At 60.2% G+C, this 230686-nt stretch carries 207 protein-coding genes, 8 tRNA genes, 3 rRNA genes, 3 pseudogenes and 1 riboswitch (2 of these 222 cut by a window edge); of the genes and pseudogenes, 110 read left to right on the top strand and 111 right to left on the bottom strand.

Features of this window, described 5'->3' with window-relative positions; all coding sequences use genetic code 11:
* Positions 1-43, bottom strand: partial view of an NCS2 family permease gene (locus tag V9L13_RS16735; RefSeq protein ID WP_003228434.1) — the 5' end (the start) only. It extends 1253 nt beyond the left edge of the window; 43 of the gene's 1296 nt are visible here — the first part of the coding sequence; the start codon lies at positions 41-43; the stop codon falls past the left edge of the window.
* A gap of 223 nt (positions 44-266) precedes the next feature.
* Here V9L13_RS16735 and V9L13_RS16730 point away from each other — a divergent pair, with 223 nt between their 5' ends.
* Positions 267-716, top strand: a complete 450-nt coding sequence (locus tag V9L13_RS16730; protein WP_003228432.1) for a DUF4879 domain-containing protein — start codon at positions 267-269, stop codon at positions 714-716.
* A 67-nt stretch (positions 717-783) separates the two neighbouring features.
* The gene (locus V9L13_RS16725; RefSeq protein WP_338800054.1) at positions 784-1335 is read left to right on the top strand and encodes a DJ-1 family glyoxalase III; all 552 of its coding nucleotides are present in this window, start codon (positions 784-786) and stop codon (positions 1333-1335) included.
* Positions 1336-1340: 5 nt separating this feature from the next.
* Here the strand turns inward: V9L13_RS16725 and V9L13_RS16720 are convergent, their stop codons facing one another.
* The 3 genes from V9L13_RS16720 to V9L13_RS16710 form a co-directional block, all read right to left on the bottom strand.
* Positions 1341-1628, bottom strand: a complete 288-nt coding sequence (locus tag V9L13_RS16720; RefSeq protein ID WP_003228428.1) for a HigA family addiction module antitoxin — start codon at positions 1626-1628, stop codon at positions 1341-1343.
* Positions 1629-1642: 14 nt separating this feature from the next.
* On the bottom strand, positions 1643-1921 hold the full coding sequence (locus tag V9L13_RS16715; RefSeq protein ID WP_027612847.1) for a type II toxin-antitoxin system RelE/ParE family toxin: 279 nt from the start codon (positions 1919-1921) through the stop codon (positions 1643-1645).
* 100 nt (positions 1922-2021) lie between these two features.
* The gene (locus tag V9L13_RS16710) at positions 2022-3260 is read right to left on the bottom strand and encodes an MFS transporter (protein WP_338800053.1); all 1239 of its coding nucleotides are present in this window, start codon (positions 3258-3260) and stop codon (positions 2022-2024) included.
* A 537-nt stretch (positions 3261-3797) separates the two neighbouring features.
* Here V9L13_RS16710 and V9L13_RS16705 point away from each other — a divergent pair.
* The 3 genes and pseudogenes from V9L13_RS16705 (at position 3798) to V9L13_RS16695 (ending at position 6504) form a co-directional block, all read left to right on the top strand.
* Positions 3798-5240, top strand: coding sequence for a cytochrome ubiquinol oxidase subunit I (locus V9L13_RS16705; RefSeq protein ID WP_003228422.1), 1443 nt, complete (start codon positions 3798-3800; stop codon positions 5238-5240).
* A 3-nt stretch (positions 5241-5243) separates the two neighbouring features.
* Positions 5244-6251, top strand: a complete 1008-nt coding sequence (gene cydB, locus V9L13_RS16700; RefSeq protein WP_003228420.1) for a cytochrome d ubiquinol oxidase subunit II — start codon at positions 5244-5246, stop codon at positions 6249-6251.
* Positions 6252-6335: 84 nt separating this feature from the next.
* Positions 6336-6504 (top strand): annotated as a pseudogene (locus V9L13_RS16695) (DUF2474 domain-containing protein).
* A gap of 74 nt (positions 6505-6578) precedes the next feature.
* On the opposite strand, the gene V9L13_RS16690 reads toward V9L13_RS16695, so the two are convergent.
* The gene (locus tag V9L13_RS16690) at positions 6579-7703 is read right to left on the bottom strand and encodes a class I SAM-dependent methyltransferase (RefSeq protein ID WP_338800052.1); all 1125 of its coding nucleotides are present in this window, start codon (positions 7701-7703) and stop codon (positions 6579-6581) included.
* A 158-nt stretch (positions 7704-7861) separates the two neighbouring features.
* Entirely contained in the window at positions 7862-8584 is a 723-nt protein-coding gene (locus V9L13_RS16685) for an autoinducer binding domain-containing protein (RefSeq protein WP_338800051.1), read from the bottom strand.
* A gap of 319 nt (positions 8585-8903) precedes the next feature.
* On the opposite strand from V9L13_RS16685, the gene V9L13_RS16680 reads away from it, so the two are divergent.
* A complete protein-coding gene (locus tag V9L13_RS16680) occupies positions 8904-9680 on the top strand; it encodes a ferredoxin--NADP reductase (RefSeq protein WP_338800050.1) in 777 nt (258 codons plus the stop codon).
* A gap of 41 nt (positions 9681-9721) precedes the next feature.
* Here V9L13_RS16680 and mscL read toward each other — a convergent pair whose 3' ends face one another.
* Entirely contained in the window at positions 9722-10135 is a 414-nt protein-coding gene (mscL, locus tag V9L13_RS16675; RefSeq protein ID WP_003228412.1) for a large-conductance mechanosensitive channel protein MscL, read from the bottom strand.
* A gap of 286 nt (positions 10136-10421) precedes the next feature.
* Here mscL and katB point away from each other — a divergent pair, with 286 nt between their 5' ends.
* From katB to radA, 3 genes are read left to right on the top strand one after another with little or no spacing between them, the layout of a single operon-like run.
* A complete protein-coding gene (gene katB / locus V9L13_RS16670) occupies positions 10422-11963 on the top strand; it encodes a catalase KatB (RefSeq protein WP_338800049.1) in 1542 nt (513 codons plus the stop codon).
* 60 nt (positions 11964-12023) lie between these two features.
* Positions 12024-12560 carry an ankyrin repeat domain-containing protein gene (locus V9L13_RS16665; RefSeq protein ID WP_003228409.1) on the top strand — a complete coding sequence of 179 codons (537 nt, stop codon included), beginning with the start codon at positions 12024-12026 and terminating at the stop codon, positions 12558-12560.
* 43 nt (positions 12561-12603) lie between these two features.
* The gene (gene radA / locus V9L13_RS16660; RefSeq protein ID WP_007963764.1) at positions 12604-13971 is read left to right on the top strand and encodes a DNA repair protein RadA; all 1368 of its coding nucleotides are present in this window, start codon (positions 12604-12606) and stop codon (positions 13969-13971) included.
* A 187-nt stretch (positions 13972-14158) separates the two neighbouring features.
* Here radA and V9L13_RS16655 read toward each other — a convergent pair whose 3' ends face one another.
* Positions 14159-14527, bottom strand: coding sequence for a PilZ domain-containing protein (locus V9L13_RS16655; protein ID WP_103521675.1), 369 nt, complete (start codon positions 14525-14527; stop codon positions 14159-14161).
* A gap of 159 nt (positions 14528-14686) precedes the next feature.
* Here V9L13_RS16655 and V9L13_RS16650 point away from each other — a divergent pair, with 159 nt between their 5' ends.
* The 3 genes from V9L13_RS16650 to yjiA all read left to right on the top strand — a co-directional run bounded on the left by V9L13_RS16650 (position 14687) and on the right by yjiA (position 18092).
* The gene (locus V9L13_RS16650; protein ID WP_003228403.1) at positions 14687-16753 is read left to right on the top strand and encodes a carbon starvation CstA family protein; all 2067 of its coding nucleotides are present in this window, start codon (positions 14687-14689) and stop codon (positions 16751-16753) included.
* A gap of 15 nt (positions 16754-16768) precedes the next feature.
* The gene (locus tag V9L13_RS16645) at positions 16769-16966 is read left to right on the top strand and encodes a YbdD/YjiX family protein (RefSeq protein WP_003228401.1); all 198 of its coding nucleotides are present in this window, start codon (positions 16769-16771) and stop codon (positions 16964-16966) included.
* Between the two features lie 154 nt (positions 16967-17120).
* Positions 17121-18092, top strand: coding sequence for a GTPase (yjiA, locus tag V9L13_RS16640; RefSeq protein ID WP_338800048.1), 972 nt, complete (start codon positions 17121-17123; stop codon positions 18090-18092).
* Between the two features lie 116 nt (positions 18093-18208).
* Here the strand turns inward: yjiA and V9L13_RS16635 are convergent, their stop codons facing one another.
* From V9L13_RS16635 to morA, 5 genes are all read right to left on the bottom strand, one after another.
* Positions 18209-18919, bottom strand: coding sequence for a GntR family transcriptional regulator (locus V9L13_RS16635; protein WP_338800047.1), 711 nt, complete (start codon positions 18917-18919; stop codon positions 18209-18211).
* 24 nt (positions 18920-18943) lie between these two features.
* Complete coding sequence (locus tag V9L13_RS16630) at positions 18944-19648, bottom strand: FadR/GntR family transcriptional regulator (RefSeq protein WP_045122643.1); 705 nt, start codon at positions 19646-19648, stop codon at positions 18944-18946.
* 84 nt (positions 19649-19732) lie between these two features.
* Positions 19733-21046, bottom strand: a complete 1314-nt coding sequence (locus V9L13_RS16625; RefSeq protein WP_003228396.1) for a C4-dicarboxylate transporter DctA — start codon at positions 21044-21046, stop codon at positions 19733-19735.
* 326 nt (positions 21047-21372) lie between these two features.
* Complete coding sequence (gene glyA, locus V9L13_RS16620; RefSeq protein WP_003228394.1) at positions 21373-22626, bottom strand: serine hydroxymethyltransferase; 1254 nt, start codon at positions 22624-22626, stop codon at positions 21373-21375.
* A gap of 351 nt (positions 22627-22977) precedes the next feature.
* Positions 22978-26826, bottom strand: coding sequence for a cyclic di-GMP receptor MorA (morA, locus tag V9L13_RS16615; protein ID WP_338800046.1), 3849 nt, complete (start codon positions 26824-26826; stop codon positions 22978-22980).
* A gap of 426 nt (positions 26827-27252) precedes the next feature.
* Between morA and ettA the strand changes: the two genes are divergently transcribed.
* On the top strand, positions 27253-28917 hold the full coding sequence (gene ettA / locus V9L13_RS16610; RefSeq protein WP_003228391.1) for an energy-dependent translational throttle protein EttA: 1665 nt from the start codon (positions 27253-27255) through the stop codon (positions 28915-28917).
* Positions 28918-29270: 353 nt separating this feature from the next.
* Positions 29271-30608 (top strand): NADP-specific glutamate dehydrogenase, encoded by a 1338-nt coding sequence (gdhA, locus tag V9L13_RS16605; protein WP_338800045.1) that lies wholly within the window; start codon positions 29271-29273, stop codon positions 30606-30608.
* Here gdhA and V9L13_RS16600 read toward each other — a convergent pair.
* The 4 genes from V9L13_RS16600 to V9L13_RS16585 form a co-directional block, all read right to left on the bottom strand.
* A complete protein-coding gene (locus tag V9L13_RS16600) occupies positions 30605-31099 on the bottom strand; it encodes a GreA/GreB family elongation factor (protein WP_226501097.1) in 495 nt (164 codons plus the stop codon). The genes gdhA and V9L13_RS16600 overlap by 4 nt on opposite strands.
* Positions 31100-31169: 70 nt before the next feature.
* Positions 31170-31526 (bottom strand): hypothetical protein, encoded by a 357-nt coding sequence (locus V9L13_RS16595; protein WP_007963787.1) that lies wholly within the window; start codon positions 31524-31526, stop codon positions 31170-31172.
* A 219-nt stretch (positions 31527-31745) separates the two neighbouring features.
* Positions 31746-33599, bottom strand: coding sequence for a DUF4105 domain-containing protein (locus tag V9L13_RS16590; protein WP_338800044.1), 1854 nt, complete (start codon positions 33597-33599; stop codon positions 31746-31748).
* A 278-nt stretch (positions 33600-33877) separates the two neighbouring features.
* Positions 33878-34366, bottom strand: coding sequence for a DUF3015 domain-containing protein (locus V9L13_RS16585; protein ID WP_003228382.1), 489 nt, complete (start codon positions 34364-34366; stop codon positions 33878-33880).
* Between the two features lie 300 nt (positions 34367-34666).
* On the opposite strand from V9L13_RS16585, the gene V9L13_RS16580 reads away from it, so the two are divergent.
* Together V9L13_RS16580 and V9L13_RS16575 are read left to right on the top strand one after the other, a co-directional pair.
* Positions 34667-37105, top strand: coding sequence for an ATP-binding protein (locus V9L13_RS16580; protein ID WP_003228380.1), 2439 nt, complete (start codon positions 34667-34669; stop codon positions 37103-37105).
* A 323-nt stretch (positions 37106-37428) separates the two neighbouring features.
* A complete protein-coding gene (locus tag V9L13_RS16575; protein WP_003228378.1) occupies positions 37429-37758 on the top strand; it encodes a hypothetical protein in 330 nt (109 codons plus the stop codon).
* Positions 37759-37764: 6 nt separating this feature from the next.
* Here the strand turns inward: V9L13_RS16575 and V9L13_RS16570 are convergent, their stop codons facing one another.
* Entirely contained in the window at positions 37765-39597 is a 1833-nt protein-coding gene (locus V9L13_RS16570) for a hypothetical protein (RefSeq protein ID WP_338800043.1), read from the bottom strand.
* A gap of 175 nt (positions 39598-39772) precedes the next feature.
* Between V9L13_RS16570 and V9L13_RS16565 the strand changes: the two genes are divergently transcribed.
* From V9L13_RS16565 to V9L13_RS16555, 3 genes are all read left to right on the top strand, one after another.
* Complete coding sequence (locus V9L13_RS16565) at positions 39773-40261, top strand: TIGR00645 family protein (RefSeq protein ID WP_003228371.1); 489 nt, start codon at positions 39773-39775, stop codon at positions 40259-40261.
* A gap of 135 nt (positions 40262-40396) precedes the next feature.
* Entirely contained in the window at positions 40397-40702 is a 306-nt protein-coding gene (locus V9L13_RS16560) for a DUF6482 family protein (RefSeq protein WP_338800042.1), read from the top strand.
* 121 nt (positions 40703-40823) lie between these two features.
* Positions 40824-41441 carry an FKBP-type peptidyl-prolyl cis-trans isomerase gene (locus V9L13_RS16555; protein WP_003228367.1) on the top strand — a complete coding sequence of 206 codons (618 nt, stop codon included), beginning with the start codon at positions 40824-40826 and terminating at the stop codon, positions 41439-41441.
* Between the two features lie 131 nt (positions 41442-41572).
* Here the strand turns inward: V9L13_RS16555 and V9L13_RS16550 are convergent, their stop codons facing one another.
* The 3 genes from V9L13_RS16550 to V9L13_RS16540 all read right to left on the bottom strand — a co-directional run bounded on the left by V9L13_RS16550 (position 41573) and on the right by V9L13_RS16540 (position 43528).
* Positions 41573-41830 (bottom strand): hypothetical protein, encoded by a 258-nt coding sequence (locus V9L13_RS16550; protein ID WP_003228365.1) that lies wholly within the window; start codon positions 41828-41830, stop codon positions 41573-41575.
* A gap of 207 nt (positions 41831-42037) precedes the next feature.
* Positions 42038-42379 (bottom strand): zinc ribbon domain-containing protein YjdM, encoded by a 342-nt coding sequence (locus V9L13_RS16545; protein WP_003228364.1) that lies wholly within the window; start codon positions 42377-42379, stop codon positions 42038-42040.
* A 180-nt stretch (positions 42380-42559) separates the two neighbouring features.
* Positions 42560-43528, bottom strand: coding sequence for a polyprenyl synthetase family protein (locus V9L13_RS16540; RefSeq protein WP_003228362.1), 969 nt, complete (start codon positions 43526-43528; stop codon positions 42560-42562).
* Between the two features lie 241 nt (positions 43529-43769).
* Between V9L13_RS16540 and rplU the strand changes: the two genes are divergently transcribed.
* The 5 genes from rplU (at position 43770) to V9L13_RS16515 (ending at position 47527) form a co-directional block, all read left to right on the top strand.
* Positions 43770-44081, top strand: coding sequence for a 50S ribosomal protein L21 (gene rplU, locus V9L13_RS16535; protein ID WP_003228361.1), 312 nt, complete (start codon positions 43770-43772; stop codon positions 44079-44081).
* A gap of 35 nt (positions 44082-44116) precedes the next feature.
* Positions 44117-44374, top strand: coding sequence for a 50S ribosomal protein L27 (gene rpmA, locus V9L13_RS16530; protein ID WP_003228360.1), 258 nt, complete (start codon positions 44117-44119; stop codon positions 44372-44374).
* A 194-nt stretch (positions 44375-44568) separates the two neighbouring features.
* Entirely contained in the window at positions 44569-45792 is a 1224-nt protein-coding gene (cgtA, locus tag V9L13_RS16525) for an Obg family GTPase CgtA (protein ID WP_003228358.1), read from the top strand.
* Between the two features lie 137 nt (positions 45793-45929).
* A complete protein-coding gene (gene proB, locus V9L13_RS16520; RefSeq protein WP_103521657.1) occupies positions 45930-47048 on the top strand; it encodes a glutamate 5-kinase in 1119 nt (372 codons plus the stop codon).
* Positions 47049-47059: 11 nt separating this feature from the next.
* Positions 47060-47527, top strand: a complete 468-nt coding sequence (locus tag V9L13_RS16515) for a CreA family protein (RefSeq protein ID WP_003228353.1) — start codon at positions 47060-47062, stop codon at positions 47525-47527.
* A 183-nt stretch (positions 47528-47710) separates the two neighbouring features.
* Here the strand turns inward: V9L13_RS16515 and rpsT are convergent, their stop codons facing one another.
* A complete protein-coding gene (gene rpsT / locus V9L13_RS16510; RefSeq protein WP_003228351.1) occupies positions 47711-47983 on the bottom strand; it encodes a 30S ribosomal protein S20 in 273 nt (90 codons plus the stop codon).
* A gap of 252 nt (positions 47984-48235) precedes the next feature.
* Between rpsT and murJ the strand changes: the two genes are divergently transcribed.
* The 6 genes from murJ to ispH all read left to right on the top strand — a co-directional run bounded on the left by murJ (position 48236) and on the right by ispH (position 55769).
* The gene (murJ, locus tag V9L13_RS16505) at positions 48236-49774 is read left to right on the top strand and encodes a murein biosynthesis integral membrane protein MurJ (protein WP_338800041.1); all 1539 of its coding nucleotides are present in this window, start codon (positions 48236-48238) and stop codon (positions 49772-49774) included.
* A 129-nt stretch (positions 49775-49903) separates the two neighbouring features.
* Complete coding sequence (gene ribF, locus V9L13_RS16500) at positions 49904-50842, top strand: bifunctional riboflavin kinase/FAD synthetase (RefSeq protein ID WP_003228347.1); 939 nt, start codon at positions 49904-49906, stop codon at positions 50840-50842.
* Positions 50843-50855: 13 nt separating this feature from the next.
* The gene (ileS, locus tag V9L13_RS16495) at positions 50856-53687 is read left to right on the top strand and encodes an isoleucine--tRNA ligase (RefSeq protein ID WP_338800040.1); all 2832 of its coding nucleotides are present in this window, start codon (positions 50856-50858) and stop codon (positions 53685-53687) included.
* The gene (gene lspA / locus V9L13_RS16490) at positions 53680-54192 is read left to right on the top strand and encodes a signal peptidase II (protein ID WP_003228341.1); all 513 of its coding nucleotides are present in this window, start codon (positions 53680-53682) and stop codon (positions 54190-54192) included. Before ileS ends, lspA begins: the two co-directional genes overlap by 8 nt.
* A gap of 7 nt (positions 54193-54199) precedes the next feature.
* A complete protein-coding gene (gene fkpB, locus V9L13_RS16485) occupies positions 54200-54637 on the top strand; it encodes an FKBP-type peptidyl-prolyl cis-trans isomerase (RefSeq protein ID WP_198286829.1) in 438 nt (145 codons plus the stop codon).
* Between the two features lie 187 nt (positions 54638-54824).
* Positions 54825-55769 (top strand): 4-hydroxy-3-methylbut-2-enyl diphosphate reductase, encoded by a 945-nt coding sequence (ispH, locus tag V9L13_RS16480; protein ID WP_223007220.1) that lies wholly within the window; start codon positions 54825-54827, stop codon positions 55767-55769.
* On the opposite strand, the gene V9L13_RS16475 is transcribed toward ispH, so the two are convergent.
* The gene (locus V9L13_RS16475) at positions 55726-56295 is read right to left on the bottom strand and encodes a GspH/FimT family protein (RefSeq protein ID WP_338800039.1); all 570 of its coding nucleotides are present in this window, start codon (positions 56293-56295) and stop codon (positions 55726-55728) included. The two genes, ispH and V9L13_RS16475, sit on opposite strands and share 44 nt — an antisense overlap.
* A gap of 131 nt (positions 56296-56426) precedes the next feature.
* Between V9L13_RS16475 and V9L13_RS16470 the strand changes: the two genes are divergently transcribed.
* The 7 genes from V9L13_RS16470 to thiO are packed head-to-tail and all read left to right on the top strand — an operon-like array spanning position 56427 to position 63192.
* Entirely contained in the window at positions 56427-56900 is a 474-nt protein-coding gene (locus V9L13_RS16470; protein WP_103485409.1) for a GspH/FimT family pseudopilin, read from the top strand.
* Positions 56897-57346: a type IV pilus modification protein PilV gene (pilV, locus tag V9L13_RS16465; protein WP_003228332.1), complete on the top strand. Its 450-nt coding sequence runs from the start codon at positions 56897-56899 to the stop codon at positions 57344-57346. The genes V9L13_RS16470 and pilV overlap by 4 nt, the downstream gene beginning before the upstream one ends.
* Positions 57343-58056 (top strand): prepilin-type N-terminal cleavage/methylation domain-containing protein, encoded by a 714-nt coding sequence (locus tag V9L13_RS16460; RefSeq protein WP_338800038.1) that lies wholly within the window; start codon positions 57343-57345, stop codon positions 58054-58056. Before pilV ends, V9L13_RS16460 begins: the two co-directional genes overlap by 4 nt.
* 10 nt (positions 58057-58066) lie before the next feature.
* Complete coding sequence (locus V9L13_RS16455) at positions 58067-58546, top strand: PilX N-terminal domain-containing pilus assembly protein (RefSeq protein WP_338802879.1); 480 nt, start codon at positions 58067-58069, stop codon at positions 58544-58546.
* A complete protein-coding gene (locus V9L13_RS16450; RefSeq protein WP_338800037.1) occupies positions 58533-61616 on the top strand; it encodes a PilC/PilY family type IV pilus protein in 3084 nt (1027 codons plus the stop codon). Before V9L13_RS16455 ends, V9L13_RS16450 begins: the two co-directional genes overlap by 14 nt.
* A gap of 15 nt (positions 61617-61631) precedes the next feature.
* On the top strand, positions 61632-62033 hold the full coding sequence (locus V9L13_RS16445) for a type IV pilin protein (protein ID WP_003228325.1): 402 nt from the start codon (positions 61632-61634) through the stop codon (positions 62031-62033).
* 58 nt (positions 62034-62091) lie between these two features.
* Complete coding sequence (gene thiO, locus V9L13_RS16440) at positions 62092-63192, top strand: glycine oxidase ThiO (RefSeq protein WP_338800036.1); 1101 nt, start codon at positions 62092-62094, stop codon at positions 63190-63192.
* A 114-nt stretch (positions 63193-63306) separates the two neighbouring features.
* Here thiO and V9L13_RS16435 read toward each other — a convergent pair whose 3' ends face one another.
* The 4 genes from V9L13_RS16435 to V9L13_RS16420 all read right to left on the bottom strand — a co-directional run bounded on the left by V9L13_RS16435 (position 63307) and on the right by V9L13_RS16420 (position 67604).
* The gene (locus V9L13_RS16435) at positions 63307-64674 is read right to left on the bottom strand and encodes a sigma-54 dependent transcriptional regulator (protein WP_338800035.1); all 1368 of its coding nucleotides are present in this window, start codon (positions 64672-64674) and stop codon (positions 63307-63309) included.
* Positions 64649-66235 (bottom strand): ATP-binding protein, encoded by a 1587-nt coding sequence (locus tag V9L13_RS16430; protein ID WP_338802878.1) that lies wholly within the window; start codon positions 66233-66235, stop codon positions 64649-64651. Before V9L13_RS16430 ends, V9L13_RS16435 begins: the two co-directional genes overlap by 26 nt.
* The gene (locus tag V9L13_RS16425; RefSeq protein WP_045122641.1) at positions 66225-66458 is read right to left on the bottom strand and encodes a PP0621 family protein; all 234 of its coding nucleotides are present in this window, start codon (positions 66456-66458) and stop codon (positions 66225-66227) included. Before V9L13_RS16425 ends, V9L13_RS16430 begins: the two co-directional genes overlap by 11 nt.
* A 126-nt stretch (positions 66459-66584) precedes the next feature.
* Entirely contained in the window at positions 66585-67604 is a 1020-nt protein-coding gene (locus tag V9L13_RS16420) for an outer membrane protein assembly factor BamD (protein ID WP_003228317.1), read from the bottom strand.
* A gap of 151 nt (positions 67605-67755) precedes the next feature.
* Between V9L13_RS16420 and rluD the strand changes: the two genes are divergently transcribed.
* The 8 genes from rluD (at position 67756) to V9L13_RS16380 (ending at position 74633) form a co-directional block, all read left to right on the top strand.
* On the top strand, positions 67756-68718 hold the full coding sequence (rluD, locus tag V9L13_RS16415; RefSeq protein WP_003228314.1) for a 23S rRNA pseudouridine(1911/1915/1917) synthase RluD: 963 nt from the start codon (positions 67756-67758) through the stop codon (positions 68716-68718).
* Complete coding sequence (gene pgeF, locus V9L13_RS16410; RefSeq protein ID WP_338800033.1) at positions 68715-69437, top strand: peptidoglycan editing factor PgeF; 723 nt, start codon at positions 68715-68717, stop codon at positions 69435-69437. Before rluD ends, pgeF begins: the two co-directional genes overlap by 4 nt.
* A gap of 130 nt (positions 69438-69567) precedes the next feature.
* Entirely contained in the window at positions 69568-72132 is a 2565-nt protein-coding gene (clpB, locus tag V9L13_RS16405) for an ATP-dependent chaperone ClpB (RefSeq protein WP_027612807.1), read from the top strand.
* A gap of 297 nt (positions 72133-72429) precedes the next feature.
* Positions 72430-72505: transfer RNA gene (locus tag V9L13_RS16400), tRNA-Asn, on the top strand.
* Positions 72506-72514: 9 nt separating this feature from the next.
* Positions 72515-72591, top strand: a tRNA-Pro gene (locus tag V9L13_RS16395).
* Positions 72592-72596: 5 nt separating this feature from the next.
* Positions 72597-72672 (top strand) — tRNA-Lys (locus V9L13_RS16390).
* Between the two features lie 97 nt (positions 72673-72769).
* Positions 72770-72846: transfer RNA gene (locus tag V9L13_RS16385), tRNA-Pro, on the top strand.
* A 161-nt stretch (positions 72847-73007) separates the two neighbouring features.
* Positions 73008-74633, top strand: a complete 1626-nt coding sequence (locus V9L13_RS16380; protein WP_338800032.1) for a methyl-accepting chemotaxis protein — start codon at positions 73008-73010, stop codon at positions 74631-74633.
* Between the two features lie 141 nt (positions 74634-74774).
* On the opposite strand, the gene V9L13_RS16375 is transcribed toward V9L13_RS16380, so the two are convergent.
* The 4 genes from V9L13_RS16375 to V9L13_RS16360 form a co-directional block, all read right to left on the bottom strand.
* On the bottom strand, positions 74775-76073 hold the full coding sequence (locus V9L13_RS16375; protein WP_150367937.1) for an NAD(P)/FAD-dependent oxidoreductase: 1299 nt from the start codon (positions 76071-76073) through the stop codon (positions 74775-74777).
* Positions 76074-76136: 63 nt separating this feature from the next.
* Positions 76137-76310 (bottom strand): DUF3094 family protein, encoded by a 174-nt coding sequence (locus V9L13_RS16370; protein WP_003228304.1) that lies wholly within the window; start codon positions 76308-76310, stop codon positions 76137-76139.
* A 51-nt stretch (positions 76311-76361) separates the two neighbouring features.
* Complete coding sequence (locus tag V9L13_RS16365) at positions 76362-76889, bottom strand: MOSC domain-containing protein (RefSeq protein WP_003228303.1); 528 nt, start codon at positions 76887-76889, stop codon at positions 76362-76364.
* Positions 76886-77512: a DUF1780 domain-containing protein gene (locus V9L13_RS16360; RefSeq protein WP_003228301.1), complete on the bottom strand. Its 627-nt coding sequence runs from the start codon at positions 77510-77512 to the stop codon at positions 76886-76888. Before V9L13_RS16360 ends, V9L13_RS16365 begins: the two co-directional genes overlap by 4 nt.
* Positions 77513-77630: 118 nt before the next feature.
* Between V9L13_RS16360 and V9L13_RS16355 the strand changes: the two genes are divergently transcribed.
* Positions 77631-78320: an energy-coupling factor ABC transporter permease gene (locus V9L13_RS16355; protein ID WP_338800031.1), complete on the top strand. Its 690-nt coding sequence runs from the start codon at positions 77631-77633 to the stop codon at positions 78318-78320.
* 65 nt (positions 78321-78385) lie between these two features.
* Positions 78386-78601: a hypothetical protein gene (locus tag V9L13_RS16350; RefSeq protein ID WP_003228298.1), complete on the top strand. Its 216-nt coding sequence runs from the start codon at positions 78386-78388 to the stop codon at positions 78599-78601.
* Positions 78602-78603: 2 nt separating this feature from the next.
* Here V9L13_RS16350 and yacG read toward each other — a convergent pair whose 3' ends face one another.
* From yacG to pilB, 5 genes are read right to left on the bottom strand one after another with little or no spacing between them, the layout of a single operon-like run.
* Positions 78604-78801, bottom strand: a complete 198-nt coding sequence (yacG, locus tag V9L13_RS16345; protein WP_003228296.1) for a DNA gyrase inhibitor YacG — start codon at positions 78799-78801, stop codon at positions 78604-78606.
* A complete protein-coding gene (gene coaE, locus V9L13_RS16340) occupies positions 78798-79421 on the bottom strand; it encodes a dephospho-CoA kinase (RefSeq protein ID WP_338800030.1) in 624 nt (207 codons plus the stop codon). The genes yacG and coaE overlap by 4 nt, the downstream gene beginning before the upstream one ends.
* Entirely contained in the window at positions 79418-80290 is an 873-nt protein-coding gene (locus V9L13_RS16335; protein WP_338800029.1) for an A24 family peptidase, read from the bottom strand. Before V9L13_RS16335 ends, coaE begins: the two co-directional genes overlap by 4 nt.
* A gap of 1 nt (position 80291) precedes the next feature.
* A complete protein-coding gene (locus V9L13_RS16330; RefSeq protein WP_338800028.1) occupies positions 80292-81509 on the bottom strand; it encodes a type II secretion system F family protein in 1218 nt (405 codons plus the stop codon).
* Between the two features lie 2 nt (positions 81510-81511).
* Complete coding sequence (gene pilB / locus V9L13_RS16325; RefSeq protein WP_338800027.1) at positions 81512-83212, bottom strand: type IV-A pilus assembly ATPase PilB; 1701 nt, start codon at positions 83210-83212, stop codon at positions 81512-81514.
* Positions 83213-83440: 228 nt separating this feature from the next.
* Between pilB and V9L13_RS16320 the strand changes: the two genes are divergently transcribed.
* Positions 83441-83881 (top strand): pilin, encoded by a 441-nt coding sequence (locus V9L13_RS16320; RefSeq protein WP_338800026.1) that lies wholly within the window; start codon positions 83441-83443, stop codon positions 83879-83881.
* A gap of 298 nt (positions 83882-84179) precedes the next feature.
* Entirely contained in the window at positions 84180-84536 is a 357-nt protein-coding gene (locus tag V9L13_RS16315; RefSeq protein WP_025108814.1) for a BON domain-containing protein, read from the top strand.
* A 269-nt stretch (positions 84537-84805) separates the two neighbouring features.
* On the opposite strand, the gene V9L13_RS16310 is transcribed toward V9L13_RS16315, so the two are convergent.
* The 16 genes from V9L13_RS16310 to dksA all read right to left on the bottom strand — a co-directional run bounded on the left by V9L13_RS16310 (position 84806) and on the right by dksA (position 105912).
* Positions 84806-85102, bottom strand: coding sequence for a DUF2845 domain-containing protein (locus V9L13_RS16310; protein ID WP_338800025.1), 297 nt, complete (start codon positions 85100-85102; stop codon positions 84806-84808).
* The gene (locus V9L13_RS16305) at positions 85102-88059 is read right to left on the bottom strand and encodes a DUF748 domain-containing protein (RefSeq protein ID WP_338800024.1); all 2958 of its coding nucleotides are present in this window, start codon (positions 88057-88059) and stop codon (positions 85102-85104) included. Before V9L13_RS16305 ends, V9L13_RS16310 begins: the two co-directional genes overlap by 1 nt.
* A gap of 218 nt (positions 88060-88277) precedes the next feature.
* Positions 88278-89294: a class I SAM-dependent methyltransferase gene (locus tag V9L13_RS16300; RefSeq protein WP_338800023.1), complete on the bottom strand. Its 1017-nt coding sequence runs from the start codon at positions 89292-89294 to the stop codon at positions 88278-88280.
* Between the two features lie 184 nt (positions 89295-89478).
* A complete protein-coding gene (locus V9L13_RS16295; protein WP_103484964.1) occupies positions 89479-90351 on the bottom strand; it encodes an oxygenase MpaB family protein in 873 nt (290 codons plus the stop codon).
* Positions 90352-90401: 50 nt separating this feature from the next.
* A complete protein-coding gene (gene acs, locus V9L13_RS16290; protein ID WP_338800022.1) occupies positions 90402-92339 on the bottom strand; it encodes an acetate--CoA ligase in 1938 nt (645 codons plus the stop codon).
* 213 nt (positions 92340-92552) lie between these two features.
* On the bottom strand, positions 92553-94217 hold the full coding sequence (gene pgi, locus V9L13_RS16285; protein WP_201136565.1) for a glucose-6-phosphate isomerase: 1665 nt from the start codon (positions 94215-94217) through the stop codon (positions 92553-92555).
* Between the two features lie 230 nt (positions 94218-94447).
* Positions 94448-94828 carry an aspartate 1-decarboxylase gene (panD, locus tag V9L13_RS16280; protein ID WP_338800021.1) on the bottom strand — a complete coding sequence of 127 codons (381 nt, stop codon included), beginning with the start codon at positions 94826-94828 and terminating at the stop codon, positions 94448-94450.
* 198 nt (positions 94829-95026) lie between these two features.
* Complete coding sequence (gene panC, locus V9L13_RS16275; RefSeq protein ID WP_338800020.1) at positions 95027-95887, bottom strand: pantoate--beta-alanine ligase; 861 nt, start codon at positions 95885-95887, stop codon at positions 95027-95029.
* Positions 95884-96684, bottom strand: a complete 801-nt coding sequence (gene panB, locus V9L13_RS16270) for a 3-methyl-2-oxobutanoate hydroxymethyltransferase (protein WP_003228263.1) — start codon at positions 96682-96684, stop codon at positions 95884-95886. The genes panC and panB overlap by 4 nt, the downstream gene beginning before the upstream one ends.
* A 400-nt stretch (positions 96685-97084) precedes the next feature.
* Complete coding sequence (folK, locus tag V9L13_RS16265) at positions 97085-97570, bottom strand: 2-amino-4-hydroxy-6-hydroxymethyldihydropteridine diphosphokinase (RefSeq protein ID WP_338800019.1); 486 nt, start codon at positions 97568-97570, stop codon at positions 97085-97087.
* A 3-nt stretch (positions 97571-97573) separates the two neighbouring features.
* Positions 97574-98974 (bottom strand): polynucleotide adenylyltransferase PcnB, encoded by a 1401-nt coding sequence (locus V9L13_RS16260; RefSeq protein ID WP_003228258.1) that lies wholly within the window; start codon positions 98972-98974, stop codon positions 97574-97576.
* 735 nt (positions 98975-99709) lie between these two features.
* A complete protein-coding gene (locus V9L13_RS16255) occupies positions 99710-101146 on the bottom strand; it encodes a sigma-54 dependent transcriptional regulator (protein ID WP_338800018.1) in 1437 nt (478 codons plus the stop codon).
* Between the two features lie 22 nt (positions 101147-101168).
* Entirely contained in the window at positions 101169-104123 is a 2955-nt protein-coding gene (locus tag V9L13_RS16250; protein ID WP_003228254.1) for a sensor histidine kinase, read from the bottom strand.
* Entirely contained in the window at positions 104107-104283 is a 177-nt protein-coding gene (locus V9L13_RS16245; RefSeq protein ID WP_003176118.1) for a hypothetical protein, read from the bottom strand. The genes V9L13_RS16250 and V9L13_RS16245 overlap by 17 nt, the downstream gene beginning before the upstream one ends.
* Before the next feature lie 77 nt (positions 104284-104360).
* Positions 104361-105257, bottom strand: a complete 897-nt coding sequence (gene gluQRS / locus V9L13_RS16240; protein ID WP_201136567.1) for a tRNA glutamyl-Q(34) synthetase GluQRS — start codon at positions 105255-105257, stop codon at positions 104361-104363.
* A gap of 211 nt (positions 105258-105468) precedes the next feature.
* Positions 105469-105912 carry an RNA polymerase-binding protein DksA gene (dksA, locus tag V9L13_RS16235; RefSeq protein WP_003228250.1) on the bottom strand — a complete coding sequence of 148 codons (444 nt, stop codon included), beginning with the start codon at positions 105910-105912 and terminating at the stop codon, positions 105469-105471.
* Positions 105913-106246: 334 nt separating this feature from the next.
* Between dksA and V9L13_RS16230 the strand changes: the two genes are divergently transcribed.
* Positions 106247-107419 carry a pyridoxal phosphate-dependent aminotransferase gene (locus V9L13_RS16230; RefSeq protein WP_338800017.1) on the top strand — a complete coding sequence of 391 codons (1173 nt, stop codon included), beginning with the start codon at positions 106247-106249 and terminating at the stop codon, positions 107417-107419.
* A complete protein-coding gene (gene sfsA / locus V9L13_RS16225) occupies positions 107419-108132 on the top strand; it encodes a DNA/RNA nuclease SfsA (RefSeq protein ID WP_003228246.1) in 714 nt (237 codons plus the stop codon). Before V9L13_RS16230 ends, sfsA begins: the two co-directional genes overlap by 1 nt.
* Here the strand turns inward: sfsA and V9L13_RS16220 are convergent.
* Positions 108129-108446 carry a Rieske (2Fe-2S) protein gene (locus V9L13_RS16220; protein ID WP_338800016.1) on the bottom strand — a complete coding sequence of 106 codons (318 nt, stop codon included), beginning with the start codon at positions 108444-108446 and terminating at the stop codon, positions 108129-108131. The two genes, sfsA and V9L13_RS16220, sit on opposite strands and share 4 nt — an antisense overlap.
* A gap of 162 nt (positions 108447-108608) precedes the next feature.
* Here V9L13_RS16220 and V9L13_RS16215 point away from each other — a divergent pair, with 162 nt between their 5' ends.
* The 4 genes from V9L13_RS16215 to V9L13_RS16200 are packed head-to-tail and all read left to right on the top strand — an operon-like array spanning position 108609 to position 112154.
* Positions 108609-109481: an ABC transporter substrate-binding protein gene (locus tag V9L13_RS16215; protein ID WP_338800015.1), complete on the top strand. Its 873-nt coding sequence runs from the start codon at positions 108609-108611 to the stop codon at positions 109479-109481.
* A gap of 50 nt (positions 109482-109531) precedes the next feature.
* Positions 109532-110515, top strand: coding sequence for an iron ABC transporter permease (locus V9L13_RS16210; protein ID WP_177325717.1), 984 nt, complete (start codon positions 109532-109534; stop codon positions 110513-110515).
* Positions 110515-111282: a heme ABC transporter ATP-binding protein gene (locus V9L13_RS16205; protein ID WP_003228237.1), complete on the top strand. Its 768-nt coding sequence runs from the start codon at positions 110515-110517 to the stop codon at positions 111280-111282. Before V9L13_RS16210 ends, V9L13_RS16205 begins: the two co-directional genes overlap by 1 nt.
* Positions 111283-111302: 20 nt before the next feature.
* The gene (locus V9L13_RS16200) at positions 111303-112154 is read left to right on the top strand and encodes a ChaN family lipoprotein (RefSeq protein WP_338800014.1); all 852 of its coding nucleotides are present in this window, start codon (positions 111303-111305) and stop codon (positions 112152-112154) included.
* A 226-nt stretch (positions 112155-112380) separates the two neighbouring features.
* Here V9L13_RS16200 and V9L13_RS16195 read toward each other — a convergent pair whose 3' ends face one another.
* The 4 genes from V9L13_RS16195 to V9L13_RS16180 all read right to left on the bottom strand — a co-directional run bounded on the left by V9L13_RS16195 (position 112381) and on the right by V9L13_RS16180 (position 115743).
* Entirely contained in the window at positions 112381-113181 is an 801-nt protein-coding gene (locus tag V9L13_RS16195) for a Crp/Fnr family transcriptional regulator (RefSeq protein ID WP_338800013.1), read from the bottom strand.
* Between the two features lie 16 nt (positions 113182-113197).
* On the bottom strand, positions 113198-113470 hold the full coding sequence (locus V9L13_RS16190) for a TfoX/Sxy family protein (RefSeq protein ID WP_003228231.1): 273 nt from the start codon (positions 113468-113470) through the stop codon (positions 113198-113200).
* Between the two features lie 280 nt (positions 113471-113750).
* The gene (locus V9L13_RS16185; RefSeq protein WP_003228227.1) at positions 113751-114095 is read right to left on the bottom strand and encodes a pentapeptide repeat-containing protein; all 345 of its coding nucleotides are present in this window, start codon (positions 114093-114095) and stop codon (positions 113751-113753) included.
* Positions 114096-114186: 91 nt separating this feature from the next.
* Positions 114187-115743, bottom strand: coding sequence for an AAA family ATPase (locus V9L13_RS16180; protein WP_338800012.1), 1557 nt, complete (start codon positions 115741-115743; stop codon positions 114187-114189).
* A 116-nt stretch (positions 115744-115859) separates the two neighbouring features.
* Here V9L13_RS16180 and mrcB point away from each other — a divergent pair, with 116 nt between their 5' ends.
* From mrcB to V9L13_RS16165, 3 genes are read left to right on the top strand one after another with little or no spacing between them, the layout of a single operon-like run.
* The gene (mrcB, locus tag V9L13_RS16175; protein WP_103484951.1) at positions 115860-118184 is read left to right on the top strand and encodes a penicillin-binding protein 1B; all 2325 of its coding nucleotides are present in this window, start codon (positions 115860-115862) and stop codon (positions 118182-118184) included.
* A 16-nt stretch (positions 118185-118200) separates the two neighbouring features.
* Positions 118201-118956 (top strand): hypothetical protein, encoded by a 756-nt coding sequence (locus V9L13_RS16170; RefSeq protein ID WP_103484950.1) that lies wholly within the window; start codon positions 118201-118203, stop codon positions 118954-118956.
* Positions 118956-119291: a YqcC family protein gene (locus tag V9L13_RS16165; protein WP_103521357.1), complete on the top strand. Its 336-nt coding sequence runs from the start codon at positions 118956-118958 to the stop codon at positions 119289-119291. The genes V9L13_RS16170 and V9L13_RS16165 overlap by 1 nt, the downstream gene beginning before the upstream one ends.
* An 89-nt stretch (positions 119292-119380) precedes the next feature.
* Here V9L13_RS16165 and V9L13_RS16160 read toward each other — a convergent pair whose 3' ends face one another.
* Positions 119381-119797, bottom strand: a complete 417-nt coding sequence (locus tag V9L13_RS16160; protein WP_338800011.1) for a DUF4124 domain-containing protein — start codon at positions 119795-119797, stop codon at positions 119381-119383.
* Positions 119798-120196: 399 nt separating this feature from the next.
* Between V9L13_RS16160 and V9L13_RS16155 the strand changes: the two genes are divergently transcribed.
* The 14 genes from V9L13_RS16155 to V9L13_RS16090 all read left to right on the top strand — a co-directional run bounded on the left by V9L13_RS16155 (position 120197) and on the right by V9L13_RS16090 (position 135664).
* On the top strand, positions 120197-121921 hold the full coding sequence (locus V9L13_RS16155; RefSeq protein ID WP_338800010.1) for an acetolactate synthase 3 large subunit: 1725 nt from the start codon (positions 120197-120199) through the stop codon (positions 121919-121921).
* A gap of 2 nt (positions 121922-121923) precedes the next feature.
* Complete coding sequence (ilvN, locus tag V9L13_RS16150; RefSeq protein ID WP_003205610.1) at positions 121924-122415, top strand: acetolactate synthase small subunit; 492 nt, start codon at positions 121924-121926, stop codon at positions 122413-122415.
* A 48-nt stretch (positions 122416-122463) separates the two neighbouring features.
* Positions 122464-123480 carry a ketol-acid reductoisomerase gene (ilvC, locus tag V9L13_RS16145; protein ID WP_003228216.1) on the top strand — a complete coding sequence of 339 codons (1017 nt, stop codon included), beginning with the start codon at positions 122464-122466 and terminating at the stop codon, positions 123478-123480.
* A gap of 146 nt (positions 123481-123626) precedes the next feature.
* Positions 123627-124484, top strand: coding sequence for a CDP-diacylglycerol--serine O-phosphatidyltransferase (gene pssA, locus V9L13_RS16140; RefSeq protein WP_003228213.1), 858 nt, complete (start codon positions 123627-123629; stop codon positions 124482-124484).
* A 63-nt stretch (positions 124485-124547) separates the two neighbouring features.
* Positions 124548-125561 carry a protein-methionine-sulfoxide reductase catalytic subunit MsrP gene (msrP, locus tag V9L13_RS16135; protein ID WP_338800009.1) on the top strand — a complete coding sequence of 338 codons (1014 nt, stop codon included), beginning with the start codon at positions 124548-124550 and terminating at the stop codon, positions 125559-125561.
* Positions 125561-126172 (top strand): protein-methionine-sulfoxide reductase heme-binding subunit MsrQ, encoded by a 612-nt coding sequence (msrQ, locus tag V9L13_RS16130; RefSeq protein WP_338800008.1) that lies wholly within the window; start codon positions 125561-125563, stop codon positions 126170-126172. Before msrP ends, msrQ begins: the two co-directional genes overlap by 1 nt.
* A gap of 553 nt (positions 126173-126725) precedes the next feature.
* Positions 126726-128262: ribosomal RNA gene (locus V9L13_RS16125) — 16S ribosomal RNA — on the top strand.
* A gap of 124 nt (positions 128263-128386) precedes the next feature.
* Positions 128387-128463, top strand: a tRNA-Ile gene (locus V9L13_RS16120).
* 9 nt (positions 128464-128472) lie between these two features.
* A tRNA-Ala gene (locus tag V9L13_RS16115) sits at positions 128473-128548 on the top strand.
* Between the two features lie 237 nt (positions 128549-128785).
* Positions 128786-131677: ribosomal RNA gene (locus V9L13_RS16110) — 23S ribosomal RNA — on the top strand.
* A gap of 155 nt (positions 131678-131832) precedes the next feature.
* Positions 131833-131948: ribosomal RNA gene (gene rrf, locus V9L13_RS16105) — 5S ribosomal RNA — on the top strand.
* Together the 16S, 23S and 5S rRNA genes with 2 tRNA genes alongside form the textbook arrangement of a ribosomal RNA operon.
* 150 nt (positions 131949-132098) lie before the next feature.
* Positions 132099-132758 carry a paraquat-inducible protein A gene (locus V9L13_RS16100; protein WP_045122636.1) on the top strand — a complete coding sequence of 220 codons (660 nt, stop codon included), beginning with the start codon at positions 132099-132101 and terminating at the stop codon, positions 132756-132758.
* Positions 132745-133368: a paraquat-inducible protein A gene (locus tag V9L13_RS16095; protein WP_007961513.1), complete on the top strand. Its 624-nt coding sequence runs from the start codon at positions 132745-132747 to the stop codon at positions 133366-133368. The genes V9L13_RS16100 and V9L13_RS16095 overlap by 14 nt, the downstream gene beginning before the upstream one ends.
* Entirely contained in the window at positions 133361-135664 is a 2304-nt protein-coding gene (locus V9L13_RS16090) for an MlaD family protein (protein WP_338800007.1), read from the top strand. The genes V9L13_RS16095 and V9L13_RS16090 overlap by 8 nt, the downstream gene beginning before the upstream one ends.
* A 217-nt stretch (positions 135665-135881) precedes the next feature.
* On the opposite strand, the gene mksF is transcribed toward V9L13_RS16090, so the two are convergent.
* The 3 genes from mksF to mksB are packed head-to-tail and all read right to left on the bottom strand — an operon-like array spanning position 135882 to position 140690.
* Positions 135882-138722, bottom strand: coding sequence for an Mks condensin complex protein MksF (mksF, locus tag V9L13_RS16085; protein WP_338800006.1), 2841 nt, complete (start codon positions 138720-138722; stop codon positions 135882-135884).
* Entirely contained in the window at positions 138719-139420 is a 702-nt protein-coding gene (gene mksE / locus V9L13_RS16080; RefSeq protein WP_016773189.1) for an Mks condensin complex protein MksE, read from the bottom strand. The genes mksF and mksE overlap by 4 nt, the downstream gene beginning before the upstream one ends.
* A complete protein-coding gene (mksB, locus tag V9L13_RS16075) occupies positions 139410-140690 on the bottom strand; it encodes an Mks condensin complex protein MksB (protein WP_167734176.1) in 1281 nt (426 codons plus the stop codon). The genes mksE and mksB overlap by 11 nt, the downstream gene beginning before the upstream one ends.
* 232 nt (positions 140691-140922) lie before the next feature.
* On the opposite strand from mksB, the gene V9L13_RS16070 reads away from it, so the two are divergent.
* A complete protein-coding gene (locus tag V9L13_RS16070; RefSeq protein ID WP_338802877.1) occupies positions 140923-141669 on the top strand; it encodes an energy transducer TonB in 747 nt (248 codons plus the stop codon).
* Positions 141662-142114, top strand: a complete 453-nt coding sequence (rimI, locus tag V9L13_RS16065) for a ribosomal protein S18-alanine N-acetyltransferase (protein WP_003228198.1) — start codon at positions 141662-141664, stop codon at positions 142112-142114. Before V9L13_RS16070 ends, rimI begins: the two co-directional genes overlap by 8 nt.
* A 111-nt stretch (positions 142115-142225) precedes the next feature.
* On the opposite strand, the gene V9L13_RS16060 is transcribed toward rimI, so the two are convergent.
* Positions 142226-142630 (bottom strand): hypothetical protein, encoded by a 405-nt coding sequence (locus tag V9L13_RS16060; protein WP_003228197.1) that lies wholly within the window; start codon positions 142628-142630, stop codon positions 142226-142228.
* A 140-nt stretch (positions 142631-142770) separates the two neighbouring features.
* On the opposite strand from V9L13_RS16060, the gene can reads away from it, so the two are divergent.
* The gene (gene can / locus V9L13_RS16055; RefSeq protein ID WP_003228196.1) at positions 142771-143415 is read left to right on the top strand and encodes a carbonate dehydratase; all 645 of its coding nucleotides are present in this window, start codon (positions 142771-142773) and stop codon (positions 143413-143415) included.
* A 6-nt stretch (positions 143416-143421) separates the two neighbouring features.
* Here the strand turns inward: can and V9L13_RS16050 are convergent, their stop codons facing one another.
* The 6 genes from V9L13_RS16050 to V9L13_RS16025 all read right to left on the bottom strand — a co-directional run bounded on the left by V9L13_RS16050 (position 143422) and on the right by V9L13_RS16025 (position 152346).
* A complete protein-coding gene (locus V9L13_RS16050) occupies positions 143422-143937 on the bottom strand; it encodes a lysine methyltransferase (protein ID WP_338800005.1) in 516 nt (171 codons plus the stop codon).
* A gap of 177 nt (positions 143938-144114) precedes the next feature.
* Positions 144115-145296, bottom strand: coding sequence for a hypothetical protein (locus V9L13_RS16045; RefSeq protein ID WP_338800004.1), 1182 nt, complete (start codon positions 145294-145296; stop codon positions 144115-144117).
* 120 nt (positions 145297-145416) lie between these two features.
* Positions 145417-147111 (bottom strand): acid phosphatase, encoded by a 1695-nt coding sequence (acpA, locus tag V9L13_RS16040; RefSeq protein ID WP_338800003.1) that lies wholly within the window; start codon positions 147109-147111, stop codon positions 145417-145419.
* Between the two features lie 173 nt (positions 147112-147284).
* A complete protein-coding gene (locus V9L13_RS16035; protein ID WP_338800002.1) occupies positions 147285-149018 on the bottom strand; it encodes a J domain-containing protein in 1734 nt (577 codons plus the stop codon).
* 12 nt (positions 149019-149030) lie between these two features.
* Entirely contained in the window at positions 149031-150728 is a 1698-nt protein-coding gene (locus tag V9L13_RS16030) for a molecular chaperone HscC (protein ID WP_338800001.1), read from the bottom strand.
* A 199-nt stretch (positions 150729-150927) separates the two neighbouring features.
* Positions 150928-152346 carry a TIGR00366 family protein gene (locus tag V9L13_RS16025; RefSeq protein ID WP_338800000.1) on the bottom strand — a complete coding sequence of 473 codons (1419 nt, stop codon included), beginning with the start codon at positions 152344-152346 and terminating at the stop codon, positions 150928-150930.
* 312 nt (positions 152347-152658) lie between these two features.
* Between V9L13_RS16025 and V9L13_RS16020 the strand changes: the two genes are divergently transcribed.
* Positions 152659-153972, top strand: a complete 1314-nt coding sequence (locus V9L13_RS16020; protein WP_338799999.1) for an MFS transporter — start codon at positions 152659-152661, stop codon at positions 153970-153972.
* 6 nt (positions 153973-153978) lie between these two features.
* Here V9L13_RS16020 and V9L13_RS16015 read toward each other — a convergent pair whose 3' ends face one another.
* Entirely contained in the window at positions 153979-155349 is a 1371-nt protein-coding gene (locus V9L13_RS16015; RefSeq protein WP_003228187.1) for a gluconate:H+ symporter, read from the bottom strand.
* Positions 155350-155588: 239 nt separating this feature from the next.
* On the opposite strand from V9L13_RS16015, the gene V9L13_RS16010 reads away from it, so the two are divergent.
* The 3 genes from V9L13_RS16010 (at position 155589) to V9L13_RS16000 (ending at position 158386) form a co-directional block, all read left to right on the top strand.
* The gene (locus V9L13_RS16010) at positions 155589-156905 is read left to right on the top strand and encodes a PAS domain-containing methyl-accepting chemotaxis protein (RefSeq protein WP_003228186.1); all 1317 of its coding nucleotides are present in this window, start codon (positions 155589-155591) and stop codon (positions 156903-156905) included.
* Between the two features lie 173 nt (positions 156906-157078).
* Positions 157079-157678: a flavin reductase family protein gene (locus V9L13_RS16005; RefSeq protein WP_103521180.1), complete on the top strand. Its 600-nt coding sequence runs from the start codon at positions 157079-157081 to the stop codon at positions 157676-157678.
* A gap of 75 nt (positions 157679-157753) precedes the next feature.
* A complete protein-coding gene (locus tag V9L13_RS16000) occupies positions 157754-158386 on the top strand; it encodes a LysE family transporter (protein WP_262143313.1) in 633 nt (210 codons plus the stop codon).
* A 20-nt stretch (positions 158387-158406) separates the two neighbouring features.
* Here V9L13_RS16000 and V9L13_RS15995 read toward each other — a convergent pair.
* The 3 genes and pseudogenes from V9L13_RS15995 to ggt all read right to left on the bottom strand — a co-directional run.
* Positions 158407-158562, bottom strand: a pseudogene (locus V9L13_RS15995) (transcriptional regulator); the annotation flags it as partial.
* 130 nt (positions 158563-158692) lie between these two features.
* The gene (locus V9L13_RS15990; protein WP_338799998.1) at positions 158693-159061 is read right to left on the bottom strand and encodes a hypothetical protein; all 369 of its coding nucleotides are present in this window, start codon (positions 159059-159061) and stop codon (positions 158693-158695) included.
* A 395-nt stretch (positions 159062-159456) separates the two neighbouring features.
* A complete protein-coding gene (ggt, locus tag V9L13_RS15985; RefSeq protein WP_338802876.1) occupies positions 159457-161289 on the bottom strand; it encodes a gamma-glutamyltransferase in 1833 nt (610 codons plus the stop codon).
* 270 nt (positions 161290-161559) lie between these two features.
* Between ggt and V9L13_RS15980 the strand changes: the two genes are divergently transcribed.
* Complete coding sequence (locus V9L13_RS15980; protein WP_338799997.1) at positions 161560-162672, top strand: DUF2817 domain-containing protein; 1113 nt, start codon at positions 161560-161562, stop codon at positions 162670-162672.
* Positions 162673-162777: 105 nt separating this feature from the next.
* On the opposite strand, the gene V9L13_RS15975 is transcribed toward V9L13_RS15980, so the two are convergent.
* The 6 genes from V9L13_RS15975 to V9L13_RS15950 all read right to left on the bottom strand — a co-directional run bounded on the left by V9L13_RS15975 (position 162778) and on the right by V9L13_RS15950 (position 168391).
* Positions 162778-162854, bottom strand: a tRNA-Met gene (locus tag V9L13_RS15975).
* An 86-nt stretch (positions 162855-162940) separates the two neighbouring features.
* Entirely contained in the window at positions 162941-164395 is a 1455-nt protein-coding gene (locus V9L13_RS15970) for an amidase (protein ID WP_338799996.1), read from the bottom strand.
* A gap of 61 nt (positions 164396-164456) precedes the next feature.
* Positions 164457-165503: an extracellular solute-binding protein gene (locus V9L13_RS15965; protein ID WP_338799995.1), complete on the bottom strand. Its 1047-nt coding sequence runs from the start codon at positions 165501-165503 to the stop codon at positions 164457-164459.
* Positions 165504-165530: 27 nt separating this feature from the next.
* Complete coding sequence (locus tag V9L13_RS15960; RefSeq protein WP_003228176.1) at positions 165531-166337, bottom strand: ABC transporter permease; 807 nt, start codon at positions 166335-166337, stop codon at positions 165531-165533.
* Positions 166337-167257: an ABC transporter permease gene (locus tag V9L13_RS15955; protein ID WP_338799994.1), complete on the bottom strand. Its 921-nt coding sequence runs from the start codon at positions 167255-167257 to the stop codon at positions 166337-166339. The genes V9L13_RS15960 and V9L13_RS15955 overlap by 1 nt, the downstream gene beginning before the upstream one ends.
* A 15-nt stretch (positions 167258-167272) precedes the next feature.
* Positions 167273-168391: an ABC transporter ATP-binding protein gene (locus V9L13_RS15950; RefSeq protein WP_338799993.1), complete on the bottom strand. Its 1119-nt coding sequence runs from the start codon at positions 168389-168391 to the stop codon at positions 167273-167275.
* Between the two features lie 227 nt (positions 168392-168618).
* On the opposite strand from V9L13_RS15950, the gene V9L13_RS15945 reads away from it, so the two are divergent.
* A complete protein-coding gene (locus V9L13_RS15945) occupies positions 168619-169521 on the top strand; it encodes a LysR substrate-binding domain-containing protein (RefSeq protein ID WP_338799992.1) in 903 nt (300 codons plus the stop codon).
* On the opposite strand, the gene V9L13_RS15940 is transcribed toward V9L13_RS15945, so the two are convergent.
* Positions 169514-171571, bottom strand: coding sequence for a methyl-accepting chemotaxis protein (locus tag V9L13_RS15940; protein ID WP_338799991.1), 2058 nt, complete (start codon positions 171569-171571; stop codon positions 169514-169516). The two genes, V9L13_RS15945 and V9L13_RS15940, sit on opposite strands and share 8 nt — an antisense overlap.
* A 430-nt stretch (positions 171572-172001) precedes the next feature.
* On the opposite strand from V9L13_RS15940, the gene V9L13_RS15935 reads away from it, so the two are divergent.
* Positions 172002-173219, top strand: coding sequence for an MFS transporter (locus V9L13_RS15935; protein WP_103486161.1), 1218 nt, complete (start codon positions 172002-172004; stop codon positions 173217-173219).
* 185 nt (positions 173220-173404) lie between these two features.
* Here the strand turns inward: V9L13_RS15935 and ychF are convergent, their stop codons facing one another.
* The 8 genes from ychF to V9L13_RS15895 all read right to left on the bottom strand — a co-directional run bounded on the left by ychF (position 173405) and on the right by V9L13_RS15895 (position 180326).
* Positions 173405-174505, bottom strand: a complete 1101-nt coding sequence (gene ychF / locus V9L13_RS15930) for a redox-regulated ATPase YchF (RefSeq protein WP_003228166.1) — start codon at positions 174503-174505, stop codon at positions 173405-173407.
* A gap of 22 nt (positions 174506-174527) precedes the next feature.
* Positions 174528-175112, bottom strand: a complete 585-nt coding sequence (gene pth, locus V9L13_RS15925) for an aminoacyl-tRNA hydrolase (protein WP_003228164.1) — start codon at positions 175110-175112, stop codon at positions 174528-174530.
* A gap of 169 nt (positions 175113-175281) precedes the next feature.
* Entirely contained in the window at positions 175282-175884 is a 603-nt protein-coding gene (locus tag V9L13_RS15920; protein WP_095136806.1) for a 50S ribosomal protein L25/general stress protein Ctc, read from the bottom strand.
* Between the two features lie 142 nt (positions 175885-176026).
* The gene (locus V9L13_RS15915) at positions 176027-176968 is read right to left on the bottom strand and encodes a ribose-phosphate pyrophosphokinase (RefSeq protein ID WP_003171603.1); all 942 of its coding nucleotides are present in this window, start codon (positions 176966-176968) and stop codon (positions 176027-176029) included.
* 45 nt (positions 176969-177013) lie between these two features.
* A tRNA-Gln gene (locus tag V9L13_RS15910) sits at positions 177014-177088 on the bottom strand.
* Positions 177089-177125: 37 nt separating this feature from the next.
* On the bottom strand, positions 177126-177977 hold the full coding sequence (ispE, locus tag V9L13_RS15905; RefSeq protein WP_103485744.1) for a 4-(cytidine 5'-diphospho)-2-C-methyl-D-erythritol kinase: 852 nt from the start codon (positions 177975-177977) through the stop codon (positions 177126-177128).
* Positions 177978-177980: 3 nt separating this feature from the next.
* Positions 177981-178598, bottom strand: coding sequence for a lipoprotein insertase outer membrane protein LolB (lolB, locus tag V9L13_RS15900; RefSeq protein ID WP_338799990.1), 618 nt, complete (start codon positions 178596-178598; stop codon positions 177981-177983).
* Between the two features lie 3 nt (positions 178599-178601).
* Positions 178602-180326 (bottom strand): tetratricopeptide repeat protein, encoded by a 1725-nt coding sequence (locus tag V9L13_RS15895; protein ID WP_003228155.1) that lies wholly within the window; start codon positions 180324-180326, stop codon positions 178602-178604.
* A gap of 182 nt (positions 180327-180508) precedes the next feature.
* On the opposite strand from V9L13_RS15895, the gene hemA reads away from it, so the two are divergent.
* From hemA to V9L13_RS15865, 6 genes are all read left to right on the top strand, one after another.
* Complete coding sequence (hemA, locus tag V9L13_RS15890) at positions 180509-181795, top strand: glutamyl-tRNA reductase (RefSeq protein WP_003228154.1); 1287 nt, start codon at positions 180509-180511, stop codon at positions 181793-181795.
* Positions 181792-182874, top strand: coding sequence for a peptide chain release factor 1 (gene prfA, locus V9L13_RS15885; protein WP_103520208.1), 1083 nt, complete (start codon positions 181792-181794; stop codon positions 182872-182874). The genes hemA and prfA overlap by 4 nt, the downstream gene beginning before the upstream one ends.
* Entirely contained in the window at positions 182875-183705 is an 831-nt protein-coding gene (gene prmC, locus V9L13_RS15880; protein ID WP_338799989.1) for a peptide chain release factor N(5)-glutamine methyltransferase, read from the top strand.
* Positions 183699-184454, top strand: coding sequence for a molybdopterin-synthase adenylyltransferase MoeB (locus V9L13_RS15875; protein WP_003228150.1), 756 nt, complete (start codon positions 183699-183701; stop codon positions 184452-184454). The genes prmC and V9L13_RS15875 overlap by 7 nt, the downstream gene beginning before the upstream one ends.
* Positions 184447-185238, top strand: a complete 792-nt coding sequence (gene murI, locus V9L13_RS15870) for a glutamate racemase (protein WP_003228148.1) — start codon at positions 184447-184449, stop codon at positions 185236-185238. The genes V9L13_RS15875 and murI overlap by 8 nt, the downstream gene beginning before the upstream one ends.
* Positions 185239-185352: 114 nt before the next feature.
* Positions 185353-185871 carry an acyloxyacyl hydrolase gene (locus tag V9L13_RS15865; RefSeq protein ID WP_045122633.1) on the top strand — a complete coding sequence of 173 codons (519 nt, stop codon included), beginning with the start codon at positions 185353-185355 and terminating at the stop codon, positions 185869-185871.
* A gap of 133 nt (positions 185872-186004) precedes the next feature.
* Here V9L13_RS15865 and V9L13_RS15860 read toward each other — a convergent pair whose 3' ends face one another.
* The 12 genes from V9L13_RS15860 to V9L13_RS15805 form a co-directional block, all read right to left on the bottom strand.
* Positions 186005-186310, bottom strand: a complete 306-nt coding sequence (locus V9L13_RS15860; protein ID WP_007967664.1) for a YkgJ family cysteine cluster protein — start codon at positions 186308-186310, stop codon at positions 186005-186007.
* Between the two features lie 52 nt (positions 186311-186362).
* Entirely contained in the window at positions 186363-186854 is a 492-nt protein-coding gene (locus V9L13_RS15855; protein WP_338799988.1) for a DUF2878 domain-containing protein, read from the bottom strand.
* Entirely contained in the window at positions 186847-188112 is a 1266-nt protein-coding gene (locus V9L13_RS15850) for a cyclopropane-fatty-acyl-phospholipid synthase family protein (RefSeq protein ID WP_338799987.1), read from the bottom strand. The genes V9L13_RS15855 and V9L13_RS15850 overlap by 8 nt, the downstream gene beginning before the upstream one ends.
* Positions 188099-188914 (bottom strand): DUF1365 domain-containing protein, encoded by an 816-nt coding sequence (locus tag V9L13_RS15845; RefSeq protein WP_338799986.1) that lies wholly within the window; start codon positions 188912-188914, stop codon positions 188099-188101. Before V9L13_RS15845 ends, V9L13_RS15850 begins: the two co-directional genes overlap by 14 nt.
* Positions 188911-190158 (bottom strand): FAD-dependent oxidoreductase, encoded by a 1248-nt coding sequence (locus tag V9L13_RS15840; protein WP_338799985.1) that lies wholly within the window; start codon positions 190156-190158, stop codon positions 188911-188913. Before V9L13_RS15840 ends, V9L13_RS15845 begins: the two co-directional genes overlap by 4 nt.
* Entirely contained in the window at positions 190155-190937 is a 783-nt protein-coding gene (locus V9L13_RS15835) for an SDR family NAD(P)-dependent oxidoreductase (RefSeq protein WP_338799984.1), read from the bottom strand. The genes V9L13_RS15840 and V9L13_RS15835 overlap by 4 nt, the downstream gene beginning before the upstream one ends.
* Entirely contained in the window at positions 190934-191356 is a 423-nt protein-coding gene (locus V9L13_RS15830) for a nuclear transport factor 2 family protein (RefSeq protein WP_003228136.1), read from the bottom strand. Before V9L13_RS15830 ends, V9L13_RS15835 begins: the two co-directional genes overlap by 4 nt.
* Positions 191349-192794, bottom strand: coding sequence for a deoxyribodipyrimidine photo-lyase (phrB, locus tag V9L13_RS15825; protein ID WP_338799983.1), 1446 nt, complete (start codon positions 192792-192794; stop codon positions 191349-191351). Before phrB ends, V9L13_RS15830 begins: the two co-directional genes overlap by 8 nt.
* A gap of 11 nt (positions 192795-192805) precedes the next feature.
* Positions 192806-193747, bottom strand: coding sequence for a MerR family transcriptional regulator (locus tag V9L13_RS15820; RefSeq protein WP_003228132.1), 942 nt, complete (start codon positions 193745-193747; stop codon positions 192806-192808).
* The gene (locus V9L13_RS15815; RefSeq protein ID WP_338799982.1) at positions 193747-194709 is read right to left on the bottom strand and encodes a DUF523 and DUF1722 domain-containing protein; all 963 of its coding nucleotides are present in this window, start codon (positions 194707-194709) and stop codon (positions 193747-193749) included. The genes V9L13_RS15820 and V9L13_RS15815 overlap by 1 nt, the downstream gene beginning before the upstream one ends.
* Positions 194710-194923: 214 nt before the next feature.
* The gene (locus V9L13_RS15810; RefSeq protein WP_103485753.1) at positions 194924-195139 is read right to left on the bottom strand and encodes a TIGR02450 family Trp-rich protein; all 216 of its coding nucleotides are present in this window, start codon (positions 195137-195139) and stop codon (positions 194924-194926) included.
* Positions 195136-196122: an NAD(P)/FAD-dependent oxidoreductase gene (locus V9L13_RS15805; protein WP_003228126.1), complete on the bottom strand. Its 987-nt coding sequence runs from the start codon at positions 196120-196122 to the stop codon at positions 195136-195138. The genes V9L13_RS15810 and V9L13_RS15805 overlap by 4 nt, the downstream gene beginning before the upstream one ends.
* Before the next feature lie 198 nt (positions 196123-196320).
* On the opposite strand from V9L13_RS15805, the gene V9L13_RS15800 reads away from it, so the two are divergent.
* Together V9L13_RS15800 and hemH are read left to right on the top strand one after the other, a co-directional pair.
* The gene (locus tag V9L13_RS15800) at positions 196321-197223 is read left to right on the top strand and encodes a TIGR01777 family oxidoreductase (protein WP_003228123.1); all 903 of its coding nucleotides are present in this window, start codon (positions 196321-196323) and stop codon (positions 197221-197223) included.
* Positions 197224-197236: 13 nt separating this feature from the next.
* Positions 197237-198262 (top strand): ferrochelatase, encoded by a 1026-nt coding sequence (gene hemH / locus V9L13_RS15795; protein ID WP_338799981.1) that lies wholly within the window; start codon positions 197237-197239, stop codon positions 198260-198262.
* A gap of 151 nt (positions 198263-198413) precedes the next feature.
* Here hemH and V9L13_RS15790 read toward each other — a convergent pair whose 3' ends face one another.
* Together V9L13_RS15790 and upp are read right to left on the bottom strand one after the other, a co-directional pair.
* The gene (locus V9L13_RS15790; protein ID WP_003228120.1) at positions 198414-199688 is read right to left on the bottom strand and encodes a uracil-xanthine permease family protein; all 1275 of its coding nucleotides are present in this window, start codon (positions 199686-199688) and stop codon (positions 198414-198416) included.
* Positions 199689-199690: 2 nt separating this feature from the next.
* The gene (upp, locus tag V9L13_RS15785; protein ID WP_003228118.1) at positions 199691-200329 is read right to left on the bottom strand and encodes a uracil phosphoribosyltransferase; all 639 of its coding nucleotides are present in this window, start codon (positions 200327-200329) and stop codon (positions 199691-199693) included.
* A gap of 161 nt (positions 200330-200490) precedes the next feature.
* On the opposite strand from upp, the gene V9L13_RS15780 reads away from it, so the two are divergent.
* The 4 genes from V9L13_RS15780 to V9L13_RS15765 all read left to right on the top strand — a co-directional run bounded on the left by V9L13_RS15780 (position 200491) and on the right by V9L13_RS15765 (position 202478).
* Positions 200491-201048: a hypoxanthine-guanine phosphoribosyltransferase gene (locus V9L13_RS15780; RefSeq protein ID WP_003228116.1), complete on the top strand. Its 558-nt coding sequence runs from the start codon at positions 200491-200493 to the stop codon at positions 201046-201048.
* 3 nt (positions 201049-201051) lie between these two features.
* On the top strand, positions 201052-201525 hold the full coding sequence (locus V9L13_RS15775) for a WbuC family cupin fold metalloprotein (protein WP_338799980.1): 474 nt from the start codon (positions 201052-201054) through the stop codon (positions 201523-201525).
* Between the two features lie 116 nt (positions 201526-201641).
* Positions 201642-202127: a hypothetical protein gene (locus tag V9L13_RS15770; RefSeq protein WP_003228114.1), complete on the top strand. Its 486-nt coding sequence runs from the start codon at positions 201642-201644 to the stop codon at positions 202125-202127.
* Between the two features lie 63 nt (positions 202128-202190).
* Positions 202191-202478, top strand: coding sequence for a PA4642 family protein (locus tag V9L13_RS15765; protein WP_064589146.1), 288 nt, complete (start codon positions 202191-202193; stop codon positions 202476-202478).
* Between the two features lie 234 nt (positions 202479-202712).
* Here the strand turns inward: V9L13_RS15765 and mqo are convergent, their stop codons facing one another.
* Together mqo and V9L13_RS15755 are read right to left on the bottom strand one after the other, a co-directional pair.
* Positions 202713-204221, bottom strand: coding sequence for a malate dehydrogenase (quinone) (gene mqo, locus V9L13_RS15760; RefSeq protein WP_003228110.1), 1509 nt, complete (start codon positions 204219-204221; stop codon positions 202713-202715).
* A 705-nt stretch (positions 204222-204926) separates the two neighbouring features.
* Positions 204927-205160, bottom strand: coding sequence for a hypothetical protein (locus V9L13_RS15755; protein ID WP_003228102.1), 234 nt, complete (start codon positions 205158-205160; stop codon positions 204927-204929).
* 205 nt (positions 205161-205365) lie between these two features.
* Here V9L13_RS15755 and V9L13_RS15750 point away from each other — a divergent pair, with 205 nt between their 5' ends.
* Positions 205366-205950: a YajG family lipoprotein gene (locus V9L13_RS15750; RefSeq protein ID WP_003228101.1), complete on the top strand. Its 585-nt coding sequence runs from the start codon at positions 205366-205368 to the stop codon at positions 205948-205950.
* 192 nt (positions 205951-206142) lie between these two features.
* On the opposite strand, the gene V9L13_RS15745 is transcribed toward V9L13_RS15750, so the two are convergent.
* The gene (locus V9L13_RS15745) at positions 206143-206349 is read right to left on the bottom strand and encodes a hypothetical protein (RefSeq protein ID WP_045122054.1); all 207 of its coding nucleotides are present in this window, start codon (positions 206347-206349) and stop codon (positions 206143-206145) included.
* A 194-nt stretch (positions 206350-206543) separates the two neighbouring features.
* Between V9L13_RS15745 and V9L13_RS15740 the strand changes: the two genes are divergently transcribed.
* Positions 206544-206822 (top strand): hypothetical protein, encoded by a 279-nt coding sequence (locus V9L13_RS15740; protein WP_103485755.1) that lies wholly within the window; start codon positions 206544-206546, stop codon positions 206820-206822.
* Positions 206823-207039: 217 nt separating this feature from the next.
* Here the strand turns inward: V9L13_RS15740 and V9L13_RS15735 are convergent, their stop codons facing one another.
* Positions 207040-208203: a 1-acyl-sn-glycerol-3-phosphate acyltransferase gene (locus tag V9L13_RS15735; protein WP_003228096.1), complete on the bottom strand. Its 1164-nt coding sequence runs from the start codon at positions 208201-208203 to the stop codon at positions 207040-207042.
* A 142-nt stretch (positions 208204-208345) separates the two neighbouring features.
* Between V9L13_RS15735 and V9L13_RS15730 the strand changes: the two genes are divergently transcribed.
* From V9L13_RS15730 to V9L13_RS15720, 3 genes are read left to right on the top strand one after another with little or no spacing between them, the layout of a single operon-like run.
* Positions 208346-208528, top strand: coding sequence for a CPXCG motif-containing cysteine-rich protein (locus V9L13_RS15730; RefSeq protein ID WP_020799766.1), 183 nt, complete (start codon positions 208346-208348; stop codon positions 208526-208528).
* Positions 208529-208538: 10 nt separating this feature from the next.
* Positions 208539-208799, top strand: coding sequence for a DUF2007 domain-containing protein (locus V9L13_RS15725; RefSeq protein ID WP_003228093.1), 261 nt, complete (start codon positions 208539-208541; stop codon positions 208797-208799).
* Between the two features lie 36 nt (positions 208800-208835).
* Complete coding sequence (locus V9L13_RS15720; protein ID WP_338799979.1) at positions 208836-209459, top strand: SOS response-associated peptidase; 624 nt, start codon at positions 208836-208838, stop codon at positions 209457-209459.
* Between the two features lie 197 nt (positions 209460-209656).
* On the opposite strand, the pseudogene V9L13_RS15715 reads toward V9L13_RS15720, so the two are convergent.
* Positions 209657-211799: pseudogene (locus tag V9L13_RS15715) on the bottom strand (methyl-accepting chemotaxis protein).
* Between the two features lie 263 nt (positions 211800-212062).
* Between V9L13_RS15715 and V9L13_RS15710 the strand changes: the two are divergent.
* Positions 212063-212881: a M48 family metallopeptidase gene (locus V9L13_RS15710; protein WP_338799978.1), complete on the top strand. Its 819-nt coding sequence runs from the start codon at positions 212063-212065 to the stop codon at positions 212879-212881.
* A gap of 194 nt (positions 212882-213075) precedes the next feature.
* Here the strand turns inward: V9L13_RS15710 and V9L13_RS15705 are convergent, their stop codons facing one another.
* From V9L13_RS15705 to V9L13_RS15695, 3 genes are all read right to left on the bottom strand, one after another.
* Complete coding sequence (locus tag V9L13_RS15705) at positions 213076-213660, bottom strand: TMEM165/GDT1 family protein (protein ID WP_003228090.1); 585 nt, start codon at positions 213658-213660, stop codon at positions 213076-213078.
* An 89-nt stretch (positions 213661-213749) separates the two neighbouring features.
* Positions 213750-213872: riboswitch (yybP-ykoY riboswitch) on the bottom strand.
* Between the two features lie 40 nt (positions 213873-213912).
* Positions 213913-214911: a class I SAM-dependent methyltransferase gene (locus V9L13_RS15700; RefSeq protein ID WP_003228088.1), complete on the bottom strand. Its 999-nt coding sequence runs from the start codon at positions 214909-214911 to the stop codon at positions 213913-213915.
* A gap of 33 nt (positions 214912-214944) precedes the next feature.
* Entirely contained in the window at positions 214945-215910 is a 966-nt protein-coding gene (locus tag V9L13_RS15695) for a 2-hydroxyacid dehydrogenase (protein WP_338799976.1), read from the bottom strand.
* Between the two features lie 273 nt (positions 215911-216183).
* Here V9L13_RS15695 and V9L13_RS15690 point away from each other — a divergent pair, with 273 nt between their 5' ends.
* Positions 216184-216813: a LysE family transporter gene (locus V9L13_RS15690; protein ID WP_003228086.1), complete on the top strand. Its 630-nt coding sequence runs from the start codon at positions 216184-216186 to the stop codon at positions 216811-216813.
* Between the two features lie 127 nt (positions 216814-216940).
* Here the strand turns inward: V9L13_RS15690 and V9L13_RS15685 are convergent, their stop codons facing one another.
* Entirely contained in the window at positions 216941-217705 is a 765-nt protein-coding gene (locus V9L13_RS15685) for a helix-turn-helix transcriptional regulator (RefSeq protein ID WP_338799975.1), read from the bottom strand.
* Positions 217706-217804: 99 nt separating this feature from the next.
* Between V9L13_RS15685 and V9L13_RS15680 the strand changes: the two genes are divergently transcribed.
* The 7 genes from V9L13_RS15680 to V9L13_RS15650 all read left to right on the top strand — a co-directional run bounded on the left by V9L13_RS15680 (position 217805) and on the right by V9L13_RS15650 (position 228908).
* Positions 217805-218989, top strand: a complete 1185-nt coding sequence (locus tag V9L13_RS15680; RefSeq protein ID WP_338799974.1) for an MFS transporter — start codon at positions 217805-217807, stop codon at positions 218987-218989.
* Between the two features lie 146 nt (positions 218990-219135).
* Positions 219136-220818 carry a fatty acid--CoA ligase gene (locus V9L13_RS15675; protein WP_338799973.1) on the top strand — a complete coding sequence of 561 codons (1683 nt, stop codon included), beginning with the start codon at positions 219136-219138 and terminating at the stop codon, positions 220816-220818.
* 336 nt (positions 220819-221154) lie between these two features.
* Positions 221155-223044, top strand: coding sequence for a DUF1302 domain-containing protein (locus tag V9L13_RS15670; RefSeq protein ID WP_338799972.1), 1890 nt, complete (start codon positions 221155-221157; stop codon positions 223042-223044).
* 28 nt (positions 223045-223072) lie between these two features.
* A complete protein-coding gene (locus V9L13_RS15665) occupies positions 223073-224437 on the top strand; it encodes a DUF1329 domain-containing protein (protein WP_003228077.1) in 1365 nt (454 codons plus the stop codon).
* 184 nt (positions 224438-224621) lie between these two features.
* Positions 224622-227354, top strand: a complete 2733-nt coding sequence (locus V9L13_RS15660) for a LuxR C-terminal-related transcriptional regulator (protein WP_338799971.1) — start codon at positions 224622-224624, stop codon at positions 227352-227354.
* A gap of 63 nt (positions 227355-227417) precedes the next feature.
* Positions 227418-228062, top strand: a complete 645-nt coding sequence (locus V9L13_RS15655) for an MBL fold metallo-hydrolase (protein ID WP_338799970.1) — start codon at positions 227418-227420, stop codon at positions 228060-228062.
* 114 nt (positions 228063-228176) lie between these two features.
* The gene (locus V9L13_RS15650) at positions 228177-228908 is read left to right on the top strand and encodes an OmpA family lipoprotein (RefSeq protein WP_003228074.1); all 732 of its coding nucleotides are present in this window, start codon (positions 228177-228179) and stop codon (positions 228906-228908) included.
* A gap of 254 nt (positions 228909-229162) precedes the next feature.
* Here the strand turns inward: V9L13_RS15650 and V9L13_RS15645 are convergent, their stop codons facing one another.
* Entirely contained in the window at positions 229163-229597 is a 435-nt protein-coding gene (locus V9L13_RS15645; RefSeq protein ID WP_262143278.1) for a DUF1043 family protein, read from the bottom strand.
* Positions 229598-229741: 144 nt separating this feature from the next.
* Here V9L13_RS15645 and V9L13_RS15640 point away from each other — a divergent pair, with 144 nt between their 5' ends.
* Both V9L13_RS15640 and V9L13_RS15635 read left to right on the top strand, forming a co-directional pair.
* Positions 229742-230371: an alpha/beta fold hydrolase gene (locus tag V9L13_RS15640; RefSeq protein WP_338802875.1), complete on the top strand. Its 630-nt coding sequence runs from the start codon at positions 229742-229744 to the stop codon at positions 230369-230371.
* A gap of 24 nt (positions 230372-230395) precedes the next feature.
* Positions 230396-230686: the start of a tryptophan--tRNA ligase gene (locus V9L13_RS15635; RefSeq protein ID WP_262143277.1), read on the top strand. 1065 nt of this gene lie beyond the right edge of the window; the window shows 291 of its 1356 coding nt (coding positions 1-291); its start codon is at positions 230396-230398; its stop codon lies beyond the right edge, outside the window.

The following is a 230686-nucleotide window of genomic DNA, read 5'->3' as shown; positions in this document are numbered from 1 at the left end:
CGTTGGTGTTGTGTGCCTTGAGTTGAAACAGCCTTTCCAGCATGTCTGCTCCCCGTGGCGCGCGCGGCGCCGTGAATGTATCGACCTCAACAGCAAAGCACAGACCGTCGCAAGCGCCTGGGAATTTGTGGTGGGCCGGAAAAAGCCGCGCATCATACCAGCAGCGTGAGGAATATGGCGGTTGTTGGTGCCGAACGTCGTCGAAGTTTTGCCGGAGGGTTATCTGCGCCATACTGCGCGCTGAATTTTTGGGGAAATACGATCACATGGGCAAGCGCTGGATAAAGGCTTTGGGGGTAATGGCTGGGCTGATGGTCGGGTCGACGGCGGCGCTGGCAGCCTCGGCGCCACCGTTGACTGAAGTGAAGGTGATCAAGGTTCAGTCGCCGGCTTGCGGCCTCGAAGACATCGGCGATAACCAGCCGCAAACCCAGTGCAATCACAGCGGCCCGAGCATCAAGGTGTATGTGCTGGAAGTCGGCTATGGCCAGAACCAGCCGCACGCCACGCTGGACGGTTTTGAAGTCAACGGCACCCGGGCCCCGGTGTGTGCCTACGATAACGGCAATCTGACCGAGTGCACGCCCGGCAGCAAAACTGTCGGCTCGCTGTATACCTTCGATCTGGCGGGCAAGCAGGAAGGCACCTTCAGCTTCAGCAACACCTCGCTCAACGCGCCGCGCAACACCCTGTCGACCCAGCTTTACATCAAGTAACGGCTATCACCGGACGGGGCAGGGCAAAGCTGACTACGCTTGGAAGATCACCCAGCGGATGGCGCCCATGACCTTTAGAGCCCTGATTACCCTCGCCGAGGGCATCGATGATCTGCAAAGCGTGACCCTGATCGATGTGCTGCGCCGCGCCGGTGTCGAAGTGGTGGCGGCCAGCATCGAAGGCCGGCGCATGCTGACCTGCGCGCGCGGTACGCGCCTGACGGCGGATGGCATGCTGGTCGATGTGCTGGCACAGACTTTTGACCTGATTGCCCTGCCCGGTGGTGTTGTCGGTTCACAACATCTGTCGGCGCATCAGCCACTGCAACAGTTGCTCAAGGATCAGGCCAGCGCCGGACGCCTGTTCGCCGCCATAGGCGAAGCCCCGGCCATCGCCCTGCAAGCCTTCGGCGTCCTGCGTCAGCGGCGCATGACCTGCCTGCCGGCTACCAGTCATCAACTGTCGGGTTGTACGTTTGTTGATCAACCGGTGGTGGTCGACGGCAACTGCATCACCGCCCAAGGCTCTGGTGGCGCACTGGCGTTTGCCCTGACGCTGGTTGAGCAGCTTGGCGGCAAGGCGTTGCGGGCGAAGGTGGCGGGGGAGATGTTGGTGTGATGGCTTCAGGCGTGGGCAGCGATAGGCGTAATGGCTGGTTGCTCCCGATGCTCTGCTTGCCACAGATCGTAATCGGTTTGAACGCCTAGCCACACACGCGCCTTGCCAATGCCTGCTCGCTCCAGCCGTACTGCCAGATCCGGGCTGATCGGTGCATGGCCGTGCAATACGCGGGAAAGGTGAGGGCGGGCGAAGCCCAGATGTCTGGCCAATTCACTCACACTGATGCCTAACTCTGGCAAGACATCCACGAGCAGTGTTTCACCGGGGTGTGGCGGGTTGTGCATGGGCATGAGCCTGCCTCCTGTCAGTGGTAGTCCAGATAATCGACCAATTCGATGTCCGAACCGACAAAACGAAAGATAACCCGCCAGTTGCCTGAAACACTGAGCGACCAATATTCGGACAGTTCACCTTTCAGTGGATGCAGGCGCCAACCCGGCAGATCAAGATCTGCGGGAAGTGCTGCGCGATCCATGAACTGCAGCATACGTGCCAGACGTTTTGCGTGATCGGCGCGAATTCCGCGGGTCGAACCTGTTTCATAGAAGCCACGAAGGCCTTTGTGCTGAAAGGATTTGATCATGGCGGCGAGTGTAAGGCGATACATTACACTCTGTGCGGTAACTATGTACCGCACCTTTTCAATCAATTTGTGCTTGGCGTGTTGATTTCGCTGATGTGCCTCAGACCTTCGCCTCTTCCACCGGCACATGCATCCGGTCGCGTTTGGCCAGGGTCGGGAACAGTTTGATCCAGGTCCCGGTGACCACCAGCGTGCCGATCCCGCCCATCACCACGGCCGGTACGGTGCCGAACCAGTGCGCGGTGAGGCCGGATTCGAATTCGCCCAACTGGTTCGAGGCGCCGATGAACAGGCCGTTCACCGCGCTGACCCGGCCGCGCATTTCGTCCGGGGTTTCCAGTTGCACGAAGGAGGCGCGGATCACCATGCTGATCATGTCCGCTGCGCCGAGCACCACCAGCACCGCCAGCGAGAACCAGAACGAAGTCGACAGACCGAAGGCGATGGTCGCGACGCCGAATACGCCGACGGCGGTGAACATCACCCGGCCAACGTTGCGTTCGACGGAAAACCGGGCGAGGAACAGCGACATCCCCAGCGCGCCAACCGCCGGCGCCGAACGCAGCAGGCCCAGGCCCCATGGGCCGGTGAGCAGGATGTCCTTGGCGAACACCGGCAGCAACGCGGTGGCACCACCGAGCAGCACGGCGAACAGATCCAGCGAGATCGCCCCGAGAATGTCCGGGCGGCTGCGGATGAAGCGAATCCCGGCCAGCAGCGAGTCCAGCGTGGCTTTGCCTTTGTTCAGCGGCGTCTGCCGCGCGGGCAGATTGAGCATCAAGGTGCAGGCGATAACGTAGAGCAACACCGTCGGGCCGTAGACCCAGACACTGCCAAACGCGTAGAGCAGGCCACCCATCGCCGGGGCGACGATGGTGGCCGACTGCTGTGCCGACTGTGCTGCGGCGACCGCCCGTGGAAACAGGGCACTGGGCACGATGCTCGGCAGCAGTGCCTGGGTGGTCGGCAGCTCGAAGGAGCGTGCGCCGCCGAGCAGGAAGGCGAGGATGAAGATCATTTCCCGGGTGATGTGATCGGTGGCACTGCCGATGGCCAGCGCCAGGGCAATCAACGCCTGCAACGACTGACAGATCGCCGCGACTCGGCGTCGGTCATAGCGGTCGGCGACGTGACCGGTGTGCAGCATGAACAACACCCGTGGCGCGAACTCGACCAGCCCGACCAGACCCAGATCGAGCACGTTGCCGGTCAGTTGATACAGATTCCAGCCGATCGCCACCGTGAGCATCTGAAAACCGCTGGCGGTGAAGATCCGGGCGAACCAGAACGCGAGAAATGGACGATGGTGACGTAACAGCAGGGGCTCTTGGCTGGGCATCTGAAGGCAGGTCTGGCTCGGGGGGGAACCGCGAGGTTATCACCAGTCTGTAACAGGAAGTTGCTATGACAAAAAATTTAGTTAGCCAGACATCTATCGTCCAAAACCCTCAGTTTCTTGTGGCGAGGGAGCTTGCTCCCGCTGGAGGGCGAAGCACTCCCAAGCATTTCTCTGGATAGGTCAAGGTGGCAGGTTTTACGACTGCTGCGCAGCCGAGCGGGAGCAAGCTCCCTCGCCACAGGGATTTCGCCGCTCCGGGAATGTCTTTCAGAACGTTGCTCAGGCAATGAGGCAACTTGTCACGCGGCAAACGACCACGCCGTTCTTCGTCGGAAATGGGACTACTCTTTCAACATTGCTTGATCCAGATCAAGACCCTCCCGGGCCATGGTCTGGTGGCCCGATGGCCAGACTCCCTGCGTTGCGATGGTTATTAAAAAAGAACGAATCAGAATTCGCCGCACTCGATATTCGTGGGGGCAGTAGGTGCAGGGGCCGCAAGCCCCATCGCCGGTATTACCTGACAGAGGAAGACGTATGTTCGGTTTAGAGGCGCTCGATCTCGCCCGAATTCAGTTCGCATTCACCATCTCGTTCCACATCCTGTTCCCGGCCATCACCATTGGTCTGGCGAGCTACCTGGCGGTGCTCGAAGGCTTGTGGTTGAAAACCCATAACGATACCTACCGTGACCTCTACCACTTCTGGTCGAAAATCTTTGCCGTCAACTTCGGCATGGGTGTGGTCTCCGGTCTGGTCATGGCCTACCAGTTTGGTACCAACTGGAGCCGTTTCTCGGACTTCGCCGGTTCCGTCACCGGACCGTTGCTGACCTACGAGGTGCTCACGGCATTTTTCCTCGAGGCCGGTTTCCTCGGGGTGATGCTGTTCGGCTGGAACAAGGTCGGGCGAAAACTGCACTTCTTCGCCACCGTAATGGTGGCCATCGGTACGCTGATCTCGACGTTCTGGATCCTCGCTTCCAACAGCTGGATGCAGACGCCGCAAGGCTTCGAGATCGTCAACGGTCAGGTGATCCCGACCGACTGGCTGGCGATCATCTTCAACCCGTCGTTCCCGTATCGCCTGATGCACATGGCGACCGCTGCGTTCGTGGCCACGGCGTTCTTCGTCGGCTCGTCGGCGGCCTGGCACTTGCTGCGCGGCAAGGACAACCCGGCGATCCGCACCATGCTGTCGATGGCGATGTGGATGGCGCTGATCGTCGCGCCGATCCAGGCGGTCATCGGTGACTTCCACGGCCTCAACACCCTTGAGCATCAGCCGGCGAAAATCGCCGCGATCGAAGGCCACTGGGAAAACAAAGGCAACGAAGCGACGCCGTTAATCCTGTTCGGCTGGCCGGACATGAAAGAAGAGAAAACCAAATTCGCCGTGGAGATTCCGTATCTCGGCAGCCTGATCCTGACCCACTCGCTGGACAAGCAAGTACCGGCGCTCAAGGAGTTCCCGCCTGAAGACCGGCCGAACTCGACCATCGTGTTCTGGTCGTTCCGGGTCATGGTCGGTCTCGGCTTCCTGATGATCTTCACCGGTCTGTGGAGCCTGTGGCTGCGCAAGCGCGACACCCTCTACACCTCGCGCCCGTTCCTGTATCTGGCGTTGTGGATGGGACCGTCCGGCCTGATCGCGATCCTCGCCGGCTGGTTCACCACCGAGATCGGGCGTCAGCCGTGGGTGGTCTACGGGCTGATGCGCACGGCGGATGCGTCCTCCAACCACAGCTTCATGCAGATGAGCATCACCCTGATCATGTTCGTCGTGGTGTATTTCGCGCTGTTCGGTGCCGGGCTCGGCTACATGATGCGTCTGGTGCGCAAAGGGCCGAAAACCGATGAAGGCAAGGAAACCAACGACGGTGGTCCTGGCCAGAAACGCACACCGGCGCGGCCGTTGTCCGCCGCCGATGACGAAGGCACCGACGCTGACTCGCAGCGCAGCCTGGAAAAGGAGATTTGACTCATGGGTATTGATCTTCCGCTGATCTGGGCCGTGATCATCATCTTCGGCATCATGATGTACGTGGTCATGGACGGTTTCGACCTGGGGATCGGGATTCTCTTTCCGTTCATCCCGGGCAAGACCGACCGTGACGTGATGATGAACACCGTGGCCCCGGTGTGGGACGGCAACGAAACCTGGCTGGTACTGGGCGGCGCGGCGTTGTTTGGCGCGTTCCCGCTGGCCTACTCGGTGGTGCTGTCGGCGCTGTACCTGCCGCTGATCTTCATGCTGATCGGCCTGATTTTTCGCGGTGTGGCGTTCGAGTTCCGCTTCAAGGCCAAGGACGACAAGCGCCACCTGTGGGACAAGGCGTTCATCGGCGGTTCGGTGGCGGCGACGTTCTTTCAGGGCGTGGCACTCGGGGCATTCATCGACGGCTTGCCAGTGGTCAATCGGCAATACGCCGGCGGTTCACTGGACTGGCTGACGCCATTCACCCTGTTCTGCGGCGCTGCGCTGGTGGTGGCCTATGCCTTGCTCGGTTGCACCTGGCTGATCATGAAGACCGAAGGCAAGTTGCAGGAACAGATGCACAACCTCGCGCGGCCGCTGGCGTTCGTGCTGCTGGCGGTGATCGGCATCGTCAGTCTGTGGACGCCGCTGGCTCACCCGGAAATCGCGACACGCTGGTTCAGCAAGCCAAACCTGTTCTGGTTCATGCCGGTGCCGATTCTGGTGCTGGTGACGATGTACGGGCTGATCCGCGCGGTGGCGCGCAACGCCAACTACATGCCGTTCCTGCTGACCCTAGTGCTGATTTTTCTCGGTTACAGCGGTCTGGGCATCAGCCTGTGGCCGAACATCGTGCCGCCGTCGATCTCGATCTGGGACGCCGCTGCACCGCCGCAGAGCCAGGGCTTCATGCTGGTCGGTACGCTGTTCATCATCCCGTTCATCCTGGGTTACACCTTCTGGAGCTACTACGTGTTCCGCGGCAAGGTCACCCATGAAGACGGTTACCACTAGCCTGCGCTCCGCTCACCCAGTGGGAGCGAGCCTGCTCGCGATGGTGTCGTCAGTGACGCCATCGCCTGACGGAGGAACGATGCAATGAACGGCAAACATTCCCTGCACGAGATTGAAGAGGCCGAAAAAAAAGCCGCTGTGGCAGCGGCTCGGCTGGTTGGCCCTGATCTGGATCGGTAGCGTCGGCGCGCTGTTCATTGCGGCCAGCCTGATGCGCCTGTTCATGAGCGCGGCGGGCCTGACCACGCACTGAAACATCCCGTCCCGTTGCCTCTGGGCACGGTTTACCACCCTCCGTACCACGGAGGGTTTTTTTTGCCTGAGGTTTTACTTGCGGGCTTTGAGAATCACGAATTTCGGTGTGGCCGCTACTTGCTCGACGCCACGGAACAGCCGCGCCAGTTTGCTGTGATAACCCAGATGACGGTTGCCGACGATGTATAACGCACCGCCCACCACCAGCGCCTCGCAGGCTTGCTGGAACATGCGCCAGGCGAGGAAGTCGCCGACCACTTGCTGTTGATGGAACGGCGGATTGCACAGCACCACGTCCAGCGATTGCGGCGCTTGTCCGGCCAGACCATCGCCGGCCCGCACGATCACTTCTCGTGCGCCCAGTGCCGCCCGCCAGTTCTCGTCGGCCGATTGCACCGCCATGAACGATTCGTCGACCAGCGTGTAATGCGCGTCAGGGTTGTGCAGGGCGCTGGCGATCGCCAATACGCCGTTGCCGCAGCCCAGGTCGGCGACCCGGGCCGAACCAAGGTTTTTCGGCAAGTGCGGGAGGAACGCGCGGGTGCCGATGTCCAGCCCTTCGCGGCAGAACACGTTGGCGTGGTTGAGCAACTCGATGGCCGGTTCGTCGAGCAGATAACGCGACGGGTAGGGCGAGACCGTCGGGGCTTTCGCTTCGGGCGTGGCGATCAGCAAGCGCGCCTTCTTCACCGCCAGCGACGCCTGTACCGGACCGATGTAGCGCTCCAGCAGGTCGCCAGCCGCCCGCGGCAAATGCTTGACCATCGCCGCAGCCACCACTTGCGCGCCCGGAGCCAGTTGACCTTGCAGGCGAATCAGTTGTTCTTCGAGTAACGCCAGGGTTTTCGGCACACGAATCAGCACCCGGTCGTAGGGGCCGACCAACGGCTCGCTGGCCGGTGTGCCGCGCACGGCATCAAAGGCCAGGCCATTGCGCACCAGGTTTTTCTCAAGGCCCTGAAAAGCCAGGAACGAGTCACCACTGCTGCTGACCTGAACCTTGCCCGCCAGGCTGGCCGCGAGGGCGCCGAAGCTGTCGTTGAGCACCAGTACCCGGGTATCCGCTGCCGGTTGCTCGGCGGCCAGATGATTGAGCAGGTATTCGTCGGCCGCATCGAAGGCTTGCAGCGGTTCATTCTGCTGTTCAGGCTGGCGGATCAGATCGAGTTGGGCAAAGGGCGTATCGAGCAAGGGCATGGGACGGGGACTCTGGGTAATCAACGGGTGGCCCGCGGCCCAGGTGAGCGTGCTGCGGAACCGTCCGAGTGGACCACGACGCCAAAGTTGCCGTCATCACTCAGGAAGGTCGCAAATGGTACTTTTTTTTGCGCTCGAATACTCGCAGGTTTTAGCGTTTACGGCGTGTCCAGCAGGCCGATGCGCGTGGCAGCAATGACTGCGGAAATCTTGTTGCACACATTCAACTTCGAAATCACGTTCTGCACGTGATAGTTCACGGTCCGTTCGCTGAGGCAAAGGATCCGCGAAATTTCATAAGCGGTCTTGCCGACGGCCGAAAGCTTCAGCACTTCCAGTTCCCGGGGTGAAAGCTTCGGTCGGGTGAGAGGGTCGGTGTGCCTGGGCAAGGTTCTGGCGAACAACTCGCTCAGATGGCCGGTTACGTAGAACATGTAACCGAAATGCTCGTACAGCTCGAGCGGGCTCAAAGGACCCTTTTTTCTGGCGAGACTCAGCGTGGTGCAGAGCCCGGATGCTTCATGATGGAACGACTGTGACCAGCCGTGGCGCAAGCCATGTTCTTGCAACGCCTGCCAGAGTTCTGGTGTTTGCGAGTACAGGTCTTCGCTCCACATCACCGGCAACATACAGTGATTGCAGTGTGATATTACCGGATCAATCTTGCCGTAGCGTTCAAGTTCATAGAGTTCGTTCCACTCTTGAGGGTAGTTGTTGATTTGCAAGGGGTTTAAGTTGTCGTTCCGATTATTCGAAGTCAACGAGATCGCGCAGAAATTAAAACCGATATTCTCAGCGAATCTCAAAAGGATCGGATAGGCAGTCTCTATCTCCTTTGCGAAAGTCAGTTGCTTCAGTTGCGACTCCTTCCACATTTCCATTACAAACTCCGTGAGGCTTTTCCTGGGAGTGCGGTTTGGATCCAAAGGATCCGGCACGAACCCGAGTGTAGGATGTTTCTTACGTGGTGTTCTGATCTTTTCGCTCTTGGCTGCTTTGAAAATTAAATAAAGGGTTATTAGTGGGGTTATTTATAAAATGTCATCCTTAATTCAAAAGCTGAGCGGTTCCAGTTAGTTAATATTCACAAGTGAAAATAAATTTAATTGTGAAAAGCCGAGCGTACAACAGCACAAACTGTCGGTGTTTAAGCTGTTGATTTTGCGCGACACTGGGGGCATTCGTTGAATGGAGTGCCCCATGACCGCCAGCGCAGATAAGTTCACGGCCCAGACGTTGCTCGACGTGCAGCGCTTGACCCCCAGCCTGTTCACCCTGCGTACCACACGCGACGCCGGGTTTCGATTCAGCGCCGGACAATTCGCCCGCCTCGGCGTGACCAAGGCCGACGGCAGTACCGTGTGGCGCGCCTACTCGATGGTCTCGTCGCCATTCGACGAGTTTCTCGAGTTCTTTTCCATCGTGGTGCCGGGGGGCGAGTTCACCAGCGAGCTGAGCCGCTTGCAGGTGGGGGATACCTTGCTGGTGGAGCGCCAGGCCTTTGGCTACCTGACACTGGACCGGTTTGTCGATGGTCGGGATCTGTGGCTGTTATCCACAGGCACCGGGGTCGCGCCGTTTCTGTCGATCCTGCAGGACTTCGAGGTCTGGGAGCGGTTCGAGCGGATCATCCTGGTGTACAGCGTGCGTGAGACACGGGAGCTGGCCTATCAGCCTTTGATTGCGGGGTTGGCCGAGCGTGATTACCTGGCAGAACATGCCCATAAACTGCGATTCATTCCCACGGTTACCCGCGAACAAATGCGTGGCGCCTTGCACGGTCGGATTACCAGCCTGATTGAAAACGGCGAGCTGGAACGGGCAGCCGGTGTTGAACTGACCCCTGAGCACTCGCGTGTCATGCTCTGCGGCAATCCACAGATGATCGATGACACTCGGGCACTGCTGAAAAAACGCCACATGAGCCTGAGCCTGGCGCGGCGGCCGGGGCAGGTAGCGGTGGAAAACTACTGGTAGAAAAACGGCGCCATCAGGCGCCGTTTTCATTCATGAAGCGGTCAAGGCCGGTTGTTCTGGGCCTTGAGCAGATCGCGAATCTCGCCGAGCAATTCTTCTTCCTTGGTCGGAACCGGTGGCAGGGAAGGGGCCACCGCTTCTTCGCGTTTCAGGCGGTTGATGGCTTTGACGCCCATGAAAATCGCGAAGGCGACGATCACGAAGTCCAGAATGCTCTGGATGAATTTACCGTAGGCCAATACCACGGCCGGGGCGCTGCCCTCGGCGGCTTTTAGCGTAACGGCCAGATCACTGAAGTCCACCCCACCGATCAGCAGGCCGATTGGCGGCATGATCACGTCGCCGACAAACGACGAAACGATTTTGCCGAAGGCGGCACCGATGATGATACCGACGGCCATGTCGACCACATTGCCTTTGACCGCGAAGGCCTTGAACTCACTTAGCACGCCCATAGGTTATTTCCTTGTTACAGATGAGGTTGGTGTACGCAGTGTAAATCAGCAAAACGCGTCCTGCGCGAAACACCTTCTTACAATGCCCGTTTTTATCGACACATGAATCCACGATTAGTTTGCAAAGTGCCACTAATCGCGCGCGAAATACGCCGTAAACCGCTGATCAGGAAGCCATTTTTTTCAATCGTCGAGTTGCGAACTTTCTATTTATGTTCACCGGCATAGCCCTCTAGCCTCTGGTTGGCGCACCTGGATGCGCCCAAAAAAACCAGAGGAACCTGATATGAATTCCACTCTTGGACTGGGGGCTTTTCCCCATCGCCGTACGCTCGGCGTACTGATCGCCAGCCTGCTGACTTTTTCCGTGAACGCCGCACCCCTGACCCGAGATAACGGCGCAGCGGTTGGCGACAATCAGAACTCGCAGACCGCCGGCGCCACCGGCCCGGTGCTGCTGCAGGATGTGCAACTGATCCAGAAGCTCCAGCGTTTCGACCGCGAGCGCATTCCCGAGCGCGTGGTGCATGCCCGCGGTACCGGTGCCCATGGCACCTTCACGGTGACCAATGATCTCAGCGACCTGAGCAAGGCCAAGGTGTTCGCTGCCGGCCAGGTCACTCCGGTATTTGTGCGTTTCTCTGCGGTGGTGCATGGCAACCATTCCCCGGAAACCCTGCGCGATCCACGGGGTTTTGCCACCAAGTTCTACACCGCCGATGGCAACTGGGACCTGGTGGGCAACAACTTTCCGACCTTCTTCATCCGCGACGCAATCAAGTTTCCGGACATGGTTCACGCGTTCAAACCCGATCCGCGTACCAACCTGGACGATGACTCGCGTCGTTTCGACTTCTTCTCCCACGTACCGGAAGCCACTCGCACGCTGACCGAGTTGTATTCCAACTCGGGAACTCCAGCCAGTTATCGGGAAATGGACGGTAATGGTGTGCATGCCTACAAGTTGGTCAATGCCAAGGGCGAAGTGCACTACGTGAAGTTTCACTGGAAAAGTTTGCAAGGCATCAAAAATCTGACGCCCGAGCAAGTTACAAAAGTTCAGGGGAAAGATTACAGTCATATGACTAATGATCTGGTCAGTCATATCAACAAGGGTGATTTCCCGAAGTGGGACTTGTACATCCAAGTGCTAAATCCGCAAGATTTGTCCAAGTTTGATTTCGATCCATTGGACGCTACCAAGATCTGGCCGAATGTTCCTGAGCGAAAAGTTGGACAAATGGTGTTGAACCGTAACCCAGCCAATGTGTTCCAGGAAACCGAACAAGTTGCGATGGCCCCGGCCAATGTTGTTCCGGGTATCGAACCTTCCGAAGATCGTCTGTTGCAAGGCCGGGTGTTCTCTTATGCCGATACGCAGATGTATCGTCTGGGTGCCAATGCCCTGCAGTTGCCGATCAACGCGCCCAAAGTTGCCGTCAACAATGGCAATCAGGACGGTGCGATGAACTTCGCTGCCACGCAGTCCGGGGTGAATTATCAGCCGAGCCGTCTGCAACCGCGTGATGAGCCACAAAATGCGCGCTACAGCCAAATGGTGCTGTCGGGCAGCACCCAGCAGGCGAAGATTCAGCGTGAGCAGAACTTCAAGCAGGCCGGTGATCTGTATCGCTCGTTCAGCCAGCAGGAGCGTCAGGACCTGATCGCCAGCTTCGGCGGCTCGCTGGCCACCACCGATGACGAGAGCAAGCACATCATCCTGTCCTTCCTTTATAAGGCCGATCCGGAATACGGCAGCGGTGTGACCAAAGTCGCCAACGGTGACCTGAGCCGGGTCAAGGCGCTGGCGGCGAAACTGGTCGACTGATCTCGACGCCATATCACGCGGGGCCTGACTCAGGCCCCGTTCTGCTCAAGGAGACGGCTGATGCGATTTTGTCTGTTATTGCTGCTCGGTTGCCTGTCATTTACAGCGCTGGCCGAACAGAACCCCGAGGCGATCAAGGCCCAGTTGCAGGATTATTATTTCGATGCCGCCCGGCGCGGTGATGTGCCGATGCTCGAAACCTTTATCGAGTCCGGCTATTCCCTCGATACCCGCGACAGCAAGGGGTATACCGCTTTGATTCTGGCGGCGTATCACGGCCAGGGCGCGGCAGTTGATCAGTTACTGGCGGCGGGCGCAGATGCCTGCGCGCAGGATCAACGTGGCAACACGGCGCTGATGGGCGCGATTTTCAAGGGCGAGATGCAGATTGCCCGACGGTTGATGGCCACTGATTGCAGCCCCGATCAGCGCAATGGCGCCGGACAAACCGCTGCGATGTACGCCGGGTTGTTCAAGCGTGTCGAACTGCTCGACGCACTCAAGGCCAAGGGTGCCGACCTCAATGCCGAAGACCCTCTGGGCAACAGTGCCGCGCGTCTGGCCAACGGCGAAATCCGCACCGCCGCGCCGCGCTGAGCGGTGGCTGCGTTATCATCGCGGTTTTTGCCGGGGGATCCAGATGGCCAAGGCCAAGCGCATGTACGGCTGCACCGAGTGCGGCGCAACCTTTCCCAAGTGGGCGGGCCAGTGCGGCGAGTGCGGCGCCTGGAACACCCTGACCGAAACCATGATCGAAAGCGGCGGGGCCACGGCGCCCACCGGGCGTACCGGTTGGGCCGGGCAGCAGGCGCAGATCAAGACCCTGGCCGAAGTCAGCATCGAGGAGATTCCGCGCTTCTCCACCGCGTCCGGTGAGCTGGATCGGGTCTTGGGTGGCGGTCTGGTCGACGGTTCGGTGGTGCTGATCGGTGGTGATCCGGGGATCGGCAAGTCGACGATTCTGTTGCAGACCCTGTGCAACCTCGCCAAGAGCATGCCGGCGCTGTACGTCACCGGCGAAGAGTCCCAGCAGCAGGTCGCCATGCGCGCCCGACGTTTAGGGCTGCCTCAGGATCAATTGCGGGTGATGACCGAAACCTGCATCGAAACCATCATCGCCACGGCCCGCCAGGAAAAACCCAAGGTGATGGTGATCGACTCGATCCAGACCATTTTCACCGAACAGCTGCAATCGGCGCCGGGTGGTGTATCACAAGTGCGCGAGAGTGCGGCGTTGCTGGTGCGGTATGCCAAACAAAGCGGTACGGCGATTTTCCTCGTCGGTCACGTCACCAAGGAAGGCGCATTGGCAGGCCCAAGGGTTCTCGAACACATGGTCGACACCGTGCTGTATTTCGAAGGCGAGTCCGATGGGCGTTTGCGTCTGTTGCGGGCGGTGAAGAACCGTTTCGGTGCGGTCAACGAACTCGGTGTGTTCGGCATGACCGACAAGGGCCTGAAAGAAGTATCCAACCCTTCGGCGATTTTTCTGACCCGTGCCCAGGAAGAAGTCCCGGGCAGTGTGGTGATGGCCACCTGGGAAGGTACCCGGCCGATGCTGGTGGAAGTGCAGGCGCTGGTGGATGACAGCCATCTGGCCAATCCACGGCGCGTGACGTTGGGCCTTGATCAGAACCGATTGGCGATGTTGTTGGCGGTATTGCACCGTCACGGTGGTATTCCGACTCACGACCAGGACGTGTTCCTCAACGTGGTCGGCGGGGTGAAGGTGTTGGAGACCGCATCGGATCTGGCGTTGATGGCGGCGGTGATGTCGAGCCTGCGCAACCGGCCGTTGCCGCATGATCTGCTGGTGTTTGGCGAAGTCGGTTTGTCCGGTGAAGTGCGTCCGGTGCCGAGCGGTCAGGAGCGCTTGAAGGAAGCGGCCAAGCATGGCTTCAAACGCGCGATCGTGCCCAAGGGCAACGCGCCGAAGGAAGCGCCGCCGGGGTTGCAGATCATCGCCGTGACCCGCCTGGAGCAGGCGCTCGATGCACTGTTCGAGTAACCGCTTACGCTCTCTCCAGCCGCAACTACTGCCCATTCCGCGAAAATAATCTGTGGCGAGGGAGCTTGCTCCCGCTGGACTGCGCAGCAGTCCCTTGCTTTTTTAGTGAAGAGCAGGGGCCGCTTCGCGACCCAGCGGGAGCAAGCTCCCTCGCCACGGTGGCAGCGTCCACCTGAGCAGCATTATTTTATATTTCGATCAAGGCACCCAATTCGCGCTCAAGCTCGGTTTCATCCGCCAGATTCAGCTCGATCAACCGCCGCAAGCGCTGGATCGATTCCAGGCTGATATGCCGGCAGACAAACCCCAGTTGCCCGTGATCCTCATGGGCCAGATGCACATCCATCTGAATATTCACGTCATCGCTCAGATGAATATCGACGAAGAAATCCTGCTCCTTGTCCCCCAGCCACGGCTGCGGCTTCTCGATCAGCAAGCCCTTGAGCGACAGGTCGATCAACTTCACCGGCCAGATGAAGTGGCCCTGACTCAGCTCGGTTCTGGCATCGAACGCAATACGTTTGAAGCGACGGCGATTGGCTGGGTGTTCGCTCATGGCGCAATCCTCGGAAGAGTTCGCTGACTATAGACCCGACCGGCGGGTGGCGGCCAATCGACAAGGCGTCTAGACCAACGTCGGGGTATGGCCTTTGGCGCCGTAAGCGCTAAACTCGGGGTGGCTGTCTTTCTTGTCCACCCTGGCTGGAATAATAAAATGAAAAATAATAATAGCCTGCTACGCCACTTACCCTGGCTAGTGCTGGCAATCGTAGGAGCGTGCGCCCTGGGCGTAGTGGCATTGCGCCGAGGAGAGGCGATCAACGCCTTGTGGATCGTGGTCGCGGCAGTGGCCATTTATCTGGTTGCGTATCGTTACTACAGCCTGTTCATTGCAAACAATGTGATGCAACTCGATCCGCGTCGGGCCACCCCCGCCGTGCTCAACAATGACGGTCTGGACTACGTGCCGACCAACAAACACATTCTGTTCGGTCACCACTTCGCGGCCATTGCCGGCGCAGGCCCGCTGGTCGGCCCGGTATTGGCGGCGCAGATGGGCTATCTGCCCGGCACGCTGTGGCTGATTGCCGGGGTGGTGCTGGCGGGCGCGGTGCAGGACTTCATGGTCCTGTTCATGTCGACCCGGCGCAACGGCCGTTCCCTGGGCGACATGGTGCGTGAAGAAATGGGCCGCATCCCCGGCACCATCGCCCTGTTCGGCTGCTTCCTGATCATGATCATCATCCTCGCGGTGCTGGCGCTGATCGTGGTCAAGGCACTGGCGGAGAGCCCATGGGGCATCTTCACCGTGATGGCGACCATCCCGATCGCGATGTTCATGGGCATTTACATGCGCTACATCCGTCCGGGGCGCATCGGCGAGATCTCGGTCATCGGTGTGTTGCTGCTGCTCGGTTCGATCTGGCTCGGTGGGCAGATTGCCGCTGATCCGGTGTGGGCCAAGGCCTTCAGCTTCACCGGTGTGCAAATCACCTGGATGCTGATCGGTTACGGCTTCGTTGCCGCCGTGCTGCCGGTGTGGCTGATTCTGGCACCGCGCGACTACCTGTCGACGTTCCTCAAGATCGGTACCATCATCGCCCTGGCGATCGGCATTCTGGTAACCATGCCCGAGCTGAAAATGCCGGCGCTGACCCAGTTCGTCGACGGCACCGGGCCGGTGTGGAAGGGCGGTCTGTTCCCGTTCCTGTTCATCACCATCGCCTGCGGTGCGGTGTCCGGTTTCCACGCGTTGATCGCGTCGGGTACCACGCCGAAGCTGCTGGATAACGAAACCAACGCGCGTTACATCGGTTACGGCGGCATGCTGATGGAATCGTTCGTCGCGATCATGGCCATGGTTGCCGCTTCGGTGATCGAGCCGGGCGTGTACTTCGCCATGAACAGCCCGGCCGCTGTGGTCGGTGGTGACGTGGCTTCGGTGGCGCAAATGGTCAGCAGCTGGGGCTTCGCGATCACGCCGGAGGCGCTGCAAGCGGTGGCGCATGACATCGGTGAAACCACCATCCTCGCCCGTGCCGGCGGTGCACCGACCCTGGCGGTCGGTATCGCGCAGATCCTGCACAGTGTCCTGCCGGGTGAAAACACCATGGCGTTCTGGTACCACTTTGCGATCCTGTTCGAAGCGCTGTTTATCCTGACCGCTGTGGACGCCGGTACCCGTGCCGGGCGTTTCATGCTGCAGGACCTGCTCGGCTCCTTCGTGCCGGCGCTGAAACGTACCGAATCGTGGACCGCCAACCTGATCGCCACCGCCGGTTGTGTGGCGATGTGGGGCTGGTTGCTGTATCAGGGCGTGATCGACCCGTTGGGCGGCATCAATACCCTGTGGCCACTGTTCGGTATCTCCAACCAGATGTTGGCCGGTATCGCGCTGATGCTCGGCACCGTGGTCCTGATCAAGATGAAGCGTCAGCGCTACATCTGGGTGACCCTGCTGCCAGCCGCCTGGCTGCTGATCTGCACCACCACTGCAGGCTTCATCAAGCTGTTCGACGCCAACCCGGCGATCGGCTTCCTGTCGCTGGCCAAGAAGTACAGCGATGCCCTCGCCGCCGGACAAATCATCGCGCCGGCCAAGAGCATCGATCAGATGCAGCACGTGATCTTCAACGCCTACACCAACGCAACGCTGACGGCGCTGTTCCTGTTCGTGGTGTTCAGCATCCTGTTCTATGCGCTCAAGGTCGGCATCGCCGCCTGGGGCAAAAAAGAGCGTACGGATAAAGAATCGCCATTCCAGGCCCTGCCGGACGCGTAACCAGAGGATTGCACCATGTTCAATGACCTGAGTCGCCTCGGTAAATACCTCGGTCAGGCCGCACGCCTGATGGTCGGCATGCCCGACTACGACACCTACGTCGAGCATATGCAAACCAAACACCCGGACAAACCGGTGATGAGCTACGAGATGTTCTTCCGCGAACGTCAGGAAGCGCGTTACGGTGGCAAGGGTGGGCCGAAGTGCTGTTGAGTTGACAGCCTGCGGTTGAGGTAACCCCCAACTGTGGGAGCGGGCTTGCTCGCGAATGCGTTGTGTCATCGAGCAATGATGTCGACTGACACGACCCCTTCGCGAGCAAGCCCGCTCCCACATTTGTTTTGTGTTTCTTTCAGGAGATCGTGTTTTGTCTTCTCCCATACCCGTAACGGTGCTCAGCGGTTTCCTCGGTGCCGGCAAGACCACCTTGCTGCGCCATCTGCTTAAAGCCGAGCATGGCCTGAAAATCGCCGTGATCGAAAACGAATTCAGCGACGCCGGCATCGACACCCAGTTGCTCGGCGACGAACCGGTGCAAGTCATGACGTTGGCCAATGGCTGCGTCTGCTGCACTATCCACACCGATTTGACCAAGGCCCTGTACCTGCTGCTCGAACGCCTGGACAGCGGTGAAATCGCCTTCGACCGCCTGGTGATCGAATGCACCGGTCTGGCCGACCCGGCCCCGGTGGCGCAGACCTTTTTTATCGACGAAGAACTGCGCGAACGCTATCTGCTCGATGGCATTATCACCCTGGTGGATGCGGCTCACGCCGACCAGCACCTGATGCAGACCATCGCCCAGGCGCAGATCGGTTTCGCCGACCGCCTGCTGGTGAGCAAGACCGATCTGGTGGATGAGGCCACGTTCACCGCGTTGAGCGAGCGCCTGACGCGGATCAATCGTCGCGCGCCGATCCGCGTGGTCGAGCATGGCAACATCGATCTGGCCGAACTGCTCGACGTGCGTGGCTTCAATCTCAATGCCGACCTCGGTGGCGGGGTGAGCCTGCGTCCGGTGAGCAAGGCGCCGTCCATCGACCGCATCTCCAGTCTGGTGCTGCGCACTGACCAGCCACTGGATATCGATCAACTCAGCGAGTTCATGAATGAGCTGCTGGAAGAACACGGCAAGCAGTTGTTGCGCTACAAGGGCGTGCTGAACATCGCTGGCGAGGATCGGCGGCTGGTGTTTCAGGGCGTACTGAAACTCTACGGCTTTGATTGGGACACCGAGTGGGCCCAGGGTGAAGCGCGGGAAAGTGTGATTGTGTTTATTGCCGATGATTTGCCGGAAGAGAAGATCCGGGCGGGGTTTGCCAAAGTGACTTCTGCCTGATGGGTCTTCGGCGCCAGGGCTGACGCATTCGCGGGCAAGCCCGCTCCCACAGTAGGCCGCATTCTGTCAGGAGGAATGCAATTCACTGTGGGAGCGGGCTTGCTCGCGAAGGCGATCTAACCGGCGACACGATGCTCAAGGGCTGTACCCAGCAAAGTCTGCTCAAGATGATCCAGGTGTTGATTCATCAGTCGCTCAGCCATGGACACATCCCCAGACGCGACCGCCTCGACAATCGCCAAATGCTCCTGCCACGCGCAACAACCGAGCGTCGATCCATCACACCGCGCAATCGCCAGCGACGTCAACGGCACCAGGCTGCCAAGGAAATGCGCCAACGGTGCATTGCCCGCCATTTGCGCCAACTGCAGATGAAACTCGCCGGACAACCGAATCGCCGCCGCACGCCGCTCCTGAACCATGGCCAGGCGTTCGCGTTCGACCAGTGCACGCAAGCGTTTTAAACCCTCGACTGATGCATTCTGACAAGCCAGGCGCACCAGTGTCGCTTCGGTCAGGCGCCGCGCATGCAGGGTCTGTCGGGTCTGCTCGGCATCCGGTGCGGCCACCCGTGGCCGATGATTGGCGCGCAGCACAATCACCTGCTCGTGGGACAACTGCGTCAGTACTCGGCGCACATCGGCGCGGCTGACCCCGAACATCTGCTTGAGACTGTCTTCGGTGAAGCGGCTGGCCGGATCGATTCGCTGGTCCAGAATCGCGTCGAACAGCCGCGGGTACAGATCATCTGCCGGCGTCCGCAGGCGGGAGAAGGGCAGGGGCGCCGACATCTGACGAGTGTGCGGCGACGTGGCAAGGCTGTTCATGGCCGGTCTCCAGTGTGAAGAAAGTCAGTTGCTGAGGTGGTCATCCGGAATGTTCAACTCAATGCCCATGCGCTGACCTTCGCGCAGAATGTGCCGGCGCATTTCGGCGCTGGCCTGGGCGCTGTTCTTGCTGCGGATCGCGCGCACCACCGCTTCGTTTTCTTCCAGGCGTTCGGCCAGATGCTCAGGTGAATTGCGCAGCACTTCGGCGCTTTGCTTGAGCGCGTTGCTGGTCTGCTGCACCACGCTCTGAAAGATCGGGTTCGAGGTCAGGGTGAACAGCTCTTCGTGGAAGGCGATGTAGGCGCTGACCCCGGCTTCGCTGTCGCCCGCTTCAAGGGCTTCGCGCATGTCCATCAGGGTCAGGCGCAATTGCCCGACTTCCTTGCTGCTGATCGACTGCGCGACCAGCCCGACGATGAACGGCTCAAGGGTGTAACGCAGTTGCAGCACGTCTTCGAGGCTGGCGCCGGCCACCGCGCTGTCGTGGCTTTGGCTGTCGCTGAGTTGGGCGTCGAGCACTACCACGCCTTTGCCCGGCATCGAGCGCACCAGGCCAAGGGTTTCCAGAACGATCACCGCTTCGCGCAGGCTCGGACGGCTGATGCCCAGTTGTTCGGCCAGTTCACGCTGACCCGGCAGCATGTCGCCGGAGCGCCACTGACCGCGGGCGAGGGCGGCGCGCAGTTTTTCTACGACTGAGTTGACGACGGTTGATGTGGTTATCACTTGTCTAGCTCCGTAAGCCCATAGGGGATGCCGCAAACAAGATCAAAAGATCGCAGCCTGCGGCAGCTCCTACAGGGTTGAAAATCAGAACTCTTGCTGGTGCGCCGGAGTTCCGGTTTTACGCGGTTGAAAGGTGTAGCCCTGCTGACCGCTGAGTACTTTGTTTGCGCGTTGCACATCGATGTCCTTTTCCCAACGGGCGATGGCCACGGTGGCGACGCAGTTGCCGATCAGGTTGGTCAGCGCCCGGCCAATGCCCATGAACCAGTCCACCGCCAGTACCAGCACCAGCCCGACCACCGGAATCGCCGGGATCGCCGTCAGCGTCGCCGCGAGAATCACCAGCGCCGAGCCGGGAATGCCGTGGGCGCCTTTCGAAGTGATCAGCGACACCAGCAGAATCGTCAACAGGTCGGTCATCGCTAACGGCGTACCGGTGGCATTGGCGATGAACACGATGGCCAGAGTCAGGTAGATCGAAAAGCCGTCGAGGTTGAACGAGTAACCGGTGGGAATCACCAGCCCGACGGTCGAGCTGCCGATGCCCAGGTGTTCCAGTTTGCGCATGATCTGTGGCAGCACGGCGTCGGAAGAAGCGGTGCCCATGACGATCAGCAATTCTTCACGCAGGTACTTGAGCAGTGGCCACAGGCGCAGGCCGGACGCACGCATCACCAGCCCTAGAATCACGCTGACGAATGCCATGCAGGTCAGGTAGAACAAGCCCACCAGACTGCCCAGGTGTTGCAGTGAATCGAGGCCGTATTTGCTGGTGGTGAAGGCGATGGCGCCGAAAACGCCGATCGGTGCCAGACGCACGATCATGCCCATGATCCGGAAAATCACATGGCTCAGTTCGTTGATCAGCCGCGAGATCCCGGAAGCCGCTTCGCCCACCAGATTCAGCGCACTGCCGAACAGCACCGAGAACAGCAGCACCTGGAGGATGTTGTTGTCGGCGAAGGCACCGATCACCGAGGTCGGGATCAGGTCCATCAGGAACTGCGTGGTGGTGTGCATGTGCTGGCCGCGTTCGGCGATGTCGCCCATGTCGGCGGCGGACAACTGCTCCAGATGGATATTCGCGCCGCTGCCGATCCCGGTGCTGAAAGCGAACACCAGACCGATCACCAGCGCGATGGTGGTCAGCACTTCAAAGTAGATCACCGACTTGAGGCCGATGCGCCCGACCTTCTTCAGATCGCCCGCGCCGCTGATGCCGCTGACCACCACGCAGAACACAATCAGGCCGATGAGCATCTTGATCAGTTTGATGAAGCCGTCGCCCAACGGTTTGAGCTGGGCGGAATATTCGGGAAGGGTCAGCCCGCAGATGATGCCGAGCACCAGTCCGAGAACCACTTGGAGGAAGATTGAACGCGAGCACCATCTGAGCATGGGAGGAATCCTGGTCGGTGTCCTGGCTGCCGTGTGCGGGGCACATCAGATTCAGGACTTAATTATTGTGGTCTTACCGGTATGTCCAGTGCAGGCGCAGTCTACGCTCGGTTTTTTCGGGATGACAAGTGAAAATCGCTAAATTGGCATGACCGGTCTGACCAGTGGCCGGAGATCAAAAGATCGCAGCCTTCGGCAGCTCCTACAGGTGAGCGCATTCCAAATGTAGGAGCTGCCGAAGGCTGCGATCTTTTGATCTTTCCGACAGGCGAAAAAAAACCGGCCATCGCTGGCCGGTTTTTCATGCTGCGGATTTAACGTCGCGATTAAGCGCCGTACACCGGCAGTTTCTTGCAGATGGCTTTGACTTTCTCGCGAACGGCGTCGATCACCGCTTCGTTGTTCAGGTCAGCCAGGATGTCGCAGATCCAGCCGGCCAGCTCTTTGCACTCGGCTTCCTTGAAGCCGCGAGTGGTCACAGCCGGGGTGCCGAAGCGCAGGCCGGAAGTGACGAACGGCGAGCGTGGGTCGTTAGGCACGGAGTTCTTGTTCACGGTGATGAACGCTTTGCCCAGAGCGGCGTCGGCGTCTTTACCGGAGATGTCCTGCTTGATCAGCGACAGCAGGAACAGGTGGTTCTTGGTGCCACCGGAAACTACGTCGAAACCGCGCTCGATGAACACTTCGGCCATGGCCTGGGCGTTCTTCACCACTTGTTCCTGGTAAGCCTTGAACTCAGGCTGCAGCGCTTCCTTGAAGCAGATCGCTTTAGCGGCGATCACGTGCTCCAGCGGGCCACCCTGGGCGCCCGGGAATACCGCGGAGTTCAGCTTCTTCTCGATCTCGGCGTTGGCGCGCGCCAGGATCAGACCGCCACGAGGACCGCGCAGGGTCTTGTGCGTGGTGGTGGTGACCACGTCAGCGAATGGCACCGGGTTCGGGTAGACGCCAGCGGCGACCAGACCGGCCACGTGCGCCATGTCGACGAACAGGTAGGCACCCACTTTGTCAGCGATGGCGCGGAAGCGCGGGAAGTCGAGAATCTGCGAGTAGGCAGAGAAACCGGCCACGATCATTTTCGGCTTGTGCTCAACCGCCAGGCGCTCGACTTCGTCGTAGTCGATCAGGCCGTTGGCGTCGATGCCGTACTGCACGGCGTTGTACAGCTTGCCGGAGGAGGAAACGCTGGCACCGTGAGTCAGGTGACCACCGTGGGCCAGGCTCATGCCCAGAATGGTGTCGCCACCTTGCAGCAGGGCCAGGTAGACAGCGGCGTTGGCTTGCGAACCGGCGTGCGGCTGAACGTTGGCGTAATCGGCGCCGAACAGCTCTTTGGCGCGGTCGATGGCCAGTTGTTCAACAACGTCGACGTACTCGCAACCACCGTAGTAGCGCTTGCCCGGGTAGCCTTCGGCGTACTTGTTGGTCAATACCGAGCCTTGAGCTTCCATCACCGCAGGGCTGGTGTAGTTTTCCGAAGCGATCAGCTCAATGTGCTCTTCCTGGCGCTGAGCTTCTTGCTCCATGGCGGCAAAGAGATCGGCGTCGTACTTGGCAATAGTCAAATCACGGCTGAACATGGCGGTCCTCAAGGATCGGGGGCAGAAAAGGGGGGCATTCTAACCCAATGGGTTTTGGATGGCATATGAAACGACATCATGTCGCAGACAAGTGGCGTTCATGACAGATGTGCGGTGCTTTTGAAGGCCTCCACAATGGCCGCGTTTCAACCGAAGAATACTGATCTACGGCAAGTCCTTGGGCGAGCCAGCCTGCTGGGGATGACTGCACCGCAGATTTTTCATGCGTCTGTACCGGCCCTTTCGCGAGCAAGCCCGCTCCCACCTTTGAGCCGGTTCCTTCAGGAAAAATGCGGTCCACTGTGGGAGCGGGCTTGCTCGCGAAGGCGTCATGAGCGGCACCGCAAAAATTCAGTCGAACATGAAGAGGGCGTCGTTACTGAATTGCGCCTCGAAGCGGCTCGCCGGCATCGGTCGTCCGAACAGATAGCCCTGCACTTCATCGCAACCGTGCTCGCGCAGGAAGTCCAGTTGCTCATGGGTTTCCACGCCTTCGGCGATCACCGCCAGATTGAGGCTGTGGGCCATGGCGATGATCGCGCGGGCGATCTGCGCGTCCTGTTCGCCGGACGGCAGGCCGTCGACGAAGGTGCGGTCGATCTTCAGCACGTCGATCGGGAATTGCTTGAGGTAGTTCAGCGACGAATAACCGGTGCCGAAGTCATCGACCGCGATGCTCAGGCCAAGGTTTTTCAGCCCGGCGAGGATCTGCATCGCCTCGCTGACTTCGCGCATCAGGATACTTTCGGTCAGCTCCAGTTCCAGACACGCCGGTGGCAGGCCGGTTTCGCGCAGGATCGTGGCGATACGCGTACCGAGCTGACCATCGGAGAACTGCCGCGCCGAGATGTTCACCGAGACCTTCGGCACGCGCACGCGGTTCTGGTGCCAGGTCTTGAGCTGACGGCAGGCTTCGCTGATCACCCAGTCGCCAACGTCCACCACCAGACCCAGCTCTTCCAGCACCGGAATGAAATCCCCCGGCGGCACCAGTCCACGACGCGGATGACGCCAGCGCAGCAGCGCTTCGGCGCCGGTCAGGCGTTTGCCGTCGCCGCTGAACTGCGGCTGGTAATACAGGACGAATTCGTTCTGCTCCAGCGCATGGCGCAGGTCGCTTTCCAGCTCCAGACGTTCCAGCGCACTGGCGTTCATGTCGGCCTGATAGAACTGGAAGTTGTTCTTGCCGCGTTCCTTGGCGTGGTACATCGCGGTGTCGGCGTTCTTCATCAGCTGGCTGAGTTCGTTACCGTCCTGCGGGCTCAGGGCGATGCCGATACTGGCGGTGACGAAGAACTCGCGACCTTCCAGCACGAACGGTCGCACCAGACTGGCGAGAATCTGCTCGGCCACATGAATCGCCCGATTCAGCGCCATTTCGCGGCTGGAACGGTGTTGCAGGAGCAAGGTGAACTCGTCGCCGCCCATGCGCGCCACGGTGTCGTCATCGTCGACGCAGGCCAGCAGCCGCGTGGCCATGTCTTTCAACATGCGGTCGCCAGCAGCATGGCCGAGCGAGTCGTTGATCGGCTTGAAGCGGTCGAGATCGAGGAACATCAGCACCACCCACGACTTCTGCCGTTCGGCCGATTGCAGTGCAGTGTGCAGACGATCCTGGAACAGCGTGCGGTTCGGCAGGTGGGTCAGGGCGTCGTAGTAGGCGAGGCGATGGATGCGCTGTTCGCTGGCCTTGCGCTCGCTGATGTCGCTGAAGAAACACACGTAACTGGCCAGGTCGCCTTCATCGTCGAGTACCGCCGTGATGCCGACCCACGCCGGGTAATGCTCGCCGTTACGGCGCTTGAGCCAGACTTCGCCTTCCCAGGTGCTGTGCTGGTGCAATTGCTTGAGCACGTAGCGCAGGTGCGCGTCCTGTTGCTCGTCGACGGTGAGCATGTTCGGCAACTGGTCGAGCACCTCCGACACCGCGTAACCGCTGACCCGGCTGAAGGCTTCGTTGGCCTGCACGATGTAACCGGCGGGGTCGGTGATCAGGATCGCCGAGGTCGAGTGCTCGAATACGGTGGCGGCCATGCGCAAGTCTTTCTCGGCGCGGCGCTGCTGGCTGATGTCGCGACCGACGCCGAGCACGCCTTCGAACGCGCCGTGTTCGTCCCACACCAGCACCAGCCGCAGCTCGATCGGGATCTTGCGGCCGTCGGCGCGCAGGCAGTCGAACAGGAACATCTGCGTCTGTACCTGGCTTCGCAGTTGCGCGAGTTGCTCAGGCTTGTCGAGCGCTTTGCTGACTCGATCCATCAAGGTGTAGATGCCGGATAGCTGTTGCGGGTTGGCGATGGTCGATTGCCAGCCGTTCTGGAAGATCCACTCGGCGTCGTAACCCAGCACCGCCTGCACCGACGGGCTGACGTAGTTCAGCGACAGCTTGCTGTCGGTGGAGAAAATCACATCGCTGATGCTTTCGGCGAGCATGCGGTAGCGCTGCTCGCTGTCGCGCAACGACTCACTGGCCTCGATCTGCTCGGTGATGTCCTTGGCCACGCCAATGATTCGCGTGACCTGATCATGCTTGTCGCGGGCCAGCGCCTGCTCACGAATATCGAAGCGCCGCCACTTGCCGTCGCGATGACGGAAACGCAGTTGGCATTGCAACAACTGGCTGTAACCGGCGTGACGCTGCATCTGCCGCGAGCGATGGTAGTAGTCGGCGTCCTCCGGGTGCAGGAGGATTTCCCAGAAATACTCGCCCATCTGATGCAGTTCGGTGCGGTTGTACCCGAGGGTCTGGCCGAGGTGGTGGTTGCTGAAAATCATCCGCTGGCTGATCACGTCCTGCACGTACAGATGATCCGGCACGGTGCGCACCACGTCCGACCAGAAGCCTTCGCGTTCCAGCAGCGACAGTTCGATCAGCTTGCGGCTGGTGATGTCGTTGATGCTCAGGATCACCGCTTTATAGTCGTGCTGTTCTTCAGGCAGGCGCAGGACCATCCACAGGTGCTGATCGCGACCATTGATGTCCGGCAATTTGATTTCCAGTTCCAGCTGTTTTTGTTGCTGCAGAACGGCGTCGAGCACCTGGTTGCCGATGGCGCACTGGCTGTGCGGATGACCGTCGATCAGCAACTGCCAGGCGTGCTCGCAGGAATTGACATTGAGCAGTTGCAGCGCCACCTGATTGACCTCGGTGACGCGCAGTTCTTGCAGCAGTTGCTGGCGCTGGGCCGGCTGGTCGAGCCAAGCCTTGAGCTGGTCGCTGGTCTGGATCTGCGCCTTGTCGAACACCTGCTTGAGGCCGGACAGGTCGAGCACGCACAACGCCACGCCAGTGCCTTCGAAAATGTCCTGATAGCGCCGGCGACCTTCATGCAACTGGCGCTGACGGCGACGCATGTTGAGCAGCGCGATCACCGGCAGCATCGAGAACGCCAGACCCAGCAGGCATTTGCCGATGAACGCCGGTAGCAGTTCTTCGAGCACGCGCTGGCGGTCGAACAGCCCGCGCAACTGCCAGTCGCTGCTGCTCAGCGGCACGGTGAGCACGGTGTTGGCCATGTCGTCCGGACTCAGCACGCCGGGCCTGGCTGAGGACAGCGCTTCGTCGCGGCTGATGATCTGATGATTGAGACGGTTTTCCACCAGCCACAACGGGCGGATGCCGGTTTCGCCCTGCTTGGTCAGCGAGTCGAAGAAGGTCGGGGTCAGGCGCAAAACCCAGTAGCCGCGGGTGCTGCCGCTGGCCTGATGCAATAACAGATGCACCACCGAGCCGTCGTCGGCGTTGCTGAAGTAATGCGCCTGGGCGCGGCTACGGCGCACCAGTTCACCGAGGTAATCGGCGTCGTGGCTGTCGCTGGCGCTGTCGTTGATGATTTTCCCGGACGGGCTGAGCAGGGCCAGGCTGCGCAGGTCGGGCAGCGATTGCTGGAGCTTGCGCAGCAGTGCCTGCTGTTCGTCGGACGACTGCGGTTGTTCGACGATCGGTAACAGGTTGAGGGCGATCTGCGCATTCAGCGACATGTTCAGGCTGACCTGCGAGGCGAGGTCGGCGGTGTAGTCGATGGTGTACTGGCGCTGGTTTTTCTGGGTCTCGCGCAGTTGATCGAGCAGCTGCCAGAACAGCAATGCCAGCAGCAAAAGTACCAGCGTCGCCAATGCACCCTTCAGTGTTCCGCGCAGGGGCGAGCCGGTCCCCGGATTGGACGCGCTCACAGAAGCTGGCGGGGTAACGTTGGACAAGCTGTAATCCTGCGGTTTGGCTGGACTGGCGCGACGTGCACTATAAGCCGGACGCCCGAAGGGCGGCTAGCATGCCTTGAGTTGTGGCGAAGTGCCAGCCCCACTCGGCTGGACTGCCTTCCGTCATTAAGGTAGCTTTGCCGGTTACGCGGGAGCCCAGACACTGTTAAAACTACTGCGCTCGGAAATACTGCGTTGAAAACAGGCTCGGACTGCTCATTTACAACCCGTAAACTCCGCGTCCTCGCCTGTTTCCGCCTTGTCTTTCCTTCGCTCGTTACGTTTTAACAGCGTCTGGCCCAGCTCCTAGACTCAGACTTTTTCAGCGCGCACGCATTGATGACCATCAAGTGAACGACGCGCATCGGTCTGGCCGGGCATCGCCTGCGCTCCAATCATTCATCTGTCACTGACCCAAGGTTCTCCATGGCTCAATACGTCTTCACCATGCATCGGCTGGGCAAAGTTGTTCCGCCGAAGCGGGAAATCCTGAAAAACATTTCGCTGTCGTTCTTCCCCGGCGCCAAGATCGGCGTACTCGGCCTCAACGGTTCGGGTAAGTCCACGCTGCTGAAAATCATGGCCGGCGTCGACACCGAGTTCGAGGGCGAAGCCCGTCCGATGCCGGATCTGAACATCGGTTATCTGCCGCAAGAGCCACAACTTGATCCGACCAAGACTGTGCGTGAAGTGGTCGAGGAAGCGGTCAGCGTGATCAAGGATGCGCAGGCGCGTCTGGACGAGGTCTATGCCGCTTACGCCGATCCGGACGCCGACTTCGACAAGCTGGCAGCCGAACAGGCCAAGCTCGAAGCGATCCTGCAGGCCAGCGATGGTCATAACCTGGAGCGTCAACTGGAAGTCGCTGCCGACGCCCTGCGTCTGCCGGCCTGGGACGCCAAGGTCGAACACCTGTCCGGTGGTGAAAAACGTCGTGTGGCCCTGTGCCGTCTGCTGCTGTCCGCTCCGGACATGCTGCTGCTCGACGAACCGACCAACCACCTGGACGCTGATTCGGTAGCGTGGCTGGAGCACTTCCTGCACGACTTCCCGGGCACCGTGGTCGCGATCACGCACGACCGTTACTTCCTCGACAACGTTGCCGGCTGGATTCTGGAACTCGACCGCGGCGCGGGCATTCCTTACGAGGGCAACTACTCGGGTTGGCTCGAAGCCAAGTCCGATCGTCTGGCGGCCGAATCCAAGCAGCAGTCGGCTCACGAAAAAGCCATGAAGGAAGAACTGGAGTGGGTGCGCAAAGGCGCGAAAGCCCGTCAGTCGAAATCCAAGGCTCGTCTGCAACGCTTCGAAGAAATGCAGTCGCAGGAATTCCAGAAGCGTTCGGAAACCAACGAGATCTACATCCCGGCCGGTCCGCGTCTGGGCGACAAGGTCATCGAGTTCAAGAACGTCACCAAGGGCTACGGCGATCGCGTGCTGATCGACAACCTGTCGTTCTCCATGCCGAAGGGCGCCATTGTCGGCGTGATCGGTGGTAACGGTGCCGGTAAGTCGACCCTGTTCCGCATGCTGATGGGCAAGGAAACTCCGGATTCCGGCACCATCGAAGTCGGCGAAACCGTGCAACTGGCCTGCGTGGATCAGAGCCGCGAAGACCTCGACGGCAGCAAGACCGTGTTCCAGCAGATCTCCGACGGTTCCGATCAGATCCGCATCGGCAACTACGAGATTCCGTCGCGTACTTACGTCGGTCGCTTCAACTTCAAGGGCGGCGACCAGCAGAAGTTCGTCAAGGACCTGTCCGGTGGTGAGCGCGGTCGTCTGCACCTGGCGCTGACCCTGAAGGAGGGCGGCAACGTCCTGCTGCTCGACGAACCGTCCAACGACCTCGACGTTGAAACCCTGCGTTCGCTGGAAGAAGCCCTGCTGGACTTCCCGGGCGCCGCCATTGTGATCTCTCACGATCGCTGGTTCCTGGACCGCGTCGCGACGCACATCCTGGCGTACGAAGACGACTCGCAAGCAGTGTTCTTTGAAGGTAACTACACCGAGTACGAAGCCGACCGCAAAAAGCGCCTCGGCGAAGCAGCTGCCCAGCCACATCGGGTACGCCACAAGAAACTGGCCTGATATCAGGTTGGTTGCATGAAAAAGAGCGGAGCCTTCGGGCTCCGTTTTTTTTGCCTGGGTTTTTCAGATGCAACCGAGTCGAACCCTTCGCGAGCAAGCTCGCTCCCACAGGGGAGCGCATTTCAAGTGTGGGAGCGAGCTTGCTCGCGAAGGCGGTATAACTGTTGGTGCATCACTTCAATTTGATCTCCCTATTCCGGTGCAAAACCAGCCCAAAAAAACCACCTGATTTATATCCTGTGCACCATTTAATTTCATAACTGCGACATTTTGCGCTGTTGCTGTGCGCAAATCGTTTGCTACAGTCCGGCTCAATCGCTTCCAACGACAATAAATTTGCCGAGACTTTTCCCATGATCGAATCCGTCGAATCCTTCCTTGCCCGACTGAAAAAACGCGACCCGGATCAACCCGAATTCCACCAGGCTGTCGAAGAAGTCCTGCGCAGTCTGTGGCCGTTTCTCGAAGCCAATCCGCGTTACCTGACCTCAGGCATTCTGGAGCGCATCTGCGAGCCGGAGCGGGCGGTGGTGTTCCGCGTGTCGTGGGTCGACGATCAGGGTAGGGTTCAGGTCAATCGCGGTTTCCGCATCCAGATGAACAGCGCCATCGGCCCGTACAAGGGCGGCTTGCGCTTCCATCCTTCGGTGAACCTGGGCGTGCTGAAGTTTCTCGCCTTCGAACAGACCTTCAAGAACTCCCTGACCTCGTTGCCCATGGGCGGCGGCAAGGGCGGTTCGGACTTCGATCCGAAGGGCAAGAGCGACGCCGAAGTCATGCGTTTCTGCCAGGCGTTCATGAGCGAGTTGTACCGGCACATCGGCGCCGACGTGGACGTGCCGGCCGGTGACATCGGTGTCGGGGCGCGGGAGATCGGTTTCCTGTTCGGCCAGTACAAACGCTTGAGCAACCAGTTCACCAGCGTGTTGACCGGCAAAGGCATGACCTACGGCGGCAGCCTGATTCGCCCGGAAGCCACCGGTTTCGGTTGCGTGTACTTCGCCGAGGAAATGCTCAAGCGCCGCGGGCAGACTGTCGAAGGCAAGCGTGTGGCGATCTCCGGTTCCGGCAACGTCGCCCAGTACGCGGCGCGCAAGGTCATGGACCTCGGTGGCAAGGTGATTTCGCTGTCCGACTCCGAAGGCACGCTGTACTGCGAATCGGGCCTGAGCGAAGAACAGTGGCAGGCACTGCTGGAACTGAAAAACGTCAAACGCGGACGCATCAGCGAACTGGCTACGGCGTTCGGTCTGGAGTTCCGCGCCGGTCAGTTGCCGTGGTCGCTGCCGTGCGACATCGCGCTGCCCTGTGCCACGCAGAACGAACTCGATGCCGAGGCTGCGCGTACGCTGCTGCGCAACGGCTGCGTGTGTGTGGCCGAGGGCGCGAACATGCCGACCACGCTGGAGGCTGTGGATATCTTCATCGAGGCCGGCATTCTGTTCGCCCCGGGCAAGGCGTCGAACGCCGGCGGCGTGGCGGTCAGCGGGCTGGAGATGTCGCAGAACGCCATGCGCCTGCTGTGGACGGCGGGTGAGGTGGACAGCAAGCTGCACGCGATCATGCAGTCGATCCACCACGCCTGCGTGCATTACGGCGAAGAGAACGGACGGATCAACTACGTCAAAGGCGCGAACATCGCCGGCTTCGTCAAAGTCGCGGATGCGATGCTCGCGCAGGGTGTGGTTTAAGCCGGTTCGATGCGAATCACTTCAATCACCTGATCGCCGGCGGGGCGCTGCCACAGCACTTCGTCATTGAGCCGGGCACCGAGCAATGCCCGGCCCAACGGCGAGGCCCAGTTGATCAAGCCCTGACTGGCGTCGGCCTGATCTTCGCCGACCAATTGCACCCGACTTTCGGTGTTGTGTTCGTCGGCGTAGGTCACCCAGCTGCCGATCTGCACCTTGTCGGTGGAGGTCGCAGGGGCGGCGACCTGTGCGCTGGCGAGGCGTTGATTGAAGTAGCGCAGATCCCGTTCCAGATCGGCCAGCCGTTGCTTGTCGGCCTGTTCGCCTTGGGCCGATTGCTCGGCGTGCAGGCTTTGCAGCTCGGCGACTTTGGCCTGTAACTGTGCCAATCCCTGCGGTGTGACGTAATTGGGCTGCGCACTGACCTGCCGTTCGACGGGTTGATCGGCTTGCGCGGCGGCGTTGTCTTCGTTGACGAAAGCGCGGCTCATGGTGTCCTCCTGTTATAGGAATTGGGCCATGGTCGCCGGCATTTGGTTTCACTGGATGTCTGGAAACGACCTATTGCGAGCGATAAGCCCGCCCGGCGTCCTGATCTTTCTGCTGCTGCCAGGCGCGCTCACGTTCGTCCCAGTGCTCGTTGCGATACTCTTCGCGATCCTTGTTTTCCAGCATCGCCTGACATTGGCGAAAGCCGTCGGTCCAGCCTTCGGCGTATTGCTTGTCCTTGAGATAGCGCGGCACGTTCTTGCGAAACTCGCCACTGATCGAACCGGCGGCTTGCCGGCCACTGACGCAGCCATCGTCAAAACCGTCGGCGAAGGCCGGTGGATAACCTTTGGCGATCAAGTCTTCATGGGTGGTCTGGCAACCCCCGAGCAACAGCAAAACCCCCAACAGCCCCGCACACCGCCACATCGCACTCTCCCGCGCCGGTTCTCCGGCTTATGGGGAAAGTCTAGAAGCGGATTCGTCGGACGTTGGTGAAAGGCATGTGAGTAATTCGTTAAACACCGGAGGGCCCTGTGGGAGCGGGCTTGCTCGCGAAAGCGCTGGGTCAGTCGAGATTTGAATCGCCTGACACGACGCCTTCGCGAGCAAGCCCGCTCCCACAGGGGTTATGGATTAGGCTTTAGATCAGTAGTGATACCACTTCACCTCAAGCATGACTTCGGTCTCCGGTGTGGCAACGTGGCTGAACTCACGCTGTGCCGTCAGGCGCAAACCGAGGTTGCGCGACAGTTCCCAATGCTGGTTCAGGCTCAGGCTGCGGCGTACCTCGCCGTTGGTGAAGTAATCGCCCTTGGCCTCGACGCTCAGATTGCCCAACGGGTTTTTCCACAGCACGCCGCTGTTGAAGCCAGCGGCCGGCGTGACGAACCCGGCGAAGTCGTTGTTGTGTTCGATCCGCACCGTACCGAGGGCAAAGCCGAGCGTGTCTTCGCCCAGTTGCCAGGTGCCGCCACCGCCGCCGTTGACGTGGCTGACCAGGTTTTCGTCATCATGCTTGCCGGGTACGCGCTCGAGGCCGCCGGTCACCTGCCACGACAGTGGCTGCAGCAACTCATTGCGCGGGGTCAGCGAGCGGATGGTTGCGAGATCCAGTTGCTGGAACTGCCATTGATTACCTTCGTATTGACGCAGCTTCATCTGCAGGATTTCGATCTGCGCGCCGAGGGGGAAGCTTTCGGCGTTGTCGTTGAGATCGTGATAGGCCATGCGCAAGCCGTACTCGCCGAAGGCACGATCGCCCCGGGTGCCGATGCCGGCCTGCCAGGTGCGCGATTCATGGCCGTCTTCGGGCAGGCCCGGTTGTGGAATCTGCAAGTCCGGCGCCGGGTTCTTGTTGATTGCCCGCAGCAGTTCGAAGCTGCGCTGCGCCCGTTGCGGATCACGTTCCTGACCGTTGGCGCGGTAGCGTTCCAGACGATACGCGGCGTCGATGATCAGCGCCTGGCGATCCCGGGGCAGGGCCTTGAAGGTCGGCTCCTGTAACACCTGTTGATCGGCGCTGACTTTCAGCACCCATTGCTGTTCTTCCTTGCTCAACGGCTCGGCGCGGCTGAGCAGTTCACGCTCGCGTGACGGGCGATATTCGATACTTTCCACCAGCCCGGCCTCTTTCACCGCTTTGACCGTGTCGGTAGGGATGGCGGTCAGCGGGAATTGCTCGGTCAGGCGCAGGCTTGGGCGCGCCACCTGCAGCAGTTCGAGCAGGCGATAGGAGCAGTTTTCGTCGAAGAAGAAATAGTCGAACTGGATCTGCTTCAGCTCCCACACGTGCTCGACCATGCGTGCGGTTTCTTCTTGCGTCAGGTTCAGCCGGTATTCCCACAGGTCGCGGTTTTCCAGGCTGCGGTACTCGGAGAGTTTTTCCTGATACGGCACCAGCGCGAACAGCCCCGGGTAGCCGCCCATCAAGCCTTTCCAGGCGTAGAGAATGCTGTTGTCCGAGCCTTCGATATAGGCGCCGAAGTTGATCGCGTAACTCAGCAGCGAAGTCTTGTCGGCCTGCACGTCGGCCTGGTCGATGCGCAGCAGGGTGTGGCCAAACATCGACGATGGGCTGTTGAGATACGCCGCCGGGAAGATCATCACCGCACTGTGCGGCGAGACGTCCTTGAACCATTTCTTGAATTCGGCGCAATCGGGGGCGGGCAGGTCGGTGAGGTTGAGTTGTGCTTTCAACCAGCGAGTGCGGGCCGGGTAGACGCATTGGGCATGTTGCTCGCCGAGACTGGCCGGGGCGTATAGCGCCTGCACGGTAGCGGCCAGTTCATGGTCGGGGTGTTCGTTGCCATCGGGCGCGAGAAAGAACTTCTTGTCGCTGACATAGCTGCGCCAGCCGCCGAGCTTGGCGGTTTCGTAGTGACCGAGGGAAATCCAGAAGCGGTCGTTGGCCAGTTGCTGCAAACGTTGAGGGTCGACGTGAGGCGCGGCGGACAGCGGGGCGCAGACACAGAGCGCCAGCCAGGCAAGGCGTTTGAGCATAGGTGGCAACTTAAGTCGAAAGAAAATAAAACCCGATTCGGGCTGCGATCACTCCCCTGTGGCGAGGGGATTTAGCGAAACGTCGCACCGTCCCGATGGGCTGCGAAGCGGCCCCAGAACCTACATCCCAAATGCATCGGATACACCGCATGCACAGGTTTCACGACTGCTTCGCAGCCGATCGGGGATAAATCCCCTCACTACAGGTTCAGCGTCACATTCGAGTGATTGCATTCAAAACAAAACCCGCTTCCCGAAAGAAGCGGGTGGGGTCGAGCTTAAGCTTGAGTCGCGTACTTGGCCAGACGAGGGTCGTTTTTCAGTACGGCCAGAGTGTTGGTATGCACGTCTTCTGCGGTCACGTCAGCTTTGCTGAAGATCTGCTGGAAGTGCTCGTGAGTGACAGCCGCGAAGTGCGCACGGTCTTCCGGCGCCACGCCCAGTACCACGGCGTAGGTCGTCAGCGCTTCGCCGTTGCCCTTGGCCATGTCTTCGGACAGCTCGTTCATCATGCCATTCATGGCGAACCAGGATTTACCGCCGTAGGTCAGCGACGCGTTGGTCGAGCAACCGTTGGTGCCGGAAGTCATACCGAACGTAGCGTTACCGGAGGTGCCGTTGGTGGTGGATGCCAGGAAGTGTGCCGGGGTGCCACGCTGACCTTCGAACAGCATGTTGCCCCAACCGCAATCCGGACCGCCTGGCGCCTGAGCCATGGCGTTGAGGGAAACAACTGTGAAGAGAGTACCGAGAAGAATCCGTTTCATAGCTTTGTTCTCTTTGTGTGCATACCAATGGACAGGGTTCTGGCCCCCCAAGTGCTGCCTAGACAGACCCTTTTGAAGCCAGTGGGCCGGTTATTGTTCCAGCCGCGCAGTTTGGAGTTTAGGCACGTTCCTGTGGTTCCGTGATTTTTTGCTGATTATTCGTTGATGTCCCCGGTTTCACGGGGCCGGCTGCGGACCAGGGCGCTTGTCTATGCTTTGTCGTGTGGCGCGCCTTGCCAGTGGGGTACGGGCAGCGCCAGAATGCCGCTATCTGCCCCGCCTGATTGTTAAGGAAGCCCGATGCCTGATCCTGTTGCTGCCAGCTTGCGTCTAGCGCCCGAAGCGCTGACCCGTCCGTTTTCCGCTGAACAGTTCAGCTTCACTACCACCAATGATCTGGAGCCCTTTCGCGGTGTGCTTGGCCAGGAACGTGCGGTCGAAGCCTTGCAGTTCGGTGTGGCCATGCCACGCCCCGGTTACAACGTCTTTGTCATGGGCGAACCCGGCACCGGCCGCTTCTCGTTCGTCAAACGCTACCTGAAGGCCGAAGGCAAACGCCTGCAGACCCCGGCGGACTGGGTCTACGTCAACAATTTCGATGAGCCGCGTGAACCTCGCGCACTGGAATTGCCTTCGGGCACCGCCAGCGCATTCATCGGCGACATCAACGGTCTGATCGACAACCTGCTGGCGACTTTCCCGGCGGTGTTCGAACACCCGTCCTACCAGCAAAAGAAAAGCGCCATCGACCGCGCCTTCAACCAGCGCTACGACAAGGCGCTGGACGTCATCGAGCGTCTGGCCCTGGAAAAAGACGTCGCCCTGTATCGCGACAGCAGCAACATCGCGTTCACCCCGATGCTTGAAGGCAAGGCGCTGGACGAGGCCGAGTTTTCGCAACTGCCGGAAGCCGAGCGCGAGCGCTTTCACGAGGACATTTCCGGCCTCGAAGAACGCCTGAACGAAGAACTCGCGAGCCTGCCGCAATGGAAGCGCGAGTCGAACAATCAGCTGCGTCAGCTCAATGAAGAAACCATCACCCTGGCCTTGCAGCCGTTGCTCTCGCCGTTGTCCGAGAAGTACGCGGAGAACGCCGCGGTCTGCGGTTACCTGCAAGCGATGCAGGTGTATCTGCTGAAAACCGTGGTCGAGCAACTGGTCGACGACAGCAAGACCGACGCGGTGGCGCGCAAGCTGCTGGAGGAGCAATACGCGCCGAGCCTGGTGGTGGGCCATCCGCACAGTGGGGGTGCGCCGGTGGTGTTCGAGCCGCATCCGACCTACGAAAACCTGTTCGGCCGTATCGAATACACCACCGATCAGGGCGCGCTTTACACCACTTATCGTCAGTTGCGCCCGGGTGCGCTGCATCGCGCCAACGGCGGCTTCCTGATCCTGGAAGCGGAAAAAATGCTCAGCGAGCCGTTCGTGTGGGATGCGCTGAAACGCGCCCTGCAATCGCGCAAGTTGAAAATGGAATCGCCGCTGGGCGAGATGGGCCGTTTCGCCACTGTGACCCTCAATCCGCAGCACATTCCGTTGCAGGTCAAAGTGGTGATCATCGGTGCGCGCCAGTTGTATTACACGCTGCAGGATCTGGATCCGGACTTCCAGGAGATGTTCCGGGTGCTGGTCGACTTCGACGAAGACATCCCGATGGTCGACGAAAGCCTGGAGCAATTCGCCCAGTTGCTGAAAACCCGTACCTCGGAAGAAGGCATGGCGCCGCTGACCGCCGATGCGGTCGCGCGTCTGGCGACCTACAGCGCACGGCTGGCGGAGCATCAGGGGCGTTTGTCAGCGCGTATCGGCGACCTGTTCCAACTGGTCAGCGAAGCGGATTTCATCCGCCATCTGGCCGGCGATGAAATGACCGACGCCGGCCACATCGAGCGTGCGCTGAAAGCCAAGGCAACCCGCACCGGTCGTGTCTCGGCACGGATTCTCGACGACATGCTCGCCGGTATCATCCTGATTGACACTGATGGCGCGGCGGTCGGCAAGTGCAACGGGCTGACCGTGCTGGAAGTCGGTGATTCGGCGTTCGGTGTGCCAGCGCGGATTTCCGCCACGGTGTATCCGGGCGGCAGCGGCATCGTCGACATCGAGCGTGAGGTCAATCTCGGCCAGCCGATTCACTCCAAGGGCGTGATGATCCTCACCGGGTATCTGGGCAGTCGTTACGCTCAGGAATTCCCGTTGGCGATTTCCGCAAGCATCGCGCTGGAGCAATCCTACGGTTATGTCGATGGCGACAGCGCGTCGCTGGGCGAGGCTTGCACGCTGATTTCAGCGTTGTCGAAAACTCCGCTCAAGCAGTGTTTTGCGATCACCGGTTCGATCAACCAGTTCGGCGAAGTCCAGGCGGTCGGCGGGGTCAACGAGAAGATCGAGGGCTTCTTCCGGCTCTGCGAGGCACGCGGGCTGACGGGCGAGCAGGGCGCGATCATTCCGCAGGCCAACGTAGCCACCCTGATGCTCGACGAGAAGGTGCTGGCGGCGGTGCGCGCCGGGCAGTTCCACGTGTACGCGGTGCGTCAGGCTGACGAAGCGCTGAGCCTGTTGGTCGGCGAGCCGGCCGGTGAGCCGGATGCCGAAGGCCAGTTCCCGGAGGGCAGCGTCAACGCCCGCGTGGTCGAGCGTCTGCGGGTGATTGCCGAAATGATCAGCGAAGATGACCTGAAAGAGGCCGAGAAGGAACTGGCGCAGGAGGCGTTGGCAGAGGCCAAACCAGCCTGAACGCTGACCTGGTAAACATTGTGGGAGGGGGCTTGCTCCCGAAGGCGGTGTATCAATCAACTAATGTGTCGATTGATACACCGCCTTCGGGAGCAAGCCCCTCCCACAGTTGTTTTCAAATTGGATTTTGCGGTGATCATCGGGAAAAGTGCCACTACTCTGGCGTCAGAATTCACACAATGACCATTCGGCGCCTTCTGGTTCTATCCGGCTTGCTGGGCGGACTTTTCTTCTATTCTCAGCTCAAGGACATCGACAGTATCACTGGATCGAAACAGCCTTCGCGTGAAGGCTGAATACAGGCTTTACCGAGGGTCGCCGCCATGTCGCGCAACCTCTGCCTCACCCGTCAATGCCTGGGTCTTGTGACCCGCATCGAATGCGTCATCAAGCCGTTGGCCGGCGATACCGGCATGTGGACGCTGCTCTTCGCTGCCGGCATGGCCGGCGAACAACCTTCCGCCATCAAGGCCCAGGGTCCGTTTCACGGGCCGGTCGCCGCCGAGTCGATTCTCGACACCATTGTTGAAAGCCTGACGATGCACGGCTACGAACTGGCCGACGATCCGCAGATCTGGAGCCTGCACCTGCAAGCACAGCTGCGCCAGATCAACGGTGGGCGTGGGCGTACGGTCGGCGTGTTCGACCATTAGGCGCCATCATGGCGCAGTATCGGGCAACTGCGCCTTGTCGAGCTTGACCTCAAAGCCGTATTGCACGGTATTGAGTTCGGTTCGCTGATAGGTCTCCACGTGCGTTGGACGGCCATAGAAGTAATGCACGCCGAACAGCGCCGGACCTTGTGCGCTCGCGTCGTGACTGACCGACAGAATCTGTTTCAGGTAGTTGCCACTGTCATCTTTGACGAAGAATCGCCAGGCGTTGGCCGGGAACAGTTTCAGGTCCACCACCAACATGTTGTTCTTGATCTCCAGGCCTTTGGGCAAGGACTTGGCGTCGTAGGTTTTTTTGTCCACGCTGGCGAGAAACAATGGCATCGAGCCCACGGCAATCGCCGGGGTTTCCGGAAACAGATTCAAATCGTAAGTGATGGTCGCTTGCAGCGGATCGACCTGGTACGCCTCGGGCGGCAGTTCGATCGGTTCATCGAGTTTGCCGCTGCGTTTCTCGGTGAAGAACGTCACCGGGCTGTCGCCCGGGCTGAAGTCATCGCCGAGCAATTCATCGTTGAAGGTGCGTCGGTGGGAGAACTCGATGCGTGCAGCGCTCGGGTCTTCCGTGGACTGATGGATGCGGATGCCGGCCTTCAGCGCTTCCTCGGTGAGGCTCGCGCCCTTGAGCCAGTTCGGCGCCAGATCGTCATACACCACCACCCCCGGGTCCAGCGGCTGGATGGCCTTTTCCGTGGTGTGCTGACTGAAGGTGCGCACCGGTAGATCCAGGGCTTTGCGAGTCACGGTCGCCGATGAGAAGTCGAGCACGCTGATTTCCAGAGTGTCGATAGGGCCGTTGAAGTAGATCTTGTTGTAACGCCGTGGGTGTTGCTGCTCGAAGGCATGCTGTTCGTTCTCGAGCTGTTTTTCCAGACCTTCGCTCCAGGTTTTCTGTTGTTGCAGGTACGCCAGTTGTTTTTCGTAGAAGGCAACCTGTGCCGGACTTTCATTGATTGAGCCGGCGCGCTCCAGGTATTGCCCGCTGGTGTCGCGAGCCTGAACGATCACTGGATTGAGCTGTGCCCCCTCAACCTCGGGAGCCAGTGGCAGGCTGTTGCTGACTTCGATTTCGGCGTAGTTCTTTTCCAGCTTCAGCAGGGTGACGCTGAGGTTGTCGTCGGTGCGGGTCTGGCCGACATCCTTCTGGTTCAGGTTGAAGCTGAACAAGCGTCGCGGCGCAATCACTTCCACTTTGCCTTGCAGGCTCACCGGCTGCGGCTGGCTCTTCCTGTCCACGTCCAGACCCTCGATGAACGGGTAGGTCACGGTCAGGTCTTCGGGGTTGGTGACGTTGGAGCTGGACGGGCTCAGTTGAATGCCTGGATCGGTTTCCGACCACTCCTGCTGATAGGCAATCACGCGTTTGTTGCTCAGCGTGACTGACTGCCATTCCACACCATGCGGGAACAGGAAGCCGCCGGGAATGTTCAGGTTGAAGGGGAACACCGGTTGCAGGTCGGTGAGGTAGTCGGAGCTGGCATCCTTGTGCAGCACGAACAGGCCATTGATGAAGGTATCGACCAGCGCCTGCGGTGAAGGGTAATGCTTGAGGACGCCGAGAATGTCTTCGCCGTACACGGTTTTCAGCGGTGCGCTGTCAAGTTTGAGCTGCGCGCGTTCGAGCAGCAGCAACGATCCGCCGAGCTCGGTCACGGCCTCCTTGAGCTTCGGGTCGGCGATGGCGTCCAGTGAATGTTCGAACGTTGCCGTCTTTGCTTCGAGGCTGACCGATGGTTTTTTCTCATCACCCGGAGAGCAGCCTCCCAGCAGCAGAGCGAGGCAAATCCCGGCAGTCTTAAACGGCAATCGCACATCCATTTCCAGTCGTCCTGTCCACTTTCGCTAGGTGTTCAATGATTTGGACAGTAGCAGAAAAAAAAATCACATACACACGCAGGTGGCGGTGATTGGAGGTGCGAGCCGGGCGGTTTCTGGCTGTCACAGGGGGCTGGTATACTCGCCTCCGATTACAACCCCCCTTGTGTGAGATTCAATGGAACGCTTTTTCGAAAACGCAATGTACGCCTCGCGCTGGCTGCTGGCGCCGATCTATTTCGGCCTGTCCCTCGGGCTGCTGGCGCTGGCACTGAAATTTTTCCAGGAAGTCTTCCACGTCATCCCCAACGTGTTCTCGATGGCCGAATCGGATCTGATCCTGGTGCTGCTGTCGCTGATCGACATGGCGCTGGTTGGCGGCCTGCTGGTGATGGTGATGATTTCCGGCTATGAAAACTTCGTCTCGCAGCTGGACATCGACGACAACAAGGAAAAGCTCAACTGGCTGGGCACCATGGACTCTTCGTCGCTGAAGATGAAAGTGGCGGCATCGATCGTGGCGATTTCTTCGATCCATCTGCTGCGCATCTTCATGGACGCCAAGAACGTCGATCCCGAGCACCTGATGTGGTACGTGATCATCCACATGACCTTCGTGATCTCGGCGTTCGCCATGGGTTACCTGGACAAGGTCACCAAGCACTGATCATTGATTGATCGCTGCAAAAACACCGCCCGTCTGTTGCGAAACAGACGGGCGGTGTCGTTTGTGGCTTGTGCTTTGGTGCGTCCGGGCATATCCCTGTAGAGGTCTTGGCTCGCCACCGTGTGAGGTGCGTTCATGAACCTGCAAGAGTTGAATGCGTTTGCCATCGCCAGGAAGGTCGATGAGCTGAACCTGATCTCCATGGAGGGCGGGCTTTATCTGCTCGAGGCGCGGATGCATGGGGCGGCGTATCCGCTGAGTGATCCCAAGGGCAACATGCTGATGCTGCGTTCGGTGGAGCATGCGCGGGATTTGCTGCATAACTTTCCGGTGCTGCCGTTCAACCTTGTGCACACCTCGGTGCACGACGAAATGTGCGGCCTGGGCGTCAGTGCCGATGAAAGCCTGAAAGTGCCGCTGGCCTGGCGCTCGGCCCTATAGGCGTTGCGCGCCATCGCTGGGCATCTGTGCTAGTCTGCTCGCCCTTTTGGTTCCGGGCGCGCCGGGACGCGCTGTGCACGCACGGCAAGTCTGATGGCCGTCCGCACAGCGGAGCAGTGTCATGTCCGAAGTAAATCTGTCCACCGACGAAACTCGCGTCAGCTACGGCATCGGCCGTCAGCTGGGTGACCAGCTGCGCGACAACCCGCCACCGGGTGTCAGCCTGGACGCCATCCTGGCCGGTCTGACCGACGCATTCGCCGGCAAGCCAAGCCGTGTCGATCAGGAAGCCATGTCCGCCAGCTTCAAGGTGATCCGCGAGATCATGCAAGCCGAAGCCGCCGCCAAAGCTGAAGCCGCTGCCGGCGAAGGCCGTGCTTTCCTGGCTGAAAACGCCAAGAAAGAAGGCATCACCACGCTGGCCTCCGGTCTGCAATTCGAAGTGCTGACCCAGGGTGAAGGCGCCAAGCCATCCCGTGAAGACACCGTGCGTACTCACTACCACGGCATGCTGATCGACGGCACCGTGTTTGACAGCTCCTACGATCGTGGCCAGCCAGCAGAATTCCCGGTTGGCGGCGTGATCGCTGGCTGGACCGAAGCTCTGCAACTGATGAATGCCGGCAGCAAATGGCGCCTGTACGTGCCGAGCGAACTGGCTTACGGCGCTCAAGGCGTTGGCAGCATCCCGCCGCACAGCGTTCTGGTATTCGACGTCGAGCTGCTGGACGTTCTGTAAGACCTGGCCTGTCTACAAGGCGGGCTAATGTAGGAGTGAGCCTGCTCGCGATGGCGTCTGTTCAGTCGACTACTCAGTTGCCTGATATCCCGCTATCGCGAGCAGGCTCACTCCTACAGTTTTTTGGGGCTTCATATTTCGATCTTGTGATGCAGCTCATTGGTCGGGCGCAACGCCCGGGCATAGCAGAACAGGAACAGATTGCGCACCAGTTCCTTGAGCACCAGCGGTTCGCTGGAATTCAAGCTGCTGACGTCCAGGTCACCCTGATCCTGCAGCTCATGCAGGGCTTCTTCTTCCAGTACCGCACAAACTTCTCCGGTTTCCCGATGCAGGATCCTGAGGTATGGGTGTGGGCGATCCAGCCAGGCGTCGATCAAATAAGTCATGGGTCTCATCTCCTTGAAAGGTTTCAATGAGAATAATTCTTATTCGTCAAATAGCAAGTGCCTATTGGCGGAATGCGATTTTTTCCGGGTAAAGATTGCGTAAGGTCAAAACGCCTGGCGTCTGGCTATCACGCGAGAATGCAGGAGGGGAAAGCGGGGAGGGCGATTCACCATCCCGCGGCGGGCGCGGGATGGCTGGCAGCAGGCTCAGACTTTTCTGACGAACTCGGACTTGAGCTTCATCGGGCCGATGCCGTCGATCTTGCAATCGATGTCATGGTCGCCATCGCACAGGCGGATGTTCTTGACCTTGGTGCCGACCTTGACCACCAGCGAAGTGCCTTTGACCTTGAGATCCTTGATCACGGTGATGGTGTCGCCGTCCTGCAGCACGTTGCCCACCGAATCTTTCTTCACGGCATCATCGGACGCCACTTCGGCTTCGCCATTGGCCGACCACTCGTGGGCGCACTCGGGGCAGATCAGTTGGGCACCGTCTTCGTAGGTGTATTCGGAATTGCATTTCGGGCAGGGTGGCAATGTGCTCACTAAGGCTCCTTGATAGGGGATCGCTAAAAGTCGCACATTGTATAGGGTTTTACGCGCAGGAGGGCATAGCGCAGAAACAACTGTGGGAGCGGGCTTGCTCGCGAATGCGGTGTGTCATCAAACATTAATGTTGAATGACAGGTTGCTTTCGCGAGCGAGCCCGCTCCCACAGAAGGCAGATCAGTGCGTGCGGGCGACCGCAAACTCGCTCAGCTCTACCAGTGCATCGCGGTATTCGCTGGCTGGCAGCGCGTCGAGGCATTTGATCGCACGGGCCACGTAGTCGCGGGCCAGTTGCGCGGTGTACTCCAGCGAACCCGAGGCTTCCACGGCGATGCGGATGCTTTCGAGGTCTTCGATTCCGCCTTTCTGGATTGCCTGGCGCACCAGTGCAGCCTGCTCAGGTGTGCCTTCACGCATGGTGTAGATCAGCGGCAGGGTCGGCTTGCCTTCGGCCAGATCGTCACCGACGTTCTTGCCCAGGGTCTCGGCGTCGCCCTTGTAGTCCAGCAGATCGTCGACCAGCTGGAACGCCACGCCCAAGTGATCACCGAAGGTGCGCAGGGCTTCGCTCTGCTCGGCGGTGGCACCGGCCAGTGCGGCGGCGCTGTGGGTCGAGGCTTCGAAGAGCATCGCGGTCTTGCCGCGGATGACTTCCATGTAGGTTTCTTCGGTGGTGCTGGCGTCGCGTACCTTGGACAGCTGCAATACTTCGCCTTCGGCGATGATGCGCGTGGCCTGGGACAGGATCTTCATCACCGGCATCGAACCCAGCTCGACCATCATTTCGAACGAGCGCGAGTAAAGGAAGTCGCCGACCAGCACGCTTGGGGCGTTGCCCCACATGGCGTTGGCGGTCGAGCGGCCACGGCGCATGCCGGACATGTCGACCACGTCGTCATGCAGCAGGGTCGCGGTGTGCAGAAATTCGATGGTGGCGGCCAGCAGACGCATGTCGTCGCCTTCGCGACCCAGGGCCTTGCCACACAGCAGCACCAGTAACGGACGCAGGCGTTTGCCGCCGGCCGAGGTGATGTAATCGCCGATTTTCGATACCAGCGGCACTCGGGAAGTCAGCTGCTTCTTGATGATGCCGTCGACGGCGTTAAAATCGTCCGCCACCGCGCGGTAGAAAGCTTGGGGTTGCATCAGCGACAGTTGCTCCAGAAGGGTTGCGCGGCATGCTAGGACCCACACCGGGGCCTGTCAAGGCGCGATGGACGGCCACTTGCGTGACTCTCGCGGCTTGCGTACAATCGCGCACCCTGAACTTCCTGGGCAGCACCTGCCTTACGCAATTGCACTTGGGCCGTTCCAGCCCCATGCAGCCATGCCAGCCAATACCTCTTCTTATAAAGAGCTGGGTGAGCAGGATTATCGGAGAAATACCATGTACGCAGTAATCGTTACCGGCGGTAAGCAATACAAGGTCGCTGAAGGTGAATACCTGAAGATCGAAAAACTGGAAGTCGCTACTGGCGAATCCGTGACTTTTGACCGCGTTCTGCTGGTCGCCAATGGCGACGACGTGAACATCGGCGCACCTGTTGTTGCTGGCGCAACCGTCAAGGCTGAAGTGATCTCCCAAGGTCGTCACGATAAAGTCCGCATCATCAAGTTCCGTCGCCGTAAGCACCACATGAAGCGTATGGGCCACCGCCAGTGGTTCACCGAGATCAAAATCACCGGTATTCAGGCTTAATTACAGCCTAATTCCTCACTAGGAGAATTGAACTCATGGCACACAAAAAAGCTGGTGGTAGTACCCGTAACGGTCGCGACTCAGAAGCCAAACGCCTTGGCGTGAAGATGTATGGCGGCCAGGTCATCAAGGCCGGCAACATCATCGTGCGTCAGCGCGGCACCCAATTCCACGCTGGCTACGGCGTTGGCATGGGTAAAGATCACACCCTCTTCGCGAAAATCGAAGGCGTGATCAAGTTTGAAGTAAAAGGCGCCTTCGGTCGTCGTTACGTGAGCGTTGTCGCGGCTTAATCGCGAGATCGCTGGAAGAGCCCTGTCTTGCGACGGGGCTTTTTCGTTTGTGGGGTGAGTCTCTTGCAAAACTGTTTGTATGGGCTGTCGGCGTGCGATGCAGGTCGTGGTTTGGGGTCGCTGCGCTCATTTTTGCAAGAGTCTTATGTCTTGATTGTTTTTCGGCTCGTCCGTATGGCGAGAGGCGTTGAGTTATGAAGTTTGTAGACGAAGTATCGATCCGCGTAAAAGCTGGTGACGGCGGCAATGGCTGCATGAGTTTCCGTCGGGAAAAATTCATTGAAAACGGCGGCCCGAACGGCGGTGATGGCGGTGACGGCGGTTCCATCTACATGATGGCCGACGAAAACCTCAACACCCTGGTCGACTACCGTTACACCCGGCACTTCGATGCCGAACGTGGCTCCAACGGCGGCAGCACCGATTGCACCGGCAAGAAGGGTGAAGACCTGATCCTGCGCGTGCCGGTCGGTACCACCGTGATCGACTCGGCCACCCAGGAAGTGATTGGTGACCTGACCAAGGCCGGCCAGAAACTGATGGTGGTGCAGGGCGGTTGGCACGGTCTGGGTAACACCCGTTTCAAATCCAGTACCAACCGTGCGCCGCGCCAGACCACTCCGGGTAAGCCGGGTGAGCAGCGCGACCTGAAACTGGAAATGAAAGTGCTGGCTGACGTCGGCCTGCTGGGCTTGCCGAATGCCGGTAAAAGTACCTTTATCCGTTCGGTGTCGGCGGCCAAGCCGAAAGTCGCCGACTACCCGTTCACCACGCTGGTGCCGAACCTGGGTGTGGTCAGCGTTGATCGCTGGAAAAGCTTCGTCATCGCCGACATTCCGGGGCTGATCGAAGGTGCTTCCGACGGTGCCGGCCTGGGCATTCGCTTCCTCAAGCATTTGGCGCGTACGCGTCTGTTGCTGCACCTCGTCGACATGGCGCCGCTGGATGACACCAGTGCACCGGATGCGGCTGAAGTGATCGTCAACGAACTGGTCAAATTCAGTCCGTCGCTGGCCGAGCGTGATCGCTGGCTGGTGCTGAACAAGTGTGACCAGATCCTTGAAGAAGAGCACGAAGAGCGCGTCAAGGAAATCGTTGATCGCCTGCAGTGGGAAGGTCCGGTCTACGTGATCTCGGCCATCGCCAAAGAAGGCACCGAGCGCCTGACGCGCGACATCATGCGTTATCTGGAAGATCGTGCCGATCGTCTGGCCAACGACCCTGCGTACAAGGAAGAACTGGCTGATCTCGATCAGCGCATCGAAGACGAAGCCCGTGCGCAGTTGCAGGCGCTGGATGACAAGCGTGCCCTGCGTCGCAGCGGCGTGAAGTCGGTCCATGACATCGGTGACGATGACTGGGACGAAGAAGATGTGGATGATGAAGACGGTCCGGAAATCATTTACGTGCGCGACTGATTCGTTGCAGTAAACTTAAGCGCCGCTCAATCGAGCGGCGTTTTAGTATCTGGAAATCGATCGTTGGTCACCAATAGCCACGATTAACGTCACGGGCAGCGCTGGGTCGCGCGGCCCTCAAGCTAAGGTTGAAGATGATGCGGAGCAAAGTGACAGGTGCGCAGCGTTGGGTCGTGAAGATCGGCAGCGCTTTGCTGACGGCGGACGGCAAGGGGCTGGATCGCAAGGCAATGGGTGTCTGGGTCGAACAGATGGTTGCCCTGCATGAGGCGGGTGTCGAGCTGGTGCTGGTGTCCTCCGGCGCAGTGGCTGCCGGCATGAGCCGCCTGGGCTGGACCTCGCGACCCAGTGCGATGCACGAGCTCCAGGCCGCTGCTGCAATCGGCCAGATGGGCTTGGTGCAGGCCTGGGAATCGAGCTTCGCCGAGCATGGCCGGCACACCGCGCAGATTCTCCTGACTCACGACGACCTGTCCGACCGCAAGCGCTACCTGAACGCCCGCAGCACCTTGCGCGCGCTGGTCGAGCTGAAAGTCATCCCGGTGATCAACGAAAACGACACGGTGGTCACCGACGAAATCCGTTTCGGCGACAACGATACGCTGGCGGCGCTGGTGGCCAACCTGGTCGAGGCCGATCTGCTGGTGATCCTCACTGATCGCGATGGCATGTTCGACGCCGATCCGCGCAACAACCCCGATGCGCAACTGATTTACGAAGCGCGCGCCGATGATCCGACGCTTGATGCGGTGGCGGGCGGTACTGGTGGCGCGCTGGGACGTGGCGGCATGCAGACCAAGCTGCGTGCGGCGCGTCTGGCGGCGCGCTCCGGGGCGCACACGATCATCGTCGGTGGGCGTCTGGAGCGAGTGCTCGATCGCCTGAAGGCTGGCGAGCGCATCGGTACGCTGCTGTCGCCTGAGCGCGGCATGCTGGCGGCGCGCAAGCAGTGGCTGGCCGGGCATTTGCAGACTCGTGGCACGCTGGTGCTGGACGAAGGTGCGGTGTCGGCCTTGTCGCAGGGTAACAAGAGTCTGCTGCCGGTCGGCGTGAAACTGGTTCAGGGCAGTTTCCGTCGCGGCGAGATGGTGGTTTGCGTGGCGCCGGACGGTCGTGAGATTGCCCGTGGTTTGGCCAACTATAGTGCTCTAGAGGCGCAAAAAATCATTGGTCAGTCGTCGGACGCGATTGTCGGCGTGCTGGGCTACATGGCTGAGCCGGAGCTGGTTCACCGTGACAACCTGATTCTGGTCTGAGGAAAAGCGCGATGCGTATGGCAAAAGGATTGTTGGGGTTGCTGATGGCGTTGCCACTGCTGGCCTCGGCCGAGGAAATCGGTCAGGTGTCGACGGTATTCAAGTTTGTCGGTCCGAATGACCGGATTGTGGTCGAGGCTTTCGATGATCCGAAAGTCGATGGCGTGACCTGCTACCTGTCCCGCGCCAAGACGGGTGGGGTAAAGGGTGGTTTGGGTCTGGCCGAGGATCGTGCCGAGGCGTCGATCGCCTGTCGTCAGGTTGGCCCGATCAAGTTCAAGGGTGAGCTGAAGGATGGTGACGAGGTGTTCAAGGAGCGCACGTCGCTGGTGTTCAAGACCATGCAGGTGGTGCGTTTCCTCGACAAGAAGCGCAATACGCTGGTGTATCTGGTCTACAGCGATCGTGTGATCGAAGGTAGCCCGCAAAATGCGGTGACGGCGATTCCGATCGTGCCGTGGGTTCCCGTTCAGCAATAACACCGCAAATCCACAATGTGGGAGCGGGCTTGCTCGCGAAGAGGTCGTGTCAGTCGCTAGAGATGTCAGCTGACAGATTGCATTCGCGAGCAAGCCCGCTCCCACTTTTTTATGTGCGGGATTCACCAAATCGCAGGCAATAAAAAACCGACCCTAAGGTCGGTTTTTTAATGACTACGTCGATTAAGCAGCTTCTTTCAGTGCCTTGACGTGGCCATTCAGACGGCTCTTATGGCGAGCAGCCTTGTTCTTGTGGATGATGCCTTTATCGGCCATACGGTCGATAACTGGCACAGCCAGAACGTATGCAGCTTGAGCTTTTTCAGCGTCTTTTGCGTCGATGGCTTTAACTACATTCTTGATGTAGGTACGAACCATGGAACGCAGGCTGGCGTTGTGGCTGCGACGCTTCTCAGCCTGTTTTGCACGTTTTTTGGCGGAAGGTGAGTTGGCCACCGTCGAGCTCCTCGAAAGACTTTTTAGGAAATAGCAAACAAAATAGGCCGCGAATCATGCCGATGAGTTGAAGTCTTGTCAAGGGCGCTTGAAACGTTCCGCTAAGTGGTAGGTGTAAAGAGGCGGGATATTTATTTCCGGCGCTTGACCTGTAAACTCGCGAGCTTTGGCTCTGTGCTGTTGCGGCGCGGAGTATCGCACAAGTGGGCGCATTGTTCGCCTGCTGTTTATCGACAGGCACTAATTCCCTCAATGAATCTGCTCAAATCGTTGGCCGCTGTCAGCTCTATCACGATGCTTTCCCGGATTCTGGGGTTCGTCCGTGACACGCTCATCGCTCGCACATTCGGCGCCGGAATGGCGACGGACGCCTTCTTCATCGCCTTCAAATTGCCCAACCTGCTGCGGCGAATCTTCGCCGAGGGGGCGTTCTCGCAGGCTTTCGTGCCGATTCTGGCGGAATACAAGAGTCAGAAAGGCGAAGAGGCGACCCGCACCTTCATTGCTTATGTCTCGGGCCTGCTGACCCTGGTGCTGGCGCTGGTCACAGCGCTGGGCATGATCGCCGCGCCGTGGGTGATCTGGGCCACGGCGCCGGGGTTTGCCGATACGCCAGAAAAATTCCAGCTCACCTCCGATCTGCTGCGGGTGACGTTCCCTTATATATTGCTGATCTCCCTGTCCTCGCTGGCCGGGGCAATCCTCAATACCTGGAACCGCTTTTCGGTGCCGGCCTTCGTGCCGACCCTGCTCAACGTCAGCATGATCGTGTTTTCGCTGTTCCTGACGCCGTATTTCGATCCGCCGGTGATGGCCCTGGGCTGGGCGGTGCTGGTGGGTGGTCTGGCGCAGTTGCTCTATCAACTGCCGCACCTGAAAAAAATCGGCATGCTGGTGCTGCCGCGCCTGAATCTGCGTGATACCGGTGTCTGGCGGGTGATGAAGCAGATGCTGCCGGCGATCATCGGTGTCTCGGTCAGCCAGATTTCGCTGATCATCAACACCATTTTCGCCTCGTTCCTGGTGGCCGGTTCGGTGTCGTGGATGTATTACGCCGACCGATTGATGGAATTGCCGTCCGGCGTGCTCGGCGTAGCGTTGGGCACCATTTTGCTGCCGACGCTGGCCAAGACCTATGCGAGCAAGGATCGTCACGAATACTCGCGGATCCTCGACTGGGGCCTGCGCCTGTGCTTTGTGCTGGTGCTGCCGTGTGCGCTGGCGCTGGGGATTCTTGCCGAGCCACTGACCGTGTCGCTGTTCCAGTACGGTCAATTCAGCGCGTTTGACGCGTCCATGACCCAGCGTGCGCTGATTGCTTATTCTGTCGGCCTGCTCGGGATTATTGTGATCAAAGTGCTGGCGCCGGGCTTTTACGCGCAACAGAACATCCGCACACCGGTAAAAATCGCAATCTTCACCCTGATCGTCACTCAACTGTTCAACCTGGTGTTGATCGGCCCGCTGGCTCACGCCGGTCTGGCGCTGGCGATCAGTGCCGGTGCCTGCCTCAATGCCGGGCTGCTGTTCTATCAACTGCGCAAGCAAAAGATGTATCAGCCGCAACCGGGCTGGTACCTGTTCGGCTTCAAACTGGTGGTGGCGGTGGCGGTGATGTCGGCGGTGTTGCTGCTCGGTATGCATTTCATGCCGGCCTGGGATCAGGGGCACATGCTGGAGCGCTTCCTGCGACTGGGTGCATTGGTGGTTGCCGGTGTGGTGGCGTATTTCGGTATGTTGCTGCTGCTCGGTTTCCGCCTGCGTGACTTCAATCGCAAGGCTTTGAGCTGAGGTTTCAGCCTTTATAAACGGGCGCGGGCCGGCAGTTTTGTCGGCTCGATCACTTTGCGTTACGGTGTTGCCTGTCGTCGACCGTCGGGTGTGGTTATAATCGACCACTTTATGAGCAAGAAGCGCGTTATGCAGCTGGTTCGAGGCCTCCACAACTTGCGCCCCCAGCATCGGGGCTGCGTCGCCACTATTGGCAACTTTGACGGTGTTCACCGTGGTCACCAGGCTATCCTGGCCCGTCTGCGTGAGCGTGCGCTGGAGTTGGGCGTACCCAGCTGCGTGGTGATTTTCGAGCCGCAGCCACGGGAATTCTTTGCCCCGGAGACTGCGCCGGCCCGTCTGGCCCGCTTGCGTGACAAGCTGCAACTGCTGGCCGCCGAAGGTGTTGATCGGGTTCTGTGCCTGGCGTTCAACCAGCGCCTGAGCAAGCTCAGCGCCAGTGAATTCGTCGATACCATCCTGGTGGACGGTCTCGGCGTGCAGCATCTGGAGGTCGGTGACGATTTCCGCTTCGGCTGCGACCGCCTCGGCGATTTCGATTTCCTGCTGCAGGCCGGGCAGGTTCACGGTTTTACCGTGGAAGCCGCGCAAACCGTCGAGTTGGACGGCATTCGCGTCAGCAGCACCCAAGTGCGCAACGCGTTGGCCGCCGCCGATTTTGCCTTGGCCGAGCGCTTGCTTGGCCGCCCGTACCGGATCGCCGGTCGCGTGCTGCACGGTCAGAAACTGGCCCGGCAACTGGGTACGCCCACTGCCAATATTCAACTCAAGCGTCGTCGCGTGCCATTCACCGGGGTTTATCTGGTGGATGTGGACATCGACGGCAAGACCTGGCCCGGCGTCGCCAATATCGGCGTGCGGCCTACGGTCCAAGGTGATGGCAAAGCCCACCTTGAAGTTCATCTACTGGATTTTGCCGGCGATCTGTATGACCGGCGTCTGACGGTGGTTTTCCACCAAAAGCTGCGTGAAGAGCAGCGTTTTGCCTCTCTGGAGGCACTGAAAACGGCGATCAACGCGGATGTCGCCGCCGCCCGTGCACTAGCCGCACCTAGCGCCCATCGCTAATGAAGAGCCTTAAATGACCGACTATAAAGCCACGCTAAACCTTCCGGACACCGCCTTCCCAATGAAGGCCGGCCTGCCACAGCGCGAACCGCAGATCCTGCAGCGCTGGGACAGTATTGGCCTGTACGGAAAGTTGCGCGAGATTGGCAAGGATCGTCCGAAGTTCGTCCTGCACGACGGCCCTCCGTACGCCAACGGCACGATCCACATCGGTCATGCGCTGAACAAGATTCTCAAGGACATGATCATCCGCTCGAAAACCCTGTCGGGTTTCGACGCGCCGTATGTTCCGGGTTGGGACTGCCACGGCCTGCCGATCGAGCACAAGGTTGAAGTGACCCACGGCAAGAACCTGGGCGCGGACAAGACCCGCGAGCTGTGCCGTGCCTACGCCACCGAGCAGATCGAAGGGCAGAAGACCGAGTTCATCCGCCTCGGCGTGCTGGGCGACTTCGCCAACCCGTACAAGACCATGGACTTCAAGAACGAGGCCGGCGAAATCCGCGCCCTCGCCGAAATCGTGAAGGGCGGTTTCGTGTTCAAGGGCCTCAAGCCGGTGAACTGGTGCTTCGATTGCGGCTCGGCCCTGGCCGAAGCCGAAGTCGAGTACGAGAACAAGAAGTCCTCGACCATCGATGTGGCCTTCCCGATCGCCGACGAAGCCAAACTGGCTGCCGCGTTCGGTCTGCCGTCGCTGAGCAAGCCTGCCTCGATCGTGATCTGGACCACCACCCCGTGGACCATCCCGGCCAACCAGGCACTGAACGTGCACCCGGAATTCAACTACGCCCTGGTCGATATCGGCGACAAGCTGCTGGTCCTGGCTGAAGAGCTGGTTGAATCCTGCCTGTCGCGTTATGGCGTTGAAGGCACCGTACTGGCCACCACGCCGGGTTCGGCGCTGGAACTGATCAACTTCCGTCACCCGTTCTACGACCGTCTGTCGCCGGTGTACCTGGCCGACTACGTTGAACTGGGCGCCGGTACCGGTGTGGTTCACTCCGCCCCGGCCTACGGCGTGGACGACTTCGTGACCTGCAAGAAATACGGCATGGTCAACGACGAGATCCTCAACCCGGTGCAAAGCAACGGCGTGTACGTACCGTCGCTGGAGTTCTTCGGCGGCCAGTTCATCTGGAAGGCCAACCCGGCCATCGTCGAAAAACTGACCGAAGTCGGTGCGCTGATGCACACCACCGTCATCGAACACAGCTACATGCACTGCTGGCGCCACAAGACCCCGCTGATCTACCGCGCCACCGCGCAGTGGTTCATCGGCATGGACAAAGAGCCGGTCAGCGGCGACACCCTGCGCGTGCGCTCGCTCAAAGCTATCGAAGAGACCAAGTTCGTTCCGGCCTGGGGCCAGGCGCGCCTGCACTCGATGATCGCCAACCGTCCGGACTGGTGCATCTCCCGTCAGCGTAACTGGGGCGTGCCGATCCCGTTCTTCCTCAACAAGGAAAGCGGCGAGTTGCACCCACGCACCGTCGAACTGATGGAAGAAGTCGCCAAGCGCGTTGAAGTCGAAGGCATCGAAGCCTGGTTCAAACTCGACGCCGCCGAACTGCTGGGCGACGAAGCGCCGCTGTACGACAAGATCAGCGACACCCTCGACGTCTGGTTCGACTCGGGCACCACTCACTGGCACGTATTGCGTGGTTCGCACCCGATGGGCCACGAGACCGGCCCACGCGCCGACCTGTACCTGGAAGGTTCCGACCAGCACCGCGGCTGGTTCCACTCGTCGCTGTTGACCGGTTGCGCCATCGACAACCACGCGCCGTACCGCGAACTGCTGACCCACGGCTTCACCGTCGACGAGTCCGGCCGCAAGATGTCCAAGTCGCTGGGCAACGTGATTGCGCCGCAGAAAGTCAACGACACCCTGGGCGCCGACATCATGCGTCTGTGGGTCGCGTCGACCGACTACTCCGGCGAAATGGCCGTGTCCGAGCAGATCCTGCAACGCAGCGCGGACGCCTATCGTCGCATCCGTAACACCGCGCGTTTCCTGCTTTCCAACCTGACCGGTTTCAACCCGGCCACCGACCTGCTGCCGGCTGAAGACATGCTCGCACTGGATCGCTGGGCCGTGGATCGCACCCTGCTGCTGCAACGCGAGCTGCAGGAGCACTACGGCGAATACCGTTTCTGGAACGTCTACTCGAAGATCCACAACTTCTGCGTGCAGGAGCTGGGTGGTTTCTACCTCGACATCATCAAGGATCGCCAGTACACCACTGGCGCCGACAGCAAGGCCCGTCGCTCGTGCCAGACCGCGCTGTTCCACATCTCCGAAGCGCTGGTGCGCTGGATCGCACCGATCCTCGCGTTTACTGCCGACGAGCTGTGGCAATACCTGCCGGGCGAGCGCAACGAATCCGTCATGCTCAACACCTGGTACGAAGGTCTGACCGAGCTGCCGGAAGGCTTCGAGCTGGGTCGCGCCTACTGGGATCGCATCATGGAAGTGAAGGTGGCGGTCAACAAAGAGATGGAAATCCAGCGCGCGGCCAAAGCCGTCGGTGGCAACCTGCAAGCCGAAGTGACGCTGTTCGCCGAAGACGCGCTGAGCGCCGACCTGGCCAAGCTGAGCAACGAGCTGCGCTTTGTCCTGATCACCTCGACTGCCAGCGTGGCGCCTTTTGTTCAGGCACCTGCGGACGCGGTAGCCACCGAAGTCAGCGGCCTGAAACTGAAGATCGTCAAATCGGCCTTCCCGAAGTGCGCTCGTTGCTGGCACTGCCGTGAAGACGTCGGCGTGAACCCGGAGCATCCGGAAATCTGCGGTCGTTGCGTCGACAACATCAGCGGCGCCGGCGAGGTTCGTCACTATGCCTAACGCCGTTGGCCGTTTCGGACGGTTGAGCTGGCTCTGGTTGAGTTTGCTGGTTCTGGTCATCGACCAGGCCAGCAAGTTCTACTTCGAAAACAAGCTCGAAATGTTCCAGCAGATCGTGATCATTCCCGATTACTTCAGCTGGACGCTGGCCTACAACACCGGCGCTGCCTTCAGCTTCCTGGCTGACAGCTCCGGCTGGCAGCGCTGGCTGTTCGCCCTGATCGCGATTGTGGTCAGTGCGGTGCTGGTGGTCTGGCTCAAACGCCTGGGCCGCAACGAAACCTGGCTGGCCGTCGCTTTGGCGCTGGTGCTGGGCGGCGCGCTGGGCAATCTGTATGACCGCATCGCCCTGGGCCATGTGATCGACTTCATTCTGGTGCACTGGCAGAACCGCTGGTACTTCCCGGCGTTCAACTTCGCCGACAGCGCCATCACCGTCGGTGCGGTGATGCTGGCACTGGACATGTTCAAAAGTAAGAAAACCGGAGAAGCCGTTCATGACTGAACAGGTATTGGCTGAGCAACGCATCGGCCAGAACACGGAAGTCACTTTGCACTTTGCATTGCGCCTGGAGAACGGCGATACGGTCGACAGCACGTTCGACAAGGCCCCGGCGACCTTCAAGGTCGGCGACGGCAACCTGCTGCCGGGTTTCGAAGCGGCATTGTTCGGCTTCAAGGCCGGCGACAAGCGTACGCTGACCGTCGAGCCGGAAAACGCTTTCGGCCAGCCGAACCCGCAAAACGTACAGATCATCCCGCGCTCGCAGTTTGCCGACATGGAACTGTCACCGGGTCTGCTGGTGATCTTCAACGATGCGGCCAATACTGAGCTGCCGGGTGTGGTGAAAGAGTTCGACGACGCGCAAGTGACCGTCGACTTCAACCACCCGCTGGCGGGAAAGACGCTGACCTTTGACGTAGAGATCATCTCCGTCAAAGCGATCTGAGTTACACCTCAGAACATTGTGGGAGCGGGCTTGCTCGCGAATGCTGACTGACATTCAACATAGAAGTTGTCTGACACACTGCTTTCGCGAGCAAGCCCGCTCCCACATTGGATTTTTGCTGGATTTGAGCAATGTGCTCGATCAGCAGGACGTAAATTTATTTCGCGCGCAAGACACGAGGCACAGCATGCAAATCAAACTCGCCAACCCCCGTGGCTTCTGCGCCGGCGTGGACCGGGCGATCGAAATCGTCAACCGCGCCCTGGAAGTCTTCGGGCCGCCGATCTACGTGCGTCATGAAGTGGTGCACAACAAATTCGTGGTCGAAGACCTGCGCAGTCGTGGCGCGATCTTCGTCGAGGAACTGGATCAGGTGCCGGACGACGTCATCGTGATCTTCAGTGCTCACGGGGTTTCTCAAGCCGTACGCAGCGAAGCCGCCGGTCGTGGCCTGAAAGTATTCGACGCCACCTGTCCGCTGGTTACCAAGGTACACATCGAAGTCGCCAAATACAGCCGCGACGGCCGTGAGTGCATCCTGATCGGCCACGCCGGTCACCCTGAAGTCGAAGGCACCATGGGCCAGTACGATGCCAGCAACGGCGGCGCGATCTACCTCGTCGAAGACGAAAAAGACGTGGCCGAACTGCAGGTGCGTAACCCGGAAAAACTGGCGTTCGTGACCCAGACCACCCTGTCGATGGACGATACCAGCCGCGTGATCGATGCCCTGCGCACACGTTTCCCGGCCATCGGTGGCCCGCGCAAGGACGACATCTGCTACGCCACGCAAAACCGTCAGGATGCGGTCAAGCAACTGGCCGACGAGTGCGACGTAGTGTTGGTGGTGGGCAGCCCGAACAGCTCCAACTCCAACCGCCTGCGTGAGCTGGCCGAACGCATGGCCACGCCGGCCTACCTGATCGACGGCGCTGAAGATCTGCAAAAGAGCTGGTTCGAGGGTGTCGAGCGCATCGGCATCACCGCTGGTGCCTCCGCACCGGAAGTGTTGGTTCGCGGCGTGATCCAGCAATTGCAAGCCTGGGGCGCGACGGGTGCCGATGAACTGGCCGGTCGCGAAGAGAACATCACCTTCTCGATGCCGAAAGAGCTGCGCGTCCGTTCGATCTGACGCTCTTCGCCTTCAGGCACAGCGCCTGCTCAGCCTTTGTGCTGGTCAGGCGCACCCGACCGGTTGCCGCCAGCACCACCTGGAGCTGGCTGACCGGCCCCTGTGCCGAGCAGAGATGTAACGTCCCTGCCTGAAATGCCCGCCCGGGCATCAGCGGTTGTCCCAGACTGCTGAAGCGCACATAACGACTGACCAGCCAATTGCCGACGATCGGTATTCGCCCGTCACTCGCGTGCTCCAGCAGCAGTGGGTTGCTGCTGTCCAGCGGCCCCTTGCCGCTGATATCCAGAATGATCCGCCAGCCCTGACTCCAGTCGTCATTGATGCCATGGATCACCACGCTCTGATTGCGGGTGATGGCCTGTGTGCGGGCGTTGCGAATGCCCTCGAGCAGCGACCGGGCCGCCTGGTCGCGATGAGTCGATTCAGTGAAGGCCGCGAAGGCCGGACTGACCAGCGACAGAACAATTGCGCCAATCGCCAGTCCCATAAGCAATTCAATCAGACTGAAACCCTGTTGCGGCATGCCGACTCCCTCCCTGGAGCATGAAGCCCGGCGCAATCCTTTTCGCCGGGCAGGGCAAATCAACCGACGCAGGCCGGTTGAATGTTCTAGCTTGTAGAAGCAGGTATAGCCGACGGCAACGGAGGGCATCGATGGATCATCGTACAAAAGGTTTCACGCTGCCCGAACTGTTGGCTGCGGTCGCCGTGCTGGTGATCCTCATCACCCTGGCGGTGCCAGGCTTCACTCGCTCGATCCAGAGCAGCAAGGCCGACACCGAAATGGGTGACCTGCAGCGCGCCATCAACTACGCGCGGCTGGAGGCGATTGATCGCGGCGTGACCACACGCTTGCGCCCGAGCGCCGGCGGCAGCGTGTGGACCGGCGAATTGTCGGTCTACGACAGTACTGGCACTCCGGCCAATGTATTACGGGTTGTTCCAGCGATGAGCAGCGGCGCGACTCTGACGCTACCCTCAGGAGTGACCGCACTGGATTTCAACAATCTGGGCGGCCTGGCGGCGCCGTCGACGGCGGTGGCCATCAGTTATGTGCTGGGAACACAAAGCAGGACGCTGAACGTGTGTCTGAACGGACGAATTCAACTGGGTGGAAGTTGCGGATGAGGGCAGGGAGCACACAGGCACAGGAGGGCATGTCGCTGATCGAGGTACTGGTCGCGTTGCTGATTCTGACCGTCGGCATATTGGGCGCGGCCGCCGTTCAAGTGAATGCGCTGAAGTACACCGACAGTTCCCGGATGACCAGTCAGGCGAGCTTCATCGCCTACGACATGATGGACCGCATACGCGCCAATTCCGCTGCCGATTACACGGTCACGCCGCCGACCGCAGGCAACCTCAGCGTCGCCCGCGATCAGGATCTCTACGATTTCACCACCAATATCGTCAATTTCGGCGGGCCGACTGCCACCGGCACGATCACCCTCAATCAGCGGGTGTACACCATCACCATCAACTGGAATGACTCACGGGCCGCGAATGCCACCGGTACCACCCGCAGCTTCGTCCTGACCAGCCGTGCCACGGTCGATCCGGTGGCCGGCCCATGAAGCACGCCAACCGGGGTTTCGGCCTGATCGAAATGCTCATCGCCCTGGCGCTCGGGCTGATCATCGTGCTGGGGGTGGTGCAGACGTTTCTCGCGGCCAAGAACACTTACGTCAGCCAGAACACCGCTGCCGCCATGCAGGAAGACGCACGTTTTGTATTGAGCAAGATGATTCAGGAACTGCGCATGGTCGGCATGTTCGGCTGCCTGGGCACGATTACTGACGCGAGCTCGGCGGGGGATTTCAACGCGGCGCAGATCATCCCGATCAGCTGGGACAACAGCAACCTCAAGCTGACCCTGGTCACTGCTGATGTCGGTGGCAATGGTGGTACGCCGATTTGGACGGTGGTCTCCGATTGCCGCAACAGCGCCACGGCCTATACCGGGTTGCGGGCGGCGGCGAGCGGGCAGATCGCCTTTCCGATCCGCCGCTTGATCTACAGCTTCAGCAACAACCAGATTCTCATGGGCTCCGGCAGCGGCACCCCAACCCAGCAGGTGCTGGTGAACAATGTCAGTGCGTTCAACGTCATGTTCGGTCTGGCGACGTCCGCCACCGATGTCGCGGCGTCCTCCTACAGCGCCAACCCCAGTGACCCGGCGCGCATCCGCAGTGTGCGTCTGAGTCTGACCCTCACCGACCCGAACAACCGGGTGGCCAATCAAACCTTCAACGTGGTTGCCGCTTTGCGCAACCGCTTGCAGTGAGGCCGGAATGATGAGGATCACGTTCAACCAGAGGCAAACCCAGCGCGGCATGGTGTTGCTGGTCAGTCTGGTGTTTCTGTTGCTGCTGACCTTGATCGGGCTGTCCTCGATGCAGAGCGCCAACCTGCAGGAGAAAATGGCCGGTAGCGTCAGCCTGCGTAATCAGTCGTTCCAGGCCGCCGAGGCGGCGTTGCGCATCGGCGAGAGTGCGGTGCAACTCGACAGTTATTCGCTGGCGGTGTGTGCCAGCGCCACGCAATGTGCGCCGCCAGCGGAGTCCTCGGTGGTCAGTGCGGCGGGGTTCAACTCGACCTCGGGGGTGACGTGGGTCGCCGCAGGTAACGGCTTCTATGGTGTGCAGAACATCGGTACCACGCTGACGGCGGTGAACGTGCCGAGCAACACCTCGGCGACCTTGTATCGAGTGACCGCAGTCGGCATCGCCGGTACTTCGCGCAGTGTGGTGGAGAGTGTCTATGCGAAGTATTGAGCGCTGCCGGACGTTGTTGGCCGGCATGCTGCTGAGCTTTTATCTGGCAGCGCCGGCTTATGCGTTCACGCCTTCCGACTCGCCGCTGCTGAGTGCCGCTGCGGTACCGCCCAACGTGATGTTGCTGATCGACGATTCCGGCAGCATGAACAGCATCATTTATGCGGCGGGATTCGATCCGACCGTCACACGCACCCCGGCCCGGCAATGTAATGCGTTGCTCGGGCTGTGCCTGAGTTCAACGGCGATCACTGGCGATCCGGTGTTTCTCTCGAACCTGCCGACCTCCGGTTGCTCCGGCGGCGCCTTCGCCTTCTACAACAACAGCGTCGCGCCGTTGTGCCTGAAACTGCCTGATCCGGTGGGCGGCGGCAATACTCGCTACACGGGGGACTACATCGCCTATGTGGTCGGGCTGGCGATCAACAACGGCACTCGCGACTTCACCACCGGGGCGATTCCCAACGACTATCGGATCAACGTCGCGCGCAACGTGTCCACCGCACTGGTCACCAGCAACCGTAACTTGCGCATGGGCCTGTCGACCTTCAACCCGGTGACCAGCAACAACCCCGGGAACGGTGGATACATCGCTCGTTCCATCAGTGATCTGTCGCCGGTCTCCGGCAGCGTGACCCAGGCGCAGGCCGACGCCAACTACAATGCGTTGATTTCGGCGATCGGTGGTTTGGGGGCCGTGGCCAACACGCCATTGGCGGAAACCTATTACGAAATCACCCGGTACATGCGCGGCATGACGCCGTACTACAACAGCACACCCACCACTTACACCAGTCCGATCCAGTACCGCTGCCAGAAGAACTATGGCGTAGTGATCACCGACGGCCTTCCGACGTATGACCGCACGTTTCCCACCAATGACCCGTTGGGCGGAAGTCGCTTGCCGAACTGGGACGGCATCAACAATGACGGCAACAACCTCAATGGCGATAACGAGGGTGACACGCTGTATCTGGATGACATTGCCAAGTTTGCGTTCGACATCGACATGCGGTCGACAGGTACCGATCTCGCGGGCAAGAGCTGGGGCTCGGCGGATTTTCCCAAGCAGAACATGAACACCTACACCGTCGGCTTTACTGCCGACAACGACATGCTTTCCGACGCCGCTGCCTATGGGCAGGGCAAGTATTACCAGGCGAGCGACAGCACCGGTCTCAACAGTGCGCTGTCCTCGGCGTTGAGCGACATCACTTCCAAGGCCGGCTCCGGCGGCAGCGGTGTCACCAGCGGCACCACGCTGGCCAGTGGCACCAGTTATTTCCAGACCAGTTACGACCCCAAGGACTGGCGCGGCACGATCAAATCCTTTGGCTTCACTTCGGCTGGCGCGGTGAACACCTCGGCAGCGTTGTGGACCACCGATACCACCATCGTGCCGGGCGCGACCGCACCGACCTATCAATCGTGGAACACCAGCAGCAATGCCGCCGTGACTCTGGCCTACGGCAACTTTTCCGCGACCCAACAGACGACGCTCAGCCAGAGCCTGCCCACCGGCATCAGCGGCAGTGATCTGGTGGAGTGGAGCAAGGGCACCAACAAGACCGGGCTCAAGGTGCGCAGCGTGTTGCTCGGCGACATCATCAACTCGCCGCTGGTGCTGGCCTCGCCCAGCGACAAAACCGCCTCCGACCTGTCGGGCGACACCACCTACACCACGTACCTGACCACCAAAGCGGCGAACATGAATGCCAATCTGGTGGTGAACGCCAATGACGGTTTCGTCAACGTGATCAACTCGGCCAACGGCACTCGACGCTATGCCTACATGCCGTCCAGCGTGTTGCCGTCGCTGCGGCTGATTGCCGATCCGGCGTACATCAATGGCGTCAGCCACAAGTTTCTGGTGGACGGCCAGGTCGGGGTCTACGATCTTCAGTTCAACAGTGCCTGGAAAACCGTGGCCATCGGCGGCACCGGTGCCGGCGGCAAGACTTTCTATGCACTGCAGTTGTTCGACGCGTCCGCTGGCAATGTGCTCAATGCCCTGTGGGAAGTCAGTGCACCCGCCACGGCGAACACCGCCAACGCATTTAATGATCTGGGTTACGCCTATGCCCGGCCGGAAGTGGCACGCTTGGCCGATGGTCGCTGGGCGGCGTTCATTGCCAATGGTTATGGCAGCAACTCCGGAGTGGCGGCTTTGTATGTGCTGGATGTGCGTGACGGTTCGTTGATCAAGAAGATCGTCATCGACAGTACCGAAACCACTAATGGCCTGTCGTCGGTGAAGCTCAAGGTCAATTCGTCGAACGTGGTGCAGGCCGCTTATGGCGGTGATCTGAAAGGGCGTCTGTGGAAATTCGATCTGAGCGCGACGTCGACCGACAGCTGGGGCGTGGCGTTTTCCGGCAAACCACTGTTCACCACGGCGGGCGGGGCGACCCAGCCGATCACCGCGCAGCCGCTGCTGGCGGACAATTCGCTGGGGGGCAAACAGATCTTCGTCGGCACCGGCAAATTCAACGAGACCGCCGACAAGACCAACAAGGATTTGCAGGCGTTCTACTCGGTGTGGGACGCCGATGGTGGTTCCGGTCAGTTGACCGTCAGCAGTTTGCAGGCGCAAGCAGTGACCGGGGTGTTCTCCGGCAGCGCCGGACAGTTCATCACCACCAGCCAGAACGACACGACCTATCCGGCGGAGAAGGGCTGGTATCTGCCGTTGGTGTACAACAACGTGCTGACCGGCGAGCGGGTGATCAATCAGGCCAGTCTGGTGCTCGGACGCATCGTGTTTACCACCGCCAGTGTCGATACCACCGACCCGTGTGCCAGTTTCGGCACCGGCAAACTGGTCGAACTGGATGCGTTCAGCGGTAAGATGCTCAACTACGCGGTGCTCGACACCAACGCCGATGGCGTGGTCGACAGCAACGACACGATTTCCAGCGGCGTGGTGTTCACCGGCGGAATTCCGACCCTGAACGCCATCGTCAATGGCGCGACCCGCAAGATCGTCAACGATTCCAGTGGCACCGTGACCACGCTGGTGGAAAAACCCGGTGGCGGCAGCCGTCGTATCATGTGGCGACAAATACAGTAAGTGAGAGTTTGAGGCATGCGCAGATTCAACCGGGGCTTCACCTTGATCGAAATCATGATCGTGATTGCGATCATCGGGATCATCATCACCATCGCCGCACCGAGCTACACCGAATACCTGAAAAAAGGTCGGCGCGCCGAAGTGGTGTCGCTGCTCTCGGAACAGGCGCAGATCCTCGAGCGCTTCTACACCAAGAACAATGTTTATACCGGCATCACCGGTCTGAGCACGGGCAATGATTTCTACACCATCACCCCGACGATCACTGACCAGACCTTCCTGCTGACGGCCACCCGTAATGCTGGCACGACCATGGCCACCGACAAGTGCGGGGATTTCACCCTGACCAACACTGGCGTCAGAAGTATGAACAACGCAACCACCGGGCTGACCACCAAGGATTGCTGGGGCCGCTGAGGTACCTTCTTAAGGGCGCCTTTTTGCGCCCACTGTCTTTTTTACGGTTGGATCAAACATGACCAGGCAACAGCAAGTGGTGATTGTCGGTGGCGGGGTGATTGGCCTGCTGACCGCCTACAACCTCGCCTCAGAAGTGCGCAGCGTGGTGCTGCTGGATCGCTCGAACGTCGGTCAGGAGTCGTCCTGGGCCGGCGGCGGTATCGTTTCGCCGCTGTACCCGTGGCGCTATAGCCCGGCAGTCACCGCGCTGGCGCATTGGTCGCAGGATTTTTATCCACAGCTGGGCGAGCGGCTGTTTGCCGATACCGGGGTTGATCCCGAAGTGCACACCACCGGCCTGTACTGGCTGGATCTGGATGATGAAGCCGAGGCACTGGCCTGGGCCGAGCGCGAAAACCGTCCGCTGCGGGCTGTGGATATTTCGGCGGCGCACGACGCGGTGCCGGTGCTGGGTGGCGGATTCTCCCGGGCGATCTACATGGCCGATGTGGCCAATGTGCGTAACCCGCGTCTGGTCAAATCGTTGAAAGCCGCTTTGCTGGCGCTGCCGAACGTGACCATCCACGAGCAATGCGAAGTCAGCGGGTTTGTTCGCGAAGGGGAGCGAGTGGTAGGCGTCGAGACGTCCAAAGGCCTGATCCGCGGTGAGCAGATCGTGCTGACGGCCGGAGCATGGAGCGGTGATCTGCTCAAAACATTGGATCTGACGCTGCCGGTCGAGCCGGTCAAGGGCCAGATGATTCTCTACAAGTGTGCAGCGGATTTCCTGCCGAGCATGGTGCTGGCCAAGGGGCGTTATGCGATTCCGCGTCGCGACGGGCACATTCTGATCGGCAGTACGCTGGAGCACGAAGGCTACGACAAGACGCCGACCGATGTCGCGCTGGAGAGCCTCAAGGCTTCGGCGGTCGAGCTGCTGCCGGCGCTGGCGGATGCCGAAGTGGTGGGACATTGGGCCGGTTTGCGTCCGGGCTCGCCTGAGGGGATTCCGTATATTGGCCGGGTGCCGGGGTTTGAGGGTTTGTGGCTGAACTGCGGGCATTACCGCAACGGGCTGGTGCTGGCGCCGGCGTCATGTCAGTTGTTTGCCGATGTGATGCTGGGGCGTGCGCCGATTATTGATCCGGCGCCGTATGCGCCTGAAGGTCGCATTTAGCCAGATTTTTCTCTGCTGGCTGGCAGACCGCTTTCGCGGGCAAGCCCGCTCCCACAGTTGATTTTTGTCGTTCACAAAATCCAATGTGGGAGCGGGCTTGCTCGCGAAGGGGCCTCAATCCAGACCGAGTTTCTTCAGCCTGTAGCGCATCGAGCGAAACGACAGACTCAACCGCTGCGCCGCCGCCGTACGATTCCAGCGCGTTTCCTCCAGCGCCTGCAGGATCAGCTTGCGCTCGACGTTCTCCAGATAATCCTCCAGGTTATCGATCTGCGTCAGGTCGGCAATACCGCCCTCGACCGTGCAATTACCTTCGCTGAGACGCAGATCTGCGGCCTCGATCAACTGGTTTTCACACAGCGTGTGCGCCCGTTCAAGGACGTTTTCCAGCTCTCGAACATTCCCCGGAAAGCGGTAACTCTTCAGCGCCTCAAGCGCCTGCGGGTGCAAACGAGCCGCCGCGCGGCCGCTGCCTGCCGCCAGACGCTGGAGCATGTGCGCCGCCAGCACCTCGATGTCATCGCGCCGTTCGCGCAGGGATGGCACACGCAGTTCGATCACGTTCAAGCGGTAATACAGGTCCTGGCGAAAGCGCCCGGCGGCGACCTCGGCGTCGAGATCCTTGTGGGTGGCGCAAAGAATGCGCACATCGACCACCGTTTCCTGCTGACCGCCGACGCTGCGCACGGCTTTCTCCTGAATCGCCCGCAGCAATTTCACCTGCATCGACAGCGGCAGGTCCGCCACTTCGTCGAGAAACAGGGTGCCGCCGTGTGCGGCCTGGAACAGCCCAGGTTTGTCCTCCACTGCGCCAGTGAAGCTGCCTTTGCGATGACCGAAAAATTCGCTTTCCATCAGCTCCGACGGAATCGCCCCGCAATTGACCGGCACGAACGGCTTGCCGGCGCGTGGTCCCTGTTCGTGGATCAGCCGCGCGACCAGTTCTTTGCCGCTGCCCGATTCTCCGCTGATGTAGACCGGTGCCTGACTGCGCGCCAGTTTGTCGATCTGTTTGCGCAGATTGTGCATCGGTGGTGAGTCACCGAGCAGGCGCCGGTCGATCGAGGTGACGCTGCCTCCGGCTGCCGGCATGCGCAACGCAGTGCTGACCAGTTCGCGCAGGCGCGTCAGATCAACCGGCTTGGTCAGGAAGTCGAAGGCCCCGGCTTTCAAGGCGTTGATCGCCGTTTCCAGACTGCCGTACGCGGTGATCATCGCCACCGGCAGTTGTGGATAACGTTGCTGGATGTGCTGCACGAGGTCCAGCCCCGTGCCGTCGGGCAGGCGCATGTCGGTCAGGCACAGGTCGAAGGTGTTGTTGTGCAACAACGTCTGGGCTTCGCCGAGATTGCGCGCGCTGAAGGTGTCGAGTTTCATCCGTCCCAGGGTGATTTCCAGGAGTTCGCGGATATCCGGTTCGTCGTCGACGATGAGGATTTTTGCCGTGGGCTCGTGTTCAACTTTGTTTCCGTCCGTGAGCAAAGGTGATGCGAAAGCAGCCGCCGCCTTGGCGTGGTTTGAAGTCTAGGCGCGCCTGGTTGCTTTCGCACAGCTCACGGGACAGATAAAGCCCAAGGCCGGTGCCCTGGCTACTGGTGGTGAAGAACGGCTCGAACAGATCGGCCTGCTGATCGGGTGGTACACCGGGGCCGTTGTCCTGCACTTCGAGCACCGCCAGCTGGCTGTCGGGGTCGATGAACAGTGCCAGCCAGACCTCGGCCTGCTCGTGCAGCAGGGCGCTGTGCCGCCAGCCGTTGCGTAACAGATTGTCGAGAATTTGCGTGAGCTGGTCGGGGTCCATCAATGTGATGAAGTCCCCGGAATTGATCCGCAAATGAATCGACTGGCGCTCAGTCGCCTGTTCGCGGCTCTCGCAGACGAAGCGTTCCAGCCACGGTTTGAGATCCAGGCGTTGCGGAGCGCTCTGCTGGCGGCGCGACAGTTGCAGGACGTTTTCGATGACTCGGTTCATGCGCTGGGAGTGGTCTTGAATGATCTGCGTCAGACGCCGATCCGCGCCATCGAGTTCCTCGGACTCACCCAATAGCTGCGCGGCGTGACTGATGGCGCCCAGCGGATTACGGATTTCATGGGAGATGCCGGCGGTCAGGCGCCCGAGCGCGGCGAGCTTGAGTTGCTGGGCTTGCTGGGCGACTTGTGCAAGGTCTTCGAGAAACACCAGGGTTTGCTGGTTCGGACTCTGTGCGAGGGCGATGAAGTTCGGTTGCAGTTCCAGGCCGTTGCCGGGAATCTTCAGGCTCTGCGGGCGTAGGGTCGGGTTGCTCAGCCATAGTTGCAGGCGCTCGACCAGTGCCGGCGAGTAGTCATCGATCAAATGCCCCTCAAGGTGCGACTGCGCCAGCAGGCTTTTCGCGCTGTGATTGGCCAGTTGCACCCGGCACTGGTCATCGAGCACCAGGATGCCGGTGCGCATACGCTGCAGAATCAGGGCGTTGAGGGCTTCGAGGCCGATCACTTCGCTGGCGCGCTTTTCGGCGAGGTTTTCGCTGACTTCCAGGCGCCTGACCAGACCCTGTACCAGCAGTGAAGCGGCAAAACACAAGGCGCCCAGGGTTCCGGCTTGCAGGTAATTGTTGGCGCTCAGGGGGTGGTTGAAGCTCAGCAGGAAACTTGAACCAATGATACCGAGGGCGCTGATGGCGGCTATCAGCAAGCCGATGCGTCGGCGCAGCAGGGTGTTGGCGATCGCCACCGAGACAATCAGCAAGTTACCGATGGCGCTGGCCACGCCACCCGCCGCGTAGAACAGGCCGCACAGCAAGAGCACATCGACCAGCGCCAGGGTGAACAGCTGCGCCGGGCGGCGGGTGTTCTCCAGGAACACCACCAGCAGAATGTTCAGCACCAGATACAACCAGCTGCCGCTGCGCAGCAGTTCGTCGTCGGCCGACGTCAGCAGGCGGTTGTCCATGTTGCTGGAGATCAGCAGCACCAGGGTGATGCCGACGCTTAAACGGTAGAGATGATAGAGGCGCAGCAGGCGCTGCGCCTGTTTACTGTCGGCGTTGGCCTCAGCGATCACTGGTGCCTGGGCCTTGCTCAAGGTGAGCCTGGCTGCAATACCACTGTTGCTGAAGGTTCAGCGCGCGATCGCGCGGCAGGTGCACGCCGCAATGAGCGCAACGCACCATCGGCGCGGCGTCTTGCTCGCGGGGCGATTGGGCAGACGCGGAGGGCGCCTTGAATTTTCGCCACAGCCATACCGCAGCGAAAATCAGGACAATCCAGAACAGTAAACGAAGCATGATGGGCGGCTTTTCGGCTAATGATTCGGCAGTTTAGCCAAGGAGTCGCCAGGCGCACAGACTATTAACGCGCGGCAATGAAAAAGGGAGATCCGCAGATCTCCCTTTTTTGTGTACCCGGTGCGATCAGTCGAAGATGCCGAAAGTCATGTAGCTGAACCACGAGCGGTCGTCGTTGTTGCCGGCGGCTTCGTGAGTTTCTTCGATCACTTCGCCGTTTTCGTCTTTTGGCTTGAGCTCATTCGGGATTGCGTCTTTTGCATCCTGGAACTGCTTCTGCACATCCTGGTTGGCGCGGGTTTCTCCCGGCGGCAGCGGCGGACGCGACTCGATCAGGCCCAAAGTCGCCTTGCTCAGGAACGAACGGTTGTCGGCTTCGGCGACCGATGGCACGAACTGACCGTCCTTCAGGCTTGGGTGGTTCGGGTAGTTGAGCTTCAGGGTTTCCAGACTGGTGGCGGCCAGCTCGTCCAGGTGCAGACGCTGGTAAGCCTCGGTCATCACCGCCAGGCCGTCGCCGACCGATGGGGTTTCCTGGAAGTTTTCCACTACATAGCGGCCACGGTTGGCGGCGGCGACGTAGGCCTGACGGGTCAGGTAGTAGTCGGCTACGTGGATTTCGTAGGCCGCCAGCAGGTTGCGCAGGTAGATCATGCGCTGCTTGGCGTCCGGCGCGTAGCGGCTGTTCGGGTAGCGGCTGGTCAGCTGGGCGAACTCGTTGTACGAGTCGCGGGCAGCGCCCGGGTCACGCTTGGTCATGTCCAGCGGCAGGAAGCGCGCCAGCAGGCCGACGTCCTGGTCGAAAGAGGTCAGACCCTTGAGGTAATACGCGTAATCCACGTTCGGATGCTGCGGATGCAAACGAATGAAACGCTCGGCGGCGGACTTTGCAGCTTCCGGCTCGGCGTTCTTGTAGTTGGCGTAGATCAACTCCAGCTGTGCCTGATCGGCGTAGCGACCGAATGGATAACGCGACTCCAGGGCCTTCAGCTTGGCTGTGGCGCTGGTGTAGCTGTTGTTGTCCAGGTCAGTCTGAGCCTGCTGATACAGCTCGGCTTCGCTGAGGTTTTCGTCTACGACTTCCTTCGATGAGCAAGCAGCGGTCAATGCGAGGATGGCGATCAGCAGCAGGTGTTTCACTTGCATGGCGGCTTGCGTCCCTATGACGGCCGCTGTCTTGGGCGGGGCCGTCCTGTTATGATGAGCGCCCCGTTGAAAAGCCTCGGGGCAAAAGACGCCGTATTTAACCACAAGCGCGCAGCCGAAACCAAAGGCTGTGCCGACGCCCAGTCAGAGCATGTCCGATAAAATTGAACTTCGCGCAGAGGTGCCGTCCGATTTGGGCGGCCAACGCCTCGATCAAGTCGCCGCCCAACTCTTCGCTGAGCACTCACGCTCGCGCCTTTCCGCCTGGATCAAAGAAGGTCGCCTGACTGTGGACGGGGCGGTCATCCGCCCGCGCGACATCGTTCATGGCGGTGCCATCCTTGAGCTGACTGCCGAGCAGGAAGCCCAGGGCGAGTGGATCGCCCAGGACATCGAACTCGACATCGTCTATGAAGACGACGACATCCTGGTGATCAACAAGCCTGCGGGCCTGGTGGTGCACCCGGCTGCCGGTCACGCCGATGGCACCTTGCTCAACGCCTTGCTGCACCACGTGCCGGACATCATCAATGTCCCGCGCGCCGGTATCGTGCATCGCCTGGACAAGGACACCACCGGTCTGATGGTGGTGGCCAAGACCATTCAGGCGCAGACCAAGCTCGTTGCCCAGCTGCAAAGCCGCAGCGTCAGCCGGATCTACGAGTGCATCGTGATCGGTGTCGTGACCGCCGGGGGCAAGATCAACGCCCCGATCGGCCGTCACGGCCAGCAGCGCCAGCGCATGGCAGTGATGGAAGGCGGCAAGCCGGCCGTCAGTCACTACCGCGTGCTGGAGCGTTTCCGTTCGCACACGCACGTGCGGGTCAAACTGGAAACCGGCCGGACTCACCAGATCCGTGTGCACATGTCGCACATCAACTTCCCGTTGGTCGGCGATCCGGCGTACGGCGGGCGTTTCCGTATTCCGCCAGCCGCGAACCCGACCATGGTCGAATCGCTCAAGCATTTCCCGCGTCAGGCATTGCACGCGCGCTTCCTTGAACTGGATCATCCGACCAGCGGTGAGCGCATGAGCTGGGAATCGCCGCTGCCGGAAGATTTCGTCTGGCTGCTGACCTTGCTCAAGCAGGATCGCGAGGCATTCGTCGGATGAACTGGCTGACGCCGGACTGGCCTGCGCCGGCCAGCGTCAGGGCCTGTGTCACCACCCGCGAGGGGGGTGTCAGCGAGGCACCGTTCGACAGCCTCAATCTGGGCGATCACGTCGATGATCGCCCGGAAGCAGTCGCCGAGAATCGTCGGCGTCTGACCGAACACTTCTCGATCAAGCCTGCCTGGTTGCAGCAAGTGCACGGAATTGACGTGGCTCATGCTGATCCGGGCGTGGTTGCCACCGCCGACGCCAATTGGACGGCAACTCCCGGGGTTGCCTGCACGGCGATGACCGCGGATTGCCTGCCGGCATTGTTCTGCAACCGTGCCGGCACTCGCGTCGCGGCGGCCCATGCCGGCTGGCGTGGGTTGGCGGCGGGCGTACTTGAAACCACCCTCGATCATCTCGACACCGCTGCGGCGGACGTGCTGGTCTGGCTCGGCCCGGCCATCGGCCCGAAAGCCTTTGAAGTCGGCCCGGAAGTACGCGAGGTCTTCGTCAATCAACTCCCCGAAGCGGCAGCCGCCTTCGTGCCCAGCCACAATGCTGGCAAGTTCATGGCTGACATCTATCTGCTGGCGCGCCTGCGTCTGGCTGAACGCGGAGTCACCGCGGTTTATGGCGGCGGTTTCTGCACCGTGACCGACCCGCGCTTCTTTTCTTACCGCCGTGCGTCGCGCACAGGTCGGTTCGCCTCCTTAATCTGGCTCACCCGCTAGACTGACTGATCTGCATCAACTGTCCGCCGCTTGAATCTCCCAGAATCGACCACATCTACAGTGGTATCTGGCAGGTTTCTTTATTCAGGATGGTTTTTAGGTCCGGCCTGCTCAAAAGGAAGGTGACCCCATGCGTATAGACCGTTTAACCAGCAAACTTCAGTTGGCGTTGTCCGACGCCCAATCCCTGGCTGTCGGCCACGATCATCCGGCCATCGAGCCGGCGCACTTGATGCAAGCCATGCTTGAACAACAGGGTGGTTCGATCAAACCCCTGTTGATGCAAGTGGGCTTCGACGTCAACAGCTTGCGCAAAGAGCTGACCAAAGAGCTCGATCAATTACCGAAAATCCAGAACCCGACCGGCGACGTGAACATGTCGCAGGATCTGGCGCGTCTGCTCAATCAGGCGGATCGTCTGGCCCAGCAGAAGGGCGACCAGTTCATTTCCAGCGAACTGGTGCTGCTCGCCGCGATGGACGAGAACAGCAAGCTCGGCAAATTGCTGCTCGGCCAGGGCGTGAGCAAGAAAGCCCTGGAAAACGCGATCAACAACCTGCGCGGCGGTGAGGCGGTGAATGACGCCAACCACGAAGAGTCGCGTCAGGCGCTGGATAAATACACCGTCGACCTGACCAAGCGTGCCGAAGAAGGCAAGCTCGATCCGGTGATCGGCCGTGACGACGAAATTCGCCGCACCATTCAGGTTCTGCAGCGCCGCACCAAGAACAACCCGGTGCTGATTGGCGAGCCTGGCGTGGGTAAAACCGCGATTGCCGAAGGTCTGGCCCAGCGCATCATCAACGGCGAAGTGCCGGACGGCCTCAAGGGCAAACGTCTGCTGTCGCTGGACATGGGCGCGCTGATTGCCGGTGCCAAGTATCGCGGTGAGTTCGAAGAGCGCCTGAAAGCGCTGCTCAACGAGCTGTCGAAGCAGGAAGGGCAGATCATTCTGTTCATCGACGAGCTGCACACCATGGTCGGCGCCGGTAAGGGCGAAGGCTCGATGGATGCCGGCAACATGCTCAAACCGGCACTGGCGCGCGGGGAGCTGCACTGCGTCGGCGCAACCACGCTCAACGAGTACCGCCAATATATAGAGAAGGATGCGGCGCTTGAGCGGCGTTTCCAGAAAGTCCTGGTGGACGAGCCGAGCGAAGAAGACACCATCGCCATCCTGCGTGGCCTCAAGGAGCGTTACGAGGTTCACCATAAAGTGGCGATCACCGACGGCGCGATCATCGCCGCGGCCAAGCTCAGCCATCGCTACATCACTGACCGGCAGTTGCCGGACAAGGCCATCGACCTGATCGACGAGGCCGCCAGCCGTATTCGCATGGAGATCGACTCCAAGCCGGAAGTGCTGGATCGCCTGGAACGTCGTTTGATTCAGCTCAAGGTTGAATCCCAGGCACTGAAGAAAGAAAGCGATGAAGCGGCGATGAAACGCCTGGAAAAACTCCAGGAAGAAATCGTCCGCCTCGAGCGTGAATATTCGGATCTGGAAGAAATCTGGAACTCGGAAAAAGCCGAGGTCCAGGGTTCGGCGCAGATTCAGCAAAAGATCGAGCAGTCGCGTCAGGAACTGGAAGCGGCGCGCCGTAAAGGCGACCTCAACCGCATGGCCGAATTGCAGTACGGGGTGATCCCGGATCTGGAGCGCAGCCTGCAAATGGTCGACCAGCACGGCAAGAGCGAAAACCAGTTGCTGCGCAGCAAGGTGACCGAAGAGGAAATCGCCGAAGTCGTGTCGAAGTGGACCGGTATTCCGGTGTCGAAAATGCTCGAAGGCGAGCGCGACAAGCTGATGAAGATGGAAAGCCTGCTGCACCAGCGCGTGATCGGTCAGGACGAAGCGGTGGTTGCGGTGGCCAACGCAGTACGGCGTTCGCGTGCCGGGCTGGCGGATCCGAATCGTCCAAGCGGCTCGTTCATGTTCCTCGGCCCGACCGGTGTCGGTAAAACCGAGCTGTGCAAGGCGCTGGCCGAATTCCTCTTTGATACTGAAGAGGCTATGGTGCGGATCGATATGTCCGAGTTCATGGAGAAACATTCCGTGGCACGGCTGATCGGCGCACCACCAGGCTATGTTGGCTACGAGGAGGGTGGTTACCTGACCGAAGCGGTGCGTCGCAAGCCTTACTCGGTGATCCTGCTGGATGAGGTCGAGAAGGCGCACCCGGATGTGTTCAACATCCTGCTGCAAGTGCTGGAGGATGGACGACTGACCGACAGCCACGGACGCACGGTGGATTTCCGCAATACCGTGATCGTCATGACCTCGAACCTCGGTTCGTCGCAGATCCAGGAACTGGTCGGTGACCGTGAGGCCCAGCGTGCAGCGGTGATGGACGCGCTGACGTCGCACTTCCGTCCCGAGTTCATCAACCGGGTCGACGAAGTGGTGATCTTCGAGCCATTGGCGCGGGATCAGATCGCGGGCATCACCGAGATCCAGTTGGGCCGTCTGCGCAGTCGTCTGGCCGAGCGCGAGCTGAAGCTGGAACTGAGTCCGGAAGCGATGGACAAGTTGATTGCCGTGGGTTACGACCCGGTTTATGGCGCACGTCCGCTCAAACGTGCGATCCAGCGCTGGATCGAAAACCCGTTGGCGCAGCTGATCCTGTCGGGGCATTTCCTGCCAGGCGACACGGCAACCGGCAAAGTGGTCAACGACGAAATCGTTTTCGACTGAGCCTCAACGCCAATGAAATAAGGAAGGCCTCGCTTTGCGAGGCCTTTTTTTCGTTAGGCTGTTGAACTCTAAGGAAAAGGCTTGTAAAGTGCGCCCCGCAGTCAGTCACCGGCAGCGTTTCAACCCACTGGGTTGAAAACTGAAATAAGTTGCAAATCATTAACTTGAAAGCAATTTAGGGGGTTGACAGAGGTGTTCTAGGTTGTAGAATAGCGCGCCTCAGACACACGAACGCAGCGATGCGAAAACGATGTCGAGAAGCTTCAAGTTTCACTGTTGTAAATTGAAATATGTAGTTCCGTGATAGCTCAGTCGGTAGAGCAAATGACTGTTAATCATTGGGTCCCAGGTTCGAGTCCTGGTCACGGAGCCAATTTCAAGCCGGGGTATAGCGCAGTCCGGTAGCGCGCCTGCTTTGGGAGCAGGATGTCAGGAGTTCGAATCCCCTTACCCCGACCATTTTTGGGTCGTTAGCTCAGTTGGTAGAGCAGTTGGCTTTTAACCAATTGGTCGTAGGTTCGAATCCCACACGACCCACCATTTTTGAAACCAGTTAGCGCTGGGATCGAATCTTAAGATCAGAGGCCAAAAGCGCTGATCGAAGAAGGCGATCTTTGAAAGGTCGCCTTTTTTTTACCGGGGTATAGCGCAGTCCGGTAGCGCGCCTGCTTTGGGAGCAGGATGTCAGGAGTTCGAATCCCCTTACCCCGACCATATTGAAAATCCTCGTATCGAAAGATACGGGGATTTTTTTTGTCCTCGCGAAAGACAATTCCCTTCAAGTCATCGTACAACTTGCCGATAGCCCGCTAACGAGAGGGGACTGCCGCTGTTCGCCCCTTCAATCTGGCCAATACAAGAATAAGGGCGTCCTCATGTTGCTTCGTCAGTTGAATATTGCTCCACGTGCCGCACTGGGTTTTGCCCTGATCGCGGTACTGGTGGCGTTGCTTGGGGTATTTGCCTTGGGGCAGATGTCGAGCATCCGTGACAGTGAGGTCGCGGTAGAGAGCCAGTGGCTGCCGAGCATTCGCGGCGGCGACGAGATTCGTGAGTTGATGCTGCGGATCCGCACGATTTCCCTGCGCATGGCACTTGATCAGGATCCGAAGAACATCGCGACTTACCGCAGCCAGATGGACACCCGCGACAAAGAGCTGAGCGAGAAGATCGCCGCCTACGACAAACTGGTCACCACGCCGGAAGGCCAGCAGCTCTATGACCAGTTCAAAAAAACCTTTGCCGCATATCGCACCGGCATCGCGCAATCCTTCACCCTGGCCGATCAAGGCCAGCGTGACGCACTGACCAAACTGCTGCTGATTGATATGAAAACCGTGGTCGACGGCTCCGGCAAGCAACTCAATGACCTGGCGGATCTGTTCGCCAGACAGGTGGCCGCTGAAAGCCAGAAATCCGCTGACCACTATCAGACCTCGCGCACCATCGTCAGTCTGTTCATCGCGCTGGCGGCGCTGGCCACGGTGGCCCTGGCCATGTTGCTCACCCGCAGCATCGTCCGTCCGCTGAGCAGCGCTGTCAGCGCTGCCGAAAGCGTGGCCCGGGGCGATCTGACCCGACCGATCGAAACCCACGGCAACGATGAGGTCAGTCGTTTGCTCAAGGCGCTGGCGACCATGCAGCAGAACCTGCGGGAAACGCTGCAAGGCATCAGCGGTTCGGCCACGCAACTGGCCACCGCTGCTGATGAGCTGAATGCGGTGACGCTCGGCAGCACACAAGGTCTGCAGCAGCAGAACAACGAAATCGAACAGGCCGCCACGGCGGTCAATGAAATGACCACGGCCGTTGAAGAAGTCGCGCGCAACGCGGTGTCGACGTCCGATGCCACCCGTCAATCCAGTGAGTCGGCGCAACTGGGACAGGCGCGGGTCAGCGACACCGCATCGGCCATCAATGCGCTGGCCAGCGACGTGCAGCACACCGGCGAGTTGGTGCAATCGCTGGCCAACCAGTCACAGGACATCGGCAAAGTGCTGGATGTGATCCGTGCCATTGCCGAGCAGACCAACCTGCTCGCGCTCAACGCCGCCATCGAGGCGGCCCGCGCAGGGGAGAGCGGACGAGGTTTTGCGGTGGTCGCCGATGAAGTGCGGGCGCTGGCCTATCGCACCCAGCAATCGACGCAGGAGATCGAGCAGATGGTGCAGGGCATGCGCAGTGGTTCAAGCCTGGCGCTGGATTCGATGCAGGCCAGTGCTGCACGGGCCACGACCACGCTGGCGTTGGCCGAGCGCGCCGGGGAGGCGCTGGAAACCATCACCGCGTCAGTGCATGAGATTCATGAGCGCAATCTGGTGATCGCCAGTGCCGCCGAAGAGCAGGCGCAAGTTGCGCGGGAAGTGGATCGTAACCTGGTGAACATTCGCGACCTGTCGGTCCGTTCGGCAGCGGGCGCCGATCAGACCCGCGCGTCGAGTCACGAACTGTCGCAACTGGCCAACGCGCTGCAAGGTATGGTGCGGCGCTTCCAGCTCTGATGAACAGAGATCGATTGCTGGATTTGTGAGCTGCGCAAAACAATTTGGGAGCGGGCTTGCTCGCGAAAGCGGTGTATCAGTCGACATGAATGTTGAATGACACGACCTCTTCGCGAGCAAGCCCGCTCCCACCGTTTTAGATCAATGCAGTTTCAAGCGCGGCTCGGTGCCGCGACCGATCTTGCTGCCCAGCATCAGCATCGCCGTGCGGAACGGCCCGTACAGCGCCATCTGGTGCATGCGGTACAGCGACACGTAGAACATCCGCGCCAGCCAGCCCTCCAGCATCACACTGCCCGTCAGGTTACCCATCAAGTTACCCACAGCGGAAAAACGCGACAGCGAAATCAGCGAGCCGTAGTCGGTGTATTTGTACTCCGGCAGGGTCTTGCCTTCGATGCGCAGCTTGAGCGACTTGGCCAGTAACGAAGCTTGTTGGTGCGCGGCTTGCGCACGCGGTGGCACGTTGCGATCCGAACCCGGTTGCGGGCACGCGGCGCAGTCACCGAAGGCGAAAATGTTTTCGTCGCGGGTGGTCTGCAACGTCGGCAGCACTTGCAGCTGATTGATACGGTTGGTTTCCAGACCGTCGATGTCCTTGAGGAAACCCGGCGCGCGAATCCCGGCGGCCCAGACTTTCAGGCTGGCCTTGATCACGTTGCCATCGGCGGTGATCAGGCTGTCGGCGGTCACTTCGCTGACCGAAGCGTTGGTCATCACATTGACCCCGAGTTTCTCCAGGGTCTTGTGCACCGGGCTGCTGATGCGCTCCGGCAGGGCTGGCAACACCCGTGGGCCGGCTTCGATCAGGGTGATGTGCATGTTTTCCGGTTTGATCCGGTCCAGACCGTATGCCGCCAGTTCGTGTGCGGCATTGTGCAGTTCTGCCGCCAGCTCGACGCCCGTGGCGCCGGCCCCGACGATCGCCACACTGATCTGCTCGATCACATCGGTCTGCCCGGCATGCGCGCGCAGATAGTGGTTGAGCAGTTGCTGGTGAAAACGCTCGGCCTGTTTACGAGTGTCGAGGAACAGGCAGTGCTGCGCCGCGCCCTGGGTACCGAAGTCGTTGGTGGTGCTGCCGACACTGATCACCAGCGAGTCGTAGGCCACTTCACGAGCCGGTACCAGTTCCACGCCGTTCTCGTCGTAGGTGGCCGCCAGCTGGATTTTCTTCTGCGCGCGATCAAGCCCGCTCATGCGCCCCAGCTGGAACTCGAAGTGGTTCCATTTCGCCTGGGCAACATAGTTGAGTTCGTCTTCGGAAGAGTTCAGCGATCCGGCGGCCACTTCGTGCAGCAGTGGTTTCCAGATGTGCGTGAGGTTCGCGTCGACCAGCATCACACTGGCCGTGCCGCGCTTGCCCAGAGTCTTACCCAGACGGGTAGCCAGCTCCAGACCGCCGGCGCCGCCGCCGACAATAACAATACGATGGGACATAGGGATAACTCGCAAGGTTTTTAAAGGAAATCGGTGCGGTTACCCGAGCGAGCGCGAGGCAGCTCATAGCGTCAGGTAACTGATTAATCGGCTCAGCAAGCCCAGACCAATGGTCACTGCCAGTACCAGCACCAGGAGCATCCACGGCCGGAAAGGCCGGCGCTCGACACGGTGTTGGGACAACTGCAGGTACTCTTCGACATGCTTCTGGTCTTCGGGGTTCAGGCGGCTGGTCATAAAGGCCTCGTCAGGTAGACGTTGCTGAAGGTGGGGAAGCTACAGCGGTTTTTAACCCGGGTTGAATGCAGCATAGCCACTGGCCGGAACCGGTTCGACAGAAACACCGTCGTCGAGGCGAATGATCCCGCTTTGTAACACCCGCGCGGTAATTCCGCCATGCCCGCGCACCGCTTGAAAGGTGCCGGGGCCAAGGTTGTTTTGCAGGCGCGCGCAGGGCTGACACCAGCCGGTGGTCTCGAATATTGCCTGACCGATGCGAAAGCGCCGACCCTTGAGACTAAACAGATTGATACCGCTGATGACCAGATTGCGCCGCAGGTCTTCAGGCCTCACGGGTTGATCTTCAGGCCGGCCCATTAACGCGCTGATGACCGCCAGGTGTTCGAACTGAATCAACGTCACTTGCCGCGCATTGCGCACGCCGGGGCGGGCGTGGTCACCGGTCAATCCGGCTTCGAGCCGTGCCTCGACGGCGTCGAGCTCGATCATCGGCCCGCGAGACTCGGGGCGCACGCCGATCCAGCGTACGCGGCCAGTCTGCGGGACGTCGGCAATCAACTGCTGCAGCGGCGTCACAGGCTGATCCCGACATCGAAGACGATGCTGCGACCGAGGTTGCTGCGCAGAAAGTCCGGCGCATCGGGATGGGCGAACAGCACTCGGGCGAAGGTCGGGCCGACCAGCGACAGCGAGCGCCAACCCTGACGCAGATACTCGGTCGGCGGTGGAAAATGGCTGTTGAGGTCCAGCACCTCGCGCTTGAGGCTGGCGAAGGCAATGATGTCCAGTTCACCCAGATCCATACCGCGTTCTTTGTAGTTGTGCGCTTTTTTGCGCAAGGTCGGCGCCAGTCGCAGCAAGAACTCATTGGCCGGGATCCGCCGTGGCTTGGCTTCACGGCGCACCAGTTGGCTGAGGGAAAAAGCACTGCGGCGGCGTTGCAGTTCATCGCGCCATTCGTCGTTGAGTCGGCGGCCTTCATCGAGAACGAAGAACACTTCGAAATTGGCATCGCGAAACAGCACGTCCGGCGGTTCGCCGGCAGGGGCGAACTCATCGGCGCGGTAAGGGATGTTCAAGCCTTGCAGCAGGCGCTGGCAGACCCAACGCTCACGCTCCCATTTGCGGGCATTGGACAGGAACGCGTTGGCTTGCTCGGCCGCAATGGTCAGCAGGCGTAAGTAATCTGAGTCATCCATAGGCCCAAGCTTAGCGTTCAAATGCGACAAGCAGAAAGCTTTGCATCGGCTGATGCCTGGAAGAGGGCGGTGTAGACTCCGATAAGAGAATCAAACCCATGGAGAAGGTAAGGGATTCATGATCGGTGCAGAACTGCTGTCTTCGACAAGCCTGACACTTGGCTGGCTGATTTACTTGCCGGTGCTGGCCTGGGCGATCTGTCGTGCGCCGTGGGTCGAGTTGTTCACTGACAGTCGCCGCCAGCATCTGCTGTTCGGCACGGTGTTCGCCTTGTTTTTGCTGTGGATGGTGCGCAGGGATTTCGACACCGGGGTTTCTTATCACTTTATCGGCATGACCGCCGTGACGTTGCTGCTCGACTGGCCGCTGGCGATCATCGGCGGGCTGGTGGCGCAGTTGGGGCTGGTGTTGCTCGGGCGCCAGGATCTGGCGGCGGTCGGGGTCAACGGTACATTACTGATCCTATTGCCGGTGTTGATCACCGAGTGCGTGGCGATCATCGTCGAGCGTGCCCAGCCGCGTAATCCGTTTGTGTACATCTTCTGTTCCGGGTTCTTTGCGGCGGCGTTGTCGGCGTTGCTGTGCCTGACATTGAGCCTGGGCCTGCTGTGGTACGACGGTCTGTTCGCCATGCCGGAATGGCTGGAAGACTTCATCGGCTACCTGTGGCTGCTGATTTTCCCCGAAGCCTTTATCAACGGCATGGTGATCAGCGCGCTGGTGGTGTTCAGTCCCGAGTGGCTGGAAACCTTCAACCGCACCCGCTACCTTTCGGCGCCCTGGAAGGACGACGACCCCAAGTCTTGATCCACATCAAACCCGCCACCCGCACGGCATTTCATGCTCGGCCAAATTCCTTCAGGAGCAGCGGCATGAGTGTTTACGAGTGGGCGAGGCAGGAGACACGGCAGAGTCTGGATATGGCGCTGGAGGTGGGCTTCGATCCGGGCCTGAGTTTGCGCGCCTTGCTCAGCGCGGTGGTGCAACAGAGCAAGACGGTGCGCAACGCCGAAGACCTGGCCGACGAGTTGCGCTTTCTCGCGGAAAACCTCGACGACGATCAGGACTACGGCTTCATGCGGCCCTGATCTCAGTGACGCGGGTCGAAATCGCCGGAGAACATTTCGTCTTCGGCATCCGGGGCGACCGGAATTTTGTGCTCTTCGGACGCCCAGGCGCCGAGGTCGATCAGCTTGCAGCGATCGGAGCAGAACGGGCGGAATTTGTTCTCGGGGGTGAATTCCACGGGGGCGCCGCAGGTTGGGCATTCGACGGTTGTAGGGCTCATGACTGGCCTCCGGATAAAGTCAGGTAAAAGTGATGCAGGCGCTCGACTTCGCTGTGCAGCCAGGCGAGGTCGCGGTCGTTGACCACCACATCGTCGGCACGGCTCACGCGGTCTTCGCGGCTCGACTGGGCCTTGAGGATCGCCTGGACCTGCTGTTCGCTGGTCTGATCACGCTGCAAGGTGCGTTCGATCTGCAGTTGTTGCGGGGCGTCGATCACCAGAATGCGCTGGGTCATCGCGTATTGCCCGGATTCGATCAGCAGCGGCGACACCAGAATCGCATAAGGCGATTTTGCCAGCGCCAGATGGTGAGCGATTTCCTCGGCGATCAATGGATGCAGCAGGGCTTCGAGCCAGCGGCGTTCCTCCGGCACTTCAAAGATCAGCTGGCGCAGGGCGGCGCGGTTCAGCGTGCCGTCAGCCTGCAACACATCCGCGCCGAAGTGCTCGGCAATCTTTGCCAGTGCCGGACGTCCCGGTTCGACCACCCAGCGCGCCGCATGGTCGGCGTCGACCACATGGATTCCGAGATCGATGAAGTGCTGGGCCGCGGCGCTTTTACCGCTGCCGATGCCGCCGGTCAGGCCGAGAATCCAGGGTTTTTCCACAGGGGTATTCATTTCAAACCGACAAACTGCCAATAGAAGTCGGTTATTTGACCACCCCAGAGCAAGGCAATCCAGCCGGCAATTGCCAGATACGGGCCGAAGGGGATCGGCGTCGAGGTTTTCTGCTCGCGCAGACGCAACAGAATCACCCCGACAATCGCCCCCACCAGCGATGACAGCAGGATCGTCAGCGGCAGAATCTGCCAGCCACCCCAGGCCCCGAGCAGCGCCAGCAGCTTGAAATCGCCGTGGCCGATGCCGTCCTTGCCGGTCAGCAGCTTGAACAGCCAGAACACTGACCACAGCGCCATGTAACCGGCCACCGCGCCCCATAGCGCCGCGAATAGAGAGACGAACAGCCCGAAACTGTTGACGATCAGCCCCAGCCACAACAACGGCAACACCAGCACATCGGGCAGCAGTTGATGTTCGGTGTCGATCAGGCTCATCGCCAGCAGCCCCCAGGTGAAGACGATCAACAGACCGGCCGGCCAGCCGAACCCCAGATGCCAGGCGACGAATGCCGAGAGCAGGCCGCAGGCCAGTTCGGTCAGGGGATAACGTTTGCTGATGGGGGCGGCACACGCCGAACAGCGTCCGCGCAACAGCAGGTAGCTGAGCAGTGGAATGTTCTCCCACGCCCGAATCAGGTGGCCGCAGTGCGGGCACTGGGAGTGCGGCAGCATCAGGTTGTAGGTCGGCAGCGGCGTTTCGCTCGGCAGGCCAAGGACGTCCTGCGCCTGCTGGCGCCAATCGCGCTCGAGCATTTTCGGCAGACGCCAGACCAGCACGTTGAGAAAACTGCCGACCACCAGCCCCAGCAGCAGGGCGGCGAGTACGAAGGCCAGCGGATACAGACTGAAGAGTTCGTCGATAGGCATGTCAGATCGCTGAGCCGAGTTGGAAAATCGGCAGGTACATGGCCACGACCAGCCCGCCGACGATGACCCCGAGCACCACCATGATGAACGGCTCCATCAGGCTGGTGAGGTTGTCGACCATGTTATCCACTTCGTCCTCATAAAAACCGGCGACCTTGTCGAGCATGTCATCCAGTGCGCCCGACTCCTCACCGATGGCGGTCATCTGCACCGCCATGTTGGGGAAGACCCCGGTGTTGCGCATGGAAAAATTCAGCTGCATGCCGGTGGCGACGTCCTGGCGGATACGCAGCACGGCACGTTTGAACACCACGTTGCCGGTGGCGCCGGCCACCGAATCCAGTGCTTCCACCAGCGGTACGCCAGCGGCGAAGGTGGTCGACAGGGTGCGGGCGAATCGCGCCACCGCCGATTTGTACATCAGCGTGCCCACCAGCGGCAGCTTCAGCAGCCAGGTGTCTTTGCGGTCGCGCAAGGCTTGGGATTTCTTCAGCGCATGACGGATGCCGAACACCGCCGCAATCAGGGCGCCGAGCACTATCCACCACCATTGCTGCATGAACTCCGAGATGCTGATCACCATCAGGGTAAAGGCCGGCAGTTCAGCACCGAAACCGGAGAATACCGCCTGGAATTGCGGCACCACTTTCACCAGCAAAATCCCCGTGACCACCATCGCCACCAGTACCACGGCGGCGGGATAGGTCATGGCTTTCTTGATCTTGGCCTTGAGCGCTTCGCTTTTTTCCTTATAGGTCGCGACCCGTTCCAGCAACGTATCGAGTGCACCGGATTGCTCGCCGGCATCCACCAGGTTGCAATACAACTCATCGAAATACTGCGGCTTCTTGCGCAGGGCCGCAGCGAAGCTGTTGCCGGCGGCCACCTCTTGCTTCACCTCGTCCACCAGTTTGCGCATCGCCGGGTTATCGAAGCCTTCGCCAATAATGTCGAACGACTGCAACAGCGGTACGCCGGCCTTCATCATGGTTGCCATCTGCCGCGTGAACAGGGCGATGTCCTGGGCCTTGATGCGTTTGCCGAGGCTGAGCAAGGAGGTGGACTTCTTGCGCACCTTGCCTGGATTGATTCCTTGTTTGCGCAGCTGAGCCTTGATCAGCGCGGGGTTCTGCCCGCTCAACTCGCCCGTGACCTTGCTGCCTTTGCGATCCGTGCCTTCCCAGGCGTAGATGCTGATTTTCGCTGCCTTGACCGCCATGTTCAGTCCTTGGTGACCCGGTTGATTTCTTCCAGGCTGGTGATGCCTTGCATGGCCTTGTGCAGGCCCGAGGTGCGCAGGTCGTCGAAGCCGTCGCGACGCATCTGGCTGTCGATTTCCAGCGAATTGCCTTCGGCCATGATCAGCCGTTGCAGGTCAGGGGTGTTTTTCACCACTTCGTAAATCCCCACGCGTCCCTTGTAGCCGCCGTTGCAGAGGTCGCAACCGACCGGCTCATAGATCGTGAAACTGCCGATCTGTTCCGGCGGGAAACCTTCCTTGATCAGCGTTTCGCGGGGGATCTCGATCGGTTTCTTGCAGTGGCTGCACAGCTTGCGCGCCAGACGCTGGGCGATGATCAGGCTCACCGAGGTGGCGATGTTGAACCCGGGAATGCCCATGTTGTGCAGGCGGGTCAGGGTTTCGGCGGCGCTGTTGGTGTGCAGAGTGGACAGCACCAGGTGGCCGGTCTGCGCGGCCTTGATCGCGATTTCGGCGGTTTCCAGGTCGCGGATCTCGCCGACCATGATCACGTCCGGGTCCTGCCGCAGAAACGAACGCAGGGCCTGGGCAAAATCCAGTCCTTGCTTGGGGTTGACGTTGACCTGGTTGATGCCTTCCATGTTGATTTCCACCGGGTCTTCGGCGGTCGAAATGTTGATGTCGACGGTGTTGAGAATATTCAGGCCGGTGTACAGCGATACGGTTTTCCCCGACCCGGTAGGCCCGGTCACCAGAATCATGCCCTGCGGCTGCTTCAGTGCTGCCATGTACAGGTCTTTCTGCGCCGGCTCGTAACCCAACGCATTGATGCCGATCTGCGCACTGGAGGGATCGAGAATCCGGATCACCACTTTTTCGCCCCACAGGGTCGGCAGGGTGTTGACCCGGAAGTCGATGGACTTGGTCTTCGACAGGCGCATCTTGATCCGCCCGTCCTGGGGTTTGCGTCGCTCCGAGATATCCAGGCTGGCCATGACTTTCAGGCGTGCGGCGATTCGCCCGGCCAACTGGATCGGCGGTTTGGCCACCTCGCGCAGGATGCCGTCGGTACGCACGCGCACCCGGAAGTTTTTTTCGTAGGGTTCGAAGTGCAGGTCCGACGAACCACTTTTGATCGCGTCGAGCAGCATCTTGTGCACGAAACGCACGACCGGCGCGTCATCGGCATCGAGTCCGCCGATGGCGTCCTGGCGGCTGTCGTCGACGGACTCGACATCCACGCCGTCGAGATCGACGTCGGCCATTTCTTCGAGGCCGCTGGCGTGGGTGTCGAAGAATTTCTCGATGGCCTCGGTGAGCTTGTCGTCCTCCACCAGAATGGCTTCGGTGCTCAGCCCGGTGCTGAACTGAATGTCATTGATCGCCTGATGATTGCTCGGGTCGGAAATGCCCACGAACAGTTTGTTGCCACGCCGCCACAAGGGCAGGGCGTGATGCTGGCGCACCAGTTTTTCACTGACCAGGCCTTTGGGCTGGGTTTCCTTGTCCAGGCAATTGAGGTCCATGAAGGCCATGCCGAAATGCTCGGAAGCGATCTCGGCGACCTGTGAGCTTTTCACCAGTTTGTTCTGCACCAGGTAGCTGACCAGCGACAGCCGATTGCGCTGCGCCTGTTGCCAGGCCTGCTGGGCGCTTTTTTCCGTAAGCAGTTCGGCCTGTACCAATTGCTTGGCCAGACCGCTCAGAGCGATGTCATTCATGGGGATTCCGGATGCTGACAGTTCATGACTTATAGCCTAGTCAAGTGACAGCGCCAAACACGCCCGGTACAGGTGACAAAAAGTGTCAGATAGTGCGGTTACGGGTTGTAGGAAAGCGCGACACGGCCCCTTTATGCCGAGCGCACGGGGTCTGCAAGCGGTTGGCACGGCCTATGCTGAGCCCTTTGCAGATCATGAGATTCCGACTCATGCATGGAGAGCCTGTCTATGAACAACCAAAAAGGTTTCACTCTGATCGAGCTGCTGATCGTGGTGGCGATCATCGGCATTCTGGCGACCATCGCCTTGCCGCAATACTCCAAGTATCAGGCGCGTTCGAAGGTGACGGCAGGTTTGGCCGAAATCAGCGCGCTGAAGGTGCCGTTCGAGGACACCATTAATCAAGGTACCGATCCAACCCTGTTACTTGTGGCCGGTAGTGCCACAGCGACCACCTCCAACTGCACACTGGCGGCTTCGGGAACAGCTACGACAGGGGCCGGCACCATCACCTGCACACTGGTGAACGCCCCGGGCCCGGTGCTGGGTAAAACCATCACCCTTACCCGCACGGGGGCTGCAACCGGCAACACCTCCGGCGTCTGGAGCTGTGCATCGACCGTCAACCCGGACTACGCGCCTAAAGGTTGCGCGGGTACCGGTGCCTGATCAAGTCAGCAAACGGCCTGAGATGCCCCGCCATGCGGGGCATTTTTTTGCCTTTTTGCGCTGGAAAAAGCTTCAATAATTTCAGCGTGTTAGGAACTTTCCGAAAAGCCGCAACTTGCATGTCGATAATGCATGCGTCATGCAAATTGCATGATTCCGAAAATTTGGCTAATTCATAACTAATTGATTTATAACGATTTATTGTCTTTCGAAAAGTTGGCACAGCCTTCGCAATATACCCAGTAACCCTGCTGACAAGACAACCAGCAGACTTTCCAGAAAAACAGGAGTTACTCGTATGAAGAAGTTCGCTATCACTGCCGCTGCTGCTACCGCGCTGACCCTGACCATGGCTTCCGGTGCTTTCGCACAATCCACCCAGGCTACTCAGGCTCCAATGACTCTGGCTGCTGGTGAAATGACCAAGGCTAAAGAAGCTACTTCCGATACCTGGATCACTACCAAAGTCAAAAGCGACCTGGTAACCGAAAAAGGCATTCCAGGTACCGATATCAAAGTTGAAACCAACAAAGGCGTTGTGTCCCTGTCCTCCACTGTTGCAGTGACCGAGGCTCAGAAAACCACCGCAGTGGCTATCGCCAAGAAAATCAAAGGCGTCAAAGCGGTCTCCGCTGACGGCCTGAAAGCCGAGTAAGGCATGACTTCTCGCCTGGACCGGGAGAAGGCGCGACAGACGGGCCGAGCAATACGTCTGCCGCAACTTTAGAGTTCATGCGAACGGTGACACGGACGTGACCATTACGGGCCCCGGCACTTGTGTCGGGGCCTGTTCTATTTCAGGTCAGCAAAAGCTAAATGTGGGAGCGGGCTTGCTCGCGAATGCGGTGTGTCAGCAGGCATATTCATCAGCTGACACACTGCATTCGCGAGCAAGCCCGCTCCCACAGGGATATAGATTGTGGTTCAGTTACCGCGCTTGCTGTTGATCTGCCGCAGGCGATTGCCTTCAAAGCGCAGGTACTGGTACATGCCGTTGCTCGGGCCGTAGGTCCATTCCTCGACCTGAAACTCTTCGCGGCGATTGGCGCTGCGCTTGTAACCGAGGACATCGCGGCTGACCGGTTCACCACACTTCTGCAGCACTTCGCTGACGCGGTCGCCGAGACTGACCAACTGGCTGCCACAACGCAGTGTGTCAGAGGCCAGAGCCGGGCTGGCGGCGAGCACCAGCATCAGCGCAACCAGCCATTTGTGGTTCATCACTCGGCGTCCAGGTGCATTTGCGTCACGACCCGACCATCGCTTTCGGCTTCGCCAAGGTTGGCGTCGATGAAGTACACCCGGTCATCCGCCAGTTGGCCTTTGTCGACCAGATAATCCTTGATGCTGCTGGCGCGTTCCTGACCCAATTGGCGCAGCAGCACATCGCTGGAACTCCAGAACTTGATTACGCCGTCACGCATTTTCGCCGTGCGTTCTTCCTTGCCCAGATCCTTCCATTCGGCCGGTGGCTGGGTTTTCAGTCGGGTGCGGTAGATGCCTTCGAGCAGCGGGCCTTTTTCGCTGTCCGGCACCTGCAGCAGGGAAGCCTGAGCCGGGACCTTGTCGCCACGACGCTGGAGCATTTTGTAGTAGTTGTACTGGTATTCACGTTCCAGACGCTGCTCGGCGATCAACGGACCGTCGCTGCTCTGAGCAGCGGTGCCTTCGATTTCCAGGCGCAGGGCCGGACGTTCCTTGAGGGCTTGGGACAGTTTGTCCAGCGCCGACTGGGCGTCCTTGCTCAGGTCGCTGGACCCCGGAGCAAAGGACACGGTGCCGAGGTCTTCGGAACCGCCGCCGTTGATCAGCCCGCCAATCAGCTTGAACGGTGCCGCGGCAGCTTTGACGATGAGATTACGCAGGGTCTGCCAGACAATCGGCATCACGCTGAACTGTGGGTTATTCAGATCGCCAGTCACCGGCAGCTCGATGGAAATCTTGCCATCGACGTCCTTGAGCAGTGCAATCGCCAGCTTCAGTGGCAGGCTCACGGCATCCGGGCTGTCGACTTTCTCGCCGAGTTGCAATTGCTCGACCACCACTTTGTTTTCAGCCTTCAACTGGCCCTTGGTGATCAGGTAGTGCAGGTCGAGGTTGAGCCGGCCCTTGCGGATGCGGTAACCGGCGAACTTGCCGGAGTACGGCGTCAGTGTCGTCAGCTCGACACGTTTGAAGCTGGTGGCGATGTCGAGACTAGCCATCGGGTCGAACGGGTTGACCGCACCTTTGATGGTCACCGGTGCATAGCGATCGACCTTGCCCTTGACGTCGACGCTGGCCGGTTTCGCCTGACGGCTGTCGATGGTACCGATCTGGCCGTTGAGCTGTTGCACCGCCGTAGCGAAATTCGGCGTCAGGCTGAAGTCGGCGAAATTGGCCGAGCCGTCGTTGATCGCAATCGCGCCGATGTGAATGCCCAGCGGCTTGTCCTTGCTGGCCGGTTTCGCTGCCGCAGGTTTCGCACCGCTGTTGGCGGGCTGCGGGATCAGCAGGTCGTCAATGTTGGTGGTGCGGTCATCGTTGATCATGAACCGCACATACGGCTGGAACAGGTTGACCTTGTCGATCGACAGGCTGTCACCGTGCTGATAATTCAGACCTTCGACCACCACTTGCTGCCACTTGAGGAAGTCGCGGGTTTTCAGGGTATCGAGGGTGTGCAATTGATCGATCTGCGCGCGCCCGGTCACGCTGAGTGCCAGCGGTTCGGTGCTCTTGAGGTTGACCTTGAGGTCACTGCCGAGCATGCCGCTGCGCAGCTCCAGGCGAATGAACGGATTGATGTAGGACTGCGCGACACGCAGGTCGATGTCCTGGGTTTTCACGTTGAGCTGGGCGGTGACCGGCGCGAGGTTGACCACGCCGTCGGCGTTGATCTTGCCTTGTTTGCCCAAGCCGCTGTCGAGCCTGACTTTGAAAGGCGAGCCGTTGAGGCTGTCGAAATCCTGCAGGTCGATGTTCAGCGGGGTGATGTCCAGCGCCACCGGCGGGTTGGCCGAACGGTCGGCGAGATGCACGGTGTAGTTGCGTAGCTGTACGTCTTTGAGCAGCACTTGCCAAGGCTTGCTCGGCGCGGCCGGCGCGGCCGGCGCTTTCGGCGAGTCGGCGGCGGCCGGAGTGGTCTTGGGTTCGGCGGCGGCCTTGGCGGCCGGTTTCGAAGGCTGGCTGGCGAACAGTTTCTGCCAGTCGAGCTGGCCGTCGGCTTCGAGCGCGGCCCAGGTTTCCAGTTTGTTGCTGCGGATTTTGCCGACCACCACGTGCTGTTTGGCCAGGTCGACCGAGGTCTCGCTGACATCAAGGCGTTCGAGATTCGCCAGCGGGCGGCCGTCCGGCGCCTTGATCGCGAACGGCGCAATGCTCACCGCGACGTTGTTCAACAGCAGTTCGGTTTCTTTCGACAGATTCAGTTTGTATTCGGTGCTGAGGTTGATCACGCCGTCTTCGAGCACCAAGGGCAGCGCATCGCGCACGTAGGGCCAGAAGGATTTCATCTTGCCGTCGGTGACTTTCAAAGTGCCTTCGGAGGTGAACGGGATCAGGCTGAAGTTGCCTTTCCAGTCGATCTGCCCACCGGCCGGGCCAGCGGCGACCAGGGTCATGTCGGCGTTGTCCTCGGGCAGGGTGCTGAGGTTTTTCAGTTCGAAGTCGAGTTTGTCGTAGAGGAACTCGATCGGCTCGCTCGGCCGGGCGTCCTGGAAATGCACGTTGCCCCCGGCCAGTTGAATGCGGTCGATGCGCAGCGGGAACGGCTTGGCATTCGGGTCGGCCGGGGTCGGCTCGCTGGCGGGAATTTTGAACAGGCCCAGCAGATTGAGCTGGCCGTCCTTGGCGAAGAGGACTTCGGTCTTGGGCTTGTCCAGCTCGATATCGGCCAGATGCAGCGCCTTGGTCCACAGGCTGTCGAGTTGCAGGTTGGCGTACAGCCGCTCGAAACCGACCTGTTCCTTGCCCGGCTCACCGATGACCAGTCCCCACAGGGTGACTTCAAGGCTGAACGGATTGAGTTCGATGCGCTGGATATGCGCCGGTACCGTGGCGTAGTTGGCCAACTGCTGGTTGGCGATGCGCAGGGCGATGCCCGGCAAAATCAGAAACCCCAGCAGGCTGTAGAGGGCCAGAGCAGTCAACAAGGCGCCAATCGCGCGAATCAATCCTTTGGGCATGTGCGGCTTCATCTCTGAATCGGAGTGCCTTGGAGTATGGCACGCGATTCTGGTTCCGAAGTACATCGTGGGGTGCAGGATTGTTCAGATTGTTCTGTAGGACCAAGACACTGTGGGAGCGAGCTTGCTCGCGAAAGCGGTGGATCAGTCGAGAAATATGCTGACTGACACGCCGCCTTCGCGAGCAAGCTCGCTCCCACATTGGATGGTTGCCAGTCCCGCAGGGGGGGTTACAGCTGCAGGATCAGAGTCTTCAGCGGTGGCTGTTGATCCCGCGACGGGAAGTCCGCGCCCGGGGTCATCACGCTCCATTCGCGCACCGGGCGCCCGGCCTTCTCGGCGCAGCGCAGGACCTGTTCACGCCAGTCATCCATGCTGACTTTTGCCAGGTTGTTGCAGCAGATCAGTACGCCGTTGTCGGCGGTGGTCAGCAGTGCCGGTTTGAGCAGGCTCTGATAGTCGCGCAGCAGGTCGACGGTGCCGAACGCGCTCTTGGCCCAGGCCGGTGGATCAAGCAGCACCAGATCGTATTGACGCTGGTCGAGACGCTGATAGCTCGGCAGTTTCTGCCCGCGCCGCTGGCTGATCGGCAGCCCGGCAAGTTGACGGATCGCCGGAAAGTAATCGGACTGGATAAATTGCATCTCGGGCAACTGCGGATTGAGCAGACCGTTTTCGCGGCCGACGGCCAGATTGCCTTCGGCGAAGTCGAGGTTGCACACCTCGCGCGCGCCGCCGGCAGCTGCACTGAGGCCGACGCCGCAGGTGTAGGCGAACAGGTTGAGCACACTTTTGCCTTTGGCGTGATCCTTGACCCAGCCGCGGGTGTTGCGCAGGTCGAGGAACAGCAGCGGGTCCTGCCCGGCATGGCGCCCACGCACGCGATAGTTCAGGCCCCATTCGTGCCCGACCAGATCCGCCAGGGCGGCCTCGTCGGCGCGGTAGACGCGGTCTTCGCGATCGATCCGAGAGTTGCCGCGGGAGCGGTCGTTGTAGACCAGCAGCGTTTCAAAGCCCAGGGTCTGGTTGACCATGGCGTGCAGTTGCAGCAGGTCGTCACGCTCCAGGGTCTGGTGAAAACTTTGCACCAGCAATTGCGGGCCGTAGCGGTCGACGGTCAGGCCACCGGCGCCTTCCTGGCTGCCGTGGAACAGGCGATAGCAATCGGTGCCCTGGCTGTGCAGCTCAGCGAGCAGATCCTGGCGTTGATCGAGGGCGGCGCGCAGCGCCAGATTCAAGGAAGACATGCGTGCGCCTTGCTGGTGAGAATGGGGGCGCGGGAGTTTAGCAGTTACCGAAGCCCTGAGACATTGCGCAGATCTGTGGCGAGGGAGCTTGCTCCCGCTCGAGTGCGAAGCGCTCGCAACATTCCGAGGGTCGCTGCGCAACCCAGCGGGAGCAAGCTCCCTCGCCACAGGTTCTGTGTATAGATCAGGTGAGCAGTCCCATTCGGCGTTTGGCCCGCTGTACCGAACCATTGCGCATCGCCCAGCGCAGCATCGGCGCACTGCGCTTGACGCTGGCGCGGATCAACTGGCGTTGCAGCGGGTTCTGCCGTATGCCGAACAGGTCACTGGCCCAGTCCGGCAGCAGATCGATGCCGGCCTTCATCATCAGGTCGCCAAACGGTCGGGCCAGCACGCTCGGGGCTGGCGCGTCGAGCAGCAGGCGCAGGACTTCGCGGCTGCGCTCATCACAGAGCAGTTGCGGGCGCATGCGTTGCAGATAGTCGGCCACGGCTTGCCGCGATTTCGGCACATCCCGCGCACCCAGGCGCTCGGCGACCACGGCGATTTCCGCGTAGTAGCGATCCTGATCCGCCCCCGACAATTGCGGATTGCGGTAACGCAAATGTGCCGCAAGAAAATGGCTGACCTCGGCCACATGCACCCAGGTCAACAGGTCCGGATCGCTGGCCGCATACGGCCGGCCATCCGGCGCAGTGCCGACCACTTGCAGGTGTATGGTGCGCACCTTTTCGATCAGCCATTCGGCGTCGCGGCGTGAGCCGAACGTGGTGCCGGAGACAAACTGACTGGTGCGGCGCAGACGTCCGAGCATGTCCTGACGAAAGTTCGAATGATCCCAGACCCCGGCCAGCGCCAGCGGATGCAGGGCTTGCAGCAACAAGGCGCTGATGCCGCCGATCAGCATGCTGCTGAAGTCGCCATGCACTTGCCAACTGACCGAGTCCGGCCCGAACAGCCCGGGATCGCCCTTGGGATTTTCCAGATCGAGCTGACCGAGGGACAGACCGGTCAGGCTCATGAGTTGGTTTTCGATACGGCTGCGGATGAATTCCATGACAACTCATTGGTGGTGGAGGGCGCGGTCGGTTGGCCGCGCCGGAGATGTTACTGATTCAGGCGCTTGTCGATCAGGCCCTGGACCACGCTCGGATCGGCCAGGGTCGAGGTGTCGCCGAGGCTGTCGAGTTCGTTGCAGGCGATCTTGCGCAGGATCCGCCGCATGATCTTGCCTGAGCGGGTTTTCGGCAAGGCCGGCGCCCACTGGATCAGGTCCGGTTTGGCGAAGCTGCCGATTTCCTTGCTGACGTGGGCCAGCAGTTCTTTCTTCAGCTCATCGCTCGGCTCGAAGCCGTTCATGGGCGTGACGAAGGCGTAGATGCCCTGGCCCTTGACGTCGTGCGGGTAACCGACCACGGCGGCCTCGGCGATGCTGTCGTGCAGGACCAGCGCGCTTTCCACTTCGGCGGTGCCGATGCGGTGGCCGGAGACGTTGATCACGTCATCGATGCGCCCGGTGATCCAGTAATCGCCGTCTTCGTCGCGGCGTGCGCCGTCACCGGTGAAGTAGTAGCCGGGATAGGGCTTGAAGTAGGTGTCGACCATGCGTTGCGGATCGCCGTAGACGCTGCGGATCTGCGCCGGCCAGCTGGACTTGATCGCCAGCACGCCACTGCCGGCGCCTTTGATTTCCTTGCCGTGCTCGTCGAGTAGCACCGGTTGCACGCCGAACATTGGCTGCGTGGCGCAACCCGGTTTGATCCGCTGCGCACTGACCAGCGGGCTGAGCATGATGCCGCCGGTTTCGGTCTGCCACCAGGTATCGACAATCGGGCAGCGCTGTTCGCCGACCACGTTGAAATACCATTCCCACGCTTCCGGGTTGATTGGCTCACCGACACTGCCGAGTAATCTGAGGCTTTGGCGCGACGTTTCCTGCAACGGCCCGGCACCTTCGCGCATCAACGCGCGCAGGGCGGTCGGCGCTGTGTAGAAGATGTTGACGTGGTGTTTGTCGATCACCTGCCAGAAGCGCGAAGTGCTCGGATAACTTGGCACGCCTTCGAAGATCAGCGTGGTTGCGCCGTTGGCCAGCGGGCCGTAGACGATGTAACTGTGGCCGGTCACCCAGCCGACGTCGGCGGTGCACCAGAACACTTCGCCTTCGCGGTAATCGAGCACGTACTTGAAGGTCATCGCCGCTTGCAGCAGGTAGCCGCCGGTGGTGTGCAGCACGCCCTTGGGTTTGCCGGTGCTGCCGGAGGTGTAGAGGATGAACAGCGGATCTTCGGCGTCCATCGGTTCTGGCGGGCAATCGTCGCTGACGTCACGCACGGCCTGGTGATACCAGAGATCACGGCCCTCGACCCAATCGACTTTGCCTTGGGTGCGCTCGACTACGACGACGGTGCTGACGTCCGGGCAGCTTTGCAGGGCCTTGTCGACGTTGTGCTTGAGCGGCACGAACTTGCCGCCGCGTACGCCTTCATCGGCGGTGATCACGGTGCGGCAGTCGGCGTCGAGGATGCGGTCACGCAATGAGTCCGGGGAGAAGCCGCCGAACACCACCGAATGAATCGCGCCGATCCGCGCGCAGGCGAGCATGGCGTAGGCCGCCTCGGGGATCATCGGCATGTAGATGCACACCCGATCACCTTTTTTCACCCCACGGCTTTTCAGCACATTGGCCAGGCGGCAGACGTGATGGTGGAGTTTTTTGTAGGTGATCTGCGCCGATTCGGCCGGGTCGTCGCCTTCCCAGAGAATCGCGGTCTGCTCGCCGCGCTGGGCGAGGTGACGGTCGATGCAGTTGTAGCTGACGTTCAGTTGGCCGCCGGCAAACCAGGACGCTTCACCGGTTTTCAGGTCGTAGCGCTGCACGGTCTGCCACGGTGTGCTCCAGTCGAGGAAGCGGGCGGCCTGTTCGGCCCAGAAGGCGCTGGGATGTTCAATGGATTCGCGGTACAGACGCTTATAGTCGTCCTGACTCAACTGCGCAGCCCGGCGGACGGCATCGGCTTTGGGGAACGTGCTGATATCGAACATGACGGTTCCTTATTCTTGTTGTGCGACAGGAATAAAGATGCGCCGAGCGGCCCGGAGGTTCAAGTCATCGCTAAAACAACTGTGGGAGCGAGCCTGCTCGCGAATGCGGTGTATCAGTCACAAAGATGCTGAATGACACACTGCATTCGCGAGCAGGCTCGCTCCCACATTGGAAATGGGTTGCCCACAGGATTTGTGGGCAACCCATTCACATCACCCGCGGTGACGACCGCGGAAGTAGTTGATCAGACCCTGGGTAGAAGCATCGTCAGCGGTGGTTTCATCGCTGCCGACCAGACGGTTGTAAACGCCTTTGCCCAGTTCCTTGCCCAGTTCCACGCCCCACTGGTCGAAGGCGTTGATGCCCCAGACCACGCTCTGCACGAACACTTTGTGTTCATACATGGCGACCAGCGCACCCAGACGACGCGGGCTGATGCGCTCGACCACGATGGTGTTGCTCGGACGGTTGCCCGGGATCACCTTGTGCGGTGCGAGTTTGTGCACCTGTTCTTCGCTCATGCCTTTGTCGCGCAGTTCGGCCTCGGCTTCCGGCAGGGTCTTGCCGAGCATCAGCGCCTGGCTTTGCGACAGGCAGTTGGCGTACAGCCACTGATGGTGATCGGAGACCGGGTTGAAGCTGACGATCGGCACGATGAAATCGGCCGGGATCAGTTGGGTGCCCTGGTGCAGCAACTGGTGATAGGCGTGCTGACCGTTGCAGCCGACGCCACCCCAGATCACCGGGCCGGTATCGGTCGACACCGGGGTGCCGTCCTGACGCACGCTCTTGCCGTTGGATTCCATGTCCAGCTGTTGCAAGTGCTTGGTGATGTTACGCAGGTAGTGGTCGTACGGCAGAATCGCGTGGCTTTGCGCGCCCCAGAAGTTGCCATACCACACGCCGAGCAGGGCCAGCAGCACCGGCATGTTCTGCTCGAACGGTGCGCTCTGGAAATGCTGGTCCATGGTGTAGGCACCGGACAGCAGTTCCTTGAAGTTGGACATGCCGATGGCCAGGGCAATCGGCAGACCGATGGCCGACCACAGCGAGTAACGACCGCCGACCCAGTCCCACATCGGGAAGATGTTTTCTTCACGGATACCGAACGCGACTGCCGCAGCGTTGTTGCTCGACACCGCGATGAAGTGCCGATACAGCTCGGCTTCCGAACCACCCTGAGCCAGATACCAGGCGCGGGCGGCCTGAGCGTTCTTCAGGGTTTCGAGGGTGTTGAAAGACTTCGACGAAACGATGAACAGCGTGGTTTCGGCGCGCAGTTTTTGCGTCAGCTCGTGGAACTCACTGCCGTCGATGTTCGCCAGATAGTGGCAACGCACGCCTTTCTGCGCGTAGGACAACAGCGCTTCGGAGACCAGCTCCGGGCCGAGGAACGAACCACCGATGCCGATGTTGACCACGTCAGTGATCGGCTTCTCGGTGTAACCACGCCACAGGCCGTCGTGGATGCGGCCGACCAGATCCGTGATCTGGTTCAGCACCTTGTGCACTTCCGGCATCACGTTGACGCCGTTGACCGACAGCTTGTCGCCCACTGGGCGGCGCAGGGCGGTGTGCAGCGCCGGGCGGCCTTCGGAGGCATTGACGATTTCGCCGTCGAACAGCGCTTTGATCGCGCCTTTCAGATCGACTTCATTGGCCAGACCCACCAGCAGATTGCGGGTCTCGGCGTTGATCAGGTTCTTCGAATAATCGAGAAACAGTCCGCAGCTGCTGAGCGTGAATTGATTGAAGCGCTGCGGATCGGCGTTGAAGGCTTCGCGCATGCTGAAATCCTGCATGGCTTGGCGGTGATCTTTCAACGCTTGCCAGGCAGGCAGAGCGGTAACGTCATGAGGAGTGCGGTAGTACGCCATCGCTGCGGTTTTCCTTTTTACTTGAACGGCCTTTTGAACACAGAACAGACCGATACGCCATGTTTGGGCGAGGGTCAAATGCGTCGACACGATTTTTCAACGCAGGGCGAATACAGTAAACCTCGCGCTGCGATCTGTCTTGACTTCTTCTGACCTGTTCCCTGTACTTTTTTAACATCAATACCGGGAACAAGCCGACCAACGGAAGGGGAGTGGCGCGTCGAAGCGGCTCAGGCCACCTGAACCGGAATGGCGTTGCTGGTGTGGCTCAGCTCATTGCCCGGCGCCATGTACAGCATGCGCGGCTTGAAATTCAGCAGTTCCGCTTCGCTGTAATGGGCGTAGGCGCAAATGATCACGCGGTCGCCGACCTTGGCTTTATGCGCGGCTGCGCCATTGACCGAAATCATCCGCGAACCTTCTTCGCCACGAATCGCGTAGGTGGTGAAGCGCTCGCCATTGTCGACGTTATAGATCTGGATCTGCTCGTACTCACGGATGCCGGACAAGTCCAGCCACTCGCCATCAATGGCGCAGGAACCTTCGTAATCGAGTACCGCACGAGTGACTTCGGCGCGGTGCAGCTTGGCCTTGAGCATGATGGCGTGCATGAGGGTTTTCCCGGGTTGGAAGCAAACGGCGGGCAGTGTGCCCGAAGGCTTTGGGGGCAGCAATATGGTCTGTGTGGACACCAGAAACCAATGTGGGAGCGGGCTTGCTCGCGAATGCGGTGTGTCAGTCAACCTATCTGCTGAATGATGCACCGCATTCGCGAGCAAGCCCGCTCCCACAGGGGTATTGCGGTGTTTTTAGACTGGGCTATCGAGGTTCAAGTGCAGGTTGTCGATCAACCGCGTGGTGCCGAGGAACGCGGCCACCAGAATCACCAGATCGCGGTCCTCTGCCGTAGCCGGACGCAAGGTCAGGGCGTGGCGGATTTCCAGGTAATCCGGACGCAGGCCGGCGGCTTCCAGCTGTTGCACTTGGGCGGCGATCAGCGCCGGGTAGTCACGCTCACCCTGCTTGATCGACTCGGCAATCGCGCTCAGGGTGCGATAAACCACCGGGGCCACGGCACGTTGATCTTCGCTGAGGAAACCGTTGCGCGACGACAGCGCCAGGCCGTCGGCCGCACGCACGGTCGGTTCACCGATGATCTGGATCGGCATGTTCAGGTCATGCACCAGCGCGCGGATCACCGCCAGCTGCTGGAAGTCCTTCTGGCCGAAGATCGCCAGATCCGGTTGAACCATGTTGAACAGCTTGCTGACCACCGTCGCCACGCCCTCGAAGTGCCCCGGACGGCTGGCGCTGCACAGGCCTTCGGACAGTTGCGGCACGCTGACCCGGGTCTGCCCGGCCATGCCGTCGGGGTACATCTCTTCGACGGTCGGGGCGAACAGCAAATGGCAGCCGGCTTGCAGCAGCTTTTCCTGATCCGCCGCCAGGGTGCGCGGGTATTTGTCGAGGTCTTCGCCGGCGCCGAACTGCAGCGGGTTGACGAAAATGCTCGCGACCACGAAGTCCACGCGCTGGGTGGCTTTGGTGATCAGCGCGACATGGCCGCTGTGCAGGTTGCCCATGGTCGGCACGAAGCCGATGCGCTTGCCTTCACTGCGGGCGCGGGCCACGGCGGCGCGCAGTTCGCGTACGGTTTTAACGGTGTTCATGCAGAGAATCCGTGTTCGATGCCAGGGAACGTGACGGCTTTGACTTCATTAACATAAGCCTTCAATGCTGACTGGATGCTGTCTTGGCCGTTCATGAAGTTCTTCACGAATTTCGGCACGCGGCCGGTGATCGACAGGCCGAGCATGTCGTGCAGCACCAATACCTGCCCGTCGGTATCGCTACCGGCGCCGATGCCGATGACCGGAATCTTCACGGCCTGGCTGATTTCCGCAGCCAGTTCGCTCGGCACGCATTCGAGCAGCAGCATGGCTGCGCCAGCCTGCTCCAGCGAGATCGCGTCGGCACGCATCTGCCGCGCCTGGTTCTCGTTGCGGCCCTGCACTTTATAGCCGCCAAGAATGTTCACGGCCTGTGGGGTCAGGCCCATGTGTGCGCAGACCGGCACACCGCGTTCGGCCAGCAGGCGGATCGACTCCGCCAGCCACAGCGCACCTTCGACCTTGATCATGTGCGCGCCGGCCTGCATCAGCATGGCGCTGTTGGTCAGGGTTTGCTCAATAGTGGCGTTGGCCATGAACGGCAGGTCGGCCAGGATCAGGGCGTCGGTGTTGCCGCGTTTGACGCAGGCGGTGTGGTAGGCCATTTCTGCGATGGTCACCGGCAGGGTGCTGTCGTGACCTTGCAGAACCATGCCGAGGGAGTCGCCCACCAGCAGCACTTCGACACCGGCCTCGTTGCAGGCGTGGGCGAAGGTCGCGTCATAGCAGGTCAGCATGGTGATCTTTTCACCTTTCTGCTTGAGGCTCTGGAGCGTGGTCAGGGTGATGGCTGGCATGTAAAAAATCCTCGTTCAGGCGCTCTGGAAACTACTGCGAGTAACGCGCGTGATTCTTCGTCTACTCAGGCGCACGGTCTTTTGTCGTGCTTATAAGGCCTGGATTGCGCCCGTATGTGCCGGGTTGGCGGCAGCGGGACGCCTATAGTCGTGAGGAGCCAAGCGGAAGTCAATTGCGTGTGTTACCGCATTGTTACGAGGGGAGTGTTACCGGCGTTACTGATGCGATTCAGCGGTGCGGCAGGGCTGATGGACGGGGTTTTTGTCCGACAAAAAATCAGATTTGGAATACTCAATGTGGGAGCGGGCTTGCTCGCGAAAAGCGCTGTGTCAGTTGACTGATTTATTGACTGACACAGCGCTTTCGCGAGCAAGCCCGCTCCCAGAGGGGGGACTATTTTCAGGCGTGGGAGAGGCGTTCGAGGCCGACGAACGGGCAGGCGGCGAGCAGATCGGCGAGGGTGCGGCCATCGGCCAGGCGCAGATCTTCGGGCGCCAGTTCGGCCAGGGGATACAGAACGAACGCCCGTTCCTGAATTTGATAATGCGGGACTTTCAGCCGTGGCTCGTCGATCAGGCGATCGCCGAACAACAGGATATCCAGATCCAGCGTGCGCGGCCCCCAGCGTTCCAGTCGCTCGCGGCCCTGATCATTCTCGATGGCTTGCAGCGCATCGAGCAGGTCCAGCGGCGCGAGGTCACTGTCGAGGGCGGCGACCGCGTTGGTGTAACGCGGTTGTCCTGGCAGCAGTGAATCGCTCTGATAGAACGCCGAAACACCGGCGAGGGCGGTCTGCGGCAATTGGCCCAGCGCGTTGAGCGCGCTGCGCAATTGTTCGGCCGGGTCAGCGAGGTTGCTGCCCAGGCCGATATAGATGCGTTCCATGCCTTATTCGCCCGATGCGCTCGGAGCCCCGGCGCGCTTGCGCTTGGAACCGCTGCTGCGACGACGTTTGCGCGGCGCGCCGCTGGCGTCATCACCCTTGCCGCTGAGGTCGCGGATCATGTCGCGACGTTCGCTGTCGTTGGCGTCCTGATAATCCGTCCACCATTCGCCGAGACCGTCAGTCTGCTCGCCAGCGCTTTCACGCAGCAGCAGGAAGTCGTAACCGGCGCGGAAGCGTGGATTGTCCAGCAGCAGGTCGGCGCGTTTGCCGCTGCGGCGTGGCAGGCGTTCCTGCATGTCCCAGATCTCGCGGATCGGCATGGTGAAACGCTTTGGAATGGCGATGCGCTGGCACTGTTCGGCGATCAGCTCGTGCGCACCTTCCTGCATCGCCGGAATCGGTGGCATGCCACGTTCCTGCAGACGCAACACGCGGGCCGGCAGGGCAGGCCACAGCAGGGCGGCAAACAGGAACGCCGGGGTCACCGGTTTGTTCTGCTTGATGCGCAGGTCGGTGTTGGTCAGCGCTTCGCTGATCAGCGTGTGGGTGTATTCCGGGTTGTGCTCGAGTGCGTCGGCACTGGCCGGGAACAGCGGGGCGAACAGTTGCAGATCGACCAGCATCTCGAAAGTGATCGCGCCATGGCCGGAAAGGAACAGCTTGAGCACTTCCTCGAACAGGCGGGCCGACGGGATCTCGCGCAGCATCGGCGCCAGTTCGCGGATCGGCTGCACGGTGTGTTTCTCGATGCCGAAATTGAGCTTGGCGGCGAAACGTACGGCTCGCAGCATGCGCACCGGGTCTTCCTGGTAACGCTGCTTCGGATCGCCGATCAGTCGGATCAGGTGATTGCGGATGTCGTGTACGCCGTTGGCGTAATCGAGAATGCGCTCGCTGACCGGATCGTAATACAGGGCGTTGATGGTGAAGTCGCGGCGTTGCGCGTCTTCTTCCAGGGTGCCGTAAACGTTGTCGCGCAGAATCCGCCCGCTCTCGTTGCGCGAAGACTGGTTGCTGTCTTCGTCATCTTCATTGACCGGGTGATTGGCGCGGAAGGTCGCGACTTCGATGATTTCGCGACCGAAATGGATATGCACCAGTTTGAAGCGGCGACCGATGATCCGCGCATTGCGGAATTCGGCACGGACTTGCTCGGGGGTGGCGCTGGTGGCGACGTCGAAGTCCTTGGGCGTGATGCCCAACAGCATGTCACGCACGCAACCACCGACCAGGTAGGCCTGGTAGCCGGCGCCTTGCAAGCGTTCGACGATATTGACCGCATAGCGGCTGAATTGCCCTTTTTGCAGCGAGTGTTGGCCGCTGTTAAGCACTTCAGGGGTGCTGCGGATGTGTTGCGTACGACGCACGGGAGACCGGAATGACTGGAACAGCTTCTTCAGCATGGGATGCACTGTTTGAAGGAATGTTCGGCCATACCAAAGAATGACCGCATGATGGGCGCAGATTCTAGCATTTAGTCGAGGGATGGTGTAGGACGCAGAAGATTTGCGCTGCAAGCCGCAGGCTACAGGCATCGAGCAGGGTAGAAACGGAGGGAATTTGCCGGAAGACAGAAACTACAAGGGGAGCCGAAGCTCCCCCAGAAGTAGTTGCGTGCTCTTTTTATTATTGATTCGGGCTTCTTGTTTTTGTTGAGTGCCCTCGCCATGAAGCTGTTCCTTCATGACCCTCCCAATCGGGAGCCAAGAGCAAACGGATTGCTTTGGTCGCTGTGTTGCAGTGATCTTGCGATCCAACCAGTACAGGCTCTGTCTTAGGACAGTTTTTGTTGTTCTCGGCCTGGTCGTGGGGCTAGCCCCAAATACAACGCCTCTCCAAAAGAATCAGTTAGCTGCGCCTCTCGCCGTCTTGTTTTTATTGTGCGTGAGTCGATTCGTCTTATTTTTATTGTCTTGTGCATTGCTTGTTATTGTTCTTGTACCAAACATATAGCAGGTGCCGTGCCAACTTTTGCGAAGCCCAATAAAACAAGGGGTTAGGTCGATATAACGATTTTCTCTGGGCGAAAAAAAGCCGGGGTTTCGTTACCGATAACCCCGGCTTCTGTTACGTGAAAGGACTGAGGTAACAGTTTTTTCACTGTTTCAAGCGTTACCCGCACACTCGACAGGTAACGTTCAGCTCTCGCTGGTGACCCCGGTCTTGCGCCGTGGAATACCCAGGCGCTGGCGGCGTTCCCACAGGCATTTGCGGCTGACGCCCAGTTTGCGCGCCAGTTCGGTCTCGGTCATGTGGTCCTGATGCTCGAGAACGAAGTGCTGGAAGTAGTCTTCCAGTGACAGGTCTTCCGTCGGCTCATGGCTGCTGTTGCTGGTGTTACCCGCGGTTTGTGCGGGCAAGCCGATGAATTCGTCGTCTTCCAGGTCGCTCAGCTCGATGTCGATGCCCAGCAGGTCGGCAGAGATTTCCGGGCTTTCGCTCAGGATCACCGCGCGCTCGACCGCGTTTTCCAGCTCGCGCACGTTACCTGGCCAAGAATAATGCCGGATGGCCTGTTCGGCATCGGCGGCAAATTTCAGGTCGGTACGGTTGATGCGCGCACTCTGGCGAGCGAGGAACGCGGTGGCGATTTCGTTGACGTCGGCGCCACGTTCGCGCAATGCCGGCAGTTTCAGGGCAATTACGTGCAGACGGTAATACAGGTCTTCACGGAACTGGCCGATTTTCGCCAGGCTCTTGAGGTCGCGGTGGGTCGCGGCGATCAAACGCACATCGACTTTTTGCGACTGCACCGAACCCACGCGGCGAATCTCGCCTTCCTGCAGCACGCGCAGCAGGCGGGCCTGGGCTTCCAGCGGCAGTTCGCCTATCTCGTCGAGGAACAGCGTGCCGCCGTCCGCCGCTTCCACCAGACCGGCGCGACCGGCGCTGGCGCCAGTGAACGCGCCTTTTTCGTGGCCGAACAGTTCCGACTCGATCAGGCTTTCCGGAATGGCTGCGCAGTTCACCGAAATCATCGGTGCCTTGGCACGCTTGGACAGATTGTGCAGGGCGCGGGCCACCAGTTCCTTACCGGTACCGGACTCGCCCTGAATCAATACATTGGAATCAGTTGGCGCGACCTTGCGGATCTTGCTGTACAGATCCTGCATCGGCGGGCACGAACCGATGATGCCGATTTCACCGTTGCTGTTATCGACGGCGGACTTGCCGCTGCCATTGGCCGGTTTGCCGACAACGGCTTCGCCAGCGGCAGGCGTGGACTGGTGATCACGCAGGATCCGCGCGACGGCCTGGAGCATTTCATCGTGATCGAAAGGCTTGGCGATGTAGTCCACCGCGCCCATCTTCATCGAGTCGACCGCCGAGCGCAGGCTGGCGTAGCTGGTCATGATCAGCACCGGTTTGCCCTGGCCAAGCTTGATCAGCTCGGTACCGGGGGCGCCAGGCAGGCGCAGGTCGCTGACGATCAGATCGAATGTGGGAATACTGAAGCGTTCTTGTGCTTCCTGCACAGAACCGGCTTCGCTGACCTGATACTGGTTGCGTTCCAGCAGGCGGCGCAAGGCGGAGCGGATAATGGTTTCGTCTTCGACGATCAAAATGTGCGGCATTGATTCGATACTCTCGACGGTCTCAGTTCACAGCGGACGTCGCTTCGACATGACGCGGTAAGGTCACCCGGATACGGGTGCCGCGCTGGCTTTGTACATCAGCCGGGCTGTCGATGGTGATTTGTCCATAATGCTCTTCAACGATGGAATAGACCAGTGCAAGGCCCAGACCGGTGCCTTCGCCAGGATCCTTAGTGGTGAAGAAAGGTTCGAACAATCGGTCCATGATGTTCTGCGGAATACCACTGCCTTCGTCCTCGACGATCAGATCGACCGTGTGTTCGCCGGCTTCACTCTTGACCCGCACCGCGCTGCCTGCAGGCGAAGCGTCACGGGCGTTGGAGAGCAGATTGATCAGCACCTGGGCGAGCCGCTGCGGATCGCCTTCGACCCAGTGATCGGGATCGCACAGGTTGTAGAACTGCACTTCGAAGTTGCGCCGGTTCAGCGCCAGCAGGCCAATCGCATCCTGCGCGACTTCGGCCAGGCACACCGGTTCGTCGCTGTGCTGGTGGCTGCCGGCGTGAGCGAAGCTCATCAGCGACTGCACGATGCGCGACACACGCTTGGTCTGTTCGAGGATCTGCCCGCTGATTTCCGTCAGCTCGCCGTCTTCTTCACGCTCTTCGCGCAGGTTCTGCGCCAGACAGGCGATGCCGGTGATCGGGTTGCCGATTTCATGGGCCACACCCGCCGCCAGTCGACCGATGCTCGCCAGACGTTCGGAGTGCACCAGTTTGTCTTCGAGCATCTGCGTTTCGGTCAGGTCTTCCACCAGCAGCACCAGGCCGCTGTTGCCCGGGGCCAACGGTTCATCGATCGCGGCTTTGTGCAGATTGAGCCAGCGGGTCTGGCCGTCGAGGGCCAGGTGCTGCTTGTGCAAGTGTTCGTCGGGCAGGTTGATGAAGCCTTGCAGCAGTTGCTTCCACGGATCGGCGATAGTGCTCAGGCGCGAGCCGACCACCCGTTGCGCGGCGATGCCGGTGAGTTCTTCCATGGCCTTGTTCCACATCAGGATCTCTTGATCCTTCGCCAGCGAGCAGACGCCCATCGGCAGCTCCTGCAGGGTCTGGCGGTGGTAGCGGCGCAGGGCGTCGAGTTCGGCGGCCAGCCCGGTGAGGCGCGAGTGGTAGTCCTCGAGGCGGCTTTCGATGAAGTGGATGTCTTCGGTTACATAGTTCTCGCCGCCAGCCTTGTATGGCAGGAAGGTTTCGACCATGTCCTGCGCCACGCTCGGCCCCATCAGGCCGGAGAGGTTGGCTTCGATACGGTCGCGCAAGCGGCGCAAGGCATAAGGACGGCGTTCGTCGAACGGCAGATAGAGGTCGCGCAGGGCTTGCTCGACTTCTTTCTGCGCCGCCTTGGCGCCCAGCGGTTTCGCCAGTTGCGTGGCGAACTCCTGGGGCGAGGCGGCGTGCAGTTCGCGACGTTGCGGACGACGCACGTTATCCACCGCGCAGGCTTCGGCGGCGCTGGCTTCTTCCGGGCTGGCGTTGGTGAACAGTGAGATCAGGGTGAACATCAGCACGTTGGCCGCCAGCGAGGCGATGGCCGCCATATGCCAACTGGTGTCGTCCAGCACGTAAATCATGTTCAGCAGCGGAATGTAGAAACCCTGCAGATTGCCGACCAGCGGCAACAGCATGGTCACCACCCACACCAGAATCCCCGCCATCAGACCGGCGATAAAGCCGCGCCGGTTGGCGGTCGGCCAGTACAGCACCGAGAGCACGCCGGGCAGGAATTGCAGGGTCGCGACGAAGGCGACGATGCCAAGGTTGGCCAGATCCTGCCCGGCGCCGAGCATCAGATAAAAGCAGAAACCGGCCATGATGATCGCCACGATCAGCGCCCGGCGGGTCCACTTCAGCCAGCGGTAGATATTGCCCTCGGCCGGCGGCTGGTACAGCGGCAGCACCAGGTGGTTCAGCGCCATCCCCGACAGCGCCAGGGTGGTGACGATGATCAGGCCACTGGCCGCCGACAATCCGCCGACGTACGCCAGCAGGGCCAGCGGTTTGCTGTTGGCGGCAATGCCGATGCCGAGGGTGAAATATTCCGGATCGGTGGTGGCGCCGAGCTTCAGGCCGGCCCAGAGAATCAGCGGCACCGCCAGGCTCATCAGCAACAGGAACAGCGGCAGGCCCCAGCTGGCACTGACCAGCGAGCGCGGGTTGAGGTTTTCGGTGAAAGTCATGTGATACATGTGCGGCATCACGATCGCCGAGGCGAAGAACACCAGCAACAACGTGCGCCACGGTCCTTCCTGCAGCGGCGTGTGCAACGCGGCGAGGGCGGTCTGGTTTTGCAGCAGCCACAGCTCAAGCTGTTGCGGGCCGTCGAACACACCGTACAACGCATACAGGCCGACGCCGCCGAGGGCGATCAGTTTTATGACCGATTCGAAGGCAATCGCGAACACCAGCCCTTCGTGTTTCTCGCGGGTGGCGATATGCCGGGAGCCGAAGAAAATCGTGAACAGAATGATCAGCGCACAGAACGCCAGCGCGACGCGGCTCTGGATCGGTTCGCCGGTGAGGATGCCGATGGAGTCGGCCACCGCCTGAATCTGCAACGCCAGCAACGGCAGTACGCCGATCAGCATGAAGATCGTGGTCAGCGCGCCGGCCCAGGTGCTGCGAAAGCGGAAAGCGAACAGGTCCGCCAGCGACGACAGTTGATAGGTGCGGGTGATTTTCAGGATCGGATACAGCAGCACCGGTGCCAGCAGAAACGCGCCGGAGACCCCGAGATAACTGGAGAGAAAACCGTAGCCGTACTGATAGGCCAGCCCCACCGTGCCGTAAAACGCCCAGGCACTGGCATAGACCCCCAGCGACAGGGTGTAGGTCAGCGGGTGGCGAATGATCGCCCGCGGGATCATGCCCCGTTCACTGATCCAGGCAACGCCGAACAGCACCGCCAGGTACGCGGCACTGATCAGGATCATCTGGGTCAGGCTAAAGCTCATCGGCATCTTTTTGGCTCTGCAGGATGAAGGTCACGACAATCAGGATCAACCAGAGCAGATACGGCCGATACCAGGCGCCCGTGGCGTCGATCCACCAATCCATGATGGCTGGCGAAAACAGATAGATTCCCACGACCAGAAGCAGGACCAAGCGATAGATGTACATCCCGGCCTCTCTTTTTTATGCGCGTGCCCGAAAACGTGCGGCGATGGTAACGGATGGCGGCGCGACTGCAAGTGTCGTCATTGCAGTTGCGCTTCGGGCAGGGTCAGTGTGCGCGGGATCTTCGATGCATCCCAGTGGGCAGCGCCCCAGTTGAGCAATTCCTGCGGTGAGGCGTATTCAAGCTCGGCGCCTGGGTTTTGCCCCAGCGCACGCAGGGCCCGCAGCAACAGCGGGGTGGCTTGGTCGGCCTCAAGCGGCGGCGAACGGTAGGATTTGCCGAGCTTGTTGCCGTCCGGCTGCGTGATCAATGGCAGGTGCAGATAGCGCGGCTGGCGCAGGCCCAGCAGTTCTTGCAGGTAGAGCTGGCGCGGCGTGGAGTCGAGCAGGTCGGCGCCACGCACGATGTCGGTGATGCCTTGCCAGGCGTCATCCAGCACCACGGCCAGTTGATAGGCGTAGAGGCCATCGCGGCGGCGAATCACGAAATCGCCGACTTCGCGCCCCAGATGCTGGCGAAACTCGCCCTGCACGCGGTCGATGAAGTGGTATTCCAGCTCCGGCACGCGCAGGCGGATCGCCGCCTCTTGCTGGTCATGGCCGGCATTGCGGCACAAGCCCGGGTAAATGCCGTGGTACGGCTCCAGCTGTTTGCGCGAACAGGTGCAGGCGTAAGCCAGGCCGTGGTTGAACAGACTGTTGAGAACTTCGGCGTAGGCGTCGTGCCGATCACTCTGGCGCACCATCTCGCCGTCCCATTCGAAACCGTAGCTTTCCAGCGCCTTGAGAATCGCCGCCTGCGCGCCGGGTTCCTCCCGGGGCGGATCGAGATCTTCCATGCGCACCAGCCAGCGCCCGCCGACCGCGCGCGCGTCGAGGTAAGAGGCGAGGGCAGCGACCAGCGAGCCGAAGTGCAGGTGGCCACTGGGGGTCGGGGCGAAGCGGCCGATGTAGGCGGGGGCGGTTTTGGCAGTCATGTGGACAATATAACTTTTCAGGATTCGCGCAGATTACCCCTGTGGGAGCGGGCTTGCTCGCGAAAGCGTCAGTTCAGACAACCTGGATGTTGAATGGCCGGCCGCATTCGGGAGCAAGCCCCCTCCCACAAAAGCAAGGCAAAAGGGCAAAGGCAAAAGGCAGAAACAAAAACGGAGCGTTCGCACGCTCCGTTTTTCGTTCAGGTCGAGATTACTTGCCGACCTGCTTTTCCTTGATTTCCGCCAGGGTCTTGCAGTCGATGCACAGATCGGCGGTAGGACGGGCTTCGAGGCGCTTGACGCCGATCTCGATGCCGCAGGATTCGCACCAGCCGTACTCTTCGTCCTGGATCAGTTCGAGGGTCTTGTCGATCTTCTTGATCAACTTGCGCTCGCGGTCGCGGGCGCGCAGCTCGAGGGCGAATTCTTCTTCCTGGCTGGCACGGTCGGCCGGGTCAGGGAAGTTGGCCGCTTCGTCTTTCATGTGATCAACAGTACGGTCGACTTCCTGCATCAAGTCCTGTTTCCACTTGTTCAGGATCTTGGTGAAGTGCGCGCGCATGGGGGCGCCCATGTACTCTTCGCCGGCCTTCGGAACGTAAGGTTCGAAGCCGCTGATCGTCGCTTGCTGCTGTTGCTTTGCTTGGGTGGGCATGAAATGGACCGCCTCTACTCTTGTAATCCATTGCGCAGGATTGCTCCATCACCGACACCTGCCGGCCCTGCGGCTGCAAGCGGGCGAACTTACCAGATCAATTCGGCCCGCGCTACTCCCGGATGTCGAGGCCCCGGCGGGTGGCGCTTGCAGATGTTTGGCAAGCCGTGTCTGGCGCTGTTGAAAGCCTGTTCAATCACTGATTTTAGTCAATCCTGGAGCGTACGCTCATATCGTTACAGTCCAGCGTTCTTGAGGCTGTGACCGCGATGGGTTCTCGCTCGTTCCGGCAGATGGTTAGAATCGTTTCTTTTTCCCCGTCGAAGGAAGGCCAATGGCTCAGCCCTACAGTGCGCGCAGTCGTGCGATCGAACCGTTCCATGTGATGGCGCTGCTGGCGCGGGCCAACGAACTGCAAGCCGAAGGTCACGACGTGATCCACCTGGAAATCGGCGAGCCGGACTTCACCACGGCCGATCCGATCATCCGTGCCGGGCAAGCGGCGCTGACGGCGGGCAAGACGCGCTACACCGCCGCGCGCGGCATTCCCGAGCTGCGCGAGGCGATTTCCGGGTTCTATCAATCGCGTTACGGCCTGAACATCGATCCGCGGCGGATCCTGATCACCCCGGGTGGCTCCGGTGCGCTGTTGCTGGCCAGTGCCTTGCTGGTCGATCCGGGCAAACACTGGCTGCTCGCGGATCCGGGCTACCCGTGCAACCGGCACTTCCTGCGTCTGGTCGAAGGCGCGGCGCAACTGGTTCCGGTCGGGCCGGAGGTGCGTTACCAACTGACCCCGGATCTGGTGGCGCGGCATTGGGATCACGACAGCGTCGGTGCGTTGGTGGCGTCGCCGGCCAACCCGACCGGTACCATTCTGACCCGTGATGAACTGGCCGGGTTATCCACAGCGATCAAGGCGCGCCACGGGCATCTGGTGGTGGACGAGATCTACCACGGCCTGACTTACGGCACCGATGCCGCCAGCGTGCTGGAAGTCGATGACAGCGCCTTTGTCCTCAACAGTTTTTCCAAGTATTTCGGCATGACCGGCTGGCGTCTCGGCTGGCTGGTGGCGCCGGACGCGGCGGTCAGTGAGCTGGAAAAGCTCGCACAGAACCTCTACATCAGTGCCCCGAGCATGGCGCAGTACGCCGCACTGGCCTGTTTCGAGCCGGACACTATCGCCATCCTCGAAGAGCGCCGCGCCGAATTTGGCCGCCGCCGCGACTTCCTACTGCCGGCGTTGCGCGAGTTAGGGTTCAACATCGCCGTCGAGCCTGAAGGTGCGTTCTACTTGTACGCCGATATCAGCCAGTTCGGCGGTGATGCCTTCGCGTTCTGCCGACATTTCCTCGAAACCGAGCACGTTGCCTTCACCCCGGGGCTGGATTTCGGCCGTTATCAGGCCAGCCACCATGTGCGTTTTGCTTACACGCAAAACCTCCCTCGCTTACAGGAAGCGGTGGAGCGCATCGCTCGCGGCCTGAAGAGCTGGCAAGGCTGATGCGCTTTTATCCGGCTCTGGAAGAGGCGCGGTTGATTCGCCGCTACAAACGTTTTCTGGCGGATGTTGAAACGGTCAATGGCGAGTTGTTGACCCTGCACTGCCCGAACACCGGTTCGATGCTTAATTGTCAGGTCGAGGGCGGGCAGGTGTGGTTCAGTCGCTCAAACGACCCGAAGCGCAAGCTGCCCGGTACCTGGGAAATCGGCGAAACCCCGCAAGGGCGGCTGTTCTGCGTGAACACCGGGCGCGCCAATGCGCTGGTCGAAGAGGCGCTGCAAGCCGGAGTCATCAGCGAGTTGAACGGCTTTACGGCGCTTAAACGCGAAGTGCCGTACGGCCAGGAAAAGAGCCGCATCGACTTTCGCCTCGAATACCCGAGCGGCCCGGCTTATGTGGAAGTGAAGAGTGTCACGTTAGGCTTCGATGGAACCAACGTGGCGGCGTTTCCCGACGCGGTCACCCAGCGCGGCGCCAAGCATCTGCGTGAACTGGCGCATCTGGCTCGTGACGGTATTCGTGCGGTGCAGTTGTATTGCGTCAATCTCAGCGGGATTGAAGCGGTGCGGCCGGCCGAGGAAATCGATTCGGCCTACGCCGATGCCCTGCGTGAAGCGGTGGCGTGCGGGGTCGAGGTGTTGGCCTACGGCGTGCGTTTGAACCACGAAGAGATGGTGATCGACCGGCGGCTGGACGTTTTGCTCAACGGTTAAATATCTATCCACAAACCTTGGGCATCTTCGCGGCAGGGGATGGCGGTCAGGGATTGTCCGGCGCAGGGCCCGGCGACGCATTCACCGTCCTCGATCAGAAACAGTGCGCCGTGGGTGGCGCACTGGATCAGGCTGTTGCTCGGGTCGAGAAACTGGTCGGGATGCCATTCCAGGCCGACGCCACGATGCGGGCAACGGTTGAGATAAACATAGGCCTGGCCATTGCGGCGCACGGCAAACAGTTTGTTGCCGTCGATGTCGAACCCACGGCTGCCGGCCTCAGCGAGATCGGTGCCGGCGCACAAGAACTTCATGGCTATCCTCAAGTGTCGGCTCGTTTCAGGAAATGTCCGAGCTTGACGTTTAAATGCAAACAATTATCAAATGGCCGCCTTCGCCCACTGTGCGCAGCCGCCGCCAAGGATACTTGGCCTGCCGGTTCGCTGCCCGGGAAAACTGTTCAAGGAAAGCTGCGTATGCGCCTGATTACCCGCGTTGCTGTGCTGTGTGTCGGACTGCTCGCCAGCCTTCAGGCGACAGCTGCCGATTTGCCACAGCGTTGGGTCAGCGCCGGTGGGGCGCTTTCGGAGTGGGTGAGTGCATTGGGTGGCGAATCCAGACTGGTCGGGGTCGACACTACCAGCCAGCATCCGCAGTCGCTGAAGCAGCTGCCAAGCATCGGTTATCAACGCAGCCTCTCGGCTGAAGGCATTCTCAGCCTGCGCCCGGACATTCTCATCGGTACCGAAGAAATGGGCCCGCCGCCGGTTATTGCTCAGGTGAAGAGCGCCAAGGTACAGGTCGAACTGTTCTCGGCGCAGCCGGATCTGCCGACCCTGGAAAAAAACGTTACGCATCTCGGACAATTGCTGGGCGCGCAAGCGCAGGCGACTCGGTTGCTGGAAAGTTATCAACAGCGGCTTACCGAGCAGAAAGCGCGAGTCGCCGAGTTGCAGGCCAAGCGTAAGACGCCCGGTGTGCTGGTGCTGATCGGGCATGCCGGCGGCAAACCGTTGATTGCCGGCAAGGACACTGCCGCCGACTGGCTGCTGCAACGGGCCGGCGGACATAACCTGGCGACGCATACCGGTTACAAGCCGTTCTCCGTGGAGTCGCTGGCCGGGCTCGATCCTGAGGTGCTGGTGTTTGCTGATCGCGCGTTGAGCGGCGAGGCGGCAAAAGCGGCGTTGTTCAAGGAAAACCCCATTCTCAATTCAAGCCGTGCGGCCAAGGCCGGACGGGTGCTGGAGCTGGATCCGACGCTGCTGGTCGGCGGGCTTGGGCCACGTTTGCCAGCGGCACTGAAGACTTTGTCTGACGGTTTCTACCCGACCGCGAGCGGCCAATGACCGTACTGGTCAAACCACGAAGCCTGTTTATCGGCCTGGCGCTTCTGTGTTTGCTGGCCATCTGGCTATCGTTGGCGCTGGGGCCTGTGAGTCTGCCGCTGTTCGATACGTTGCGCGCGGCTCTGCGCATGCTCGGCGTGCCGCTGGCGCCGGATGGGCTGGAGCAGGCTGAACTGATCCTCGGGCAAATCCGTCTGCCGCGCACCTTGCTTGGATTGGCTGTCGGCGGTGTGCTGGCGCTGTCGGGTGTGGCGATGCAGGGGTTGTTTCGCAATCCGTTGGCCGATCCCGGGCTGGTCGGGGTGTCCAGCGGTGCGGCACTCGGCGCAGCGATTGCGATTGTCGGCGGTTCGTTTTTTGGCGGTTTGCCAGAGTGGTTCGGGCCGTATCTGTTGTCGGCGTGCGCGTTTCTCGGTGGGCTGGGCGTGACGGCGCTGGTCTATCGGCTCGGACGGCGCAACGGCCAGACCAACGTCGCGACCATGCTGCTGGCCGGGATCGCGCTGACGGCATTGGCAAGCTCGGCGGTGGGTCTGTTCACCTATCTGGCGGATGACGCGACCTTGCGCACGCTGACTTTCTGGAATCTGGGCAGCCTCAATGGCGCCAGTTATGCGCGATTGTGGCCGTTGCTGATCATCAGCACTGGCGTTGCGTTGTGGCTGCCGCGTCGTGCCAAAGCGCTGAATGCGCTGTTGCTCGGGGAGTCCGAAGCCGGGCATCTGGGGATTGATGTCGAACGGCTCAAGCGTGAACTGGTGTTCTGCACGGCGTTGGGTGTTGGCGCAGCGGTGGCAGCAGCGGGGATGATTGGCTTCGTCGGGCTGGTGGTGCCGCATCTGGTGCGTTTATTGGCCGGGCCCGATCACCGGGTGCTGTTGCCAGCATCAGTGTTGGCGGGGGCGAGCCTGTTGTTGCTGGCGGATCTGGTGGCGCGGCTGGCGCTGGCGCCGGCAGAGTTGCCGATCGGTATTGTCACCGCGTTTATCGGTGCGCCGTTCTTCCTCTATTTGCTGCTGCGAGGACGTGCCTGATGCTGCGTGCGCACAATCTGCATATCCGTCGCGGGCGCAAGACAGTCCTCAGCGACGTCACCCTGCAACTTGAACCCGGTGAGGTGCTGGGTGTGCTCGGGCCGAACGGTGCCGGCAAAAGTACCTTGCTTGGTGCGTTGTGCGGTGAACTGGCTGCGGGTGAGGGCGAGGTGTTGCTCGATGACAAGGCGCTGAGTCACTGGACAGGTACGCAGCGCGCCCAGCGTCTGGCGGTGTTGCCGCAGGTCTCGACGCTGGATTTTGCCTTCCGCGTGGAAGAAGTGGTCGGTATGGGCCGCTTGCCTTATCAAAGCGGTCGGGCGCGCGACGACGAGATCGTTGCGGCAGCGCTGGCCGCTGCGGATGCCGGGCATCTGAGCGGGCGCAGTTATCTGGCGCTGTCGGGCGGCGAGCGCCAGCGTGTACATCTGGCGCGGGTGCTGGCGCAGTTATGGCCTGGGCAGGCCGGACAAACCCTGTTGCTGGATGAACCGACCTCGATGCTCGATCCCTTGCATCAACACACCACGTTGCAGGCGGTGCGCGAGTTTGCCGATCGTGGCGCGGCGGTGCTGGTCATCCTGCATGATCTGAATCTGGCGGCGCGCTATTGTGATCGGGTGTTGCTGCTCGAAGGCGGGCGCCCGGTGGCGCTGGATACGCCGCAGCAAGTCTTGCGACCGGACTCGCTCAAAGCTGTGTTCGGTCTCGAGGTATTGGTGCAGCCGCACCCGGAGCGTGGGCATCCGCTGATCATCGCCCGCTGATTTCTCATCGAGGTGATGGTATGCGCGGGATGTGGTTGTTAGCGGTGTTGCTGCTTGCAGGGTGTCAGCATGTTTCCCCGCCCCCGCCAATCAGTGGCGAAATTCGTGATCTGCACAGCGGCCAGATACTGACGGCACAGGAACTGCTGACGCGTCTGTCGGGGCCGCAACTGCTCATCATCGGCGAGCAGCATGACAACGCCGATCACCACGCCGCGCAGTTGTGGCTGTTGCAGGCGCTTGGGGAGCAGCGTCCTCAGGGCAGTCTGCTGCTGGAAATGCTCACGCCGAAGCAACAGCCGAACGTTGACCAGGTTCGCCATGCAGCAGCGCCCCCTACTGATCTTCCCGCCGCGTTGGCCTGGGAGGATGGCTGGGACTGGACTCTCTATGGACCGATCGTTCGGTTTGCCCTCACGCAACCCTATCCGCTGTTGGCGGCCAATCTGGATGACGGCGAAATCCGCGCTGTCTACCGCCAGTCGCCAGCCCTCAGCGGTGTTCGCAGCAATGCGGCATTGGTGAAAGCCACGCTGCTCGAACAGATCAGCGACTCACATTGCGGCTTGCTGCCCAAATCACAGATGCCGGCGATGCTTGCTGTTCAACAACAGCGGGATCGGCGTATGGCCGAACGCTTGATGGCGGCGCCGACGCCGGCGTTACTGTTGGCGGGGGGCTGGCATGCGCGCAAGGATGTTGGCGTGCCGCTGCATGTGCTGGATCTGGGCGCAGCCCGGGCGCCAACGGTGCTGATGCTGGCCGAGCAGGGCGCTGAAGTGACTGCGGCGATGGCTGATTTCGTCTGGTACACCCCGGCCACTCCCGCGCAGGATTACTGCGCGCAGATGCGCAAACAATTTGGCCAATGACTTTTCCACAGGCAAAAAAAGACCCGGTAAAAACCGGGTCAAATAACCGTGATTAGCCTGATGAGGAGATAATCTGAGAGTCCGAACCAAGGGCTTTTCAGAATATCGACTGATCTCGCGACCAGTTGTGATAATCATAGCGATTCTCATTACCGAGTCAACCACTGTTTTTCCGTTTGCTTGATTTAGTCGTGCAAATGGCTGGAATGCCCCGGAAACAAGGGACTCAACGTGGAGCTTTGATCGCACTCAGTTGCGTGATCTGCTGATTAAGCTGGCCGATGCGCCGGGCCATGCTCTCAATCAGGCTGTGCGCGATCTTCGGATTGGTGCGGGTCATGCTCAGAAACTGCTCGCCGGGAATCAGCATCACCGTGCTCGGCTCGCGAGCGATGACCGTCGCATTGCGTGGCTCACCGGTGAACACCGCCATGGCGCCGAAAATCTCGTCCTTGGGCACTTCGCCAACCTTGTGTCCATCCACGAACGCTTCGGCATGCCCATCGATGATCACGAAGACGTGATGGGCGGCATCGCCCTGCTGGATCAGCACCTCACCGCTCTCGACCCGTTTAAAACCATTGGTGCTGCGGAACTCCCGCGGTTTCAGTTCGGCCACCGCGTGAGCCAGCAGCGCCATCTGCCCCAGCAGATACTCAAGCCACTGTTCGGCCCGGCCCGGCTCGGCATATAAATGCTGGAACAGTTCGGTTCGCCGATAGGGCAGCAAGCGCAATGGCCCGTCGCTGCGCAGACGACAATCGGCCCAGGCGTCACCTTGCTGCAGACCGATCAGATCGCCTTCCTGCCAGTAAAACAGCGCACGGCCGCCGATGTAGCCGTTGATGACGCCTTCTGTCAGTAGAAACAGTTGATCATGTGGGAGCTGCGCCATCAGGTCGTCAGAGGTTTCTGGCTCAAGCGCCGGCCCGCACGGCGAAAGCCCCTCGAGCCAGCTTGCAGGCAAACTCTGCAAACGATTGATCAGTGCATCGACAGGTGCCGATTGTTCCCCGAGCAGATACATGGCCGTCAGCGCCTGTTCAGTTCTTGTGACGCGAGGAGATGGCTTCGAGCTGCTTGTTCAAGGCGTCTTTGCGTTCGGCCGGGATGTCGTTCCAGTGCACATCCATCAGCGCCCCTTCGATCGCGTACAACAACACCTTTGATGCGCGAAACCCGCGGGTACGCACGGCCCGATAGGCGTCCACCGCCCCCAGGCGACGCAAGTCCGAGGCGCTGTGGATACCCACGGCATGCAGCCATTGCGCCGACGTCTTGCCAAGATTCTTCAGGTGTTGCAGTTCATCATTCATCAAGCCTCCTTGCGACGGCCGAATGGTGCGTGGGCGATCTTCTCAGGAGTGTAGCCATCAGTAGGAAAAGCGTGGTTGTTTGGTCGGATTCGACGCAAACGCTTCTAAGAAAGGGGCTGCGAACGCAGACAGGAGGGAAGAAACGCGGAAACATGTAGGAGCGGGGCTTGCTCGCGAAGGCGTCCTGTCAGCCACCAGATGTATCGACTGACACTACGCCTTCGCGAGCAAGCCCGCTCCCACACGGGAAAGGCGTCGGGTCAGAGAAAGATAAAAATTATCAGCGAGTGCGATAGCGCAGGCGGGTGCCGAAATTCATCGACATCAGGATCTCGTCCGCACTCAGTTCCGGCGGGAAGTACGCGCCGGAAATCTGCGCATGGGCCAGGCTCGCGCCTTCGAGTGATGCATTACGAAAGTCGATGCCACGCAAATCGGCAGAGCGGAAGTAGGCGTCCCGGAAATCCACGCCATCGGCGTTCAGTTCACGCAAGTCGAGACCACGGAAGTCGCCACCAACCATGTCGATCGGGCCGTCGTTCGGGCGTTCCTTGTTGAAGCCTGCGATGTCGTCTTTGTGCAGCAGGGCATAAAGCGGGGTGTCGAGAAGTTTCGGCTGGCTCATGTCACATCACCTGTTGGTTTTATGACGCCAGTATAGTGCCACTATTTGACGGCCGTGAAGCAAGCGAGGGCTTCACGGCCGAAATAGTTTCTTACAGGCCTGGCAGGCGCTGGCGGATCTGCGCCACTACGGTGTCGAGGGTCCCGCTTTCATTGGTCTGTACGCGTTTGCTGCGCAGAATTTCTTCTGGCGTCAGCGCTTCGCGGCTGGCCTGCTGGGCCTCGATTACCGCCAGCGTGGCGTCGGAAGGATCTTTCTTGTCAGCCTGACGAATCGCCAGCCAGCTCTCGATCACGGCTTGCGGTGCGTTGCAGTCGAGAATCAGGAACGGCGTGCCGGTGGCTTCGGCGACTTGAGCGGCGTTGTCGCGTTGCTCGCGCTTGAGGTAGGTCGCATCGATCACTACCGGGAAACCGGCGTGCAGGATCACTCCGGCAATCTCATGCAGGCGGGCATAGGTGGCAACGCTGGCGTCGGCGCTGTAAATCCCGGCCTGCACGTCGTTGGCTACGGTTTGCTCGCCGAACAGGCGCTTGCGCTCGACGTCGGAACGCAGGCGAATCGCGCCCAGCGCTTCGACCAGGCGCATGGCCACGTGGCTCTTGCCGACAGCGGATACGCCGTGGGTGATGGCCATGAAGCGCGATGGAATGGTGCTGTAGCTTTCCGCCAGGTTGGCGTAGTTGCGGTACTGGCGCAGGGTGGTTGCGCGCTGCACCGGGGTGGCATCCGCCGGCATGCTGAACAGCGCGACTTTGGCACGAACCAGTGCGCGGTAGGCTTTATAGAAGTTCAGCACTTCCAGGCCTTGATAGTCGCCGGTCAGCTCCAGGTACTGGCTGATGAAGCGGCGGGCCAGGGATTTCAGACCACGGTCTTCCAGGTCCATCGCCAGGAAACCGGTGTCGGCCCAGACGTCGGTGAAGCGGAACGGTTCGTTGAACTCGATGCAGTCGAAGATCACCACTTTGCCATTGATGACAGTGGCGTTACCCAAGTGGATGTCGCCGTGGCATTCGCGAGTGAAACCCTCGGCCTTGCGCTGGCTGAACAGTGCCTTGAGACGATCGAAGCTGCTTTCGGCCCAGGCTTTCAGTGCCTCGAGTTGCAACAGATCATTTTTGTCGCTGAGGAACGGCAGGATCTGTTCGAAGTTCTGGCGCACCGGAGCCATTACGCTGTCCGGCGTGCCGGCGTCGTGTTCGGCCGGGACTTTTGGCGCGCTGAGGTGGAATTTGGCGATCTGCTCGGCCATTTCGTCGATGTGCTGAGTGGTCAGCTCGCCGTTGGCTTGCAAGGTGCTGAGCAGGCCGGTCTGTGGGAATTGACGCATTTTCAGCACATATTCGATCACCGGGCCGTCGCCGCCCAGTTGTGGCGCTTCGACACTGCCGGTCACCGGCAACACGTCCAGATACAAATCTTCGGTCAGGCGCTGGTTCAGACGCAGTTCTTCAGCGCAGAAGTGCGCGCGCGATTCGAGGCTGGTGAAGTCGAGGAAGCCGAAATTCACCGGCTTCTTCACTTTATAAGCAAACGGGCCGGTGAGGATCACCCACGAGATATGGGTTTCGATGACCTGGAACCCTTCGACGGGGTGCGGGTAGAGGGCCGGGTTTTGCAGGGCAGCGATCAGTGACTGGCTCACGGGCGATCCTTCAGAGACTGGGAAATTCGAGGTCGCCATTATGGCCGCTCGCCAGCCTGACGCAAACCTCGGAGCGCTCCTGTTGAGTATGAATAAAGTGCGTATAATCCGCCGCCATGACTCGAACTCGATCCCCCCGTACCAAGAAAAAACCACCTTCCCAGGGCCTGCGCCCATGGCTGGGTTGGGCCATTAAACTCAGTCTGGTCGGCCTTGTGGTGCTGGCTGGCTTCGCCGTTTACCTCGATGCCGTGGTGCAGGAGAAGTTCTCCGGCAAGCGCTGGACCATCCCGGCCAAGGTATACGCGCGTCCGCTTGAGCTGTTCGTCGGACAAAAGCTGAGCAAGGAAGATTTCCTCACCGAGCTCGATGCCTTGGGCTATCGCCGCGAAGCCGTGAGCAATGGCCCCGGCGCTGCTGCCGTCAACGGCAATACCGTTGATCTGAACACCCGTGGCTTCCAGTTCTATGAAGGCCTGGAAAAAGCCCAGCCAGTGCGCGTGCGCTTCTCCGGCGACTATGTGGCCGAACTCTCGGGGCTCAACGGTGCGAAATTGTCCGTGGTGCGGCTGGAGCCGCTGTTGATTGGCGGCATTTATCCGAAAAACCTTGAAGACCGCATCCTGATCAAGATCGATCAGGTGCCGCCGTACCTGCTCGATACTCTGATCGCGGTGGAAGACCGGGACTACTACAGTCACTGGGGCGTGTCGCCGAAGTCGATTGCCCGAGCGATCTGGGTCAATACCTCTGGCGGCAAGATGACCCAGGGCGGCAGTACGCTGACCCAGCAGTTGGTGAAAAACTTCTACCTCACCAACGAGCGCAGCCTGAGCCGCAAGCTCACCGAAGCGATGATGGCGATGCTGCTCGAGCTGCACTACGACAAGAAGGAAATTCTTGAGGCCTACCTCAACGAAGTCTTCGTCGGGCAGGACGGTCAGCGTGCGGTCCACGGCTTTGGTCTGGCCAGTCAGTTCTTCTTCGGTCAGCCATTGTCCGAGCTGAAGCTGCATCAGGTAGCGTTGCTGGTCGGCATGGTCAAAGGGCCGTCCTACTACAATCCGCGTCGCAACCCGGAGCGCGCGCTGGAGCGGCGTAACCTGGTGCTCGACGTGCTTGAGCAGCAAGGCGTGGCGACTGCCGAACAGGTCGAAGCGGCGAAGAAAATGCCACTGGGTGTCACCACTCGCGGCAAGCTCGCCGACAGCTCGTTCCCGGGCTTTATCGATCTGGTCAAACGCCAGTTGCGCGAAGACTACCGCGACGAAGACTTGACCGAAGAAGGCCTGCGGATCTTCACCAGTTTCGACCCGATTCTGCAGATGAAGGCCGAGGCGTCGGTCAATGACACCTTTAAACGCCTGGCCGGACGCAAGGGCTCCGATGACGTGGAAGCGGCGATGGTCGTGACCAACCCGGAGACCGGCGAAGTCCAGGCCATGATCGGCAGCCGGCAGGCCAGTTTTGCCGGTTTCAATCGGGCGCTGGATGCGGTGCGGCCGGTAGGCTCGCTGATCAAGCCGGCGGTCTATCTGACCGCGCTGGAGAAACCGAGCCAGTACACGCTGACCAGTTGGCTGTCGGACGAACCGCTGGCGGTCAAGGGTGCGGACGGTCAGGTGTGGAAACCACAGAACTATGACCGTCGCTCCCACGGCACCGTGTTCCTCTATCAGGGGCTGGCGCATTCCTACAACCTGTCGACCTCGCGTCTGGGTCTGGAAGTAGGCGTGCCGAACGTGCTGAAGACCTTGGGACGCCTGGGCGTTACGCGGGAATTCCCGGCATTCCCGTCGATGTTGCTGGGTGCTGGCGGCATGACCCCGATCGAAGTGGCGACCATGTACCAGACCCTGGCCAACGGCGGTTTCAATACGCCGATGCGCGGGATTCGTAGCGTACTGACCGCCGACGGTGAACCGCTCAAGCGTTATCCGTTCCAGATTCAACAGCGTTTCGATCCGGCCTCCATCTACCTGATCCAGAACGCCATGCAGCGGGTAATGCGTGAAGGTACCGGCAGTTCGGTTTACAACGTGCTGCCCAAGACCCTGACGCTGGCCGGCAAGACCGGTACCAGTAACGATTCGCGCGACAGCTGGTTCGCCGGTTTCAGTCAGGATCTGTTGGCGGTGGTCTGGTTGGGTCGTGACGACAACGGCAAGACCCCGTTCACCGGTGCGACTGGTGCGTTGCAGGTCTGGACCAGTTTCATGCGCAAGGCCGATCCGCTGCCGCTGGACATGCCGCAGCCGGACAACATCGTCCAGGCGTGGGTCGATTCGCGTACCGGGCAAGGCTCCGATGCCAACTGTCCGGGGGCGGTGCAGATGCCGTATATTCGCGGCAGCGAACCGCCACCCGGCGCCTCGTGTGCAAGCGAAACGCCTGCTTCGCCAGAGTCGGTGATGGATTGGGTCAAGGGCTGGATGAATTAAGCAAAGAGGGTTTCAAGTGAACAAGTGGTTGATTCCAGCGGTGACTGCCGTGGCTTTGCTCAGCGGCTGCTCTACCGTACAGCGTGGTTCGATCCCGGTGGTGGATGCCGGCACGACCGTGTCCAACAGCGAACGCCTGTCGGCCAACGGCGGCTTCCGCAAGACGACAGTCAAACGCCCGGTGCAGGATCAGGCGCAATCCCAGGCCATCCCGCAAGGCGACACCGGTGTGGTAGTGATGGTGCCGGGCGGTGGCGCTACAACTTCGACGCCGATCAGCTCGTCGCCGATCGTTCCGGGGCCAGCGTCCGGCGGTATCACCGCGGGGCCGTACAACCCGTCGCCGGTCGAGTCGGCGCCGATCAACTCCGGCAGCTACAGCATGCCTTCGACCCCAAGCGGCATTCCTTCGGCCAGCAGTGGCGGCGGTCTGTCGGCTGACGAACAGCTCGATGGCCCGGTGCTCGCCTTGCTGACCACCGCGCAACAGCAGCAGGCGGGTGGTGACCTCAACGGTGCGTCTTCCAGCCTGGAACGCGCTCAACGCGTTGCCCCGCGTGAGCCGCAAGTGCTGTATCGCTTGGCGCAAGTACGCATGGCTCAAGGTGATGCGCCACAGGCCGAGCAGTTCGCCCGTCGGGCGCTGACCATGGCCAACGGTCGTCCGGACTTGCAGGCCAACCTGTGGGAAATCATCGCTCAGTCCCGTGAGAAACAAGGCGATTCCGCCGGCGCCGCTCAGGCCCGTCAGAAGGCCAAGGTTTCACTGTGATGGATCGCCGTTTCCCGAAAATCGCCGATCAGTTGCTGTTGATCGAGCGCGAACTGCGCGCGCAGGGTTGGTGGGATGACGTTCAGCCATCGGTCGAAGCCTTGAGCAGTGTCGAGCCGTTTTCGGTCGACACGCTGGATTTCGAGCAGTGGCTGCAATGGATCTTCCTGCCTCGGATGAAGATGATTCTTGAGCAGGATCTGCCGTTACCCAATGCCTCGGGCATTCAGGAAATGGCCGAAATGGTCTTTGCCCAGCGCAATCTGCAGGGCAAGGATCGGCAATTGCAGGTGTTGCTCAAAGAGTTTGACCTGCTGATCACCGCTTCCCGCTAGAACCGATCCCCTGTAGGAGCTGCCGCAGGCTGCGATCTTTCGATCTGCTCTTGGAAACAAGGTCAAAAGATCGCAGCTCCTACAGGTGTCTATTCGCAGTTCTGCGCAATCTGCTTCTGCGCTTCGACAATGCGCTCCTGCCGTTGTGCATCGTCGAGACGCCTCAGTTCTCCCTCCACTTCCTCCCTCAAACGCGGATTGTTCTGCAATTGCGCCAGGTTCGTCCGTGCCTGCTCGCAAAACGCCTTGAGCTGCGCCTGCTGCTCGGTCACCTGCTTCTTCACCTTGTCGTCGATGGCTTTCTGATCGCCCAACGCACCGCTGCCAGGTATGGCGGCAGGTTTCGGCGGGGGCGAGGAGGGCGTCTGCATGGGCGTCGCCGGCTGACCTTGCGGCGGCTGCGCATCGAAGTGAGTGACGCCTTGGGCATCGACCCATTTGTAGATCTGACCGGCCATGCACCACGGGCTGAGACCGATCAGCAGTGTGACGAGGAGCGTTCGCATGCTGATTCCTTGGCAAAATTGCGCAATTGACACTAACAGAGTAGCGGTTTTCAGGTTTTTTCTTGCGTTCTCATGTGCTTACCCACAATTAAGCACATTGACGGCTTGACTTGGAGAGGGCGAAACAGAAGAATCCAAAGTCCGCTGTAGAGGGACTGCCAGAAGCAGACCCACTCGGTAGATCATGAGGCGCATATCCGCGTCGACCTGTTACACCCGCAACGCGTTACCTCGCGCTGGGTGGGAAAGGCCCGCAACACTTGGGACGATCCCAATACTTGCTCAGTCAGTGCTGACGTAGTCGGCGACCACCGTCGCTCATGCTCTGCCGAGAAGTAAACCTATTAAGACCCGCCCCTTTTGTGTGGACGGTATTCTGGCGTTTTAGAGGTGAACAACGTGGAGCTTTTATCTGGCGGTGAGATGCTCGTCCGCTTCTTGCGTGACGAAGGCGTCAAATATATCTACGGGTACCCTGGTGGTGCTCTCCTTCATGTTTACGATGCCCTGTTCAAAGAACCGGAAGTGACCCACATCCTGGTTCGTCACGAGCAAGCGGCTACCCATATGGCTGACGGCTACGCCCGTGCCACCGGTAAAGCCGGCGTGGTATTGGTGACTTCCGGTCCAGGCGCCACAAACGCCATCACCGGTATTGCCACCGCCTATATGGATTCGATTCCAATGGTGATCATTTCCGGTCAGGTGCCAAGCACCATGGTCGGCACCGACGCGTTCCAGGAAACCGACATGATCGGTATCTCCCGGCCGATCGTGAAGCACAGCTTCATGATCAAGCACGCCTCGGAAATCCCGGAAGTCATGAAGAAGGCCTTCTACCTTGCACAATCCGGTCGTCCAGGTCCGGTCGTGGTCGATATCCCGAAAGACATGACCAACCCGGCCGAGAAGTTCGAATACGTCTTCCCGAAAAAAGCCAAGCTGCGTTCCTACAGCCCGGCCGTTCGCGGCCACTCCGGGCAGATCCGCAAAGCGGCAGAAATGCTCCTGGCGGCCAAACGCCCAGTGCTTTATTCCGGTGGCGGCGTGATCCTGGGCAACGGTTCCGCACCGCTGACCGAACTGGCCAAAATTCTCAACCTGCCAGTGACCAACACCTTGATGGGCCTGGGTGGCTTCCCGGGTACCGACCGTCAGTTCATCGGCATGCTCGGCATGCACGGCAGCTACACCGCCAACCTGGCGATGCACCATGCCGACGTGATCCTGGCTGTCGGCGCACGTTTCGATGACCGTGTGATCAACGGCGCGGCGAAGTTCTGCCCGAACGCCAAGATCATTCACATCGACATCGACCCGGCTTCGATCTCCAAGACCATCAAGGCCGACGTGCCAATCGTTGGTCCGGTTGAGAGTGTCCTGACCGAAATGGTCGCGATTCTCAAGGAAATCGGCGAGACCCCGAACAAGGAGTCCGTTGCCAGTTGGTGGAAGCAGGTCGATGAATGGCGCGGCGATCGCGGCCTGTTCCCTTATGACAAGGGCGACGGCAGCCTGATCAAGCCGCAGACCGTGATCGAGACCCTGTGCGAAGTGACCAAGGGCGATGCCTTCATCACTTCCGACGTGGGTCAGCACCAGATGTTCGCTGCGCAGTACTACAAGTTCAACAAGCCGAACCGCTGGATCAACTCCGGTGGCCTGGGCACCATGGGCTTCGGTTTCCCGGCGGCCATGGGCATCAAGTTGAGCTTCCCGGATGACGACGTTGCCTGCGTCACCGGCGAAGGCAGCATCCAGATGAACATCCAGGAACTGTCGACCTGCCTGCAATACGGCTTGCCGGTGAAAATCGTCATCCTGAACAACGGCGTTCTGGGGATGGTTCGTCAGTGGCAGGACATGAGCTATGGCAGCCGCCACTCGCACTCTTATATGGAGTCGCTGCCTGACTTCGTCAAACTGGCTGAAGCCTACGGTCACGTCGGCGTGCGCATCACCGATTCGAAAGATTTGAAGTCGAAGATGGAAGAGGCGTTCGCCATGAAAGATCGTCTGGTGGTGATCGATATTTCGGTCGATACCAGCGAGCACGTCTACCCGATGCAGATCAAAGACGGCTCCATGCGCGATATGTGGCTGAGCAAGACGGAGCGTACTTAATCATGCGGCACATTATTTCCCTGCTTCTGGAAAACGAACCCGGCGCTTTGTCTCGCGTAGTCGGCCTGTTCTCGCAGCGCAACTACAACATTGAAAGCCTGACGGTGGCCCCAACCGAAGACCCGACGCTGTCGCGTCTGACGCTGACCACTGTGGGCCACGATGAAATCATCGAGCAGATCACCAAAAACCTGAACAAGCTGATCGAAGTGGTCAAGCTGGTGGACCTGTCGGAAAGCGCTCACATCGAGCGCGAGCTGATGTTGGTCAAGGTCAAGGCCACTGGTGCCCAGCGCGCCGAGATCAAACGCACCACCGATATTTACCGTGGACAGATCGTCGATGTCAGCGCCAGCGTGTATACCGTTCAATTGACCGGTACCAGCGACAAGCTCGACAGCTTCATTCAGTCCATCGGCACCGCATCGATTCTGGAAACCGTCCGTAGCGGCGTGACCGGCATTGCCCGCGGCGACAAAGTACTCAGCATCTAAACCAAATTAGCGAATGGCCTGAACGGCCTGGATATATAGGGGAAATTCATGAAAGTTTTCTACGATAAAGACTGCGACCTGTCGATCATCCAGGGCAAGAAAGTTGCCATCATCGGTTATGGCTCCCAAGGCCACGCTCAAGCGTGCAACCTGAAAGATTCCGGTGTCGACGTTACCGTCGGTCTGCGTAAAGGTTCGGCCACTGTTGCCAAAGCCGAAGCCCACGGCCTGAAAGTGACCGACGTTGCTTCCGCTGTAGCTGCTGCCGATCTGGTCATGATTCTGACCCCGGACGAGTTCCAGTCTTCGCTGTACAAGAACGAAATCGAGCCGAACATCAAGAAAGGCGCCACCCTGGCCTTCTCCCACGGCTTCGCGATCCACTACAACCAGGTTGTTCCCCGTGCCGACCTCGACGTGATCATGATCGCGCCGAAAGCTCCGGGTCACACCGTACGTTCCGAGTTCGTGAAGGGCGGCGGTATCCCTGACCTGATCGCGATCTACCAGGACGCCTCGGGTAACGCCAAAAACGTTGCACTGTCCTACGCAGCTGGTGTGGGTGGCGGTCGTACCGGCATCATCGAAACCACCTTCAAGGACGAGACCGAAACCGACCTGTTCGGCGAACAAGCCGTACTGTGTGGCGGTACCGTTGAACTGGTCAAAGCCGGTTTCGAAACTCTGGTTGAAGCTGGCTACGCGCCGGAAATGGCCTACTTCGAGTGCCTGCACGAGCTGAAACTGATCGTTGACCTCATGTACGAAGGCGGTATCGCCAACATGAACTACTCGATCTCCAACAACGCTGAGTACGGCGAGTACGTGACCGGTCCGGAAGTGATCAACGCCGAATCCCGTCAGGCCATGCGCAATGCCCTGAAACGTATTCAGGACGGCGAATACGCCAAAATGTTCATCAGCGAAGGCGCAACCGGCTACCCTTCGATGACCGCCAAGCGTCGTAACAACGCCGCTCACGGTATCGAAATCATCGGCGAGCAACTGCGCTCCATGATGCCGTGGATCGGTGCCAACAAGATCGTCGACAAAGCCAAAAACTAAGTCGTCATCCTTGTACGAAAAACGCGGCTTCGGCCGCGTTTTTTCGTTTGAAACCGATGGTTCTGGTATAAAGCTGCATCGTTTGTGGCCGAACCGTCGTCACAGGCACCTGTCGAAACTTTCCAAACCGTTGCAAGGTAATGTCCATGAGCGAACGTCCCGAAGAGCCGAACCAGGCTTCTGACGCCGAAAGCCTGCTGCCCATCGATGAACATGTCGAGGAAGGGCACGACGCAGAAGGTCGTAAAGTCCGGCATCGTGGTATCTATCTGCTGCCGAATCTGTTCACCACTGCGAACCTGTTCGCAGGGTTTTATTCCATCATCAACTCGATGAGTGCCCAGGCTGCCTTGAGCGCCGGGGACTCTGCGAACGCGAGCAAGTATTTCGCCTTCGCCGCGATCGCAATCTTCGTGGCCATGGTGCTCGATGGTCTTGATGGGCGTGTCGCGCGCATGACCAATACGCAAAGTGCCTTCGGCGCCGAGTATGACTCGCTGTCGGACATGGTCGCTTTCGGTGTCGCACCGGCGCTGTTGGCCTTTGGCTGGGCATTGGGCGACATGGGTAAGGTCGGTTGGATGGTTGCCTTCATCTATGTAGCTGGTGCCGCTTTGCGTCTGGCGCGTTTCAACACCCAGGTCGGTACGGCGGATAAGCGCTATTTCATCGGTCTGGCCAGTCCGGCAGCTGCCGGCGTGGTCGCGGGAATCGTCTGGGCGTTCAGCGATTACGGCATTCAGGGTTCGAAGATGTCGTTCCTGGTTGCGCTGATGGTGGCAGCTGCCGGCATGCTGATGGTCAGCAACATCAAGTACAACAGCTTCAAGGAGCTGGATCTGAAGGGTCGTGTGCCGTTCGTGGCGATTCTCGCCGTGGTACTGGTGTTTGCCGTGGTGTTCAGCGATCCACCGCGCATTTTGCTGCTGGTGTTCCTCGCTTACGCCGCTTCCGGCCCGGTGCAATATCTGTTGCATCTTCGTCGTCACAAAAACGCCGAGTGATGTAATTTCCCGCATACTCCGCAGTCTATGGGTGCATCTGTCCTCCAAAGCTGCGGAGTTGCCATGCTGATCAAAATCCCCAAAGCGTCCGACTGCCATGAGTCGGATGTCACGCCTGAATCCATTTATCTTTCTCGTCGCCAATTGCTCGGAGCTACCGCTGCCGGTATCGCCGTGAGCAGCCTGCCGCGTTGGGCCAGCGCTGAAGACGCGGCGCGTTATGCCGATGTCGAGCCGGGCAAGGCGCCTGCCTGGTTTGCCGAGAAGCTCCCCTCTACTAAATGGGGCGCAGTCAACGTCAAGGATGAGGCGATCACGCCTTATAAAGACGCGACCCATTACAACAACTTCTATGAGTTCGGTACTGATAAGGGCGATCCGGCTGCCAATGCCGGTTCGCTGAAAACCGAGCCGTGGAGCGTTGTCGTCGATGGGGAAGTGGGCAAACCCGGGCGTTATGCGCTGGAAGACTTCATGAAACCGTACCAGTTGGAGGAGCGTATCTATCGCCTTCGCTGTGTTGAAGCGTGGTCGATGGTCATTCCGTGGATTGGCTTTCCGATTTCTGCGCTGCTCAAGCAGGTCGAACCGACCTCTAAGGCCAAATACATTCGCTTCGAAACCCTGCAGGATCCCAAGAGCATGCCAGGGCAGCGCTCGGGTTTTGCCCTGATCGACTGGCCTTATGTAGAAGGCTTGCGCCTTGATGAGGCGATGAATCCCTTGGCGATTCTGGCTGTAGGCATGTATGGCCGCGAGTTGCCGAATCAGAACGGTGCGCCGCTGCGTCTGGTGGTGCCGTGGAAGTACGGCTTCAAAAGTGTGAAGTCGATTGTGCGGATAAGTCTGGTCAGCGAACAGCCCAAGACCACCTGGCAGAGCATCGCGGCTGATGAATACGGGTTTTATGCCAACGTGAATCCCACGGTCGATCATCCGCGATGGACTCAGGCGCGGGAACGGCGTCTGCCGAACAGTCTGTTCAAGCCGAATGTGCGTGATACACAGATGTTCAACGGCTATGCGGATGAAGTTGCTTCTTTATATGCAGGGCTCGATCTGCGGAAGAACTACTGATGCGATACCCGTTCTGGCGTGTAGGCGTTTTCATTGCGGCGGCGATCTGGCCATTGCTTTGGTTTTATCAGGCGTTTGCCGATGTGCTCGGTCCGGATCCAGGCAAGGTGCTGGTTGATCGATTGGGGCTGGGGACGCTGGTATTGCTGTTGATCACGTTGAGCATGACGCCGCTGCAGAAATTGACGGGGTGGGCAGGGTGGATTGCTGTGCGCCGTCAATTGGGACTCTGGTGTTTTGCTTATGTGGTTCTGCATCTGTTCAGCTATATGGCGTTTATTCTCGGTTTCGACTGGTCGCAGCTGGGCGTGGAGTTGCGTAAGCGGCCGTACATTATTGTGGGGACGTTGGGTTTCCTTGGTCTGTTGGCGTTGGCGGTGACTTCCAATCGCTACAGTCAGCGCCGTTTGGGTGTGCGCTGGAAGAAATTGCATCGGTTGGTGTATGTGATTCTCGGGCTGGGATTGCTGCATATGCTGTGGATCGTGCGTGCTGATCTCAAGGAGTGGGCGATCTATACCTTTATAGGTGCGGTGCTTTTGCTGATGCGTGTACCTGCGGTTGCGCGTCGAATCCCGCGTTTGCTGAGCAAAAAGCAGGTTTTGCAATAAAACTGAAATTAACGGTTGACGGCAGATTCTGGAGGTCTATAATTCGCCCCACTTCCGGCGCAGTCGAAACGGAAAACTCCTTGAGATTCAATGAGTTACGCAGTTTTCGACAGCGACTTGCTTCAGTTCATCGAAGCCTGGAAGGAGTTGAAAGAGCGGTGATGTTTGGCTCTTTTGACGGTTCGATCTTCTCGGTCGAAAGCGGAGAAAAAGAGGTGTTGACAGCAGCGTGTAACGCTGTAGAATTCGCCTCCCGCTAACGAGAGATCGGAAGCGCAAGTGGTTGAAGTTGTTGAAGAAATCTTCGAAAACTTCTGAAAATAATCACTTGACAGCAAATGAGGCTGCTGTAGAATGCGCGCCTCGGTTGAGACGAAAGATCTTAACCAACCGCTCTTTAACAACTGAATCAAGCAATTCGTGTGGGTGCTTGTGGAGTCAGACTGATAGTCAACAAGATTATCAGCATCACAAGTTACTCCGCGAGAAATCAAAGATGTAACCAACGATTGCTGAGCCAAGTTTAGGGTTTCTTAAAAACCCAAAGATGTTTGAACTGAAGAGTTTGATCATGGCTCAGATTGAACGCTGGCGGCAGGCCTAACACATGCAAGTCGAGCGGATGAAAGGAGCTTGCTCCTGGATTCAGCGGCGGACGGGTGAGTAATGCCTAGGAATCTGCCTGGTAGTGGGGGACAACGTTTCGAAAGGAACGCTAATACCGCATACGTCCTACGGGAGAAAGCAGGGGACCTTCGGGCCTTGCGCTATCAGATGAGCCTAGGTCGGATTAGCTAGTTGGTGAGGTAATGGCTCACCAAGGCGACGATCCGTAACTGGTCTGAGAGGATGATCAGTCACACTGGAACTGAGACACGGTCCAGACTCCTACGGGAGGCAGCAGTGGGGAATATTGGACAATGGGCGAAAGCCTGATCCAGCCATGCCGCGTGTGTGAAGAAGGTCTTCGGATTGTAAAGCACTTTAAGTTGGGAGGAAGGGCAGTAAATTAATACTTTGCTGTTTTGACGTTACCGACAGAATAAGCACCGGCTAACTCTGTGCCAGCAGCCGCGGTAATACAGAGGGTGCAAGCGTTAATCGGAATTACTGGGCGTAAAGCGCGCGTAGGTGGTTTGTTAAGTTGGATGTGAAATCCCCGGGCTCAACCTGGGAACTGCATCCAAAACTGGCAAGCTAGAGTATGGTAGAGGGTGGTGGAATTTCCTGTGTAGCGGTGAAATGCGTAGATATAGGAAGGAACACCAGTGGCGAAGGCGACCACCTGGACTGATACTGACACTGAGGTGCGAAAGCGTGGGGAGCAAACAGGATTAGATACCCTGGTAGTCCACGCCGTAAACGATGTCAACTAGCCGTTGGGAGCCTTGAGCTCTTAGTGGCGCAGCTAACGCATTAAGTTGACCGCCTGGGGAGTACGGCCGCAAGGTTAAAACTCAAATGAATTGACGGGGGCCCGCACAAGCGGTGGAGCATGTGGTTTAATTCGAAGCAACGCGAAGAACCTTACCAGGCCTTGACATCCAATGAACTTTCCAGAGATGGATTGGTGCCTTCGGGAACATTGAGACAGGTGCTGCATGGCTGTCGTCAGCTCGTGTCGTGAGATGTTGGGTTAAGTCCCGTAACGAGCGCAACCCTTGTCCTTAGTTACCAGCACGTAATGGTGGGCACTCTAAGGAGACTGCCGGTGACAAACCGGAGGAAGGTGGGGATGACGTCAAGTCATCATGGCCCTTACGGCCTGGGCTACACACGTGCTACAATGGTCGGTACAGAGGGTTGCCAAGCCGCGAGGTGGAGCTAATCCCACAAAACCGATCGTAGTCCGGATCGCAGTCTGCAACTCGACTGCGTGAAGTCGGAATCGCTAGTAATCGCGAATCAGAATGTCGCGGTGAATACGTTCCCGGGCCTTGTACACACCGCCCGTCACACCATGGGAGTGGGTTGCACCAGAAGTAGCTAGTCTAACCTTCGGGAGGACGGTTACCACGGTGTGATTCATGACTGGGGTGAAGTCGTAACAAGGTAGCCGTAGGGGAACCTGCGGCTGGATCACCTCCTTAATCGACGACATCAGCTGCTCCATAAGTTCCCACACGAATTGCTTGATTCATTGAAGAAGACGATAGAAGCAGCTTTAAGCTCCAAGCTGATAGCTCTTAGCTAATCAGTTACGCGCTCGAAATTGGGTCTGTAGCTCAGTTGGTTAGAGCGCACCCCTGATAAGGGTGAGGTCGGCAGTTCGAATCTGCCCAGACCCACCAATTTTGTATGGGGCCATAGCTCAGCTGGGAGAGCGCCTGCCTTGCACGCAGGAGGTCAGCGGTTCGATCCCGCTTGGCTCCACCATTAACTGCTTCTGCTTGTTAGAGTTTAGAAATGAATATTCCGGTGTGAATATTGATTTCTAGTCTTTGATTAGATCGTTCTTTAAAAATTTGGGTATGTGATAGAAAGATAGACTGAACGTTACTTTCACTGGTAACGGATCAGGCTAAGGTAAAATTTGTGAGTGACTCTTAAGAGTTTTGCGAATTTTCGGCGAATGTCGTCTTCACAGTATAACCAGATTGCTTGGGGTTATATGGTCAAGTGAAGAAGCGCATACGGTGGATGCCTTGGCAGTCAGAGGCGATGAAAGACGTGGTAGCCTGCGAAAAGCTTCGGGGAGTCGGCAAACAGACTTTGATCCGGAGATGTCTGAATGGGGGAACCCAGCCATCATAAGATGGTTATCTTGTACTGAATACATAGGTGCAAGAGGCGAACCAGGGGAACTGAAACATCTAAGTACCCTGAGGAAAAGAAATCAACCGAGATTCCCTTAGTAGTGGCGAGCGAACGGGGACTAGCCCTTAAGTGGCTTTGAGATTAGCGGAACGCTCTGGAAAGTGCGGCCATAGTGGGTGATAGCCCTGTACGCGAAAATCTCTTGGTCATGAAATCGAGTAGGACGGAGCACGAGAAACTTTGTCTGAATATGGGGGGACCATCCTCCAAGGCTAAATACTACTGACTGACCGATAGTGAACTAGTACCGTGAGGGAAAGGCGAAAAGAACCCCGGAGAGGGGAGTGAAATAGATCCTGAAACCGTATGCGTACAAGCAGTGGGAGCCCACTTTGTTGGGTGACTGCGTACCTTTTGTATAATGGGTCAGCGACTTATTTTCAGTGGCGAGCTTAACCGAATAGGGGAGGCGTAGCGAAAGCGAGTCTTAATAGGGCGTCTAGTCGCTGGGAATAGACCCGAAACCGGGCGATCTATCCATGGGCAGGTTGAAGGTTAGGTAACACTGACTGGAGGACCGAACCGACTACCGTTGAAAAGTTAGCGGATGACCTGTGGATCGGAGTGAAAGGCTAATCAAGCTCGGAGATAGCTGGTTCTCCTCGAAAGCTATTTAGGTAGCGCCTCATGTATCACTGTAGGGGGTAGAGCACTGTTTCGGCTAGGGGGTCATCCCGACTTACCAAACCGATGCAAACTCCGAATACCTACAAGTGCCGAGCATGGGAGACACACGGCGGGTGCTAACGTCCGTCGTGAAAAGGGAAACAACCCAGACCGTCAGCTAAGGTCCCAAAGTTATGGTTAAGTGGGAAACGATGTGGGAAGGCTTAGACAGCTAGGAGGTTGGCTTAGAAGCAGCCACCCTTTAAAGAAAGCGTAATAGCTCACTAGTCGAGTCGGCCTGCGCGGAAGATGTAACGGGGCTCAAACCATACACCGAAGCTACGGGTATCACGCAAGTGATGCGGTAGAGGAGCGTTCTGTAAGCCTGTGAAGGTGAGTTGAGAAGCTTGCTGGAGGTATCAGAAGTGCGAATGCTGACATGAGTAACGACAATGGGTGTGAAAAACACCCACGCCGAAAGACCAAGGTTTCCTGCGCAACGTTAATCGACGCAGGGTTAGTCGGTCCCTAAGGCGAGGCTGAAAAGCGTAGTCGATGGAAAACAGGTTAATATTCCTGTACTTCTGGTTATTGCGATGGAGGGACGGAGAAGGCTAGGCCAGCTTGGCGTTGGTTGTCCAAGTTTAAGGTGGTAGGCTGAGATCTTAGGTAAATCCGGGATCTTAAGGCCGAGAGCTGATGACGAGTTACCCTTTGGGTGACGAAGTGGTTGATGCCATGCTTCCAAGAAAAGCTTCTAAGCTTCAGGTAACCAGGAACCGTACCCCAAACCGACACAGGTGGTTGGGTAGAGAATACCAAGGCGCTTGAGAGAACTCGGGTGAAGGAACTAGGCAAAATGGCACCGTAACTTCGGGAGAAGGTGCGCCGGTGAGGGTGAAGGACTTGCTCCGTAAGCTCATGCCGGTCGAAGATACCAGGCCGCTGCGACTGTTTATTAAAAACACAGCACTCTGCAAACACGAAAGTGGACGTATAGGGTGTGACGCCTGCCCGGTGCCGGAAGGTTAATTGATGGGGTTAGCTAACGCGAAGCTCTTGATCGAAGCCCCGGTAAACGGCGGCCGTAACTATAACGGTCCTAAGGTAGCGAAATTCCTTGTCGGGTAAGTTCCGACCTGCACGAATGGCGTAACGATGGCGGCGCTGTCTCCACCCGAGACTCAGTGAAATTGAAATCGCTGTGAAGATGCAGTGTATCCGCGGCTAGACGGAAAGACCCCGTGAACCTTTACTATAGCTTTGCACTGGACTTTGAATTTGCTTGTGTAGGATAGGTGGGAGGCTTTGAAGCGTGGACGCCAGTTCGCGTGGAGCCATCCTTGAAATACCACCCTGGCAACTTTGAGGTTCTAACTCAGGTCCGTTATCCGGATCGAGGACAGTGTATGGTGGGTAGTTTGACTGGGGCGGTCTCCTCCTAAAGAGTAACGGAGGAGTACGAAGGTGCGCTCAGACCGGTCGGAAATCGGTCGTAGAGTATAAAGGCAAAAGCGCGCTTGACTGCGAGACAGACACGTCGAGCAGGTACGAAAGTAGGTCTTAGTGATCCGGTGGTTCTGTATGGAAGGGCCATCGCTCAACGGATAAAAGGTACTCCGGGGATAACAGGCTGATACCGCCCAAGAGTTCATATCGACGGCGGTGTTTGGCACCTCGATGTCGGCTCATCACATCCTGGGGCTGAAGCCGGTCCCAAGGGTATGGCTGTTCGCCATTTAAAGTGGTACGCGAGCTGGGTTTAGAACGTCGTGAGACAGTTCGGTCCCTATCTGCCGTGGACGTTTGAGATTTGAGAGGGGCTGCTCCTAGTACGAGAGGACCGGAGTGGACGAACCTCTGGTGTTCCGGTTGTCACGCCAGTGGCATTGCCGGGTAGCTATGTTCGGGAAAGATAACCGCTGAAAGCATCTAAGCGGGAAACTTGCCTCAAGATGAGATCTCACTGGAACCTTGAGTTCCCTGAAGGGCCGTCGAAGACTACGACGTTGATAGGTTGGGTGTGTAAGCGCTGTGAGGCGTTGAGCTAACCAATACTAATTGCCCGTGAGGCTTGACCATATAACACCCAAGCAATTTGACTACTCGAAAGAGCATCAGATTGCGGTGTGTGAAGACGCAATGAACCGAAAGTTCGCGATGCTCACAAGACACCTGTATCACATACCCGATTTGCTGAAGCGAGGCCAACAGGTCGCGAGTCAGTACCCGAATTTCTTGACGACCATAGAGCGTTGGAACCACCTGATCCCATCCCGAACTCAGAAGTGAAACGATGCATCGCCGATGGTAGTGTGGGGTTTCCCCATGTGAGAGTAGGTCATCGTCAAGATTAAATTCCGAAACCCCAATTGCGAAAGCAGTTGGGGTTTTGTTTTGCCCGCAGGAAAGTATTTTTGCTTAGCCAGCGAACAATTTTGCACAGTTATTTTCGAATCAGAACACTAGAATAGCCCCCATCTTTTTCGGAGCCAGAGCCTTTATGTCAGATCCGGTTGACGCCCCAGGGCTGTCAGATTTACCGCTGGAAGACTTGGTGGCCTGTCATGAGTGCGACCTCCTGATGCGCAAGCCCAAGCTTGCCCATGGCGAGAAAGCGCTCTGCCCGCGCTGCGGTTACGAGTTGTATGCCCATCGTCACAATGTTGTGCAACGCAGCCTGGCCCTGGTCATCGCCGCACTGTTGCTCTACGTGCCGGCGAACTTTTTACCGATCATGAAGCTCAATGTACTCGGGCAGTCTTCGCAGGATACGGTCTGGACTGGCGTTGTCGGGTTGTTCAATACCGACATGCGCGGCGTTTCAGTCGTTGTCTTCCTCTGCAGCATGGCGATTCCACTGCTCAAGCTGTTGTGTCAGCTCATGGTATTGCTGTCGATCCGTTTTGATATCGGCCGTAGTTACGGCTTGTTGCTCTACCGCATTTATCACCACCTCAAAGACTGGGGAATGCTCGAGGTCTACCTCATGGGCGTCCTCGTGGCGATCGTCAAACTGGCGGACATGGCGGCCATCACCGTCGGCCTCGGTCTGGCGTGTTTCATCGGTTTGTTGTTGGTTCAGGTCTGGCTGGAAGTGGTGATGTCACCGCACCAGATCTGGCAGGCGTTATCAGGAGAGGATGCCCATGCGGGCGATTGATGCGGGCATTCTGATCTGTACCGAATGCCATGAATTGAACAAACAGGATGCGGACACTGACGAGCAGACCTGCACCCGCTGCGGTGCGCTGGTTCACGCTCGTCGTCCGAACAGTCTGGCCCGCACCTGGGCCCTGCTGATCACGGCTGCGATTATCTACATCCCGGCCAATGTGTTGCCGATCATGACGGTCAGCTCGTTGGGTCAGGGCGATCCGAGCACCATCATGTCCGGCGTGATCCAGCTGGTACAACACGGCATGATCCCGATTGCCGCCGTGGTGTTCATCGCCAGTATTCTGGTGCCGACCTTCAAACTCGTGGGCATCGCGCTGCTGCTGTTTTCGGTGCAGCGACGTCAGCCGTTGTCCGCGCGGCAGCGAATCTGGATGTACCGCTTTATCGAGTTCATCGGTCGCTGGTCGATGCTCGATATCTTTGTGATCGCCATTCTGGTGGCGGTCGTCAATTTCGGCCGGCTTGCCAGTGTCGAAGCCAATCTTGGCGCCATCGCTTTCGCCAGTGTGGTGATTCTGACGATGCTTGCCGCAGTAACTTTCGATCCCCGACTGATTTGGGATAACACGGAGTCGGACGACGACCATGACTGATTTGCCTGTAGCGAAAACCCGACCGGCCTCCAACTGGTCTGCCATTTGGGTACTGCCTCTGATTGCCCTGATCATTGGCGGCTGGCTCGGCTGGCGTGCCTACAACGAAACCGGCATCGAGATTCAGGTGCGTTTCGAAAGCGGTGAAGGCATCCAGGCCAACAAGACCGAAGTGGTCTACAAGGGCATGCCGGTGGGTAAGGTGAAGACGCTCAAACTTGATGACGAGGGCAACTCCAAAGGGGTGATTGCCACCGTCGAGATGAACAAGGACGTCGAGCAATACCTCAAGACCAGCACGCGCTTCTGGTTGGTGAAACCGAGCGTGACGCTGGCCGGTATCACCGGTCTGGAAACCCTGGTTTCGGGTAACTACGTGGCCATCAGCCCCGGCGAAGGCGAGCCCACCCGCAAGTTCAAGGCGCTGGCCGAAGAGCCGCCGCTGTCGGACTCCAAGCCGGGTCTGCACCTGACCATCAAGGCCGATCGCCTCGGTTCGCTGAACCGTGGCAGCCCGGTGTTCTACAAGCAGATCAAAGTCGGTCAGATCAAAAGCTACGTGCTGTCTGAAGACCAGAGCACCGTTGAGCTCAAAGTGTTCATCGAGCCGACCTACGCCAAACTGGTGCGCAAACATACGCGTTTCTGGAATGCCAGTGGCATCAGCATCGACGCCAACCTGTCGGGGGTGAAAGTACGCAGCGAGTCTCTGGCGAGCATCGTCGCCGGCGGCATCGCCTTCGCCACACCAGAGAATCGCAAGGACAGTCCGCCCACCGATCCAAGCCTGCCGTTCCGTCTCTATGAAGACTTCGACGCCGCCGCTGCCGGCATTCGGGTCAAGGTCAAACTCAGTGACTTCGAAGGTCTGCAGGCCGGCCGTACGCCGGTGATGTACAAGGGCATTCAGGTCGGCAACATGAAAGCGCTGAAAATCGATCCGGATCTGAACAGCGCCACGGCCGAGCTGACGCTGGATCCTCTGGCGGAAGACTATCTGGTCGAGGGCACGCAATTCTGGGTGGTCAAACCATCGATTTCCCTGGCCGGTATCACCGGGCTCGAAGCGTTGGTCAAAGGTAACTACATCGCCGTGCGTCCGGGCGACAAAGGTGCCGCGCCGAAGCGCGAATTCGAGGCGCGGCCAAAAGCGCCGCCGCTGGATCTGCGTTCGCCGGGTCTGCACTTGGTGCTGTTCACCGATGTTCTCGGTTCGATCGAAGTCGGCAGTCCGATTCTGTACAAGCAGGTCAAGGTCGGTTCGGTACAGAGCTATCAGTTCTCCAAGACCAAAAAGCAAATCGTCATCGGCGTGCATATCGAGAAGGAGTACGAAAACCTGGTCAACGCGTCGACACGCTTCTGGAATGTCAGCGGCATCACCCTCACCGGTGGCCTGACGGGCGGGATTCAAGTGAAGAGCGAGTCGTTGCAGACGTTGATGGCCGGCGGCATTGCCTTTGAAACACCGCAAGCCAAGGCGCCGCTGCAAAAGCGTATTCCGCGCTTCCGTTTGTTCGCCAACCACGACGAGGCGAACCAGAAAGGCACTTTGGTGACGATCAAGGTTGATCGCGCCGATGGCCTGCGCAGCGGTACCCCGGTTCGATTCAAGGGTCTGGACGTCGGCAAGATTGAAAGCGCTGATCTGGCTGATGATTTGCAATCGGTGCTGCTCACTGCGCGCATCACCGAAGTGCCGGAGCGCATTGCGCGGGTCGGCAGTCAGTTCTGGGTGGTCAAACCTGAGTTGGGTTTGATGAAGACTTCCAACCTGGAAACCTTGGTCACCGGGCAGTATGTGGAAGTGCAGCCGGCGGCGAAAAACCTCGGCCCGCAGAAGAACTTCGTTGCGCTGGCCAATCCGCCGGAAGTGAGCAAGCAAGAAGCCGGCTTGAGTCTGGTGTTGAGCGCCGCGCGCCGTGGCTCGCTGAAACCGGGTGTGCCCGTGACCTACCGCGAAATCACCGTGGGCAAGGTCACCGGTTATGAACTGGGCCAGACGGCTGACCGGGTGTTGGTGCACATTTTGATCGAACCGAAATACGCGCCGTTGGTGCGCAGCGGTACGCGGTTCTGGAACACCAGCGGCGTCGGTTTCGACATCGGCTTGTTCAATGGCCTGACGGTGCGCACGGAGTCGCTGGAGACGGCGATTCAGGGTGGCATCGCCTTCGCTACGCCGGACGGTGAGCGCATGGGCAACCCGGCACGGCCTGAGCAGACGTTCCCGCTGTTCGACAAGTTCGAGGATGAGTGGCTGACCTGGGCGCCGAAGATTTCGCTCGGTAAATAACCTGTCATTGATGTGGCGTCTGCAAAGACGCCTTCGCTGGCAAGCCAGCTCCCACAGGGTTTTATGTCGGATACAGAATTTGTGTTCAGCGCCAAAAAAATGTGGGAGCTGGCTTGCCAGCGATGAGGTCCTCCTAATCAGCACAAACCCAAAGCCATGAAAAAGGGCCGCGATCCCAACAGATCGCGGCCCTTTTTTTGCCTTCAGCTAAAGCAGATCAAACTTCATCCAGTTCCGGCTCATCGGCTTGCACATTGACGGTGGCTTTCACCACGTCATGGCGGCGGATGTACTTCCAGTCCGCCTCGTCGATGTAGATCCCCGCCGGGCCGCTGCCGCCTTCCAGGTCGATGGCGACACTGGCGCAGACCTGCGGCTTCACACTCGCCAGAATCGGCACGAAGCCCAATTGCAGGCTGGTTTCCAGCAGCGCTGCCTGGTTCTTCTCGTCGATGTCCGCCGCCTCGTCGAGGTAGTACGGCAGGCGCACGCGACCGGCCAGGTCGCGATCCATCAAGTGCAGCAACAAGTACATGTTGGTCAGCGCCTTGATGGTCATGGTGGTGCCGTTGGACGCCGCGCCGTCGATGTCGGTGTGGATCACTGGCTGGCCGTTGACCTTGGTGATCTCGAACGCCAGTTCGAACAAGTCCTTGAGGCCGAGCTGGTTGTGGTTTGCCGCCACCAGCCGCGCCAGGTATTCCTTGGCCTCTTCGTTCTTGTTGTCCTGTTCGGCGCTCTGGCTCAGATCGAACACCGACAGGGTTTCGCCTTCTTCGTATTGACCGGCGCTGTGGATGATCTGATCGATGTGCTTGAGCGCTTCCTTGTTTGGCGCCAGGACGATGCGGAAGCTCTGCAGGTTGGACACCTGACGCTTGTTGATCTCGCGGTTGAACAGCGCCAGTTGGTGCTCGAGGCTGTCGTAGTCGCTGCGGATGTTGCGCAGGGTCCGGGCGATGTCGGTGACCGCCGCACGCCGCGCCTTGCCCAACGTCAGGGCTTCGTCGGTACGGTGCGCGTAAGCGTTGATCAGCAACGACAGACGGCGCTCCATGTCGTCTTCGCTGTCGAACTTGGCCACGCCTTTGAGGCGAACTTGCGCGTACAGCGCTTCGATCTGCCCGTCGGCGCGCAGCAAGCCTTGCCAGCTGTCCTGATAGTCGTTGAGCAGCGGCAGCAGGTTGTCCATCGAGTCGTCGACCGGATCCATGAACGGCGTACCGAACGGCAGATCCGCCGGCAGCAACTGTCGGCGACGCAGGGCGTCGTCGAGGGTGCGTTGCTTGGCTTCCATGTCGGCGATCTGCCGCCCGACCAGTTGCAACTTGGCCGACAGTTGCTGGACGCGCTCGGTGAACGCATCGCTGGAACGCTTGAGTTCGTCTTGCGCGGCTTCCATCTGCGCCAGATGCTCAAGCTTGTCGCCTTCTTCGGCGCTCAGGGTCTGGGTGCGACGGAAATCTTCCAGGGCTTTCTGCGCATCCAGCACTTGCTGGTATAGCGCTTCGGTCTGGGTCTTGCTCGCGGCGCGGTCGGCGGCCACGGCTTGCTGGGTCTTGAGTTGCTTGAGCTCTTTTTCCAGACGTTCTTTCTGGTCACGCAGCGCGGCGCGGTCGGCCAGCGCTTGCAAAGCCGGCGGCTCGATGTGCGAGATGTCGATCGACAGCCCCGGCACTTCGAAGCGCTCGCCCTTGAAGCCATCGAGGATCAGTTCGACCGATTTGACCCACTCGCCATCCTCGTCGAGGGTGATGCCGTGTTCGCCGAGCGGCAGGCTGAACAGTGCACTGTTGAACAGTCGCATCAGGCGTTCGACGTCCTGTTGCGAGAACTCCTCACGCAGGCGGGCATAGCTGTTGTTGTCGGCGTGATCGAGTTGCTGCTTCACCGACTTCAGGCGTTTTTCCAGGTCGCGCAGACGCTCTTCCAGATCCTCGGCGCTGAACTGTCGGGACTGTGCTAGCGCACCGGCCAGTTCGTCGTGGGCATCCTTGGCCGCGAGCAGTTGTTGCTCCAGCACTTTCACGTCATCGACCAGGGCGAAGCGGTTCTTCAGCACCGACAACTCACCGAGCCAGCGTTGGATACCGGAAATTTCCCGCTCCAGACGCATCAGTTCCTGCGTGCCGCCACGCTGATCGTTTTGCAGATCGTCCTGCTCGCGACGGTAGTGTTCGGCCTGAATGGTCAGCTCTTCCTTGCGCGCCGTGGCGTAGTCCGACCAGGTGCCGAGCAATGAATCGAGCAGCGGCGACAGGCGATGCAGTTTGCCGCGCAGCACGTCGCGCTGTTTCACGCCGTTGGCCAAGGCTTCGACCAGTGGGCCGGCAGCGACCAGCGAGTTGTAGTCCTGCTCCATCCGGCGTACATCGCGGAAGGCTTCTTCGCACGCGGCGATGTAGTCGACGCTGCCGGAACGCAGGCTGTGCTCGAAGGCATCGAGGAACAGCTGCTTCAACTTGGCCGCGGTGATTTCGCGCATGTGCAGCAGGTTGATGAACAGCGCGCGGAAGGTCTTCAGGCTCTGCTCGCTGGTGGAGCGCAGCGGGATCAGGGTCAGGTCCAGCGGGATCGACGTGTGCCCGCCAACCAGCAAACGACGCAGTTCGTCCGGCTTGAGTTCGTAGGCTTTCAGGCCTTCTTTCTCAAGGTTGCTGAACAGCTCTTTCTGCCGCAGGCAGGTGTCGTTCTTCTGGTAATGCGCCAGATCCAGCTTGCCGGCGTAGGCGAAGAACTGGTGACCGAAACCACCGCCCGGGCCACGGCCGACCACGCCGATCACGTGCGGGCCGTGCGGTAGATTGACTTCGACGAGGATGTAGCTGGTGTCAGAGGCGAAGTAGAAACGTCGCGATTGTTCCAGGCTGTACTTGCCGAAACTCATGTCCGACATGCGCGCCAGAATCGGGAACTGCAGGGCGTTGATCGACGCCGATTTACCGAGGTTGTTCGCGCCATAGACCGACAGCGGTTCTTCCAGCGGGAACAGGCCGAGGCTGTAACCGGCGGTGTTCAAAAGGGCAAAGCGGCGGATGCCGTAGCGTTCCTGGCTCATGCGTCGGACTCCTGTTCTTCGGCAATGGCTCTAGCCAGTGCGTCTTCTTCGCTCTCTTCTTCAAACTCGCTGAGATCGAGCGGATCGTCGGTCTCGAGGAATTTGGCTTCGGCTTCTTCGTCGATCAGCACCGGTGCCGGCAGCGGCAGCACGCTGTGCACGCTGGCCGCCAGATCGCGGTCCTGCTGCACCGACAGGCACACATCGAGGAAGCGGTGCATCGGTGGCAGGAAACGGTACACGCCGTTTTCTTCACCGGCGAAACCGAGCTGGGTCATGCGACGCATGATTTTTTCTTCGAGTTCTTCAACGGTCTGCACTTCGGCCTGGATGAACAGGTCGCGGTATTTGTCCAGCAGCGACGGCAATTCTTCGCGGCCGAGGCTGCCGCCGTCGAGCACGGCGATCGGGTCACGACCCTGATCGGCCAGATGCTCGACGAGAATGAAGGTGAACAGCGCCAGACGCTGGGCGGTCTTGTTCACCGCCGCAGCGGCCATGTCCGGCACGAAGTAGTAGAAGCCACGGGTGTCGCAGACCAGCTCGAACCCCAGCGCCTTGAACAGCGTGCGGTATTGATCCTGGAAGTTCGACAGTTGCGCGTACAACTCCGGGTCGCGGCGGCTGACGTGATAGCCCTTGAACAGCTCGCGGAAGATCGGCGCCAGTTGGGACAGTTCGGATAGATCAAGATGCATTGGGGATGCTCGCAGAATCCTCGGCGGCGGAGTCGCGGGCCGAGAGCAGGGCGAAGGAGCGCAGGCTGACCTGGTGCTCGTGAGTGTGATATTCGCGGCGTTCCAGACGCTCGCGGGTAAAGCGTTTTTCCCGCGACAGGCGCGAGAACCAGTAGAGCAATTCGTCGGTGGCGCCGTCCGGTTCCTGCTCCAGCAGCCAGGTCATCAGATCCGGCATTGGCAGGGACTCTTCGCAACGCTCGACCATCTCGCGCACGGTGCGCGGTGCACGCGGGGCATCGCCGGACTTCTGGGTTTTGTGCGCTTTGGGGAAACGCGCCGGTTTCGGCTCGAAACGCGCCAGAGCGTAGACGTAAGCCTCGACCTGACTGGCGCTGCCGAGGAAGGTGCTTTGCGGCCGGGTGAACAGCGGCATCGCCGCTTGCGGTACGGCATCGATGCCTTTGCGGCGAATCGCTGCCAGCGCCAGCGCGGCACCACGGGTCACGGCGTTGTGGCGGCGTGCTTCTTCACGCAGCGGCAACAGCAGTTCGCGGGCGTGACGCAGGGTCAACTGGGCGCTGGTCTGCATTTCGAGGATGCGCGCGTGGGTGCGCAGCAGCATGTCGTCGTCGACCAGATGGCCGAGGCGCTGCTGTTCGCTGAGCATCTTCAACAGCACGGTTTCAACCTTGCGCACGCCTTGTTCGAAGGCGCCGTCGGCGTTCACCAGATCGATCATCGGCTCGACGTATTCGTCCCAGGTCGCCAGGACTTCGGCGTAACGCTGGCGCAGCGGAATCTGCCGGTCGCTGGTCTTGGCCCGTTCGGCGACGGCCACCAGCGCCTGTTCGTCGTTGTCGAGTTTCTTCAGCACGTCGCGCACGCGCATGTCGAGCAAACGCAGCTGACGGGCGAGATCGTTGCCGTCGCGAACGTCGAACGCGTCCTGAATGTAGCCGGCCAGCCGTTCGAGGTGGCGCAGATAGGCTTCGATTTCCAGGCACAGGCCCAGCCGGTGCTCACGGCGCAGATAGGCGAGGAAGTCGTGGATCTGCGCGTTGAGCTCGAAACGGTTCGGGCTTTTCGCCACGGGCACCAGAATGTCGAGGCGAATCCACACGTCGAGCAGGCTGGTGATGTCCTGCGGCGTGCTGTCCAGTTGTTGGGCGGCCAGTTGCGTGCGCAGTTCGTTGAGGCTCAGGGTGCCTTGGTCGAAGTGCTCGCACAGTGGCTCCAGAAGTGCCCAGTGTTCAGCGAGGGCGCGCAAGACGCGCTTGGGTTCGATCATCGGAATGGCCGGCTGGTTGGCGATTAAAAGCCGCGATTGTACTGCATCAGGAGGGATGCGATTCACTCTCGGGACGGGCTGTCGCTTTTTCCCGGATTAAAGACGGGATCAAGACTATCGATCAACAACGGGCGATCTTGAGCGAAGGGCGGTAGAATCAGCACACTTTCAGTTATCCACAAGTGGCCGACCTTTGCTTATCGAGTCCCGCCGCCGCGCCTATTTGAACGCCATGCAGGTGGTCAACTGGCTGCCGCGCACCGAATTGCCTTTCGCCGCCCCGTCGCGGCCCGAACTGCTGGACATGCCCGAGCCTGAGCCAGAGGTGGCGGCGGTGCCGGTTGTTCAGGCCGAAGCCCCGGTGCAGAGTGCACCGCGCCCGGTCGAACGGCCGAAAATCGAGGTGCCGCGCCCGTCGCTCGCCAGTACCCGTACCGGTGCCAAACCGGTGGCAGAGGTCGAAGAGGCGCCAGTGGTGGTCAAACCCGCCCCCGTGCCGCCACCGCGGTTTGCCCTGCAACTGCTGCGCGCCGGGGCTTGCCTGCTGCTGGTCGAGTTACCCACAGGCGAAGCGTTCCAGAGCCGCGATCCGGCCTATCTGTTGCTCAAGGACATTTTGCGCGCCGCCGGTCTGCCGGATGCGCCGCAGATCGTCGGCGAGCCGGTGCGCTGGCCGTGGCTGAACCGCGGCACCCTGGATCAGGGCCCGGAAGCGGCACGCGACTTCGTTCAGGGTTTTCTTTCGGTACAAATGGAAGCGGCGCCTTGCGCCTGCCTGTGGCTGATCGGCCTGCCGGCGGTGCGTTTTGCCGGTGAAGCGGACGCCGAAGCGTTCAATAGTGAATTGCAGATCGAAGGCCTGGGCCTGGCCTGGGCCATCCCCGGTCTGGAATTGTTAATGGAAGAGCCACAGCGCAAAGCCGCTGTGTGGCAAGCCATGCGTCGGCTGATGGCGCGCTGGAAACCATCGAATGAGTGAAGCTGTATCGTTCCGCCCGATGACCGAGGCGGACCTGGACGCGGTATTGAAGATCGAATACGCGGCGTACAGCCATCCCTGGACCCGCGGGATTTTTCTCGACGGGCTGGGCAAGTACCAGATCTGGCTGATGTTCGAAGGTCAGCAACAGGTCGGCCACGGAGTGGTGCAGATCATTCTCGACGAGGCGCACCTACTGAACATCACGGTCAAACCGGAGAATCAGGGGCGTGGGCTGGGGCTGGCGCTACTTGAGCATCTGATGTCGCGGGCGTATGCGGCCTCTGCCCGGGAGTGTTTCCTGGAAGTGCGCGACAGCAATACTGCAGCGTTCAGGTTGTACGAGCGCTATGGTTTCAATGAGATTGGCCGGCGGCGGGATTACTATCCGGCGGTGGGCGGGCGTGAAGATGCCGTAGTGATGGCCTGCACCCTGGTCGACTGAACATATTTAAAAGCTTCGCGAGCAAGCCCGCTCCCACATTGGTTTGAGTCGTGTCTCAATTCCCTGTGGGAGCGGGCTTGCTCGCGAAGGCATCCTTACAGGCAATACAGATCAGCGATTGCCATCCAGCGGATCACGCCGCGCCAGCTCCGCCTCATCCAGGCCGTTACCCCCGCCAATGTCGTCCTCGTCGACAATGCTCAGATCCCAATCCGCCTGATTGCCTTCGCCAGCCTCCTCGGCATCGCGTGCACCGTCCTCATGAATCAGGGTTTCCGGGCTCAGGTCATCGTCGGTCGGCTCATGGTCAGCGGTTGATGCGCCGGTAAAACCCGCCTCGCGCACCCGTTCGTCGGGCATCAGTTGCTCGCGCTCGCGCTCGGGAATCTCGTCGCCGATTTTTGCGCTGGGTTCGTCTTCATCGAAATCCAGCTCATGCACCGAGCCCATGCGGTCTTCGTTATCATCGATGGGTTCCGGTTGCACCGCATCGAACGGACGTCGTGAATCAGTCATGGCAAATCCTCATACTGTGGGCCTTACTGAGGTGGACACACCGGGCACACGAGAATTCCAACGAAAACACTTGCGATCCTTGCGTGACCCCGACGGGCGGTCGTTTGTCATACCTGCGCATCTTTCTTGAGGCCTTAACCATGCACGACTTACAAGACCTGATTGATAACAACGAGCGCTGGGCTGACGCGATCACCAAGGAAGACCCGGATTTCTTCGCCAAGCTGGCGCGCCAGCAGACCCCGGAATATCTGTGGATCGGCTGCTCCGACGCACGGGTGCCGGCCAACGAGATCGTCGGCATGCTGCCGGGCGATCTGTTCGTCCACCGTAACGTCGCTAACGTGGTGCTGCACACCGACCTCAATTGCCTGTCGGTGATTCAGTACGCGGTCGACGTGCTCAAGGTCAAACATATCCTCGTTACCGGCCACTATGGCTGCGGCGGTGTGCGCGCGTCGATGCAGGATCGCCAGTTCGGCCTGATCGATGGCTGGCTGCGCTCGATCCGTGACCTGTATTACGAAAAACGTGAAGAACTGGCCAAGCTGCCGACCGAGGAAGAGCAGGTCGACCGCCTCTGCGAGCTCAACGTCGTCCAGCAAGTGGCCAACGTCGCCCACACCAGCATCATCCAGAACGCCTGGCATCGCGGCCAGAGCCTGTCGATTCACGGTTGCATCTACGGCATCAAGGACGGTCGCTGGAAAAGCCTGAACACCACCATCAGCGGTTTCGAGCAACTGCCGCCGCAATATCGTCTGCGTCCGGTCGGCGCGTTGTAATCCCGATCAGTGCGCATCTCGCCAGCACTGCAAAAAGTGCTGGCCTTCGATACTGGGTGGTTCATCGTAACCGGTGATCCACCCTCGGCAGCGTGAAGAGCCGCAGGTGCAGGGGAACTGCTGTACCAGGCGGTCTTCAGTGGTGGCGAAGTCGATGGACAGGCGTTCACCCGGCTGAATGTCGCGCAGCGCCCACAGCCACAGCTCACTCATGTCCAGAAACACATTCGGATCGCAGGCATGTTCGAGCAACCCGCAAAAGCGCGGGTCGTAGATATGGATGCCGCTCAGCAACTGACGGGTCTGGCGACAGCGATAGGGCAGCAGTTGCCCGGAAATCCGGCACATTCGGGTAATGCGCAGGAACTCCCGACGCGCCACAACGGCAGCGCGGCCATGTGCGTCCTGAACGATTTCGAAATCGGCAGTCGACGGGAATCCCAGACGTACCGGCAACCCGGCAAACGGGTAGATACCGGGTGCGTCGCGGGGGATGTGGTGCTGCTGTGCCTGGTTGTTCATAACAATCCCTGTCGGCAAATGCTGCGACTTCCCTGGTCTGACGTCCTGTCAGCGCTGCAACATGTTTGGATCCAATGTTCCGCTTTATCACTCCAACCGTCTACTGTCAGATCTGACAGGCGTGATTGGCTGCTTCCCGCGTCAGCGTTGACTGACACAGGAAGCAATTTCCGCGAATCAAAGATGCGGCGCGGGTACGGCGGTATCCGGCAATGCGCCCTGCAGCTGCTGCAACTGCGCCTTGATCGGCGTGGTCGAACACTTGGCGGCAGCATCTGCCGGGCTCAGGTTGCGGATCGAGGTGTAGAACAGCTCACAGGTTTTGACCTTCTGCGTTACTTGCCAGGTCTGCTTGCAGCTTTCGAGCAGGGTTTTCGCATCGGTACCGGGTTTGCTGCCCATTCCGGCTTGCCAGCAAGCGGCGCTCAAGTCCTGACCCATGACCTTCAAACCGGCGGCATCGGCTTTCGCCTCATCGCCGTCGTAGCTGGCCGGGTCGGCGGCGTACCAGATGTAGCTCGGATGGTTCGAACCCAGCACCGGCACGTTCACCCCTGCGCTCGGGCTGATGGTCGCCAGACCCAATACGGCCACGGTCGGACCGTATTGCTGCTTGATCCAGTTACGCACCGGCGCACCGAAGGCGACCATCGGCAGAGTGGTGCCGGCGGCGGTCTGGCTGAACTGCTTGACCAGCGTGGTCTGGTAGTCCTTGAAGTAGTCGTAGACGCCTTCCAGATCACTGCCGGCGTTGGATGGCGCGGCGATTGGCGCAATGTCGATGATGGTCTGATAGGCCGGCGTCTGGTCGGTCGGGATGCCGTTGACGGTCAGCAGGGTGGCCCAGCGATCGGTGGTGTTCGAGCGCAGATAATCCTGGGCCTGGGTCAGCGAGTAATCCGGCGGGAAGTGCAGCAGTTCGACGCTCTTGCGGTTTTCCAGGGCCATGCCCAGCGGCAGGAACAGATACCAGCTGTACGCCCATTTGCCATCGGCATTGAGCTTGCTGGCGCCAGTATAGGCCAGGTCACCGGCATCCAGCAGCGCCGACAGCGGTTTGTCGTAGCCTTCGGGGACGCCGCTGATCTCGGCGTAAATCTGCCCGTTATCGTTCTTCACCAGGACTTTGGCGTTTGTGTAGCCATCGCGCTGCACGCTCTGGCTCAGGTAATGGGCGACGGTCTGCTCCAGCGACCAGTTGCGATAGCAGATCACACTGCAGTTGTTGGGGTAGGCGAAGAGGCGAGTGACGCGCTCGGTGCTGCCCAGCTTCAGGTCGACATCGGCGTGGGCAGCCGCGCTCAGGGTGAGCGCGGCGAGGGTAAGAACTGCGGGGGTAAAACCTGCGAGTTTGAACATGCTCAGATCCTTTTCAGCGTGGGTTCCCCGGGGTTTCGGGGCGCTTCATAGTGGATCAGCCGTGTTGCACAGAGAAGCCGTCATTCACGGATTTTTGCGTCAGCCCGCAGAACTCATTTTTCAGACCTGAAAATGCAGGGCGTTGGTCAGATCGCCCATGGGTTTCTGGCCGCGAGCGATCATCGCTTCATCGCGCTGCTTGAGGCCGTCGAGGGTTTCCAGTTGGAACACTCGGGTGATCAGGCGCAGGATCGACGCCGTGTCGTAGACCGTGTGATCCACCGTGCCTTTGCGGGCGAATGGCGATACCACCAGCGCCGGCACCCGCGACCCCGGGCCCCAGCGATCACCCTTGGGTGGTGCCACGTGGTCCCACCAGCCGCCGTTTTCATCGACGGTGACGATCACCACCATGTTTTTCCACTGCGGGCTTTCGCGCAGCACCTTCAGGGCGCGCACGATGTGCCGGTCACCGGAGGCGACGTCGGCATAACCGGCGTGCATGTTCAGGTTGCCCTGGGGCTTGTAGAACGTCACCGCCGGCAACTTGCCGGCCTCGGCATCGGCGAAGAACTTGTTGGTGCTTGATTCATCGCCCAGGCCGGCATCGCGCAGGCGTTTGTTGCGCTCTTGCGGGTTTTCCGGGCCTTGCTGCTTGAAGTAGTTGAACGGCTGGTGGTGATACTGGAAGTTGGGGATCTTCGGAATGCCGCCCGAATCCTTGTACTGCTCCAGCGTCGCCTGCCAGGCGCCGGCGTACCAGGCCCAGTCGACGTTATTCTTCGACAGCTTGTCGCCAATGTGCTCGTGGGTCTGCGGCACCATTACGTTGGGCAGATCGGCCTTGGAATATTCCGGACGTTCCGGGTCGCGAATCCACGTCGGCCAGTACGGCGGAGCGAGAGTGTTGACGCCGAAGCCGTCCGGGGTCAGCGCACTCGGGCCGAACTGCGGCGGGCCGGTCATGGCGCTGGCGGGTGACTGTTCCAGTGGCTTGAGGCGCGGGTCAGTCGGATCATCGCTTTGCAGGGCGGCAATCTGTGACTTGGCCACCGAATTGGCGACGTCCGGATAGAACGGCGCGGTGGCGCTGATCAGGTACTGGTGGTTGAGGAACGAGCCGCCGAAGGCACCCTGGAAGAAGTTGTCGCACAGCACGAATTCCTGCGCCACATCCCACAGGCGCAGCGAGTAGCGGCTCTGGGCGTAGTGCCCCATGGTCAAACCACCGGAATCGGCCCAGGCGACAAAACCATCGTTCTTGCCGCCATTGATCTGCATCTGGTTCTGATAGAACACGTGCCACAAATCGCGGGTCACCAGACCGAACGGCAAGTCTTCGGCATTCGGGCCCTTGAGGGCGAAAGGCGCGTTGGGCAGGTTTTCCTGAAACTGCGTGGCGCTGGGGTAGGTCACGCCATCAAGCGTTTGCGGGCCGATCTGCAGCACGCCACCCCAGACTGGCGGCAGCGTCTGCAGCAGGCTGCCGTCGCGGTCACGTTGCTGGTAATCGGCAGGCTTGAGCGCCGACAGCGGTTTCTCGACACCGGGGAAATCACCGAACAGGTTGTTGAAGCTGCGGTTCTCGGCGTAGATCACCACCACGGTTTTCACCTGATCGCGCAGGGCCTTGTCCAGCTCGGTCGGGGTCAGCGGGCGCTCGACTGGTTTACCCGGTTGATCGCTGGCGTTGCCGCAGCCGGCCAGGGTCGCGCCCACGCCGAGGACGGCGACACCGCCGAGAAAGCGGCGGCGACTGGTGTCGGTGGGGTTGTCGGATTCAGGTGCGTCAGTGCCGTCTGTCTCGTCTTTCATCTGTCAGCCCGTTCTGCTTAATTGTTTCAGTTTGTTTCGGGCGGACGCTAGCAAGGCAATGTGACAGTTGGGTGACACTTTCAGGTGCAGCAAAACAAATGTGGGAGCGACCAGGTCGGCTCCCACAACGATTCACTCGATTACAACAGGCGCAACGCAAGCTGGCTGCTGTTCTAGCCGGGCATCAGCGAGTGCAAGGAATAGCCGAGCCTGCTGGCCGCCGTTATCGCGGTCATCACCACCAGAAACAGCAGTTGCAGCGGACTGAAGTGCGCCCAGTGCAGCGCGGTCAGCCAGGGGTGGTTATTGCTCAGCTGCGGGTCGAGCGAGCCGATTCGTCGTTTGTGCACCAGTCCGATCAGGATCACGCCCACGTAAGTGAGCGCGCCCAGTGGCCCGAGCAGCAGCGAAAACAGCAGCACCATGACCACCTGCGGTAGCCCGTGGCGTATTACCAGCCAGCGGGTGTCAGGGTTCCATCGGCGCGGAATCAGCCCTTCGGTGAGCCAAAGATCCGCAACGATCACGTGAGACGTCAGCACCACCCACCAACTCAGCGCAAAACGAAAAAACCACACCGGCACACACGCTAACCCCAGCGGAATGAAGGCCAGGGTTGCCGCATCTTTTTGTGGCGAAGCCAGATAGAACAGGAACAGCGCCAAGGCAATGGCCGTCCAGACCCGCACCCAGGTTTCGTCGGCGATGGGCCGTGGCAAAAACCGCCGCCAGTAAAAAACGTCGGCGTAGGGCAATCGCGCGAGCAGCTCCGGGAAGCGCCATTTGAGCTTTTCCGACAGATCGTGGCACGCCTGCCATTCATTCTGACCAAAGCCGTCGATGATCTTCTTCTGCTGCATCGGTTTGAGCGGGTTGATCAACAGATGCGCTGCCTGCACATCGGCCGCCCACGTACGATCGCTTTCAGCCTTGGCCCGCAGGTTGTCGTAGAAACTTTCCTGATTGCAGCGTTCGATCAATTTTTCCCAAAGCCAGTCCGGTTGCGGGTGCAGACCTTTGGTGTGATCCCAGCCGAACAATTGGCCGATACGGTCGAACAGCGGCACGCTCCACTCATGTTCATTGAGCAGATGCAGCAGATTTTGTTGCCATTGCTCGCGGCGATCGAATACCTGGAGCCACGGCTGGCCGCTGTAGTGTTTGAGCAAGTTGAGGAATTCGCGCTCGCTCTGGCTTTCGAGCAGCGCCTGCAAGGCGTTTCGATAGTCGGACATCAGGCTCTCGGCGAGCATGTCGCGCTGGCGATCGTTCATCAGCACTTCTTGCCAGGGGCCCAGCCATCCCAACTGCTCGACGGCCCAGTGCAGTACCGGGCCGCGCAGTTGTGGATGCTCAAAACATAATTGCAGCAACAGCCTTTCGAATGCCTTGGCGCAGCCTTGTTGTTGCGCCTGCTCCCAGCGCTCGCTGAGGTTGTCGGGCGACAGATCTTCAAGCAACTGCCATGCGGCGTGCGTTTCAAGACCCTCCGCGTTGGCGCCCGCGTCCGCCGCCAGCGGCTCGACAAGCAGGGCGTCGTCCTTCGATGGCGGCACAAACGGCTCCGGGGCTGCCGGAATGACGGGCGAAACCTCCAGAGTGGCGAAATCCCACGCCTGGTTTTGCGTCTGGCGGGAGCTGTTGGCCAGCGCATTATCGAGCGCCAACGCAGCAAACGCGCTGGACGCCGTGGCGACAGCGACGTCGGCGTCCTGCTCGTCTTCCTGTTCGGCGTTTTCCAGGCGCCATTGGGCAATCGCCAGCGCGCGTTCGTAGGCTTCGCGCAAGCGCTGGAAGCCTTCGGGATCTTCATCGGGCCTGAAGGTTTTCAGCAGGCGTGCATAACTGCGCTTGATATCGCGGACGTCAGCGTCATCGGGCAAATGCAGGAAGGACCAGCAATCCATGTCAGCGCTCCCTTATTGCCACGGCGTGCGATCAAGTTCGCTCAGGTGCCTGCTCAGCTCGGTGCGCACTTCACGAATCTGGCGCTCGTCCTGCGAGTCGAGCGCGATCTGGAATTGCTTGGCCCAATGGCCAATCTGATCGCGCAGGTCGCCCAGGCTTTCCTGGTAGAGCCGTTCGAGACGGGCACTGAGCAGCGTGTTGACCTGTTGCTCGCGCGGATGAATCTTGAGCTGAGCGAGGTTCTGCAAGCGTTGCTGAATCTCTTCAGGCGTGAGCACGCCGGGGTTGTTTTCGATGACCAGCGAATGCTGTTGCCCGGTCAGCGGAATATTCACCTGGGCCTCCAGCAGGCCGTTGTTGTCATAGGTGAAACGCACATCGAGGGACACTTCGCCGGCCTTGCGTTTCGGCACCTTGATCGCCAGTTCGCCAAGCGCGACGTTGTCTTTGACCAGACGGCTTTCGCCCTGGAAAATCCGCACAACCACCTGCTCCTGATTGTCCTGCAAGGTGTACACGGTCTTGACCCGGCTGACCGGGACGATGCTGTTGCGCTCGATGATCGGCAGGTAGTGTCCGGCCTCATAATTGCGCCCGACCTGAGTCGAGGTCTCGATGCCCAGGGTGTAGGAGCAGACGTCGGTCAGCACCACTTCTTCAAGTGCGGCCGAGCGGGCCTTGAGTGCTGCCTGAATGGCTGCGCCTTGCGCCACCACTTGATCCGGATCGAGGGTGATCGACGGAAAACGGCCGAACAACCCGGCGGCAAGTTTGCGCACCAGCGGCATCCGGGTAGTACCGCCGACCAGCAGAATCTCATCGAGGTCGCTGACCCGGATGCGTGCGTCGCGCAGAGCCCGTTCGATCGGCGCGCGCAGGCGCTCGAGCAGTGGCATGTAAAGCGTCGCCAATTCTTGCTGGGTGATGGTGTGGGTCCAGTGGCGGTCACCCAGTTGCAGCCGGAATTCGGCGCTGCTGTCCTGACCCAGAGCCTTGCGCACACGCTCAGCCTCGCGGCGCAGGGGCTGGATAACGCTGTTGCGGTCAGGGAAGTCGGCGACCGAGCGGTGCTGGTCGATAAAGTGTTCCAGCAGTACGCTGTCGAAGTCTTCACCACCGAGGAAATTGTCGCCGGCGCTGGCGCGGACCTCCATCACCCCTTCGAACAACTCCAGAATCGACACGTCGAACGTGCCGCCCCCGAGGTCGAACACCAGGAACGAGGTTTCCTTGTCGCGTTGGTGCAGCCCATAAGCGAGGGCGGCGGCAGTCGGTTCGTTGATCAGCTTCTCGACTTTCAGCCCGGCCAGTTCGCCGGCGATCCGTGTGGCTTTGCGCTGGGCGTCGCTGAAGTAGGCCGGGACGCTAATCACCGCTTCAGTGACGGTTTCGCCATAAGCCCGTTCGACGTCTTCTTTCAGACTTTTGAGCACCAGTGCCGACAATTCTTCCGGACGAAACGCTTTGTCTGCCAGATAGACTTCTGTGGCGCTGCCCATGTGACGCTTGAACAGCGACGCCGTCAGGCGCGGATGGGTGTGCAGACGTTCGCGCGCAGCCTGGCCGACCAGAATCCGTCCCTGATCATCCAGCCCCACCACGCTCGGTGTCAGGAACTGACCGAGGGCATTGGGCACCAATTCGGAGGATTCGCCACGCCAGACGGCGACGAGGCTGTTGGTGGTTCCCAGGTCAATCCCTACGATCATTGCAACAACTCCCTTGGCGCTTGGCAAAAAAATGAAACATATTTTCGGCGCGCAAGGATATTACCGAGGCGGTGATGCGGTAAAGGACGATGATGGCGCTGAGCCATTATTTGCGACAGAAAGCCATGTCGGCCTCGACGCAGCGCTGTCAGGAAGGGAAAGGCGGGGCGTCGGCCGATTGACCGCGCCCCGCACTGACTCAAGGAATGACCGGCGGCGTATACGCCAATGTCGTGCCCAGCACCCACAGCAGGAACAGCACCAGCGGCGTGTGCACCAGCAATTGCACGAACGAAAAGCCGATCAGGTCGCGCGCCTTCAGGCCGAGCACGCCCAGCAGCGGCAACATGTAGAACGGGTTGATCAGGTTCGGCAAGGCTTCGGCGGCGTTGTAGATCTGTACCGCCCAGCCGAGGTGGTATTGGAGATCGTTGGCGACTTGCATCACGTACGGCGCTTCGATGATCCACTTGCCGCCGCCGGACGGGATGAAGAAGCCGAGAATCGCCGAGTACACGCCCATCAGCAACGCGTAGGTGTCGTGGGAGGCGATGCTGACGAAGAAGCTCGAGATGTGATGCGCCAAGGTCTGTGCGTCGGCGCCTTTGACCGTGGTCAGCAGCGCGGCGATCGAGCCGTACAGCGGGAACTGGATCAGCACGCCAGTGGTGGTCGGCACCGCCCGGGCCACCGCATCGAGGAAGCTGCGTGGCCGCCAGTGCAGCAGGGCGCCGAGCATGATGAACAGGAAGTTATAGGTATTGAGCCCGGAAATCGCGGTGATCGCCGGTTTGCTCGAAAACTCGTGGAACAGCCAGCCGGCCGCCAGCAGCACCAGCAGAATGATCAGCAGCGGACTGTGCTCCAGCCATTCGCCGGGCCGGGTGCGCGGTTGCAGCGGTGGCAGGTTGAACGCCGGGTCGATGCCACAATCCTTGGCATCGCGCGCAGAGTTCGGGCCGGGTGCGGTGGCGTAGGCGACGATGATCGAAATCACGATCAGCGCCAGCAGCATGGCGCCGGACTGCCAGAGGAAGATGGTTTGGGTGAACGGAATCACCCCGGTGATCGACAGGATCGCCGGCGGCAGGCTGGCCGGGTTGGCCTGCAACTGCGCCGCCGATGAGGACAGGCCCAGCGCCCAGACCGCGCCCAGGCCCAGATACGCCGCCGCACCGGCCGCGCGGTAATCCATTTTCAGATCGGTGCGGCGGGCGAGGGCGCGCACCAGCAAACCGCCGAACACCAGCGACAGGCCCCAGTTCAGCAGCGAGGCGACCATCGAGATCAGCGCGACCCAGGCCACGGCAGAGCGGCCGTTTTTCGGGATGCGCGCCAGTTTGTCGATCAGCTTGACCGCCGGGGGCGAACTGGCGACGACGTAGCCGCCAATCACCACGAAGGCCATTTGCATGGTGAACGGGATCAGGCTCCAGAACCCGTCGCCAAAGGCCATCGCGGCATCGGTGGGTTTGGCGCCCATGGCCAAAGTGGCCAGCGCGACAATGATCACCGCCAGTGCGGCGAACACCCAGGAGTCGGGGAACCAGCGTTCGGCAAAGCTTGAACAGCGCAAGGCAAAGCGCGCGGAGCGGCTATCTTCGATATCAACGGCCACAGGGAGTACCTCGATTTTTATGGTTATTTTCAGGTCTGCAGCACGCTGAGTGCTTTGGGTGGGAGCGGGCTTGCTCGCGAATGCGGTGTGTCAGTCGACACTGATTTGGCTGGCACAGCGCATTCGCGAGCAAGCCCGCTCCCACAGGTTTTCACTGGACTGTGGCTGCAGACAAGCCTCAACAGTAAATCAACCGCCGCTATTTTGTGAGCAGGTTTTGCCCATCCGGGACTATGGTCTAACGGGTTGTCCCCAGGCAGATTTGCGTAGACCATGGGCGCCTTGGTTTTTTGCCTGCCAGAGTTCTTTGCCATGACTGCCCAATCCACAGCGCGACCGGCGCCGTTCAGCCGTTCCGACTACAAGACCCTCGGCCTTGCGGCCCTCGGCGGGGCGCTGGAGATCTACGATTTCATCATTTTCGTGTTCTTCGCCCTGACCCTCAGCCAATTGTTCTTCCCGCCGGAAATGCCCGAGTGGCTGCGCCTGCTGCAAAGCTTCGGGATCTTCGTCACCGGTTATCTGGCGCGCCCGCTGGGCGGTATTCTGATGGCGCATTTCGCCGATCGCCTGGGCCGGAAAAAGGTTTTCAGTCTGAGCATCCTGATGATGGCGCTGCCGTGCCTGCTGATCGGGATCATGCCGACTTATGCCCAGATCGGTTATTTCGCACCGCTGCTGTTGCTGGCGCTGCGCATCCTGCAAGGCGCGGCGGTCGGCGGCGAAGTGCCGAGCGCCTGGGTGTTCGTCGCCGAGCACGCGCCTGCCGGGCATCGCGGTTACGCGCTGGGCTTTTTGCAGGCCGGGCTGACCTTCGGTTACTTGATCGGCGCGCTGACCGCGACGTTCCTCGCGCAGGTGTTTACCCCGGCAGAAATCCTCGATTACGCCTGGCGTTATCCGTTCCTGCTCGGCGGTGTGTTCGGTGTGATCGGCGTGTACCTGCGCCGCTGGTTGAGCGAAACCCCGGTGTTCATGGCCATGGAAGCCCAGCGTGAAGCGCGGGTCGAACTGCCGCTGCGCACGGTGCTGCGCGAGCATCGTCTGGCAATGTTGCCAGCGATGCTGCTGACCTGCGTGCTGACGTCGGCGGTGGTGGTGTTCGTGGTCATCACCCCGACCATGATGCAGAAAACCTTCGGCATGAGCGCCAGTCACACCTTTGCCCTGAGCGCGTTGGGCATTGTCTTCCTCAACATCGGCTGTGTGATTGCCGGGTTGCTGGTCGATCGCATCGGTGCCTGGCGCACGGTCATGCTGTATAGCCTGCTGCTGCCATTGGGCGTTGGCGTGCTTTACAGCTGCTTGATCACGGGCGGCAACTGGGTGGGCCTGGCATACGCCATCGCCGGTCTGGCCTGCGGTGTGGTCGGCGCGGTGCCGTCGGTGATGGTCGGATTGTTTCCGGCGCGGATTCGCGTGTCGGGCATCTCCTTCACCTACAACATTGCCTACGCCGCGTGGGCGAGCATCACCCCGCTGTTGCTGATCGGTCTGATGCCGTGGAGCCCATGGATCTGCGTGATGTTCTGTGCGGTGATGGGTGCTGTCGGCATTGTCAGTGCAGCGTATTTCGGTTCGCGCATGAGCGCTGTCGGACGCCAATCCGTGGCGCCCTGTTCCTGACGAGTGTCAGGTCAGCCAGTGCCACCACAGCAACGTCCCGACCAGTCCCACCACCGAGACAATGGTTTGCAGGATCGACCAGACCCAGATCGTCTGTTTGAGCTGCAAGCCAAAGTACTCGCGAACCATCCAGAAGCCGGCGTCGTTCACGTGGCAGAAGAACACTGAGCCGGCGCCAATCGCCAGCGCCACCAACGAGCTCTGCGTCGCGGCGAGTCCGGCCATCATCGGCGCCAGAATCCCCGCCGTCGTCGTGGTCGCGACTGTCGCCGAACCCGTAGCCTGACGCAGTGCCACGGCAATCAGCCAGGCCAGCAACAGGTACGGCATGTGCGCACCTTCGGCGACTTTGCTGATGGTCTGGCTGACGCCGGCATCCAGCAAGGTTTGCTTCAAGCCGCCGCCGGCACCAATCGTCAGCAGCAACACGGCAATCGGCGCCAGGCTTTTGCGCAGCGTGCCGCCGACTTGCTCGCGCGGCATGCCGTTGGCCCAACCAAGGCAGATCACTGCCGCCATCACCGCAATGCCCAGCGCCACCAACGGTTCGCCGAGGAACTTCAGGGTCAGGGCGACGCTGCTTTCCGGACTCATCGCGACTTTCGCCAGGGTGCTGCCGAGCATCAGCAGCACCGGCAACAGAATGATCAGCAGCGACATGCCGAAACTCGGCTGGCGCGGCGCTTTCGGTGGGGCGCTGAACAGTGCGCCGAGCTCTGCCGGTTCATCGACGTGCATGCGTTTCGACAGCCAATTGCCGTAGATCGGCCCCGCTAGAATCACCGCCGGAATCGCGATGCTGAAGCCCAGCAACATGGTCAGCCCAAGGTCCGCATGCAACGCGCTGACCGCGATCAGCGGCCCGGGGTGCGGCGGCATCAAGGCATGCAGGGTGGTCATCCCGGCCAGGGCCGGAATCGCGATTTTCAACAGTGGCTGACCCGAACGACGGGCCATGACAAAGATGATCGGTACCATCATCACCAGGCCCACTTCAAAGAACAGCGGCAGGCCAATCACCATCGCCACCAGCGCCATGACCCACGGCAGGGACTTGCCTTTACCCAGGCCGAGCAAGGTTGAAGCGATGCGGTCGGCCGCGCCGGACTCGGCCATCAGTGCGCCGAGCATCGAGCCCAGGGCAATGATGATCCCGGCCTCACCGAGAATCGCCCCCGCGCCTTTGCTGAACGCCTTGGCCACGTCTTCCGGGGGCAAACCGGCGCCGACACCGGCAATAAAGGTGCCGATCAGGATCGAGAGAAAGGGCGGAAGTTTAGTGGCGCTGATCAGCACAATGATGGTGGCAATCGCCAGCAGGCAGCAAAGAATCAGGCGCGTGTCGTGAACCATCCAGGCAGCGGTCGATAAATCCAAAACGGGACTCCTTATCGGGCATTTACCGGCAACATGTTGTTGCAATTTGCCCTGAGAATACCTGAAGTGGCCGGGCCAGAGCGGCCGCTTTTGTAACCGTGTTGCGGGGTGACGGTTTAGACCAATGGCCTATTGAGATTATTTTTGACTGACCAGTCTCAATAGCTCTTCAGAAAAGTTTTCCAAGGCCGATGGTTAGGCTGCATCCCGCTTTCTACCCTGCCTATCGGTACTTTCCCATGTTCAACAAACGCCTCAAGCAAGAGCTGGCCACTCTTCGTGAAGAACTCTCCAGCCTGCTGCAGGTGAAGGAAAGCCTGGAAAGCGAGATGCTGGTGCTGACCCTGGAGGCCGATGGGCGGATCCAGTCGGTCAACCAGAACTTCCTGACCGAGATGCTCTACAAGAGCCAGGACCTGGTGGGGCGTGCCATTGAAGACATCGTCCCGGCGCATGTGAAGTCCGACGAATTCCATCATCGCTTCAAGGCCGCACTGACGCGGGGCGAGCATTTCGCCGGGGCCGTGCGCCTCTCGCGCGGCAATGGCGAAGAGGCGTGGCTGCGCTCCATCGTGCAACCGGTGCGTTCCTCGGACGGGCGGATCAAGCATTTCTCGATTTTCTCCAGCGATCTGACCCGCACCATCGAAGCCTCCCGCGAACACGAAAACCTGATCGGTGCGCTGGTGCGTTCGACGGCAGTGATCGAGTTCGACCTCAATGGCAACGTGTTGAATGCCAACGAGCGCTTTCTGCATGGCATGGGTTACAGCCTGGCGCAGATCAAAGGCAAACATCACCGGATGTTCTGCACACCCGAGGAGTACAACAGCGCCGAGTACCAGAATTTCTGGCGTCGCCTGAACAACGGTGAGTTTGTCGCCGAACGCTTCAAGCGGGTCGACAGCCATGGTCGTACGGTGTGGCTGGAGGCGTCCTACAACCCGGTGGTCGATGCCAACAACAAACTGTACAAAGTGGTGAAATTCGCCACGGTGATCACCGATCAGGTCAACCGCGAACAGGCGGTTGCCGACGCGGCGAGCATTGCCTACAGCACTTCGCAGCAAACCGACAACACCGCGCAACGGGGCACCACGGTGGTCACCGAGGCGGTGAATGTGATGCGCGATCTGTCGCGCCACATGCAGGCGGCCGGCGAGGGCATCGAGGCGCTGAACGAGCAGTCGCAGGTGATCGGCACCATCGTCAAAACCATCAGCGGCATTGCCGAGCAAACCAACCTGCTGGCGCTCAACGCCGCCATTGAGGCGGCTCGCGCTGGTGAACAGGGCCGAGGCTTTGCGGTGGTGGCCGACGAAGTGCGGCAACTGGCCTCGCGCACCAGTCAGGCGACCGAAGAGATCGTCACCGTGGTGCGACAGAACCAGGAGATGGCGCGCAATGCTGTGGCGTTGATGACCGACGGCAAGCTGCAGGCCGAGCAAGGCCTGGCGCTGGCGGCGGAGGCGGGCACGGTGATCGTCGAGATTCAGGACGGCGCGCAGAAAGTGGTGGATGCGGTCGGCCAGTTTGCCAATCAACTGTCTAACTAACCTCCATTGATCCCATGTGGGAGCGAGCTTGCTCGCGAATGCGGTGTGTCATTCAACATTGATGTAACTGACCTATCGCCTTCGCGAGCAAGCTCGCTCCCACAGGTTTTTCATCCGCCTTCTTTCTGTGGTCTGGCGCTACAATCTGTTCCTTTTCCCCGGAGCAGATCCCCATGAGTGCTTCCCACCGCCGCCCGGTGCCCTTGAACAAAGCCTATCGTCTGCTCAATCACGGGCCGACCGTGCTGGTCAGCGCCGCCCATGACGGCCAGCGCAACATCATGGCCGCCGCTTGGGCGATGCCGCTGGATTTCGAACCGCCGAAAGTCGCCGTCGTCCTCGACAAGTCCACCTGGACGCGCCAGTTGCTCGAAGCGTCCGGCACGTTTGTGCTCAACGTGCCGTGCGTCAATCAGGCTGACATCGTGCAAACCGTCGGCAATACCTCGGGGCTGGAGATCCAGCAGAATCAGGGGCAGGACAAGTTTCAGGCTTATGGCCTGCAAACCTTCGCCGGTGAAACCGTCGAGGCGCCTCTGCTCGAAGGCTGCGTGGCCTGGCTCGAATGCCGCTTGCTGCCAGAACCGCGCAACCACGAGCAGTACGACCTGTTCCTCGCCGAAGTCATCGCCGCCCAGGCCGATGAGCGGGTGTTCAGCGACGGGCGCTGGCATTTCGACGGGCATGATGGCTTGCGCACGCTGCACCACGTGGCCGGCGGGCATTTCCTGACGATTGGCGATGCGGTGGACGGTAAAACCCTGCCGCTGTGACCTGCATCTGATGGAAAACGCGCGCCGGATGTAGCAAGGTGTGGGGCATTGTCGAACCAATCAGGCGCTCGCCCCATGGACCTTTCGCTTTCCAGCTATCTCGCCCCGTTGCTGTCGCTGGCGCTGTTGTGGACGGTCGCGGTGGTCACCCCCGGCCCGAACTTCTTCAACATCGCCCAACTGGCGGTCAGCCGTTCCCGACGCCATGGCATGGTCGCGGCGCTGGGCGTCGCCAGCGGCACCGTGTTGTGGGGCCTGGCCGGCGGTTTGGGGATTCAGACCTTGTTCAGCGCGGCGCCAACCCTGTACCTGAGCTTCAAGATCGCCGGTGGCTGCTACCTGATCTACCTCGGCCTCAAGCAGTTCAAACGCAAAGCGCCGATTGCCGCCGGTACGCTGGATGAGTCGCAACAGACCCTGCTGGGCGCCTACGGGCGGGGCTTTCTGGGCAACATGACCAACCCCAAGTCGGCACTGTTCGTCGCCACCATCTTCGCCACCGCAATGCCGGCCCACGTCCCGCCGCTACTGCTGACACTGGCCGTGCTGACCATGGCCACGCTGTCGTTCAGCTGGTATTGCAGCGTCGCGCTGTTCTTCGCCAGCCGCCGGATCGCGAGTGTTTACGAGCGTTCACGGCAATGGCTGGATCGCTTGGCCGGTGGTTGTTATCTGCTGTTTGGGGCGCATCTGGTGGCTAATCGCTGAGCCGTAGTTCTTGGATGGGAAAACTGTTTGGCCTCGTAAGCTTCGATAAGGCTGATCATGCTGTCAAAGTGATCACCTTCAGGAGTACCCGGCACTGGCTCGTTGTCGAAAAGTGCAGACATGTCTTTGAGCGCCGCACGATAGTCTTCTTCGTTATGAATTGGGCGTGCGTTCATGGATTACTTCACTTCAAAGGGGGGGGGGCTGCCTCTAGGGCAATAAGGCACGCCAGGTCTATTCTGGACAACGCCAGGAATTAAGAATCCGATGCCTGCCCGGCATCGGATTTTTTATGCATTGCGATAACTACGCGACCGGCTGAACGTTATTCAGCGCCTGATTCACCGCCAGCTCACTGAGCATGACGATTTGCGCAATACCCAGCGCGGTCTTGCGGTGCGAGGTGTCCAGTACGGCGGCAAAGTTGTTTAGCATCTCGGTGACCGAGCCTAGTGTTTCACTGGCATTGGCCAATAGGGATTCGGTGTCATACACCGGGTTGGCAAGGTACATCGGTTCGTAACTGCGCGTGGACGCCATGATGTGGGCGGCCGGTTTGAGGTAATGATCAAGAGCGCGGTCGGCAGCTTCGTGGAGCTTTTTGCTGTCGATGGAGGCGTAAGGAGAGGTTGGGTCGATATCTGTTTCGGGGGGATTGGGTGTTGGCTTTTTCATGGTGCTCTCCGATCAGGATTGGAGCTGACCCATTCGGTTTCCGAACGAAAGGGTGGCAGCTGTACGCAGGTTGGAAACCCGGGGAACGGAGAACCCGGTTGACCCGAAGGTCTCCCGCGCACAGCCGCCATAACGGAGTGCACACATTGAAGTGCGCAAGGATACGTTATGAAAGGAGCTTGTGCGCTCGGTTCTACTCGGGGTTTCCAATCCCGGCCGCTGAATTGGCAGCGACGTTCACAGGCTAGAGAGCTGACGTCCGACGGACAACCTGAAAACCTTGTGGGACGGTTCTGCGTTTGCTTGGCCGCTATTAAACATCCCGATTTGAAATACGCAGTGTGTTGCGTAAAAGGCTTGCCTTGCGGCAGGCCTTTTACGCAACCCTTGTCGCCTCAATCCCCCAACGCTTCCCCTTCACGCCGCGGATCGGCACCACCGGCCAGCGAGGCTTTCCCTTGCGCATCCTTGACCCGCACGATCGCCTGGGTGCCGCTGGTCATGTCGATTTCGTTGACTGTGTGGCCCTTGTCCTTCAACGCCTGAATCAACGCCGGGCTGAACTGGCCTTGTTCCAGTTCGGTCGGGCCGTTGCGGCTGCCGAAGTTGGGCAGGCTGATGGCGCTTTGCGGGTCGAGGTTCCAGTCGAGCAGGCCGACGGTGGTCTTGGCCACGTATTCGATGATCTGCGAACCGCCCGGCGAGCCGACGCTGGCGAGGAATTCGCCGCTGTGGCGATCAAAGATCAGCGTCGGGGCCATCGACGAGCGAGGGCGTTTGCCGGGTTCGACGCGGTTGGCGACTTTCTGCCCGTGCTCTTCGGGGATGAACGAGAAATCGGTCATCTGGTTGTTCAGCAAAAAGCCCTGCACCATCAGGTGCGAGCCGAACGCCGCTTCGATGGTGGTGGTCATCGACACCGCGCCACCGAGGTCATCCACGGCGACGACTTGCGAGGTGGAAATGCGCAGTGGCGAGCGATCCGGCGCGTAGGCCACTTGCACGCCCGGCGGGGTGCCCGGTTGGGCGCTGCCCATGCTGCGTTCGCCGATCAGGCTGGCGCGGCTGGCCAGATAACCCGGGTCGACCAGACCTTTGACCGGCACCGGAACGAAATCGGTGTCGGCGACGTATTGCGCACGGTCGGCGTAGGCCAGGCGTTCGGCTTCGGCGATCAGATGCACGGCTTGGGGATCGGGTTCGATACCGGCCGGTTTGTTGGTTTTCACGGGTTTGAGTGGCGTCAGTGACAGGCGCGGGTCGCGGCTTTCCAGTGCCTGCAAGGTGCCGAGAATCTGCGCCACGGCGATCCCGCCCGATGACGGCGGCGGCATGCCGCAGACCTGCCAGCGTTTGTAGTCGGTGCACAGCGGTGCGCGTTCCTTGGCCTGATAGCGCTGAAGATCATTCAGCGACAGGCTCCCGGGATTGGCGTGGCCCTGCACCTTGGCGACGATCTCCTCGGCAATCGGGCCTTTGTACAGCGCGTCCGGGCCTTCGTTGGCGATGCGCTTGAGCACGGCGGCCAATGCCGGATTCTGCAGACGGGTGCCGATGGCTTTGACGCTGCCGTCGCGGTTGAGGAAGTAGGCGGCCATGTCCGGTGATTTACGGATCACCGGGTCGGATTCCAGCAGCGAATGCAGGCGCGGCGAAATCGCGAAACCCTGCTCGGCGAGTTTGATCGCCGGCTCAAACAGCGTGGCCCACGGCAGGCGACCGTGTTGCTTGTGTGCCATTTCCAGCGCACGCAGCACGCCCGGAGTGCCCACCGACCGACCGCCGATCTGCGCCTGCGGGAATGGCATCGGTTTGCCGTCGGCCTGCAGGAACAGCTTCTCGGTGGCACCCGCCGGGGCGGTTTCGCGTCCGTCGTAGGTGCGCACCTGTTTGCCGTCCCACAACACGATCATCGCACCGCCACCGATCCCGGAGGATTGCGGTTCTACCAGAGTCAGCACCGCCTGCATGGCGATCGCCGCGTCTATGGCCGAGCCGCCCTTGCGCAGCATCTCGCGCCCGGCCTCGGCGGCCAGCGGATTGGCGGCAGCAGCCATGTGTTTGCTGGCATGACGGGTCTGCAGATCGGTGCGATAACCGGACGCAGCTTCCGGTGCCAGCGGCAAGGTCGAGGAGGGCGGGGCGTTGCACGCGGTGAGGGTCAGGGCGCTGATGATCAGCGTCAGGGCAGGCAGGCGAAAACGGCTCAGGGGCAGGGCTGGAAACACGTGGGGCTCTCCGTCCGTGGGATGAAAGGTCTGACGGACTTTATCGACCGGTCGGTCGCGACGCAAACCGGTGGGCATTTTTGTCTTTCTTTTCGGGGCGGATGTTCGCTAGGGTCAACCGCAATTGATCGGACGCATACGATCCCTTGTAGGAGTGAGCCTGCTCGCGATAGCGTCATCACATTCAACATCATTGCTGACTGAGCCACCGCTATCGCGAGCAGGCTCACTCCTACACAGGTCAAGCCATAAAAATCACAAGAGGCCGATATGCACAGCGAGTTTCCAACCGAGTCCAGTTACCGCCAACAACGCGAAGCGTTTCTGGCGGCCGCAACAGCTGCCGGCGCAATCCTGACTTCATATGCCCATCCGCGTTGCGGACCGTTTGGCGAACCGCTGAGCACCGATGTCGCGGTGCTCGGAGACCCGCAAGCCAAACGCCGGCTGGTCGCACTCAGCGGCACCCATGGGGTCGAGGGCTATTACGGTTCGGAATGTCAGATTGACTGGCTGCAGGCTTTCGTTCCCGGCTCGCTGCCCAAGGATGTCGCAGTGGTGATGATCCACCTGATCAACCCATGGGGCACCGCCTGGCTGCGCCGGGTCAACGAAGACAACATCGACCTCAACCGCAATCATCTGGATTTCGCCGCCCCGTTGCCGGACAACCGCGCCTACGCCACGCTGCACGAGATCTACGCCTGCACCGATTTGCACGGCCCCGAGCGTCAGCGTGCCGACGCTTTGCTCGACGCACAGATTGCCGAACACGGCTGGCCGGCGGTGATGTCGATTGTCGAGGGCGGTCAGCACAGCCATCCCGATGGACTGTTCTATGGCGGCCGCGCGCCGAGCTGGTCGAATCGCACGCTGCACCAGATCATCGACGCGCATCTGGCGGGCGCGGAAACCGTGATGTGTTTCGACCTGCACACCGGCGCCGGCGAGTACGGCCATCCCATGTTGCTGACCATCACCGAAGCGCCTTACCCGGCACTGACCCAGGCGCAATCGATCTACGGCCCGTGGCTGTACACCTTGCACACCAGTGCCGAAACGCTGAGCGAAACCGGTGTCGCAGCGACGGCTACCGGCTACACCTCACAGGCATTGCTCGATGCGTTGCCGGGCGTGCAACTGATGCCATTCGTGATCGAGTGCGGAACGTATCCGGGGCCGCAGGTGCATCGTTACTTGCGTGATGACCATTGGCTGCATCTGCATGGCGATCCGCTGGATGCGACGGGGCGGGCGATCAAGTTGAAACTGCTGGAACAGTTCTATCCGGCTGATCCTGACTGGCGGGCGATGGTCGGGTTACGCACTCGGCAGATCTGGGCGAGGGGGTTGATGGCCTTGTCGGCAGAGCAGCCTGAATAGGTCAGGTTTGGCATTGTGGTGAGGGGAGAAATCCCCTCACCACAGATGATGTTTCTTCGAGGCATAAAAAAACGGCCTACCTTTCGGTAAGCCGTTTTTAGTACTTGGTGGCTACACAGGGACTTGAACCCCGGACCCCAGCATTATGAATGCTATGCTCTAACCAACTGAGCTATGTAGCCAAGTGGCGCGCATTATTCCCCTGAAATGGAAAAGCGTCAAGCGTAAATTTAAAATTTTTTTCTACGCTTTCAACCGTTTATCAAAATCATTGGCCGAGCAGCGGTGAAGGACAGCGTTCGAACCAGCGGCTGGCCTGTTCATACGCGTGCGCCAATTGCAGAACCGCGAAGTCCGCCTGATGCCGGCCGATGATCTGCAGGCCCATCGGTAAACCATTTGAATTGAATCCCGCCTGAACGTTGGCGACCGGGCAACCCGACAGCGTGCCGGGGATGACCACCTCCATCCAGCGGTGATACGTGTCCATGCTCACGCCTTCGATAGACGTCGGCCACGGCTGGGTTTTATCGAACGGGAAGACCTGGGCACTGGGCAGCAGCAGGTAATCGTAGCGTTCGAACAAGCGCGAAATCGCCCGATACCAATCGCTGCGCACCGCGGATGCGGCGAACACTTCGCTGGCCGAGAGCTTCAAGCCGTTTTCCACCTCCCAAATCGCTTCCGGTTTCAACAACGCACGTTTTTGCAGATCGGCATACGTCGCGCCCAAAGACCCCGAGACCATCCAGTGTCGTAGCGTCCGCCAACTGCTCCACAGCCGCTCAGGCGCGAAACCCGGCTCAACCGACTCAACCTGACAACCGATGCTTTCAAAGTCGGCAAAGGTCTTCTCACACAGCGACAGCACACCTCTCTCCATCGGCAGATAGCCATTGAAGTCCCCCAGCCACCCCAACCGAGTGCCTTTGAAGTCGCGCTCCAGCGGTGCGGCAAATGCCTCCCCGGATTCGCTGATCGACAGCGGCGCCCGCGCATCGCCCCCGGCCTGTACCGAAAGCAACAACGCTGCATCGCGAACGCTGCGCGCCATCGGTCCTTCATAACCGAGTTGATCAAAAAACAGATCAGCACTGTCATCAAACGGCACACGCCCCTGCGACGGACGAAAACCAAAGATGTTGTTGAACGCCGCCGGATTGCGCAGCGAGCCCATCATGTCGCTGCCATCCGCAACCGGCACCAGATGCATCGCCAGTGCGGCCGCCGCGCCGCCGCTACTGCCTCCAGCGGTTTTGCTCGGATCAAAAGCACAGCCAGTCGCACCAAACAACGGGTTATAGCTCTGCGAACCGAGGCCGAATTCCGGGGTGTTGGTCTTGCCGATGATGATCGCGCCGGCCGCTTTGATCCGCTCGACCATGATGCCGTCGCGCTCGGGGATAAAGTCCTTGAACAGCGGCGAACCCAGCGTGGTGCGGATGCCCTGGGTCAGCGACAGATCCTTGATCGCGTGGGGCAGGCCGTGCATCCAGCCACGGTATTCACCGCGCGCCAGTTCGGCATCGCGCGCATCGGCCTGAGCCAGCAGAACATCGGGCGACTGCAGGCTGATCAGCGCGTTGACCATCGGATTGAAGCGTTCGATATGGGCAAGATAAGTCTGCATCACTTCGCGGCAGGACACCTGGCGCAGGCGGATGAGGTCGGCTAGGGCGTGGGCCTGCAGCAGGACCAGTTCGCTGATGTTATTGGAGTTCATGACAACGGCGCCTTTCAGACGGCTGGAGAAACGCCCCGGCTGCATGCCGGGGCGGCAGGGATCAACGCATCAGGTTGGTCCAGAGACGGTCGGCGAGGCGGATCGCGCCTTCACCGCAGGTCTTGCTGAACACCACGTTGGTGCCCTCGGGAATGTGCAATTCCGGCGCATCCTTGAGCGCCGCATCGAGGAACGGTTCGACGCCTTTGATCGGGCTCTGGTGCTTGAGGAAGTTCTGCGTCATCGCCGAATTTTCCGGCTGGCTGAGGAACGCGATGAAGGCCTTGGCATTCGCCGGATTCTTGCTGCCGGTGGGGATGACCATGTTGTCGACCCAGGCCAGCACGCCTTCTTTCGGGTACAGGTATTTCAGGCTCGGTTTCATCTCGCGGGCGCGCATCGACGAGCCGCCCCAGAACATCGACATGTCGATTTCACCCGAGGCAAGGTTTTCGCGGATCGAACCGGCCTTGGAGCTGTAGGTCTTCACGAACGGCTTCTGCGCCTTGAGCAGCGTGAGGATCTGCTGCATCTGTTTCGGGTCTTCGCTGCACAGCGGAATGTTCAGATACAGGCTGGCCATGTCGACCATGTCGCTGACCGAATCGAACATGTTGATCCGCCCCTGCAACTCGGCTGGCGGCTCGTACAAAACTTTGTAGCTATCGGCCGGCCCTTGGTAGCGCGCACTGTCGAGGACCACGCTGGTGGTGCCCCAGATGAACGGCACCGAATACGCGCCTTCAGGGTCCCAGCTCGGTTTTTTCAGGTTATCCACAACGCTGGCGTAGTACGGTTCCTTGACCGGATCGAAACGCTCGAGCAGGTTTTCCTTGATCAGAATCGGGATGAACTGGTGCGACGGAATCGCCACGTCATAGCCAGCGCCGCCCTGTTTCAGCTTGGCCAGCAGGGTCTCGTTGGAGTCGTAGGAGTCGACCGTGACTTCGATGCCCGTCTGCTTCTGGAACTTGGCGAGAATCTCCGGCGAGAAGTACCCGCTCCAGCTCACCACGTTGAGTTTTTCCGCGGCCTGAACGCTGCCGGTCATCACCAGCGGCACTGTCAGGAACAACCCGGTGCCGACGCTTTTCATCCACTTGCTCATGTTATTTCCCCACGGTTCGTAGAAGGTTCAGGCGGGCTTTTTGCCCAGCAGGTAAGAGAGGCTGACGAACAGCACCGAGACGCCGAGGATCAGGGTCGAGACGGCGTTGACGTCGGGTGTCACGCCCATGCGCAACAGACCGAAGATGAAGATCGGCAGGGTGGTGGTGCCGGCCTGGGAGACCATCATCGAGATCACGAAGTTATCCAGCGAGACGATGAAGGCCAGCATCAGCCCGGAGAAAATCCCCGGCATCAGCAGCGGCAACGTCACTTTGCGAAAGGTGCGCCACGGGCCGGCGTAGAGGTCGGCGGAGGCTTGCTCCAGCGACAGGTCCATGTCGTTGAGGCGAGCGCGGATCGGCAGGTAGGCGAACGGAATGCAGAACACCGTATGGGCGATGATCAGGTTGCCGTAACCCAGTGACAGGCCGATGGTCGAGAACAGCGCGAGCGTCGCCACACCGACGACGATTTCCGGCAACACCAGCGGCAGCATGATTGCGCCCATCGACAGTTGCAGGCCCTTGAACCTGGCACCGCGCGAAGTACCGAGGGCGGCGAGGGTGGCAATCGCGGTGGCGATCATGCTTGCGCAGACCGCGATCAACAGACTGTTGCCGGCGGCCTGGCGCAGGGCCTGATTGGCGAACGCGGCGCGGTACCAGTCGAGGCTGAACCCGGTCCACACCGTCGCCGACTGGTTGGCGTTGAACGAGAACACCACCAGCACCACGATCGGCGCATACAGGTACAGATAGAACAGGAAACTGAAGCCGCCGAAGCCGGGGAAGTCCTGCACGCCCAGCCCTTTGCGTTTGAATAATCCGAGCATCACGCACCTCCCTTGGCGATGCGCTGGCGCTCGGCGCGCAGGGCATACACGGTCAGCACCAGCATCACGGCGGCCATCAGCACCAGCGACAGTGCGGCGCCGAACGGCCAGTTACGGGCATCGCTGAACTGCCGGAAAATCAGATTGCCGAGCATCATCCGCGTGCCGCCGCCGAGCAATTCCGGAGCGATCATTGCGCCCAGGCAGGGCACGAAGGTGAGGATGGCGCCAGCGAGAATCCCCGGTTTGGCAATCGGCAGCACCACTTTGCGCAAGGTGCGCACGCGGCCGGCATACAGATCCTGCGCCGCTTCGAGCAGGCTAATATCCATCTTTTCCAGCGTCGCGTAGATCGGCAACACCACGAACGGCGCGTAGGTATAAACCAGCCCCAGCAGCACCGCGCCATCGGTGTACAACAACTGCAACGGCTCATGGATGACGCCCATGCCCATCAGGCTGTTGTTGATCACTCCGGTGTTACGCAGCAGCAGAATCCACGCGTAAGTGCGAATCAGCAGGTTGGCCCAGAACGGCACGGTGATCAGAAAGATCAGCAAGCCACGCCGGTGCGCCGGTTGCATCGCCAGCCACACCGCAACCGGGAAACCGATCAGCAGGGTGATGATCGTGGTCAGCCCGGCGATGCCGATCGAGCGCAGGGCAATGATCAGATAGGAGTCGGCGAACGCGAGGCTGTCGTCCATCTGGCGTTCGAACAGCAACGAGGTGTAAGCATCAGTACTGAAGACTTTATTGACCCCGCCGTAGGGGTTGGCTTCCATCAGCGAATAGCCGATGACGATCAGGATCGGCACCACCAGAAACAAGCCGATGGCGAGCAGCGCCGGGCTCACTCCGAGGAAGCTCTGGAAAGCCTTGCGGCGTTCCAGCGTGTTGGCAATCGGTAAGGCGTGCATGGCAACTCCTCGGGCTCAATCGTGCAGGACGCAGGCGCTTCCCCGGTCGAACAACAGACCGGCCTGACTGCCGACGGCAAAGCGCAGGCTCTGATCGACGCAGTTGGGCGTGCGCACGGTGAGGCGCGAACCGTCGCTGAGGCTGACCTGATATTGCAGATCGGTGCCAAGGTAGATCTGCGCTTCGATCCGGCCCGGCAAGGCGTTTTCCATGTCGGCTGCGACCAGATGCAGGCGTTCCGGACGCACCGACAACGTCACGCTGGCGCCGACCGCCACATCGCTGCACGCTTGCGCCGGCAACGGATGCCCGGCCGGCCCGGCGAACCAGGCCATGCCGTCTTCGACTTGCGTGACCGTGCCCTCGATGAAATTGGTTTCGCCAATGAAGTCGGCGACGAAGCGATTGCGCGGGCGTTCGTAAATGTCTTGCGGGCGGCCGACCTGCTGCACTTCGCCTTCGGACAACACGGCGATGCGGTCGGACATGGTCAGCGCTTCTTCCTGGTCGTGGGTGACGAAGATGAAAGTGATGCCGGTCTTGGCCTGAATCGATTTCAGCTCTTCGCGCATGGCCTGGCGCAGCTTCAGATCGAGCGCGGACAGTGGCTCATCGAGCAGCAGCACCTTGGGGTGTGGCGCCAGTGCGCGGGCGAGGGCGACACGCTGTTGCTGACCGCCGGACAGCTGCGCCGGTTTGCGCTGGGCGAAGCGCTCCATCTGCACCAGCGCGAGCATCTCGCGCACGCGCTCGGCGATCTGCGTCTTGCTCAGGACTTTGCCCATCGGCTGCGATTCGAGGCCGAAGGCCAGGTTTTCGGCGATGGTCATGTGCGGGAACAGTGCGTAATGCTGGAACACTGTGTTGACCGGCCGCTGGAACGGCGGGCGATCAGCGATGTTTTCGCCGTACAGCAGGATCTCGCCTTCGGTAGGAAACTCGAAGCCGGCGATCATCCGCAGCAGGGTGGTTTTGCCGCAGCCGGAAGGGCCGAGCAGGGTGAAGAATTCGTTGTCGCGGATGTCCAGGTCGATGTTTTTCAACGCCACCGGACCGGTGTTCGGATCACCGTAAACCTTGCGCACCGAGCGGATCGACACCGCCAGCGTTTGCAGCGAATGCAGGGCATTCATGCGTTACCTCCGATTCCCCCATCGCCTGCGATGGCGCTGTGAATCAGCGACGTCGTCGGGCCATGGATATTATTTTTCTGGGCAGGATCGAGATTGCGTTCGGGGTGAAACCAGCTGTTTTTTTGTTCTGCTGTGGCTCGATTATCAGCGAGGGCTTGCGCGGGGCGAAACTTCAATTTAAACATGGCAGGTGTTAGTTAATTTAACAGCCAAAGGTGCCAGGAATCATGCCCGACCACCGTTTGCCGCCACTCAACGCGGTGCGTGCTTTTGATGCCGCCGCGCGCCTGGGCAGCTACGTCGAAGCCTCGAAAGCCCTGCATGTGACCCAGCCAGCGATTGGTCGGCACGTGAAGTTGCTGGAGGAGTGGCTGGGCATTCAGTTGTTCGAGCGCACTTCGCGCGGGGTCAACCTGACAGCGGCGGGGGAGAAGTACCACCGCAAGATCGCCGCCGCCCTGCAGTTGATCATCGAGGCCGGCAAGGAAGCGCAGCCCAAAGAGGCCGAGCGCTGGTTGCGGATCATGGTGGTGCCGGGGTTCGCCAAGCGCTGGTTGATGCCGCGCATCGAAGCGATGCGCCATTTGCGTCCGGGTTTGAAGTTCGCCATCGAGCCGAATTCGACCTTCACCGAAGTCGATGGCAAAAGCGCCGATCTGGGCATTGTTTATGGCCTCGACGGGCAATACGCCGACTCCCGTGAAGCGTTGATCTGCCCGCGCGTGTTTCCGATCTGCACCCCGCACTATCTCGCCAGCATCGGACCTGTGACCAGCCCGGCCGATCTGGTTCGTCACGAGCTGATCCACGTCGATGATGGCGAATGGTGGAACCTGTGGTTCGCCGCGCACGACCTGGATATTCACCTCAATTCGGACATGCTCTACGTCAACAACGATCACGCGCTGTCGGTGGCCGAAAGCGGGCAGGGCATAGCCCTGGCCAACGAAGTGCTGGTTCGCGAGGAACTCAAATCCGGCAAACTGGTGCGCGCGGTGGACGCCCAGGTGAAGCTGGAAAGCTATCGGGTCCTCACGCCGTCCGCCGAACTGTCGGCGGATGCGGCGTGGTTTATTCAGTGGCTGAAGACCGAGCTGGAAGCGGACTTCCCCGAGGCGCGGATCAGCTGAGGCGGAAGCGTGCGGTGTTGTCGCTCAGGGCCTTGCTGCCCTGGCTCAGGGTGTCCGCCGCCAGGTTCACTGCACGGGCGCCTTCCAGCAGACGCACTGCGGCCTGATCGACCTGCTGGATATTGCCGCTGACTTCATCGGCGGTGCTTGCCTGTTCTTCGACGGCGGTGGCGATCTGCGCCAGGGTGTCCGTGACGCTCTGCACCGCGCTGGCAATTTCGCCGAGACGTTCACCAAGACCGGTCACGGCTTCGGCATCCGATTGCGCCTGGCCGCAGGCGGCTTCCATCAGACTCACCGCTTCGTTGACCGTGGCACGCAGGCTATCGACCGTGCCGGCAATCTGCGCGGTCGATGACTGAGTGCGTTGCGACAGGCTGCGTACCTCATCGGCGACCACGGCAAACCCGCGCCCCTGTTCGCCGGCGCGTGCCGCTTCAATCGCGGCGTTGAGCGCCAACAGGTTGGTCTGCTCGGCGACGCCACGAATGGTATCGACCACCAGTTGAATCTGCTGACCTTGCTCGCTGACTCGACCGAGTGCCGCTGCGGTGTCGTTGAGGCGTTGGTTGAGTTGCTGAATGCTCGCCGTGGTGCGCTGGCTGTCGCGGCTGCTGTCGGCGGCGATGCGCCGAGTGTGCTGAGCGCTGCCGGAAGCCTGTTCGCAACTCTGCGCCACCCCTTGCGAAGTGGCGGCCAGTTGCGTGGCGGCGGCGGCAATCTGGCTGATCTGCAACTGCTGCGCCTCGACTTCGCTGAGCGCGCCGCTGGAGTGATCGTTGAGGCTGCGCACCGCGTGGCTCAGTTGCGAGGTCTCGTGATCGACCCCGAGCATGCTGGCGCGCAGTTGCACCACGGCAACGTTGAGCGCGGTGCTGATCGCCGCCAGCTCATCGCGGCCCACCACCGGCACTTGCAAGCTCAGGTTGCCGTCACGCAGGGCCTCGGCCAGCAGAGTAATGCCACTGGCGCTGCGGCGGATCGAAGCCTGCAGGCAGACGAACAGGTACAGCGCCGCCAGCAGCAGGCAACCGAAGATCGCCGCGACCACGATGAACTGGCGAATCGCCGAAGCGTGGTAGGCGTCCAGACGCTGATCCAGCGACAGCAGTGATTGCTGGCGCAGCGACGCAAGATCGCCCAGCAGTGCATCGAGGCTGCGTTCGAAGTCTTCCGGTTTGAGGGTAATGCTGCCGCCGAACACGCCGTCATCCAGCACTTTCAGCCCAGCATCGAGACGCTTGAGACGGTCGTGGTACTGACCGGCCCAGGTTTGCAGATCGCTCGGCAGGCGCGCTTCGAGCAGGCTTGCCGTTTTGACAAGCTGCTCGCGGGCATCGCCGATGCGGCCGCGCAGGTCGCGCAACTGCAAGCGGCTTTGCAGAGTGAATTGTCCCGAGACCACCGAAGCCTGGCCGACCGCCGCCAGGCGACCCACGCGCTCGATCAGATCCGGTGCGTGCTGCGTGGAGATCTGCGTCAGCAGATAGGTTTCCAGCCATGGCGCCAGCGTCAGGCGGTTGTCCATGACAATCTGCTCGCGCAAGGCTTGCAGGGCGCTGAGGGCGTTGGTGAAACGCTCATAACCGTCCGGCCACCAGCCGACGCTGCTCAGGCTTTTCGAATCCAGACCGCCGAGCGCGGTTTGCAGGGCTTGATAGCGGGCGAGGGTTTCGCCTTCGGCACCTTCATTTTTCAGGGCGTCGCCCAGATCCGTGGTGGCTTGCAGAACAGAGGGCTGAACCTTGTCGAACGCAGCCATGGCGGCGAGAGTTGCCGGGGTTGGCTGGCGATTGGTTTCGGTGGCGCGCCAACGGGCGGCGCGGTCACGTTGGGCGGCGAGCAGGTTGTCCAGCGCATCGAGGCTGAGCAACTGGCGCACCCCGGCACGTTCGCCGGAAATCAGGTTGAGCTTGTCGCGATAGTCCTGGCCGATCATCAACAGGCTGCCGGCCAACGGCAGAATGAACAGCAGAAACAACAGCTGGAATTTACGTGCGAATCCAAACCGCCCCAGCAATTTGATCCCCGGTGACAAGAAAGCCTGCATGCCTCATGACTCCTCTGGACACCACGCACCAATGGCGTGCATCGCGGTCGTGCGACCTCGATGTCGTGCCCTGCTAAAAGGCCTCGAAAGTTCACTCTCGCCCGCTCTGTAGGCCGGCTCTGTAGCGAAACTTCCCATTCTCGGCTGCCTTTGTAAGGCGGCCGCGTTCGAGGAGAGAAGCAAGGCAAGATTCAGACCATGGCGTTGCGCTATCACCCTTTCCCCTGTAGGAGCTGCCGAAGGCTGCGATCTTTTGATTTTGTTTTAAGGGCAAGATCAAAAGATCGCAGCCTGCGGCAGCTCCTACAGGGGTTGATGAGTTATGGAGTTGGACGTTAGTTAGCTGGCTAAGGGGATGGCGCTGGCGCACCGAAAAATGGCACATTGGCGCACCTGCCTGCGTGCACCCATCTGCTGTACGGAAACTTTCATGGCTATCAGCAACGCTCAGACCGCCGCTGCCTCGGCGTCCGCTCCTCCCCAAAGCAGCCCGTTGGTGATGCGTATCATCGGCGCGGTGGCGCTGGCGCATTTGATCAACGACCTGATTCAGTCGGTGCTGCCGTCGATCTACCCGATGCTCAAAGCCAACTATGGCTTGAGCTTCACCCAGGTCGGTTTGATTACCCTGACCTTTCAACTGACAGCATCGTTGCTGCAGCCGTGGGTCGGTTATCACACTGACCGCCATCCGAAACCGTGGCTGTTGCCGGCAGGTTCGGTTTGCACGCTGATCGGCATCGTGATGATGTCGATGGTCGGCAGTTTCCCGTTGATTCTGCTGGCGGCGGCGCTGATCGGTATCGGCTCCTCGACTTTCCACCCCGAGGCTTCGCGGATTGCCCGGCTGGCCTCGGGCGGGCGCTTTGGTCTGGCGCAGTCGACCTTCCAGGTCGGTGGTAACGCCGGTTCTGCGTTCGGCCCGTTGCTGGCAGCGGCGATCATCATTCCGTTCGGTCAGGGCAACGTGGCGTGGTTCGGTCTGTTCGCCGTGTTTGCGCTGTTCGTGCTGTACCGCATCAGCCGCTGGTACGCCCATCACCTCAACCTGTTCAAGCTCAAGGCCGGGCAGGCGGCGACTCACGGGCTCTCGAAGGGCAGGGTGACCAGTGCGCTGGTGGTGCTCGGCTTGCTGGTGTTCTCCAAGTATTTCTACATGGCCAGCCTCACCAGCTATTTCACCTTTTACCTGATCGAGAAATTCGACCTGTCGGTGGCCAGCTCGCAACTGCATCTTTTCCTGTTTCTCGGCGCGGTGGCGGCGGGGACGTTCTTTGGTGGACCGATTGGCGACAAGATCGGGCGTAAGGCGGTGATCTGGTTTTCGATCCTCGGCGTGGCGCCGTTCACGTTGCTAATGCCGCACGTCGATCTGTTCTGGACCACTGTCCTCAGTGTGGTGATCGGCTTCATTCTCGCTTCGGCGTTCTCGGCGATTGTGGTTTACGCGCAGGAATTGGTGCCGGGCAATGTCGGGATGATTGCCGGGGTGTTCTTCGGTTTGATGTTTGGTTTCGGCGGGATTGGTGCAGCGCTGTTGGGGCACTTGGCGGATGTGCACGGGATTGAGTACGTGTATTTCCTGTGCTCGTTTTTGCCGTTGTTTGGGGTGTTGGCGATCTTCCTGCCGCGCACCAAAAAGGCCTGACAACACCATTCCCCTTGTGGGAGCGGGCTTGCTCGCGAATGCGGTGTATCAGTCGATATTAATGTGGCTGACGCACCGCCTTCGCGAGCAAGCCCGCTCCCACAGGGGATTGGTGGTGTTGCATACAAATCTGTCAGGTACAAAAAAGCCGCGTATCAAACGCGGCTTTTTCTTCGGCGTGTCGCTTAGACGTTGAAGCGGAAGTGCATCACGTCGCCGTCTTTGACGATGTAGTCCTTGCCTTCCAGGCGCCATTTACCGGCTTCCTTGGTACCGGCTTCGCCCTTGTACTGGATGAAGTCGTTGTAGGCGATCACTTCGGCGCGGATGAAGCCTTTTTCGAAGTCGGTGTGGATCACGCCAGCGGCTTGTGGCGCGGTGGCACCGACGCGGACGGTCCAGGCGCGGACTTCTTCGACACCGGCAGTGAAGTAGGTCTGCAGGTGCAGCATTTCATAGCCGGCGCGGATCACGCGGTTCAGGCCAGGCTCTTCCAGGCCCAGGGCCTCGAGGAACATGTCCTTCTCTTCGCCGTCGTCGAGCTCGGCGATTTCCGCTTCGATCTTGTTGCACACCGGAACGACCATGGCGCCTTCTTCTTCGGCGATGGCCTTGACCACGTCCAGGTGCGGGTTGTTCTCGAAACCGTCTTCAGCGACGTTGGCGATGTACATGACCGGTTTGGTGGTCAGCAGGTGGAAGCCCTTGATCACGGCCTTTTCGTCAGCGCTCATGTTCTTCATCAGGCTGCGCGCAGGCTTGCCTTCGGTGAAGTGAGCGATCAGTTGCTCCAGCAGAGCCTTCTGAACCACGGCGTCCTTGTCACCACCCTTGGCGTTGCGCGCGACTTTCTGCAGTTGCTTCTCGCAGCTGTCGAGGTCGGCGAAGATCAGTTCCAGGTCGATGATTTCGATGTCGCGCTTCGGGTCGACGCTGTTGGAAACGTGGATCACGTTGTCGTCTTCGAAGCAGCGCACGACGTGAGCGATGGCGTCGGTTTCGCGAATGTTGGCCAGGAACTTGTTGCCCAGACCTTCACCTTTCGACGCGCCGGCCACCAGGCCTGCGATGTCGACGAATTCCATGGTGGTCGGCAGGATGCGCTTCGGATTGACGATGGCCGCCAGAGCCTCCAGACGTGGATCCGGCATCGGCACGATGCCGCTGTTCGGCTCGATGGTGCAGAAGGGGAAGTTCTCGGCCGCGATACCGGATTTGGTCAGGGCGTTGAACAGGGTGGACTTGCCGACGTTAGGCAGGCCGACGATGCCGCAATTGAATCCCATGGTGTTTCCCCTCGGATTAGAGTCAGGCCTTCTGGCTGTGCAGGTTTTTCATCGCGCGGTTCCATTCACCGGCGAGGATATCCGGCAGCACGCCGAGGGCAAAGTCGATGCTGGCATCGAGTTTTTCCTGTTCGGCGCGTGGCGCACGACCCAGGACGAAATTTGAAACCATACTGGCGACGCCCGGGTGGCCGATGCCAAGCCGCAGGCGGTAGAAAGTATTCTGATTGCCCAGTTGCGCGATGATGTCGCGCAACCCGTTGTGACCGCCATGGCCGCCGCCCTGCTTGAGCTTGGCGACGCCCGGAGGCAGGTCGAGTTCGTCGTGCGCCACCAGGATTTCTTCAGGCTTGATGCGGAAGAAACCGGCGAGTGCCGCCACGGCCTGGCCGCTGCGGTTCATGTAGGTGGTGGGAATCAGCAGACGAACATCCTGACCCTGATGCGAGTAGCGCCCGGTCAGGCCGAAATATTTGCGATCGGCCACAAGATTCACACCTTGCGCGGCAGCGATGCGCTCAACAAAAAGGGCCCCTGCGTTATGCCGGGTCTGTTCGTATTCAGCGCCTGGATTTCCCAGGCCAACGATCAGTTTGATGGCAGTCACGATAGGGGCCCTTCCTTGGAGTGGTGGATAACATCGCCGCAAGCAGTGAAGGCGGCGAAAGTGGACGAAAATTGCTCATTTACCATGAATGTAAACTCCGCGTTCTCGCCCGCTTTCTCGCTACGTTCCAGTCCGCGATGTTTCACTCACTCCGACGAACAGAGTGAAATTACTCTGCTGCGCCTTCTTCGGTAGCTTCTGGAGCAACACGTGGAGCGTGGACGTTGGCTACTGCCTTGTCATCGCCGTGTGCCAGAGCAACGAACTCGACACCTTTAGGAGCTTTGAGGTCCGACAGGTGAACGATGGTGCCGATTTCAGCGTCAGCCAGGTCGACTTCGATGAACTCAGGCAGATCTTTTGGCAGGCAGGAAACTTCGATCTCGGCAACAACGTGCGAGATTTCGCCGCCTTTCTTCACTGGAGCAGCTTCGTTGATGAAGTGCACAGGAACGATAGCGGTCAGTTTCTGGCCAGCTACAACGCGTACGAAGTCAGCGTGCATCACGTGGCCTTTGGCCGGGTGACGTTGCAGGGCTTTGATCACGACGTTTTGTTTCTTGCCGCCAACGTTCAGCTCGATGATGTGGCTGTAAGCCGCTTCGTTTTCGAGCAGTTTGGCAACTTCTTTGGCCAGCATGCTGATGGATTCAGGGGCTTTGTCGCCACCGTAAACAACAGCTGGAACCAGAGCGGCGAGACGACGCAGGCGGCGGCTCGCACCTTTCCCCAGGTCGGAACGCACTTCAGCATTCAGAGTAAAATCGTTCATTTTGTATCTCCAAAATAGCCATGACCGAGTGGCGTTTGCGACCAGCGCCGAACACGGTATGGGCAAAAAAAGCCCCGCCCCGACAGGAATGCCGGGGCGGGGCGCTTTTCGTCAACGAGACATTTCGAGAAGGGCAGGGCCCTTAACGGAACATCGCGCTGATCGATTCTTCATTGCTGATGCGGCGAACCGCTTCGGCAACAACCGGTGCGATATCCAGTTGACGGATACGTGCACAGGCTTGTGCTGCAGCGGACAGCGGGATGGTGTTTGTCACCACCAGCTCGTCCAGCACGGAATTTTCGATATTCTCGATGGCCCGACCCGACAGCACAGGGTGTGTGCAGTAGGCAAAGACCTTGGCTGCGCCATGCTCTTTCAAGGCCTTGGCCGCGTGGCACAGAGTGCCGGCGGTATCGACCATGTCATCGACCAGAATGCAGGTACGCCCTTCGACATCACCGATGATATGCATCACTTCAGAGTGATTGGCTTTCTCACGGCGTTTGTCGATGATCCCGAGATCCACGCCCAGGGATTTGGCAACAGCCCGTGCACGCACGACGCCACCAATGTCCGGGGACACGATCATCAGGTTTTCGAAGCGCTGATCTTCAATGTCATCCACCAGAACCGGGGAGCCGTAGATGTTATCTACCGGAATATCGAAGAAACCCTGAATCTGGTCAGCATGCAGATCAACCGTGAGAACACGGTCGATGCCGACTACGGTAAGCATGTCAGCAACGACTTTCGCGCTGATAGCCACACGTGCGGAACGCGGACGGCGATCCTGACGGGCATAACCAAAATAAGGAATAACAGCAGTAATACGAGTAGCCGAGGAGCGGCGGAAGGCATCAGCCATCACTACCAGTTCCATCAGGTTATCGTTGGTCGGAGCGCAAGTCGGCTGAATAATGAAAACGTCTTTACCGCGAACGTTTTCATTGATCTCGGCAGTAATTTCGCCGTCGGAAAATTTGCCGACAGAGATGTCACCGAGAGGGATATGCAGCTGACGTACAACACGCCGAGCCAGATCGGGGTTAGCGTTCCCCGTAAAGACCATCATCTTGGACACGCGCAGTACCTAGAGGCTGAGGGTAACCTGGATGAGTATAGAAAATGGCAGGGGCGGCTGGATTCGAACCAACGCATGGCAGGATCAAAACCTGCTGCCTTACCGCTTGGCGACGCCCCTGTATCTGTTGCTTCAAGTGCCTGGCACTTGATTCCTTTTAGAGCAGACTTTGCAGCTTGCGATGCAACATCGAAACGTTGCTTCCTTTCGCTACAAACCCTGTAAGGGTCTCTGTCAGAAGGGCCGAGACTTTATCAGCTTCAGCTTTGCTTGGGAAGCCCCCAAACACACAACTTCCAGTTCCGGTGAGTTTTGCTTCGGTAAATTTACCTAACAAATCCAATGCGTTACGTACCTCTGGATAACGCCTTGCAACCACCGGCAAGCAGTCATTTCGACTGTTTCCCTCGGGAACGGGGCGCACTTTAATGGGCGGCGTGTTACGTGTCAACAAAGGATCGGAAAAAATTTCTGCCGTACTTACAGAGACTTGCGGCACGAGTACCAGATACCACGGTTCTTCGGGGTCGACCGGGGTCAGTTTCTCGCCCACGCCTTCGGCAAATGCTGCATGGCCACGGACGAAAACCGGCACGTCTGCACCGAGCGAAAGGCCCAGCGCGGCGAGGCGATCTTCATCCCAGCCCAGTTGCCACAAGTGATTGAGGCCGAGCAGGGTGGTCGCCGCGTTGGAGCTGCCGCCACCGATGCCGCCGCCCATGGGCAGCACCTTGTCGATCCAGATGTCGATGCCGAGTGTGCAGCCGGACTGTTGCTGAAGCATTTTTGCCGCGCGCACGATGAGATTGCTGTCGTGGGGCACGCCCGCGAATTCGGTGTGCAGCCGAATCACGCCGTCATCGCGTACGGCGAAGGTGATTTCGTCGCCGTAATCGACAAACTGAAACAGCGTCTGCAGTTCGTGGTAGCCGTCTGCACGGCGCCCGAGAATGTGCAGCATCAGGTTGAGCTTGGCCGGCGACGGCAGCGTCAGACGTGGAGCGGTCATGCTTTATTGCCCCAATTTACGCGGTTGCCAGGTCTTGATCACCAGCGTCACGTCCAGATCGGTGCCGTGCAGCTTGATCCGCTCGGGCAGCCAGTAACCGTTTTGCTCGGCATAGCTGAGGTATTCGACCTGCCAGCCGTCCTGTTCCAGATTGGCCAGGCGACTGTCGTTATCGAGGGACACACGGCTTTTGCTGCTTGGCGCCGGCAGGCCACGAACCCACCAGGCCAGATTGGACACCGGCAATTTCCAGCCGAGTTGTTCTTCGAGCAGCGCTTCCGGCGATTCAGAGTCATAGCGGCCCTGGTTGGCAACTTCCAGCGAGACCTTGCCCGGGCGCCCGGTCAGGCGCGCCGCGCCACGACCCAGTGGGCCGGACAGGCGAATGTCGTAGTAGTCCTGGCGTTGCAGCCAGAACAGCGTGCCGCTACCGGAATCTTTCGGTGCGCGGATGCCGATCTTGCCGTCGATCTGCCAGCCGTCGAGGGCGGTCAGCTGTTGTTTGTTCGCGGCCCACTGAGCCGGACTGCCGTGGCCCTCGACCGATTCGCGAGCGCCGAAGCCCGCGCAACCGGCGAGCAGGGCGATGAAGCTGAAAACAATAACGTGGCGCAAAAACATGAGTTAAAGAGTCTCGGATCCGGTCAGGCGCTTGATGGTGCTGCGCAGAATGGTGCTGTCGGGCTGATCTTTGAGGTACTTGCCCCAGATCTGCTTCGCCTCGCGCTGATTGCCCTTGACCCACAGGACTTCGCCCAGGTGCGCGGCGACTTCGTGGTCAGGGAAACGCTCGAGGGCCTGACGCAGATATTTCTCGGCGTCGTCCAGATTGCCCAGGCGGAAATTCACCCAGCCGAGGCTGTCGAGTACCGCCGGGTCTTCCGGATTGATCTGGTGCGCCTGTTCGATCAGCGCCTTGGCTTCAGCGTAACGGGTGGTGCGATCGGACAGGGTGTAGCCCAGCGCATTGAGCGCCATGGCGTTGTCCGGATCGCGCTTGATGATCAGGCGCAGGTCTTTTTCCATCTGCGCCAGGTCATTGCGTTTTTCCGCGAGCATGGCGCGGGTGTAGAGCAGATTCAGGTCGTCCGGGTATTGCAGCAAGGCTTGCTGCAAGACTTTCCAGGCCTTGTCGTCCTGTTTGTTGGCCGACAGGGTTTCGGATTCGATCAGATACAACTGGATCGCGTAATCCGGCTGGGCGTCACGCTCGGCGGCCAGCTTGCTCTGGGCTTCGGCGGTCTTGCCGTTGTTCATCAGGATATCGGCCTGACGCAGTTGCGCCGGCAGATAGTCGTTGCCCGGGCCGACCTGGGCGTACTCGATCAGCGCGCCCTGCGGATCGTTGCGCTCTTCAGCGATGCGACCGAGGTTCAGGTGCGCCGAATCGACGTGACTTTCGCGCGCGATCAGGTCTTCCAGATAACCCTTGGCCTCGTCCCAGGCCTTGGCTTCCAGGCAGACCAGCGCCAGCGAGTAACGCAGTTCGTCGTCTTCCGGGTATTGCTGAACGAGCGTGGAGAACTCGACCTTGGCGTCGTCCATCCGGTCCTGTTCAACCAATGTACGTGCGTAGGTCAGGCGCAGACGCTTGTCGTCCGGGTACTTCTTGATGCTTTTGCGCAGCAGCGGCAGTGCCTCGTCGCCACGATTCATGGTTTGCAGCAGGCGGGCGCGCAGCAGGATCGGGGCGATTTCGCCGTCTTCCGGCGGATGGTCTTCAAGCAGGCGCAGCGCCGCTTTATTGTCGCCGTCCTGCTGCAGCAGCAGGGCCTTGCCGAAAATCAGCTGATTGTTGTTCGGATGACGCTGCAGCAGGCGGTCGAAACTCTTCATCAGGCCGTTGCGGGTTTCCTGATCGGTATCGGCCGCGGACAGCGCGAGAAAATCGAAATGGGTGTCGCCCTTGCCCTGCAGGACTTTTTCCATGTAGACCATGGAGTCGTCATAACGCCCGGCGCGGGCCAGTTGCACGGCGGCGGCGCGTTGCGCTTCCAGATCGTCCGGGGCGTTTCTCGCCCAGATCAGCGCAGTATCCAGCGCAGGCTGGTCGGCACCGAGGTATTCGGCGATGCGGAACGCGCGCTCGGAAACCCCCGGATCCTGGGTGTTGATGGCCTGGGTCACGTAGTTGTCCAGGGCAATGTCGAAACGATTGCGCTGGCCGGCGAGTTCGGCGGTCAACAGGCTGTATACGGTTTCCTCGCTGAACGAGCTGTAAACCTTGGGCTTTTCAGGCGTGGGCGTGGTGTCTTCGACCGGCGGGGTACCGTCCGGCGAAACGGGGGCCAAGGCCTGGCAGCCGCTGAGGAAGACAAAAGCTAGGAGCAACGCGGAAGATCTATTCATATAGGAAGAGGACGACTAACCTGCGGTCGGATCATCATGACACAAGCCTTCGGCCAAACATAACCGAGTCTCAGTTGTGAGCATTATAGGCACCAACCATTGGGACAATAGTCAGCGGTAGTTGTTCTGAATCTGACGAAGTAGGACAATTGCCGGCTTCACGTCACTATCAGCGACCTTGAATGGCCTTCCTCGCACTCGGTATTAACCACAAGACTGCTTCAGTAGACGTCCGCGAGCGCGTGGCCTTTACCCCTGAGCAACTGGTTGAGGCCTTGCAGCAGCTCTGCAGAATGACCGACAGCCGCGAAGCCGCGATCCTCTCCACCTGCAATCGCAGTGAGCTTTATATAGAACAGGATCAGGTTTCAGCTGATCTGGTCCTGCGCTGGCTGGCCGATTATCACCATTTAAGCCTCGATGAGCTGCGCGCGAGTGCTTATGTGCATGAAGATGATGCGGCAGTTCGTCACATGATGCGCGTCGCCTCCGGGCTCGACTCGCTGGTGCTGGGCGAACCGCAGATTCTCGGCCAGATGAAATCGGCCTACGCCGTGGCTCGCGAGGCCGGGACCATCGGCCCGCTGCTGGGGCGGCTGTTCCAAGCGACGTTCAATGCCGCCAAGCAAGTGCGCACCGACACTGCCATCGGCGAAAACCCGGTGTCCGTGGCGTTTGCCGCGGTCAGCCTGGCCAAACAGATTTTCAGCGACCTGCAGCGCAGCCAGGCCCTGCTGATCGGCGCCGGCGAGACCATCACCCTGGTTGCCCGCCATCTGCATGAGTTGGGGGTCAAGCGCATCGTGGTCGCCAACCGCACGCTGGAGCGCGCCAGCCTGCTGGCCGAGCAGTTCGGCGCTCATGCGGTGCTGCTCTCGGACATTCCGGCGGAGCTGGTGCGCAGCGATATCGTGATCAGTTCGACCGCCAGCCAGTTGCCGATCCTCGGCAAGGGCGCGGTGGAAAGTGCGCTGAAGCAGCGCAAGCACAAGCCGATCTTCATGGTCGACATCGCCGTACCTCGGGACATCGAGCCGGAAGTCGGCGAACTCGACGACGTTTACCTGTATAGCGTCGACGATCTGCACGAAGTGGTCGCCGAGAACCTCAAGAGTCGTCAGGGCGCAGCCCAGGCCGCGGAAGAGATGGTCTCGGTCGGCGCCGACGATTTCATGGTGCGCCTGCGTGAGCTGGCCGCGGTCGATGTGCTCAAGGCCTATCGGCAACAGAGCGAGCGCCTGCGCGACGAGGAGCTGCAAAAAGCCCTGCGTCTGCTGGCCAACGGCGGCAACGCCGAAGATGTGCTCGGGCAACTGGCTCGCGGCCTGACCAATAAACTGCTGCATGCTCCAAGCGTGCAACTGAAAAAGCTTTCTGCCGAAGGCCGCCTCGATGCGCTGGCCATGGCCCAGGAACTCTTTGCCCTTGAGGGCTCACCGGATAGTTTTTCGGATAAAAAACCGCAATGAAAGCGTCACTGCTCAACAAGCTGGACATCCTCCAGGACCGATTCGAGGAACTGACTGCGCTGCTTGGCGACGCTGAAGTCATTTCCGATCAGGCCAGATTTCGCGCTTATTCCAAGGAATACGCCGAAGTCGAGCCGGTCGTCGCCGCTTATAAAAAGCTGCTCGGCGTACAAAATGATCTGGAGAGTGCCCAGGCATTGCTCAAGGACAACGACCCGGACATGCGTGAAATGGCCGTGGAAGAAGTCCGCGAAGCCAAAGAGCTGTTGATCACCCTGGAATCCGATCTGCAACGCATGCTGCTGCCCAAGGACCCGAACGACGGTCGCAACGTGTTTCTCGAAATCCGCGCCGGCACCGGTGGCGACGAGGCGGCGATCTTCTCCGGCGACCTGTTCCGCATGTACTCGCGTTACGCCGAGCGACGTGGCTGGCGCGTGGAAATCCTCTCGGAAAACGAGGGCGAACACGGCGGCTATAAAGAAGTCATTGCCCGGGTCGAAGGCGACAATGTCTACGGCAAGCTGAAGTTCGAGTCTGGCGCGCACCGTGTGCAGCGCGTGCCGGCCACCGAATCCCAGGGCCGCATCCACACTTCGGCCTGTACCGTGGCGGTATTGCCGGAGCCGGACGAGCAGGAAGCGATTGAGATCAACCCGGCGGATCTGCGCGTCGACACCTACCGTTCTTCCGGGGCCGGTGGTCAGCACGTGAACAAGACCGACTCGGCGATCCGCATTACCCACTTGCCGACCGGCATCGTGGTCGAATGCCAGGAAGAACGTTCCCAGCACAAGAATCGTGCCCGGGCGATGGCCTGGTTGTCGGCCAAGCTCAACGACCAGCAGACCGCTGCTGCCGCGAACGCGATTGCCAGCGAACGTAAATTGCTCGTGGGTTCCGGCGACCGCTCCGAGCGCATTCGCACGTACAACTTTGCCCAGGGCCGGGTCACCGACCATCGCGTCAACCTGACCCTGTACTCCCTTGATGAAATCCTCGCCGGCGGCGTTGAAGCGGTGATCGAGCCTTTGCTGGCCGAATACCAGGCCGACCAACTTGCAGCGATAGGTGAATAAATGACCATCATTGCCAGTCTGTTGCGCGCCGCCGAATTGCCGGACTCGCCCACGGCGCGTCTGGATGCCGAACTGCTCCTGGCTGCGGCACTGGGCAAACCGCGCAGTTTCCTGCACACCTGGCCCGAGCGCATCGTGCCCAGCGAAGCGGTGCTGATTTTTACCGAGTACCTGCAACGGCGTCGTGGCGGTGAGCCGGTGGCCTACATTCTTGGTCAGCAGGGGTTCTGGAAGCTCGATCTGGAAGTCGCTCCGCACACACTGATCCCGCGTCCGGACACCGAATTGCTGGTCGAGGCCGCGCTGGAACTGCTGGCGGCAACGCCGGCGAACGTTCTCGATCTGGGCACCGGCAGCGGCGCGATTGCCTTGGCCCTCGCCAGTGAGCGCCCGGCGTGGAAGGTCACGGCGGTGGATCGTGTGCTGGAAGCCGTGGCCCTCGCCGAACGCAATCGCCAGCGCTTGAACCTGAACAACGCCACGGTGCTGAGCAGCCACTGGTTCAGCGCCCTCGAAGGCCAGCGTTTCAATCTGATCATCAGCAACCCGCCGTACATCGCCGCCGCCGACCCGCATCTGGTCGAGGGCGATGTGCGCTTCGAACCGGCCAGTGCGCTGGTGGCGGGTGTCGACGGGCTCGAAGATCTGCGCCTGATTGTCGCCCAGGCCCCGGAGCATCTCGAAGCCGGCGGCTGGCTGATGCTCGAACACGGCTATGATCAAGCCGAAGCCGTGCGTGATCTGTTGCTGACCCGCGGTTTCGAAGAAGTCCACAGCCGCACCGATCTGGGCGGTCATCAACGGATCAGCCTGGGGCGCGTGCCGTGCTGAATGATCAGGAATTGCTGCGCTACAGCCGGCAGATTCTGCTGCAACACATCGATATCGATGGGCAACTGAAGCTTAAAGACAGTCGTGTACTGATCGTCGGCCTCGGCGGTCTCGGTGCGCCGGTTGCGCTGTACCTGGCGGCGGCCGGCGTCGGTGAGCTGCACCTGGCGGATTTCGACACGGTCGACCTGACCAACCTGCAACGCCAGATCATTCATGACACCGACAGCGTCGGCATGAGCAAGGTCGACTCGGCGCTCAAGCGCCTGAGCGCGATCAACCCGGAGATTCAACTGGTGGCCCTTCGTCAGGCGCTGGATGAGGATTCCCTGGCCGCCGCCGTGGCCGCGGTGGATCTGGTGCTCGACTGTTCCGACAATTTCTCCACCCGCGAAGCGGTCAACGCCGCGTGCGTGGCGGCGCGCAAACCCTTGGTCAGTGGCGCGGCGATTCGTCTGGAAGGGCAGTTGTCGGTGTTCGACCCGCGCCGCCCGGAAAGTCCGTGCTACCACTGTCTCTACGGACACGGCAGCGAAGCCGAACTGACGTGCAGCGAGGCCGGTGTAGTCGGGCCGCTGGTGGGGCTGGTTGGCAGCCTGCAGGCGCTTGAAGCCTTGAAAGTGCTGGTCGGTTTTGGCGAACCACTGGTGGGCCGCTTGCTATTGATCGATGCCCTGGGTTCGCGCTTCCGTGAACTGCGGGTCAAGCGCGATCCGGGGTGCAGCGTCTGTGGTTCGCAGCATGCGTGAGGCACCGATCGCGGTGTTCGATTCCGGTGTCGGCGGCTTGTCGGTACTGGCCGAGATCCAGCGTTTGCTGCCCCATGAATCACTGCTGTATTTCGCCGATTGCGGGCACATCCCCTACGGTGAGAAAACCCCGGAGTTCATCCGCCAGCGCTGCAATGTGATGGCCGGCTTTTTCCGCGAGCAGGGCGCCAAGGCCCTGGTGATCGCCTGCAACACGGCGACGGTGGCCGCTGTTGCCGATCTGCGCCGGGATTTCCCCCAGTGGCCGATTGTCGGCATGGAGCCCGCGGTCAAACCTGCTGCCGCCGCCACCCGCAGCGGTGTGGTCGGCGTACTCGCCACCACCGGCACCTTGCAGAGTGCCAAGTTCGCCGCGTTGCTCGATCGCTTTGCCACAGACGTTCGCGTCGTCACCCAGCCGTGCCCCGGTCTGGTGGAACTGATTGAAAGCGGTGATCTGCACAGTGCCGAGTTGCGCACGTTGCTCAAGCATTATGTCGATCCGCTGCTGGCCAACGGTTGCGACACGATCATTCTCGGCTGCACCCACTATCCGTTTCTCAAACCGCTGCTCAAGTCGATGATCCCGGACCACATCAGTCTGATCGACACCGGTGCCGCCGTCGCCCGTCAATTGCAGCGACTGCTGGCCGAGCGTGAACTGCTCGCCGAAGGCCCGAACCAACCAGTCAGATTCTGGACCAGCGCCGATCCCGAGTCCTTTCGCAAAACCTTGCCCCTGCTGGGCCAAGTTGCCGGTGACGTTGAAAAATTCACCTTGTAAAAAAAGTGTGAAATATCTAAAAAGTCAGCTGAACTTCTGCTCAAGCGCCGATTTCTATACCGCTGGGTTTACTAGAAAACCAAAACGATCGTTCCGGAAAAGGAAGTTTTCAACGTGAAGCGACTATTCTGCTTGGCCGCGATTGCGGCTGCACTGATGGGGCAAAGTTTTACTGCACAAGCGGCAAACGTAGAGTTTGCAGTGGGGGCAACCAGCGATTCGACGATGACTTATCGCTTGGGCATGAATTTCGATTGGGACAAGAGCTGGCTGCAAAGCGACGTCGGTCGCCTGACCGGTTACTGGAGCGGCGCTTACACTTACTGGGAAGGTGACAAGACTTCCAGCAACAACAGCCTGTCGTTCTCGCCGGTATTTGTTTACGAGTTTGCCGGTCAGTCGGTCAAACCGTATGTCGAGGCCGGTATTGGTGTCGCGGCCTTTTCCAACACCAAATATGAAAGCAACAACATCGGACAGTCCTTCCAGTTCGAAGACCGTATTGGTTTCGGCCTGCGTTTCAACGGCGGACATGAAGTGGGGATCCGTGCGACGCACTATTCCAACGCCGGTCTGAACAGCAACAACGACGGTGTAGAAAGTTACGCGCTGCATTACTCGATGCCGTTGTAACTGCAGCTTGCACAAATCTTTGTGGGAGCGGGCTTGCTCGCGAATGCGGTGTGTCAGTCGACAACACTATTGACTGACACACCGCATTCGCGAGCAAGCCCGCTCCCACATTGGTTTTGAGCTGCTGTTGAAATCAGCGGTAGGCAGTGGCAATGCCTTTGCGTTCTTCAATGCATTCCGGCGCGCCCATCTCGAACTCGCGACAGATCAGCGGACGTTTCTCGTAGATCGTGCACATCATGCTGTCGCGATCCAGCGCCGCGCACCAGCCGTCGTCCAGACGCAGCATCACCTCACCACCCCATTCATCGGTATCGATAAAACGCTCGGGCACGCCAGTGTCGGTGATCAGCATCACTTCAAGCTGGCAGCAGCACGCCGCGCAGGTCGAACACGTGACCGCTGGCTCGGTGATTTGCTGGTGGGGAATGGTTTTCATGGTGCCAGTGTAAGCCAGTCGCCTGTGGCTGTGTGAAAGGCCTGACAGACGCTCAGTGGCTGAGCCGCCGTGCCATCGCGTGCAGCACCGGAAACAGTACCGCCCACAGCAGGCCGATGCCGATCAGGGTCGGAATTTCCCCGTAGGGAAATTGCACCCCGGCGAGGCGCCCGCCACCGTAATAGGAAACAGCGCCGCCGACCGCGCCCAGCGCGCTTGCCAGCCACCACGGGCGAGCCGTCCATTGCAGGCAATGGCGCAACGTGGTGGCAAGCAGTGCCCAGAGCAGCATCAGCCAGAGCGGAATCAGCGGCGACGGATCCTGGAATTCGAACACGCCCGTCGCGCGCAACAGGCTGTCCACCGCTGTGCCGACAATCACTACGCTGAGAATCAAGCGACCCTCCGCAGACCAACTGCTGATCCAGCCCAGATGGATCACCAGCACCGCCAGCGCCACCAGCAACCACAGACTGTTGCCGCCGACCACGCAGGCCAGCCAGCCGACCTGGAACAGCACGGCATTGATCAGCCGCTCAAGCATCGAAGCGCCCGAGCAACGGCGCTGGCATTGCCGCCGGTTTGGCCAACAGCAATTGCGCGGTGCCGATGGTGCGCTCGAGGAACCCGCCTTCGCAGTAGCACAGGTAAAACTCCCAGAGCCGCAGGAAGTAATCGTCGTAACCCAACTCGCTCAACCGGCCATGGGCGCGGCGAAAGTTCTCGTGCCACAGGCGCAGGGTGCGGGCGTAGTGCAGGCCGAAGTCTTCCATGTGCAGCAGGTTCATGTCGGTCTCGTGGCTGACCACTTCGAGCATCTTCTGCACGCAGGGCAGGGCGCCGCCGGGGAAGATGTAGCGCTGGATGAAGTCGACGCCGCGCTTGGCCTGCTCGTAGCGCTGCTCGCGGATGGTGATTGCCTGCAACAGCATCAGGCCGTTGCTCTTGAGCAGGTGCGCGCACTGTTTGAAGTAGGTCGGCAGGAAGCGATGGCCGACCGCTTCGATCATCTCGATCGACACCAGTTTGTCGTATTCGCCGGTGAGGTCGCGGTAGTCCTTGAGCAGCAGCGTCACCCGATCCTGCAACCCCAGTGCTTCAATGCGCTTGGCGGTGAACGCGTACTGCTCTTTCGACAGTGTCGTGGTGGTGACGCGGCAACCGTAATGCTGCGCGGCGTAGAGCGCCATGCTGCCCCAACCCGTGCCGATCTCCAGCAAATGGTCTTCGGGTTTGAGCGCGAGCTTCTGGCAGATCCGTTCCAGTTTGTTCAACTGCGCCTGTTCCAGGCTGTCTTCGGGGCTGAGGAACTGCGCGGCCGAGTACATCATGGTTGGGTCGAGAAACTGTTCGAACAGATCGTTGCCGAGGTCATAGTGCGCGGCGATGTTTTTCTGCGAGCCCTTGCGCGTGTTGCGGTTGAGCCAGTGCAGGCCTTGCACCAGCGGCCGGCTGAGGCGGGCCAGGCCGCGCTCCATGGCGTCGAGCACGTCGAGGTTGCTGACGAACACGCGCACGACCGCCGTCAGGTCCGGCGAACTCCAGTAACCGTGGATAAACGCTTCGCCAGCGCCAATCGATCCGTTGCCGGCGACCATGCCCCAGACCGCGGCATCCTGGACATGGATTTCGCCGAGCAGGTGGCTGCCCGGCGTACCGAACATCAGGCGTTCGCCGTCCTCGACCACCAGCAATTGCCCGTGTTTGAGTTGACTGAGTTGCCGCAAAACGCCACGACGCAGCAGCGAACCGGTCAAACCGTTGGTGCTGAAGCGACTGGCCGACAGGCTAGAGGATTTCATGGCGGTGCTCCTTGGGAGGCACGGTGGCGATTTGAAAGCTGCCGTCGGCAGCCTGATGAGCAAAAATCGGGGCACGCTTGAGCAACAGGCGCACGGCTTGCCAGTAAATCGCCAGACAGGTTTTCGCGGTCATCCACGGAAAACGTCGCAAGTAGCGGTGCAGGCTGTGGCGGTCGAGGGGTTCGCGCTGCAGATTGAGCGTGGCGTCGAACAGCTTGTGCTCACCCTGCCAGTCGGCCATGTGCACGCCGAGCTTTTGCGCCGCCGGGCTGAAGCTCATGCGGTACTCGAGATCGCGTGGCAAAAACGGCGAGACATGAAAGGCCTTGGCCACGGCAAAGTGCTGATGAAAGTCTTGCAGGTCGGTCGGTGTGCGGGCCGGCAGCACGTAGTGATAACGCTCGCGCCACGGCGTGTTGGTAACTTCGCATAGAATCGCCGCCAGTTGCCCGTCGGCCTCGTGGCAATAAAAGAAACTCACCGGATTGAACGCCAGACCCCAACTGCGTGGTTGGGTCAACAGACAGATCGATCCCTGCGGTTGATGGCCGATGGCGGCACCGACTTGCTGGCGTACCGCATCGATCAGGCGCATGCCACTGCCGGTGAAGGTTTTCAGGTAGTCGGTTTCGCGAAACGAAAACGCTGCAAAGCGGCTGCGACTGGCAAACGGCGACAGGTCGAATACGGCGTCCTGTTCCGCCAGATCGAGGTACAACAGACCGATCCGGTAACGGAATTCGTGGCGTCTGGGTGAAAAGCGCCGATGGCCGATCCAGCCGCTGTACAGGGCGCTGTTCATAAGCTTTCCCCGAAGGCGGCAGCCACGCGCAAGGCGCTGACGACACCGTCCTCATGAAAGCCGTTGGCCCAGTAGGCGCCGCAGTAGTGGGTGTGCTGCTGACCGTCGAGTTCGGCCCAACGGTTCTGCGCCGCCACGGCCGCAAGGCTGAACTGCGGATGGGCGTAGGTGTATCGGGCAAGCACCTTGGACGGGCTGATGCCGGCGCTCTGGTTGAGGCTGACGCAGAACGTGGTGTCGCTCTGAATGCCCTGCAGGATGTTCATGTCGTAGGTGACGGCCGCGTGCGTATGGCCGGCGCCGCTCAAGCGGTAGTTCCAGCTGGCCCACGCCAGTTTGCGTGTCGGCAGCAGACGGGTATCGGTATGCAGCACCACTTCGTTATCGGCGTAGGGCAGGGCACCGAGGATCGACCGTTCCGCCTGGCTTGGCGTGGCGAGCAATTGCAGGGCCTGGTCGCTGTGGCAGGCGAGCACAACCTTGTCGAAACGCTCGATGCCGGCCGGGCTGTGGATAACCACGCCGTGTTCGTCGCGATCGATGCGCGTCACCGGGCAACTGAGGCGGATCTTGTCCTTGAACGCAGCGGTCAGCGGTGCGACATAGGCACTTGAGCCGCCCTCGATCACCTGCCATTGCGGGCGATCACTGACTGACAGGAGTCCATGATTCTTGAAGAAGCGCACAAAGAATTGCAGCGGGAAATTGAGCATCTCGGCCATGGGCATCGACCAGATCGCCGAGCCCATCGGCACGATGTAATGCAGGATGAAACGCTCACCATAACCGCCGGCCTTGAGGTAATCGTCGAGCGTGGTGTCGGCGGCGATTCGCTGTTCGGCAAGGTCGCGCTGGGCTTCTTTGTTGAAGCGCAGGATGTCGCGCAACATGCCCCAGAACCCCGGCGACAACAGGTTGCTGCGCTGGGCGAACAGGCTGTTGAAGTTGTTGCCGTTGTATTCCAGACAGGTGTCCGGATCGGTGACCGAGAAGCTCATTTCCGTCGGTTTGAACGACACGCCGAGCTGGCCGAGCAAACGGATGAAGTTCGGGTAGGTCCAGTCGTTGAACACGATGAAACCAGTGTCCACGGCGTATTCGCGGCCTTCGACGGTCACCTCCACGGTGTGCGTGTGGCCGCCGACCCAGTCGCTGGCTTCGAACACCGTGACATCGTGTTGGCGATTGAGCAGATAGGCGCAGGTCAGGCCTGCGATTCCGCTGCCGATGATGGCGATTTTCACGAGGGTTCCTGCAGCGGTGGCGGTTTACGCACCATGCGTTTGCCGATCGCCAGTTGCACCCGCGACGGCAGTTTCGACAGCGGCCACAACGCCGCCATGAACAATGCCGGGAAAGCGATCTCCAGTGGTCGATCCTTGAGTTTGGCGTAGATGTGCCGTGCGGCTTTATCCACAGGCCAGCTCAGTGGCATCGGGAAATCGTTTTTCGCCGTCAGTGGTGTATCGACGAACCCCGGGCTGATGATGGTGACCTCGATCCCTTCATCCGCCAGATCAATGCGCAGCGATTCGAACAGGTAACGCAGACCGGCCTTGGAGGCACCGTAGGCTTCGGCCCGGGGCAGCGGCAGGTAGGTCACCGAGCTGGCCATGCCGATCAGATGCGGCGCGGTGCCCTTGCGCAGCAACGGCAGGGCGGCTTCGATGCAATAGCTGCTGGCCAGCAGATTGGTGCGCACCACGTGCTCGATGATCGACGCGTCGAATTGCCGGGCGTCGACGTATTCACAGGTCCCGGCATTGAGAATCACCGAGTCCAGCGAGCCCCAGTTCTCGCTGATCTGCTGACCGATCTCACGCACGGTCTGACTATTGGTCAAGTCTCCGGGCACCACCAGCACTTGGCCCGGGTAGCGCTGGGACAAGACTTTCAAGGGCGCCACCTGGCGTGAACTGACGGCCAGATGCGCGCCGCTTTTCAGAATCTCTTCGGCCAGCGCTGCGCCGATGCCACTGCTGGCTCCGGTCAGCCAATAACGCCGTGGAGGTGTACGACTCATCCCATTCTCCTTTTCAGCCAGGCGATCACCCGGCCCAATACGGGTAAATGTTCATACAGCATGGCCCCGGCATCGAAGTAATCCCGGTGGCGATAAACCTTGTCGCGCCAGAGCAGATGCGAACACCCGGCGACGCGAATCAAACGACCACCGGCCAGACGCGGGTGGCGGTAACTCATGACCCAGCGCAGGTAACCTTCACAGTCACCGATCTGGTCGAAGCCGTGGAAATCGAAACGCAGCTCGCTGACGTTGGCGTACAGCTCGCTGAAGTAATGACGCAGTTGCGCCAGCCCCTGCACTTCATGCAGCGGATCGGTGAAGTGAATGTCATCGCTGTACAGCTCGCCCAGACGCTGCAAGTTGTCTTTGTCCAGCTCGGCGAACTGACGGGCGAAGCGGCGCAGGAATTCACTCATGGACTTCTCCCGTGGACGAACGCGACGGCAGGCTCTTGAAGGCCGCCAGCGCCCGTTCGCGCGAAGCCCCGAGATTGACGATCGGCGACGGATAGTTGGCGACGCCGAACAGTCCACCGACACTGGCCGGGTTGTGTACTTCTTTCTTGTTCAGGCCGGCGAGTTCGGGCAACCAGTGCTTGATGAACAGGCCTTCGCTGTCGAATTTTTCCGACTGGCTGATCGGGTTGAAAATGCGGAAGTACGGCGCCGAATCGGTGCCGGTCGATGAGCTCCATTGCCAGCCGCCGTTGTTCGCCGCCAGATCGCCGTCGATCAAGTGACGCATGAAAAAGCGCTCGCCTTCACGCCAGTCGATCAGCAGATTCTTGGTCAGGAACATCGCCACTACCATGCGCAGACGGTTATGCATCCAGCCGGTTTCCAGCAGTTGGCGCATGGCCGCATCGATGATCGGCAAACCGGTGCGTGCTTCTTGCCAGGCCGCCAGATCGCCCGGCGCATCACGCCACGCCAGCGCCTCGGTTTCCGGGCGAAACGCGCGGTGGCGCGAAACCCGTGGGTAGCCGACCAGAATGTGTTTATAGAACTCGCGCCACAGCAGCTCGTTGATCCAGGTCACCGCGCCAACCTTGCCGCTGTCGAACTCGCCTTGATTGCTTTGCAGGGCTGCCTGCAGGCATTGGCGTGGCGAGATCACCCCGGCGGCGAGATACGGCGAAAGTTGGCTGGTGCCGGGCTTGGCCGGAAAATCGCGCTCGCTCTGGTAGTAGTCGATCTGCGCGTCGGCGAAGGTATCGAGGCGGCGGCGGGCTTCCTGCTCGCCGGCCGGCCACAGCGCACGCAAGGACTCGCTTGGCGTTGCAAAACCGGCGACGGTTGCCGGTACCGGATCGCTGTCGATATTCAGCTTTGCCTGCTTGCCGGGCGTCTTCACCAGCGCCGGCATCGAGCGATGCAGGCGTTCGTAGCAGACCTTGCGGAACTGGCTGAACACCTGAAAGTAGGTGTCGGTTTTGGTCAGCACCGTGCCGGGCTTGAACAGCAGTTGGTCAAGGTAGCTGTGGAAAGCGATGCCTTTGGTCTTCAGGGCCACGGCCACGGCGGCGTCGCGCTGGCTTTCGTGGATGCCATATTCCTCGTTGACGTGCACGGCCTGGACATTCAACTGCACGCAAAGCTCAAGCAGCACCGCCGGGGCCTGATCCCAATGATCAGCGGTGCGCAGCAGCAACGGGATGTTCAGCTCGCCGAGGCGGCTGCTCAGCTCACGCAGGTTGCGCAGCCAGAAGTCGACCTTGCACGCGGCGTCGTCGTGTTCCAGCCACTGCTGCGGGCTCAACAGATACACGGCAACCGTCGGCCCGCGCGCTGCGGCGGCCGCGAGAGCGGTGTTGTCATGTTGGCGCAAGTCGCTGCGCAGCCAGATCATTTGCATAGCGGATTCCATTAAATCAGCCCACGCTGGACGAGTGCCTGATGCGCCGAGAGCGGATCTTCGGCCAGGATCAAATCAGCGGTTTCGCCAGTTCTTACGGACAACTCGGTCTGGTGGATGCATACCGTTGGTCCGACCAGCAATGTGGGGGCACTGACGCCATTCAGCAGTTTTGGCAGCTGCGCCAGGTTCATCGCCTTGCTGGAATACAGCAGCACGCCGCGCGCTTGCAGATGATCGACCGCCAGCGCCAGTTCTCCGGCCGATAGCGGCCAGTCGAACACTTGCACCGGGCAATCGGCGCTGCTGATCAGCCACGCGCAGAGCCACAGGTGCGGTTCCAGCGGCAGGTCCGAGTGATTGATCAACAGCAGCGGCGCGGTGTGTAACTGTCGATTGTTATGGTAGATGCGCGCGCCGAATTTGCTGCGTAACCAAGAATAAAAGAACACCCGCTCCATCTGCGCACCGAACTGGCCTTGCCAGCGCTGCTCGAGTTCGGTCAGCAGCGGCAGCAGCAACTGCTCACACAGAGTGCGCGGCGGATACAGGGCCATGGCCTGGTTGATGCTGTCGTCGAGGTTGCGCTCGTTGAGGTGGGTGACGGCGTCGAGCAATACGTTGCGCTGGCGCTGCCAGTCGTTTTCCACCGTTTCGGTAAAGGCTTGCGGGGTGTCGAGCAACGGCTTGACCTGACTGACCGCCACGCCCCGGTTGAGCCAGGTCAGGATGGTCAGAATTTGCTGCACATGTTCGCTGGAGTACAGGCGATGGCCCTTGGGCGTGCGTTGCGGCACGATCAGCCCGTAACGGCGCTCCCAGGCGCGCAGGGTGATGGCGTTGACGCCGGTCTGCCGTGCCACTTCGCGGATCGGCAGCCAACCCTCGTCGAGGGCTTTCTTGAAGTCTGCACCCAGGTCTTCCTGGGCGCTGGTGTCGAGTGTGTCGTTCATCAAATGGCGTTTCGCAGGCTGAGGTTTTCCGGATGCGGCTGCAGGTAAACCTGCTGCGCAATGTAGGGATCCGGGTGTAGGCGAAAGTGGTGCTTGAGCAAGGTCAACGGCACCACCAGCGGCACGATGCCGTGGCGGTACTGGCCGATCACATGCTGCATTTCCTGTTTGTCTTCAGGGCTGATCGCCTGTTTCAGGTAGCCGCTGATATGTTGCAGGACATTGCTGTGGGTGCGGCGGGTGGCGCATTTCTTCAACGCGCTCATCAACTCGCTGAAGTAGCGCGGGCCGAGTTCGACCGGATTGGTCTTGCCCATGTTGCCCAGCAGTTTGCCCAGGGCTTTGTATTGCTCCGGGTTGTGCGCCATCAGCAGGTATTTGTAGCGGGAGTGGAATTCGGTCAATGCGCGGCGGCTCAAGCCTTGTTCGAGCACCTGCTGCCAGGCGCTGTAGGCGAGCACGCGAGTGATGAAGTTTTCCCGCAGCACTGGATCGTTCAGGCGCCCGGCTTCTTCCACCGGCAGATCAGGGTGCTGCGCGCAGAACGCCTGGGCATAGATGCCACGGCCGCCGCCGTTCACCGGGGCGCCGTTGGCGTGATAGACCTTGACCCGCTCCAGACCGCACGAAGGCGACTGCTGCATGAAGATGTAGCCGCAGATGTCATCAAGTTCACCGGCCATTTTCTGCCCGTAGGCGGCCAGCGGTTCAGTCACATTGATTTGCGGATTGACTGTGCCGACGGCTTCGGGAGCATCCGGATCGCCGACCAGACGGATCGGTTCACGAGGGATGCCCAGGCCAATGGCAACTTCGGGGCATACCGGGACGAATTCGAAATGTTCAGCCAGGGTGCGGCTGCACAGCCGCGATTCTTTGTGCCCACCGTTGTAGCGCACTTCAGCGCCCATCAGGCAGGCGCTGATGGCGATTTTGGGCCGGGATGCAGAAAGGTCGGACATGCACACCTCGAATCTATTCCTGTACAGGGAGTTAGCTCTGTACAACTTTTCCTCAGCATAGATTCATACGTGTACAAGTCAAATCATTTGTATAAGTTTTTCCAGGTTTACACGATCGACTGTGGGAGCGGGCTTGCTCGCGAAGGCGTCAGCTCAGCTGGATCAATGTGACTGACACAGCGCTTTCGCGAGCAAGCCCGCTCCCACAGGGAAATCATTTCCAGCCCAGTAACCAGTGATCGTTGTTCTTCAACGTCTGCCAATCGAGGCGTTCTGCGCGCTTGGTCAACACCGCCTGCAACTCAATCTCCAGCACCGTACCTTCCTCATCGCGGAACAGCTCGGTGACCAGAAAATGCTTTTCGCGGTTTTGCGGGTGGGCTGCTGTCCACTTCGACAGCAGCAGTTTTTGCGGATTGATACGGTTCACTGCAGGTTCTCGTGCAAGCGGCGCGCGGCTTCCTGACCACTGAGCCAGGCGCCTTCGACACGTCCGGACAGGCACCAGTCGCCGCAGGCGTACAGGCCGAGGTCGGCATCGGCCAGCGTGCCCCATTCGTGGCCGGTCGCAGGGCGAGCGTAGAGCCAGCGGTGGGCGAGGCTGAAGGTCGGAGCGGGCATTGCACTGTGCAGCAGTTCGGCGAAAGCGCCATGCAGTTGCTCAATGACCGCTTCCTTGGGCAGATCGATGTGTTGTCGGCTCCAGGCGCTGCTGGCGTGCAGTACCCAAGTGTCGCAAGTGGTGTCGCGCCCCGGTTTACTGCGGTTGCGCGCCAGCCAGTCGATGGGGCTGTCCTGCACGAAGCAACCTTCGATCGGCGTATCCAGTGGCGTATCGAAGGCGAGGGCAACGGCCCAGGTCGGGTCCATTTTCACCCCCGCGGCCGCACCGGCCAGTTTCGGCGCCGCGGCCAGCAATGCAGTGGCTTGTGGTGCCGGTGTGGCAATCACCACGTGGCTGAAGGGGCCATGGGTAAAGCCTTCGGCGTCCTGCAGGTGCCAGTGTTCTTCACCGCGAAAGACTTCGGTGATGCGGCAGGCGAAGTGTACTTCCAGATCACCGAGCAAGCCTCGGGTGATAGCGCTCATGCGCGGTGTGCCGACCCAGCGGATCTGCTCGTCCGGCGACAGGTTCAGTTTTCCACCCTGAAAGGTATAGAGCTGCGGCGTCCACTCGGCAACCCAACCTTCGGATTGCCAGCGTTGCACCTCGGTGACGAAACGCCGGTCGCGGGCGGTGAAGTATTGCGCGCCCATGTCCAGAGAACCGGCGTCGCTGCGTTTGCTCGACATGCGCCCGCCACTGCCGCGGCTTTTGTCGAAGAGCTGGACGGTGTGTCCGGCGTCTGTCAGGGCCTGGGCGGCGGAGAGTCCGGCGATGCCGGTGCCGATGATTGCGATAGGTACAGTCATAGGGGCCTCGTTTTACCTTTCTGTACAGACTACGCCGTCAATGAAACCTGTACAATTTTGTTTTTTGGTATAACTTCTAGCGTTCTCGTTCTGACAGCTTGGCCTATGGTTAAACAATAGAGCCTGCCCGATAGAAAAGATCCCTGCTTATAAAAATAGACTAGTGATCCGGGTAAAACGCCACGCGAGGAAGATGTCATGCGCATATTGCTGACCGGCGGTACTGGTTTGATAGGCCGTCAGCTCTGCCGACACTGGTCGGGACAGGGCCATCAGCTGACGGTGTGGAGTCGGCGTCCGGAAAAAGTCGCGAAAATCTGTGGCGCGCAAGTGCGCGCGATTGCGCGTCTCGAAGACTTCGGCGACGAGCCGCTGGACGCCGTGGTCAACCTGGCCGGTGCGCCGATTGCTGATCGGCCATGGACCCATCGGCGCAAGGCGTTGTTGTGGAGCAGCCGCATCACCCTCACCGAAACCCTGCTGGCCTGGCTGGAAACGCGTCAGCAGAAACCGGGGTTGTTGATCTCCGGCTCTGCTGTCGGCTGGTATGGCGACGGCGGTGAACGTGAGCTGACCGAAGATTCGCCGCCAGTGATCGACGACTTTGCCAGTCAGTTGTGCATTGCCTGGGAAGAAACCGCCCAGCGTGCCGAAGGTCAGGGCATCCGTGTGGTGCTGGTGCGTACCGGGCTGGTGCTGTCGGCCGAGGGCGGCTTTTTGTCGCGGCTGTTGCTGATGTTCAAACTCGGGCTGGGCGGGCCTTTGGGCAATGGCCGGCAATGGATGCCGTGGATTCACATCGATGATCAAATCGCCCTGATTGATTTTCTTCTGCACCGCGATCAGGCGAGCGGTCCTTATAATGCCTGCGCGCCCAAACCGGTGCGCAATCGCGAGTTTGCCAAAACGCTGGGCAGCGTGCTGCACCGCCCGGCGTTCATGCCGATGCCGGCCCTGGCCCTGAAGGTCGGGCTTGGCGAAATGTCATCGCTGTTGCTGGGTGGCCAACGCGCCATGCCGGCACGCTTGCTGGAAGCGGGTTTCACTTTCCAGTTCACGGATTTGCGCGCGGCCCTGGATGATCTCTCCGGCCGCCTTTGAAATAGGACGATGCATGACCGATCACGCCTTGCTTCTGGTCAACCTGGGTTCCCCGGCCTCCACCTCGGTGGCCGATGTACGCCGCTACCTCAATCAATTTCTGATGGACCCGTATGTGATCGACCTGCCGTGGCCGGTGCGGCGGTTGTTGGTGTCGCTGATCCTGATCAAGCGCCCCGAGCAATCGGCCCATGCCTACGCTTCGATCTGGTGGGAGGAGGGCTCGCCGCTGGTGGTGCTCAGCCGTCGTCTGCAACAGCTGATGACCACCCAGTGGAGCCACGGTCCGGTAGAGCTGGCCATGCGTTACGGCGAGCCGTCGATTGAAACCAGGTTGCTGCAGCTGGTCGCAGCAGGGCACAAGCGCATCACGCTGGCGCCGCTCTATCCACAGTTCGCCGACAGCACCACGACCACGGTGATCGAAGAAGCCAGGCGGGTGATTCGCGAGAAGAAAATCGATGTGCAGCTTTCAGTGTTGCAACCGTTTTACGATCAGCCGGAATACATCGACGCACTGGTCGCCAGCGCCACGCCGCATTTGCAGCAGGACTACGATCACTTGCTGCTGAGCTTCCATGGCTTGCCGGAGCGGCACCTGACCAAGCTCGATCCCACTGGCAATCACTGCTTGAAAAACGCGGATTGCTGCAAGAATGCTTCGCCGGCCGTGCTTGCCACCTGTTACCGCGCCCAGTGCATGCGCACCGCCGCCGAATTCGCCAGGCGCGCGGGCATTGCCGATGGCAAATGGTCGGTGTCGTTTCAGTCGCGTCTGGGGCGGGCGAAGTGGATCGAACCCTACACCGAAGCGCGGCTGGATGAGCTGGCGAAAAGCGGCGTGAAGAAGATTCTGGTGATGTGCCCGGCGTTCGTTGCCGACTGCATTGAGACGCTGGAAGAGATCGGTGATCGCGGCAAGGAACAGTTCCGCGAAGCGGGGGGCGAGGAGTTGGTGCTGGTGCCGTGCCTGAATGATGAGCCGCAATGGGCGAAGGCGTTGGCGACCCTGTGTGAACGAGCGCCGCTGGCGCTGTAGCTGTTGTGGCGAGGGAGCTTGCTCCCGCTGGGCTGCGAAGCAGCCCCAAAACCTGCGGACGCGGTTCACAGGAAACCGCATCCGCCGAGTTTATGACTGCTTCGCAGTCAAGCGGGAGCAAGCTCCCTCGCCACAGGTAATGAGCCAGATTTTAGATCAGCGGCTCATCCGCCTTCTTGTTCTTCCAGCCATCATTGCCCGGCAGGATCAGGTTCAGCGCAATCGCCACCACCGCGCACAGCGCGATGCCTTTGAGGCCGAAGTCATCCGGGCCGGTACCGGTGCCGACCAGCACACCGCCGATACCGAATACCAGGGTCACCGACACGATCACCAGATTGCGCGCCTCGCCGAGGTCGATCTTGTGACGGATCAGGGTGTTCATCCCCACCGCCGCGATCGAACCGAACAACAGGCACAAAATCCCGCCCATCACCGGCACCGGAATGCTTTGCAGCAGCGCGCCGAACTTGCCGATGAACGCCAGGGTGATGGCGAAGATCGCCGCCCAGGTCATGATTTTCGGGTTGTAGTTCTTGGTCAGCATCACCGCGCCGGTCACTTCGGCGTAGGTGGTGTTCGGCGGGCCGCCAAACAGACCGGCCGCCGTGGTGGCGATGCCGTCACCGAGCAGGGTACGGTGCAGGCCAGGCTTCTTCAGATAGTCGCGACCGGTCACGCTACCCACCGCGATCACGCCGCCGATGTGCTCGATGGCCGGAGCCAGCGCCACCGGAACGATGAACAGGATCGCCTGCCAGTTGAACTCCGGCGCGGTGAAGTGCGGTAGCGCAAACCATGGGGCCGCCGCAATCTTCGCGGTATCGACCACGCCGAAATAGAACGACATGGCAAAACCCACCAGCACCCCGGAAATGATCGGCACCAGACGGAAGATGCCTTTACCGAACACCGCCACGATCAACGTGGTCAGCAGCGCCGGCATCGAGATCATCATCGCGGTCTGGTAGTGGATCAGCTCGGAGCCGTCGCCCGCCTTGCCCATCGCCATGTTCGCGGCAATCGGCGCCATGGCCAGGCCGATGGAAATGATTACCGGACCAATCACCACCGGCGGCAGCAGACGGTCGATGAAACCGGTGCCTTTGATCTTCACGGCGAGGCCGAGGAAGGTGTAGACGAAACCGGCCGCCATCACGCCGCCCATGGTCGCGGCGAGGCCGAACTGGCCCTTGGCGAGAATGATCGGGGTGATGAAGGCAAAGCTCGATGCAAGGAATACCGGCACCTGACGCCCGGTGACGATCTGGAACAGAATCGTCCCCAGACCCGCGGTGAACAATGCCACGTTCGGGTCAAGGCCGGTGATCAGCGGCATCAGCACCAGGGCGCCGAACGCTACGAACAGCATCTGGGCGCCGGACAGCACCGTGCGCCAGAGCGGATCGTTGAACTCTTGCTGCATGCTCACGCGTCCTTCTGCTTGGTACCGAAGATCTTGTCACCGGCATCGCCAAGCCCTGGGATGATGTACCCGTGTTCGTTCAGACGCTCATCGATGGACGCGGTGTAGATGGTCACATCCGGGTGAGCCTGTTCCACCGCGGCAATGCCTTCCGGCGCGGCCACCAGCACCATTGCGCGGATGTCCTTGCAACCGGCTTTCTTCAGCAGGTCGATGGTCGCAACCATGGAGCTGCCGGTGGCGAGCATCGGGTCGATGATCATCGCCAACCGTTCGTCGATTTCCGGAACCAGTTTTTCCAGATAAGTGTGCGCTTGCAGGGTTTCTTCGTTGCGGGCAACGCCCACAGCGGAAACCTTGGCACCCGGGATCAGGCTCAGCACGCCTTCGAGCATGCCGATGCCGGCGCGCAGGATCGGCACGACGGTGATTTTCTTGCCGGCGATTTTCTCCACCGACACAGTGCCGCACCAACCGGCGATATCGTAGGATTCGAGCGGCAAATCTTTTGTAGCTTCATAGGTCAACAGAGCGCCGACTTCCTGAGCAAGCTCACGGAAATTCTTGGTGCTGATATCGGCGCGGCGCATCAGGCCGAGTTTATGGCGGATCAGCGGATGGCGGATCTCGAGGATGGGCATGGAAAAACTCCGGCGGCGGGCAAAAAAACCGGCCTAGATTAATCTATCCGAGGGTGATGTCCTATAGGACATTGAGTACGTTAGTCCATTAAGGCTTGATTCGACCTCACGGGATGCGTACCTTTGCCCGCTTTTCCGAAAACATCCCCCTGGAGAGCGCCATGTCCGCTGATCTCGAGCATATCCGTCAAATCATGCGAGAGGCTGACTGCCTGTACACCGAATCTGAAGTCGAGGCCGCCATCGCCCGCGTCGGTGCACAAATCAACGAACAACTGGCCGACAGCAACCCGGTGGTGTTCTGCGTGATGAACGGCGGCCTGATCTTCTCCGGCAAACTGCTGACTCACCTGCAATTTCCGCTGGAAGCGTCCTACCTGCACGCGACCCGTTATCGCAACGAAACCAGCGGCGGCGACCTGTTCTGGAAAGCCAAGCCGGAAGTCTCGTTCATCGACCGCGACGTGCTGATCATCGACGACATCCTCGACGAAGGTCACACCCTGGGCGCGATCATCGACTTCTGCAAACACGCCGGCGCGCGCAAAGTGCACACCGCCGTGCTGATCGACAAGGATCACGACCGCAAGGCGCGTCCTGACCTGAAGGCAGACTTCGTCGGCCTGCCATGCGTTGACCGTTACATCTTCGGTTACGGCATGGACTACAAAGGCTACTGGCGCAACGCCAACGGGATCTTTGCCGTTAAAGGAATGTAATCCATGAACACGCCGAGCTTTCTTGATCAAACGCTATTCGCTGAATTGGCCGAGAAAGCTGCGGCCAACCCTCGTGGACGTCAGCACCACAACTTCCACCAGATGGAAGAAACGTGCCATCGCATGGCCGTGGGCTTGCAACCGAGCACTTATATTCCGCCGCACCGGCATCTGGGTGAGAACAAGGCGGAAACACTGCTGGTGCTCAAGGGCCGGCTGGGTCTGTTGATCTTCGATGAAACCGGTGCCGTGGTGAAAAAGCAGGTTCTGCAGGCCGGTGGTGAGTGTGTCGGTGTCGATCTGCCAACGGGCGTCTTCCATAGCCTGGTGGTGCTGGAAGCCAACAGTTTGATGTTCGAGTGCAAGGCTGGTCCCTATCGTCCGGTCGGTGAAGGCGAACTTGCTCATTGGGCCCCGCGGGAAGGCGAGGCCGGTGTGGCTGCATACCAGACGTGGATGCGCGCGCAGTTCGATTGATGCGAGGCTGGAACAAAAAAGGTGTAGGTCGCTGATAACGCGACCTGCACCTTTTTTGCTTTGCAGGACTGCGCAAAACGCGGCTAGAGTGCTCGGCCCCGCCCCCGGAGCCTGTCATGAGCCTTTTGATCCGCAGCCTTGCCGCCCTGTTGCTGACCCTCAGCCTGCCCCTGGCCGCCGCCCCGGCGCCGATGCACAGTCAATTTCTGCCGCCAGACGACCTGACCCTGCGCGATGCCGAGCCCGAGCAGCAACAACTGCTGCAAGTCACCGATTATTCGGTGGTGGTCGGTGCGCAACGCCAGTCCAATCAACAGCCGATTCCGGTCACGTCGCCGCTGATGATCCGCCTCAAGGGCAAGTCGTTGAACAAGGGCGCGACCATCACGCAAGTGCTGGTCAACTTCGATGGCGAAAGCAAAAGCCTGAAAAAACCGGTTTATGACGACAAGAGCAAGACCCTGACCCTGTATTACCCGCTGGCCCAGTACCGGGTAGTGATCGATCTGCTGCGCAACGACACCGTCTATGTGCAATTCCTCAGTTACGCCAACGGCCACATCTGGGCCGATCTGCACACCGGGGCCGTTCGTTCGCGTTGAGCCTTGTGGCGGGGCAGGGGTAAACTGCCCGCCCCGTGTAATGTCTGCGAGCTGGAGTCGGCAATGCGTAAAGATAAGAAACAGGTGATTGGTGACGAGATCGGCGATGAGCAGATCAAGCTGTTCCTCGATTTTGAGCCGGTCGACGCCACTTCGCCGTCGCTGCACAAACTGGTCAAGGCCTATCGCGGCCTGCGCATCGACGATTTCGAGCGCTTTCTGACGTTCTTCGTGGCTGCCGGTTACGACGTGGATGGCAAGGATGAGCAGGGCCAGACGTTTGTTGACCTGATCAAGGATCAGCGAAATGCGGCCGAGTACATTGAGCTGATAGAAAAAGCTCGCGGCTAAGATCACCCGATACTTGTGGCGAGGGGATTTATCCCCGATGGGCTGCGTAGCGGCCCCGAAGCCTGAGTGCAAGGGTGTCAGGTAAATCGCATCAATGGTTTGCGACTGCTGCGCAGCCGATCGGGGATAAATCCCCTCACCACAAGTGTTGGTGAGCCAGCAGTATTGGTTTTTATCCCAGCAAAAAAAACGCCCCGCACTCACTGAGTACGGGGCGTTTTTTATGGCGCAAGATCAAGCGAAGCTTGGGGTCTCGCTGCTTTCTTCAACCAGTTCCAGGGCGATGTTGTTCTGCGTGTTGATCTTGCGATACAGCGCAGCATCGGTTTCCAGAACCTTTTCGCGGGCCGGGAAGATCTCCGCCAGTTTGGCCGCCCACTCACCCTTGGCCTTGGCCGGGAAGCATTTCTCGATCAGCTCGAGCATGATCGAAACAGTCACCGAAGCCCCTGGCGAAGCGCCGAGCAGAGCGGCGAGGGAGCCGTCTTTCGCGGCGACCAGTTCGGTACCGAATTGCAGGATCCCGCCCTTTTTCGGGTCTTTCTTGATGATCTGTACCCGTTGGCCGGCCACTTCCAGGCGCCAGTCTTCGGCTTTCGCCTCCGGGTAGAAGCGGCGCAGGGAATCCAGGCGCTGCTCCATCGATTGCATCACTTCGCTGACCAGGTACTTGGTCAGGTCCATGTTGTTTTTCGCCACTGCCAGCATCGGCCCGATGTTGCTGGCGCGAACTGATAGCGGCAGGTCCATGAAGGAGCCGTGCTTGAGGAACTTGGTGGTGAAACCGGCGTATGGCCCGAACAGCAGGGATTTCTTGCCGTCGACAACGCGGGTGTCCAGGTGCGGCACCGACATCGGTGGCGAACCGACTGCAGCCTGGCTGTAGACCTTGGCCTGGTGGTGCTTGACCACTTCCGGGTTATCGCAACGCAGCCACTGGCCGCTGATCGGGAAGCCGCCGAAGCCTTTGCTTTCTTCGATGCCCGAAGCCTGCAGCAGCGGCAGGGCCGCGCCACCGGCGCCGAGGAAGACGAATTTGGCGTCGACTTCACGGCTGCTGCCGCTGTTGACGTCCTTGATGCTGACGGTCCAGCCAGCGCCGTTGCGTTTGAGGCCGGTCACGCGCTTGCAGTATTTGACCTGGGTGTCCGGTGCGCTGGTCAGGTGCTTGAGCAACTGATTGGTCAGGGCGCCGAAGTTGACGTCGGTGCCGTTCATCACGCGGGTGGCGGCCAGCACTTCATCCGGCGAGCGGCCCGGCATCATCAGCGGCATCCACTCGGCCATCTTGGCCTTGTCTTCGGTGTATTCCATGTCGGCGAAGGCGTGGTGCTTGTGCAGCACGTTGAAGCGTTCCTTGAGGAACGACACGCCTTTGTCACCCTGAACGAAGCTCAGGTGTGGCACCGGGCTGATGAAGGATTTGCACGAGCCGAAGGTGCCTTTCTTGGTCAGGTACGACCAGAATTGCTTGGACACTTCGAACTGGGTGTTGATGTGCACGGCTTTCTTGATGTCGACGCTGCCGTCGGCTGCCTGCGGCGTGTAGTTCAGCTCGCACAGGCCGGCGTGGCCGGTACCGGCGTTGTTCCACGGGTTGGAACTCTCCGCAGCACCGGAATCCATCAACTCGACGACTTCCAGCTTGATCGCCGGGTCGAGCTCTTTGAGCAGTACTGCCAGGGTGGCACTCATGATGCCGGCCCCAACCAGAACTACGTCGACTGCTTCGTTATGCGCCATTTAACGCGTCTCCAAAATCTGCAGCACCAAATTGTCGGCATGGCTGCCAGGGAGTGACGGGGCAAGTCAGTTGCGCCCCAGATACCCATGGTCAGGTTCGTCATGTCCGAATCTTCGCAATTTTTCGCAACTTCGACGGATGCATGCGGCCTGGCTTCAAGAGTTGCATGAACTCATTTCAGCACGCGGCTGGCAATTCGACTTATGGTCGAGACATCCGTTTTGTGCAACCAAATCCGTAGCGGACAGGCTTCAGGCTCCGATGTTCGAGGTATCCCCGGTCCTGTGTCGTTGGGCTGTTTCAGACGCTAATGGTGCATGTTCAGACGCAAAACTATTCATTTGCTCGCCACACTCTTGTGAAGTTGTGAAAACCCGTTTTTTTCACGCTCTTTTGAAGACGTGAACCTCAAAAAGGGCTGTCCAGGCCTGGCACCGTGCCCGCAAAGGCAAAACAACGCGGTGGCCGAGCGTATGACAGCTCTGCAGATTCGCGAAAAGCGGGGTTTTGCCGGAAGAACAGGCAAGCGCGCCAACTTCACTCGATCTGTGTGGGCGGCTCTCTGTGGGCGATTTTGATGGCTAATGCTGGGCATTGCCGGTGTTGCGGGGCCCGATCAGGAGACGTCCTTATAATCGGGGGGAGATTGTATCGAAGAAATGCGGGCAGTTGCTCGTGTTTAATGACTTTTATTAGGCATCCGGTCAGATGCTCAACATCGCTTGCACGCGTGCGCGGGGCTGCGACGGTATGACGCGGGCGCTGGCGGGCAGTGGCTGGTGCAACCAGTTGAGACGGATTTCTTCGATTTCCACCCAGCCATCGCCCATCGGTTGCAGGCTGCACTGCTTGAATGCCTGGCAATGACCGTTGCGGTCGAGCAGGGCAAAGCTGCGGTGCAGCGGACGTGGAGCGAACAACGAGATCAGATAACGCATGGCCAGGTACCTTGTTGGAGGACTGGTTTGAAGCTTGCCAAGTGGCCGTGACGCCAAGGTGTATGGGCGGTGAATAATCTGTGACAGGAACCGCATTCCCATGGGCGGGTCAGACATTCGAGTATTCACTGTCGAGTGCTGGTTACCCGCAGTGGCCCACCGCTATACTGCCGGCCTGTTTGTGCCTGATTCTGGAGAAAAGAGCATGTTGCAACGCCTGTTGTTCGGTTTGATCACTGTGACCAGTTTGACCCTGGTTGGCTGCGCCCACAGCCCGCAACAACTGAGCCCGGAACCGAAGCTGACCACGCAGTTGGCCCCGGTCGGCCATGGCCAGCAAGTGGTGGTGCGCGTGGTTGACGGTCGTCCGTCGCCAACCCTCGGCACCCGTGGCGGCCTGTACCCGGAAACCAGCGCCATCACCGTGCAGCGCGAGCAGATCCTGCCGAAGCTGCAGGCGCAGGCTGAAGCCGCCGTACGTCTGCTCGGCTTCACCCCGACCAGCAACGGGATGAACGCGCCGCAACTGACCGTGACCCTGACCGAGCTGAAGTACCAGTCGCCGAAAGAAGGCATGTACGTGACCGAAGCCACCATCGGCGCGACCTTTCGCTCCGATGTGCAGAGCGGCAACCGTCGCTACAGCGGGCGCTACGGTGCTTCGCTGGATCAGCGCTTCGGCATGGCGCCGAACCAGGAAACCAACACCAAGCTGGTCAGCGACGTGTTGAGCGATGCCTTGACCCGTCTGTTCAAGGACCCGACCGTAGGTCAGATCCTCGCCGAGTAAGCTGTTCGGCAGATGTGCAAAAGCCCGGCGCCAGTGATGGCGCCGGGCTTTTTTGTGGCCACATAATTCATCTGAATACTCATACAACTGTGGGAGGGGGCTTGCTCCCGAAAGCGGTGGATCAGTCAACTCAGAAGTCGACTGACACTCAGTCTTCGGGAGCAAGCCCCCTCCCACAGGGACAGGCGTGTGTCAGGCTGCCTGGGAGTAGAAGTCGAGCATGCTCACGCCGGTCAGCAGATCAGTCTCCGGCAAATCCGCGTGCTGATGCCCGCCGAGGGCGCAATACACCAGCCAGTGGCGATCCTGAACATTGAAGGCAAGACTGCCGACGAGGCTCTGTTGTTCGTCGGTCGGGGTGATGAGGTACAGGCGATCCTGGTTTTCGGCGTGCAGCATGTCGCGTTCCATGTGTGTTTCGAGGCGCGCATGGTGGCCGATGTAAATGACGATGCCGTGACACAGGGCAGCCATCGGTCGATTGTCAGGTTATTTGTCGCAAAGGGTAGGGTAGTGGAGGCGTGTTTCGGTAGAATCCGCGCCGCGGTCGTCGATCTGGCGCCTGCCACACCGATTCAGTTCCGAGGTCTGTGATGTCGCTGCACTTGATGACGCTGTTTACCGCCCATCCCGCCAAATTGATCAACCTGCTGGCGCTGGCTCTGGCCTTTCCAGGCAGTTGGCTGCTGCACGCGACCCGCCGTCGTGAACAGCGCGCTCTGGCCAGCATCGCCGCTCAACGCCAGGCTCAACCGAATGCCGAACCGATTCTGGATTGGGCAACGTTGCGCATGAACCGCTTTTTCTACCGCTTCGGTTTTGCCTGCCTCGGCCTGGCGCTGATCGTTTCGTGGGTCAGCACGCGCTTCTAAGGACAGCACAAACCCTTGTGGCGAGGGAGCTTGCTCCCGCTGGGCTGCGAAGCGGCCCCGATTCAGGTAAACGCGGTTTTTCAGGTATACCGCGTGATCTGGTTTTGCGACTGCTGCGCAGCCGAGCGGGAGCAAGCTCCCTCGCCACAAGGTTTGATTGAATCAGATAAAAAAACGGCGCCCCGAGGGCGCCGTTTTTGCGTCGAGTGGAAAGCGCTTACAACGGCAACCCGGCTTTTACGCGGTACTGATTGCGCACCGGTGTCGCATATTGCAGCACCAGATACGGACGGTGCTCCTCAGGGCAGGCGTCCAGCCGGCGCTGCCATTCTTCCTGTGCCTTGGCCAGCTCATCGGCCGGGAACACCTCGGCGGCCTTCGGCACGTTCAGTTGCGGATCGGCATCGGCCCACATTGCATACGCCAGGTAATGCACCGGGAACAGGCGATAACCGCCGAGAATCTGCTTGTCCATCTCGACCGCCAATTGCTTGGTGTCTTCGAACAGCTCGGTGATCGGCGCGGCGAAGTTCACGTGCACCCGGCCCTTGTAGCCGGTGATGCCCTTGGCGATGCTCACGTCATCCTCGCCCGGTGCCTTGGTGTAGGTGCCGGTGGTGGCGCGGATGTACAACTCGCGGGCCTTGGCCTGATCGCACGGGTCGTATTCGTAGCTGATCGACACCGGGGTCAGGTTCAGCGACTGAATCACTTCGCCGAACGGCTCGTCCTTGCGGCTCATGTGGAACATCTTGAGGATCGCCGACTCGGTGCGGTCGTCACCATCCTTCGCCCGGCCCTCGGCCTGAGCGATCCAGATCGACGCGCAGTCGTTGCGGATCGAGTGGTTGATGTACGCCGACAGCAACTGATACGCCGCCATCTTCTCGCGGCGCCCGGTGATCGAGCGGTGCACGATGAAGCTCTTGTTCAGGCGCATCAGGTCGCTGACAAAAGGCTTTTGCAGCAGGTTGTCACCGATCGCGATGCGTGGGGTCGGCAGGCCGGCGTGGTACACGGCATAGTTGACGAAGGCCGGGTCCATCACGATGTCGCGGTGGTTGGCGATAAACAGGTAGGCGCTGCCGGACTTGAATTGCTCGACACCGGTGTAGGTCACGCCATCAGTGGCGCGCTCGATGGTGTGGTCGACGTAAAACTCGACTTTGTCCTGCAAAGTGGCCACGGAGGTCACGTCGGCAAACTCACGACGCAGCCGATGGGCTATAAGTGGTTTGAGCATCCAGCCGAAGGCACCGGCAAAACGCGGGAAGCGGAAGTGGGTGAGGATATCTAGAAACGCCTTGTCGCCGAGCAGTCTTGCCAGTACCGCAGGTACTTCGCTGTCGTCGTAAGGTCGGATGGCATCGAATTCGCCCATCATGCTCTCTTGTTGGAAACGGCTAGGGTAAGTAAAGGTTTTGATCGAAAACCAACGGGGCACGGTCTGAAAAGGTAGCCAGACAAAAATAGCCCTGCAAATAGACCGGCGATTATACGCACAAGTCACCTGGGAGACCGCGATGCTGGAAAGCGCACTGTATGAATGTCCGTATTGTGGTGAAGAGGTTGAGACGACGGTGGACTTGTCCGGCGGAGATCAGACCTACATCGAGGACTGTCAGGTGTGTTGTCGACCGATCACGTTTGTCTTGCAGGTGCATGGCGAAGATTGGTTTCTGGAAGTCTTCAGCGAAAACGAGTGAGGGGGCGCCCATGCAGCGAATCTACGAGCCGGAAAACCTGATGGAAGGCGAGATGCTCAAGGGCATGCTCGCCAGTGAGGGCATCGAGGCGCACCTGGTGGGCCGGGATCTGCTGGGCGGCACCGGGGAATTGCCGATTTTCGGCCTGCTCGGCCTGTCGGTCGAAAACGACCAGGCCGAATACGCCCGCGAACTGATCACCGCGTACAATGCCGCGCTGCCGCTGCCCGGCGATGAACCGGAGAGCTTCCCCGGGACGCTGGTCTGTTAGGCTGACGTTCGTTTTATTTTTGAGTCGTGTTGCGCCATGTGTGGACGTTATGCCCTGTTTCGCTGGAACCGCGATTTCGCGGCCCTGCCCGGATTTCCCGCCGATCAGCAGGCGCAGTGGAACATTTCCCCCAATGATTCGGTGTTGATGCTGCGTGCCGAGGCCGACGGCCAACGCACCCTGGCCCGCGCCCGTTGGGGCCTGACGCCGCCGTGGCTGACCGATCTGTCGAAAACACCGGCGCATGCCCGGGCGGAAACGGTGGCCGAGCAACCGATGTTCCGCGAGGCGCTGCGCCTGCGTCGTTGTCTGTTGCCGGCCAACGGTTTCTACGAATGGCGCGGCAATCTGCGCAAGCGCCCGTACTGGCTGACGCCGGGGGAGGGCTCGTCGCTGTTTTTCGCGGCGATCTGGGAGGCGTATCCGGTGCAGGAGCAGGTGTGGCTGAGCACCGCCGTCATCACTCAGCCGGCGGCCAGTCAGCGCCGACCGTTGATTCTTGATGAGGCAGGGCAGGCGGCATGGCTCGATCCTGCGACGCCGCTGCATGTGCTGCAGGGCTTGCTTGCCAGTGAGCCCGCAGCGTTGCGCGAGCGGGTGTTGGCGAATCTGATCAATGATCCGAAGCTCAATGGGCCGGAATGCCTGACCCCGGGTTAAGTCAAAAGCCCCTCACCCTAACCCTCTCCCTGAGGGAGAGGGGACTGATTGGGGGATATTGACGAAATACACCGACTTGAACGCTCAGCTTTGAATCCATAATCGACTGGTTATTTCAGGTCAATGTATGACGGGAGACAGCTCGGTCAGTCCCCTCTCCCTTTGGGAGAGGGTTAGGGTGAGGGGTTTTTCGCTTTTCAGACCTTGAACTGATTGATCAACCGCCGCTGCTGCTCCGCCAATTTAGTCAGGCCGGCACTCGCCGAACTCGACTCATCCGCACCGCCCGCGACTTCATTCGCCACCTGACCGATATTGATCACGTTGCGGTTGATGTCATCGGCCACTGCGCTCTGCTCTTCAGCGGCACTGGCAATCTGCGTGTTCATGTCATTGATCACCGACACCGCCTGAGTAATCGTCTCCAGCGCCTCGGCCGCTTTCGCCGCGTGCTGCACGCTTTCGTCGGTGCGGTTCTGGCTGTCCTCCATGACTCGCACTACATCGCGGGTGCCCTGTTGCAGTTGCTGAATCATGCTCTGGATTTCTTCGGTGGCCTTCTGGGTCTTCTGCGCCAGATTGCGCACCTCGTCCGCCACCACGGCAAAGCCGCGACCCTGCTCGCCGGCCCGCGCCGCTTCGATCGCCGCGTTCAGCGCCAGCAGGTTGGTCTGCTCGGCGATCCCGCGAATCGCGGTGAGGATCGCGTTGATGTTTTCGCTGTCCTTGGCCAGCGTTTGCACCACGTCCACCGCTTTGCCGATTTCCAGCGCCAGCGCACCAATCGAGTTCGACGTATCACGGACGATCTGCATACCCTGACCGGCAGCCTGATCCGCATGGCTCGCTGCCTGAGCCGCTTGGGTAGCGTTGCGCGCCACGTCCTGCGCAGTGGCGGTCATTTCCTGCACCGCGGTGGCGACCTGATCGATCTCGGCCATTTGTTTCTGAATGCCGATGTTGGTGCGAATCGCGATGTCGGCAGTGTGCTCGGAGGAATCGCTGACGCTCTGCACCGACGTCACCACCTGCGTGATCATCGCCTGCAACTTGGCGAGGAAGGTGTTGAAGCCCTTGGCAATCGAGCCCAGTTCATCACTGCGATCACTGCTCAAACGACGGGTCAGATCGCCTTCACCTTTGGCAATGTCATCCAGCATGGCGACCATCTGCTTCAGTGGTCGGGCGATGCCGTGACCCACCAGCCAGATCACCAGCAGGCCGATGGCGGCGATGATCAGGCCGACCATGGCCATGCCGAAGGTGTCGGATTTGCGCTGTGCATCGAGATCGGCCTGGAGTTTTTGCAGATCGGCCATCACCGCGTTCAACGGCAGTTGCAGCATCAGCGTCCAGCGCGCGTCGGTCTGGCCGATGCCGAACGGCAGGTACAGTTCGATGCGGCCCTTGTCTTTGTTCACCGAGTAGGTGACTTCGCCGCGCTTGAGGTTGGCCATGTTGGCGATCTGCTCGGCGTCGAGGATGTCGCTGACTTTCTCGCCAAATTTGCTCGGGTCCTTGGTGTAGGCGACGATCCGGCCGTTGCCGCCGATCAGGGCCATTTGTCCGGCGCCGCCGTAAAGTTTCTGGTTGGCACCGAGGAGCATTTCCTGGATGAAGTTCACCGACAGGTCGGCGCCGACGATGCCCTGGAATGCGCCGTTGAGCATGATCGGTTCAATAAAGGAGGCGAGCATGACGATCTTGTCGCCGACCTTGTACGGCGCCGGATCGATCACGCAGGATTTCTTGCTCTCTTTCGAGCACAGGTAGTACTCGCTGGCCCGTACGCCAGTGGACAGGACTTTCTGGTCGTCGACGTCCGCCAGTTTGTCCAGGCCCAGGGTGCCGTCGTCATTGCGGAACCACCAGGGCAGGAAGCGCCCGTTGGCCGCGTCGATACCGACCACGCGGGTGCCGACGTAGGCCGCGTCATTGTGGTCCAGTGCGTTTTTTTTCCCAGCCGATGTAGGTGCCGAGAATCTTCGGATTCTGCTCGACGTTCTCCTTGATCAGGCTGATCAGTTGCTCGCGGCTGATGGTCAGTCGCGACTGGCCGTCGGCGCCCGGCGTGCCGAGCAGCGCGTTGACCCGCACCAGTCCGCCGGCAATCAGCAGCGGTGCTTCGAGTTCGCGCTGGATCTGGCTGACCTGAGTCTGCGCCAGCGAGGTCAGGCGTTGTTCGATGACTTGTTCGAACTGCGCCTGGGTGCGCTGTTGCACCATGTCTTGCGTGCGGGCACCGGAAAACAGCGCGTACAGCACCAGCGCGGCGACCACGCTGAGCACGATGGCGCCGGCCAGGGCGGCGACGGAAAACTGGATCGACTTGAACTTCATGGGAGCTCCGCACGCGAGAGGACGTCTGCGCTGTTGTATCGGCAGCAGGCATTGGGCCATGAGGGCCGTGCGAAGCAATGCGCGGCAGATGTCGCAAATGGATCAGTGTGCGGCGCAGCTGTGCAGGGCTTGCGCAGGCGTGTGAATTTTTTCCTACAGGGACGGCGGCCAATTTCTGAAAGTGCATGCAACGCGTCTGTTGTATCTGGCGTCGATACAATTGACCCCCTACGATACGCGACAGGTTTTCAGGGAGCTTTTGAATGAACAAGACATTGGTTGTAAGTGCACTGAGCGCAGCGCTGTTGCTGGCAGGTTGTCAGTCGGTCAACACCACCAGCGGCGGGGCCGTCGGTGTGGAGCGCAAGCAGTACATGTTCAGCATGCTGTCCTCGCAAGAGGTCGACCAGATGTATGCCCAGTCCTATCAGAAGACCGTTGGCGAGGCGTCGAGCAAAGGCGTGCTGGACAAGACCAGTCCGGAGGCCAAGCGGGTTCAGGCGATTGCCAACCGGCTGATCGCCCAGGCGCCGAACTTCCGTCCGGACGCGGCGCAGTGGCAATGGGAAGTCAATCTGATCAAGAGCGATGAGCTCAACGCCAACTGCGGCCCTGGCGGCAAGATCATTGTCTACACCGGGCTGATCGACAGCCTGAAACTGACCGACGATGAAATCGCCGCAGTCATGGGCCATGAAATCGCCCACGCCCTGCGCGAGCACGGTCGTGAAGCGATGTCCAAGGCTTATGGCATTGAAATGGCCAAGCAGGGTGCCGGTGCGTTGCTCGGTCTGGGTCAGGACAGCCTGGCGCTGGCCGACACCGTGGCCAACTACGGCATGACCTTGCCCAACAGCCGCGCCAACGAAAACGAAGCCGACCTGATCGGTCTGGAGCTGGCCGCTCGCGCCGGCTACAACCCGAACGCGGCGATCACCCTGTGGGACAAGATGAGCAAGGCTTCTGAAGGCGCACCGCCGGAATTCATGAGCACCCACCCGGCCTCGACCAGCCGGATCGCCTCGCTGCAGGCGGCGATTCCGAAGGTGATGCCGCTGTACGAAAAAGCGCCGAAGTCCTGAGTCCATCGCAGTTTCTGTGACTGATGGGATTTATTGTGGCGAGGGGATTTATCCCCGATGGGCTGCGGAGCAGCCCTAAACCTGTAACTACGGTATGTCTGACACTCTGAGACATCAGGTCTTGGGGGCGCTTCGCACCCCATCGGGGATAAATCCCCTCACCACAGGTCACAATGACAGGTCAGGAGGCCGGGTTAGATCCAGCCACTGCTCTGCATCGCCTTGTACACCGCAACGATCGCCAGAATGAAGAACGCCGAAGCGGCCAGGCGACGGATCAGGGTCAGCGGCAGTTTCTCCGCAGCAAAATTACCCGCCAATACCACCGGCACGTTGGCAATCAGCATGCCCGCCGTGGTGCCGATGATCACCAGCCACAGCTCCGGATATTGCGCCGCCAGCATCACGGTGGCGATCTGCGTCTTGTCACCGATTTCCGCAAGGAAGAACGCGATCAGCGTGGTCAGGAAGGGGCCGAACTTGCGTGCGGTGCTGGCTTCATCGTCGTCCATCTTGTCCGGGACCAACGTCCACAGCGCAGTGGCGGTAAAACTCGCGGCGAGAATCCAGTGCAGGACCGAGTCTGAGAAGAAGCTGCCGAACCAGGCGCCTACCGCACCGGCTGCTGCGTGGTTGGCCAGGGTCGCAGCGACAATACCGGCAATGATCGGCCAGGGTTTGCGAAAGCGAGCGGCGAGAATCAGCGCGAGCAGTTGCGTCTTGTCGCCGATTTCGGCCAAGGCAACGATTGCGGTGGGAACGAGTAACGAGTCCAGCATCAGGATTTTCCTAAGGGGCGGGTCGACACGGCTATGACACGTACAGCCTTCCCGCCCCGGGTAAGGTGTGCGTGTCATAGGTCTTGTCAAACCCTGCGATCCGTCTGGTGCGGACGCTTGGGTCGCATACGCCATGATCTGAGGATCAAGTATGTTGACGTATGCCGGACGAGCTTGGCGCTCGTGGGAGACTACTCCCCTAGGACGGAGCGGATTCTGCCTAGGCAGAATCCATTCGGCAAGTGCTAATTTTCAGCCGCGCTTGGCCCGGTAAATCCGGAAACCATTGCCTTCGGCCTTGATTGCACACACGCCCAGATGCTCTTCGATCAGTGGCTGATACTTCAGGAAGCTGTTCGCAACCAGGCGCAGTTCGCCGCCGTTTTTCAGATGTTTGGCCGCTTTTCGCAGCAAGTTCTCGGTAGCAAAATAATCGGTGTGCACGCCGACATGGAACGGCGGATTGCTCAGAATCGCGTTCAAACCCATCGGTGCAGCGTCGATGCCATCACCGGTCAGCACCTCGGCTTCCAGACCGTTGGCCGCCAATGTCAGGCGACTGCTGGCGGCGGCGAAGGCATCGACGTCGAGCAGGGTCACCTGATTGTGCGGATAGCGACGTTTGACCGCCGCGCCCAACACCCCGGCGCCACAACCGAAGTCCAGCAGGTGACCGCTCGGCAATTTGTCCAGATGCTCCAGCAGCAGGGCGCTGCCGCGGTCCAGTCGACCATGGCTGAACACGCCCGGCAGACTGATGACTTTCAACGGGCCTTCGGCCAGTGGCAGCTCATAAGTCTGCGCCAGGCTTTCCAGCGATTTGGCTTCGGGTGCATTGGCCACGGTGACTTGCCACAGTTGGCAGTGACGGGCGCTGTCGAGTTTGCGCGGCTTGCCGAACGGGTTGAGCTGCTTGGACGCCCCCTCGATACCGCTGCGTTTTTCCCCGACCAGAAACACCTCGCGCCCGGGCAGACGTGCGGCCACGGCATTGAGGATGTAATCGGTCAGATCCTTGGACTTGGGCAGAAACACCACGGCGCTGTCGAATTCGCGCTCCGGCACATTCACACCGAAATGGCTGCGACCTTCGAAGCGCGCATCGAGTGCCGCTTGATCGCCGGCATGCCAGCACCAGCCGAACGCATTGGGCAGGCGCCCGAGCAAATCGTCGGCAGGCAAACCGGCCAGCAACAGCGAACCCTGGAATAACTCGGCCTGACGAAGCAGTACTTCACTGCGCGGATCCATAACTGCTCCTTGAAAAAAAAGTGCCGCAGTTTATCAACTGACGACCCGCAGCGCTGTACCGCTGAAGAACGCCTGAGCGTTTTCGGTCAATTGGCCGACGATACGCTGCCGCGCTTCGCGACTGCCCCAGGCGTTGTGCGGGGTGACGATCAGCCGCGGAATATCCGCCGCAAGTAGCGGATTGCCGTTGACCGGCGGTTCGACACTCAACACATCAGTAGCCGCGCCGCCGAGGTGACCGTTGCGCAGGGCATCGGCCAAGGCTTGCTCGTCGATCAAACCACCGCGAGCGGTGTTGACCACAAACGCGCCGGGTTTCATCGATGCCAGCTCGCGGGCGCCGATGAAGTGCCGGGTGTGTTCGTTGAGCGGGCAGTGCAGGGTCAGGGCATCGATCTGCGGCAGCAGTTCGGCCAGTGGCAGACGATCCGGGCGCGCCGGGCGGCCCGGAATCTGTCCGAGCAATACACGCATGCCGAATGCTTCGGCCAGGCGCGCGACCGCACCGCCGAGTTCACCGTGACCGAGCAGACCGAGGGTTTTGCCTTCCAGTTCGACAATCGGGTAGTCGAGCAGGCAGAACTGTCTGGCCTGCTGCCAGCGACCCTCGCCGACGGCTTTCTGATAATCCGCCAGGCGGGTGGCGAGGTTGAGCAGCAACATGATCGTGTGCTGCGCCACCGACGGCGTGCCGTAACCCTGACAGTTGCACACGGTGATGCCATGGGCGCAGGCCGCGTCCAGATCGACGTTGTTGGTGCCGGTGGCGGTGATCAGGATCAGTTGCAGATCCGGGTTGGCGGCCATCGCGGCGGCGTCGATGCGGATCTTGTTGGTGATCGCCACGCTGGCACCGTGCAGGCGCTCGCTGACCTGTTCAGGCAAGGTCTGAGCGAACAGTTGCAGAGCGCTGAAGCAGGCGCGCAACGGGCTGAGGTCGAGATCGCCGAGATCCAGAGACGGGTGATCGAGGAATACGGCGCGGCGCGGGTTCGTCATCAACTGTACCTTTTGTGCTTGGAACGGAAGGCGTAATCTGCCGAGCCTACCAGATGAAACAAATGGTTACGCACAGCGCCCGCAATACTCTGTGGCGAGGGAGCTTGCTCCCGCTGGGCTGCGAAGCAGACCCAAACCCATTCACCGTACTGTGTCAGGCACACCGGTGTTTCAGGTTTTACGACTGCTGCGCAGCCGAGCGGGAGCAAGCTCCCTCGCCACAGGGTTTGAGCCAGTTGATGAATTGTTTTTACTCATTAAAGAGGAGCCCCCATGTACTGGACCGAGTTCTTGACCGTTGCACTGATCCACCTGTTGGCCGTGGCCAGCCCCGGCCCGGACTTTGCCGTGGTGGTGCGCGAGAGCGTGACCCATGGTCGTCGCGCCGGCACCTGGACCGCGCTGGGTGTGGGCACGGCGATTTTCCTGCACGTGGGCTATTCGCTGCTGGGCATCGGCCTGATCGTGTCGCAGTCGATCGTGCTGTTCAACGCCTTGAAATGGGCTGCGGCGGCGTACCTGCTGTACATCGGCTTCAAGGCTTTGCGCGCGCAGCCGGCGAAAACCGTCACCGATGACTTGCACAAGGAAGCCGGCGTGCGCACCGCTCGCGGCGCCTTCACTTCGGGTTTCGTCACCAACGGCCTGAACCCGAAAGCCACGCTGTTCTTCCTCTCCCTGTTCACCGTGGTGATCAACCCGCACACGCCGCTGGCGGTGCAGGCCGGTTACGGGGTTTATCTGGCGGTCGCGACGGCTGTCTGGTTTTGCCTGGTGGCGATGCTGTTCAGCCAGCAGCGCGTGCGCGCCGGTTTTGCCCGCATGGGCCACTGGTTCGACCGCACCATGGGCGCAGTGCTGATCGCGATCGGCGTGAAACTCGCCTTCACCGAGATGCACTAAGAGCTGAAACCCGATCAAACTGTGGGAGCGAGCTTGCTCGCGAAGGCGTCGGATCAGTCGATATCACAGGTGACTGGAAGATTGCTTTCGCGAGCAAGCTCGCTCCCACAGGGGAGATGGGGAATTCCTACACGAGTTGGCTGAGTTTGCTCAGATTATTCAGGTACTCCCGGGGATTTTCCCCAAGCAAACGGCGAAACATCGCGCTGAACGCCCGCGCGCTGCCGTAGCCCAAGTCCCGTGCCACGCTTTGCACGCTGTCCCCGGCGAGCAGGCGCGGCAGGGCTTCCATCAGGCGCAGTTGCTGGCGCCAGGCGTTGAAACTCATCTTCAGTTGTCGCTGGAACAGCCGCGCCAGGGTGCGCGAGCTGGCGCCGACCTGCTGCGCCCAGTCTTCCAGGGTGTTGGGGTGATCGGGGGTGTGCAGCAACGCCAGACAGATGTTTTGCAGGCGCCGGTCAGTAGGCATCGGAATGTGCAGCGGCAGGTTTTCCAGGCCGGCCAGTTCTTCCAGCATCAACTGCTGGATCAATGGATTGTCAGCATGCGGCGGGCCCTGCACGGCGCGCAGGATCAACTCGCGCAACAGCGGCGTCACCGCCAGCACGCAGCACTGTTGCAGGCTGGCCGGTGACAGTTCGGGGGCGATGAACAGTGAGCGCATCTGCACATCGCCGGACATGAAAATCTCGTGCGCGACCTGCGGCGGAATCCACACCGCGCGGCTCGGTGGAATCACCCAGGCACCAAAATCGGTGACCACCCGCATGATCCCTCTGACGGCATACAGCAACTGCGCCTCGCGGTGCAGGTGCAGCGGCTGGTGGGCACCGTCCAGATAATCCCGGGGATAGGCACTTACCGGGCCGTGTTCGAAATGGCTGATCAACATGTCGGGTTTGATGACCTGAATGGCAGATATGCGCTTTTTCGCCAACTTAGCATAGGCCGCTCATAACAATCCGCCCACAACACACTCAAGCGTGCTGCCATGAATCAATCCCGAAACGTCATACGCTACGTCAACGCTGCCCATGTGATCGATCACATGTTCATGCTGATTTTTCCCGCCGCCGTGCTCGGCATGACCCAGGCTTTTGGCCTCGACTACGCCGCGCTGATCGGTCTGTCACTGGGTGGCTTCATTGCCTTCGGTGCCTGTTCGCTGCCGGCCGGCTGGCTGGGTGATCACTGGAGCCGGCGGCAGATGATGCTGGTGTTTTTCTTCGGCATCGGCGCCTCGGCGATCTTCACCGGGTTGAGCAGCAGCCCGACGATGCTGGTGATCGGGCTGACCCTGATCGGCATTTTTGCGGCGATCTACCACCCGGTGGGTACCGCGATGCTGGTGGCCTACGCGCAGAACCGTGGCCGGGAAATCGGCATCAACGGCATGTGGGGCAACCTCGGCGTGGCGTTTTCGGCGCTGATCACCGGGTTGCTGGTGGCGCAATTCGGCTGGCGCTCGGCCTTTGTGTTACCGGGTGTGGTGGCGATTGCGCTGGGTATCGGTTTTGCCCTGCAGGTGCGTGAAGAGCCGATCCCGCAGCGTCCGCACACCGTGCTGAAAGGCGCTGCCGGTCAGAAGATTTCGATGCTCATGGTGTTCGGTGTGCTGGCGCTGGCGACGGCCACTGGCGGTGTGGTGTTCAACGCCACCACCATGACCTATCCGAAGCTGTTTCAGGAGCGTCTGCATGACCTGTTCGCCTCGCCGCAAACCCTTGGCGTGGTGGTCAGCCTGGCGTATGCCTTCGGCGCGGTGGCGCAGTTGAGCATCGGGCAGGTGCTGCATCGGGTCAGTCTGAAATGGCCGTTTCTGGTGCTCACGTTGTTTCAGGCACCGCTGTTATACGGCATGGCCCATGTCGATGGCTGGGCGGTGATCGTGCTTGGAGCGGCGTTCATGTTCGTGGTGTTTGGCCAGGTCACGGTGAACGACTCGATGGTCGCCAATTTCGTTGCACCGCAGTGGCAATCCCGGGTGTTCGCCCTGCGTTACTGCCTGTCGTTCGGCGCCAGTGCGACGGCGATTCCGCTGATTGCCTACGTCGAGCCGCGCCATGGTTTCGTCGGGCTTTACCTGATTCTGGCGGGTTTTGGCGCGTTGACCTTCCTCGCTGCCGTAGCTTTCCCACGCACACCTTCCGAAGCGGCTGTAGGACAAGCCGCCTGAGTGGGGCTGAATACCGGCAAATGCTGGCTCAAAGCTAGCATTTGTACGGCTGTGCAAATCATTCCTTCGGCTGATTTGACTGGGGTATAACGGCTCTAGAGTAATGCTCTCTACGCCAACACCGTGCAGCCAGAAAAGGGATTCATATGTTGCAGACTCGCGTCATTCCCCCGGCCGATGGGGCCTACCAGTATCCATTGCTGATCAAACGGCTGCTGATGTCCGGCGCCCGTTACGAGAAAACCCGCGAGATCATTTACCGAGACCAGTTGCGTTACAGCTATCCGACTCTGATCGAGCGGGTTGCGCGGCTGGCCAATGTGTTGACGGCGGCGGGGGTGAAGGCGGGTGACACCGTGGCGGTGATGGACTGGGACAGCCATCGCTACCTCGAGTGCATGTTTGCCATCCCGATGATCGGCGCGGTGATCCACACGATCAACGTGCGCCTGTCGCCGGAACAGATCCTCTACACCATGAACCACGCCGAGGATCGCTTCGTGCTGGTCAACAGCGAGTTCGTCGGGCTGTATCAGGCCATCGCGCCGCACCTGACCACGGTGCAGAAAACCCTGCTGCTGACCGATTTGCCGGAAAAGACCGCCGAGCTGCCGAATCTGGTCGGCGAGTACGAGCAACTGCTGGCCGCTGCGAGCCCGCAGTACGACTTCCAGGACTTCGACGAGAACTCGGTCGCCACCACCTTCTACACCACTGGCACCACCGGTAACCCGAAAGGTGTGTACTTCACCCATCGGCAACTGGTGCTGCACACCATGGGCGTGTCGACGATCATGGGCGCGATCGACAGCGTGCGCCTGCTCGGCACCAACGATGTGTATATGCCGATCACCCCGATGTTCCATGTGCATGCCTGGGGCCTGCCGTACGTGGCGACCATGCTCGGGCTCAAACAGGTTTACCCGGGGCGTTACGATCCGGAGTTTCTGGTCGAGCTGTGGCGCAAGGAGAAGGTCACGTTCTCCCACTGCGTGCCGACCATCCTGCAAATGCTGCTCAACGCCAAAGGCGCGCAAGGCACGGATTTCGGTGGCTGGAAGATTGTCATCGGTGGCAGTGCGCTCAATCGCACGCTGTATGAGACCGCCAAGGCCCGAGGCATTCAGCTCACGGCGGCGTACGGCATGTCCGAGACCGGGCCATTGGTCTCGTGTGCGCATCTGAACGACGAACTCATGGCTGGCACCGAAGACGAGCGCACCACTTACCGGATCAAGGCCGGTGTGCCGGGGCCGCTGGTGGAAGCGGCGATCGTCGATGGCGACGGCAACTTCCTCCCCGCCGACGGCGAGACTCAGGGCGAACTGGTGCTGCGCGCGCCGTGGCTGACCGAGGGCTATTTCAACGAACCGCAGAAGGGCGCCGAACTCTGGGCCGGTGGCTGGCTGCACACCGGGGATGTGGCAACGCTCGACAGCATGGGCGTGATCGACATCCGCGACCGCATCAAGGACGTGATCAAGACCGGTGGCGAGTGGATCTCTTCGCTGGACCTCGAAGACCTGATCAGCCGTCATGTGGCGGTGCGTGAAGTAGCCGTGGTGGGGATTGCCGATCCGCAGTGGGGCGAGCGGCCGTTTGCCCTGCTGGTGATCCGCGAAGGGCACGAGATCGGGGCGCGCGAACTCAAGGAACACCTCAAGCCATTCGTGGAGCTGGGACACCTGAGCAAGTGGGCGATTCCGAGCCAGATCGCCCTTGTTACGGAAATTCCCAAGACCAGTGTCGGCAAACTCGACAAGAAGCGCATCCGCCTCGACATCACCGAATGGCAGGCCAACAACAGTACCTTCCTCTCGACGCTCTGAGCGTCTGCTGGCGCGCCGAAAACGGCGCGCCAGACCCACCAAGCAAGCGCTTGGCTTGTGAAATCGAAAAAATCAGCCATCCTTGCCGGGCCGACATGTGTCGGACTGGCGAAAGGACTGTTCCAGAGTGGCCGGCAGCTGCAAATCACACTTTAGAGGGATCAAGCAGTAGCACCTGCTGGCTATAGTCCGCTCAAGGATTTTTAAGAACGGGGCACACGCACAAACGGGGCGATGCAATTTTGGAGTGACGTCGGGTGGCTACTGGCTCCCGGTCTTCCAGGCGTTTTTAAAAGTACTCACTGCCATAACAATAATGCACATGGAGTAGCGTCGATGACATCAGTAAACCAGTTCTGGCGCCGGGCTAAACTGCCTCTGGCCGTCAGTCTTGCCTCTACGCTCGCCGGGCCCGCATTCGGCGTCAGTTTCAACGTCGGTGAAATCGAAGGCCAGTTCGATTCCTCGCTCTCCCTGGGCATGAGTGTTTCGACCCAGCAGCCGAACAAGGATCTTATTGGTGTCAACAACGGCGGCAAGGGCTTGTCCCAGACCTCCGACGACGGTCACTTGAACTTCAAGAGCGGGCAAGCCTTCTCGAAGATCTTCAAGGGTATCCATGATCTCGAATTGAAATACGGTGACACCGGGGTCTTCGTCCGGGGCAAATACTGGTACGACTTCGCGCTGCAGAATCAGGACCTGGAATACAAGGACGTCAGCAACCACAACCGCGACGTCGCAGCGCGTTCTTCCGGCGGGCAGATCCTCGACGCCTTCGTCTACCACAACTACTCGATTGCCGATGAACCGGGTTCGGTGCGTCTGGGCAAGCAGGTGGTGAACTGGGGTGAAAGTACCTTCATCGGCGGCGGCATCAACTCGATCAACCCGATCGACGTGTCCGCGTTCCGCCGTCCGGGTGCCGAGATCAAGGAAGGTTTGATTCCGGTCAACATGTTCTACGTGTCGCAGAGTCTCACCGAGAACCTGTCGGCCGAAGGTTTCTACCAGATCGACTGGCAGAAGACCGTGACCGACAACTGCGGCACGTTCTTCTCGCAGCCGGACATCGTTACCACTGGTTGCGACGACAACCTGCGGGTGCTGAACAAGCGTTCGACCATTCCGGGTATTGCGCTCGGGCCGTTGGCCAACGCTGGCGTCGACGTCAACGAAGAAGGTGTGCTGGTGCGCCGTTCGCCTAACCGCAACGCCCGTGACAACGGGCAATGGGGGGTTTCCGCCAAGTACATGTTCGACCCGCTGGCCACCGAGTTCGGCGCCTACTTCATGAACTACCACAGCCGTGCGCCGATCTTCAGCGCCACCGGTGCGCCACAGTCGATCTATAACGGCGTCAAGGCATTGCCAGGGCCGTTCCAGGCACTGGGCCCGCTGGTGGTGGCAGGCAACTCGGAATACTTCATCGAATACCCTGAAGACATCCGCCTCTACGGTTTGAGCTTCTCCACTACCCTGCCTACCGGTACGGCGTGGAGCGGTGAGGTCAGCTATCGGCCGAATGCGCCGGTGCAACTGAACTCCACCGACATTCTGTTCGCCGGCGTACGTCCGCTGGGTGGTGCGTTGACCAATGCGTCGATCCTCAACGGCGTGCCGGGCCAGGATCTGCACGGTTACAACCGTAAGGAAATCACCCAACTGCAAACCACCCTGACGCACTTCTTCGATCAGGTGATGGGCGCCAACCGTCTGACCCTGGTAGGTGAAGTCGGCGTGACCCACGTCGGTGGTCTGGAAAGCAAATCCGAAGCCCGTTACGGCCGCGATCCGGTGTTCGGTCCGGGTGAACTGCCGTCGACCGGCGGCCTCAACACCTGCTCGCAAATCCTCAATACCTCGACCATCAATGGCGCAGGGGCCGGGGCTTCGAACAGCAACGTGGCCAGCAACTGCAACAACGACGGTTTCACCACAGCGACCTCGTGGGGCTATCGCGGTCGGGCAATCTGGGATTACAGCGACGTGTTCGCCGGCGTGAACCTCAAGCCGAACGTGGCCTGGTCCCATGACGTCAAAGGTTACTCGCCTGGCCCTGGCGGCAACTTCGAGGAAGGTCGCAAGGCCGTCAGCCTCGGGCTGGATGCCGAATATCAGAACACCTACACCGCGAGTCTGAACTACACCAACTTCTTTGGTGGTCGCTACAGCACGGTTGATGATCGCGACTTCGTTGCACTCAGCGTTGGCGTGAACTTCTAAGCACAGTTTTTTCAGGACGAACACACATATGAAAATAACAAAGAGTCTGTTCCACGCGGGTGTTCTGGGGCTTTCGCTGCTGGCGACCGGCGTCATGGCGGCAGTGCCTGCTGCCGAAGCCGACAAGCTCGGCAAAAGCCTGACACCCATGGGCGCCGAAATGGCCGGCAACGCCGACGGTTCGATCCCGGCCTGGAAACCGCTGCCGAAGAATGCCGGCACGGTTGACAGCAAGGGCTTCCTGTCAGACCCGTACGCCGGTGAAAAACCACTGTTTACCATCACCGCGCAGAACGTCGAGCAGTACAAGGCCAAGCTTGCTCCGGGCCAGTACGCGATGTTCAAACGTTACCCGGACACCTTCAAGATGCCGGTGTATCCGTCCCATCGCGGTTCGACCGTGCCGGATAGCGTATTCGCCGCGATCAAGAAGAACGCCACCACCACCAATCTGGTCGCCGGCGGCAACGGTCTGGAAAACTTCGATACCGCCGTGCCGTTCCCGATTCCGAAAAGCGGTCTGGAGGTGATCTGGAACCACATCACCCGTTATCGCGGTGGCAGCGTGACCCGTCTGGTGACCCAGGCGACTCCGCAAACCAACGGCTCGTTCAGCCTGGTGTACTTCCAGGACCAGTTCGTGTTCCGCGACAAGATGAAGGACTACGATCCGGCCAACCCTGGCAACATCCTGTTCTACTTCAAGCAGAAAGTGACCGCGCCGGCACGTCTGGCCGGTACCGTGCTGCTGGTGCATGAAACCCTCGATCAGGTGAAAGAACCGCGCAAGGCCTGGGTCTATGCCACTGGTCAGCGCCGTGTCCGTCAGGCGCCACAAGTGTCGTATGACGGTCCGGGCACTGCCGCGGACGGTCTGCGTACCTCCGACAACCTCGACATGTACAACGGTGCACCGGATCGCTACGACTGGGCGCTGGATGGCAAGAAAGAGATCTATATTGCCTCCAACAGCTACAAGATCGATTCGCCAAACCTGAAGTACACCGACATCATCAAGGCCGGTCACATCAACCAGGACCTGACCCGTTACGAGTTGCGTCGTGTCTGGCACGTGGTCGCCACCCTGAAACCGGGTCAGCGCCACATTTATGCCAAACGTGACTTCTACATCGACGAAGACACCTGGCAGGCAGCGGTCATCGACCACTACGACGGTCGCGGTCAGCTGTGGCGAGTAGCCGAGGCGCATGCCGAGGACTACTACGACAAGCAAGTACCGTGGTACGCGCTGGAAGCCCTGTACGACCTGCAATCGGGCCGCTACCTGGCGCTGGGCATGAAGAACGAAGAGAAGCAGGCGTATGACTTCGGTTTCTCTGCCACCAAGAGCGAATTCCAGCCGGGCAACCTGGGCCAGGACGGTATCCGCTAAGCTTTGACCCGAGGCCGCATCCTCGAAAAAACGCCCCGACTGGTTCGGGGCGTTTTTTTGCCCGGCGTTATTGGCTGAACCTTTTTGTAGCCATTTGTAGCAGCAACCTTCATAACCGCTACGTTTAAGGCTAGGCTGCGGACATCTGCTACGCCGCCAACAGCCATTCAAACAAGAGCCGGCCATGACTGATCTGTCCCCGCTTCCGGGTCCTGCAAGCGTTGCCGTCGCGACACTGGACGGACGTTTTTTTCGTCCGCCACTGCCCGACGGCTATGTGTTGCGACCGCGTCTGTGTGAACGCCTGAGCGCCGGACTCGCGGGACGGCTGTTGCTGGTCTGCGCCCCCGCCGGCTTCGGCAAGAGCTCGCTGGCGGTGGAGTTCTGTCAAAGCCTGCCGGCGCACTGGCAAAGTCTTTGGCTGGGATTGAGCCCGCGGGATAACGATCCGGGGCGCTTTCTCGAGCGGTTGCTGGAAGGGCTGCAGGATTACTTTCCGGATCTGGGCAGTCGCGCGCTCGGCCTGTTGAAGATGCGTCAGCGCCATCAGCCGTTTGCCTTCGAAGAATGGCTCGACGGCTTGCTCGACGAGTTGTCGCTGCAACTGCAACCCACCGCGCCGTTGCTGCTGGTGCTCGATGATTACCATCTCGCCCAAGGCCCGGTGCTCGATCGTTGCCTGCAGTTCTTCCTCAATCATTTGCCCGATGGCTTGCTGGTCATGGTCACCAGTCGCCAGCGCCCGGACTGGCATCTGGCGCGCCTGCGCCTGTCACGGCAACTGCTGGAACTGCATGAACAGGATCTGCGCCTGACCCACGATGAGGCGCTGACACTGCTCGACCGACACAGCAGTTCATTGCGTGGCGAGGCGCTGGAAAACCTGATCCAGCGCAGCGAGGGGTGGGTGGCCGGGCTGCGTTTCTGGTTGCTGGCGGCATCCGAAGCCGGTAGCGAGGCCTCGTTGCCGCAAGCGCTGAACGGCGGGGAAGGGCTGATTCGCGACTACCTGCTGGAAGAAGTCATCGACTGCCTGCCCGCCGAAGTGCAGGCGTTTCTCTACGACACCGCTCCTCAGGAGCGCTTTTGCAGCGAGCTATGCGACGCGGTGCGCGAAGCCCACGACAGCGCCGAAATCCTGCGGTTTCTGTTGGCGCATCAGGTGTTTCTGGTGCCGCTGGACGAACACGGCCACTGGTATCGCTATCACCATTTGTTTTCCGATCTGCTGCGCAGCCGGCCCGTTGCTCGACCGTTGGTGCCCGCCGCGACGTTACACCTGCGCGCCTGTCGCTGGTTCAATGCGCAAGGCCTGCTCGACGAAGCGGTCGAACAGGCCTTGCGCGCCGGGCATCTGGATGTGGCGGCCAATCTGGTGCAGAACCTGTCCGAGGAACAACTGCTCGCCGAGCAGAACGTCGGCATGCTGCTGCGCTGGAAAATGGACTTGCCCGACAGCCTGCTGATCAGCACGCCACGCTTGATCGTGCTGTACAGCTGGGCGCTGGGGCTGGCCTGTCAGCTTGATGCCGCTGAAGAGCTGGCCAGTCATTTAAGTCGTTTCCTGCCGGCGCCTTCGGCCTCTGCGCAAAAGTCGATGCTCGCACAATGGCTGGCGCTCAGCGGGATCATCGCCCGTGGGCGTGGTCATCGGGAATTGACTCAACGCTATTGCAGCGAAGCGCTGGAAAGCCTGCCGGCCAAGCGCTACGGGCAGCGCCTGATGTGCCTGTCGACCCTGTCCAACCTGGCGATTGCCGACGGCGATCTGTGGCGTGCGCGGGGCCTGAATCGCGAATCCCTTGAGCTGGCGCAGCGGGTCGGCAATCCGTTGTTCGAAGCCTTGGCGCATTACGACCGGGCGCGGGTCCTGCAATCGCGGGGGGAAATACTGCGCGCCCTGGATGAGGTGCATCAGGGCCTTGATCGTCTGCGCGGGCTGTCGGCGCAACGTCTGTACGCGGTGCGTGCGCGGCTGACGCTGTATGAAGGTTTTCTGCTGTCGATGCGCCTGCAACCGCAGCAGGCCCGAGCCCGATTGCTGAGCGGTCTGGCCGAAGCGCGGGCCTGCCGCGATATCAGCGTATTGATCGGTCACTGCGTGATCGCCCGTCTGGACGGCAGCGCCGGCGAGTTCGCCAAGGCCTTCGCCGAACTCGCTGAAGCCGAGCGTCTGATGCACATCTGGGATGTGCCGCCGATCTACTACCTGGCGATGATCACCCTGGTCAAATGCGAACTGTGGCTGGCGCAGGGCCGTACCGATCTGGCCGAAGCCTGGCTGGCGCGACTTGGCCAGACCTACACCGGCGAGCGCGCAGCGGCGCCACCGGAGTTTCATCCACAGTTGCCGCTGCACGTCGAACTGCAGCAGGCGTTGCTTGATGTGATCAAAGGCCAGCCGATGCTCGCCGAAGGGCGACTGAACGTGCTGCTGGAAAACGGTCAGCAAACCGGACGCCAGTTGCTGTGTGTCATGGCGCTGGCGCAGAAGGTCGCCTTGTTGCTGGGCACCGGCCGCGAACCGGAGGCGCGCAAGGCGTTGAGTCAGGCGCTGGAAGCGGCGGCTGGCGGCGTGATACAGCCGTTTGACGCGCTGATCAGAGAATATCCGGACTGGTTACGCAGCCAATTGCACGCCTCACCGGCGTTGGCAGGACAGCCGTTACTGGCGCATTTTCCGCTGGTGGCGACTCGGCCAGTGGTTGAGTCCGCCGCTGCTGAACAACTCAGCAGCCGGGAGCTGGCGGTGCTGCGCTTGATTGCTCAAGGCTGTTCCAATCAGGAAATCAGCGAACAGCTGTTCATTTCGCTGCATACCGTGAAAACCCATGCCAGCCATATCAACAGCAAGTTGGGGGTTGAGCGGCGTACGCAGGCGGTGGCGCGGGCCAAGGCGCTGGGGTTAATGATCTAGTGCCGGTAAAATCTTCGGCATCAGCGGTTTCCACCGCCGTCGAATATTGAACAGGATTGCCTCATGACTGTTACAGCACCTGCGCTCATCCGCGAAACCTTCCCCGTCGGCCCGCTCCAGTGCAACTGCACGATCATCGGCGATCCGCTGACGAAAAAAGCCATCGTCGTCGACCCGGGCGGCAATCCCGATCTGATCATGGCGCGCCTCGATGCACTGGGTCTGAAAGTGGTCAGCATTATCCACACTCATGCGCATCTTGATCATTTTCTCGCCTCCGGACAGATGAAAGAGAGAACCGGCGCAACGCTGCATCTGCACAAAGAGGATCAGTTCCTGTGGGACAACCTCGAAATGCAATGCCAGATGTTCGGCGTGCCGTACACGCCGGTGCCATCGCCGGATCGCTGGTTGAGCGACGATGAAGAACTGGCTTGCGGCTGCGGTGTGGCGCTGCATACGCCGGGACATACACCCGGTTCCATGAGCTTTTGGTTTTCCGAGGCTAAGCTGTTGATTGCCGGCGACACGTTGTTTCGTCGTGGCGTAGGACGCACGGATTTGTGGGGCGGCGATCAGGCGACCATCGTGCGATCAATCAAGCAGCGGCTGTACACCCTGGACGAAGATGCGACAGTGGTCGCTGGGCATGGTCCGGACACGCGTCTTGGGGATGAAATGCGGGAAAACCCGTTCGTGCGCGCCTAAACATTTTGTCACGAGTGTGCAGCGGAATTTTTGTGCATTGTCATGATCCAACGCCCGCACAGGTCTATTGCCTAGGGCCGCTGCCACACAGAATGCGAAAACCAGGAGCTCTTCATGTTCACCACGCCTCGTTTGATTATTGTTGCTACCGCTGTGGCCATGTTGGCCGGCTGCGCCTCGCCCAACCCGTATGACAATCAGGGCCAGGCCGATGGCGGTGGTGTGAGCAAGACCGCTAAATACGGCGGCCTCGGCGCTTTGGCCGGTGCGTTGGCCGGTGCTGCCATCGACCACAACAACCGTGGCAAGGGCGCGTTGATCGGCGCAGCTGTCGTCGGTGCTTCGGCCGCCGGCTACGGCTATTACGCCGATCAGCAAGAGAAAAAATTGCGCGCCAGCATGGCCAACACCGGGGTTGAAGTTCAGCGTCAGGGCGATCAGATCAAGCTGATCATGCCGGGCAACATCACCTTCGCCACCGATTCGGCGAACATCGCCCCAAGCTTCTACCAGCCGCTGAACAACCTGGCGAACTCGCTGAAAGAGTTCAACCAGAACCAGATCGAAATCGTCGGCTACACCGACAGCACTGGCAGCCGCCAGCACAACATGGACCTGTCCCAGCGTCGTGCGCAGAGCGTGGCGACCTACCTGACGTCGCAAGGTGTCAGCGGTGCCAACCTGAGCGCCCGTGGTGCCGGCCCGGATAACCCGATTGCCAGCAACGGCGACGTCAATGGCCGTGCGCAGAACCGCCGCGTCGAGGTCAACCTGAAGGCGATTCCGGGTCAGCAGTATGGTGGTCAGCAGCAGCCGCAGCCGGGCACAGTGCAGCAGTATCCGTAAGTGAATGCTTGAGTGAAGAAATGCCCGGTCCTGGTGATCGGGTATTTTTTTGTGTGGCCTGTGCTGGCCCCTTCGCGAGCAAGCCCGCTCCCACAGTGATCGGTGTTGATAACCAACTTTGTGTTCACACAAAACCCTGTGGGAGCGGGCTTGCTCGCGAAGGGGCCGGGCCAATCACCATCAAATCATCAGATACAAAAAAGCCCCCGGACAACCGAATTGTCCGGGGGCTTTTTGTTGGGCGCGAATCCCGATTATTTCTTCAAACCATAGTGCTCATCGAGCATGCCCGGCGAGTTCGGGTTTTTCGGCGCGTAGTCGCGTGGCGGCTCCTGATCGCGCGGCGGCGTCAGGCGTTCGCGCGGTGCCTGGGCGGCATCGGCGTGCAAAGCGGCGATCAGGCGTTGACGGGTCTGCTCGTCCAGGGCCAGGCGGTTGGCGCCCTCGGCGAGATGATCCTGCACTTCCTGATAGCTCTGGGTCAGCTTCTTGACCAGCGTCGCGGTGCTGTTGAAGTGGGTGACCACCTCGTTTTGATAGCTGTCGAAACGCTCCTGGATATCATCCAGTTGACGCTGCGTGCGGCTCGGCGCGGCATTCGGTGCGACGCGAGCGATCAGGAATCCAATGGCGACACCCACAACCAGGGCAAGAGTCGGTAACAACCAAACTAAGAGCGAGTGTTCCACGAGTCCTTCCTCTATAAACGGCTTTGCTTTACGTTAACGGCTCGAACCTGCGCTGTATACCGCGATTCACTCGCAATAGATTGGCACAGACAATTTGCTAGACGAGTCGACCCGATTCGAGGTCACGGAGTTCCTTCCTTGCTGATGCGTGAAACCCCTGTAGTGATTGCCGGCCCAGTCGGCCAGATTGAAGCGCTGTACCTGGATAACGAGCAGCCAAACGGCATCGCGCTGATCTGCCATCCCAACCCGGTGCAGGGCGGCACCATGCTCAACAAGGTCGTCTCGACCCTGCAGCGCACCGCGCGCGACGCCGGTCTGATTACCTTGCGCTTCAACTATCGCGGTGTCGGCGCCAGCGAAGGTACGCACGACATGGGCAGCGGTGAAGTCGACGATGCTCAGGCTGCCGCCGCATGGCTACTGGAAAAGCATCCGGAGCTGCCGCTAACCCTGTTCGGTTTCTCCTTCGGCGGATTTGTTGCAGCAAGTCTCGGCGGTCGTCTTGAAGCTCAAGGCGTGCAGCTCAAGCAGCTGTTCATGGTCGCGCCAGCGGTGATGCGTCTGGGCGATCAGGATCAACTGCCACAGCACGGCGAGCTGACCGTGATCCAGCCGGAAACCGACGAAGTGATCGATCCGCAACTGGTCTACGACTGGTCGGCAAAACTCCAGCGCCCCCATGAGCTGCTGAAAGTGGCAGAATGCGGACACTTTTTTCATGGCAAGCTGACCGATCTCAAGGATCTGATCCTGCCGCGTCTCTCGAATTGATTGCAGTCTGACAAGCGATTACCCATGACGAACCGTACCCGTATCCTCACCGGCATCACCACCACCGGCACGCCGCACCTGGGCAACTACGCCGGCGCCATTCGCCCGGCGATCCTCGCCAGCCGCGACAGCAATGCCGATTCGTTCTACTTCCTGGCCGACTACCACGCCCTGATCAAATGCGATGACCCGCTGCGCATCCAGCGCTCGCGTCTGGAAATCGCCGCGACCTGGCTGGCCGGTGGCCTCGATGTTGACCGTGTGACCTTCTATCGCCAGTCCGACATCCCGGAAATCCCTGAGCTGACCTGGCTG

Origin of the sequence: Pseudomonas sp. RSB 5.4 (genome assembly GCF_037126175.1) — a bacterium.
Taxonomy (GTDB): Bacteria; Pseudomonadota; Gammaproteobacteria; order Pseudomonadales; family Pseudomonadaceae; genus Aquipseudomonas; species Aquipseudomonas fluorescens_H.
This window is presented reverse-complemented; position numbering and strand designations above follow the sequence as displayed.

Coding starts and splice junctions, on each gene's coding strand:
- pilV (WP_003228332.1), top strand. CDS start 56,897: ATGAGGGCAGGGAGCACACAGGCACAGGAGGGCATGTCGCTGATCGAG.
- V9L13_RS16195 (WP_338800013.1), bottom strand. CDS start 113,181: ATGTATCTGCTCGGGGAACAATCGGCACCTGTCGATGCACTGATCAAT.
- can (WP_003228196.1), top strand. CDS start 142,771: ATGCACGACTTACAAGACCTGATTGATAACAACGAGCGCTGGGCTGAC.
- V9L13_RS15670 (WP_338799972.1), top strand. CDS start 221,155: ATGACATCAGTAAACCAGTTCTGGCGCCGGGCTAAACTGCCTCTGGCC.
- rimI (WP_003228198.1), top strand. CDS start 141,662: ATGAGTGAAGCTGTATCGTTCCGCCCGATGACCGAGGCGGACCTGGAC.
- yacG (WP_003228296.1), bottom strand. CDS start 78,801: ATGAGCCCTACAACCGTCGAATGCCCAACCTGCGGCGCCCCCGTGGAA.
- thiO (WP_338800036.1), top strand. CDS start 62,092: ATGACCAGGCAACAGCAAGTGGTGATTGTCGGTGGCGGGGTGATTGGC.
- V9L13_RS15655 (WP_338799970.1), top strand. CDS start 227,418: ATGACTGTTACAGCACCTGCGCTCATCCGCGAAACCTTCCCCGTCGGC.
- V9L13_RS16050 (WP_338800005.1), bottom strand. CDS start 143,937: ATGAACAACCAGGCACAGCAGCACCACATCCCCCGCGACGCACCCGGT.
- lolB (WP_338799990.1), bottom strand. CDS start 178,598: ATGTTTTTGCGCCACGTTATTGTTTTCAGCTTCATCGCCCTGCTCGCC.
- V9L13_RS16680 (WP_338800050.1), top strand. CDS start 8,904: ATGACCGCCAGCGCAGATAAGTTCACGGCCCAGACGTTGCTCGACGTG.
- cgtA (WP_003228358.1), top strand. CDS start 44,569: ATGAAGTTTGTAGACGAAGTATCGATCCGCGTAAAAGCTGGTGACGGC.
- katB (WP_338800049.1), top strand. CDS start 10,422: ATGAATTCCACTCTTGGACTGGGGGCTTTTCCCCATCGCCGTACGCTC.
- ilvC (WP_003228216.1), top strand. CDS start 122,464: ATGAAAGTTTTCTACGATAAAGACTGCGACCTGTCGATCATCCAGGGC.
- V9L13_RS15680 (WP_338799974.1), top strand. CDS start 217,805: ATGAATCAATCCCGAAACGTCATACGCTACGTCAACGCTGCCCATGTG.
- V9L13_RS15780 (WP_003228116.1), top strand. CDS start 200,491: ATGTCCGCTGATCTCGAGCATATCCGTCAAATCATGCGAGAGGCTGAC.
- msrQ (WP_338800008.1), top strand. CDS start 125,561: ATGCGATACCCGTTCTGGCGTGTAGGCGTTTTCATTGCGGCGGCGATC.
- mksE (WP_016773189.1), bottom strand. CDS start 139,420: ATGCATCTTGATCTATCCGAACTGTCCCAACTGGCGCCGATCTTCCGC.
- V9L13_RS16045 (WP_338800004.1), bottom strand. CDS start 145,296: ATGTTCAAACTCGCAGGTTTTACCCCCGCAGTTCTTACCCTCGCCGCG.
- gluQRS (WP_201136567.1), bottom strand. CDS start 105,257: ATGACTGCCAAAACCGCCCCCGCCTACATCGGCCGCTTCGCCCCGACC.
- V9L13_RS15775 (WP_338799980.1), top strand. CDS start 201,052: ATGAACACGCCGAGCTTTCTTGATCAAACGCTATTCGCTGAATTGGCC.
- V9L13_RS16380 (WP_338800032.1), top strand. CDS start 73,008: ATGTTGCTTCGTCAGTTGAATATTGCTCCACGTGCCGCACTGGGTTTT.
- ileS (WP_338800040.1), top strand. CDS start 50,856: ATGACCGACTATAAAGCCACGCTAAACCTTCCGGACACCGCCTTCCCA.
- V9L13_RS16590 (WP_338800044.1), bottom strand. CDS start 33,599: ATGCTCAAACGCCTTGCCTGGCTGGCGCTCTGTGTCTGCGCCCCGCTG.
- V9L13_RS16260 (WP_003228258.1), bottom strand. CDS start 98,974: ATGCTGAAGAAGCTGTTCCAGTCATTCCGGTCTCCCGTGCGTCGTACG.
- V9L13_RS16445 (WP_003228325.1), top strand. CDS start 61,632: ATGCGCAGATTCAACCGGGGCTTCACCTTGATCGAAATCATGATCGTG.
- V9L13_RS16685 (WP_338800051.1), bottom strand. CDS start 8,584: ATGGAAATGTGGAAGGAGTCGCAACTGAAGCAACTGACTTTCGCAAAG.
- V9L13_RS16665 (WP_003228409.1), top strand. CDS start 12,024: ATGCGATTTTGTCTGTTATTGCTGCTCGGTTGCCTGTCATTTACAGCG.
- V9L13_RS16560 (WP_338800042.1), top strand. CDS start 40,397: ATGAACCTGCAAGAGTTGAATGCGTTTGCCATCGCCAGGAAGGTCGAT.
- V9L13_RS15980 (WP_338799997.1), top strand. CDS start 161,560: ATGCACAGCGAGTTTCCAACCGAGTCCAGTTACCGCCAACAACGCGAA.
- coaE (WP_338800030.1), bottom strand. CDS start 79,421: ATGAATACCCCTGTGGAAAAACCCTGGATTCTCGGCCTGACCGGCGGC.
- V9L13_RS16000 (WP_262143313.1), top strand. CDS start 157,754: ATGGACCTTTCGCTTTCCAGCTATCTCGCCCCGTTGCTGTCGCTGGCG.
- V9L13_RS15940 (WP_338799991.1), bottom strand. CDS start 171,571: ATGCAGGCTTTCTTGTCACCGGGGATCAAATTGCTGGGGCGGTTTGGA.
- V9L13_RS16625 (WP_003228396.1), bottom strand. CDS start 21,046: ATGCTCAGATGGTGCTCGCGTTCAATCTTCCTCCAAGTGGTTCTCGGA.
- V9L13_RS15800 (WP_003228123.1), top strand. CDS start 196,321: ATGCGCATATTGCTGACCGGCGGTACTGGTTTGATAGGCCGTCAGCTC.
- V9L13_RS15755 (WP_003228102.1), bottom strand. CDS start 205,160: ATGCGTTATCTGATCTCGTTGTTCGCTCCACGTCCGCTGCACCGCAGC.
- V9L13_RS15735 (WP_003228096.1), bottom strand. CDS start 208,203: ATGGGCGAATTCGATGCCATCCGACCTTACGACGACAGCGAAGTACCT.
- V9L13_RS15765 (WP_064589146.1), top strand. CDS start 202,191: ATGCGTAAAGATAAGAAACAGGTGATTGGTGACGAGATCGGCGATGAG.
- V9L13_RS16060 (WP_003228197.1), bottom strand. CDS start 142,630: ATGACTGATTCACGACGTCCGTTCGATGCGGTGCAACCGGAACCCATC.
- panC (WP_338800020.1), bottom strand. CDS start 95,887: ATGAACACCGTTAAAACCGTACGCGAACTGCGCGCCGCCGTGGCCCGC.
- V9L13_RS16310 (WP_338800025.1), bottom strand. CDS start 85,102: ATGAACCACAAATGGCTGGTTGCGCTGATGCTGGTGCTCGCCGCCAGC.
- V9L13_RS16335 (WP_338800029.1), bottom strand. CDS start 80,290: ATGCCTATCGACGAACTCTTCAGTCTGTATCCGCTGGCCTTCGTACTC.
- V9L13_RS16030 (WP_338800001.1), bottom strand. CDS start 150,728: ATGATCGTAGGGATTGACCTGGGAACCACCAACAGCCTCGTCGCCGTC.
- V9L13_RS16245 (WP_003176118.1), bottom strand. CDS start 104,283: ATGTACATCTATCGCTTGGTCCTGCTTCTGGTCGTGGGAATCTATCTG.
- prmC (WP_338799989.1), top strand. CDS start 182,875: ATGACCATCATTGCCAGTCTGTTGCGCGCCGCCGAATTGCCGGACTCG.
- rpmA (WP_003228360.1), top strand. CDS start 44,117: ATGGCACACAAAAAAGCTGGTGGTAGTACCCGTAACGGTCGCGACTCA.
- gdhA (WP_338800045.1), top strand. CDS start 29,271: ATGATCGAATCCGTCGAATCCTTCCTTGCCCGACTGAAAAAACGCGAC.
- V9L13_RS15830 (WP_003228136.1), bottom strand. CDS start 191,356: ATGAGTGAATTCCTGCGCCGCTTCGCCCGTCAGTTCGCCGAGCTGGAC.
- V9L13_RS15685 (WP_338799975.1), bottom strand. CDS start 217,705: ATGTTGATCAGCCATTTCGAACACGGCCCGGTAAGTGCCTATCCCCGG.
- V9L13_RS16570 (WP_338800043.1), bottom strand. CDS start 39,597: ATGGATGTGCGATTGCCGTTTAAGACTGCCGGGATTTGCCTCGCTCTG.
- V9L13_RS16375 (WP_150367937.1), bottom strand. CDS start 76,073: ATGTCCCATCGTATTGTTATTGTCGGCGGCGGCGCCGGCGGTCTGGAG.
- V9L13_RS15950 (WP_338799993.1), bottom strand. CDS start 168,391: ATGAATGCCCTGCATTCGCTGCAAACGCTGGCGGTGTCGATCCGCTCG.
- ilvN (WP_003205610.1), top strand. CDS start 121,924: ATGCGGCACATTATTTCCCTGCTTCTGGAAAACGAACCCGGCGCTTTG.
- V9L13_RS16255 (WP_338800018.1), bottom strand. CDS start 101,146: ATGCCGCACATTTTGATCGTCGAAGACGAAACCATTATCCGCTCCGCC.
- V9L13_RS15745 (WP_045122054.1), bottom strand. CDS start 206,349: ATGCTGCACGCCGAAAACCAGGATCGCCTGTACCTCATCACCCCGACC.
- V9L13_RS16710 (WP_338800053.1), bottom strand. CDS start 3,260: ATGCCCAGCCAAGAGCCCCTGCTGTTACGTCACCATCGTCCATTTCTC.
- proB (WP_103521657.1), top strand. CDS start 45,930: ATGCGGAGCAAAGTGACAGGTGCGCAGCGTTGGGTCGTGAAGATCGGC.
- V9L13_RS15855 (WP_338799988.1), bottom strand. CDS start 186,854: ATGCTTGAGCGGCTGATCAATGCCGTGCTGTTCCAGGTCGGCTGGCTG.
- pgi (WP_201136565.1), bottom strand. CDS start 94,217: ATGGCGTACTACCGCACTCCTCATGACGTTACCGCTCTGCCTGCCTGG.
- V9L13_RS16165 (WP_103521357.1), top strand. CDS start 118,956: ATGGATCGCCGTTTCCCGAAAATCGCCGATCAGTTGCTGTTGATCGAG.
- V9L13_RS16090 (WP_338800007.1), top strand. CDS start 133,361: ATGACTGATTTGCCTGTAGCGAAAACCCGACCGGCCTCCAACTGGTCT.
- V9L13_RS15835 (WP_338799984.1), bottom strand. CDS start 190,937: ATGAGTCGTACACCTCCACGGCGTTATTGGCTGACCGGAGCCAGCAGT.
- V9L13_RS16585 (WP_003228382.1), bottom strand. CDS start 34,366: ATGAAACGGATTCTTCTCGGTACTCTCTTCACAGTTGTTTCCCTCAAC.
- V9L13_RS16200 (WP_338800014.1), top strand. CDS start 111,303: ATGCGCGGGATGTGGTTGTTAGCGGTGTTGCTGCTTGCAGGGTGTCAG.
- V9L13_RS16300 (WP_338800023.1), bottom strand. CDS start 89,294: ATGTCTTCCTTGAATCTGGCGCTGCGCGCCGCCCTCGATCAACGCCAG.
- sfsA (WP_003228246.1), top strand. CDS start 107,419: ATGCGCTTTTATCCGGCTCTGGAAGAGGCGCGGTTGATTCGCCGCTAC.
- V9L13_RS16305 (WP_338800024.1), bottom strand. CDS start 88,059: ATGAAGCCGCACATGCCCAAAGGATTGATTCGCGCGATTGGCGCCTTG.
- hemA (WP_003228154.1), top strand. CDS start 180,509: ATGGCCTTCCTCGCACTCGGTATTAACCACAAGACTGCTTCAGTAGAC.
- V9L13_RS16095 (WP_007961513.1), top strand. CDS start 132,745: ATGCGGGCGATTGATGCGGGCATTCTGATCTGTACCGAATGCCATGAA.
- V9L13_RS15690 (WP_003228086.1), top strand. CDS start 216,184: ATGTACTGGACCGAGTTCTTGACCGTTGCACTGATCCACCTGTTGGCC.
- V9L13_RS16215 (WP_338800015.1), top strand. CDS start 108,609: ATGCGCCTGATTACCCGCGTTGCTGTGCTGTGTGTCGGACTGCTCGCC.
- V9L13_RS15845 (WP_338799986.1), bottom strand. CDS start 188,914: ATGAACAGCGCCCTGTACAGCGGCTGGATCGGCCATCGGCGCTTTTCA.
- acs (WP_338800022.1), bottom strand. CDS start 92,339: ATGTTCGATATCAGCACGTTCCCCAAAGCCGATGCCGTCCGCCGGGCT.
- V9L13_RS16350 (WP_003228298.1), top strand. CDS start 78,386: ATGAGTGTTTACGAGTGGGCGAGGCAGGAGACACGGCAGAGTCTGGAT.
- phrB (WP_338799983.1), bottom strand. CDS start 192,794: ATGCAAATGATCTGGCTGCGCAGCGACTTGCGCCAACATGACAACACC.
- V9L13_RS15725 (WP_003228093.1), top strand. CDS start 208,539: ATGCAGCGAATCTACGAGCCGGAAAACCTGATGGAAGGCGAGATGCTC.
- V9L13_RS16645 (WP_003228401.1), top strand. CDS start 16,769: ATGTTCAATGACCTGAGTCGCCTCGGTAAATACCTCGGTCAGGCCGCA.
- V9L13_RS16330 (WP_338800028.1), bottom strand. CDS start 81,509: ATGGCGGTCAAGGCAGCGAAAATCAGCATCTACGCCTGGGAAGGCACG.
- upp (WP_003228118.1), bottom strand. CDS start 200,329: ATGCCCATCCTCGAGATCCGCCATCCGCTGATCCGCCATAAACTCGGC.
- murI (WP_003228148.1), top strand. CDS start 184,447: ATGCGTGAGGCACCGATCGCGGTGTTCGATTCCGGTGTCGGCGGCTTG.
- V9L13_RS16425 (WP_045122641.1), bottom strand. CDS start 66,458: ATGCTTCGTTTACTGTTCTGGATTGTCCTGATTTTCGCTGCGGTATGG.
- V9L13_RS16315 (WP_025108814.1), top strand. CDS start 84,180: ATGAAGAAGTTCGCTATCACTGCCGCTGCTGCTACCGCGCTGACCCTG.
- V9L13_RS16320 (WP_338800026.1), top strand. CDS start 83,441: ATGAACAACCAAAAAGGTTTCACTCTGATCGAGCTGCTGATCGTGGTG.
- V9L13_RS15740 (WP_103485755.1), top strand. CDS start 206,544: ATGTCGCTGCACTTGATGACGCTGTTTACCGCCCATCCCGCCAAATTG.
- V9L13_RS16250 (WP_003228254.1), bottom strand. CDS start 104,123: ATGCCGATGAGCTTTAGCCTGACCCAGATGATCCTGATCAGTGCCGCG.
- mscL (WP_003228412.1), bottom strand. CDS start 10,135: ATGGGCGTGCTAAGTGAGTTCAAGGCCTTCGCGGTCAAAGGCAATGTG.
- pssA (WP_003228213.1), top strand. CDS start 123,627: ATGAGCGAACGTCCCGAAGAGCCGAACCAGGCTTCTGACGCCGAAAGC.
- folK (WP_338800019.1), bottom strand. CDS start 97,570: ATGGAACGCATCTATATCGGCCTGGGCAGCAACCTCGCTGACCCGGCC.
- V9L13_RS16220 (WP_338800016.1), bottom strand. CDS start 108,446: ATGAAGTTCTTGTGCGCCGGCACCGATCTCGCTGAGGCCGGCAGCCGT.
- V9L13_RS15965 (WP_338799995.1), bottom strand. CDS start 165,503: ATGAGCAAGTGGATGAAAAGCGTCGGCACCGGGTTGTTCCTGACAGTG.
- acpA (WP_338800003.1), bottom strand. CDS start 147,111: ATGAAAGACGAGACAGACGGCACTGACGCACCTGAATCCGACAACCCC.
- V9L13_RS16160 (WP_338800011.1), bottom strand. CDS start 119,797: ATGCGAACGCTCCTCGTCACACTGCTGATCGGTCTCAGCCCGTGGTGC.
- V9L13_RS15815 (WP_338799982.1), bottom strand. CDS start 194,709: ATGTCCGACCTTTCTGCATCCCGGCCCAAAATCGCCATCAGCGCCTGC.
- murJ (WP_338800041.1), top strand. CDS start 48,236: ATGAATCTGCTCAAATCGTTGGCCGCTGTCAGCTCTATCACGATGCTT.
- V9L13_RS15710 (WP_338799978.1), top strand. CDS start 212,063: ATGAACAAGACATTGGTTGTAAGTGCACTGAGCGCAGCGCTGTTGCTG.
- V9L13_RS15850 (WP_338799987.1), bottom strand. CDS start 188,112: ATGAAATCCTCTAGCCTGTCGGCCAGTCGCTTCAGCACCAACGGTTTG.
- V9L13_RS15695 (WP_338799976.1), bottom strand. CDS start 215,910: ATGACGAACCCGCGCCGCGCCGTATTCCTCGATCACCCGTCTCTGGAT.
- glyA (WP_003228394.1), bottom strand. CDS start 22,626: ATGTTCAGCCGTGATTTGACTATTGCCAAGTACGACGCCGATCTCTTT.
- V9L13_RS16635 (WP_338800047.1), bottom strand. CDS start 18,919: ATGAACAGCCTTGCCACGTCGCCGCACACTCGTCAGATGTCGGCGCCC.
- V9L13_RS16475 (WP_338800039.1), bottom strand. CDS start 56,295: ATGCCGCAACAGGGTTTCAGTCTGATTGAATTGCTTATGGGACTGGCG.
- V9L13_RS16720 (WP_003228428.1), bottom strand. CDS start 1,628: ATGCCCATGCACAACCCGCCACACCCCGGTGAAACACTGCTCGTGGAT.
- V9L13_RS16515 (WP_003228353.1), top strand. CDS start 47,060: ATGCGTATGGCAAAAGGATTGTTGGGGTTGCTGATGGCGTTGCCACTG.
- V9L13_RS15955 (WP_338799994.1), bottom strand. CDS start 167,257: ATGCACGCCTTACCGATTGCCAACACGCTGGAACGCCGCAAGGCTTTC.
- V9L13_RS16725 (WP_338800054.1), top strand. CDS start 784: ATGACCTTTAGAGCCCTGATTACCCTCGCCGAGGGCATCGATGATCTG.
- V9L13_RS16010 (WP_003228186.1), top strand. CDS start 155,589: ATGTTCAACAAACGCCTCAAGCAAGAGCTGGCCACTCTTCGTGAAGAA.
- ispE (WP_103485744.1), bottom strand. CDS start 177,977: ATGACCGCTCCACGTCTGACGCTGCCGTCGCCGGCCAAGCTCAACCTG.
- V9L13_RS15935 (WP_103486161.1), top strand. CDS start 172,002: ATGGCTATCAGCAACGCTCAGACCGCCGCTGCCTCGGCGTCCGCTCCT.
- V9L13_RS16565 (WP_003228371.1), top strand. CDS start 39,773: ATGGAACGCTTTTTCGAAAACGCAATGTACGCCTCGCGCTGGCTGCTG.
- rplU (WP_003228361.1), top strand. CDS start 43,770: ATGTACGCAGTAATCGTTACCGGCGGTAAGCAATACAAGGTCGCTGAA.
- V9L13_RS15790 (WP_003228120.1), bottom strand. CDS start 199,688: ATGCAGCAAGAGTTCAACGATCCGCTCTGGCGCACGGTGCTGTCCGGC.
- V9L13_RS16655 (WP_103521675.1), bottom strand. CDS start 14,527: ATGAGCGAACACCCAGCCAATCGCCGTCGCTTCAAACGTATTGCGTTC.
- ychF (WP_003228166.1), bottom strand. CDS start 174,505: ATGGGATTCAATTGCGGCATCGTCGGCCTGCCTAACGTCGGCAAGTCC.
- V9L13_RS16650 (WP_003228403.1), top strand. CDS start 14,687: ATGAAAAATAATAATAGCCTGCTACGCCACTTACCCTGGCTAGTGCTG.
- prfA (WP_103520208.1), top strand. CDS start 181,792: ATGAAAGCGTCACTGCTCAACAAGCTGGACATCCTCCAGGACCGATTC.
- V9L13_RS16450 (WP_338800037.1), top strand. CDS start 58,533: ATGCGAAGTATTGAGCGCTGCCGGACGTTGTTGGCCGGCATGCTGCTG.
- V9L13_RS16460 (WP_338800038.1), top strand. CDS start 57,343: ATGAAGCACGCCAACCGGGGTTTCGGCCTGATCGAAATGCTCATCGCC.
- ispH (WP_223007220.1), top strand. CDS start 54,825: ATGCAAATCAAACTCGCCAACCCCCGTGGCTTCTGCGCCGGCGTGGAC.
- V9L13_RS15730 (WP_020799766.1), top strand. CDS start 208,346: ATGCTGGAAAGCGCACTGTATGAATGTCCGTATTGTGGTGAAGAGGTT.
- V9L13_RS16455 (WP_338802879.1), top strand. CDS start 58,067: ATGAGGATCACGTTCAACCAGAGGCAAACCCAGCGCGGCATGGTGTTG.
- V9L13_RS15860 (WP_007967664.1), bottom strand. CDS start 186,310: ATGAAAACCATTCCCCACCAGCAAATCACCGAGCCAGCGGTCACGTGT.
- V9L13_RS16420 (WP_003228317.1), bottom strand. CDS start 67,604: ATGCAAGTGAAACACCTGCTGCTGATCGCCATCCTCGCATTGACCGCT.
- pgeF (WP_338800033.1), top strand. CDS start 68,715: ATGAACTGGCTGACGCCGGACTGGCCTGCGCCGGCCAGCGTCAGGGCC.
- V9L13_RS15640 (WP_338802875.1), top strand. CDS start 229,742: ATGCGTGAAACCCCTGTAGTGATTGCCGGCCCAGTCGGCCAGATTGAA.
- V9L13_RS16555 (WP_003228367.1), top strand. CDS start 40,824: ATGTCCGAAGTAAATCTGTCCACCGACGAAACTCGCGTCAGCTACGGC.
- ettA (WP_003228391.1), top strand. CDS start 27,253: ATGGCTCAATACGTCTTCACCATGCATCGGCTGGGCAAAGTTGTTCCG.
- radA (WP_007963764.1), top strand. CDS start 12,604: ATGGCCAAGGCCAAGCGCATGTACGGCTGCACCGAGTGCGGCGCAACC.
- panB (WP_003228263.1), bottom strand. CDS start 96,684: ATGCCAGCCATCACCCTGACCACGCTCCAGAGCCTCAAGCAGAAAGGT.
- lspA (WP_003228341.1), top strand. CDS start 53,680: ATGCCTAACGCCGTTGGCCGTTTCGGACGGTTGAGCTGGCTCTGGTTG.
- V9L13_RS16360 (WP_003228301.1), bottom strand. CDS start 77,512: ATGGATGACTCAGATTACTTACGCCTGCTGACCATTGCGGCCGAGCAA.
- V9L13_RS16580 (WP_003228380.1), top strand. CDS start 34,667: ATGCCTGATCCTGTTGCTGCCAGCTTGCGTCTAGCGCCCGAAGCGCTG.
- V9L13_RS15970 (WP_338799996.1), bottom strand. CDS start 164,395: ATGAACTCCAATAACATCAGCGAACTGGTCCTGCTGCAGGCCCACGCC.
- V9L13_RS15990 (WP_338799998.1), bottom strand. CDS start 159,061: ATGAAAAAGCCAACACCCAATCCCCCCGAAACAGATATCGACCCAACC.
- V9L13_RS15945 (WP_338799992.1), top strand. CDS start 168,619: ATGCCCGACCACCGTTTGCCGCCACTCAACGCGGTGCGTGCTTTTGAT.
- V9L13_RS16230 (WP_338800017.1), top strand. CDS start 106,247: ATGGCTCAGCCCTACAGTGCGCGCAGTCGTGCGATCGAACCGTTCCAT.
- V9L13_RS15920 (WP_095136806.1), bottom strand. CDS start 175,884: ATGAACGATTTTACTCTGAATGCTGAAGTGCGTTCCGACCTGGGGAAA.
- V9L13_RS16185 (WP_003228227.1), bottom strand. CDS start 114,095: ATGAGCCAGCCGAAACTTCTCGACACCCCGCTTTATGCCCTGCTGCAC.
- V9L13_RS16070 (WP_338802877.1), top strand. CDS start 140,923: ATGCAGGTGGTCAACTGGCTGCCGCGCACCGAATTGCCTTTCGCCGCC.
- pilB (WP_338800027.1), bottom strand. CDS start 83,212: ATGAATGACATCGCTCTGAGCGGTCTGGCCAAGCAATTGGTACAGGCC.
- V9L13_RS16355 (WP_338800031.1), top strand. CDS start 77,631: ATGATCGGTGCAGAACTGCTGTCTTCGACAAGCCTGACACTTGGCTGG.
- V9L13_RS16035 (WP_338800002.1), bottom strand. CDS start 149,018: ATGGATTGCTGGTCCTTCCTGCATTTGCCCGATGACGCTGACGTCCGC.
- mksB (WP_167734176.1), bottom strand. CDS start 140,690: ATGATCGAACCCAAGCGCGTCTTGCGCGCCCTCGCTGAACACTGGGCA.
- V9L13_RS16730 (WP_003228432.1), top strand. CDS start 267: ATGGGCAAGCGCTGGATAAAGGCTTTGGGGGTAATGGCTGGGCTGATG.
- V9L13_RS16295 (WP_103484964.1), bottom strand. CDS start 90,351: ATGGAATTCATCCGCAGCCGTATCGAAAACCAACTCATGAGCCTGACC.
- V9L13_RS16550 (WP_003228365.1), bottom strand. CDS start 41,830: ATGACTTATTTGATCGACGCCTGGCTGGATCGCCCACACCCATACCTC.
- V9L13_RS16470 (WP_103485409.1), top strand. CDS start 56,427: ATGGATCATCGTACAAAAGGTTTCACGCTGCCCGAACTGTTGGCTGCG.
- V9L13_RS16005 (WP_103521180.1), top strand. CDS start 157,079: ATGAGTGCTTCCCACCGCCGCCCGGTGCCCTTGAACAAAGCCTATCGT.
- V9L13_RS16600 (WP_226501097.1), bottom strand. CDS start 31,099: ATGAGCCGCGCTTTCGTCAACGAAGACAACGCCGCCGCGCAAGCCGAT.
- hemH (WP_338799981.1), top strand. CDS start 197,237: ATGACCGATCACGCCTTGCTTCTGGTCAACCTGGGTTCCCCGGCCTCC.
- V9L13_RS15665 (WP_003228077.1), top strand. CDS start 223,073: ATGAAAATAACAAAGAGTCTGTTCCACGCGGGTGTTCTGGGGCTTTCG.
- clpB (WP_027612807.1), top strand. CDS start 69,568: ATGCGTATAGACCGTTTAACCAGCAAACTTCAGTTGGCGTTGTCCGAC.
- V9L13_RS15650 (WP_003228074.1), top strand. CDS start 228,177: ATGTTCACCACGCCTCGTTTGATTATTGTTGCTACCGCTGTGGCCATG.
- V9L13_RS16690 (WP_338800052.1), bottom strand. CDS start 7,703: ATGCCCTTGCTCGATACGCCCTTTGCCCAACTCGATCTGATCCGCCAG.
- V9L13_RS15960 (WP_003228176.1), bottom strand. CDS start 166,337: ATGCTCGGATTATTCAAACGCAAAGGGCTGGGCGTGCAGGACTTCCCC.
- V9L13_RS15820 (WP_003228132.1), bottom strand. CDS start 193,747: ATGAACGACACACTCGACACCAGCGCCCAGGAAGACCTGGGTGCAGAC.
- V9L13_RS15705 (WP_003228090.1), bottom strand. CDS start 213,660: ATGCTGGACTCGTTACTCGTTCCCACCGCAATCGTTGCCTTGGCCGAA.
- V9L13_RS15675 (WP_338799973.1), top strand. CDS start 219,136: ATGTTGCAGACTCGCGTCATTCCCCCGGCCGATGGGGCCTACCAGTAT.
- mrcB (WP_103484951.1), top strand. CDS start 115,860: ATGACTCGAACTCGATCCCCCCGTACCAAGAAAAAACCACCTTCCCAG.
- V9L13_RS16715 (WP_027612847.1), bottom strand. CDS start 1,921: ATGATCAAATCCTTTCAGCACAAAGGCCTTCGTGGCTTCTATGAAACA.
- V9L13_RS16020 (WP_338799999.1), top strand. CDS start 152,659: ATGACTGCCCAATCCACAGCGCGACCGGCGCCGTTCAGCCGTTCCGAC.
- msrP (WP_338800009.1), top strand. CDS start 124,548: ATGCTGATCAAAATCCCCAAAGCGTCCGACTGCCATGAGTCGGATGTC.
- ribF (WP_003228347.1), top strand. CDS start 49,904: ATGCAGCTGGTTCGAGGCCTCCACAACTTGCGCCCCCAGCATCGGGGC.
- dksA (WP_003228250.1), bottom strand. CDS start 105,912: ATGCCCACCCAAGCAAAGCAACAGCAGCAAGCGACGATCAGCGGCTTC.
- V9L13_RS15700 (WP_003228088.1), bottom strand. CDS start 214,911: ATGGATCCGCGCAGTGAAGTACTGCTTCGTCAGGCCGAGTTATTCCAG.
- V9L13_RS16540 (WP_003228362.1), bottom strand. CDS start 43,528: ATGCAACCCCAAGCTTTCTACCGCGCGGTGGCGGACGATTTTAACGCC.
- cydB (WP_003228420.1), top strand. CDS start 5,244: ATGGGTATTGATCTTCCGCTGATCTGGGCCGTGATCATCATCTTCGGC.
- mqo (WP_003228110.1), bottom strand. CDS start 204,221: ATGGCGCATAACGAAGCAGTCGACGTAGTTCTGGTTGGGGCCGGCATC.
- V9L13_RS16100 (WP_045122636.1), top strand. CDS start 132,099: ATGTCAGATCCGGTTGACGCCCCAGGGCTGTCAGATTTACCGCTGGAA.
- V9L13_RS16595 (WP_007963787.1), bottom strand. CDS start 31,526: ATGTGGCGGTGTGCGGGGCTGTTGGGGGTTTTGCTGTTGCTCGGGGGT.
- V9L13_RS15770 (WP_003228114.1), top strand. CDS start 201,642: ATGAGCCTTTTGATCCGCAGCCTTGCCGCCCTGTTGCTGACCCTCAGC.
- rluD (WP_003228314.1), top strand. CDS start 67,756: ATGTCCGATAAAATTGAACTTCGCGCAGAGGTGCCGTCCGATTTGGGC.
- panD (WP_338800021.1), bottom strand. CDS start 94,828: ATGCACGCCATCATGCTCAAGGCCAAGCTGCACCGCGCCGAAGTCACT.
- mksF (WP_338800006.1), bottom strand. CDS start 138,722: ATGAGCCAGGAACGCTACGGCATCCGCCGCTTTGCCCTTTTGAACACC.
- V9L13_RS16705 (WP_003228422.1), top strand. CDS start 3,798: ATGTTCGGTTTAGAGGCGCTCGATCTCGCCCGAATTCAGTTCGCATTC.
- V9L13_RS15805 (WP_003228126.1), bottom strand. CDS start 196,122: ATGACTGTACCTATCGCAATCATCGGCACCGGCATCGCCGGACTCTCC.
- V9L13_RS15750 (WP_003228101.1), top strand. CDS start 205,366: ATGTTGCAACGCCTGTTGTTCGGTTTGATCACTGTGACCAGTTTGACC.
- V9L13_RS16190 (WP_003228231.1), bottom strand. CDS start 113,470: ATGAATGATGAACTGCAACACCTGAAGAATCTTGGCAAGACGTCGGCG.
- V9L13_RS15720 (WP_338799979.1), top strand. CDS start 208,836: ATGTGTGGACGTTATGCCCTGTTTCGCTGGAACCGCGATTTCGCGGCC.
- V9L13_RS15660 (WP_338799971.1), top strand. CDS start 224,622: ATGACTGATCTGTCCCCGCTTCCGGGTCCTGCAAGCGTTGCCGTCGCG.
- V9L13_RS16575 (WP_003228378.1), top strand. CDS start 37,429: ATGTCGCGCAACCTCTGCCTCACCCGTCAATGCCTGGGTCTTGTGACC.
- V9L13_RS16370 (WP_003228304.1), bottom strand. CDS start 76,310: ATGACCAGCCGCCTGAACCCCGAAGACCAGAAGCATGTCGAAGAGTAC.
- V9L13_RS16205 (WP_003228237.1), top strand. CDS start 110,515: ATGCTGCGTGCGCACAATCTGCATATCCGTCGCGGGCGCAAGACAGTC.
- V9L13_RS15895 (WP_003228155.1), bottom strand. CDS start 180,326: ATGAATAGATCTTCCGCGTTGCTCCTAGCTTTTGTCTTCCTCAGCGGC.